A 222,239-nucleotide genomic window follows, 5' to 3' on the forward strand; every position below is an offset into this window, starting at 1 on the left:
CGCCCAGCACCGCATCGAGGCTGGAATAGCCGACCATCGCGGCCCGTTCGGCCGGAATGCTTCTGCCCAGCGCCTTGTCGGTGATCGCCCCATCGAACGGGCCCGCGACGAAGAACAGCCAGCGATAATAATCCGCCCGATCGGCAGGCGGCGGGGCCAGCCCGGCATCGGGGAAGGCATCGGCCAGATAGGCGCAGATCGCCGCGCATTCGGTGACGATTTGGCCATCGTGGCTGATCGCCGGCACTTTTCCCATCGGATTGATCGCCAGATAGGCGGGGGCCTTCATGGTCGTGCCATAATCGAGAATTTCGGTGCGATAGGGACGGCCAATCTCCTCCAGCATCCAGCGGACCAGCCGCGCCCGCGACTTCGGGTTGGTGTAGAAAACAAGATCGCCGTCCATCGTCGTTCTCCCTGATCTGGCAAGATGCTAGGCCCGCATCGGCCGGGTCCACAAGCCGGGCTTGGCGAAGCGCGCGCGCTCTGCGATGTCCGGTAGCATGACAGACATCCTCCGCCAGCCCTACCCCGCCCTCGAACCCTATGACTCGGGCCTGCTCGACGTCGGCGACGGCCATCAGGTCTATTGGGAGCGATCGGGCAAGCGCGGCGGCATTCCCGCCGTGTTCCTGCATGGCGGCCCCGGCGGTGGATGCAGCCCGGCGCATCGCCAATTGTTCGATCCCGATCGCTACGACGTGCTACTGTTCGATCAGCGCGGCTGCGGGCGATCCCGCCCCCATGCCGAGCTGGAGGCCAACACCACCTGGCACCTCGTCGCCGATATCGAGCGGCTGCGGGCGATGTGCGGGCACGAGCAATGGCTGGTCTTCGGTGGCAGCTGGGGGTCGACGCTGGCGCTCGCTTACGCCGAAACCCATGCCGAGCGCGTCTCCGGCCTGATCCTGCGCGGCATCTTCCTGCTGCGACAGGCGGAGGTCGACTGGTATTATGAGGGCGGTGCCGCCTGGCTGTTCCCGGACAAGTGGGAGGAGTTCCTCGCGCCGATCCCCGAGGCCGAGCATGGCGATCTGGTCGAGGCCTATCGGCGGCGCCTGACCGGCGACGACAAGGCCGAGCAGATCGCCTGCGCGCGCGCGTGGAGCAAATGGGAGGGCGGCACGATCACGTTGCTCGCCGATCCGGCGACCAGCGGCAGCTTCGGCGAGGATCATTTCGCGCTCGCCTTCGCCCGGATCGAGAATCATTATTTCACCCACAAGGGGTGGATGGAGGAAGGCCAGCTGCTGCGCGATGCCGGCCGGCTGCGCGATATCCCCGGCACCATCGTCCAGGGCCGCTACGACACCGCCACCCCGGTTCGCAGCGCCTGGGATCTGCATCGCGCATGGCCCGAGGCGGAGTTCCACCTGATCCCCGACGCGGGCCATGCCTATAGCGAGCCGGGCATTCTCGATCGGCTATTGCGCGCCACCGACGCCCATGCCGATCGGCTCGGCTGACCCCGCTCAGGGCATATCGACGATCGAGATCGCCGCCGGGGCCGGCCGGGCGAGGGCGGCGGCGATCGCCTTCTGCGCGATCGGCGCCATCACCGCATAGCCGATCTTGTTGGGATGGACGCCGTCCAGCGCCCATCCGGCGTGGAAGCCGCCATGGCCGTCCTGCAACGCCGACCAATAGTCGGCATAGACCGAGCCGGTCTCGGCGGCGTAGGTCTTCAGCCAGGCGTTGAGCGCCTCGATCTTGTCGGTGACGGCGAGGCCGGGTGCCCACGGCAGGCGGGCGGCGGGCGGCACCGAGGCGATGATCACCCGCACGCCATGGGCGTGGGCGAGTTCCATCATCGATCGGATGTTGGCCTGCGTTTCCTCCATCGTCATCGGGCCGGTATTGCCGGCGATATCGTTGGTGCCGGCGAGGATCTGCACGACGGCGGGGTGGAGATCGAGCACGTCCTGCCGGAAACGCAGCAGGATCTGCGGCGTCGTCTGCCCGCTGATCCCGCGGCCGACACGGCCGGCAGCAAAGAATTCGGGCACCATGCTGTGCCAGTTCTCGGTGATCGAATCGCCCATGAAGACGATCCGCGGCTCCTTCGATCGCGCCGGCAGCGCCGCGTTCGCGGCCTTGTACTTGCCGAGCCACGGCCAGTCATTGTGCAGCCGCTCGTCATTCTCGCGGGCCCACTGGTCCTTCTGGGCCTGGCTGGGTTCGGCATGCGCCAATGCCGGGATCGCGAGCGCAAACATGAGGGTGGCGACACCCGCGCGGAAGTTCATGGGCATTTCTCCTAGTGGTTGCGGGACAGATGCGCGAAGCCCGTGCCCTTGGCAATCGCGGAAGCCTGCGCCGCACGCACGGCCGCCAGCCCACCCGAAAAAGGCAGGGGCAGCATCCTCTTCACCATCGACGGCAAGACCTGTCGCAGCCCTCTGCGGAGCGGCCGCCCAAGGGCATCCCGGCGGGGCGGCTTCGCCGATCGGAAGGCCGCGCCGATCGGCCCGCGCCTCTGCGTCGGCGACATGTCTGCGTCGGCGAGATGGCGCGGATGTTCGAGCCGATCGCGTCGCCGCCGCGGCACTGAGGCTTGACCGGCCGGGGGCGCTCCGTCCAACTGTGGCCATGACAACATCCTCCCCCATCGGGGTCGGGCTGGTCGGCTATGGCCTGGCCGGTGCCGTGCTCCACGCCCCCATCATCGAGGCGCTGCCCGATTATCGCATCGCCGCCGTGATGACGTCACGCGCCGAAGCGGCCGAGCGGCGGGACGCGCCGGCGGTGGTCAGCGACATCGAGGCGCTGCTGGCGATCGACGCGGTGGAGCTGGTGGTGGTGGTGACGCCCAACGACCTCCATTTCGCCCATGCCGAGGCCGCGCTGCGGGCCGGCCGGCATGTCGTGATCGACAAGCCGATGACCCCGGACGTCGACACCTGCGATCGGCTGATCGACCTCGCCGCCGAAACCGGGCGGGTGCTCTCGGTCTATCATAACCGGCGCTGGGACGGGGATTTCCTGGCCGCACGGGCACGGATCGCGGCGGGCGGACTTCCTGCCCTCTATGAGGCGCGCTGGGATCGCTTCCGGCCCGAGGCCGCCCAGGTCTGGCGCAACACGCCGCGCCCCGGCGCGGGATTATTCTGGGATCTCGGCGCGCATCTGATCGATCAGGCCGTCACCCTGTTCGGTTGGCCCGACCGGATGACCGCCGACATCGCGACCCAGCGCGAGGGCGCGGGTGCTGACGATTATTTCGAGCTGAGCCTGCAATATGGCGAGCGCCGCGCGATCCTGTCCGCGGCCACGCTGGTCGCGGCGACGCGGCCGCACATGGCGCTGCACGGCGTCGCGGGAAGCTGGTGGACCGAGGGCCTCGATCCGCTCGAGGCGGCGCTGCGCGCCGGCCGCCGGCCTTCCGAGCCGGGGTTCGTCGCCAGCCTGCCGGATATCCCGGCCTTCACCGCCACGGCCGATGGCGAACGCCTGCCCGCTCCGGTTTCGGCAGGCGACCCTTACGCCTTCTACCGGCTGATGGCGGCGGCGATCCGGACGGGCAGTCCGCCCCCGGTCGATCCGGTCGAGGCCCGCAACATCGTCGCCCTGATCGCCGCCGCCCATGCCGGCGCGCCGCTGCCGCCGCCCCGCTTGCATGATAGCGTGGGACGCGTCTAACTGCGGCCACGGGAGCAGGAGTGGGGATACGCTTTGACCAGGAAGCCGGCGACACGACATGCCACGATCACCGACGTCGCCGACGCTGCCGGTGTCTCGATCAAGACGGTGTCGCGCGTCTTCAACGATGAGCCCAATGTCCGCCCGCTGACCCGTGATCGGGTGGTGAAGGCGGCGCTGGACCTCGATTATCACCCCAATGTCGCCGCCCGCAGCCTCGCCGGCCGCCGATCCTTCCTGATCGGCCTCGCTTATGAGAATCCCAGTCCCAACTATGTCGTCGATCTCCAGACCGGCGCGCTGGAGCGGCTGAAGGGCGAGCGCTACCGCCTGCTGGTGCTGCCGTTCGCCGATGTCGGCGCGGCGTCCGGCAAGATGCAGGCGATCGCGCGCGCGTCCGGGCTCGACGGGATCGTGCTCGCCCCGCCGCTCTGCGACGATGCCGCGACGGTGGCGGAACTGGAAGCCTGCGGCCTGCCCTATGCGCGGATCGCGCCGACCACCGACGGCAGCCATGCTCCCGATGTCGCGATGGACGATCGCGCGGCGACGCAGGCGGTGATCGATCACCTCGTCGGCCTCGGCCACAGGCGGATCGGCATCGTGCGGGGCGATCCCAGCCACGCCTCGGCGACCGCCCGGCTGGAAGGCTATCGGGCCGGCCTCAAGGCCCATGGCCTGACGGCCGATCCCGTGCTGGAGGCGCAGGGCGCCTACACCTTCGCCTCCGGCTATGCGGCGGGCAAGGCGCTGCTCGCGCTCGCCGATCGCCCGACCGCGATCTTCGCGAGCAACGACGACATGGCGGCCGGCGTGCTCAATGCCGCCTATGAGGCCGGCGTGTCCGTGCCGGGCGCGCTTTCGGTGGTGGGATTCGATGACAGCAACATCGCCTCGGTGGTCTGGCCGCGCCTGACCACGGTCCACCAGCCGATCCGGGAAATGGCCCATGACGCGACCGGCGCGCTGCTCGCGCTGATCGAGCATCAGGAAGCCCCGCCGCACCAGACGATGCCGTTCCAGCTCGTCGTGCGGGGATCGACCGGCCCGGCCCGCGCCTGACGGCCGCAGACCATGACCCACAGGAGACGATGATGACCGACGCCCCGCTCGTGGCCGGCGTGGAACTGGGCGGCACCAAATGCGTCTGCGTGCTGGCGACCGGGCCGGGCGACATCCGCGCCGAGGCGCGGGTGCCGACGACGACGCCCGGCGAGACGCTGCCCGCGATCGAGGCGATCCTCGATCGCTGGGCGCAGGAGCATCGCTTCGCCGCGCTCGGCCTGGCGAGCTTCGGCCCCGTCGATGTCGATCGGGCGTCCCCCACTTATGGCGCGATCACCGCCACCCCCAAGCCCGGCTGGCGCCATGTCGATGTCGCGCAGCGGCTGATCGCACGCTTCGCCGTGCCGACCGGCTTCGATACCGACGTCTCGGGCGCGGCGCTCGCCGAAGGGCGATGGGGCGGTGCCCAGGGGCTGGAGAGCTTCTGCTACGTCACCGTCGGCACCGGTGTCGGCGTCGGCGTCATCTCGTCCGGCCAGCCGGTGCGGGGGCTGGGCCATGCCGAGGTCGGCCATCTGCGCATCGCGCGCGCGCCGGGCGACAGCTGGCCGGGCGCGTGCATCTATCACGGCGGCTGCGTCGAAGGGCTGGCATCCGGCTTCGCGGTGGAGCAGCGAACCGGGCAGCGCGGCGAGACCATCGGTGCGGACGATCCGGTGTGGGGGCTGGTCGCCCATGCGCTCGGCGGCATGTGCCATAATCTGGTGCTGACCGCGGTGCCGCAGCGCATCCTGATCGGCGGCGGCGTCGCCACCAAGCAGCCCCAGCTGATCCCGCTGATCCGCGCCGCGCTGATCGAGAGCCTCGCCGGCTATGCCGAGGCCGATCGCATCGCCGCCCAGATCGACGCCTTCATCGTGCCGCCGGCACTGGGCGATCAGGCCGGCCCGATGGGCGCCATCGCGCTGGGACTGGACGCGCTCTAACAGCGTCGCCCGACACGCCTCCCCCCGGCCCGGGGTGCGGCTTCGCCACGAACCGGCCATCCGGCCCGCGAGCGCCGCCTGACGCGCGCCAGGCAGTGGTGCATCGCGCCCGGCCGACCGGCGATGATCTTCCCCCGCCCCCGCCCCGGTTAGGCTCGATGGTCGTTCAGGCCAGGACAAAAAAAGGGAGCCGGCCGAAGCCGACTCCCCTCTTTTCCGAAATCCCCGAAGGGATCCCGCATCGAGAACCTTACTGGCCCGAACCCGGACCGAAGGTGATCTCCACGCGGCGGTTCTGCGGCTCGCGCACACCGTCTGCGGTCTGCACCAGGAGGTGCGTCTCGCCGAAGGCCTGGGTGGTGAGTGCCGCATCCGGCACGCCCTTGCCTGCGAGGTAGGACTTCACGGAGTCCGCACGACGCTGCGAAAGACCCATGTTGTACTTCGGCGTACCCGAGGTGTCGGTGTAGCCCGCGAGCATCACCGAAGCCGAACCGGTCTGCGCATAGGCAGCGGCGGCGTTGTCGAGGATCGACGCGGCTTCCGGCGTGATATCCGACTTGTTCCAGTCGAAGAACACGATGAACGGACCCGGGTTGACCGGCGGCGGCGGCGGCGGCGGGGGAGGCGGCGGCGGCGGGGGAGGCGGCGGCGGCGGCGGCGGCGGCGGCGGCGGTGCAGCCGGTTCGCCGAAGTTGAAGATCAGGCTGCCCAGGATGCTGTGCGACCGGAACTTGCCGTCGTAATTCGCTGCCGAACCGCTGTCCGGATCGAGACCGACCATCTTGATGTTGCGAACGTTGAAGAAACGATACTTGATACCAACGTCGATCCGATCGGTGATCGGAGCGCGAACGCCGGCGATCGCCTGCCACGCGAAGCGGGTATCGCTGTCGTCGAGGAATGCCGCATCGTTGGCGCCACCGCGCCAATCGCTGGCCTTCACGCGAGCGACACCGGCACCACCGCCGACGTAACCGCTGATGCCCTTTTCGTCACCGAAGTCGAGCAGTGCGTTGACCATGAAGCTGAGAGCGCTGGTGTTACCCAGATACTTGCCGTTGGCGCTCTGGGTGTTCGTCGTGAAGTTATCCACTTCCGAACGCTTGTAACCAGCTTCACCTTCGATCCGGATCGGACCGAAATCATAACCGACGATGCCATCGACATCGTAGCCATAATGCTGGTTAACCTTGACGCTGTTGGCATCGCTCAGCTTGTAGGTCGAATCCTCGACGAGCATCGCGCCGCCTTCAACGCCTACGTACCACGCCTTATCCTTCGCATGGGCGGCCGCACCGGCCAATGCGGTGGAGGCAAGCGCCATAACTACGGCGAGCTTCCGCATAATAATCCCCTTTCAATCAATTCCCGTCTGGGAACGGATAAAAGCCTAACCAAAGCGGAATATCCGCGCAAGCGCGCATATTCCCACACTGTTGCCAGATTGCCACAAACCCGCGGTTGCTTGTTGTGTTTCCTCCCCGGCAAGCGGCTGCTCAACACGCCACCGGGCAATCGGTTTCGCCGTGCTGCAAAAAAACTTCAATCCGCGATCAGGCCGTGGCTGCGAAGGGCCGCGAGCACGGCGGATATCGCATCGCGCGCCGCGCTGTCCGCCACCGTTCCGCCGGCCGGATCGGGGATCGCCGACTGTTGCCTTCCGACCACTTGCACGCCGGCCACGGTCAGCCGGCCGGCGGCGATGTCGCCGATCCGCCATGCGGTGCCATCAAAGCATGCAAGGAGGCGATCGGCAACCGACCAGATCGCCATGCCGTCGCGCGGCGCCACGAAGCGCCAGCCGCCTTCCGTCCATCCGGCGAGCGCCTGTGGCTGCCCGGCCCACGCGCCGCTCGGCGCGGCGCCGACGATCCAGCATTGCCCGACGATCGGCGCGGGCGGCGGATCGTTCAGCGCCACCGCCTCCACCGTCGGCTGGAGCAGCAGGTCGGCACGGGCGAGCGCCTCGTTGTGGAACAATTCCTTCTGCGCCTGCCCGGCGGCGAGCAACGGCAGGGCAAAGCGGGCGGTGGCGTCGGACATGTCGGGCTCCCGGTCAGGCGGTGAAGATGGCGGGCGGCAGCGACGCGGCGGTCGTGCCGATCTGGGCGATCGCCACCGACACCGGCCCGTCGCCGCCGATCGCCGCGAGGGTGGCGGCCTCGATGGTCAGCGCCGGCATGGTCGCGACGAGGGTCTGGGGCTGGCCATCGGCCCGGCTCGCGACCAGCTGGTAGCGTTCGCTTTCCTCGGCAAGCGGCGCGTCGATCGCGTCCAGCCAGTCCCAGCCCAGCCGGCTCCGGCGGGTCCAGCCGACATCGAGCGCGCCGTCCGCCCTCGCCGTCACCGACAGGCCGATCGGCGCCGGCGGGCGCAGCGCGCGGGCCTGGAACATGATCGTCGCTTCGGCCGCGGCCGGGTCTCCCGCGCCGGTGGCCGCAACGCGGATGCTGCGCCCGATCGCCGAGACCGGGAGGGGCCAGCCGAGCAGGCTGTCGGCATCGATCAGCACGAAGCGATCGCCGATTGCATGGCCCACCGTCGCCCATTCGCTGCCCCGGCGCCCCCGCAGCAGGCCGCCGAGCCGGAAGATCCGGGGGGCGACCTGCTCGGCGGTCGCGAACTGGACCAGCTCGTCGCCGATCAGCGCGAGGTTGGCGGTCGCGGATCCGGCGGTGGCGTCGCTCCCGGCCAGCGCCATGCCGTCGTTCAGCAGCAGGATATCGACGCTGTTCACGCCGTCGCGCAGCCGCGTGCTACCGGGGCCGAGCACCGTCGCGGCCTGGCCGATGATCGCCGGCCGCGCGGTCTGCCCGATCGGCTGCCAGCTGGCGCCGTCATCGAGGCTGAGGCTCAGCGCCGCCCGGCGCCAGCCCGCCGACACCCCGGCGGCGGCGATCAGCAGCGTGGGAGCAGCCGCCAGATCGTCACCCAGCGACGGCAGGTCGAGCAGTGCGAGGCTGGTCGGCCCGAGCGGCACGTCCGCCTGCGGCAGCCCCGACCCGGCGCTGGCCGGCGGCAGGACGCCGCCGCCCCCGGCGAGCCGCTGGGCGGTGAGGGTCAGCCGCATCGCCTCGAAGCGGCGCTCGGTGATCCGCCAGCGCCCGCTGTGCCCCGGCAGCGTGACCAGCGCACCCGCCGCCAGATCGAGATGCCGCCACGGCACGGCGATCTGCGCGATCGTCCGCCCCGCCCATTCGCGCGCCAGCCGCGCCTCGACGATCCCCCGCGCGGTCGCCGCGTCGATCATCGCCGGCAGCGCGATCGTGCCGGCCCGTCGCGCCGAGACGTCGCGGCGCGCGCTCTGCGATCCCAGCTGATAATCGAGCGCCGGATCATAATAGCTGATCGTCAGCGCCGCGTTGAGCGTGCCGGCCGCCTGGCGCTCGATGGCGATCCGCGCCGGCGCATCCTGGCCGGCGACGGCGGTGCCCAGCGCGTCGGCGTCGACCGGACGGCGCGCGCCACCTGCCGGCTCGATTGGGCGAGCGATCGCGGTTCGGTGCCGGCCGGCGCGTTGATGCTGATCGCGACGCGCACGTCGCGCGACGGCGCGGCGGCAGCGCCGGCGGCGATGCTGCCGGCGGCGGCCGGCACGAACCATTCCGGCCCGCGCTCGCCGACCAGGTAGGGCCGCCCCGGCGACACCGGGCCGCCGGTCGCACGGCCGGGCGCACCGAGCAGCGAGGAGAGCAACCCGCTGCCCAGCGACAGCAGACCGCCACCGCTCCCACCCGATCCGCCGCCGCCACCGAACAGCGCGGCGAGGCCGCCCTTCACCGCCTGCGCGGCGATCCCGGACAGCACCGCCAGCGCGGTCTTCTCCAGATCGGCGAAGCCGAGCTTGCCGGAACGCACCGCGCGGGCGAGCCCGTTCTCGATCAGTGTCGCGGCCTGATCGGCACCGGTGCCGAGCGCGGTCTGGAGCGATGCCTGCATCGCCGCCGTATCCTGCGCGAAGGCCTGGGTGTCGGCGCGGACGCCGATCATCAGCGTCTCGATTGTCTCATCCATCGGGGAATTGCTCCTTGAGCGCGGCGATGGTCGCGGCGGCGGGCGGCGGCGCGATCTCGGCCACCGGGCCGGCCAGCGCGGTCAGCACCGTTTCGAGTTCGGCCGGGGTGGCGCGCCAGAAGTCGTCGGGCCGCCAGCCGGCCAGCGCCCCCGCAATGCCGGCGAGGCGGACGGCGCGCCCCGAAAATGTCTCCACTCCGTCCGGGACGAACGGGGGCGCCGCCCGCCGCATCACAGGCCCTTGACGATCTGGCCGAGCAGAGTGCGGAGCACCGGGGTCAGCACCGCGATACCGGCGTCGACCACCTGCTCGCCGAAGCCCTCGCTGGTCAGCGTATCGGGCCGGCCGACGAGGCAGTGGAAGACCAGCGTGATCGTGTCGGCGAGGGTCAGCTTGCCCGCCGCCGCCTGCTCGACCAGCGCGAACAGCGGGCCGACCTGCTGCTCGGCGGCGACCAGCGCCTGGAAGCTGGGGCGGACGGTCAACACCTGCCCGCCGAGGGTCAGCGCAGTTTCGCCCCGCGCCGGATTGGGGACCACACCGGGCGCCAGGTTCGCCGCCGGATCGGCCGCGCCGCTCACAGCGACACCACCTGGCCGGAGGATTCCAGCGCCAGCGTATAGGCGCGCTCGCCGTTGAAATCGCCGGAATAATCGAGCTTGGTGAGGAGGAAGCGGCCCTGCATCGTCTCGCCGCTGGCGAAGCTCAGCCGGTAATCGTCGAGGGTGCCGGCCAGCGCATTGGCCTTCAGCCGCGCCTCCGCCGCCGATCCGGTGAACACGCCGCTGCCCGCCACCGAGACGCTGCGCGTGCCGGCGCCGGACAGCAGCTCGCGCCAGCCGCCGCTATCCTTGTTGGTAATCGCCACCTGTTCGCCGGCGATCGAGAGCATGGTGGTGCGCAAGCCGGCCACCGTCGCATAGACCGGCGTGGCGCTGCCGTCGCCGACCTTGAGCAGGAAGCCGAGCATCTGGCGCTTCTCGTCGTCGGAAAGGAAATCGGCATCGGCGACCTGCGCCCACAGCGCCTGGCGGTCGATCGCCAGCGCCGGGATCCTGTCGAGGTCGATCGCGAGGCCGAGCGCCGGCCACCACGCCGCCAGCCCGGTACGCAGCGCGTCGACGATCTTGCCGGCCAGCGGCAATATGGTCAGCCGCCACAGCGCGCGATTGGCCTCCGCATAATTGGCATAGCTGTTGTCGCCGGGCAGGCCGAGCAGCATCGACGGCACCCCGAAGGCGAGCGCGATCTCGCGCGCGGCGGCGGCCTTCAGGTTGATGAAGTCCATGTCGGCAGGCGTCAGGCTCAGCGCCTGCCATTTGAGCCCGCCTTCCAGCAGCATCGGCCGCCCGGCATTGCCCGCGCCTGCAAAGCTCGCCTCCATCTCGGCCTTCACCCGATCGAACTGCTCGCGCGAGAGCGTCGCGCCCGGCTCGCCCGGATCGTAGACGAGCGCGCCCGAAGGCCGCGCCGCATTGTCGAGCAGCGCCTTGTTCCAGCGCGTCGCGGCGTTGTGGATCGCCACCGGCCCGGAGGCGGCGCCGAGCGAGCCCAGGCCATAATGGTCGTCGAGCGGATGGGGCGCGCGGATATGGACCAGCCCCGGCCGCCCGTCCGCGCCGATCGCCGGCAGCCGCATCGCCTGGCCGGCGGCGCGATAGAGATAGGCGACCGGCCAGCCGCTCGCATCGGCCTCGACGGTGACGCGCTCGGGCCGCAGCGGATACAGCATCGCCGGCACGCCATCGGCATCGGCCATGATCTGGACGAAGGCATTGCCATGGAGCAGCAGCTGGGTGGCGATCGTCTCGATCAGCGCGCCCGTCACCAGCGCGCCTATCACCAGCGCGGATGCCGGATGCCCGTCCGGGGTCGCATCGACGGTGATGCTGCCCGCCCCCTCGGCGACGATGCGGACGGCGCGCTGCGCCACCGCATTGCCGAGATAGGCGGCACGCAGCTGCGCCTCATAGCCGCTCGGCCATTCGCCGCCGGATACGCCGGGCGTGGCGAAGGCGCGCGTCAGCGTCGGCCGCGCCGCCGGGCGGGCCGCCTTCCAGGAAAACAAGCGCATGAGGATCTCCTGTTAAATCCTCCCCAAGCTCGCTTGGGGAGGATGTCATTGTCACAGCATCCGCAGCCCCGGCCGGCCGCCGCCCGCGAGCAGCAACGCGGTCAGCGCCCAGACCGCCGCGTCGGCGCGATCGGGCGAGCGGCCGGGGCCGACATAGCGACCGTCGACGGTCAGCCCGGCCAGCTCGTCCTCGAGCGCCGGGAAGGCGCCGGCATGATGGACCCGGCCGCGCTCGTTAGAGCACCGCCACCGGCTCGGCGCGCGCCACCTTGCCGCGCGATGCATGGACCAGGCGTACCGGCAGCCCGGCATCGGCGGCGCGCAGCACGCTCTCCACCATCGCGCCGCCATTATTGGCCTCGGCGATCACCCGATCCGCGCCATGCCGGGCCGCCGCCGCCGCGACCGCGCCGGCCCAGCCCTCGGGCGAAAGCCCCTGCACGCTGGCATCCTCGATGACATGGCCATGCCCATTGGCATCGAGCCCGGCGACGACGATCCCGCAGGCATCCGATGCCGCCCCGGCCCCGGCCGGCGGATCGACCCCGATGACGATACGGACCAGGTCCGGCGCCGCCCGCACCCGGCAACGCTCGAGCAGGTCGCGCGACCACAGGGCGCCTTCCGCCTCCTCGATCAATTCGCCGTCCAGCTCCTGCCGGCCAAGCCGGGTGCCGGCGTAGGTCTCTTCCATCGCGGCGAGGAAATCGCCGGCGAGATAGGCCTTGTTGTCGATCGTCCGGCCGCGCGTGATCGTCACGCCGGGGCGGGCGACCAGCGCGCGGACCAGCGGCACCGGGCGCGGCGTCGTCGTCGCCAGCACGCGGGGATGATCGCCGAGCCGCATCGCCATCGCCAGATTGTCCCACGCCGCCACCCCGAACGGCCATTTCGCGATCTCGTCGCACCAGCCATGGCTGAACTGCGGCCCGCGCAGCGACTCGGGCTCGGCGGCCGAATGGAGCGTCGCCACCGCACCCGACGCCCAGCGCAGCCGGCGCAGCGACGGCTCCCACAGCGGGCGCTGGTCCGGCGGGGCGATCGCGAGCAGCCCGCTCTCCCCCTCCACCATCACCGCCCGCGCCTCCGCCATCGTCGCGCCGACCAGCGCGATCCGCGCCTTGCCGTCCGTCTCGGCGATGCCGCGCACCCATTCCGCGCCGGCCCGCGTCTTGCCGAAGCCGCGCCCCGCCATCATCAGCCACAGCCGCCAGTCGCCCGGCGGCGGCAGCTGCCCGTCCCGCGCCCAGAAGGGCCAGTCCGCGCACAGCTCTTCGGCCTCCCCTTCGCCGACCTTCCGCAAGATCTTTTCGCGATCGCGCTCGGGCATCGCGGCGAGCGCCTGCGCGGTCAGCCGCTCAGCCGTCATGACCGAGCTTCCGACTGACCTCGGCGATCCGGCGCGCCAGTCGTTCGCGGGCGCTCTCGCCATTCGCCGCCGGCCCCAGCACGGTGGCGCGGTGGGCGTTGTAGAGCAGCATCTGGGTGCGCTCGGGAAACTCCACCGTATCCTTCTTCGTCCCGTCCTTCATCGTGATGGTGACGGGGATGCCGTTGATCGCGCGATCGAGCATCGCCTCCTCCAGCCGGCCATAGCCCTCGCGCAGGGCGACATCCCAGGCCCGCGCGAAATCGGGCGAGGCGCGGCGCTGGCGATAGGCGGTGCCGGGCGTCAGCTTCGCCACCCGCTCGGACGCCGCCACGTTGCTGCTCAGCGCGAGATGTTCGAGGAAAGCCTGTTCGCGCACCTTGCTCCAGCGCGCCGACAGCCTGCGCGATTTGCGGATCGCCGCCATTCCACCCCCTCCAGACATGCGAAGGGCCGGCACGGTGTCGCCACCGCCCGGCCCTTGAAGCGTCGATCGCCCGACGCAATTTCTCAGCTTCCCCTTATGTGCCAGATGAGCGTCACGATGTCAAGGATAAAGTGCGTATATGGTTACTTTCCATTCCTTCCCAAGCTTGCTTGGGGAGGAATGACCTTACTCCGCGCCTTCCAGCGCCTGGCTGGCTTCCATCCACTCGATCTCGATCGCGCCCTGCAACTTCTCGACGTCGCCGCGGCGCTTCATCAGCTGGCCCATCGTCATCAGCTTGAGCGCGGGGGTCGGCTTGCCGGCCAGCGCCTCGTCGATCTCGGCCATGATCTTGGCGAGCCGGGCAATCTCGGCCTCGGCCTCCTTCACCTTCTTGCGGATGCCGGCGGTCGCCTCGCGGCGCTCGGCCGCCGCCTTGCGATCCTCCTTGCGGGTGCCGCTGCCCTCCGCCTTGGCCTCGCCGCTGCCGCCCGACGTGATCATCTTGGCATAATCGTCGATGGTGCCGTCATATTCGGTGACGGCACCATCGGCGACCAGCAGCAGCCGATCGGCGACCATCTCCAGCATGTGGCGGTCATGGCTGACCACCACCACCGCGCCGCTATATTCGGCCAGCGCCTGGACCAGCGCCTCGCGGGTGTCGACGTCGAGATGGTTGGTCGGCTCGTCGAGGATCAGCAAATGCGGCGCGTCATGCGTCACCAGCGCCAGCGCCAGGCGCGCGCGCTCGCCGCCCGACAGCTTGCCGGTCTTGGTCACCGCCTTGTCGCCCGAGAAGCCGAAGCGGCCGAGCTGGTTGCGCACCGCGCCCGGCGTCGCGCCCTTCATCATCCGGCCCATATGGTCGACCGGGGTATCGTCCGGGTCGAGCTCCTCGACCTGATATTGGGTGAAATAGCCGACCGACATCTTGGAGGCGGTGTTCATCGCGCCGTCCATCGTCGCCAGCTCGCCGGCGATCAGCTTGGCCAGCGTCGACTTGCCGTTGCCGTTGCGGCCGAGCAGCGCCACCCGGTCGTCGGGATCGATCCGCAGCCCGACATTCTTGAGGATCGGCTTGCCCGCCTCATAGCCGACCGAGGCGCGATCGAGCGTCATCAGCGGCGGCCGCAGCCCTTCCGGGTTGGGGAACTGGAAGCTGAGCGAGGGATCGTCCGCCACCGCCGCGATCGGCTGCATCCGGGCGAGCGCCTTGACCCGGCTCTGCGCCTGCTTGGCCTTGGACGCCTTGGCCTTCCAGCGATCGACGAAGGCCTGCAACTTCTCGCGCTGGACGAGCTGCTTCTCGCGCGCGGACGCCTGCTGCGCCTGCCGCTCGGCGCGCTGGCGCTCGAAGGCATCGTAGCCGCCGACATAGAGGATGGTCTGGCCGCGATCGAGATGGAGGATGTGATCGGCCACATTGTTGAGCAGATCGCGCTCATGGCTGATCAGCAGGATGGTGCCGCGATAGGCGCGCAGGAAGCTTTCCAGCCACATCACCGCTTCGAGATCGAGATGGTTCGACGGCTCGTCGAGCAGCAGGATCTCGGGGTTGGTGAACAGCAGCGAGGCCAGCGCCACGCGCATCCGCCAGCCGCCCGAAAAGCTCTCCATCGGCCGCGCCTGCGCCGCATCGTCGAAGCCGAGGCCCTTGAGGATCGAGCCAGCGCGCGCCGGCGCGGTATAGGCGTCGATCTGGTCGAGCCGCTCGTAGATGTGGCCGAGCCGATCGGGGTCGGTCGCGGTCTCCGCCTCGCTCATCAGCGCGGCGCGTTCGAGATCGGCCTCCAGCACCGTATCGAAGGCGGAGGTCGGCCCGCCCGGCGCATCCTGCCGCAGATAGCCGAACTTGGCGCCGCGCGGCATGTCGACCGATCCGGTGTCGGCCTCCAGCATCCCGGCGATCGCCTTCATCAGCGTCGACTTGCCGGCGCCGTTGCGGCCGATGAAGCCGACGCGCGCGCCCGGCGGGATCGACGCGCTGGCGCCCTCGATGATGGCGCGTCCGCCGAGGCGAACGGTGATGTCCTTGTAGGAAAGCATGGGCCGCCGTTAGCAGGGTTGGTGCGACGCACAAAGGGGCCTGCAAGGGATGCTGGCCAGGAACGCTACGCGACCGGCAGGCGCATCCTTGCAAAACCACGGGAGCGCGCCATTCTGCCTCTATCAACAGGAGGCGTGCATGACGATCGTGATGCTGCTGGCGATGCCCATGCTGATCGGCGCGATATTCCCGGATACGCCGTTCGGAACATGGTGTCGCGAGGCGACGACGGCGAAAATCATACGCCTGCTCGGCCGGATCGAGCGGAAGCATATCATCATGCTGCTGATCGGCCTGATCGCCCTGCAGGCCTTCGCCGCTGCCATGCCACTGGACATGGCGCTGATCGGGATGGTGGATGCGGCGACCTACATCGATGCCCTGCTCGTGATCGGGACGATGGCGACGCTCAGGCGAACCAGCCTGATCTGGGCTTCGATGCGACACCGCCTGCCCCTGATGCAGGGCCGCAACCGTCGTGCGCCGCAGAGGCGACAGCGCAACCGCAGGGATCGCCGGACCAAACCCTCCAACATCGCGGCGAATGACGACGCCGACGATCATGGACAGATGTTGGCAGCCTGAACGGCGGGGCGGAACGCGCATCGCGCATCCCACCCCGCCTGCCACGATCAGAGGTTGGCGCCGCCGCTGACCTCGATCGAGCGGCCGTCGATCCAGCGCGAGCGATCGGAGGCGAGGAACACCACCGGATCGGCGATGTCGTCCGGCTGGCCGATGCGCTGGAGCGCCTGGAGGCCCTTGATGAACGCGCGCCCCTCCTCGCTGCCGAGGAAGACCTGCGCCATGTCGGTGTCGATCGCGCCCGGCGCGATCGCGTTGACCCGGATGCCGCGCGGCCCGAGCTCCTTGGCGAGATTGCGGGTCAGCACCTCGACCGCGCCCTTGGTCGCCGAATAGATCGCGCTGCCGTCGAACGCGGCCCGCGCGACGACCGAGGACAGCAGGATCACGCTGCTGCCTTCGCCGAGGATGGGCAACAGCTGCTGGACGAGGAAGAAGGGCGCGCGGACGTTGACCGCGAAATGGCGATCGAACGACTCGATCGTCTGCTCCGCGATCGGCGCCATCTCGGCGATGCCGGCATTGTTGACCAGCACGTCCAGTCGCTCGATGCCCAGCGCGCGGACGGCTTCGGCGAGGCGGTGGGCACCGTCGGGCGCGGCGAGGTCGGCGCCGATCGCCTCGGCCTGCCCGCCCTTGGCGCGGATATCCCCGACGACGGCGTCGGCTGCGTCACGGCTGGCGCTGTAATGGACGATGACGCGCGCCCCCTCCTCGGCGAGGCGGAGGGCGGTGGCACGCCCGAGCCCGCGCGAGGCGCCGGTCACGAGGGCGATACGGTTCGACAGTTCGGGCATGGCGTGTCTCCAGAAGAGGAGACCCGGAGATAGACCGTCCGCCGCGGCGCCCAACCAACGCTTTCTATACCGTTCGTTATAAAAACTTCGACGCCGGGAAAAACGTCCGAAGGGTCGACTCACACCCGGCGCAAACGCCTAGTGCGGCAGGAAGCTCTGCGCGTGATCGAGCACCATGTTGCAGACCTTGCCCTTCACCTTGTCCTTGACGCCATCGAGCGAGAAGGCGCCGTTCTGGGTGACGATCTGCCCGTCCTGCCCGGCGGCATAACCCTTCGAGCCGGTGACGCCCTTCTGCCCGGTCAGCCGCCCGAGCACGGAAGCGGCATCGCCGCCGCCGAGCAGCTTGCGCTTCACGCAATAGCCGAGCAGCCCGGCCGCATTGCCCGCGCCGATCGAGGACACGCCGCCCGACAGCAGGCCGGCGCCCCCGCCCAAGCCCGACAATCCGCCCAACGAGCCGCCCAACGAGCCGCCCAGCGCGCCGCCGCCCAGCGAACCCAGGCCGGACAGCTGCGCCGAGGCCGGCGCCCCGACACAGAGGCTGAAGGCGATAGCGAGGATCGGCAGGCGATGGGTCATGGTCTTTCTCCCTCCAAGGCGCGACGCCTTCCTCTCTGTGCTAAAGCGATTTTCAGGCCAGCGAAATCATCCGCCGGCCTGAAATCATGCCCGGACAACTTATGTCGCACCGCCGCGCCGATCGCCTTACCGGAACGGCGGTTCGTCAAAGCTCCGGAGCTTGCGCGAATGCAGCTTGCCACCCTCGGCCCGCAGCAGCTCGATCGTCTCCAGCCCGATCCGCAGATGCTGCGAGATCGCCCGCTCGTAGAAGCGGTTGGCCTGCCCCGGCAGCTTGATCTCGCCGTGGATCGGCTTGTCGGAGACGCACAGCAAGGTGCCGTAGGGCACGCGGAAGCGATAGCCCTGCGCGGCGATGGTGGCCGACTCCATGTCGATCGCGACGGCCCGGCTCTGGTTGAAGCGCAGCGCCGACAGCGTGTAGCGCAGCTCCCAGTTGCGATCGTCGGTGGTGACCACGGTGCCGGTGCGCAGCCGCTGCTTCAGCTCCTCGCCGCTCTCCCCCGATACCCGCTCGGCGGCGTGGAACAGCGCCTGCTGCACCTCGGCGATCGGCGGGATCGGGATCTCCACCGGCAGCACGTCGTCCAGCACATGATCATCACGCAGATAGGCGTGGGCGAGCACATAGTCGCCGATCGTCTGGCTCGGCCGCAGCCCCCCGCAATGGCCAATCATCAGCCAGGCCTCGGGCCGCAGCACCGCCAGATGATCGCAGATCGTCTTGGCGTTGGACGGGCCGACGCCGATGTTGACCAAGGTCACCCCCGCCCCGTTCGGGCCGATCAGATGATAGGCCGGCATCTGCACCTTGCGCCACGGCGCATCGGCGATGGCGCGCTCGGCATCCGGCGTCTCGCGCGTCACCAGCACCTGCCCCGCAACCGACAGCGCCTCATAGGGGCTGTCCGGCTTGCGCAGCTCGGCGAGCGCCCAGGCGACGAACTCGTCGACATAGCGGATATAGTTGGTGAACAGGATGTAGGGCCGAAAATCCTCGGCCGGGGTGCCGCTATAATGTTTGAGCCGGGCCAGCGAGAAATCGACGCGCGGCCCCTCGAACAGCGACAGCGGGCGAGTCGGATCCTGCTCGAAGGCGAACAGCCCGTCCGCCACTTCGTCGCCGATGTCGGGCAGCCGCACGCTCGGGAAATGCCGTGCCAGATCGGTCGCCAGCGCACCGTCGAGCGACAGCTCGTCCGATCCGTCCAGCACATAGGGATAGGGGATTTCCTGGTCCGACAGGCCGACCGAGACGCGGACCTTATAGTCGCGCACCAGCAGGGTCAGCTGATCCTCCAGATAGCGGCGGAACATGCGCGGCCGCGTGATCGAGGTGGCGTAGCTGCCGGACTGGTTGAGCCGGGCGAAGGCGCGGGTGAAGCGCGGGATCGGGCCGTCCGCCTCATAATCGACGCGCAGTTCGGGATAGGCGAAGCGGCCCTGCCCGCGAGCCGCGGCATCGGGGGGCGTGCCCTGCCGCAGATAGGCGGCGATCGCGCCGCGCAGATTGCTGACCGAAGCCTCGTGGCGCTCGATCAGCGCGTCGAGGATGGCGGGAATGTCTTCGATACGGCTGTGCATATGGGGAAGGTCTCCTTCTCTTTTATTGTTGGCGGATGCTTCGCACCTCGCAGGCGGGATACCCACCGTCGCCTCTTATAGCGTAGGAATGTGGCAAGGGGGAGACGGCACGAGTCGCGCGTGGGGCAAAAGCAAGGCCGCCGCGATTCCAAAGGGGTATTGCGATGCGTCGATCACGGGCTGCCTTCCTCGCTTTTTCCGCTCTCTCCGTCGCGACGGCCGGCCGATCGCAAACGCCGCCGCCGGAGGGCGGCGACCAGGAGATCATCGTCGAAGGCCACACGCTCGACGCGAAAGAGATCGCGCAGGCGGTCAGGACGATCTCGCACCCGGAATCGACCGGCGGCTTCGACTCGCAATATCCGCGCTGGACCGACCGCGTGTGCGTGCTCGTCGCCGGCTTTCCGCTGGAAGGCGCCCAGTTCATCGCCGATCGGGTCGGCCAGGTCGCCCGCGGCCTCAAGCTGGATGTCGGTGAGCCGGGCTGCACCCCGAACGTCTTCATTCTGGCGACCAACGATCCGACCAAGCTGATCGCGACCCTGCGGCTGAAACGACATTCCCTCGTCGATGGCAAGGATGTGCCGGTGCTCCGGCAGGTGCAGGAAAGCCATGACGCGGTGCGCTGGATCGGCGCGACATCAATGAGAGGCTCGGAAGGGGAGCCGCCGACGCTGAACGGATTTGCAGCGGACGGCCGCGCCATACCACAGACGAACAGCTATAATGGTGGATCGCGATTGGTCGCCGCGACGCGCATGGTGCTGAGCCGCGAAACCATCGTCGTCGATACCACCCAGACCGACGGCGTGAATTTCGGCCAGCTGGCGGATTATCTGGCCTTCGTCACGCTCGCCCAGCTCAATCCGCACGCCGGCGCTCCCGGCGTCAATTCGATCCTCTCCCTTTTCCCGCGCGGGAATCATGCGCCGGCGGGGCTGACCGCCTTCGACAAGGCATATCTGAAGGGATTGTACAAAAGCACCGTGAACGCCGTCGGCACCGTGCAGCAGAGCCAGATCGAGACATCGGTGTCCGATGCCGTCGGCACGAAGAAGCATGGCACCGACAGGCAAGGTGCCGATCCGCAGGGCCAGTGACGCGCTCACCGTCACCGCAACCCGTAGCTGTCCGCCAGCCGATCGAGCGCCAGCGTCAGCACCACCCGCCCGGCCCGCGCCGGCCAGCCGAGCGCGCGCTCGGTCGCCTCCATGCCGTCGCCGGCGCAGACGATCCGCCACAGCACATCGCGCAGGCCCGGCCCGACCGCGTCGAGTGCCGCCTCCATGCGCCGCCTGGCGGACATCTGGGCGAGCGTCGGATCGAGTCCGTCGCCGGTCGAGCGCGCCCCGGCATCCCAGCGCATCGTCACGCGCGGGGCCATGCCGGCGATCGTCCAGTCGCCGCGCAGCCGCTCGCCCGCCTCGAACTGGCGGGCATCGACCAGCCCGCGGGCGCGAAGCCAGCCCAGCGGCGATTCGGCCAGGTTGACGGTGACGCTGCGTGCCAGCCGCGTCCGTCCCGCCGCTGCAGCTGTCGATGCAGCTGTCGACGCCGAAACCGATCCGGATCGGCGGACGGCGCCGTCCTGCGGCAATGCCCGCTCGACCAGCAGGCGCCGGCCGTTATCGCCGCTCGTCTCGACCTTCCGCACCCGCGCGCCCGATCCGCCACCCATCGATTCGTTCCCTTTATGTTCAGGATAGTCCTCCATTGCCACAGAGGATATGCTGTAGGAAAGCAAATAACCTATCCGGTTAGGAAATAAAGTTGATCACCCGTATCCGCGACGTGCGCAAGGCCAAGGCGCTGACGCTGGCCGAAGTGGCCGAACGCTGCACGCCGCCCACCACCGCGCAGACCATCGGCCGCCTGGAAACCGGCACCCGCACCGTCTCGGTCGGCTGGCTGAACCGGATCGCCGACGCGCTGGGGGTCGATGCCGCCGATCTCGTACAGTTGCCGGACACGGTGGACCTGCCGGTTGCGGCGATCCTGGGCGCGGCCGGCGCGGTGGCGCCGCGCCAGCCGCTGCTCGCCACCCCGCCACGCCCGGACGCCGGGGCGCTGGCCTTGATCGTCGAAGCGGGAGCCGGCGATTATCGCGCCGGCGACACCGTGTGGCTCGACCGCCTCGCCCCGGACCATTTCAGCCAGGCGCTCAACCGCGACGTGCTGCTGCCCCGCCCCGCCGGCCGTTTTCTGTTCGGGCGGCTGATCGGACGCGATCCCGGCAAGCTCCACATCCTGCCGCTGAGCCATGGCGGCCGCCAGCAGGTGATCGCCGACCCGCCGTGGCTCGGCCTCGCCACCCGCCTCGTCCGCACGCTCGCCTGACCGCCGGGGACTTGCCGGCCTGCCGCTTTCGATCAGCGCGGCTTCTTGGCGATGGTCGCGGTGAAATCGGGATCCTTCTTCGCCACCCAGTCGACGAATTTGCGAACCGCAGGGTGGGCCAGCAACGCCTCCACATCCAGGCCATGCCGCTGCAGTTCGGAATTGGTGAAGTTCGCGATCAATGTCTGCTGGCAGATCGAATGCATCGGCACGACGTCGCGGCCGCCCCGGCTCTTGGGCACGGGATGATGCCAGACGATCGTCTTGCCCATCGGCCGGCCGCAGAGCCAGCAGGAGACCGCCGGCACCTGCGCCTCTTCGAGCGCGGGGACTTCATAGGAACCATGTCTGGAATGTTTTCGGGCCATGAACTTACCTGAGCGGGAGGAGGCTATCGCTCCCATCTATAGCGACCGCCCATTGCTGCCCATTCCCAAGATGGAGCGATAGCTACCACCGGGAACGCGGGCATCGCTCGCGCGAATCGAGCGACCGACGCTGCCGGGCGCAGCTGGTGGCAACTGAGCGGGCGGCCAAGGTGCGCAGTCTATGGACCTGCGCGGATGCTCTGCTGCAAACGGGCATCAAGCCTGCCCGCTGTTGATCTTAACCCCGTAGGCCCGAGCTAGCCCAAGCCTACAGCCTTGCGAAGCGCATCATCGATCCGACTTTGCCAGCCGGGTCCGCCTGCCTTGAAGCGGTCAAGCACGTCCGGCGAGAGGCGGATTGTTGTGCTGACTTTCGTCGGCTTCCGCTGCGGCCCCCGCTTCGATTGTGCCAGTTCGGGGAACGCTTCGGCGAAGGGCTTCGCCTCGGCGAAATCTGCCGCCGTCCATTCGGGATTGTCTGACACGGCATCGAGATCGGCCTGTGTGTATTTCGGTTCGGTCATGGCATCAGCCTCCTTTCCTTCCGGCTGGCGGGCCGGGCCGAGATGATCGAGATACCCTCGGTTCCCAGTGCGAGAAAGATCACCGCAATCTTGCCGTTCAGTTCCCCGAAGGCTGCGAAGCGGCCTGCGCGCGAAGGACGGACGATGGCAGAGGCGAAGAAGCTTTCGCCGATGTCAGCGAAATCGATGCCATGCTTGGCAAGGTTCGCTTCGCGTTTCGGTTCATCCCAGACGATGATCACCGGCTTTTTGTAGTAACGATAAGAGGTGCTGTCAACCCAAATCGTACCTACAATATAAGCTGAAAGTTTTACAGCCCGGAGCTAGCGCATTGACATGAAATGGCCGATTTTCGAGGCGTTTTACAGCAAGGGCCGCAGAAATCCGCCATTATGCCCAGCTTGGAAGGCTGGTAGTGCCGCACTCGGGAATGGCGCGGCACCGTTTTAATACTGCATTCGCCCGGGAAGATCAGAATCCTGCATCAGTCGCCAGTGCAAGGCGCCGCGCGACCAGACGGCATCGGGGGTAAGCTGATCCAAATCAGCAAGGCGATGCGGTTGGGTTGTTCGGGACTCTCCGGTTCCTCCGTTCCTTTTTCAGCCCCACCGAGGCCGCTCAACGCCCTCCCTTGCATCCCGCCCAAACCCCGCTATCAGGCGGTTTCCAACAGAGTGGGCGGTTAGCTCAGCGGTAGAGCGGCTCGTTTACACCGAGCGGGTCGGCGGTTCGATCCCGTCACCGCCCACCATCACCGGCCCCACCGTCATCCGGCCTCACCCCCGTCCGGTCCCGCCATCATCCGGCCTCACCGTCCGACAGTCGCGCATCCCGCACTCAACCGGCAACGGCGATCACACCGCGTGCGGCGGCCAGATAGCCATCCATCCCCGCCGAGGCCTGATCGCTCAGCCCGATGAACATCCGGCGGCCGTCTCGCGGGTCCGGCTGGCGGACGAGCAGCGCCTGTTCGGTCATCTGGGCGATCCAGCGCAGCGCCGTCGTCGCCGGCACTGCCGCCGCGATGCACAGGCTGGACACCGCGACCATCCGCCCCTCGATCCGCGCGATCGCGAGATCGAGCAGGATATCCCAGGCCGGATCGGCGAACAATTCGGGCATGAAATGCTGCCCGCGCAATTTCCGCAGGCGAATCAGCGCGCGAACCAGCGACGCGTTCCCCACCGCGCCGGCATGGGGCGGCTCCGCCAGAGCCTGCTCCATATCGCTGGCCGAAAGCGCGGCGAGTGCGCGTGCGATGCGCCCCACCTCCTCGCTCAGTTCGGCGAGGCGGCGCTTGCTGGAGGCGCCGCCATCCTCGACCCACGGGCATGGTGGCGCGACCAGGTCGGCGACCGCGCCGGCCAGTTCGGCGTCTCCGGGGTCGACCAGAATGCGGGTGCCGCCATGCTCCAGCCAGCCCGTCACCACGTCGATCAGTGCCGGGCTCACGATCAGGATCGAGAAGAGCCGCCCCGCCGGCCCGGCCCATCTGGTCCAGCCGGACCAGCAGCGCGTCCAGCGCCGCGCCGCGATCCTCCCGCAGATCGATGATCACGCCACCCGCATGCGCCTGCCCCGCCACCGCCTCGCGCTCGAACTGGCCGAGCGCATCCCCGATCGGCGCATTGGCCACGATCCGGCCGCCGGCCCGCGCGACCACCTCCGCCACCATCAGCCGCCGCTGCGGATCGTCGCCGAACAGCAGCATCGCGGGTGCCCAGATCCGGCGATAGACGATATCGGTGGGAAGCGCGTTCATCGAGACCTCCGTTCCATTTCCGTTCCAATATCGCACCAGAACGGACGAGGGTCATCAGGAAAACGGATCCGAAACGGATTTAATCGCGCGCGAAACCACACCGCGCAGAGCGAGGGATCAGGCGATCTGGCCCCAGGCCGCCGCGATCTCGGCGATCATCTCGCGCGCCTGGATGATCGGCTTGGGATCCTGCTGCATCGTGCCGGCGGTCACCAGCCGGCGCGCCTCGCGATAGATGGCGGCCAGCCCGCCGGCGATCTCGCCGCCCTGCTGGTGATCGAGGCTCGCTTCGAGCCCGAGGATGATCGTGGCGATCCGGCCCTTGCGCTGGATCGCGGCGACCCGCGTCAGCGTGCCGTTGGCGGACAGCCCTGCCGCCAGCGTGTCGAGATGCTTGAGCAATTCCTCGAACAGCACGGCAACCAGCTGGTGCGGCGACGCGGCTTCGACGCGGGCGCCCAGATCGGCATTGGCATAGCGCTGCTTGGCCACGGCATAGCCGGAACTCGCGAACATCGATTACTTCCTACTCTGGTGATGCTGAATCAGGAATCAGACTTGGTCCACAGATCGACCTGCTGGGTGAGATAGCTGGAGGTCGCCTTGTAGCCGCTGACGAGCGTGTTCATCTGGGTGAACTGGGTGACGAGCCGATCATGATAGACCGTCACCTGCGCATCCGCCTTGGTGAGCTGGTCGGCCAGGTTGGTCTTGGTCGTCGCCAGGCTCGCTTGCAGGGTGGCCAGCGCGCCGACGGGCTTGCCCGACGAGTCGGTCGCGGTCAGCGAGTTCAGCACCGCCTGGAGCGCGCCGCCCAACCCCTGGTTGATCGTGATCGTCGCCGAGGTCGGGCTGCCGGACAGGATCTGGAGCTTGAGGCCGTCGGCGCCGCTGCCCGAGGCCGCGGTCAGGTTCCAGCTGCTCGCCGTCATGGCGACGCCACCGATGCTGCCCGATGCATTGCCGCCGCCGGTCGCCGGGGTGATCCCGGTGACCTGGAAGACGCCCGACGTCGTCGCCCCTGCGGTGCTGGTGACGAGCACCTTGGCGCTGCTGCTCGATTGCGAGGTGACGAACATCGATTCGACGTCGTCGGGATATTGGGTGAGCATGGTGTTCAGCGCCGTGCTGTCGACCGAGAGCGTGCCGTCATTGCCGGTCTTCACGCCCAACTCGGCCAGCGTGCGGATCGATCCGGTGGCGTTGAGCGGCATCGTCGTCAGCTGGGAAAGCTGGGTCTTCAGCGTCCGCATTGCCGCATTGCCGCGCAGCGGCCCGGCATCGGCGCTGCCGGTCGCGGCCGCCGTCGCCGTGTTGATCTCGGTCAGCAGCTGGTTGTAGGCGGACACGAAATCATTGACCGCCTCGGTGATCGCGTCGTTCGGGCGGGTCGAGGAGAGGTTGATCGTCCCGGTCTTCACCAGCGTCATCGACACGCCGGGGATCACGTCCGAAAAGCTGTTGGAGGCGCGCGAGACGGTCACGCCGTCGACGGTGATGCTGGCATCCTGCGCCGCCTGCGTCTGGGTCAGGCCGCCGGTCGCGGAGCCGCCATAAGCGAGGCTGGACAGCGACACCCCGCCGTCCGGCTGGGTCGCGGTCGAATCGTCGGACGAGGCCAGCGAGAAGGACTGCGCGGCCCCGGTCGCGCCTTTCAGCACCAGCGTCGACGTGCCGTCGGAGCCGGTGATCACGCTGGCGGAGACGCCCGCGCCCGCCGCGTTGATCGACTGGGCGATGCCGGACAGCGTGTTGTTGCTGCTGTTCACCGCGATCGACACGGGGGTGCCGGTTCCGACCGTCAGGGTCAGCGTGCCGGTGTTGAACGGCTGGCTCGACGTATAGGCGGCCGATTTGACCGACTGCGCCTGCGCGATCGCGTTCACCGTCACCGACTGGTTGAGCGCGCCGACCGGCGCGCCGGCGACCGCCGAGACGGTCATCACGCTGGTATCGGACGAGACCGGCTGGGTCTGGAGCGACCCCCCGGAGATCAGGGTGTTGAGCGAGCTGGAGAAGGTCGAGAGGTCGCTGGCGATCGATGCCACCGATGAGATCTGCGCGGTGTTCGCGGTCTGCTTGGTGGTGATCGGCGTCTCGGTCGAGCTTTTCTGCGCCGCCGTCAGGCTGGTGATCAGCGACCCCGTATCGATGCTCGCGCCATTGGCGTTGAGGCTGCTCAGGATGCTGGCGCCGATCGACGCGGAGCTGGTCGTCGACGATGCGGTCGACGTCGTCGCGGCCGTACTGGCGGTGCTGGCACTGCTGGATGTGGCGCTCGTCGTGGTCATGATCGTTCCTTCACCTTCAAGAACGACCATGGACCCAAAATCTTTATGTCCGGTTCATTCCGTTTACCATTTTCTCAGCGGAGCAGCTGGCGCACGGCCGCCGCACCGAGATGCGCCTGCGCCCGGATCGACACGGCCCGCTGGGCGAGCATCAGCTGGACGACCGCACTGGCGGAGACCGTGCCGGCCACATCGTCGGGCGCCGCGGCCTCGCCAGCCTCCAGCCCGCGCAATTCTTCGATAGTGCCCAGCGCGGCGCGGATCCGGCGGCGGTTCTCCGCCAGAATCTCCTCGTCGCGCGCCTCGTCGTCGATCGGCAGCGGCTCGCCGTTGGCGACCCGCAGCGCATCGAGCCAGCGCATCCGCTTCTGCCGGCCCTCGAGGGTACGACGGGCATTGGCGCCGGCCGCGATGGTCATCGCCACCGCATCCGCCCGTGCCACCGCCGTCACCGCCTCGATCATCGAATGCTCCCGGTTTCCCGGAACGGAGAACGGCAGCGGGGATGGAAACTTTAGTCGCAGCCCGAAAAAATTATTCGGGTTCGCCATTCTCGTCGAAACGGACCTCGCCCGGCACGTCGATCTCGGGCTGGCTGCGCCCCTCGGCCATCGCGCGGTCGATGTTGAACACGAAGGCCAGCACCGTCGCGACCGCGATATAGAGATCCTCGCGGATGATCTGCCCCGATCGCGTGGTGAAGTAGATCGCGCGCGCCAGCTGCGGATAGCGCAGCATCGGCACGTCGAACTCCTCGGCCAAAGCGCGGATCGCATCCGCCGTGGCACCGCGCCCGCGCGCGACCACGATCGGCGCCGGATCCTGCCCCGGCCGATAGCGCAGCGCGACCGCGAAATGGGTCGGGTTGGTCAGCACCACGCTCGCCTCGGCGACCTGCGTCCGCGCCGATCGCCGCGCCGTCTCCATCTGGCGACGGCGGATCGCACCCTTCAGCTCTGGCGAACCCTCGGACTGCTTGTGCTCCTCCTTGACCTCCTGCTTGCTCATCCGCAGGCGGGCGGTGCGGCGGATCATCTGGACGGGCACGTCGACGCCGGCGATCAGCACCAGCCCCATCGCCATCACGATCACCGCATAGACGAAATCATGCCCGACCGCGATCATGCTGGAGGCGATGTCGCCGCGGCCCATGGTGGTGATCTTGGCCATGCGGGAGGATAGCAGCCACCAGCCGATCGCGCCCATCACGACGATCTTCGCCAGCGCCTTCGACAGTTCCACGATGCCCTGCATCCCGAAAATGCGCTTGATGCCGCTCAGCGGATTGATGCGATCGCCCTTGAACGCGATCGCGCCCCAGCGGAAACCGAAGGCGCCGAGCAGCGCCGGCGTGCCTACTGCCGCCGCGATCGTCGCGCCGAACAGCAGGAAGACCGGCACCGCGATCGCCCCCATCCGCGCGAGGATCGCCTGGCCCGGCTCGAAATCGTCGATCGCGCTCCGCCCGAAGCTCAGCGATCCGCGCAGCAGCTCGGCCAGCGCCTGCACCAGCAGCGGTCCGCCGAGCGCGAGCCAGCCCGCGCCGACGATCATCACCAGCGCGACGCCCAATTCCTTCGACTGGAGGACATCGCCCTTGTCCGACGACTCCTTCAGGCGTTTCTGGGATGGGGCTTCCGATTTCTCGCCGCTGTCGCCGCCTTCGGCCATCTCAGCCTCCCTTCGCCGTGACGAGGGAACGCGCGAGATCGAGGCCGCGTTCGATCGAGGTGGAGATTCCCTCGCCGATCGCGGGCGCCGCAACCGCGAGTAGGATCACGCCGGCCAGGATGGTGGCCGGCATACCGACGGAGAACAGGTTCATCGCCGGCGCCGATCGCGCCAGCATCGCCATCACCACCTGCACCAGGATCAGCGCGAAGCCGACCGGCAGCGCGATCGCCATGCCGGCCGCGAACATGTCGCCGCCGAACATCAGGATATCCTGGATCTGCCCCTGCCCCATCCATGCGTGCCCCGGCGGCAGCGAGCGGTAGGAATCGACGATGACCTGGATGAGCGCGAGATGGCCGTTCATCGCGAGGAACAGGAAGGTGCCGAGGATCGACAGGAACTGGCCGAGCGCAGTCGACGAGGCACCGGACTGCGGATCGACCATCTGCGCGAAACCGAGGCCCATCGAGTTGCCGATCACCTCGCCCGCCATCATCGCCGCCGCATAGCCGAGCTGCACCGCGAAGCCGAGCGCGAGCCCGGTGACCACCTCGCCCGCTACCAGCGTGAAGCCGGCGACGGTCGCGATGCCATCCGGCGGCAGATCGAACGGCACCTGGCTGATCGCCGGAATGCCGACCGCGAGGCTGATGATCAGCCGCACCTGGATCGGCACATTCTGCGCGCCGAAGACCGGGGCGGCCAAAAACGCCGCGCCCGGCCGGATCATCGCGACGAGGAAGACCCAGAGCTGCGCTTCCAGTCCGACAATGCCGGTCGGCAGCATCGTCTATCTCAGCAGATCGGGGATGCGGTGGAACATGTCCCGCGTGAAATCGGCGAGCAGCGTCACGATCGCACCGCCGAACAAGGCGATGCAGATCGCGACGATGATCAGCTTGGGGACGAAGGCCAAAGTCTGTTCGTTGATCGAGGTCGCCGCCTGCACCATGCCGAGGATCAGGCCGGCGACCAGCGCCGGGATCAGGATCGGCGCGCAGGCCAGCGCCAGCACCCACAGAGCCTGCTGGGCGACGCCGATGAAATAGTCCGTGCCGACGAGCGGTTCCATCAGAACGGCCTTACTGCAAACGAACCGTTCGTGCCGAGCGAAGTCGAGGCACACGCCCCGCACGCCGCGCCGGCTTCCCGTCCCTCGACTTCGCTCGGGACGAACGGGAGGAGAATGGCGCTCACTATCCGAAGCTCGACGCGAGGCTGCCCATCGTCAGCGCCCAGCCATCGACCAGCACGAACAGCAGCAGCTTGAACGGCATCGAGATGATCGTCGGCGACAGCATCATCATGCCGAGCGACATCAGGGTCGTCGCCACGACGAGATCGATCACCAGAAAGGGCAGGAAGATCAGGAAGCCGATCTGGAACGCGGTCTTGAGTTCCGACGTGACGAAGGCGGGCAGCAGGATCGTGAAGGGGATATCCTCCGCCTTCTCCACCTTGGGCGCATGGGCGATGTCGGTGAACAGCTGGATGTCGGTCTTGCGGACCTGGCGCACCATGAAGACGTGCAGCGCATCGCCCGATTTGGCGATCGCCTGTTCGAGCGGGATCTGGCCCTGCCCATAAGGCGCGATCGCGGTCTGGTTCACCTGATCGATCACCGGCCGCATGATGAACAGGGTCAGGAACAGCGACAGGCCGACCAGCACCTGATTGGGCGGCGTCTGCTGGAGCCCGAGCGCCTGCCGCAGGATCGACAGCACGATGATGATGCGGGTGAAGCTGGTCATCATGAGCAGCAAGGACGGCAGCACCGTCAGCAGACTCATCAGGACGAGGATCTGGAGCGACAGCGACAACGGCTTGCCGTCGCCGGAGACCTGGCCCAACGCCTTGTTGAGCGCCGAGGCCTGCACCGCTCCCGGCCCCGGCGGGTTCACCGGCCCGGTGCCCGGCGCCGCCTGCGCGAAGGCGGGATGGGCCAGCAGCAATGCGATCAGCAGTCCGGCGACGAGCAGCAGCACCGACATCGCCCAGCGGCGCCGGATCATCATCGCGGCCACCTACACGTCCCCGTCGTCGATATATTGCTGGAATCCGGTGATCGGCGCTTCGGCCAGCACGTCCATGCGTCCGCGCGACACGCCGACGAGGATGCGCTTGCCCTCGAACTCCACCACCGCGATGCGGCCGCCGGTGGCGCCCATCGGTACTGCATCGACCACCCGCACCAGCTTGTCGCGCTGGCCGCCGATGGCAAGGCCCGGCTGGAACTTGCGCAGCAGCCACAAGGTGCCGACCGCCATGCCGGCGACCAGCGCCAGCATCACCACCACGTTGAGCAGATAGGTCCAGGTCATGCCCGGCGTTCGAGCCCCGCGAGGCGCTGTTCCGCCGCGATCACGTCGACCACGCGGATGCCGAACCGGCCATTCACGGTCACGACCTCGCCCTTGGCCACCAGCGTGCCGTTGACGAGGATGTCGAGCAGCTCATTGGCCTGCCGGTCGAGCTCGACCACCGAGCCTTCGCTCAGGTCGAGCAGTTCCGACAGCTTCAGCGAGGTGGAGCCCACCTCCACCGACAGCCGCAGCGGAATGTCCGCCAGCAGCCGGAAATTGCGACCGGCCGAGCTGTTCGGATCGTCTATGCCCGGGAAGGCGCCATCACTCATGTCGTTCAAGTCCTTTGCCCCCGGCCCTGTCCGCGCTGCCGATCGTCTCGATCTGGAACGCTGCCCGCCCTTCCTGCTCGCCGATCGTGCCTTCCGCAAGCCGTCTGTTGCCGACGATCAGCGGAACCCGCGGCGAAAGCGTGATCGGGATCACGTCGCCGACCTTGAGCGCCATCAGCTCCTGCACCGAAAGCGTCGGTCGCGCGACCACCGAGCGGACCGGGAAGGAGACGTTCTCCAGGGCGCGCGCCATGCGGTAGCGGAATTCATTGTCGATCGGGCCGGCTTCGGCGTGGATCTTGGCGGCGAGCTGGGCTTCGTGGGCGCGCATCGCGGTCAGCGGGAAGACCAGATCGATCGTCGTCGCGCCCGGCCCGCCGCCGGAGATCGAGAAACGCTGGATGACCACCGCCTCGTCGCCTCGTACCAGGCTGGCATAGCCCGAATTGGTCTCGCGCGACGCGAGGCTGGGCTCGAGCGGCACGATCTCCTGCCACATCTCGACCACCGCGCCGGTGATCGCATCGGTCAAACGGGAGAGCAGCCGCTCCTCGGCGGCAGTGAATTCGCGCTTGCGGCTGGCGTTGGGCGAGGCCGCGCCGGTGCCGCCGTAGAAGGCATCGACCAGCCGGCTGACATAATCGGGCGCGATCGCGATCAGCATCCCGCCCTTCATCGGGCGGAGGCGGTAGAGGCTGAGCGAGGTGAATTCGGGCAACGCATCGCGCCACGTCTCGAAGCGCGAGGTGAGTGCGGCTTCGGCCTCCACCTTGGGCTTCACCCGGACGAACGGCTCCAGAACGTCGCGCAGGCGCCGCGCCAGCCGTTCGCCGACCCGGTCGAGCCCCGCCAGCCGGGCACCGGGGCGCAGCGCCTCGCTGCCGAGCGCGAAGGGCTGGGCCTCCCTGCTCGGCCCGCTTACCCTGCCCACACCGGGATTGTCGCCGTTACTGCCAGGCTCCTTCGCCACGCTCGCCCCTCATGTCACCCGCCACCCTCTTACTGGATGATGAAGTTGGTGAAATAGACATCATCGATGCCGCCGTAACCCGTTTTCGAGATCAGCACCTTGTTCATCGCATCGCGGAGCTTGGCCTGGAGCGCGACCTTGCCTTCCGGCGTGCCCAGCACGAAGGCGTCCTGGTTGGCCAGCGTCTCGAGCACGGCCGAGCGGATCGGCATCTCATTGTCCTTGAAGCCGTCCAGCACCTTGGCGTCGTAGAAGGTCGAAACGCCGAGCGAGAGCTGGGCGATGCCATCGGTATCGCGCAGGTTCGAGGTGAAAGGCTGATCCATCGTGTAATAGGACGCCTTGTAGCGACGCGGATCGGGCTGGAAGCTGCCCACCGTCTTGTCCTCCACCGTCGGATCGGCGCTCTGGCCCGCGCGCAGCACCAGCTTGGGCGCATCCGGATCCTCGTGCGACTTGGCCTTGGCGCCGCCCAGGCCCATGCCGGCCGCGAACATGCCACCGGCGACACCACCGCCGACGAGCACCAGCGCGCCGACGATGATGATGATCAGCTTCATCTTGCCGCCCTTCTTCTTGGGCGCGGGGGCTGCGTCGTCACTCATGCTCGTTCCTATGCGTATATGCCGTCGGCGGGCTCGGCGGCGGAGGCGACATCCGCCCCGCTCGTTCCGGCATCCGCCCGACCATCGCTGCTCTGGTTAATGGCAATTGGTTGCGATCGGGTTTGCGAGCGGCCGTTATCCCGGCCATTATCGCCGCCACCGGCCCCGGCCTGCGACGAAAAGCCGCCGTCGCCGCGCGAATCATGGCGCTGTTCGTGCTGCGAACCGCCGCCGGACGAACGCGAATCACTGCCGACATCGACCTGCGCATTGGCGATGTGGATACCTTGTGCCCTCGCCTCCGCCACCAGCTGCGGCCTCGCATCCGCGAGTATCGCGCGCGCCGATTCGCTGCTGGCGGTCAGCGTCACCGCAGCGCCATCGACGCCTCGCGCCAGTTCGACCTGCACGGTGCCGAGATTCTGCGGCGCGACCTGGAAGCGCAATGTGCTCGACGCACTGCCGGTAGAGGCGATGTCGCGAGCAAGACCATCCAGCCAGGCTCCCTGCTTGGCGAGATCGAGCTGGCGATCGGCCGCGCCATCGGCGAGCTGCTGGGACGCATCGGGCGTGCCCGTGGTCGAGGCATCGCCCTTCGCGCCATCCGCCTGCGTCATATCGCCGGCCTGCGTGGATATTGCCGCCGCCAGCGAATCGATCGAAGCGGTCTTGTCCGCCCCATCGCGCTTGCGGGTCGATGCCGCAGTCGTGCGTGTCTCACTGGCCTGTACGGCGACGGGATTGGCGGCGGCGCGCGCCGCCATCAGCGCGGCGGTGCCGGTCAGTGGTGCCGCCGTGTCGGCTTGCTGGGCGGCTGACGGCGCGGTGGCAGGCGCCGGGTCGGGCGCCACGGCGGGCGCGTCCATCAGAACGGCCTTGCCTTCCTGCCCGGCGGCAGCGGCAGCCTTGAGCGCGGCGAGCACCGGTGCGGCGAATGACGGATCGATCAGTTGGGCGGTGGTGGGATCGGTCGCGGCATCGGCTGCCGACGCCTGCGTGCCGTCATCCGCGACGGTCGCGACGGATTCCTGCCCCTTCGCCTTGGCCGTTTTCCCGTCCGATGCGTCCTTCGTCGCAGCATTCGCCGCCGTGGACTGCGCCGCGGCCGCCGAGGCCGCCTGATCGCCATCCGCCTTGATCGGCGTGGAATCATCGTCGTCGCGATCGTCCTTGGACTTCGCCTTGGTGGACTTTTCGGCCTTGCCGGCGTTGCCCTGATCGTCGCCGTCGTCGCGCCGCGACGAGGCCGGCGTGGCGGCAGGCTTGCTTGCCCCCGCCATCACGCTGGCGAAGGCGGATGGCGTGTCGGCCATCGCTGAGGCCGTCTGCCCGCCGTCCGAAGACAGGCCGGCGCCGGAAAGAAAGGATATGCCGGACACGCTCATGCATCACCCTCGAAACCGCGCGATGTGCGCGAACGGACATGGGCCGCGGCGCGGCGTTCGGCCAGCGCGTCGGCATCGCTTTCGGCGCGGGTCACGAGGCGATCGGCGCTCTCCTGGCGGATACGGGCCTCGACCCGCTCGGCCGCCTTGGTCGCGACCACCGCGCGGGCGCCGGCGATGGCATCGGCCAGGCCGAAGCGCGCAATATCGAGGCGATGAGCGAGCTCGCCCCGTGCCGCGAGCGATTCGGACAGCATCGATCCCATCCCGGTCGTCAGGCTCAGGCGCAGATCGAGCACGCGCGCGGCGCTGTTCTCAAGCGATTCGAGCTGGGATTCGGCGGCGGCGGCAGCGCCTGCGGCCATCACATGCTCGACCCGGCGGACCCGCGCGATGCGCTCGCGGCGTTTGACGATCGCGCTCATCGGCCAAATCTCTCGATCAGCTCGGCAGAGGCGAGCGGCAGGTCGATGCGATCCTTGGGCTTCTGCTTGAGGAAGGCGAGGATCTCCTGATGGCGCGCGATCGCCTCGTCGATGGTGGGATCGGAGCCGGCCTTGTAGGCGCCCATCAGGATGAGGTCGCGATTCTCCTCATAGACCGACCACAGCCGGCGGAGCGCCGAGGCGGCCTCGGCATGTTCGTCGTCGACGATGTCGGACATCACGCGGCTGAGCGAGCGACCGACGTCGATCGCCGGGAAGATGCCCTGTTCGGACAAGGTGCGGGACAGGATGATATGGCCGTCCACGATCGCGCGCGCCGTATCCACGATCGGATCGTCGCCATCATCGCCATCGGCCAGCACCGTGTAGAGCGCGGTGATCGAACCGCCCGAATGGGCGTCCGCACCCGCACGCTCGATCAGGCGCGGGATCATGCCCAGCGCCGAGGGCGGATAGCCCTTCATCGTCGGCGGTTCGCCCAGCGACAGGCCGAGTTCGCGCTGGGCGTGGGCGCAGCGGGTCAGCGAGTCGATCAGCAGCAGCACGCGCAGGCCCTGCGCGCGGAAATATTCGGCGATCGCGGTGGCGCGCATCGCGGCGCGCAGGCGCAACACCGGCGGATGATCGGCCGGCACCGCGACGACGACGCTCTTCTCGCGCACGCCCGGCACCAGCTTGGTGGCGAGAAAGTCGGAGACTTCGCGGCTGCGCTCGCCGATCAGGCCGACCACGATCACGTCGGCATCGGCACCCTGGATCATCTGGCCCATCAGCACCGACTTGCCGACGCCCGAGCCGGCGCAGATCGCGATGCGCTGGCCGACGCCGGCGGTGAGCAGCGCGTTGATCGCGCGCACGCCCATGTCGAAACATTCGGTGACGCGCGAGCGGTCGAGCGGATTGGCGGGCTTGCCGGCCAGCGGCCAGGTCGCCGACGCGCCGACCGGGCCGAGACCGTCGAGCGGCTGGCCGGTGGCATCGATCACCCGGCCGAGCAGTTCGGGGCCGACCTCGGCGATGCCGCCGCGCGAATCGGGCTCGACGCGGCCGCCGCTCGAATGCGGGGCCTCGCCGTCCAGCGCCATCATCAGCGAGCGATCGCCCTTGAAGCCGACGATCTCGGCGCGGGTGGCGTGACCATCGGCATCGATCACCCGTACCGACGCGCCGACCGGCAGCGAGAGGCCGGTCGCCTCCAGCATCTGGCCATCATAGGAAACGAGCTTGCCGATCCGGCGCGGGCCGGCATCGGGTACGGCGAGGCCGTTGAGCAGTTCCGCCGCGCGGTCTTCGAGCAGGGTCATCGCGCCGCCGCGATCCGGTCGAGCGACGCGCGCAGGCGTTCGAGCCGCAGGCCGGGGCTGTCCTCGATCGAGCCATTGGCGGTTTCGAGCCGCAATTCGCCCGGCGCCAGCGTCGGATCAGCCTCGGCCGCGACCGGCAGCTCGGCGCCGTCGAGGCGGGCGAGATCGGCGGGGTTGAGCTTGAGGATGGCAGGCCGGGTCTCGTCGCCGATCAGCGCGGCGGCCGCCTGCGCGCGATCCATCAGCGTCTCGCGGCACACCTCCACTTCGCCGACGACCTGATGGAGCAGCCGCTCCACCGTCGCCGCGATCATCATGCCCAAGCCCAGCGTCGGCTCGGTCTTCAGCGATTCCAGATTGGCGGCGAGTTCATGCAGAGCCTGACGCTCCGCATCGGCCTCGCGGCGGCCTGCCTCGATGCCGGCGGCGAAGCCCTGCGCCATCGCCTCGGCACGGATCGCCTCGATATCGATCTCGGGCTCGGGTTCCGGCTCGGGAATCTCCATGACGTCCTCCGGCGCCTCGAACGCCTGGCGCAGCGCCTGCCCCCAGGAGACGAAGGGCGCCGGGCCGCTCGCATCGGGCTGGGTCCAGACGGAGACGCGCTGCGCGCCCGCGAAAGCCGGATTAGACATAATCTTCGCCCTTGCCCCCGAGGCTGATCGTGCCGGCTTCCGCCAGCTTGCGCGCGATCGCGAGGACCGCCTTCTGGCTTTCCTGCACTTCGGCGAGGCGCATCGGCCCCCGCTCGGCCATCTCGTCCTGGATGGACTGGGCCGCGCGGCTCGACATGCAGCCGAACATCTTGTTGCGCAGGTTCGGGTCGCAGCCCTTGAGCGCGACGATGAGCAGCTCGTTGTCGACCGACCGGAGCAGCGCGCCGAGATCCTTTTCGGTGAGCGCGTTGAGGTTGTCGAACACGAACATCTCGTCCTCGATCGTGCGGGCGAGATTCTTGTCGAGCTTGGCGAGCTGGCGGATGACGCGCTGCTCGGTGGTGGTGCGCGTCGAATTGACGATCCGCGCCGCCTCGTTGGGTCCGCCGCGCTTGGGCGCCGAGCCCGATGCGCCGGCCTTGTTGACCTGGCGGAGCAGCAACCGCTCGAGATCGTCCAGCGCTTCGGACGACACGGTGCCGAGCGTGGCGACGCGGTAGACCACGTCCGCCTGCACATCCTCGTCGAGCAGCTGGAGCACGTCGGCGGCGATGCCGGCTTCGAGATGCGCGAGCACGATCGCGGCGATCTGCGGATGCTCGCTCTCGACCAGCTGGGCGATCGTCTTGGCGTCCATCCACTTGAGCGAGTCGAGCGAGGAGGAGCGCGTTGGCGGGGTGATCCGGGCGAGCATGTTCTCGGCCCGCTCGGCGCCCAGCGCGCGCTCCATCATGTTGCGGATCTGGCCGTCGGCGGCGAAGCCGATGGTGGTGCGCTCGCGGGCCCGGCCGACGAACTGGTCGAGCACCTCGTCCACCTCATCCTCGGAGACGTCGGCGACCTCGAACATCGCGGTGCCGAGCTGCTGCACTTCGTCGGGATCGAGCCGGCCCAGCACCTGGGCCGCCTCGTCCTCGGCCAGCAGCATCAGCAGGATCGCGGCGGCGCTGGAGCCCGACGGCGCGGCAAGGGCGGCATTGGCGGGGGCGATCTCAGGCATTGGCGGCTTCGGCCTTGGGCATGTCGGCGCGGATCAGATCGCGGACGACCAGCGCGGCGCGATCCGGATCCTGACGGACGAAGTTGCGGATGAGCGCGGCGCGGGCGGCGTAGCCCGGTGCGCTCTCGATCATGTCGAGCGTCACCGCGCCGGCCGGCGAAGCGGCGGCGGCCTCGGCCTGCTGGGTGCTCAGCATGGCGGCGATCTCCTTGCCGACCTGGGCGCGCTCCTTGGACTTGTTGGCGATCTTCTGGTCGACGACGGTGGCGCGGCGCTTGAGCATCGGGCGGCCGATGCCGAACACGATGATCGCGGCGACGGCGAGCGCGGTCAGATTGCGCGCCATCGTCATCACCCAGGCGCCTTCATACCATTTCGGCGCGGCGGCGGCGGCGGCATCGACCGCGACGAAGGTCTGCTGCGAGACCGAGACGCTGTCGCCACGGGCCTGGTCGAAGCCGACGGCGCCCTTCACCAGATCCTGGATCTGCTGCTGCTGCTGCGCGGTCAGCGGCTTGCCACCGGCCGGCTGGCGCAGCGCCACGGCAACGGTGAGGCGATGCACGGTGCCGACCTGGTTCTTGGTGACCGACACCTGATGGCCGAGCTGATAGCTGCGGTTATAGGTCTCGTTGGTCTTGGCCTGGGCCGCGGCGGCGGCCTGCCCCGGCGCCGTGCCGGGTGCCTGCGGGCCGGCCGGAGTCGGCTGGCCGTTGGCGGTGGCGGCGGGCTTGGCCGGCGCCGGTGCGGTGTTGGAGATCGCGCCGGGGATGCCGGTGGCGGGCGCATTGGCGCCGCCGGTCGGATCGTTGGTCCACTGGCCCTGCTCGGTCGCGATCATCGCGCCGTCCTTGGGATAGCTCTCGGTGGTCGAGGCGGCCTCCGTGAAGTCCATGTCGGCATGGACCTCGGCGGTGAAGTTGCCGTCGCCGACGATCGGGCTGAGCAGCGAACCGAGCGACTGGCGATAGCGATCCTCGACCTTCTGCTGGATCAGCACCTGGCGATCGGTCGCATCCTGTCCGTCGCTGTTCTGCGCGCTGAGCAGGCGCCCCGCCTGATCGACCACCGACACGCCGTCCGGCGTCAGACCGGCCACCGAGGAGGCGACGAGGTGGATGATCGCCTGCACCTGGCTGTCGCTGAGCGAACGACCCTGGTTGAGCGTGAGCATGACCGAGGCCTGCGCCTTCTGGTCGTCGCGCAGGAACACGCTCGGCTGGTCGCCGGCGATGTGGACCTTGGCGGACTGCACCGCGTCGATCGCCTCGATCGTGCGGGCGAGGTCCATCTCCTGCGCCTGCTGGAGGCGCGCCCCCTCGACGGCGCGGCTGGCGCCCATCGGCAGGCTGGAGATCAGCGTGTCGCCATCGGGCGCCGCCTTGGGCAGGCCCTGCTGCGCGAGCAGCATCTTGGCGCGGTAATAGCTTTCTTCCGGCACGGTCAGCGCGCCGGTGTCGTTGTCGACGGTGTATTTGATCCCGGCAGTGTCGAGCGCCTGCACCACCGCCGCCTTGTCGGCATCGCCGAGCCCGGAGAAGAGGTTGCGCTGCGGGCCGGTGTGCAGGAACGCCCAGGCCATCGCGGCGGCGACCAGCACGCCGAGCAGGCCGAGCATCGGCATCGCCTTGGCGATCGCCGGCTGGCGCGCGATGTCGGTGAGCTTCGCGAACGCATCGGACTTGCCGAGCGCGCTGAGCGGCGCCGGCAGGTTCCGGCTGGCGGGAACGAGTTCGTTGGGGGTGGCTGCGATCTCGCTCATATTACACCGACATGCTCATGATGTCCTTATAGGCGGACAGGAGTTTATTGCGGACTTGCAGGGTCGCCTGGAAACCAACCGAGGCCTTCTGGCGGGCCAGCATCACCGACGCGATGTCGGTGGTCTCGCCACGCTCGTAGCTGTTCGACACGTCCTCGGCCTGCGACTGGAGGCCGTTGACCTGCTGGAGCACGCCCTTCAGCGTCGCGCCGAAATCGGTGCCCGTGGCGCCCGTTGCCGCGGTCGCCGAACCCGTGCCGCCGATCGAGGCCGGGGTGATCGCGGCGGGGCCGGTGGCGGCCGCCTTCTGGAGCGCCGAATTCTGCTGGAGGATCTGGTTCCTCAGCGCCATCAGGCTGGTCGGGGTGATCGTGGTCATCGCCTATATCCTCAGGCCGCCTGCCGCTCACGCATTTCTGCGAGGCGGTAGCGAAGGGTACGCTCGGAAATGCCGAGCCGGGCGGCGGCGAGCAGGCGCTTGCCGCCCGCCTCGTCCAGCGCGACGCGGATCGCCTCGGCTTCGGACGCGCGGGCGACTGCGGCGAGGTTGCCGGCGGCCGGCGCGATGGAGGCCGGTGCGACGGTGCTCGGTGCGACGGCGGCCACCACCGACAGCTGCGGCACGACTTGCGCCATCACCTCGATGGCGAGATCGTCGGCCTCGATGCGGTCGCCCATGCGCAGCAGCAGCGCGCGCTGGATGACGTTGTCGAGTTCGCGGACATTGCCCGGCCAGTCATGCGCCATCAGCCGGTCGAGCGCGTTGGCGGTCGGCCAGGCGACGCTCTCGCCCTCGCGGGTGTGGCGCAGGATCAGCGCAGCGGTAATCGCGCGGATATCGAGGCGGCGGGCCTTCAGCGGCTTGAGCGCCAGCGGCATGACGTTGAGACGCCAGTAGAGATCGGCGCGGAAGCGGCCCTCGGCCACTTCGGTCGCCAGCTCGCGGTTGGCGGCGGCGATGATGCGGACGTCGATCTTGACCGGCTGGGTAGCGCCGACCGGGAGCACTTCGCGCTCCTGGATGGCGCGCAGCAGCTTGGCCTGGAGCACGATCGGCATCTCGGCGATCTCGTCGAGCAGCAGCGTGCCGCCCTCGGCCGCGCGGAACAGGCCTTCGGAGGCGCCGGCAGCGCCAGTGAAGGCGCCCTTGGCGTGGCCGAACAGGATCGCCTCGAGCATGGTATCGGGGAGCGCCGCGCAGTTGACGGCGACGAAGGGCTTGGCGGCACGGGGCGACGCGGCGTGGATGAAACGGGCGATGCCCTCCTTGCCGGTGCCGGTCTCGCCGAGGACGAGCACGGTGGCATCGGAGCAAGCCACTTTCTCTGCCAATTTCAGGTAGATCGCGCTTTCCGGTTCCCCGACGGCTGGGCGAACGACGGGGCGGACCAGTTCGGCAATCATCGCCAGGCCGAACGCCATGTCGTCGAAACCGAAGCGGATGCGCGCGGGCATTCCCTTAGACGAAAGTATAAGGCTCGGAGCGACATTTTCGCCGCTCTCGATCAGGATATCGCGGACGGTGGCACGCGAAATCTCGTCCGCCGCCAGAATCCTGATCTCGTCGCGCGCCGGGTTAACCGCGATGTCGATCGGCCGCACCGCGATTCCCACACCGGCCAACCAGGCCCCGAGGGCCGGATTTTCCTGCATTGCGCGGGCACTGAGGCCGATCTGCTTCATGGAAGTTCCCCCGCCGACAAAGTGTCGACCAGGGCAATTTCGCCGATCACGGCAAACAAATGGTTAACGCGCCCGCGCGCCCTCGCATGTGAGCCCGTACACGCCCGGTGGAATCCCGCCTGTATGACGGGCTGGCGCGCGCGCAGGCGCCGTTTGGTTGGCACCCATGGTTAACGGGGCGGTGACAAAAAACATCCGGGCCGATCGCTAAAAGTCACCCGACCCCCGTCGTTACCCGGAATGTAGCCGAGACGGTCATCGACCTCACCGGCTCTTGAGCGGGAAAAAGGATTTTCGACATGACCGTTATCGCTTCCAACACTGCCGCCCTCCGCGCCCAGAACGGCTCGCGCATGGCGAACAACGCCCTGAACACGGCGATGGCTCGCCTGTCCTCGGGCAATCGCATCAACTCGGCTTCGGACGACGCCGCCGGCCTCGCGATCTCGAACACCATGCAGTCGCAGATCAACGGCATGAACCAGGGCATCCGCAACTCCAACGACGGCATCTCGCTGGCCCAGACCGCTGATGGCTCGCTGGACGAAGTGACCAGCATGCTCCAGCGCATCCGCGAACTGGCCGTCCAGTCCGCCTCGGGCACCTACAGCAGCGACGACCGCGACAACATGCAGACCGAGGTGACCCAGCTCACCCAGCAGATCGGCTCGATCGTCAACACCACCCAGTTCAACGGCGTGAACGTGTTCGGCACCAGCGGCGCCGGCGGCACCACCACGATCCAGACCGGCGCCAACGCGGCCGACACGGTCGACATCGTGATCTCGGGCTCGCTCGCTTCGCTGAGCAGCCTGACCGTGACGATCACCGGCACCGACGGCACGACCGCCAACAGCGCGCTGTCCACGATCGACGGTTATGTGAAGACGGTGAACTCGGTTCGTGCCGGCCTCGGCGCTTCTGAAAGCCAGCTGAACTCCGCGGTCAACAACATGACCAACGACGTCACCAACCTCACGGACGCCAAGTCGCGCATCTCGGACGCGGACTTCTCGACCGAGACGACCAACCTCGCCAAGGCCCAGATCCTCAGCCAGGCGTCGACCGCCATGCTCGCCCAGGCGAACCAGTCGCAGCAGGGTGTGCTCAAGCTTCTCCAGTAAGGAACACGCTTCCTTGACTTGAGGCGATGGCCTCCGGCGCAACAGCTCCCCCGCGCCGGAGGCTATTTCGCGTTTTCGATCCGTCCATGGATAGTTACGATGAGCGACGCACGACCCCTGCCTGATTTTCTCGGTAACGACAGCGACGAAGAGCTGGTGTTCGAAGACCCCTTCTTCGCCGAAGAGACCGTAATGGCAGAGGCCGCCCCCGTCGTGGCAGAGGAAGTGCCTGCAATCGCCGAGCCGCGACGGACCGTCCGCCGCGGCCGCAAGGCTTTGGAGGCCACACCGCCGCCTATCGTCGCCGACCCTGAACCGGCTCGCCCCGAACCACCCGTTTCCGCGGACGCCGCTGCTGCGGCCTCCCCGGAAGATTCGGCCGGCGTCGCATCTGCGCCTTTCCCGCCGCACGGTGCGGCGTCGGCCGATACCAAGATCCCGATGCTGATGGTCGCGATCACGATCTTCGCGTTGCTGACGAGCCTGCTCTCGCTGGGTGGCCTGATCATGGTCAGCCGGACGCTGACCCATGCCGAGGCCGATCGCGCTCGCGCCGCGGAAGAGCGGGCGACGTTCGAGGGCGTGCCGGCGCTGGTCGCGCGCCTCGCGGCGGCGAGCAGCCATCTGGATGCGGCCGAACAGCGCCTGTCCGCCGCCAGCCCGTCCGGGCCGCCGGCGACGATCGCCGACATCCGACACGAGCTCGACATGCTGAAGATCGCCCTGGCCGCCCATCAGCCCGATGGCATGGACGCGCTCAACGGCACGACGCGGGATGGTTTTTCGGAAATCTCGACCCGGCTGGATCATCTCCAGGCCCGCCTGACCGGGCCGCAGCCGAGCCATTGATCGTCGATCGCCGGGCCACACGGCCGCGGCGTCGCCTATAGTGCCATCCATCGGATCGGATATCCCAGCGTCGCGGCGATCAGGCGATCCGGATGTGATCCGGCGCAAGACCGTCCAGCCTGCGACGATGTACGGCTTCATAGGCGGCCTCGATCTGGCGGGCGTAGCCGGCCGTATCGAAGAGCGGCTGGGATAGGCGGTTGATCGCCAATTGGCTTTTGATCGCGGCCAGCTTGTCGGGCGACCGCGCCAGTTCCAGCGCCTTGTCGAAATAGGCCTGCTCGGTCTGCACGACCATCTCGGGCAGGCCGACCGCCTGCACCAGGCTGGCGCCGACGCGCGCGGCGAACTGCCGGCCGGCCAGGGTCAGCACCGGCAACCCGCCCCACAGCGCATCGCTCGCCGTCGTGTGCGCGTTGACATGAAACGTATCGAGGAACAGGTCGGCATGGCGGATGCGGGCCAGATGCCGCGAATGTTCGCGCACGCCGGCGAAGACAAGGCGGGCCGGATCGACCCCACGCGCGGCCGCCTCCTTCTGGAGATTCTCCTTGGCCTTGCCGCTGCAATTGAGCAGCCAGAGCACGCTGCCCTCGACCTCGCGCAGCAGCGGCATCCAGATATCGAACTCGCGCGGGCCGATCTTGTAGCTCTGGTTGAAGCAGCAGAAGACGAAGCTCTGCTCGGGCAGGCCGCAGCTTTTGCGATCCTCGTCCAGTTCCGCGATCACGCGCTGGTCGTCGTTCGGCTGATAGCTGTGGGGAAGCCGCACGACCCGTTCGCTATAGCCGTTCTCGTCGCCGTCAGGGATCACGACCGGATCGGCAATGATGTAATCCATTTCCGGCAGGCCCATCGATCCCGGATAGCCGAGATAGTTGATCTGCACGGGGGCGATCCGCGCCGCGAAATAATAAGCGCGGGAATCCTTGGTATAGCCCTTCATGTCGATGGCGATGTCGAGTTCGTGGCTGCGGATGAGGTTCAGCGCCTCGCGATCGGGCATCTGGCGGATATCGACGAACTTGTCCGCGCCCTCGGGCGCGAGGGTCGGGCCGACGTTCATCGGGCTCAGATCATAGCAATAAATCTCGAAGCGTGAGCGGTCATGCTCGCGGAACAGGCCCGCCATGAGATAATGGGTCGCGTGGCGGAAGAAATCGGCCGAGAGATAGCCGACCCGGATCTTGCCCCCGGCTTTGCGTTCGGGAAGCTCGAACGGCGGATGATCGCCGGTGAAATGGCGGGCTGCGTAGACCTGCGAACGCTGCAGCTGGCGGACGGGATCATCCTCGAACACCAGCGCGTCGAACGGCAGGCCCATCTGCGGGGTATCGATCGGCAGCATCGGCCAGGCATGCCGGCTGCTCCATTCGCAGACCTGGGCCTGCAGGGTCAGCAACCGCCCCCACAGGCTATAGTTGGTCGGCAACAGTTCGGTGGCCCGGGCCAGCGCGATCACCGCATCGTCATATTGGTGGGTGACGCCCAAAGCGTGGGCGAGATCGCTATGGATATCGGCATTGTCGGGATCGAGACGGGCCGCGAGGCGCAATGTTTCGGCCGCTTTCCCATGCTGGTTCAGGCCCAGCAGCGAACGGCCCAGTTCATAGAGCGCACCGCCATGGTCTGGCTGGATTTCGAGCACCTTCAGAAGCGGCGGGATCGCTTCCTTGTGGATCCGGGTCTGGTTGCAGAAGATGCCGATGCGATGGCCCGCCTCGACATGCTCCGGGGCCAGCGCCAGCACGGCGCGGCTCGCCTCGATCGCCTTGCTGAGATGGCCCCGCGCTTCATGCAGGATCGACATGTTGAAATGGGCATCGACATTGTCGGGGTCGATGTCCAGTGCGGTGGTGAGGGCCGCTTCGGCATCCTCCAGCCTGTCCTGGCCCAGCAGCGCGATCCCGACATGGAGGTGATGGCCGGCGACACCGGGCTGCGCCGCCAGTTCCGCACGGAAATTCCGCTCCGCCTCGGCATAGGCCTTGATGGCGAGCCGGGCGGCGCCGATCAGGGTGTTCACACCCTCCGCCACGGGGAAACGGTCGAGGATCGCCTCGCCGACCCTGATCGTCTCGGCATGATCGCCACGCCTGTGCGCGGCGAGCAGCCGGTCCAATTCCACCTGAGGTGCAGTGGCGGCGGTGCGGGCATCGAGGCGCGCCAGCCCCTGCCGCGCGGTGGCATTGCGGGGATAGGCCTGGAGCACGTCTTCCAGCAGGCGCCGCGCTGCGGCTTCGTCTCCCCGCTTCTCCGCGCTTCGTGCCTTGCGAAACACCAGTTCCAGGCTGGACGCCATCTCACACCCTCAAAGTCAAAGTTCCAATCCAGCGAAACCGTGACTGATTATGGCTAAGATAGGGTTAACTCAGCGCCAGCCGGTCAGCTTGCCGCGCAGCTTGTCGAGCGCGGACTTCTTGATCTGGCAGACCCGGGCGGCGCCGATATCCAGCACCTGCCCGATCTCCTCGAGGTTCAGTTCCTCGACGAAATAGAGCTGGAGCACCATCGCCTCGCGTTCGGGCAGCTGGGCGATATGCCCGGCCAGCGCTTCGCCGAGCCGGCCGCGATCGAGCTGCTCGTCGGCACCCTCCTCGATGTCGGCGAACCACATAGACTGGTCCGAATAGACCTCGTCGAGCGATTCGTGGCGCACCGCCTCGGCGGCATCGACCATCTCGCGGAACGAGGCGGGGTCGAGCCCCATCGCCTGCCCCAGTTCGATCTCGGTGACCGCACGGCCGAGCTTGCCTTCCAGTTCGGCGCGGGCCTTGGCGATCTCCTTGCGCTTGACCATGCCGGAGCGCGCCTGCGTCGCATGGCGGCGGAGATGATCGATCATCGCGCCACGGACCCGCATCCCCGCATAGGTGGCGAAGGCGTGGCCGCGATCCTCATAGCCATTGGCGGCCTCGACCAGCGCGACCATGCCGATCTGCACCAGATCCTCGATATCGATCGCGTTCGAGACACGGCCGTGGACATGCCAGGCGATCTTGCGGACCAGCGGCATATGGCCCTGGACCAGCGTCGCCTGACTCTGGCGCTGCGGCTTGCGGGCATAGGTCATCATGTTCATCGCGCCATCTCCGGCTCACGACGCTGGGTGACCTGCGGAGTATGGCCGCCGACGACGGCGACGACCTCGACAGGCTTGCCATCGGGTATCTCGAGGAAGGAAAGCACAGGCGCGTCCGACAGATGCGGGCGCAGCAGACGGGCGAGCGCGCGACGCGCGATCGGCGAGGTGACGATGGCGAAGCGCTTGGCCTCGCCGACCAGCGGCGCGGCCGCCTCCATCACCGCCTGGACGATCCGGCCGGCGAGCGCCGGCTCGATCGGATGGGCGGCATTGGGGCCGGAACGCACCGCCTGGGTGAGCAGGCTTTCGAGGCCGGCATCGAGGGTGACGACCGGCAGCGGCATCCGCACCGGCACCAAAGTCTGCACGATCAGCGCGCCAACCCGGCGGCGGACCTGTTCGACCAGCTGGACCGGATCGCTCTCCTCGCGGGCGGCGTCGGCCATCGCCTCGGCGACGCGGCGGAAATCCTTGAGCGGCACGCCTTCGGAGAGCAAGGCGCGGCACAGCGCAGCGATCTGGGCGAGCGACAGCGGCGCCGGCATCAGACCCGCGACCAGCTGCGGCGCCTTCTCCTTGAGCTCGTCGAGCAGCTTCTGCGCCTCGTCCATGCCGAACAGGTCGGCGGCAGAGTTGAGGATCAGCTGGTTGAGGTGGGTGGCCAGCACCGTCGAGGGATCGACCACGGTGTAGCCGGCGATCACCGCCTCGCCGCGCTTGTCCGGCGTGATCCACACCGCGTCGAGCCCGAAGGTCGGATCCTTGGTCGCCTTGCCCGCGACGGTGGCGGCGAGATCGCCCGAATCGAGGGCGAGCAGGCCGTGGGGATCGCACTCGTCCTCGCCGACGACGACGCCGCCGACGGTGATGCGATAGGCGTTGGGCGCCATGTTCATATTGTCGCGCACCCGCACCAGCGGGATCACGAAGCCCAGCTCCTTGGAGAGCTGGCGACGGATGCCGGTGATCCGCGCCATCAGCGGCGCGCCCTTGCGCTCGTCGACGAGGCTAACGAGGCCATAGCCGATCTCGAGCCCGAGCGGCGCGTCGTCGGTGACCTCGTTCCAGCCGATCGCGGACGGATTGGCGGGCGCCGCCGGGGGTGCCTTGGCAGCCAGCGCATCCTCCGCTTTCTTGAGCTGGTCGGCACCGCGCAGCTTCCAGGCGGCGAAACCGCACAATGCGGCCGCCGGCAGGAAGATGACGTGCGGCATACCCGGCAGCACGCCGAGGATGGTGAGGATGCCGGCGACCGGCGTCCACGCCTTGGCCGAACCGAACTGGCTGGAGATCTGGCCGCCGAGATCGAGCGGCGAATTGACCCGCGTCACGATCGAGGCCGCCGCGATCGACAGCAGCAGCGCCGGGATCTGCGCGACCAGCGCGTCACCGATAGCGAGCTGGACATAATTCTTGGCGGCATCGCCGATCGCCATCTGGTGGCTGACGACACCGAGGATCAGGCCGCCCAGCACGTTGACGGCGAGCACCAGCACGCCGGCGACGGCGTCGCCCTTCACGAACTTGGACGAACCGTCCATCGAGCCGTAGAAATCGGCTTCGGTCGCGACCTCCTGGCGGCGCTTCTTGGCGTCGTCGGGGGTCAGCAGGCCGGCGTTGAGATCGGCGTCGATCGCCATCTGCTTGCCGGGCATGGCATCGAGGGTGAAGCGCGCCGAGACTTCCGAGACGCGGCCCGCGCCCTTGGTAATCACCACCAGGTTGATGATCATGATGATCGCGAACACGAAGATGCCGACGGCATAGTTGCCGCCGATCAGGAAGCTGCCGAACGCCTCGATGACATGGCCGGCCGCCGCATCGCCCTCATGGCCGTGGACCAGCACGACGCGGGTGGAGGCGACGTTGAGCGCGAGGCGCAGCAGGGTGGCGAACAGCAGCACCGTCGGGAAGGCGGAGAAGTCGAGCGGCTTGGCGGCGTTCAGCGCCACCATCAGCACGGCAAGGCTGATCACGATGTTGGTGATGAAGCCGATATCCAGCATGAAGGCGGGCATCGGCACCACCATCAGCGCGACGAGCATCAGCGCCGCGACCGGCAGGATCGCGCCCTTGGTTGCGTCCATCCAGACACGCTTGTTGATCGCGGCGGTCGCCATCTGTGTCAGACTCCGAGGGATGCGAGCATGAGGTAGGCCAGCCGCGCGGTCTGCGGGCTCGGCGCCATGAGTTGGGCAGAGGTGGTCGTAGCTGCGTCCGCCGTCGCGACGGTGGTGCCGTCGCTGGTGCCGTTGAGCGCGGCGAGCTGCATCCGCGCGATGTCGGCGGCGGTATCGGTCGGCGCGCTCGCCATCTGCGTGGTGGACGTGTCGGCCGCCGCCGGCGACGACTGGTCGAAGCGCGACGCGAAGCGCTGATAGACGTCGGACAGCGAGCGCGGATTGCCCGACTTGTCGTAGAACACCCACTTGTTCGCGCGCGCGGCCGCCGGCATCACCGAAGCGGCCGCGGTGTCGGGGCTGGCATCCATCGCCTTCAGGAAGCGCGACGCCCCGGCCGGGCCGAGGAAATGCGCCATGTAGAGATCGGTCGCATTGGTATCGCGGCCGAGCTTCGACTTCAGATAGTCCTGGTTGTCGGAAGCATATTCGCCGGCCATCGCCGCCGAGGTTTCCGGCGACTGGCGCAATGCCAGGATTTCCTGCTTCGTCGTCGGATCGGAGACGCTGTAATGGCCATTGGCGCCCTTGGTGATCGCGCTCGCCGCCCATTGGAGCCCGTGCTCGGCGCCATGTTCCTTCATCATCCCGAGCCAGGTCTGGTCGGTGAACTGATAGAGGCCCGACGCGCTCGACGTGGTGGCGCGCGCATTCGGGTTGAAGCCGCTCTCGATGCGGGCCTGGTGATAGAGATAATGGAAATCGACGCCGGTCGAGGCGGAGGCGGACGCGATCGCGTTCTGCACGCGGCCGCCTGTCGGCCCCGTCAGTCCCGTCTCTCCATTGCCCCGGATGATCGTCAGCGTCATGTCGGTCCTAGTTCAGCAAGAGCCGTGCCAGCCTAATAGGCCAGCCGGCCGGAACGGCCGTAGGTTTGGGTCGCCTTGCCCTTGCCGGTCGCGGCGGCGAGGCGGCTGATGCGGCGGGCGGTCATGTCGGCGAGCACATTGACGCGCACGCGCGCGGCATCGGTGAGCGCCATCGCTTCCTCTGCGAGCGCCTTGACGTCGCTGCCGGCAAAGCGTGGCTTCAAGGCACGGATGCGGACCAGCGCATCCTCGACGGCGGCGGTCTGGCGGGCGATGCCCTCCACATCATCGGCGTCGAGCGCGGCGATCAGGCCCTTCTGTTCGCGGATCAGGGCTTCCAGGGGTGCAGTGCTCACAATTTGGCTCCCATGTCGGCGGAGATCATCGCCTGCGCGATGGCATGCGGATCGGCCTTGTAGGTGCCCGCCTTGATGGCGGCCTTCAGCGCGGAGACGCGATCGCTGTCGATCGGCGCGCCCTGCGAGGCCAGTTGCGACACGGTGGTCGACACCGCGCCGCGATCTTCCAGCGAGGATGCGGGCTTGTTGATCTTGGTCGCAGCCTCGCCGCGCTGGGTGGCGCTGCTGCCGATGCCGGTGAGCGAGGTGCCCGGAGATCCGATGGAGTTGATCATGCCGATGCTCCTCAGAAGGACGACATGCGGACGCTGCCGCCGTCTTCGACCATGCCGATCATGATCTGGTTGCGATCGCTGGCCTTGACGCGGATGCGGCCGCCGAGGCGCCCGTCTTCCTGCGCGACGGCCGAGGTGGTGACGGTGAAGCCATTGTCGCCCGACACGAGCTGGACGGGATCGCCGCGCTTGATCAGCGGGGGCGTCGTCGGCTGGGCGGACTGATAGAGTGCAGGGCCGACGGCGGCGCTGTTCGCCACGGCGTTCATACCCGGCGCCTTCACCAGCGGCACGCGGATGCGCCAGCCGATCGATTCGCAGCGCAACGCCACCGCGCCGAGCGCGGGCGGATCGATCGCCACCGGCTGCGGACACGGCTGGAGCTTCAGGCGATGATCGAGATGCGTCACCGGCCCACCAGGCTTGCCAACATCGGCATCCAGCGCGCCGACAACCCGGCCTTCCAGCTTGGTAAGATCCTCGAACCCCGAAGCGTCGGTCGCGGCATAGGCCGGCGACCCCGCCAGCAGCAGGATAAGGGCGAGGCCCTTGCGTGTCATGAGAGATGCTCCCGTCATATGGACGCATCTAAGCAACCAACGTGCCAAAGATTTGGTTAACGCGGGTTCACCCTCATTCGAAAGTCTAACTAAAGTTTATCGGCCCCCGGCCGTGAGCGTCACCCGGACATGTTGGCCGGCCTGTTTCGCGGCCGGCCCGGTGCCATCGATCGAGAGGTCGATATGGCGCGGATCGAGGCCGCCCTCGGCGACGGCGCGGGCGATCGCGGCGGTGCGGGCGGCGGCCAATTCCCACGCGTCGAAACGGAGAACCGCCGCGTCGGTGCCGACGCTTTCGATATGGACGAGACCGCCCTGCCCTGCCGCCTGACGGCCGAGCGCGATGAAACGGGCACGCGCCGGCGCCAGCAGAATCGCCTCGCCCGGCTCGAACAGGCCGGCCGCCACTTCGTTGAGGCTGGTCGGCGCCGGCGCCCCGAACGCCGCACGAATCCCGGCGTTCAGGGCCTGCGGATCGCCGCGCTGGGCCTGGAGCAGTAGCAGGAAACCGAGCAGCACCAGGCACAGATCGGCAAAGCTCAGCGCCCAGCGCGAGCGAGCGCCGCCGCCGTTCATGCCGGCCCCCGAAGCGCCGGGCGTCCCCAAGGAAAGCGCCGGCAGTCTCATGCCACCACGCGCAGCCGCGCCTCGATCCGCGCGACACGGGTTTCGAGCGGGCCGCCATTTTCCTCTCGCGCAATCGCGGCAAGGCGCTCTAGCGCATCCCTCTGCCAGATCAGTTCGGCGCGGGAGAGGCGTTCCAGCCGCGCGGCGATCGGCCCGGCGATGCAATTGGCGAGGATCACGCCGTACAGGGTGGTGAGCAGCGCCAACGCCATGCCCGGCCCGATCCGCGCCGGATCATCCATCGCCGAGAACATGCGGATCAGGCCGATCACCGTGCCGATCATGCCCATCGCCGGCGCCGAATCGGCGGCCGCCCGCCAGACGGAATGCACGGCCGCATGACGCTCGGCGCGCGCGGCCAACTCGGTTTCGCCCCACGCGACGAACTGCTGCGGATCGGGGAGATCGGAAAGGCGCACGGCCGCACGCGCGAGGAAATTCTCGACCACCGGAACGCGATCCGCAGTGGCCAGTCCGGTACGGGCGGTACGCTCGGCGATCCGGTTGACCGCGACGCGCGAGGCCTGCGCTTCGGCGTCGACGCGCATGGCGAACAGCGGTTTCAGGGCCGCCATCGCGCGGGCGAGATCGCGGCCGGTCGAGCGCATCGCGGCGGCGACCAGCGATCCGCCGAACACCAGCAGGATCGCGACAGGGTCCAGAAAAATCGCGCCGTCCACCGAGTTTACGCTCCCACGCCCAGACCGGCCGGCAAGCGACCGGCAAAAATTTGCCGCCCACCGGCAAGGGCTTGCCGCCCCCGCCGCCGGTCTCCCGAATCCCGCACTTTTCGTCCGCCGCCGCCGAACTGGCACGCCCGTTGCATCATCACGAGCGAACCCGCCGGGACCGATCCCTTCACGACCAAGGACGGCAGCAGCGGCAGGAAGTTTAGAGGACCGGATAAAAAAATGAGCAGCGACGCTCTCTTCGGCATCCACGGCAAGGCGCTCGAGATTCGCTCTCAGCGCATGGCCATGCTCGCCTCGAACATCGCCAACGCCGCCACGCCGGGCTTCAAGGCCCGCGACGTCGATTTCACCAAGGCGCTCGACGCGGCCACGGCGGACCAGCCGGCCAGCACCGACGCCGCGGTCGAGGGCAATATCGGCTACCGCGTGCCGGTGGAGAGCTCGCTCAACGGCAACACCGTCGAGTTGCCGGTCGAGCAGACCCAGTTCGCCGAGAATGCGGTGGCCTACAAGACCACCCTCCAGTTCCTGCAAGGCCGTGTCGACACGGTGATGCAGGCTCTCAAGGGAGACAATTGATGAGCGCCCCCATGTCGGTGTTCGACATCGCCGGCCGCGCGATGTCCGCGCAGGTCGTCCGGCTGAACACCGTGGCCTCCAACATGGCCAATGCCGGCACCGTCTCGGGCTCCGAAGCGAGTGCCTATCGCGCGCTCAAGCCGGTGTTCACCGAGGTTTCGGACGCGCCGGGCGTCTCCACCGTCAAGGTCAGCCAGGTCGTCCAGTCGGCGACCCAGCCGACCAAGCGCCACGACCCCGAAAATCCGCTCGCGGACAAGGACGGCAACGTCTGGGACGCCGGCGTCGATAGCGCCGCCGAGCTCGTCGATATGATCGAGACCCAGCGCCAGTACCAGAACAACGTGCAGGTCATGCAGACCGCGAAACAGCTCACCCTCGACACGCTCAGGATGGAAAAATGACCACAACCGCCACCACCTCCACCACGTCGACCAGCTATCTCGACAGCCTGCGCAAGGCGAGCGCCGCCTCCGCCGCGACCGGCGCGTCCTCGGCGGGCAGCGACACGATCGACCAGGCCGGTTTCCTCAAGCTGCTGACCGCGCAGATGACCAACCAGGATCCGACCGCGCCGATGGATTCCAACCAGATGGTCTCGCAGCTCAGCCAGATGTCGACCGTCTCGGGCATCACCGAGATGAACACCTCGCTGAACTCGATCCTGTCGCAGATCACCGGCAACCGCATCGGCGACGCCGCCAGCTGGATCGGCAAGGCGGCGCTGGTCTCCTCGTCCACCGCCCAGCCGCTCTCGAACGGCGGCTATGCCGGCACGATCACGCTGCCGTCGACCGCGACCAGCATGAACGTCAACCTCGTCGATAGCACCGGAAAGACGGTTTATAGCCAGACGCTTTCCAATCAGGCGGCCGGCACCGTCGATTTCGCATGGGACGGCAAGGCCACCGACGGCACGCAGGCCAGCGGCCCGCTGTCGGTCGTAGTCTCGGCGTCCGGAACGTCGGGCACGATCACCCCCACGGTCGCGACCTGGGCCACGGTGACGGGCGTCAATTCGCCCGCCGGCGGCAGCTCGGCCGAACTCACCACGACGCTCGGCACGATCGCGCCGACCGACGTCCTCAGCCTCTCCTGATCCTCTTCGCTAGGAGCATCCCATGTCGTCCTTCTACACCTCGCTCTCCGGCCTCAACGCCGCGCAGACCGACCTCAACGTCACGTCCAACAACATCGCCAACGTCGGCACCAACGGCTTCAAGTCGAGCAATGTCGAGTTCGCCGACGTGATCTCCTCGTCGCTTTACCAGGCCGGCAACTCGGTCGTCGGCCAGGGCACGCGCACCAAGAGCATCAGCCAGGAATTCACCCAGGGCTCGGTGCAGAGCACCGGCCAGTCGCTCGATCTGATGGTCAACGATCAGGGCTTCTTCGTCACCAAGGCGGCCGGCACCGGCAGCCAGGTGAATTTCACCCGCGACGGCGCCTTCAAGCTCAATGCCAACACCGACAATGTCACCGACTCCGCCGGTAACGAGCTTCAGGTGCTGCCGGTCGACCAGCTCGGCAACGTCACCGCGACCGGCTCCGCCGCGATGCGCACCCTTCATGTGCCCGAGACCAACGGCACCGCCAAGGCGACCAGCGAGATCGACCTGTCGATGACCTTCCCGTCGGACGCTGCCGCGCCGACCGACACGACCTTCAGCCCGACCGATGCCAAGAGCTATAACGGCGCGACCTCGACGACCGTCTATGACTCGGCCGGCAATGCGATCCCGGCGACGGTCTATTATGTCCACACCCAGTCGCTGACCACCAACAGCGACGGCACCAAGAGCGGCACGAGCCAGTGGGTGGCGCACACCTATGTCGGCGACCAGGAGGTCTTCCCGGCCGGCACCACCACGGCGCCGACGCTGACCTTCGACACCAACGGCACGCTCACCTCGCCGACCGGCGTGCAGACCTATGGGGCGGTGACCCCGACCGGCGCATCCGGCCCGCTGGCGATCAGCTTCAACTATGGCACCGCCACGCAGGAAGGCGCCTTCGCACTGCAGACCGTGCAGTCGAGCCAGAACGGCAACACGGTGGGCCAGCTCTCCGATCTGACGGTCGGGGACGACGGCGTCGTCTCCGCCACCTATTCGGACGGCTCGTCGCTGAAGCTCGGCGCGGTCGCGCTGGCCAACTTCACCAATCCGAGCGGCCTCCACCAGTCCGGCAGCACCAACTGGCAGGCGACCGGCGCCAGCGGCGCGGCGCAGATCGGCGCCGCCGGCACCAACGGCCTCGGCACGGTGAGCCAGGGCGAACTCGAAATGTCGAACGTCGATCTCACCTCGGAACTGGTCAACCTGATCTCCGCCCAGCGCGACTTCCAGGCGAATTCCAAGGCGATCGATACCGACAAGCAGATGCTCGAATCGATCATCCAGGTGGTCTGAGGCTGGCTGAGAACAGGACGATCCATCATGGACCAGCTGATCTATACGTCGCTCTCGGCGATGCGCGCCCTCATGCAGAAGCAGGTGGTGACGGCGAACAACCTCGCCAACGTCAACACCGTCGGCTTCCGCGGCGACATGACCAACAGCGAGGCGGTGTACCTGACCAACGGCGGAGACGGCGTCTCCGCCCGCGCCCAGGCGTCAGACAGCAAGGATTCGGCGGACATGGGCGTGGCCGCCAACGTCACCACCGGCCGTGATCTGGACGTCGCGATGAACGGCGACACCCTGCTCGCGGTACAGGCGACCGACGGCACCGAGGCCTATACCCGCCGCGGCGATCTCCAGGTGGCGGACAGCGGCCTGCTCGTCACCGGCGACGGCCTTCCCGTGATGGGCGAGGGCGGCAGCCCGATCACGCTGCCCCCGGTGGACAGCATCCGCGTCGACAATACCGGCGTGCTCTGGATCGTCCCGCAGGGTGGCGACCCCACCCAGCCGCAGCAGATCGAGCATCTCAAGCTCGTCTCCGCCAAGGGATCGAAGATCTCGAAGAGCGACGACGGTCTCTTCCACGTCGCGCAGGGCGGCTCGCTGCCCTCCGATCCCAATGGTCGCCTCACCTCCGGCGCGCTGGAAGGATCGAACGTCAACGTCACCAAGACGCTGACCGACATGATCGATGCCAGCCGGGCCTGGGAAACCCAGGTGAAGATGCTGGCCGGCGCCAAGGAGATGGACACCTCCACCGCGCAGCTGATGGACATGTCCGGCCAGTAAAACTGGCACGCTTGTTGCTTTGATACCGTCAACAGACTTCACGCTAGGGACACGAAACCCATGACCAACGCCGCCCTCCATGTCGCCCGCACCGGCCTCGACGCTCAGCAGGAGCGGATGCAGGTCATCGCGAACAACATCGCGAACGTGAACACCACGGGCTTCAAGCGCGACCGCGCCAATTTCGAGACGCTGGCCTATCAGTATATCACCGCGCCGGGCGCCACCTCATCCGGCGACGACAAATATACTCAGGGCACCTCGCTCGGCGGCGGCGTCAAGCTGGCGGGCACGTCGCGTTCCGACGTGCAGGGCTCGATCAACCAGACCGGCAATGCGCTCGACCTCGCGGTGCAGGGCAGCGGCTTCTTCCAGATCCAGCAGCCGGACGGCACCATCGCCTACACCCGCGACGGCAATTTCTCGGTCTCGGCCGAAGGCCAGATCGTGACCCAGGACGGCCGCCCGCTCATCCCCAACATCCAGGTGCCGGATGGCGCCACCAACATCACGATCGGCGCCGACGGCACCGTTTCGGCGACCACCGCCGGCACCACCGCCTCCACCCAGCTCGGCAAGATCCAGCTGGCGAGCTTCGTCAATCCGACGGGGCTCAAGGCCGAAGGCGACAACATGCTGACCGAGACCGACTCCTCGGGCACGCCGCAGCTCGGCGATCCCGGTACGGATGGACGCGGCACGGTCGCGCAGGGCGCGCTCGAGGCCTCGAACGTCGACGTGACGCAGGAGCTGGTCGACATGATCGAGACCCAGCGCGCCTACGAGGTCAACTCGAAGATGATCAAGGCGACGGACGAAATGCTCCAGTTCGCCAACCAGAACATGTGATCGGCACGATCCTGATGCGCACCTCCTCTTCCCTTCGTCTCCCAAGCGGCGTGCTCGGCCTCACGCTGGTGATGGCCGTCATGGCGGCGCCGCAGCCGGCCCATGCGCACAGCAAGCCCAAGGAGGTGAAGGTCAACGAATATGCCCCGACGCTGCCGCAGCCGATGGTGGCCCCGGCCGCGAACGGATCGATCTTCCAGGCATCGCTGGGCTATGCGCCGCTCACCTCCGGTGCCCGCGCGGCGATGGTCGGCGATCTCGTCACCATCATCCTGACCGAGAGCACGCAGGCACAGAAGACCAATTCGGCCTCCACCGATCGTTCGAGCACCATCGGCATCACCCCGCCGACCACCGGCGCCCTGTCCCTGTTCACCGCATCCGATGCGTCGATGGGCGGATCGGGCACCTTCAAGGGCCAGGGTGCCGCCGAACAGTCCAACCAGCTGACCGGTGCGATCACCGTGACCATCGCGCAGGTCTTCCCGAACGGCACCTTCCTGCTGCGCGGCGAAAAGCATCTGACGCTCAACCGTGGCGACGAGGTCATCCAGATCTCCGGCATGGTCCGCGCCGCCGACATCGATTCGACCAACAGCGTGCTCTCCACCCGCATCGCGGATGCGCACATCACCTACACCGGCAAGGGCGAGATCGCGCGCGCCAGCACCCAGGGCTGGCTCGGTCGCTTCTTCTCCCGCGTCAGCCCCTTCTGAGGAATCCAGACGTGAAGCGCCTCTTCCTCCTCGCCCTCGCCACCCTGGCCGCCGCGCTGGGCATGGCCCCCGCCCATGCCGACCGGATCAAGGATATCGGCCAGTGGCAGGGTCTGCGCACCAACCAGCTGACCGGCTACGGCATCGTCGTCGGCCTCACCGGCACCGGTGACGACTCGCTGGAATATGCCACCCAGGCGATGAAGGGCGTGGCCTCGCGCTTTGGCCTGCAGATCCCGCCCGGCGTGAACCCGGCCACCAAGAACGCGGCGGCCGTGCTGATCACCGCCGATCTGCCCGCCTTCGCCAAGCCGGGCCAGGTGCTCGACATCACCGTCTCGGCGCTGGGCAAGGCCAAGAGCCTGCGTGGCGGCACGCTGATCATGGCGCCGCTGATCGGTGCCGATGGCCAGATCTACGCGATGGCGCAGGGCAACCTTGCGGTCGGCGGCCTCGGCATCTCGGCGCAGGACGGCTCGAACGTCATCGTCAACGTGCCGACCGCGGGCCGCATCCCGAACGGCGCCACGGTGGAAAAGTCGGTCGATGCCGGTTTCGCGACCGCACCGACGATCAACTTCAACCTCGGCGAGGCGGACCTCACCACGGTCCAGCGCGTCGCCGCCGCGATCAACCGCTTCATGGGGCCCGGCCATGCCGAGGCGATCGACGCCACCACGGTCGCGATCTCCGCACCGCCGGGGGCCGAGAGCCGCACCATGCTGATGTCGCAGCTCGAAGACCTGGACGTGACGCCGGCCGACGCCCCCGCGCGCGTGGTCGTTAATGCTCGCACGGGAACGGTCGTTATCAATGGTGCGGTCCGCATCGCGCCAGCGGCCGTCAGCCATGGGAAGCTCACCGTGAAGGTCGACGAGAAGCCGCAAGTGTCGCAGCCCGCGCCCTTTTCGCAGGGCCAGACGGCGGTCGTCCCCAACAGCGCGATCTCGATCGACGAGAAATCCTCGCCGATGTTCGAGCTGGGCGGCGGCGCCAGCCTCTCCGATATCGTCAAGGCCGTGAACGCCATCGGCGCCTCGCCGGCCGACCTCGTCGCCATCCTCGAAGCGCTGAAGCAAGCCGGCGCCATGAAAGCGGACCTGATCATCCTATGATCCAGAGCACCTCCTCCTCGTCGCCGACGCTGGCCGCCACCAGAGCGGATGCGGACAAGGCCAAGCTGAAATCGGCCGCCCAGGCGTTCGAGGCGGTCTTCCTGCGCCAGATGATCGGCAGCATGCGCAGCGCCAGCCTCGGCGACGGCATGCTCGACAACGAGGCGACCTCGCAGTTTCAGGACATGGCCGACAGCAAGACCGCCGACGCCATGTCCCAGAAGGGCGTGCTGCATCTGGCGGACCTGCTGGTGAAGCAGCTCGGCCCGATCGCCGCCAAGGGCGATGGCGCGACGCCGACGCCGGCCGAGGCCGCCGCCCAGGCAGAAACCGCCGCGAACGTGACCAAGCTGAACAAGCCCAAGCCGGACGTCACGTCCCTGGAGGTGCCCGAAGCCGATGTCAGCGCACTGCCGGTCAAGGCCGACGTCACCTCGCTGACCGCCCATAAGGCGCTCATCACCCGCCTCGCCGGAGCCGGCCGGTGAGCGATCTCCTCTCCATCGGCGCATCGGGCGTCCGGGCCTATAATTCGGCGCTGTCCGCGGTCGGCAACAATGTGTCGAACGCGGATACGCCGGGCTATACGCGCCGCACCGTATCGCTGGCGGAGAACACGTCCGGCGGCGCTTCGCAATTCAGCGGCGTCGACACCGCCAGCGTCGGCCGCGCCTGGGACGATTATCAGGCGCAGGCCGCGCGCACCGCGGCCGGCGACGCCGGCCAGACCGACGCGACCAGCACTTGGCTGACCAACGCCGAAACCGCCCTCAACGACACCGCCAATGGCGTAGGCCAGAGCGCGACATCGCTGTTCACCGCCGGCGACGCGCTCGCCGGGGATCCCAGCAGCACGGCCAATCGGCAGGGCTTCCTCGCCGCGCTGGATCAGACCGCGTCGGCATTCAACAGCACCGCGGCCTCGCTGGCCAGCGTCTCGAGCGGCATCGCCACCTCCGCGCAGACCACTGCGCAGACGGTCAACGCGACGCTCGATCAGATCGACAAGGTCAACACCGCGCTCAAGACGACGACCGCCGGCTCCAGCCAGGCGGCCGACCTGATGGATCAGCGCGATCGCTTGCTCGATACATTGTCGAGCAATGTCGGCATTTCCGTCTCGCTCGACAATAATGGCGCGGCGACGGTATCGCTGACCAGCAGCGGCCTCCAGATGACCGGCAATCCCGGCGCGCGCCTGACCGTCGCTTCCGGGACCAACGGCACGCTCGCGGTACAGGCGATTTCGGGCGGCAAGACCCAGCCGGTCGGCACTGCCGGCGGATCGCTGGGCGGCCTCGTCGAAAGCGCGTCGACGGTTGCGGATCGCCGCACCGCGCTCGACAAGATGGCATCCGATTTCTCTAGCGCGATCAACGCATGGCAGGCGCAGGGCCAGACATCGAGCGGTGCGGCCGGCGCGGCGCTGCTCAGCGGCACCACTGCGGCGACCATCTCGATCACGACATCCGATACGACGGCGATCGCCGCCGCGACCTCCAGCGCCTCCAACGGCAATCTGCTCACCCTCTCCACGCTGCGCGGATCGACCGGGCTCGAGCAGACGTGGAGCAATATGGTGACCGATCAGGGGCAGATGACCGCTGCCGCCAAATCGGCGGACACCGCCGCCACCTCGATCGCATCCTCGACGATGGACGCCCGCAATACGACCAGCGGCGTCGATCTCAACACCGAGGCCGCCGAGATGATCCGATACCAGCAGGCCTACAACGCCGCGGCGAAGATCATCCAGACGTCCAAGGACACCATGCAATCAATCCTCGATCTGTTCTGAGGCTAGGAAACCATGCTCAGCTCCACCTACAGCCTGACGTCGCAAATCAAGCAGCAGCAGGCGTTGCAGAACCAGATTTCCAATCTCAACTACGACATCTCGTCGGGCGTGAAGGTGCATGTCGCCTCCGACGATCCGCAGGCCGCCGCCCAGATCGCCACGATCGGGCGCCAGCAGGCCAATGCGACCGTCTATGCCAGCAACGTGACCAACGCGCAGGCGACCGCCTCGCTCGTCGACACCAGCCTGTCGGGCATCCAGACGTCGGTGCAGCAGGCCAAAGAACTGATGCTGACCGCCTCCAACGGCACGCTCTCCAACGATCAGCGCAGTTCGGCGATCACCCAGTTGCAGAGCATCCAGCAGAGCCTGCAGGCGGCGTCCAAGGCCACCGATGCCGGTGGCAATCTGCTCTACGCACAGGGCGCGGCCACCCAGATCCCGATCGGAGACGGCGTGACCGTCGCGGCCGGCGAAAGCTATGACGACGTGTTCGGCACCGTCTCGCTGACCAGCGGCGGCACCACCAGCCTCGATTCGATCCTGAGCAATGCGATCACCACGCTCCAGGGCGATTCCAGCGGCAATCTCAGCACCACCGCCGTCGCCAGTTCGCTGAGCGCACTGGACGATGCCTCCACCCATATCTCGAACGCCCAATCCGATCTCGGCGTGCGCGAAACGCGGCTGAACACCGCATCGGATACGCTGGCCACGTCGCAGACCAATCTCGCCACCTCGCGCTCGGCGCTCGAGGATACCGACGCGACCGAGGCCTACGCCACGATGTCGAGCAAGATGACCATCCTCAACGCCGCGCAATCGGTGCTGGCATCGATCAACAAGGTGTCGCTGTTCGACAAGATCAGCTGAGGCGCGGGCTTCGTTTCCGCGCGTCCGCGCCGCGCCGCATAAGGCGTCGCACAGCCTTTTCGCGCCATGCGAACGGGATCGCCCCGCTGTTGGCGCAACCGGGCGGCAGAGTGACCGCCGCCGGCGCAAAAATACAGTTACCCCGCCGCTAACTTAGCAATTCGTTTCCACTTTGCGGGGTAGGACGAGTCCTAGCGTCAAGTGTTTCCAACAGGGGTTTTCGGCATGTTCGCAGCGATCGGCCTGGTCGTCCTTCTCGGCATGGTGTTCGGCGGCTTCGCCTTCACCGGCGGCGACCTCGGCCCGGTCATGGAGTCGATCCCCCACGAGATGATCATCATCGGCGGCGCCGCTCTGGGCGCCACGATCGCGGGCAACTCGATGAAGGAGCTGAAGCAGCTCGGCGGCGGGCTCGGCAAGATCTTCAAGGGGCCGAAATACAAGAAGCAGGACTTTCTCGACGCGATCTTCCTGGTCTCCGGCCTGATGAAGATGCTGCGCACCGACGGCCCCGTCGCGGTCGAGCCGCATATCGAGGATCCCAATTCCTCGACCGTGTTCGCCAATTACCCCAAGCTGCTCAAGGACAAGACGCTCGTCCATCTGGTCTGCGACACGCTGCGCCTCGTCGTGGTGTCGTCCGGCACCCTCGATCCGCACGCGGTCGAGGAGGTGATGGATAACACGCTCAAGACCCATCATCATGACGATATCCGCCCGGCCGAGATGCTTCAGGGCCTCGCCGATGCGCTGCCGGCGCTCGGTATCGTCGCGGCCGTTCTCGGCGTGGTGAAGACGATGGGCTCGATCGACAAGCCGCCCTCGATCCTCGGCGCGATGATCGGTTCGGCGCTGGTCGGCACCTTCATGGGCGTGCTGCTCGCCTACGGCATCGTCGGCCCCTTCGCGTCGCGCTGCAAGCAGGTGGTCGAGAGCGACGCCTCGATCTACCATGTCGTCAAGCAGATCATCATCGCCTCGCTCCACGGCCATCCGCTGCCGCTGGTGATCGAGGCGGCGCGCTCCAGCATCAGCCACTCGAACCAGCCGGCCTTCGCCGACGTGTTCGACGGCATGCGCGGTCGCTAAGCCATGGCGAGCGCTGCCAAGCGCGGCCGCAACGAGCCTGCCGAGCCGCCCAAGATCATCATCGTCAAGAAGATCACCGGCGAGAGCCATGGTGGCCATCATGGCGGCGCGTGGAAGGTCGCCTATGCCGATTTCGTGACCGCGATGATGGCGTTCTTCCTGTTGCTGTGGATTCTCGGCGCCACCACCGAGAAGCAACGCAAGGGCATCGCCGACTATTTCTCCCCGACGCTCGTCCAGATGCGCGAGAAGTCGGCGGGATCGAACGGCATGTTCGGCGGCGATTCGATCATCGCCAAGGACAAATATGCGCACCGCGCCTCGCAGACCGGATCGAAGAGCATCACCATCCCCAAGGACGCCTCCGGCGGCCAGAAGGAGGGCGCCGCCGCGATCCGCACGCGCGATCGCATCCGCTTCCAGGTGCTCCAGAAGAAGCTCGAGCAGCAGATGAAGGCGAGCAAGACGACCACCGGGCTCACCCAGCATGTCCGTTTCACCGAGACGCCCGAGGGCTTACGCATCGATATCGTCGATGGTGCCGATTTCTCGATGTTCGCGCTCGGATCGGACAATCTGGTGCCGCGCGCCGCCCAGTTGATCAGCGAGGTCGCCTCCACGCTCGTCGGCGTCCCCAATGGCGTGATCGTGCGCGGCCATACCGATGGCCTGCCTTATGCCGCCGGGCGCAGCGTCAACAACTGGACCCTATCGTCGGCGCGCGCCGAGGCGACCCGCAAGGCGCTGGCGACGGGCGGCGTCGGGCAGGATCGCTTCCTGCGCATCGAGGGCGTCGCCGATCGCGAGCCCTATCAGGGCGCGCCGAATGCCTATGATCCGCGCAACCGCCGCATGTCGATCACCCTCGCCTGGACGGAGGGCGGCGCCGATGAAAGCGCCGTACAGGCGATGCAGTCGCAGATGACGAGCAGCGCCGAGGGCGGCACCGCGCCTGCGTCGACTGAAAAGCGCGCCTTCGATCCCCATTGAAGCTTTCGCGGGTTTCGGAAGCCCTTCGACAAGCCGGACGCTCTCTGGCAGATGCGGGACATGACCCGCATCGCCTACCTCAATGGCAGCTTCCTGCCGCTCGAAGACACCAGGATATCGATCCTCGATCGCGGCTTCCTGTTTGCGGACGGCATCTATGAGGTGACCGCCGTGCTGGACGGCCGGCTGGTCGATACGCCGCGCCACATGGCCCGGCTCGCCCGATCGGCACGCGAGATCGGAATGCGTCTGCGCGAGACGACCGAACAGATCGAGACGATCGAGCGCGAACTGATCGCGCGCAACGGCCTGATCGAAGGGCTCGTCTATTTGCAGGCGACGCGCGGCACCGATGCCGACCGCGATTTCCTCTCGGCCGCCGATCTCGAACCGACGCTGGTGATGTTCACGCAGGCCAAGGCCTTGATCGACGCCCCCGCCGCACGCACCGGTATCTCCGTCGCCACCGTGCCGGACATTCGCTGGGGCCGGCGCGACATCAAGAGCGTGATGCTGCTGGCGCAGGTGCTGGCCAAGCAGGAGGCGGTGCGGGCCGGCGCGCAGGATGCGTGGCTGGTCGCCGACGGCATGGTGACCGAAGGCGCCTCGTCCACCGCCTGGATCCTGACCCAGGGCGGCACGCTCGTCACCCGCTCCAAATCCCACGTCACCCTGCCCGGCTGCACCGGCGACGCGCTGGCGGCGCTGGTCGGCGAACTAGGCCTGACGATCGATTTCCGGCCTTTCTCGGTGGAAGAGGCCCTGGCCGCGAAGGAGGCGTTCAACTCTGCCGCCGGATCGCTGATCCTGCCGGTCGTCGCGATCGACGGCCAGCCGATTGGAGACGGCGCACCCGGCCCCGTCACCACCCGCCTGCGCGAACGCTATATCGCCCACGCACGGGCCTGAGCGGAACGACGGGGCCGTCAAAGGGTTCGGAAGTGAAACCTTCCAAGGAGCCCTGCCCATGTCCCGCACCGTCGCCGAAGTCATCGTCGAAACGCTGGAACAGGCCGGCGTCAAGCGCTGCTACGGCGTACCGGGCGACACGCTGAACCATGTCACCGATGCGATCCGGGACAGCGGCATCCGCTGGGTCCATGTCCGCCACGAGGAGGCGGGCGGCTTTGCCGCCGGCGCCGACGCGATGCTGACCGATGAACTGGCGGCCTGCGCCGGCTCCTGCGGACCCGGCAGCCTGCACTTCATCAACGGCCTCTATGAAAGCCACCGCAACCGCGCGCCGGTGGTGCTAATCGCCAGCCAGATCGTGCGCGACGAGCTGGGTTTCGATTTTCCGCAGGAGGTGGATTTCAAGTCGGTCTACGCCGCATCCTCGGTGTTCTGCGACGAGATCCGCACCCCGGCACAGGCCCGCCGCAAGACCGCGATGGCGGCACAGGCGGCCTTGTCGAAGAAGGGCGTGGCGGTGCTGATCGTGCCGGCCGACATCTCGGCCTCCAAGGCGCCGGAAGAGCCCGCCTTCGCCGTCCATCGCGCCGCGCCCGTCACCCGCCCCTCGGATGCCGAGCTGGACCGGATCGCCGTCGCGCTCAACCAAGGCAAGAAGATCGCCATCTATGGCGGCTCCGGCTGCCAGCATGCGCATGATCAGGTCGTGGCACTGGCCGAGCGGCTCGGCGCGCCCGTCGCGCATACCTCGCGCGCCAAGGATTTCCTCGAACATGCCAACCCCTTCGATGTCGGCATGACCGGCATCTTCGGCATCGAGAGCGGCTATCATGCGCTGATCGAGTGCGACACGCTGCTGCTGCTCGGCTGCGATTTCGCCTGGCGGCAATTCTATCCGTCCAACGCCACGATCATCCAGATCGACATCGACGGCACCCATCTCGGCCGCCGCCACCCGGTGACGATCGGTGCGGTGGGCGACATCGCCCCGACCCTCGACGCGCTGCTCCCACGCATTCGTGCGCGCGAAACGCGTGCTTTCTTGGACGAATGCCTCGATCACAAGACGAAGGCGCTGGCGAAGCTGGAGAAGCGCTCGGTCACCGGCAAGGGCGGCGCGATCCACCCGCAATATCTCACCGAAACGATCTCGCGCCTGTCCGCGCCGGACGCGGTGTTCACCGCCGATGGCGGATCGCCAATGGTCTGGTGCCTGCGCCATGTCGCATCGACCGGCAGCAACCGCACGATCATCTCGCTGACTCACGGCACCATGGCGAATGCGATGCCGCAGGCCTTGGGCGCCAAGGCCGCCTATCCCGATCGGCAGGTAATCGCGCTGTCGGGCGATGGCGGCCTCGCCATGCTGCTCGGCGATCTGCTGACCGCCGTGCAGGAAAAGCTGCCGATCAAGGTCTGCGTCTACGACAATTCGTCGCTCGGCTTCGTCGAGCTGGAGCAGAAGGTGGAAGGGCTCATCGAAAGCTACACCGATCTCCACAATCCCGATTTTTCCAAGGTGGCGGAAGCGATCGGCTTCTGGGGTCGCCGTGTCGAACAGGGCGACGATGTCGAGGCGGCGGTGCGCGACTGGCTGGCCACCCCGGGGCCGGCGCTGCTCGACGTGGTGGTCGACAAGAACGAACTGGTGATGCCGCCCAAGATCGAGGCGAGCCAGGTGTTCGGCACCGCCCTCTACGGCGCGAAGGCCGTGCTCGGCGGCCGGGCGAGGGATGTGGTCAGCATGATCAAGGAAAATCTGCTGAATTGACCGTATGAATATCCTCCCCCCTCGAAGGGGGGAGGATATCGGATCAGCCCAGATTGCGGCTGAAAAGGTCGAGCATTTCCTTCCAGCCACGCTCGGCCGAGGCCTTGTCGTAGATCGGGAAATCCGGCTTCATCCAGCCGTGCAGCGCGCCCGGATAGATTTCGGCACGGTAGGTGAGACCAGCCGCATCGAACGCCGCCTTCAGCCGCTCGTGCATCTCGGGCGTGTAGCTGTGATCATTGTCCGCGCCGGCGACATAGACCTCCGCCTTGATCTGCGGCGCGAGCAGATGAGGGCTGTTCGGCTGATCCGTGGCGAGGTTGCCGCCATGATAGCTCGCCGCCGCCGCCACCCGATCGGGGTAGGTGCCCGCCGTCGCCAGCGCCATGCCGCCGCCCATGCAGAAGCCGACGACGCCAACCTTGCCGCCCTTCACATCGCTGCGCGTATCGAGATAATCGAGATAGGCACGCGTGTCGGCGGCGGCCTTGTCCGGCCCGGTGACGGCCATCAGCGGGCCGATGATCTTCATGAACTCGCCGCTGGCGAAGACCTCGGTGGGCGTCGGGATGTGGTATTCGCCCGAACGGTAGAAGAGATCGGGCAGCAGCGCGAGATAGCCGTTGTCGGCCAGCCGCGTTGCGATATCGAGCAGCGCCGGGCGCATACCCAGCGCATCCATGTAGATGATCACGGCCGGCCAAGGGCCGGTGCCTTCCGGCGTCACCACGTAGGTCGGGCAATCGCCGTCCGCGGTGTGGATCGTAACCTGTTCCTGAGCCATGCAAAATCCTTGTTACGCGTCACCCCTCGGCGCCCCGGTTGGCGACCGGGAACGCCATCGTCAAGCCGGCACGCGCCGGCGGAAGCTGTCCGGATCGGCGGCATCCCACCAGCGACGCAGCGAATCATGGCTGGTGCCGGCGATCAGTTCGCCCTCCTCCACGAAGGGATAGACTTCGTTCATCTGCTTCATTTCGGCGACATTGATCCGCTGGCGCAGATGACCCGGCTGGAAATCGCTCGGCGATTCAAGCCCGGCCGCCACGACGATCTCGTGCAGCGCGTTGACCGTCGATTTATGAAAGCGCGCCACCCGCTCGGCCTTCTCCGGAATGACGAGGCCGCGCTGGCGTGCCGGCGACTGGGTGGCGACGCCGGTCGGGCAGAGATCGGTGTGGCATTTCATCGATTGCACGCAGCCCAGCGAGAACATGAAGGGCCGCGCCGCGTTGCACCAATCCGCGCCCAGCGCCGCGTTCATCGCGATCGCCGCACCCGATGCGACCTTGCCCGATGCCGCCAGCCTCACCTGCCCCTTGAGGCCGGCCCCGACCAGCGCGTTGCGCGCGATGATCAGGCCTTCGCGCAACGGCATGCCGACGCGATCGGACAATTCGGTCGGCGCCGCGCCGGTGCCGCCCTCGGCGCCATCGATGACGATGAAATCCAGCGTGATGCCGGTCGCCAGCATCGCCTTCACCACCGCCATCAGTTCGTGCGGAAAACCGACGCACAGCTTGATGCCGACCGGCTTGCCGCCGGACAGGTCGCGCATCCTGGCAGCGAACTCCAATAACCCCTTGGGCGTCGAGAAGGCGCTATGCGCGGCGGGCGAGAGGCAATCCTTGCCCTGTTCGATATCGCGCGTCTCGGCGATCTCCCGCGTCACCTTGGGGCCCGGCAGCACCCCGCCATGGCCAGGCTTGGCGCCCTGGCTCAGCTTGATCTCGGTCATCTTCACCTGATCGAGCTGCGCCTTGTCGCGGAAATGCTCGGGATCGAAATGGCCGTCCTTCGTCCGGCAGCCGAAATAGCCCGATCCCAGTTCCCATACGATGTCGCCACCATGCTTGCGATGATAGGGGGAGAGACTGCCCTCGCCGGTATCATGATAGAAACCGCCGATCTTCGCGCCCAGGTTCAGCGCCTCGATCGCGTTGGCGCCGAGCGAGCCGAAGCTCATCGCCGAGATGTTGAGCCGCGACGCCATATAGGGCCGCGAGCATTGATCCGATCCGACCCGCACCCGCATGTCCTTCGGCGCGCCGGAATTGGGCACCATCGAATGCGCCAACCACTCATATTCGCCCGAATAGACATCCAGTTCGGTGCCGAAGGGATGCGAATCCACATCGCCCTTGGCACGGGCATAGACCAGCGAGCGCTCGTCGATGCTGAACGGCCGCCCCTCCAGATTGCTCTCCACCACATAGGCGCGGAGGAACGGCCGCAGCCATTCGAAGAACCAGCGCACATGCGCGGAGGCCGGATAGTTGCGACGCAGGCTGTGCTCGGTCTGGACGAGATCGACCAGCGTGACCGCCAGTGCCGGCAGGGTGATCACCAGCGCCCACAATGCGAGGGGATGACGATGCGCCACCAGCACGGCCACCGCACTCAGCACGATGCTTCCCCACAGCATCAGGTTGCGGCCGACAGGCGCGTCCGTAAACAGCGCCGCACCGATATTTGCCCTCGCCATGCTTTTCTCCTTCGGATCGCACCCTAGGGTGGCGCGCCTCGATGACAAAACCCATATCGCCGGCGAACCGATTCACGGAGACCTGCATGACCCAAGCCCGCCAGCCCAGCCTCTATATTCCGCATGGCGGCGGCCCCTGCTTCTTCATGGACGATCCCCGCGGCATCTGGACGGGGATGGAAACCTTCCTGCGGGATCTGCCGACGCTGCTGCCGGCACGGCCGACGGCGATCCTGATCGTATCGGGTCATTGGGAGACGGAGGGCTTCGCCTTCACCGCCGCCGCCCGACCCGGACTGCTGTTCGACTATTACGGCTTTCCACCGCACACCTATCAACTGACCTATCCCGCCCCCGGTGATCCGGCGCTGGCGGCGAAGGCGGCGGGGCTGCTGGCGGCAACGGGCATGACCACCAGCCTCGACGCGACGCGCGGGCTCGATCATGGCGTGTTCGTACCGCTCAAGGTCGCGTTCCCGGATGCCGACATCCCGGTGGTGGAGATGTCGACCGATCTTCGCCTCGATCCCGCCGAGCATCTCGCCGCCGGCCGCGCGCTCGCCCCGTTGCGGGACGAAGGCGTGCTGATCATCGGCGCGGGCATGAGCTTTCACAATATGCGCGGCTACGGGCGCCCCGCATCCACCGAACCCTCGCGACAGTTCGACAGCTGGCTCGCAGCGGCGGCGACGGCCGAAGCGGGGTCGCGATCCGACGCCCTGCTACGCTGGGCCGATGCCCCCGCCGGCCGCTTCTCCCACCCGCGCGAGGAGCATCTGCTGCCGTTGATGGTCGCAGCCGGCGCCAGCGACGCGGCGGGCGAGCGAGTCTATGGCGAACTGGTGATGGAGACGGCGATCTCGGGCTTCCGCTTCGCCTGAGGCTATGCTCCAAGGGCGGGCATGGCCCCTATATCCTCCCGCGCCCTCGCCGCCGCCGCCTTTTCCGCGATCACGCTGGTCCTCGCCGCGCCGGCGCTCGCGTCGCCGGGTTATGACGCGGTAGATCCGATGATCGGGACCAGCGGCGGCGGCCACACCTATCCCGGCGCCTCCGCGCCGTTCGGCATGGTGCAGTTGTCGCCCGACACCGACACCAGCTGCGTCATCCGCGCCTGCTACGCCCATGCCGCCGGCTACCAATATGGCGACCCGACCATCCAGGGCTTCAGCCACACCCATTTCTCCGGCGCCGGGCATAGCGACCTCGGCGATTTCCTCGTCATGCCGGTTTCGGGCGACACCGTGCCGCTGGAACCCGGCGATCCGGCCAGGCCCGGCTCGGGCTACCGCTCGCGCTTCGACCACAAGACCGAGGAGGCGCATCCCGGCTATTATGCGGTAACGCTCGCCGATCCGGGCGTCCGCGCCGAGATGACGGCCGGCACACGCGTCGGCGTCCATCGCTACGCCTTCCCGGCGGGCAAGGCCGCGCATCTGGTGTTCGATCTGCGGACGTCGTTCTACAATTATCCGGGCAAGACCTTGTGGTCCTCGATCCGGCTGCGGCCGGACGGGACCGTGACCGGCTGCCGCCAGACGCGCGGCTGGGCGCCCGATCGCATCCTCTGCTTCGCGATGCGCTTTTCGGCCCCGCTCACCGATCACGCCTTGGTCAGCACCGAGACCGATGTCGCCTACAAGGGCTTCCAGGGGCCGGGGCGCGGCACGACCGATCTCGCCGAACTCCAGGGACGCGCGATCGTCGCGCGGTTCGATTTCGGCGCCCTGTCCAGGCCGCTGGAGGCCAAGGTCGCGATCTCGTCGGTCGACGAGGCCGGGGCGATCGCCAATCTCGACAGCGAACCCGGCGATTTCGACGCGATCCGCGCGAAGACCAAGGCAGCGTGGGAACAGGCGCTCGGCACCGTCGATCTCGACGCACCGGCGGCGATGAAGACCAATCTCTACACCGCACTCTACCACGCGCTGCTCGCGCCCTCGGTGGCGAGCGACAGCGATGGCCGCTATCGCGGCACCGACAATGCCGTCCACAAGGCCGAGGGCTTCACCTTCCACTCGACCTTCTCGCTGTGGGATACGTTCCGCGCCGAACATCCGCTGCTCACCATCATCCAGCCCGAACGGCGGAATGCGGACTTCATCCGCTCGCTGGTCGAGAGCCAGAAGGAGAGTCCGTTCGGCATCCTGCCCGTCTGGCAATATCAGGGGCGCGAGACCTGGTGCATGATCGGCTATCATGCGGTGCCGGTGATCGCCGACGCCTATCTGAAGGGCATTGGTGGCTTCGATCCGGACGAGGCGCTGAAGGCGATGGTCGCGAGCGCCACCTACGCGCCCTATGGCGGGCTCGGCGACTATATGAAGCTCGGCTACGTGCCGATCGACAAGGAGCCCGAGGCTGCCTCCAAGACGGTCGAATATGCCTATGACGACTGGACCATCGCGCAGATGGCCAGGAAGATGGGCAAGGCCGACATCGCGGCGACCTTCGCGAAGCGTGCCGGCAACTGGCGCAACGGCTTCGACGCCAAGACCGGCTGGGTCCGCGCGCGCCTGTCCAACGGCCAGCTCCGCGCGCCCTTCGATCCGGTCTCGATCCAGTACGGCTCCGACTATACCGAGGGCAATGCGTGGCAATATAGCTGGTTCATGCCGCAGGACGAAGGCGGCCTGATCCGCGCGCTGGGCGGCGATGCCAAGACCGTCGCCAAGCTCGACGCGATGTTCGGCTACGACAACAGCAAGCTCGATTATTCGTCGTCGGAGGACATTGCCGGGCTGATCGGACAATATATCCACGGCAACGAGCCGAGCCACTCGGTCGCCTATCTCTACAGCTATGCCGGCCAGCCGTGGCGGACGCAGGAGCGGCTCAAGCAGATCGTCGACAGCCAGTACAAGCCGACGCCGGACGGGTTCGAGGGCAATGACGATCTCGGCCAGATGTCGGCATGGCTGATGTTCACCGGGCTCGGCTTCTACCCGGTGACGCCGGGCAGCCTCCAATATGTGATCGGCCGCCCGTTCGTGGATCATGCGACGCTGAACCTGCCCAATGGCCGCCATTTTGCCGTGATCACGGAGGGCCTCGGCGACGAGCACCCCTATGTCGGCACGGTGCTGCTCAACGGCAAGCCGCTGGAAAAGGGCTATATTACCCATGCCGAGATCGAAGCGGGCGGCGAGCTGCGCTTCGTCATGTCGGCCACGCCCAACAAGACATGGGCGACGGCCAAGGCGGATCGGCCCTTCTCGATGAGCGGCTATTGAGGGGGAGCGAAGCCGCCGCACGCGAAGTTGACAAAGTTGACAGCCACCGGACCGAAAAAAAGACCTTTTCGCATCATGCCGCGCTGACCGAGAGCGCCCCGAAGCCCCCGGCTCGGCAGCAGTCTGACAGACGAAATCCTACAAGAGAAGCCCTGGCTTCGGACGGGGCTCCTCGGGAGCTCCGTGCCGGGCATCCGTGAAGCGCCGTCGGCCAAGGGCAATCCGCGGGACAGACGACCTGTAATATAAGTGTCGCCGATATCGCCAGGCAACAAGATATCATAACCCCTTTATCCCCATCCATTCTCCGATCATTCGCGGATCATTGCCGCCGGACTTGACGCAGGCAAAGCGAACCGCCAGAGGCCGCGGCGATATTGGGATCGCTTTCATCCCGATGACTGCCTGACCATCGATCGGAATGACTTCCATGCGAATCTCCCTCGCGCTGATCGCGGGCGCCGTCGCGCTCGTTCCGGTCGCAGGCCGCGCCGGCGACACCGCGCCGCTGCTGCCCAATTGGCTGGCCGTGCACGGTCAGGCGACCTTCGTGCTGCAAGGGACACCGGGTTTCTCCTCGCCTTATGCCGGCACCAACAGCCTGACGCCCCACCAGCGCAAGGAGACGATCGACGCCACCCTGTTCGTCGGCGTGCGGCCATGGAAGGGCGCCGAAATCTGGATCAACCCGGAGATGGACCAGGGATTCGGCCTGTCCAACACGCTGGGCGTCGCCGGCTTCCCGAGCGCGGAAGCCTATAAGGTCGGCAAGAAGCATCCCTATTTCCGGCTGCAGCGCGCCTTCCTCCGCCAGACCATCGATCTCGGTGGCGAGACCGAGACGACCGAGGGCGAGGCCAACCAGTTCGCGGGGACGCACAGCGCCAACCGGATCGTCGTCACCGCCGGCAAGTTCGGCGTCGGCGACATCTTCGACACCAACAAATATGCCCATGATCCGCGCGGCGATTTCCTGAACTGGTCGCTCGTCGATGCGGGCAGCTTCGATTATGCGGCGGATGCCTGGGGCTACAGCACCGGCATCGCGGCGGAATGGTATCAGGGCGCCTGGGCGTTGCGGGCGGGTGGCTTCAACCTCTCCAAGATTCCCAATGGCGAGACGCTCGAAACCGGGTTCGGCCAGTATCAGATCGATGTCGAGGTCGAGCATCGCCACCAGATCGCCGGGCACGACGGTGCCGTCCGGGTGACGCTGTTCCGCAATCGCGGCAATTTCGGCCGGTTCGACGATGCCCTCGCCCTCGCGTCCGCCACCGGCACGGCGCCCGACACCGCGCTGGTCCGTGGCCGGCGCACCCGGCTCGGCGCGTCGATCAACATCGAGCAGGCCGTCACCGACAGCATCGGCGTCTTCGCCCGGGCGGGTGTCGCCAATGGCCAGATCGAGCCCTATGACTTCACCGACATCGATCGCACCGCCTCGGCCGGCATCGCGATCGATGGCGCCGGCTGGGGTCGCAAGAGCGACACGATCGGCATCGCCGCCGTGGTCAACGGCATCTCCAGGACGCATGAGCGCTATCTCGATGCGGGCGGCATCGGCGTGCTGGTCGGCGACGGCCGCCTGCCCCACCCCGGCGCCGAGGCGATCGGCGAAGTGGACTATGTCTGGAAGCCGGTGAAACCGCTCGAGGTCTCGTTCGACTATCAGATCGTCCGCAACCCCGGCTATAATCGCGACCGGGGACCGGCCAACGTGTTCGCCGTGCGCGTCCACACCGCATTCTGAGCCCCGCGCCTACCCCGCCAGCACCAGATCCGCCTCGAGGAAATCGAGGAAGGCGCGCACCCGGAGCGACGGCGGCTCGTGGCCGACATAGAGCGCATGGATGTCCTCGCTGTCGCCGGCGTTGAAGGCGTCGAGCACCGGCACCAGCCGCCCGGCGGCGAGATCGGCGGCGGCGTGGAAACGGCCCAGGCGCGCGATGCCGCCGCCGGCCACCGCCATCATCCGCACCACCTCGCCCGAATTGCCGAGGAACGCGCCCTCGACCGGCTGCTGCACCAGCCTGCCGCCGATCCGGAACGGCCAGCTATCCAGCGAACGGCGGAAGCTGAAGGTGAGCAGGCGGTGATGCGCGAGCTCGCCGGGGTGAGCGGGTATCCCGGCCTGCGCGAGATAAGCGGGGCTCGCCGCCAGCACCATCGCGCTGCGCCCCAGTTTCTTGGCGCGCAGCCTGGTGTCGCGCAGCGGCCCGATGCGGATCGCGATGTCCGCCCGCTCGCCGACAAGATCGACCAGCGTGTCGGTTAGCGCCAGATCGATCGTCACGTCCGGGTAGGCGGCGCAGAAGCGCGGCAGAATCGGGATCAGCGCGACCGTGCCGAACGGCACCGAGGCGTTGATCCTGAGCTTGCCGCGCGGCACCTCCTCGGCGCGGCCGATGCTGGCCTCGATCGCGTCGATCTCCGCGAGCACCCCCGCCACCCGGTCGCGATAGGCCTCGCCCTCCGCAGTCAGCGCGAGCGCGCGCGTCGTGCGGCGGATCAGCACGGTGCCGAGCCGCGCCTCCAGCCGGGCGATCGATCGGCTCACCGCGGATGGCGTCAGCCGCAGCGCCTTGGCCGCCGCCGCGAAGCTGCCGCCGCGCGCCACCGCCAGGAACGTCTCCATCTCGCCGATACGATTGTCCATCATAACGATCCATGATTGCGAAGAACTTCTATAATGTATTCTCAGGAACTAATCACCCTGCCGCGCCATGCCTAACTAGGCCTCGACAGCAACGAGGAGTGTTCCATGGACCTGCAATTGAAGGGCAAGACCGCGATCGTCACCGGATCGACCGCGGGCATCGGCTTCGCCATCGCCGAGCGGCTCGCCGCGGAAGGCGCGGACGTCGTGATCAGCGGCCGCAGCCAGGCCAAGCTGGACGAGGCCGCCGCCCGCATCGCCAAGAGCGGCACGGTGCGCGCCGTGCTGGCCGACGTCGCCACCGCCGAGGGGGCTGCGGCGCTGATCGCCGCCGCGCCGGAGGCCGACATCCTGGTCAACAATCTCGGCATCTACGAGGCCAAGCCGTTCACCGAGATCAGCGATGCCGACTGGCATCATCTGTTCGAGGTCAACGTCGTCTCCGGCGCGCGGCTCACCCGCCACTATTTCCCGCAGATGCTGGCGAAGGATTGGGGCCGGGTGATCTTCATCTCGTCCGAAAGCTCGCTCGTCGTCCCTGCCGAGATGATCCACTATGGCATGACCAAGACCGCGCAGCTCGCCATCGCGCGCGGGCTGGCCGAGCAGACCAAGGGCACCGGCGTGACGGTCAATTCGGTGATGCCCGGGCCGACGCGCTCGGAAGGCATCGTCGATTTCGTGAAGAGCGTGCTGCCCGAGGCCCAGTCGGATGAAGAGGCCGAGGCTCTGTTCTTCCAGAAGATGCGTCCGCTCTCGCTGATCCGCCGCTTCATCGAGGCCGACGAGATCGGCGCGATGGTCGCCTTCCTGGCGAGTCCGCTCGCCGCCGTCACCAACGGCGCCGCGATCCGGGCCGAAGGCGGCATCGTCCCGACGATCGCCTGACCGCCTGACCATCTGACCGGGATAGCAAAAGGGCCGCGCTCCCGATCGGAGCGCGGCCCTTTTTCATGGTCGATGTCGGGAGGCTCAGCCGTCGCTGGGCATCATCGGCATCATGTTGGTGTTGAGATGGTACATCACCCAGACCGAACCGCCGAGCACGATGGCGAGCACGAACAGCGTGAAGAACAGCGCCTGCAACGTCCAGTGATCGGTCTTGCCGTCAATGTGCAGGAAGTAGCGCAGATGGACCAGGATCTGGATCGCGCCGAGGCCCATGATCAAGCCCGCGGCCTGTCCCCCGGTCACCAGGCCCTTCATCACCGCGGCGAAGGGAATGACGGTGAGGATCACCGCCAGCACAAAGCCTACCGCATAGGCCTTGCCCACCGGGGCATGCCCGATATTCGGCCCATGGCCGTGCGTGTCGTGGCCGCCGCTCATGCCGCAACTCCCATCAGATAGACAAAGCTGAACACGCCGATCCACACCACGTCGAGGAAGTGCCAGAACAGCGAGAGACAGGTCAGGCGCCGGATGTTGGTCTCGGTCAGGCCGCGGGTGGCGACCTGGACCATCATCAGAGTCATCCAGATCAGACCCGAGGTCACGTGGAGGCCGTGGGTGCCGACCAGCGCGAAGAAGGACGAGAGCCAGCCGGAGCGATCCGGGCCGAAGCCCTCGTGGATCAGCGTGGTGAACTCGTTGATCTCCATGCCGATGAAGCCGACGCCGCACAGCGCGGTGAGGAACAGCCAGGCAAGCGTGCCGTTCTTCGAGCCCTTGTGAGCCGCGATCATCGACAGACCGTAGGTGAGCGAGGAGAGCAGCAGCAGCGCAGTTTCGACGGCCACATAGGGCAGTTCGAAGATCGTGTGCGGCGTCGGGCCACCGGCGAACGCCTGGGACATCACCGCATAGGTGGCGAACAGGCCCGAGAAGATGACGCAATCGCTCATCAGGTAGATCCAAAAACCGAGCTGGACCGACCCGAACTGGTCGTGATGTTCCTCATGGTGGTCGTGATGACCACCGTGGCCGGAACCGTGGGTATCAATGGTGGCGCTGGTCATGTCAGGCAGCCTCGGCAAGTGCGGCATTGCGAGCCTCGATCTCCGCCACTTCTTCGGCGGGGACGTAGTAATCGCGATCCTGGTCAAACGAATGGACGATGGCGGAACCGATCATTGCGACGAAGAAGAGGCCAGCCATCCACCAGACGTGCCAGATCATGCCGAAACCGAACGGCAGCGACAGGATGCCGATCACCGGACCCGCCCAGGTGTTGCGGGGCATGTGGATCGGGTGGAAGGTGGTCGGCGTCGGCGAGATGCCCTTCCGCTTCATGTCGTGCCAGGCGTCGAGCGCCTCGACATGCGGCGTCTGGGCGAAGTTGTAATAGGCGGCCGGCGATGCGGTCGACCATTCCAGCGTGCGCCCGTTCCACGGATCGCCGGTGAGATCGCGATTCTCGTGACGATCGCGGATCGAGACGAGGATCTGGGCGACCTGGAAGATGATGCCGAACATGATCAGCACCGCGCCACAGCAGGCCACGACGAAATAGGGCTGCCAGGCGAGATCGGCATAATGCTGGAGGCGACGGGTCGCGCCCATGAAGCCCAAGGCGTAGAGCGGCATGAAGGCGACGTAGAAGCCGATCACCCAGCACCAGAAGGACCATTTGCCCAGGCGCTCGTTGAGGAAGAAGCCGGTGGCCTTCGGGAACCAGTAGTTCATCGCCGCGAAGCAGCCGAACAGCACGCCGCCGATGATCACGTTATGGAAATGGGCGATCAGGAACAGCGAGTTGTGGAGCACGAAGTCGGCACCCGGGAGCGCCAGCATCACGCCGGTCATGCCGCCGATGGTGAAGGTCACCATGAAGGCGATGGTCCACATCATCGGCAGGTCCATGCGGACCCGGCCCTTGTACATGGTGAACAGCCAGTTGAAGATCTTCACGCCGGTGGGCACCGAGATGATCATCGTCGTCGTGGCGAAGAAGGTGTTGACGCTGGCGCCCGATCCCATCGTGAAGAAGTGGTGCAGCCACACGATGAAGGACAGGCCGGCGATCGCCATGGTCGCGTAGACCATCGAGGTGTAGCCGAACAGCGGCTTGCCCGAATAGGTCGCGGTCACTTCCGAGAACACGCCGAACACCGGGAGGACGAGAATGTAGACCTCCGGGTGACCCCACATCCAGATCAGGTTCACGTAGTTCATGGGGTTGCCGCCATGATCCACCGTGAAGAAGTGGAAGCCGAGATAGCGATCGAGGGTCAGGAGTGCGAGCGTGACGGTGAGGATCGGGAAGGCGGCGACGATCAGCATGTTGGTGCAGAGCGACGTCCAGGTGAACACCGGCATACGCATCAGGGTCATGCCCGGTGCGCGCATCTTCAGGATGGTGGTGATGAAGTTCACACCGGCCAGCGTGGTGCCGATGCCCGAGATCTGGAGCGCCCAGATATAATAATCCATGCCGGCGTCAGGCGAGAATTGCAGCTCGCTGAGCGGCGGATAGGCCAGCCAGCCGGCGCGGGCGAAATTGCCGATCGCGAGGCTGATGTTGACCAGCAGCGCACCCGACACGGTCAGCCAGAAGCTCAGCGAGTTGAGGTACGGGAAGGCCACGTCGCGCGCGCCGATCTGCAACGGCACAACGACGTTCATCAGGCCGATCACGAAGGGCATCGCGACGAAGAAGATCATGATCACGCCATGGGCGCTGAAGATCTGGTCGAAATGGTCAGGCGGCAGATAACCCTGCGCGCCGCCGGCGGCGATCGCCTGCTGGGTCCGCATCATGATCGCGTCCGAGAAGCCGCGCAGCAGCATCACCAGGGCCAGGATCAGATACATGATGCCGATCTTCTTGTGGTCGACCGACGTCAGCCAGTCCTTCCACAGCGGCACCCAGAATTTGTTGGCGTGGATCAAATAGAGCACGCCGAGCACCACCAGGCCCATGAAGCCGGTGGCCCCCATCACGATGGGGTTGTCGAGAGGAAGGGAGCTCAGTGTGAGCTTGCCGAAAATCAGACTCATATCCATCGGTTCAGTCCTGCTTCGCCGGCATCGGCATGCCATTCATGTCGGCAGCCTGGGGCTGGCCGGCGGCGGCGTGGTTCATGTCTTTGGTCAGCACGGTCTGGAACATCTGCGGCGCGACATTGCCGTAGACGCGCACCGGATCATGATGGCTCTGCTGGGCCAGCGCGGCATAACCGCCGGCATCGAGCGAGGCAGAACTCGCCTTGGCCTGCTTCACCCACGCATCGAAGCCCTGCTGGTCGGTCGCCTTGGCCTCGAAGCCCATGTCGGCGAAACCGTCGCCCGAGAAGTTTGCGGAGATGCCCTTATAGGTGCCGGCCTTGTTGGCGATCAGGCTCAGCTGGGTCTGCATGCCCGCCATCGCATAGACCTGGGTGCCGAGCTTGGGGATGAAGAAGCTGTTCATCACCCCGTCCGACGTGATCGTGAAATGGACCGGACGATCGACCGGCATCGCCAGCTCGTTCACCGAGGCGACGCCCTGCTCGGGATAGATGAACAGCCACTTCCAATCGAGCGCAACGACCTGAACCTCGAGCGGCTTCTGGCTCGACGCGATCGGGCGATAGGGGTCCAGATCGTGGGTCGTGCGATAGCAGATCACCGCCAGGGAGAGCACGATCAGGGCCGGAACCACCCAGATCACGACCTCGATCCGGTTGGAATGCGACCATTCGGGCGCATAGTCTGCAGCCGTGTTGCTCGAACGATAACGCCACGCGAACGCAAGCGTCATCACGATCACCGGGATCACGACGATCAGCATCAGCGCCGTCGCCCACAAAGTGGTGTGGAGATTCTCGACGGCGATCGCGCCGGCGGGATCGAACAGATCCCACGAACAGCCGCCCAACAGCAGCAGCGGGGTGAGAGGGAGAATGCGCGCCGCCAGGGCGCGGGAAGTGCTTCGGATCATCAGGTCCAACCAGTCGGAGAAGAGCGGGCATCGGCGCCCGCGATCAGCTGTGGGCGGTTTTCCTGCGGCCTATGGCACCGCCAAGACCCTGCTGGCCGCGCAACGTCGATTGACTTGTTCCATGGCTCGCCCCGTTGACCCGGATCAATGATTTTTTCAATTCACGTTTTTGCACCGCAGCGTGCAACTAATGCACCTTACCAAAACGTCAAGCTGACTTTATGGCATTCGGCAGGCCTCCATGCGTCCAGGGACCAATGCCAGCGCAAAACGCCCCTCGGCGGACGGCATCATTCGTCGACCGCCTGACCGCCCGCCACGATTCGGCAGACGCAAGCACAAGAATGGCGGATTAGGGGGATTTTACGCGACGTGACAAAATCCGAAAAAAGGCCAAGAATGGTTTTCAGATGAGAGCCTGAATAATCCGGCCGCGTCAATCAAGAGAGGATGAAGCGATGAGCATGATTACCAAAATCAATGCCGCGAGTTGCACCATTCTGTTTGCGGGAACTGTCGTCGTTGCTGCAGGTGCGTCGGTGCCGAGCGAGCAGACTATGGCCCTCGGTTTCTTCATCATGCTGTGCGCGATGGCCGTGCTGATCGGCATCAACTGGCCGAAGCATCGCGCGCCCCGGCTGACGCCGAACCTCATCTCGCTTGCCGCCTATCGGATCGCGCACCGACGCCGCCACTGAGGCTTGCCGCCCCAATCCTGTCGCCGATGACCCATCGGGCGTGAAGGCGTGGCCGTGCCCGGACGCCCCCTGTCCGGCCTCGCCGGGGGCATCCCGGAGTCGCGCTTCGACGTGAAGGGACATGGAATGTCCCGATCTCGACTGGAGCCGATCGACATTCGGATGGGGGGGGATATCGGGTGATCGTTTCGTTGCCGACCGTCATGCTGAAACACGTTCAGCATGACGGTCGGCCCTAGCCCGCCACCGCCGTGCCCGCAGCATCCTGAGCCCATAAGCGGGGAAACACCTGTTCGAGCGGCTTGGTGTCGGGCAGGACATACACATAGCCCCCCTTCTTCGCGAACATCGGGCTCAGCAGACGGCTGTAGAAAAGCGCGGGCACGTTGATGCATCCGAAGGTGATGCGATTGTCGGCCGGCGACGGGGACAGCAGCCGTTCGCGCCGCCTTTCCCCAGGCCCCACGTCGGTCGGGATCGGATGGAGCGCCACGGACGTGGCATAATCGACCCACAGCACCCGATGCCCTTCTACCGGCATACCGAATCTGGCGAGGAAGCGCCCCGCCGGCGTGGTCTTCTCGGCCGGGCCGAGATCGGCCAGCCGCTTGCTGCCGACTCCGGGTGTGGCCTCGTCGCCCGCGGCGATGCCCACCAGCACCGGCACCGCAGCGACCTGCTTTCCCGTGCGATCGAACAGGAAAAGCGATGCATTGCCCTTGTCGACCACCGCCCAGGGCAGGCCATGATTGTCGCCCGAAGCCGCCACCCATGCCATCACCCGTCGCGCCGCATCCGCAGGAACCAGCGCGGCGGCCGGCGCGTGGCTCGGCGCCTTTCTTTTCACGGATGCGGCAGGATGAGATGCCGCTGGGTGAGATGCTGCTGGGTGAAGCGTCGCAGGGTGGGCGCCCACAGCGGCCGGAACGATCAGCGCGACTCCGGCCAGCGCCCGCAAGACATGGATCATCGACACCCATCACTCGAAACGCATCGGCCGCCCCACCCGGGGCGACCGATGCAGAAAAGACGACCCGATCACTTTGGCCGGACGATGGCCGGGACCACGATGGCCGGGCCGTGATCGCATTCACGGCGCCGACCATCCGCCGCCCCGCGCACGATCGCTTGCCGCGATCAATCCTGCGCGATCAATGACGCGGGCGCTTGGCGCGCTTCTGCTCCTGCACCGTCAAGCGCTGGTCGATGCCGTCCACCCGACCGCTGACCTGATCGAGTCGCTGGCCATTATTCTGCGCCTGCCCCGATGCCGCCTGTGCCTCGGCCAGTGCCGATTTGGCCGTGCCGTCGGTCTCCTGCAGCTTCGCCTCCAGCGTGCTCACCCGCTGGCTCACCGGCGCGATCTGCTCGCGCACATAGGATTTGGTCGCGCAGCCACCGAGGCAGAGCGCACCGGCCAAAGTCGTCAAAGCGAGGGCGGATTTCGACGCAAAAGCAGACATATATTTCTTCCAAATCGTTAACCAACTGAAACAAGCAAGCCGAGCGGCGGTCATCCGACAATCCCGATTCTGTTCGACTGTGCATCTTCTCCGCCCAATAGAAAATGGATCGAAAAAGAGCCTGTTTTTGGGTCATTTCACCGCAAAGCGGCCTCGTCTCAAGGCTGATTTCTGCCATGCGGTGCGGGCGCGAACGGATCGCTCGGGATGCCATCGGAAGATTTTTTCCGGTGCGGCGCATTGCCGTGCGGCGCGGCAGCGGGATCGACCTGCAGATCGCCCACGCAATGCTCCAGGGCGGCCACGGCGGCGGCGGCGCCATCGAGATCCCACCGCCCGACCGGCACGTCGCCCCGGGAGATACGCAGATCCTTCGAGGTCGCGACATAGGACGGGAACTTCATCCCGAAGCTGGTGACGAACCCCTGTTGGCCATCCGAGACGATGCCGACGGCGAAATGATCGGGATAGCTGCTGTTGGAGAGGCGGAAATTCAGCTTCAGCGCCTGCTTCGCCTTGATCGACCAGTTCGCGTTCAGAACCGAAAGACGGTTGGCGCCGTCGACATCCAGGCCGAGCAGCAGCGTCGTGCCGCCATTGCCGTCATAACTCCGGGTCAGGAAACAGCCCTTGCCATCCGTGCTGGGTGCCACCGTCCAGGAGCCCAGATCACGCGGCGCAGGATCACGGGCCGGCGCAGGACCGGCCGCTGCAAGGCCGGCGACGCCGAGCAGAACGAAGAATGCCGGCCGCATGCCAGGCCAAAGCCGCGACTGCGGGACGGTGGTGGCGAATTCGATCGGTCGTCGCGAACATGTCATGGGCATAGGTCTCCACCCCCGACCTTAACCGGCCGCGCCGCCATGGGAAGTCCATCGCCGCCGCCTGCTCCGAATCCCCGTTGACGGCGGCGCTGCCGACGTGGCACTTGACCGGCAACTCACACGCCAACCCTAAGCCGGAACGGCAGCCGGCGGGTTCGCAATGGGTTCAAACAGCGCCAGGCCGTTGTTTTCGCGGGTGTAGCTCAATGGTAGAGCAGAAGCTTCCCAAGCTTACGACGAGGGTTCGATTCCCTTCACCCGCTCCATTCATCGCTGGCCTGGCGCCAAGCGCTTCGCCGCATCGCGATATCGCGGCCGTCGTCTAGATTCCGCCCGGCGTGGTCTCGTAGCCCGCTTGCGCCAGGGCCGTTGCCAGATCGGCGACACAGCGGTCGAGCCGGTCCTGCTCGGTCGATCGGATCACGAAATTCGCGCCGACACGGCCTTCGCGGAAGAAGGGGTAACTGCCGATCTGGCAGCCCTCATGCGCCTTTTCGGTGGCGAGCAGCAGGCCAGCGATCTCGCTTTCCGGCGCCCAGCTGCCCAACACTGCGGACAGCAAAGGCTTGCCGCCTTCCAGGGTGCCGCTCAGCGCCTCGATCATCTGGCCGGCGATGTGCGGCACGCCGGCGAGGATGAAGATGTTGTTGAGCCGGATGCCGGGCGCGCCCGAGACGCGGTTCTCGATCAGCTCGGCCCCGGCCGGCACCCGCGCCATCCGCAGCCGGCCTTCGTTGACGCCGCCGCGCGTGGCGTAATAATCCTCGAGAATGGCGCGCGCGCGCGGGTGGACGACCACGTCCAGCCCGAAAGCGGCGGCGATCGCATCCACCGTGATATCGTCATGGGTCGGCCCGATGCCGCCGGTCGTGAACAGATAATCGTTGCGCCCGGCCAGCGTCGTCACCGCTTCGGCGATCGCCGCCCTATCGTCCGCGACGACGCGCACCTCGACGAGGCGGATGCCTTGCAGGTTCAGCCACAGCGCGATCTGCGCGATATTGCGGTCCTGCGTCCGGCCCGAGAGAATCTCGTCGCCGATCACGGCGATCGCGGCGGTCCAGATGCGTGTATCGTCCATTGCGGCCCGCCATAGCGCTTGCGCGGCCCAAGCGCTATATACGCCGCATGACCAACTACCTCTCCGTATCCGCCCATGACGTGATCGAGCGCGACGGCGCCATCAAGCTGTATGATGAAGCCGGCTTCGCGGGCATGCAGGCGGCGGGCCAGCTCGCCGCGCGGATCCTCGACGCGCTCGTCCCCCATGTCGTGCCGGGCGTCACCACCGAAGCGCTGGACGATATCGTCCGCCGGATGACCCTGGACGCCGGCGGCGTGCCCGGCACGCTCGGCTATCGCGGCTATACCAAGAGCTGCTGCACCTCGATCAACCATGTCGTCTGCCATGGCATCCCCGCCGCCAAGCCGCTCAAGGACGGCGACATCGTCAATATCGACGTGACGCCGGTGCTGGACGGCTGGCACGGCGACACCAGCCGGATGTTCCTGGTCGGCGACGTGCCGCTCAAGGCGAAGCGGCTGGTGGACGTGACCTATGAATGCCTGATGCTGGGGATCGAGCAGGCCAAGCCCGGCAACCGGCTCGGCGATGTCAGCCATGTCATCCAGCAACATGCCGAGAAGCATCGCTACGGCGTGGTGCGGGATTTCTGCGGCCATGGCGTCGGCCGCGTGTTCCACGACGCGCCCGAGGTGGTGCATGTCGGCAAGCCCGGCACCGGGCCGGAGCTCAAGCCCGGCATGATCTTCACGATCGAGCCGATGATCAACATCGGCCGCCCCGACGTGAAGATGCTCGACGATGGCTGGACGGCGGTGACGCGCGATCGCTCGCTGTCGGCACAATTCGAACATTCGATCGGCATCACTGAAACCGGATGCCAGATCTTCACGAAGAGTCCCATGGGGCTGGATCACCCGCCCTACGCCTGAAATTCCCGTTCGGAGAATGATCGATGACGCTGCGCCTCCTGCCCGGCCGCATGGCCCTCGCCTGCGCCGCCCTCGCCTTCACGGCGCCCGCCATGGCAGCGCTGCCGGTCGGCGCAACGGCGCCCACCTTCGCCACCCAGGCAAGCCTCGCCGGCAAGGAGATGCCGTTCGATCTCGCCAAGGCGCTGAAGAAGGGGCCGGTGGTGCTCTATTTCTATCCGGCCGCCTTCACCTCGGGCTGCACCATCGAGGCGCATGACTTCGCCGAGGCGACCGACGGCTTCCACAAGCTCGGCGCCACCGTGATCGGCGTGTCGGCGGATTCGATCGACGTGCTCGACAAATTCTCGGTCACCGAATGCCGCAACAAGTTCGCAGTCGCCGCCGCCACGCCGCAGATGATCGCGGACTATGACGTCAAGCTGGCGACCAGCACCCGCGCCAACCGCACCAGCTATGTCATCGCCCCCGACGGCAAGGTGATCTTCGCTTATTCGGCGATGGATCCGGCCGGCCATGTCGAGAAGACGATGGACGCGGTGAAGGCCTGGAAGGCCGCCCACAAGAAGGGCTGACCCGGCCCCATGCCCCGGTCGTCACGGTGGACGTCGTGATGGCCGGGGCGGTCAGCCGCCCGCATGACCCCGCCGCACCGCGTTCGCCGCATCATGGGCAAGGCGGGTGGTCAGCGGCAGGCGCCGCCCCTCGCTGAGCCGCAACACCCATGCCACCGCCGTGTCGAGCGATACGCGGTGGCCGGTGCCGATATAGACGGGCAGCGATCGGACGCGCGTCCGCACCGCCATCGCCACCACCTCGTCACAGTCGATCAGGGGCGCGGTGGCGCCGGGCTCCGCGCCCAGTTCCCCCTCGATGCGCCCGCACAGGATCGACTTGGCGACGCCCACCGTCGGCACGTCCAGCAGCACGCCGAGATGCGTGGCGATGCCGCAGCGGCGCGGATGGGCCCGGCCATGGCCATCGACGAACAGGATCGCGGGTTTCTCCGGCAGCCTTTCCCAAGCCGCGACCAACGCCGGCGCCTCGCGAAAGCCGAGATAGCCCGGCACATAGGCGAAGGGCGGAATGTCGGTGATCGTCGCGGCCGGCAGCGGCGTGCGGTCCGGCCAGGACAACGGCGCGATCGCGGCGTGGATCGGCCCCCGGGAATCGCGCCATTTCATCGAGGTGTCCGCTCCCGCCACCATCCGCACCGGGCCGATCCGATCCCGCACTTCGCAGGCCTCGGCGATCTCGCGCTGGGCGACGGCGGCGTCCGCCAGGGCCGCAGGATGGAGCCAGCGCTGCCGGCGTGCCGGATCGGCGCTCATGCTTGCGTCGCCCCGCCAGTCGCCATAGCAGCAGTCTTTGGCGCGCAGGTTTGCGCGGAGGGAGAAATGCGATCTCGAGCCGGCCCATCACGCTTGTCATCGGCGGCGACAATCCCGTCCGCTTCTGGGGCCTGACCAATGCCGAGCGCATCCGGCGCCTCGCCACCGCCGCCGGCGTCCTCACCGATCGGGCGCCCGTGACCGGTGACGCGATCCTGTGGGCCGATACCGCCTTCGCCTTCGATCCTGCCTGGTTCGCCCATATCGTGAAAAATCCCGCGACGATGCTGGTCTCCGGCGGCCGCACGGTGCTGGTGCATCTGCCGGCAGGGTCCGATCCGGCGACAACGCCCGGCGACCGCAAAGGCCTCACCGTCATCGATTACGACCAGCGGCCGATCCTCTACAACCATCGCCTCCGCAAGCGCGAATGCCCGTTCGTCGAGCCGCTGACCGCCGACACCGCCGAGGAGACCGAGCGGAGGAGCTATTATGGCGCCTATAAGGGCGTCACCGACATCCTCACCAAATATCTCTGGCCGGAGATCGCGCTGGGGCTGACCCGCCTCGCCGCCCGCCTCCGCCTGACCCCCAACATGGTCAGTTTCATCGGCATCGCACTGTGCATCGCCGCCACCTTCCTGTTCGCGGGCGGGTGCTACTGGACGGGGCTGGCCTGCGGCTTCCTGTTCATGATCCTGGATACCGTGGACGGCAAGCTGGCACGCTGCACCGTCACCTCATCCTGGTGGGGCAACATCATCGATCATGGCGTGGATATCGTGCATCCGCCCTTCTGGTGGTTCGCCTGGGGCTGGGGCACCGCGGCGACCGCGCATCCGCTCGACGGCCGGCCTTTCGCCATCGTGCTCGGCATGATCCTGGGCAGCTATGCGCTCCAGCGGCTGATCGAGGGCGTCTTCATGCGCCGCTTCGGGATGCACATCCATGTCTGGCGGAAGTTCGACACCGATTTCCGGCTGATCACCGCGCGACGGAACCCGAACATGGTGATCCTGTTCGTATCGCTGGCGGCCGGCCGGCCCGATCTCGGGCTGGTGGCGGTGGCATGGTGGGCGGTGGCATCGCTGCTCGTCCATGCCCTCCAGTTCGTGCAGGCCTATGCGTGGCGGGCACGGCACGGGGCGCTGACCAGCTGGATGGAGCAGGCGGCATGAATGCGACGATCACGAAATTCGGCTATCCCGCCACGCTGATCCGCGAATATCGGCACTGGCTGGTGCTGCTGCGCCCCGCCCAGCCGACGCTGGGATCGCTGGTGCTGGCCGCGCGATCGGACGCGACCGCGTTCGGCGACCTGCCGCCCGAGGCCCATGCCGAACTCGCCCTCGTCACCCGCGCGATCGAGACGGCGCTCGCCACCGCAGTGTCGCACGACAAGCTCAATTATCTGATGCTGATGATGGTGGACCCGCACGTCCACTTCCATGTGATCCCGCGCTACGAGGGCTCGCGGGCGCGCGGCGGCGCGGTGTTCACCGATGCGGGCTGGCCGAAGCTGCCCGATCTCGGGGCCGCGATCACCCTCGACGCGGCCGCCGTGGCGGATCTGGTCGGCTGGCTCGGCGGCAGCTGGCCGGATTAACCGAGCCAGCGATCGGTCAGGAGCGTTGCCGCCTCGATATCGTTCAGGAAATCGACCTCGGCCCAGTCCAGCCCCTCGATCGACACGGTGCCGACCTTGCCGGTCGGCGCGATCGCGTCGATGATCTTGAGATACCAGTTCTCGACCCCGGCGGGCGTCCGCATGAAGGCCTCCACGGTATCGCGGAACAGTGCCACGCCCTCGCCCCGGAAGGCGAGGAAGCCGATCGATTCCGCATTGGCCTGCTCGGCGGTCAGCGTCTTGCCGATCGCCGCGAGCCGTCCGCCGATCCGCGTGACCTTCATGTCGTCGCTGTCATAATGCGGCTTGGCATCGACGGTGACGGCGATCGGCCAAGCGCCGCCGCCCTGCTGCACGCGCTCCACGATCTCCTGCGAAATCAACGTATCGCCGTTGAGGATCAGGAAGTCGCCATCCATCGCGTCGCGCGCGATCCAGCAGGAGCCGAGATTGTCGGCGACCTTGTAGAAGGGGTTGAAGCGCGTCCGCAGCGTCAGCCCCGGCCGGGCCAGGCGCGCGAGTTCCGCCTCCACCAGGTCGGTCATGAAGCCGGTGACGACATCGATCCGCGTCACCCCGGCGTTGGACAGCATGGCGACCTGCCAGGCCAGCAGGGTGCGGCCGGAAAAGTCGATCAGGCATTTGGGGCGTTCGGCGGTGAGCGGAAGCAGGCGCGAGCCCTGCCCGGCGCTCAGGATGATGGCGCGATCAATCATCCTGTCGCCCTAACCGCAACCCCCTTGCATGAGAAGGCGCAATCTTGCCCATAAGAGCGCAGGCGAGGGGCTGAACGATTCGGCCTGTACGGGCGAATTGGCCGCGCCTTTCGCCGGATCGGGCGCTGCCCAAAAATCGGGCAATGGAGTCGATTTTTGCCCATCGATCGGGCAGACATGCACATTGCTGCGCGTGCGGGCCGCCGGCCGCTTGCGAGTCCGCGCATGGCACGTTTATTGAACCCGGAGCGCCTGCGTCCGGGGAGGGAGCGCACACGAGATGAAGAAGATCGAAGCGATCATTAAGCCCTTCAAGCTGGACGAGGTGAAGGAGGCCCTGCACGAGGTGGGCGTGTCGGGCATCACGGTCACCGAGGCGAAGGGTTTCGGCCGGCAGAAGGGGCATACCGAACTGTATCGGGGCGCCGAATATGTCGTCGACTTCCTGCCCAAGGTGAAGCTCGAGGTCGTCGTCGAGGACGGGCTGGCCGACCGGGTCGTGGAAGCGATCCAGAACGCCGCCCAGACCGGGCGCATCGGCGACGGCAAGATTTTCGTCATCCCCGTCGATACCGCCATCCGCATCCGCACCGGCGAGCGGGACGGCGACGCGGTTTAATTTCCACTCTCCACATTTCCAACAAAGCGGGAAAGGGCACCCCCAACTATGGCGAACAGCGCCTCTGACGTTCTGAAGCTGATCAAGGAACAGGAGATCGAATGGGTCGATCTGCGTTTCACCGATCCCAAGGGCAAGTGGCAGCACCTGACCATGGTTTCGGGTGTGGTCGGCGAAGACGAACTCACCGACGGTTTCATGTTCGACGGCTCCTCGATCGAGGGCTGGAAGGCGATCAACGAGTCCGACATGATCCTCAAGCCGGATCTGGACGCGGTGTGGGTCGATCCCTTCTCGGCGACGCCGATGCTGATCCTCGTCTGCGACATCGTCGAGCCTTCGACCGGCGAGCTCTATTCGCGCGATCCGCGTTCCACGGCCAAGCGCGCCGAAGCCTATGTGAAGACGCTCGGCATCGGCGACACCGTGTATGTCGGCCCGGAAGCCGAATTCTTCATGTTCGACGACGTGCAGTTCGATACGACCTACAATGCGTCCTACTACAAGCTTGACGACATCGAGCTGCCGACCAACACCGGCAAGGCGTATGAGGAAGGCAATCTCGGCCATCGCCCGCGCGCCAAGGGCGGCTATTTCCCGGTCGCGCCGGTCGACAGCGCCGTCGACATCCGCGCCGAGATGGTCTCGACCATGCTCGAAATGGGCCTGCCCTGCGACAAGCACCACCATGAGGTGGCGGCGGCCCAGCACGAGCTCGGCCTGACCTTCGGCACGCTCGTCACCACCGCCGATCGCATGCAGATCTACAAATATGTCGTGTGGCAGGTGGCCCAGGCCTACGGCAAGACGGCGACCTTCATGCCGAAGCCGATCGCCAAGGATAATGGCTCGGGCATGCACACCCACATGTCGATCTGGGATGGCGGCAAGCCGCTGTTCGCCGGCGACGGCTATGCCGGCCTGTCCGACATGTGCCTCTACTTCATCGGCGGCGTGATCAAGCACGCCAAGGCGCTCAACGCCTTCACCAACCCGACCACCAACAGCTACAAGCGGCTGGTGCCGGGCTATGAGGCCCCCGTGCTGCTCGCTTATTCGGCGCGCAACCGCTCGGCCTCGTGCCGCATTCCCTATGGTGCCGGCACCAAGGCGAAGCGCGTCGAGTTCCGTTTCCCGGACGCGATGGCGAACCCCTATTATTGCTATGCCGCGCTGCTGATGGCCGGCCTCGACGGCATCGAGAACAAGATCCACCCCGGCGAGGCGATGGACAAGAATCTCTACGACCTGCCGGCCGAGGAGCTGAAGGAAATCCCGACCGTCTGCGGTTCGCTGCGCGAAGCGCTCGACAGCCTGGCCGCCGATCACGCCTTCCTCACCAAGGGCGGCGTGTTCACCGAGGACCAGATCGAGAGCTATCTCGAACTCAAGTGGCCGGAGGTCGCCCGCTGGGAGATGACGCCAGCACCGGTCGAGTTCGACATGTACTACTCCAACTGATCCTTCGGGATCAATCGGAGACATCGAACAGAGATGCGGGCGCCCGGCGGGAAACCTCCGGGCGCTTCGCGTTTCCGCCCTCTGCCGGAGACGCTCGTGCGCCACTTCATCCTGCTTGCCGCCACCGTCGCGCTGTCCGCGATCATGGCCGCCACGGCATCGGCGGCGCCGCTCTGCCACGATCTGAAGGGGCTCTACACGCCCTGCCCGCCGGGCGCGCCCACGCCTCGCCCGGCCCGGCACCATGGACGGCCAACGGACGCCCCCGCGGATCCGGCCGCCCCGGCGTCCGGCGCGACGGCCATGATCGCCTCGTCCCCCGAGCCCGCCCGGCCACCCAAAGCCGCAAAGCCGCCGCTGGTCGGACGCGGACGACTGTGCCGGGATTCCAAGGGCCTGTTCAAACCCTGCTGAAGCAAGATCCGGCCCCGCCACCACCGCCGATCCTCGTCTTGGCCCCTGTCCGGCAAGGTTGTGCCGGCAAAGCGGACGGCCTAGACGCCCGGCATGATCCCTTCGCCCTGCACCCAGGTCTGCGCGATCGACGCCGCCACCGGCTGGTGCCGCGGCTGTGGTCGCTCGTTGCAGGAGATTGGCGACTGGCTCGCCGCCGATGACGCCACCCAGCGCGCGATCGTCGCGCGACTGCCGGACAGGCTCCGCCGCCTCGCTCAATAATCCTTGGAGATGCGGATGTTGGCGCTCTGCCGGCCGATCGTCGAGATCGTCGAGAGCAAGGATAGCCAGCGCGTCACCTGGAACTCCAGCCGGGTCGCCGAATAGCCCTGCCCGTCGGTCACCAGCTCCACATAGGTGCGCTTGCCGATATATTTGCCGGCCGCGATCGAGGTCTTCTGGCCGGTGGTGATGTCGGCCGGCTCGATGCGCAGGCGATCGAGCCCCGCCACCTTGCGGATCGCGTTGATCGGATCGAGGCTGCCGCGCCCGCCGGTGCGCAGGCCGTTGACCGCGCCCGCCAGTTGCAACGCCTCGGGCGCGGTGAGGTTGGAGATCGAGGTGCCGAACAGCAGGCGAGAGAGCAGTTCGTCCTCCGGCAGCGCCGGCGTGGAGGTGAAGCTCACCTCGGGCTTGAGGCCGGTGCCGGCGACCTGGATCGAAGCGTTGACGCTCTGGATATTCGCCCTGGCGACGATATCCAGCGCCGGATCCACCGGCGTGCTGCCGCTGAACCGGATGATCCCGCGATCGATATCGAAGCGGCGGCCGGCAAATTCGTAATTGCCCCGGATGAGATCGGCCCGACCTGAAATGGCAGGATTGTCGACCGCGCCCTTGATGACGAGCTTGGCCCGCCATTCGCTGTCGAGCCCCAGCCCGCGCACCATCATCTGGGCATGGGCATCGGTGGTGAGATCGAGCGACCAGGGCGAGGGCAAGGCCGCGTCATCGTCGATATCCTCGCGGTTGAGCTCGTGGACGGCGATGTGCGGCACGCCCTGCTGCGCGGCCTGGCCGAAGCGGTAGGAGGAGCGATCGAGCCGGATATTGCCGGCGATGACGCCGCCCTGCCCGTTCGACTTGATCGTCAGCGGCCCGGTGACGGTCGCGCCGATATCGTCGCGCGCCAGCAGCACGGCATGTTGGGCGTCGATCGCGATATCCATGCCGAGCCCTTTGGCGCCGGCGAAATCGAAGGCGGCATGGCCGGACAGGCTGCCATTGTCCCTGGTCGATCCGGCGAACTGATCGATCAGCAGGCGCGATCCGTCGAAGCGCCCCCGTGCCCGGATCTTGTCGATCACGGTGCCGGTGGTGGTGCTCTCCAGCCGCGCCGCCGACGTCACCAGCGATCCCCGGATCAGCGGATCATGGATCGTCCCGCCGATATCCGCGCCGATCGCGACCGGGCCGGAGAGATCGATCGTCTCGTTGCCGGAAAGCCGCCACAGCGTATCGGCCGGGCCGTTGTAGCGCAGCTGCGCGAACAGCGGTGCGGCGAGCAGCCGACCGCCGAGCGATGCGCCGGCCCCGATCGGCGCGATGCGGGCCTGTGCCCGGCCGATCACCTGGCCGGCGCTGGAGGCGATCGCACGGGCGGCGATCTTGCCGCCGTCCATCACCGCGGTCAGCCCGACATCGACCGGGCGGGACGACAGGACGAGCCCGGCACGACTCAACCCGCGGACCCGCAGATCGGCCTTGCCGGTGGGCAGCGCCCCCGGTGCCGGGACGGCATAGGAGAAATGCCCGGTCGCCTCGCCCGACAGGCCGAGGCCGGGCTTCACCATATCGAGCACCGCGAGCGGCATCGCATCGAGGCTCGCCTCGAAACGGCTGTCGCTCTTGCCGAAACGCCCCGCGACCGTCGCGCTGCCGCCCGAGAAGGACAGGCTGGTCGGTGCGATCACCCACGCATCACCGGCATGATGCAGCACCGCCGCCGTCGCCAGCGCCAGCGGCTTGCCGTCGATCTGGCCCTGGCCGCGCACGGTGTAGCTGTCGGCGCTGATCGTCGTCGCGGTCTGGAAGGAGAAGGCCCGCCCGCGCGATCCGGAGAATGCGGCGCGGACCTCGCCGAGACCGCCGACCAGCTTGGTCGAGGCGGCGAGCCGCGCCAGCGAGATCGAGCCGCGCGTCAGCCCCTGCGCCGCGATGGTGGCATTGACGTGCGGGCTGGCGGGATCGAGCAGCAGATCGAGGTCGAGCGTGCCGCGCCGCACCGTCGCGCCGAAATCGCCGGCGAGCGTCGCATGGTCGGCCGCGATATGGCCGGCGATGCGCTGGATGGTGCCGACCGGCGCGAAATCGAGGGTGCCCGCCAGTCCGCCGCCCGCCAGCGCCAGCTGCCCGGTGAACCCGGCGGGATCGGAGCGCAACTGGCCCTTGGCGGTGGTGCCGCTGACATGGAGCGCATCGATATGGACGATCCCGGGCGCGCCGTTGGGCGGCGTATCGATCGCGCCGGTGGCGGTGAAATCCCCGAGCGTCGATCCGCCCGCCGCTGTCATCGCGAAGCCCTGCGGCACCGGATCGAGATCGAGCCGCACCTGATCGAGGCCCAACGCCTCTAGCGGCCGATCGAGCAAGAGGCCGACCTTGGGGTGATCGATCATCCCGTCGAGCTTGAGGCGGAAGCTGCCATAGCTGCCCTGCTGGCCCTGCCCGGCAAACTGGACCGTCCCGTCCTTCAGCCGGGTGCCGCCGCCGGTGATCGTGATCGCCGGCGCAATGAGCTTTAGGCCGGCGAAATGGAGGACGCCGTCCGGCGTGCGGGTCAGCTGGGTGTCGAGCGTCGGCAGCCCCCCGGCGAGCGTCCGCAGGAAGGCGTTGTCGAAGCGCCGCACCCAGGCACGGCCCCGGCCCGAAACGATTGACTGCTTGAGATCGCTGGTCGGCACCACCTTGAGTTCGGTCAGCACGTCGACGATGCCGAGGCCGGGGATCAGATAGCGTTGCAGGCCGCCCGACAGATCGACCCAATATTTCCCGCCGACCAGATCCAGGAACAGCGCGACCTTGCCGTTGAGCTTGTCCGATCGCAGCGTCAGGCCGTCGCCGGTGAGCTGCTTCGCCGTGACATGGAGCGTGCCGGCGATATCGAGATTCGCGAGGATGCCACCGGCGACATCGCCGACGCCGGTCACCCGCCGCGCGGTCAGCTTGATCGGCAGGGTGACGTCCTTGCCGCCGAGACGCCCCTCGCCGGCGGCCTTCACATCCTCGAACCCGGTCTGGTCGAAGGCGAATTGGGGCGAGGTCAGCGCGTAGCGGAAATGCGCGGCGCGAAACGCGCCCGTCAGTTCCGTGTGGAGGCGGATTTCGCGACCGCTCATGTTGGGGAACAGTGCGCGGGGTTGCAGCAAAGCGAGATCGACGCGCAGCGGATCGAAGGCACCATGGGCGAGATCGATCACGCCCTTGACCCCCATGGTCAGCGCCGGCGAGGCCAGCCTGAGGGTGCCGTCGAGCCGGCGATCCGCAAAGCGCGCGCCGCCCGCCACCATGATCGCGGGCGTGGTCAGCCGCTGGACCTTGCCCTGCGTGATCGACGCGGGGGTCAGCCGGCCGCCGAGCGCATAATGGCCCTTCACCTGCCGCAATGTCAGATCGGCGATCCGCTGGCCGCCGGCCACCCAGCGGCCATGGCCCTGCCATTGCGACCATGATCCCTCGCCGGAGATCAGCACGCCCATCGGCTTGCGCGATCCGAACAGTCCCGGCACCACGCCGTCGCCCGGCGAGAGCAGCCGCGCATCGAAATCGAACATATCGCGATCGGGCTCGGTATCGAGCGCCACGATCATCCTGTCGCCCGCCGAGGAGCCGGCGCGCAGCCCGATCACGGCGCGGCCATTGCCGGTATCCGCCTTGCCGACGATCCGCACCATCCGCTGCTGCGGCCCGGCGACGCCCGCCTCGAGCCGCATCCGCAGATCGAGCGCGCCGATGTGGATGCGATAGCCGGGCAGGATCGGCTGGCCGGGCTTGCCGGGCCGCAGCCTGGGCAGGCGGTGGAGGATGACGAGATCGGAGGCGAGGCGATCGACATGCAGGCGGTTCGCCAGCCAGCGCCCCGGCCGCCAGTCGAGCTGCACGCTCGGCGCCTCTAGGAAGAGGCCCTGCGGATCGGACAGGCGCAGATCCTTGATGCGGGCGTGGCGCCAGATCGATCCGTCGATCCGGCCGATATGGATGCGCAGCCCGCTCGACGGCTTCATCTCGCCGATGCGATCGACGATGAAGCGGTGCCCGGCGTCGGTATCGACGCCGAAGCCCACCGCCGCCGCCAGCACCAACAGGAAACCGACGATGCCGCCGACCAGCCGCAGCGACCAGTGCAGGCGCCGGGCCGGCGCGGGCGGGAGCGGCGTCTCGTCCACGGTGTCGGCGGGGATATCCTCCGCCATCAGAAGGCCTGCCCCAGCGAGACATAGACCGCGACCCGGCTATCCCCCTTCTGCCGGTTGATCGGGGTGCCGACATCGACGCGGATCGGCCCGAAGCTGGTATAGTAGCGCACGCCGAGCCCGGTGCCGTAGCGGATGCCGGTGAAGCGCGGCAGCGACTGGGCGTAGAGATTGCCGCCGTCGAGGAACGGCACGATGCCGAAATCGCCGAAACGGATGCGCGCCTCCAGCCCGAATTCGGCCAGGCTGGCGCCGCCGGTCGGGTTGTTGTTCAGATCGCGCGGGCCGATCTTCTGATAGCCGAAGCCGCGCACCGATCCGCCGCCGCCCGAATAGAAACGCCGGGTCGGCGCGATCGCATCGCTGCTCGCACCCTCGATCGAGCCCAGCCGCACCCGCTCGGCGAACACGATCCGGCCGACCGGCTGATAGGCCGATCCGTCGAGCTGGAGGCGGACATATTCGAACGCCTTGCCGCGGAAGGAGATTTCCGGCGAGACGCGGGCGGACAGGCGATAGCCGCGGGTCGGGTTCAGCAGATCGTCGGAGCCGTCATAGGCCAGGCCGAGCGGCAGCGCGCCGATATAATAGGTCGCGCGACGCGGCTCGCCGGTCGCCAATATCTCGTCGCGCTCGTCGGACACCACCAGCTCCACGCCGTAGCTGTAGGTCCATTTCTTCTGCCAGATGATGTTGGTCTGCCGCTCGATGTTGGCGGCGGCATCGATGGTCTTCGCCGCGAACGCCGGGACGTTCAGATGATCGAGCGTGAACTGGCCGACCAGCGCCTGATCGCGCGTGCGGAAATTGTTGCGGCGGAAGATTGCGGACGCGAGCTGCTCCTGGGTGCCGAGCACGCCGCGCACCGTCAGGCTGCCCTCCGGCGGGAACAGGTTGCGATGCGTCCAGTCGACCTCCGCGGTGACGCCCTGCCCGGTGCCATAGCCCAGCGTGCTGACGGTCTCGGTGTTGAGATAGCCGAGCTGGCCGGCGGTGATCCGCGCGCCGGTGACATAGCCGAGCGTCGCCGCGATCGTCCGCGGCGGCGCCGGTTCGAGATGCACGTCGAGATCGACGATGTGCGGATCGGCGGTGTGGACGGGGGTGATCTGCGCCACCGAGATCAGCCCGGTCTGGATCAGCGCGCGACGCAGATCCTCGATCAGCGACTTGTTGTAGAGGTCGCCCGGATGCAGGCGCGACAGCAGGGCGAGATGGCGCGGCCCGAACACATGCCTGGTGCCGGAGACGTGGAACATCCCGAAGCGCATATGATCGCCGGCATCGACCTGCATCGCCAGCGTCGCCTCGTGCGTCTGGTGATCGACGCGGATATCGGGATCGCCGACGACGGCGAAGGCATAGCCCTTGTCGGCCAGCGCCGCCTTGAGCGCCGCGACGCCGTTATTGACCCTGTCGGCGCTGACCGGATCGCCCTTGCCGACGTCGAAGGCTTTGAGCAGCGCGGCGGCGTCGGGGCCGGTGGCGGCCAGGCCGGGCAAGGCGACGTGGGTGAAGGTATAGGCCGGGCCGGGATCGACCGCGAGCGTCACCGCCAGGCGGCTGTCGCCCGTGGTGGTCGGGCCGGACGTGCCGCCGACGCGGGTATCCACCTCGGCGTCGTAATAGCCATAGGCGCGCAGCAGCTCGCGCAGCATCGCGCCATCCTCCCGCGCCCGGCGATCGACCTGCGCGACGTTGGCCGGCTTGCCGACGCCCAGCTGCAGCGAGGAGAGGCCATCGAAGCGGAGCCGGATTTCGGAGGCCGCCGGCAGCCCGGCCAATCCTTCGATGGTGACGCCATAGCGCCGCTCGCCCGATGCATCGACGGTCTGGGCCTCCGCCTTGATCGCCTTGGCGGCCTTGCCGAGCGCCACGGCGGGATCGGGCTGATCGGTGGGCAGCAGCCCCAGCGGCGCATCGGGCTTGGCGAGATCGGGCCAGTCGACGCCGAGACCGGGCATATCCGCCATCGGCGAATTGGGGTCGAGCGTGGCGGCAGGGTCCACGGCCGTCGTCGCCGCGTCCTGCCCGCGGGCCGCGACAGGAACGGTGGCAAGGACGATCGCGGCACAGGCGCAACGGGCGCGGGACCGCGAGACGGCGGGCGACATAGGCCGGACCCTAGGGGCTGTGATCGCCGCCCGCAATGCCCGTAATCGCCCGAACGGGCGTGGTTTTCGATCAGTGCAGGGTGGCGGCAGGCTCGGGATCGCCGAGTTGCAGGATCGCGCGGCCGACCCGGCACCAGCGCGTATAATGGATGTGGTTGCCGAGATCGCGGCTGCGCTCGGCGCGCGCGGCCGCCTCGGACAGCGCCTCTTCGCCCCATCGCGCCATCAGTTCCTCGGCGCCGTCATAGGCCTCCCGATCGATCACGAAGAGCATCTGGTCGAACACGCCACCTCCCATCCGGCCTGGACGCCGGAGCCTCGCCCTAGACCCGTGGCCGTTAAGGCTGGCCGCAGGAGAAGGGTAAACATCGCCGCCACCATGTTGCGGCGCTGGCGCCGGATCGGCGATCGTGGCAGAGGCCCTGCCATGGCCGATCATCCCGGACCGCAGGCAGGCGGTGTCCTCATCGCCGTCGCCGTCATGGCCGGCACCATCCTCGGTGGGCTGATGAACCAGCCGAGCCTCGGGCTGCTCGCCGGCCTCGCCATCGGCGTCGCGGCGGCGGTCGCGCTGTGGCTGGCGGATCGGCGCAAGATCGGGCGCTAGAGCGTCCGCCCGGCCCACAGCACCCGGCCGATCACCACCGCCCCGCCGGCCAGATCGACCGGCCCGGCGTCCGGATTGTCGCTCCGCACCGCGAAGCCGTCGCCCTCGCGCACCAGCCGCTTGACCAGCAGCACGTCGTCCACCCGCAGCACATAGATGCCGTCGCGCAGGCGATCATGGGCATCGTGCCGATCGACCAGTATCTCGTCGCCGTCGGCCAGCGTCGGCAGCATCGAAATGCCCCGCACCCGGATCACCGACAGCCCTTCCCTGTCCCCACGATCGGGGCGGAGCCGGCGCAGCCATGCCTCGGAAAAGCCCATGCCGGCAGCGGACAACCGATCCTCCGCCACTGCCCCCGGCCCGGCCGACGCGGCGATATCCAGCATCGGCACCGTCCAGAGCGGGGCCACGGCCGGGGCCGGCGCCTCGGCCGCGCCCAGCCAGGTTTCGGGCACGCCGAAATAAGCGGCGAGCCGCGCGCGATCCGCCTCCGCCAGCCGGCGCGGCGTGCCCCGCCGGATGAACTGCTGCACATAGGCCGGGTTGCGGCCGATCAGCCGCGACAGCGAGGCGCAATCCTCCCCGCGTTGCTGGATCAGCCGTGCGAGAACGGCGCGCGGATCGCCTTCGACCATGGCCGGATCATACGGATAGGAAAAATCCTAGACAAGTAGGATTTGAAGAACAAAACATGATCTTCAACGGGGCGAGCGAGTCCCGAGGGAGGCCGCACGTCGATGCATCTGCTCACGCGAATCCAGCATTATCTGCGGCGTTCGGGGACCAGTGCATCGACGTTCGGCCGGCGCGTCGTCGGCGATCCCCGATTCGTCCACGATCTGCGCAACGGCCGCGAGCCCCGGATCAAGACCGAACGCCGCATCCATGCCTGGCTCGATCGTCATGAGGAGATGAGAGGATGATACGCCTGCCCGCCGAACGCGCCCGCGATACCCTGCTGCGCGCGATGGAGCCGTTCGCGGCCCCGTTCACCACCATCACCGCGACCAGCCAGGATTGGGCCTCCGGCCTGTTCTACGGCGCACGGCACCGGCTCGCGCTGCGCATCGAGGGCGGCGACGCCGCGATCCGGGCGGCGCAGTTGCAGGCGGCATTGCCCGAGATGGAGCTGGCGATGGCCCAGGGTTTCGTCGCCGATCTGCATGTGGTGCGGCTCGATGAAAACGGGCCGATCCTCGCGATCGAGGCGCTGACGATCGACGATCCCGAACAGGCGAACCGGGTCGCGCATGTCGCCCGGACGGGCGCGGTCAATCGTGCCGGACGGCCAGCCTGTTGAGCTCGTCCAGCGCATCGCGGAGCGCCGGGCGCATGTCGCGCGCAGGCGGCGCCTCGGGCGCTTCGTCGGCCACGGCCCGGCGCTCGAGGCCGGCCGACAGACGCTCCATCATCGCGGTGATGCTGGCGCCGCGCGGCAATTCCCGCGCCACGCGTGCCGGGGCGTCCGCCGCGACGGGTTCGGCGGGCACCGGCTCGACCGGGGCGGATTCGACGGCCGCGACAGGCTCGGCCGGCACCCTCTGCGCCACGGTGTCCGCCACGGTATCCGCCACCAGTTCGGGCACGGTTTCGGGCACGGGGTCCACCGGCGGCGACGCCACCGGCTCCTCGCCCACCTCGACGAAATCGCCGTCGGGGATCGCGGGTTCGGGCCACCAGGCCTCATCCGCCTGCGGATCGGGGGCCGCCGCCGGGGCCGGGCCGAAGCCGCTGACCTCCATGAACGGCTCGCCGAGATCGCGGCTGGCGATGATCGGCTCGCGCGGCGGCGCATCGGGATGGGCATCGGCCCGGCGGAAGCGGCGGAAACGCTCGCTCGGTGCCGGCGGGGCGGGCTCCTCCTCGGGCGCCATCACGATCGGCTCGTCGCCGTCTTCCAACGCCACGGATCGGGCCGGGCGCCGCCGCATCGCGAGATACGCCACGCCCGCGCAGACGATCGCCAGCCCCGCCGTCACGATCGCGCGGCCGGCCACGCCCATGTCGCCCGCCACCGGAATCCGATCGAACAGCTCGGCCGGCACGGTCCACGCGAAGAAGCCGGCCGATGCGCCCAGCGCGAGCGCCAGCGGCCCCTCGAAGCGCCAGCGATCGATCCTGCGAAGCATCTGCGTCGTCATGCGAACCTGCCCTGCCTGTCCCAACTCATGCGCCCGCCGGCACCATGGCGGCGGGAACGATGCTTTTCTGTGCCACTCTTTGGTAAACGGGAAGATAATGTTTGGCGTTGGAGGCCCAATCCCGCTCGCGCTCCACGAAGCGGCGGCCCGCTTCGCGGCGGCGTTCCCAGATATCGCGATCGGCCAGCAGCCCGGCCAGCGACGCGGCGATCGCCTGCGGATCGTCGGGCGCGAACAGGGTGCCGGTCTCGCCGTCGCGGATCAGCTCGCGATGGCCGCCAATGTCCGACGCGGCGACCAGCCGGCGCTGCGCCATCGCCTCCAGTGGCTTCAGCGGCGTCACCAGATCGGTCAGCCGCATCTTCTTGCGCGGGTAGCAGAGGATATCGATCAGCCCGTAATAGCGCTCCACCTCCTGGTGCGGCACGCGGCCGACGAAGTGGATGCGCGCGGCGACCGGCGAGGCGTCCGCCTGCGCCTTCAGCGCATCCGCCCGCGGCCCGCCGCCGACGAGCAGCAGATGCGCGTCCGGCCGCGCGGCGACCAGAGCCGGCATCGCCGCGATCAGGTCGTCGATGCCCTCATAATCGTAGAGCGAGCCGATGAAGCCGATCACCTCGGCACCAGCGAGGCCCAGCTGCGCGCGCAGCGCCTCGTCGGGCGGCGGCGGATCGCCGAACAGGCCGAGATCGACGCCGTTCGGCGAGACCATGATCTTGTCCGCCGGCACGCCGCGCGCGATCAGGTCGCCGCGCAGCCCCTCGCAGATCACCGCGACCGCGTCGGCGCGGTTGACCGCCCAGGTCTCGATCGCCTTGGTCAGCCGGTATTTGGCCGATCCTTCGGTTCCGGTGCCGTTACCGACCGCCGCATCCTCCCAGAAGGCACGGATCTCGTAGACCAGCGGCAGGCCGAGCCGCTTCGCCGCCGATCGCCCGGCGAGCGCGGTCAGCACCGGCGAATGGGCGTGCAGGACGTCCGGCTTGAATTCCTCGGCGGCGCGCAGGATCGCGCGGGTGAAGGCGCGGACCTCGCGCATCTCGGAGAGGATCGGCGCACCCGCCGCCACCCCGCCGCCGCGATGGAAGCGCAGCCCGTCATGGGTTTCCCACGCCCCTTCGGTCACCGCCGCGCCCAGCACGTGGCGCGCGCCGGTGACGCCCGCCACCTCCAGCCCCAGCGCCTCCTGCGCCTTCAGGATGGCGCGCGTGCGGAAGGTGTAGCCGCTGTGCAAGGGCAGCGAATGATCGAGGATGTGCAGAATCCGCATGATAGTCCTCATGTCCCGCATCGGGACTTTTCGCACGGACCTTTGCCATGGCAAGGCTTAACGTCGCGTCAACCGGGGCGCGCTAGGCGTGGGTGCGCCATGATGGGACGAGAGACGCAGCGATGATCGACACTTTCGCGCTCGCGCTGTCCCACGGCCTGCTGGCGCTGACCGCCTGGCGGCTGTTCAAGCGCCCCGATCTCGATCGCGACGGCGGCGCCAAGCGGACGGTGTGGGGCCAGCGCCCGGATGCATGATCTCGCCCTCGTCGCGTTCATCGCCGGGCTGATGGGACTCGGCCTGCGCCGGCCATTCATCTTCGTGCTCGGCTATGCCTATGTCGACATCGTCTCGCCGCAGCGCCTGTCCTACTACATGCTCAATGCAGTGCCGATCTCGCTGATCTTCTTCGTCTGCGCGCTGGGTGGCTTCCTGGCGATGGACGACAAGAGCGGCACGCGGCTCGCCGGGCGGCAGGTGCTGCTGATCCTGCTGCTGCTGTGGTGCGGCTTCACCACGATGACCGCCGATTTTCCCGCCGCCGCCGCCGAGAAGTGGGACTGGGTGTGGAAGGCGCTGCTGTTCGCGATCTTCCTGCCGTTCACGCTGCGCACCCGGCTGCGGATCGAGGGATTGCTGCTGTTCATGGTGATCGCGGCCGGATCGATCATCATCACCGGCGGGATCAAGACGCTGCTCGGCGGTGGCGGCTATGGCACGCTCAACCTCGGGCTCAGCGACAATAGCGGGCTCTACGAGGGATCGACGATCTCGACGGTGGCGATCGCGATCGTCCCCACTATCCTGTTTCTCGGCAAATATGGCACCGTCTTCCCGCGCGACTGGAAGGTGCGGCTCTATACGCTGGCGCTCGCCTTCGCCTGCCTGCTGATCCCGATCGGCACGGCGACGCGCACCGGGCTGATCTGCATCGGGCTGGTCGCGCTGATGGGGCTGCGCGATTCCCAGCACCGGCTGCTCTATATCGGCGGCATGGTGGTGGCGGGCATGATCGCGGTGCCGCTGCTGCCCTCCAGCTACACCCAGCGGATGCACACCATCCAGGGCTACCAGTCCGACGAATCCGCCTCGACCCGCGTCGCGGTGTGGGGCTGGACGTGGAACTACGTGCAGGATCATCCCGCCGGCGGCGGCTTCGCCGCCTATCTCGGCAACCACATCCAGCTGCAGCTGAAGGATGCGCGCGGCCAGCCGATCAACAATGCGGTGGAATATGACAAGGCCCGCGCCTTCCATTCCGCCTATTTCGAGATGCTGGGCGAACAGGGCTTTCCGGGCTTCCTGATGTGGGCGGCGCTCCACCTCACCAGCCTGTTCCGGCTGGAGATGCTGCGCCGCCGCTTCCGCCGGTCGACCGATCCCGACGAGCAATGGATCGCGCCGCTGGCGACCGCGCTCCAGCATGGCCACATCATCTATCTGGTCGGCTCGCTGTTCATCGGCATCGCCTTCCAGCCCTTCGTGTATATGATGATCGCCTGCGAGATCGGGCTCGATTCGTATGTGCTGCGAACCCGGCCGCGTATCGCCAGGGCGCCGATGGGGCAGACGGCGCACGGCCCCGTCGCGACCGGCCCCGCCGCCGCATGACCCGGCCGGAACTGCGCCCGCTGACATCGGTTCGCGGGCTCTTCGCCTGGGCGGTGGTGCTCTATCATGTCCGCATCGCCTGCCTCGGCTGGCTGCCGGCGGCGGCGATCCAGCTGCTCGCCAAGGGCTATCTGGCGGTCGACTTCTTCTTCCTGCTCTCCGGCTTCGTGATCTGGCTCAACTATGGCGAGCGGCTGCGCACGCGCGGCGCCGCCACCGATTTCCTGGTCCGCCGGATCGCGCGGGTATGGCCGCTACACGCCGCGATGCTGGCGTTCGGCGGCGGCCTCGCCATCCTGCTATGGGCGACCGGGCGCGATACCGGGCATTTCCCGATCGGCGAATTGCCGCTGCACATCGCGATGATGCAGAATTGGGGCCTGCTCGACACGCTCGACTGGAACGATCCGGCCTGGTCGATCAGCTGCGAATGGGCGGCCTATCTGCTGACCCCGCTCGCGGTGCTGCTGGTGCCCGCCAGACGGCTGCCGACGCCGGTGCTGATCGCCTGCGCCGCCGCGCCGCTGCTGGTGCTGTTCGCGGTGGCGCAGGCGCGCGGCGCGACCGGCCTCGGCTTCGACATCCCGCATTTCGGATTGTTCCGCTGCCTCGCCGAATTCGCCTGCGGGGCGATGCTTTCGACGCTGTGGCGGCGCTGGCGCGGGATGGTGCGCGCGGAGCTGGGCTGCTGGCTCGCCGGCGCCTGCTGCCTCGCGGCATGGGCGGCGGGCGTGCCCGAGACGCTCGCCGTGCCGTTCGCCTTCGCGACCCTGCTGCTGGCGCTGGCGCTGGGCGCCGAGAGGCCGCGCCACCCGCTTGCCGGCCGCGCGATCCACTGGCTCGGCGAGATCAGCTACGCGACCTATTTGTCGCATTTCCTGCTGTTCTTCGCGGTCAAGCTGGCCTTCGTGCACAACGAGCATGACGCCGCGCCGGCGGTCATGGCGCTGTACCTGCTGATCGTGCTGGCCGCCTCGGCGGCGCTCTACCACGGCGTCGAGCGGCCCGCCCAGCGCGCCATCCTGCGCGGCTGGGCGGGCTTTCGCAAACCGCGCGTCAGCGCTGTTCGATCGACTTGATCAACGCTTCGGTGAAGGCCGGGATGTCACCCGGCTTGCGGCTGGTGATGAGCCTGCCGTCGACCTGCACCTCCTGGTCGACCACCTCGGCGCCGGCATTCTTCAGGTCGGTGCGGATCGACGGCCAGCTGGTGACGGTTCGCCCGTCGAGCACGTCCGCCTCGGCCAGCAGCCACGGCCCGTGGCAGATCGCCGCCACCGTCTTGTCCGCCGCGAAGAAGTCACGGACGATGCGCAGCGCCTCGGCCTCCATCCGCATCTTGTCGGGATTGGTGGTGCCGCCGGGAATGAGCAGCGCGTCATAATCCTCGGCGCGGACGTCGGCGAGCAGGAGATCGGGGGTGATCGTCGAGGCCTTCTCGACATCCTGCTCCATGCCCTGGATCGGATCGGTCCCGATCGAGGCGAGCGTCACCTGCGCGCCGGCATCGATCAGGCTCGCGCGCGGCTTGAACAGCTCGGATTGCTCGAAGCCGTCGGTGGCGATGATGAGGACTTTGGACTGGTCGATCATCGGCATGTCTTTTCTCCTGCTGAGCATGGGGTCGGCGACGAAAACGGATCGCGACGGGCTCCCGTTCCGTGACCCGCCGGAACGATCCCACGACCGATCGCGTTGCCCCGGGATCATGACCAACCCCAAGCTCACCTTCGTCGACGACGAACTGCCCGGCATCACCCGCCGCCGCGCCGGCAAGGGCTGGGCCTATCGCGACGCCCATGGCGAGCGCGTCACCGCACGCGACGAGATCGACCGGCTGAACGCGATCGCGATGCCGCCGGCCTACCGCGATTGCTGGTTCTGCCCCTCGCCCGACGGCCATATCCAGGCGACCGGCTATGACGACAAGGGCCGCAAGCAATATCGCTACCACCCCGATTTCCGGGCCGCGCAGGAGGCCGAGAAATATGCCGGCTGCGCCGATTTCGGCCGGATGCTGCCGCTGATCCGCCGGCAGGTGGACAGCGACCTCGCCCATCGCAAGCTCGACAAGCGCACCGCCGTCGCCGCCGTCGTCCGGCTGCTCGATCTCGGCCATGTCCGCGTCGGCAATGCGAGCTATGCGCGCGACAATGGCTCGTTCGGCGCGACGACGCTGCGCACCCGCCATGCCGCGGTGCGCGGCGCCCGGCTGAAGCTCTGCTACAAGGGCAAGTCCGGCAAGATGCAGGAGCTGACGATCGAGGATCGCCGTCTCTCTACCATCGTCAAGCGCTGCCAGGATCTGCCCGGCCAGCAGCTCTTCCAGTATCTCGACGGCGACGGCGGCCGCCACGCCGTCACCTCGTCTGACGTCAACGACTATATCCGCGAGACCAGCGGCGGCGCCTTCACCGCCAAGCATTTCCGCACCTGGGCGGCGAGCGTGATCGCCTACCAGGCGATCGTGGCGGCGGGCGCGGACGGCATCGGCATCAACGCGATGCTGGCCCCGGTGGCCGAGGCGCTGGGCAACACGCCCGCGATCAGCCGCAAATCCTATGTCCACCCCGCCCTGATCGATCTGGCCAAGGCGGGTGGCCTCCGCGACCCGGTTTCGTTACGGTTGCCGCGAACCACACGCTGGCAGCAGCCTGCCGAGCGAGGGCTCATCGCCTTTCTCGATGCGCTGCCGGATCAACGCGGGCCGGCCACGGCCGCCCGCTCCCACGCCGAACGAAGGACGAAAGCCGCCTGATGCCGATCAGCAATAGCGCCGCCCCCGTATTCCACCCCCCCGTCGACTTCGCCGCCGAGGGCCAGGCCCTCGCCGCCGAAACCAGCCAGTGGATATCGGACCATTGGCTCCAGCTGCTGATCGCGGTCGGCATCGCCGTCGTCATCGTGTTCGCGCTGCTCGCCGTGCAGAAGGGCGCGCAGCGGCTGTGTCGCGAGGATGACGCGCTGGTCAGCTGGCGGACGATCATCGGCCGGATCGCCGCCCGCACGCGCTTCTGGTTCCTCGTGATCGTCGCCGCCCGGCTGGTCGATGGCTATGCCGATGCGCCGCCGCTGGTCGACAAGACGATCGCCTTCCTGTTCACCGTCGGCCTCACCTTCCAGGCGGCGCTATGGGCACGCGAGCTGGTGATCGGCTTCGTCGAGCATCGCGCCGGCGCCGCCGAAAATACCGGCGGTGCGCTGACATCGGCGATGGGGATCATCCGCTTCCTCGTCACCTTCGCGCTGTTCTCGATCGCGCTGATCTTGGTGCTGGGCAATCTCGGGGTCAACGTGGCGGGGCTCGTCGCCGGTCTCGGCGTCGGCGGCATCGCCATCGGTCTCGCCGCGCAGGGCGTGTTCGCCGATCTGTTCGCCGGCATCTCGATCCTGTTCGATCGGCCGTTCCGGGTCGGCGAGAATATCAGCTACGGCAGCAGCGCCGGCACGGTGGTGGCGATCGGCATGAAGACCACCCGCATCCGCGCCTACACCGGCGAGCTGATCATCATCTCGAACAAGAATCTGCTCGACAAGGAGATCATGAACGTCACCGGGCGCGACCATATCCGCCTGAGCTTCACCCTGTCCGTCACCTACGAGACCCCGCCCGATACGCTGGCACGGATTCCGGCGATGCTGAAGGAGATGGGCGAGGCCGAGAAGGTGAATGTGGCGCGCGCGGGCTTCGATGCGTTCGGCGCGAGTTCGCTGGATTTCGCCTTCACCATCGACATTCCGGGCAGCGACTGGTCGATCGCCCACCCGATGCGCGACCGGCTGCTGGTGACGATCATGAAGCGCTTCGCGGCGGAAGGGGTCGGCCTCGCCTATCCGACCCAGACCACCTACACCGCCGCGCCCGATGGCCGGCTGATCATGCCCTATGCCGAAACGCCGGGCGCGACGGGCGCGCAATCGGCGCAGCCCTGATCGGAGAATGCGAAAGCGGTGGGTGGATCGCCCCCCGTCGCGCTCGCGGATTCCCCGATACACCGGAACCCCGCCGTCACCCCGGCCTTGAGCCGGGGTCCAGCGTCCTTTGTTACGGTTCAGGCAAGCAAGAAGCGGGATCCCGGATCAGGTCCGGGATGACGCGATGTAATGCGAGCGATGCCCGCCTCTTCGAACCCGCCTCTTGGAAGGCGCGGAAGGTCGATCCGCCGTCACCCCCACAGGGTCGGCTGGGCGTTGAGCATCTTGCCGCCCTCGAAACGGAAGCCGTCGGGGCGATCGCGGGCGAGCAGCAGCGGCCCGTCGAGATCGGCCCACTCCGCCCCTTGCGCCGCCAGGAAGGCGGGCGCCACGCCGAGCGAGGTGGAGAGCATGCAGCCCACCATCAGCTTCAGCCCGGCCGCGCGCGCCTCCTTGGAGAGGAGCAGCGCCTCGGTCAGCCCGCCGGCCTTGTCGAGCTTGATGTTCACCGCCTGATAGCGGCCGATGCAGCGCGCCAGATCGCTGCGATCGTGGCAGCTTTCATCGGCGCACAGCGGGATCGGGCTCTTCACCCCATCGAGCAGATGATCCTCGCCGGCGCGCACCGGCTGCTCGATCAGTTCGACGCCATAGGGCACCAGCGCCGCCGCCTCGGCCGCGACGTCGCGCCCGGTCCACGCCTCGTTGGCATCGACCACCAGCCGTGCCTCGGGCGCGCCGCAGCGCACCGCCGCCACCCGCGCGACATCGCCCTCGCCGGCCAGCTTGAGCTTGAGCAACGGATATTTGCCCGCCGTCGCGCGCGCGTCCGCCTCCATCTTCTCCGGCTCGCCGAGCGAGATGGTGTAGGCGGTCGCCACCGGCTTGGGCTCTTCCAGCCCGCCCAGCCGCCATACCGGCAGGCCGATCCGCCGGGCGTCCAGCTCCCACAGCGCGGTGTCGATCGCGTTGCGCGCCGCGCCGCGCGGCATCAGGGTCAGCAGATCGGCGCGGCTCGCTCCCTCGGCGATGACGCCGGACATGGCGAGGATCTGATCGCGCACGCTCTCGGCAGTCTCGCCATGATAATAAATGGCGGTCGCCTCGCCGCGGCCCCGCGATTCGGCTTCGGCGACGGTCGCGACGACGACGTCCACCTCGGTCTTGGCGCCGCGCGCAATGATGAAGGCGCCGGCCACCGGCCAGCGTTCGATTCGCGCGGCAAGACGCACGGTTGCAGCCATCACATATCTCTCATGTCGTCGATGTTCCCGCGGCGGGATCGCTCGCGGGCGGCGCCGGCAGGGCGCGCGGGGTGGCCGAGGGCCAATAAGGCTTGGGCAGGATCCGGGCGACGCGATCGAACGCCGCCTTCACGTCCGGGCGCAGCAGCAGCCGCGCCCACAGCCCTCTCAGACGCGACACCGGGTGCGGCGGCAGGGCGCCATCCGGCTGGAACTGATCGGCCAGGCGATCCGGGCCGTCCGGCGTGGCGAGCGTGGCGACGGCGATCGCCGCCGCCTCGTCGTCGCGCCCGGCGCAAAGAAGTCCTTCGATCGCGGCGGCGGGATTGTCGGCGGTGACGGCCTTCAGCGCATCGCCGGCCGCCTTCGCCTCGGCAGCACGGCCGAGGCCGGTCAGCGCGCAGACCTGATTGCGCCGCAACCAGGCGAGGCCGAAGGGCGACAGGAAATCCGGCTGGGCCACGCCGGCCTGCGCCACCGCCAGTTCCTCGTCATAGCGGCCTGCCTGGTCGAGCATCTCGGCCAGCGAGATCAATGCGCCGGCCGCCTCGGGATTGGTCTTGAAATCGACCTTCATGAACGGGCGAAGCCGATCGAGCGCCTTGTCGCGCGCGCCGGACGCCGCCAGCGCATCGGCATCGATCAGCACGGTGCCGACCTGATCCTCGCTCATCCGCGGGCCGATCGCGGTCGCTCCGGCCACGCTCGGGACATCGTCGAAGCGCCCCAGGAAGGCGAAGGCGCGCGCCGCATCCAGTATCGCCTGCGGATCGGCCGGCGTGGCGGCATAGCTATCGAGCGCGGTGCGGGCGAACTGGTCGATCGCCAGCCCTGCCTGCGGCCCCAGCCGCGCCTCGATATCCGGCCATAGCGCGCTGTAGCGACGCTCCAGCGCCATATCCCACAGCAGGTTCGGGCGGCTGACGCGATCCAGCAGCTGGCGCGCATCGTCCACCGCCTGCTTGTCGAGCAGCGCGCCGACGGCATCGGCGGCAAGCGCTTCGGCGAGTTCGGGCTGGTCCGGCGGATCATAATCGGCCAGCGCCAAAGCCAGCGACACCCGGTCGCGCCGCACCGTATCGCCGGACACGGTGAGCTTCTGCGCCAGCGCCTGCCACAGGCTGCCGGGCATCAGCGCCAGCGCCTTGGATCGTTCGTCGGCGATCGCGCCCATCGCATCGGCCGCCTCGGCGAAGCGACCGGCATCGGCATCGGCGAACACCTCGAAGCCCTGCACCAGCGGGTTGGTCGGCGCCGTCTCCTTGAGTTCGGCGAGCACCGGCGCGATCTCGGCGCCCCGGCCGGCACCGGCCAGGCAGGGCAGCCGCAGCAACTGGGCCGAGAAGCGCGACGGCGTTCCGGCCCCGGCATGGCCCGCCACCAGCGGATCGAGCAGCGCCAGCACCGCCTTGCAATCGCCGGCCCTGGCCAGCTCCATGCCCCGCGCGACGGCGACCTCCGGCCCGACACGGCCCTTGGGCGGCGCGATCGGGTTTCTCGGCACCGCCGCGACCGACGGCGCGCAGGCCAGCATGGCGCTAACCAGCAGAAGCGGAGCCAGCCCCAAGGACGGCCGCCCCGAGGCTCGGGACGAGACCGGCACGACGGTGATGCGGGAGGTGGTCAACGACCGCCGCCTGCGATCAGGCTTCATGCTCCGCGATCCACTGCTCCAGCACCGGCGCGATCTCCTCGCGCCAGCGGCGACCGTTGAAGATGCCGTAATGGCCGACCTTCTCGGCGAGCAGATATTTCTTCTTCTCGTCGGGCAGGTTGGTGGCGATGGTCAGCGCCGCGCGGGTCTGGCCGACGCCGGAGATATCGTCCCGCTCGCCCTCGACGGCGAGGATCGCGATGTCGGTGATCGCCGCCGGATCGACCTTGCGCCCGCGATGGAGCAGCTCGCCCTTGGGCAGCTTGTGCTGCTGGAACACGTCGGCGATGGTCTGGAGGTAGAATTCCTCGGTCATGTCGCAGACCGAGCGATATTCCTCGTAGAAGGCCTTGGTGGCGTCGGCGCTTTCCTCGTCGCCCTGCACCAGATGGTTGAACATCTTATAGTGGCTCATCAGGTGGTTGCCGAGGTTCATCGCCATGAAGCCGGTGAGCTGGAGGAAGCCCGGATAGACCTTCCGCCCGCCGCCCGGATAGAAGAAGGGCACGGTGGCGATGACATTCTGCTCGAACCACGCCATCGGCCGCTGGGTGGCAACGGTGTTGACCGCGGTCGGCGCCTCGCGGGTATCGACCGGGCCGCCCATCATGGTGAGCGTGGCAGGGCGCGCCGGATTCTGGTCCGCGCTCATCAGGCAGGCGGCGGCATAGACCGGCACCGACGGCTGGCAGACCGCCAGGACATGCGCGCCCGGCCCGATATGCTCCAGGAATTCCACGACATAATCGACATAATCGTCGAGATCGAAGCGGCCGTCGGCGAGCGGCACCAGCTTCGCGTCGCGCCAGTCGGTGATGTAGAGATCGTGGCCGGGCAGCATCCGCTCGGCGGTGCCGCGCAGCAGCGTGGCATAATGGCCGGACATCGGCGCGACGATCAGCAGCTTGGGCTGGCCCTCCACGCCCTCCTTGCGGAAGCGCTTGAGCTGGCCGAACGGTTTGCGCAGCACAATCTCCTCGAACACCGTCACCGTCTCGCCGTCGACCACCGCCGACTCGAAGCCGAATCCCGGCTTGCCGCGCGGCTGGGAGGCATGGGCGAAGACGTCGAGGCCGGAGGCGATCATCGGGCCGAAACCGTGCTGGCCCAGCGGATTGGCGGGGTTTTGCAGCCACTCGGCGCCCATGTTCGCCATCAGGCTCGCGCCCGACAGCCAGGACTTCTGCATTTCATAGGCATCGTACAGCAATGTGATCTCCCGGGGCGCCAGCGCGACAGGCTAGCACGGAAAAGCTTTGCGGCCTTCTAACGCATCGCGCGCTCTTCGCGCTTGCAAAATAAGTATGCGGCGGCGCGGATGCGACCGCCCGACCGGGCGGGCCACGCAAAAACCCTGCCGACGGGGCGGATTGAGCGGCACGGCAGGGGGTGCTACCGCCCGCGCATGGCCCGTTCCCCCGTCAAAGCCGCCCCGCCGACCGATCCCAAACAGCGGAGGATCGGCAATCTCGGCCTCGTCTGGAAGCGGGCGCTGCGCTATCCCGGCCATATTGCAGCTGCGTTCGCGGCACTGTGCATCTCGGCCGCCGGCACGCTCGGCATCCCCTATGGGCTGAAGCGCGTGATCGACCGGGGCTTCTCCTCGGGCGTCGATCCGCATGGCGTCACCACCTCCTTCCATTATCTGCTGATGATCGTCGCGGTGCTGGCGGTGGCGACGGCGACGCGCTTCTGGTTCGTCTCGTGGATCGGCGAGCGGGTGGTGGCGGACCTGCGGGTCGAGGTGCAGGACAATCTGCTCACCCTGTCGCCGCGCTTCTTCGAGGAGAATCGCCCGTCCGAGATCGCCTCGCGGCTGACCTCCGATACCGCGCTGATCGAGCAGGTCGTCGGCACCACCGTCTCGGTGGCGCTGCGCTCCACCTTCACGATGGTGGGCGGCGTGGTGTTCCTGTTCACCCTGTCGGTGAAGCTCGCGCTGATGATGGTGATCGCGCTGCCGCTGGTGCTGGTGCCGGTGATCCTGCTGGGTCGCAAGGTACGCGGTTTCTCGCGCACCTCGCAGGACAAGATCGCCGAGGTCGGCGCCCGCGCCACCGAGACGCTCGGCGCGATGAAGATCGTCCAGGCGTTCAACCAGGAGCAGCGCGAGGCCACCCGCTTCCGCCTCGCCGCCGAGGCGGTGTTCGCCGCCGCCAAGCGCCGCATGGCGGTGCGCGCGGTGATGACCGCGTTGATCATCGGCCTGTTCTTCGGCGCGATCGTGCTGATCCTGTGGGAAGGCGCGCTGGACGTCGCCAGCGGCCGGATGTCCGGCGGCGCGATCACCGCCTTCGTCGCCACCTGCGGCATCGTCGCCGGCTCGTTCGGCTCGCTGGCCGAGGTCTATGGCGATCTGCTGCGCGGCGCCGGCGCCGCGAGCCGCCTGCACGAGCTGCTCGCCGAGCGCGCCGAGATCCGCGCGCCGGCCCATCCGCGCACCTTGCCCGAACCCGCGCTCGGCCACCTGCGCTTCGACGATGTGACCTTCCGCTACCCGACCCGGCCGGACATGGCCGCATTGGACGGCTTCACGCTCGATATCCCGCCCGGCCAGACGGTGGCGGTGGTCGGCCCGTCCGGCGCCGGCAAGTCGACATTGCTGGCGCTCGCCCAGCGTTTCTACGATCCGCAGGACGGCCGGATGCTGCTCGACGGCGTGCCGCTGACCGAGGTCGATCCCGCCGATATCCGCCGCCGCATCGCGATGGTGCCGCAGGACACGGTGATCTTCGGGGCGTCGGCCCGCGACAATCTCCGCTACGGCCGCTGGGACGCCAGCGACGCCGCGCTGTGGGACGCCGCCGAGGCGGCCAACGCCGCCACCTTCCTGCGCGGGTTGCCCGACGGCCTCGACACCTTCCTCGGCGAAGGCGGCGCGCGGCTTTCGGGCGGCCAGCGCCAGCGCGTCGCGATCGCCCGCGCGCTGCTCCGCGATGCCCCGCTGCTGCTGCTCGACGAGGCCACCTCGGCGCTCGATGCGGAGAGCGAGCGGCTCGTCCAGGATGCGCTCGACCGGCTGATGAAGGGCCGCACCACGATGGTGATCGCCCACCGCCTCGCCACCGTCCGCCAGGCCGACAGCATCGTGGTGATGGAGGCCGGGCGAATCGTCGAGCAGGGCACCCACGACCAGCTGTTCGCCGGCTCCGGCCTCTATGCCCGCCTCGCCAAGCTTCAGTTCGACACGGCGGGATGAACCGTTCGTCGCGCACCGGAAGAATCCGTTAACCATATCGGCCGAGAAGGGCTCCAGACCAATGGAGGCCGCGATGAGTAATGATTACGCGATGACCATGATCGACCGGATGATCGCCCGCGGCGCGCGCGGCGCCGGGCCGTCCGAACCGATCGATCCGACCCGCCGCGCCATGGTGGATCGGCTGGTCGACGAGATCCGCGCGATCGACACCGGCCAGCGGGGCCGCCAGCAGCGGCACTGAGCCGCATCCCCCCGCCCGGACGGGTTTATTTCGTCTCCTGCCGCGCCTACCTTGGCTGGCATGAGCACCGCCACCCTCCTCGCCGCCCGCGCGCTGATCCGCCTTTCGGGCGCGGATGTCGCCGGCTTCCTGCAAGGGCTCGTCACCAACGACACCGCGACGCTGGCGGACGGACAGCCGGTCTGGGCGGGCCTGCTGACCGCCCAGGGCAAGGCCCAGTGGGATTTCCTCCTCTGGCCGGATGGCGACGACATACTGGTCGATTGCGAGGCCGAACAGGCCGACGCGCTGGCCAAGCGGCTGACCATGTACCGCCTGCGCCGCCCGATCACGATCGCACGCGACGACTCGCTGGCGGTCCACTGGCGGCCGGAGCTGGACGACAGCGCCGCGACGCGGGCGACCGCCGATCCCCGCCTCGCCGCCCTGGGTTCGCGCTGGCTGTCGCCGGCCCATGGCACCGACACCGCCGATCTTGCATGGCGGACCTGGCGGCTCGGCCATGGCGTGACCGAGGGCCTCGCCGAACTCGGCAGCGACAAGACCCTGTGGCTGGAGACCAACGCGGTCGATCTCCATGGCGTGAGCTTCACCAAGGGCTGCTATGTCGGGCAGGAGAATACCGCGCGGATGAACTGGCGGCAGAAGGTCAATCGCCGGCTGGTGGTGTGCGAGGTCGATGCCGATCCCGGCGAGGCGGCGCGCGCCTGGTATCCCGATCTCGGCCTCGCGGTGGCGCTGGTGCGGGTCGAGCATCTGCGCGGCGACGGCCCGGTCAGGCTCGGCACGGTCGAGGCGCGGCCGCTCAGGCCGGCATGGCTGGCCGCGGCGATCGCGGAGGAGCAACCGGCATGAGCGAACCGCTCCATCCGCTGCCGCCGAGCCGCTCGGCGACCATGGGTGGGGTCGGCGCGATCTTCGTGACGGGCCTCTTCGCGATCATCGCGGCCGCCGCCGTGCTGCTGCTGGCCGACCGCTACGGTTTCCGCATGGAGACGATCGACTGGGTGCTGCTCGGCGCGGTGCTGCTGCTCACCTTGGGCGGCGGCTTCGCCCTCGCCCGCATGATCCGCGCCGACCCCGGCACGATCGGAGAGGCCCGCTTCGACACCTCCCACCCGGACGATCCGGCCGACTGAGATCGGCTATCGTCTCGGTGCAGGCCTCGGCCACGGGGACGGCCTTCGACGGCGCTCAGGCCGAACGGGAGGATGGCCTTACCCCGTGACGCGGACGGAGCCCTGACGCCCCCGCGCCCGCACCCGCACCCGCACCCGCAACCAATGAAAAGGGCGGCCACGGCTCACGCCGCGCCGCCCTTCCGTATGTCCTGGATCGCGCCTCAGGCCGCGAGCTTGCGCAGCACATATTGGAGGATGCCGCCGTTGAGGAAATATTCCAGCTCGTTGACGGTATCGATGCGGCACTTGGTCTCGAACGTCTCCTTCGAGCCATCGGCGCGGGTCAGTTCGACCGTCACCACCTGACGCGGGCGGAGATCGGCGACGCCGGTGATGGTGAAGGTCTCGCTGCCGTCGAGCTTCAGCGTCTTGCGGTCGACCCCCTCGGCAAACTGCAGCGGCAGCACGCCCATGCCGACGAGGTTGGAGCGGTGGATACGCTCGAAGCTCTCGACGATCACGGCGCGGACGCCGAGCAGGGTGGTGCCCTTCGCCGCCCAGTCGCGCGACGAGCCGGTGCCATATTCCTTGCCGCCGATCACGACCAGCGGGGTGCCGTCCGCCTTGTACCGCATCGCCGCGTCGTAGATCGCCTCGACCTCGCCGGACGGGACATATTTGGTCATGCCGCCCTCGATGCCGGGGACCATCTCGTTCTTGATGCGGATGTTGGCGAAGGTGCCGCGCATCATCACGTCATGGTTGCCGCGGCGCGCGCCGTAGCTGTTGAAGTCCTTCTTCGAGACCTGATGCTCGGTGAGGAAGCGACCCGCCGGGCTGTCCGCCTTGATCGAGCCGGCCGGCGAGATGTGATCGGTGGTGATCGAGTCGGCGAAGAGGGCGAGCGGGCGCGCATCGATGATGTCGTCCACCGGCTTGGGCGTCATGCTCATGCCCTCGAAATAGGGCGGGTTGGCGACATAGGTGCTGGTCGGGTTCCAGCTGTAGGTGTCGGAGCCGGTGACGTTGATCGCCTGCCACTTGTCGTCGCCCGAAAAGACATGGGCGTAGCGCGAGGAGAACATGGCGCGATCGATGTTGGCGTCCATGGTGGCACGAACCTCCTCGTTGGACGGCCAGATGTCCTTGAGGAACACGTCGCTGCCGTCGGTCGCCTGGCCGATCGGGGTGGTGGTGAAGTCCTCGGTCACCGTGCCCTTGAGCGCATAGGCGACGACCAGCGGCGGCGAGGCGAGGAAGTTGGCGCGCACGTCCGGCGAGACGCGGCCCTCGAAATTGCGGTTGCCCGAGATCACCGAGGCCGCGACGATGTCGTTGCCGTTGATCGCTTTGGAAATCGGCTCGGCGAGCGGCCCCGAATTGCCGATGCAGGTGGTGCAGCCATAGCCGACCAGGTTGAAGCCGATCGCGTCGAGATCGGTCTGGAGGCCCGACTTGGTGAGATAGTCGGTGACGACCTGCGAGCCCGGCGCCAGCGAGGTCTTCACCCAGGGCTTGGGCTTGAGCCCGAACGCCGCCGCCTTGCGGGCGACGAGCCCGGCGGCGACCAGCACCGACGGGTTGGAGGTGTTGGTGCAGCTGGTGATCGCCGCGATCACGACGTCGCCATCACCGATGTCGTGATCCTTGCCCTCGACCGGCACGCGCTTGGCGCCGTCATGCTTGTAGGTCTTGATCAGGTCGGCGTTGAACACGTCGTCGACCTCGGTGAGGATCACCTTGTCCTGCGGGCGCTTGGGGCCGGCAAGCGACGGCACCACGGTGCTGATGTCCAGCTCCAGCGTATCGGTGAAGATCGGGTCGGCCATGTCGGCGGTCAGCCACAGCCCCTGCTGCTTGGCATAGGCCTCGGTCAGCGCGATCTGCTCCTCCTCGCGGCCGGTCAGGCGCATATAATCGAGGGTCTTCTCGTCGATGCCGAAGAAGCCGCAGGTCGCGCCATATTCGGGCGCCATGTTGGCGAGCGTGGCGCGATCGGCGAGGCTGAGCGAGGCGAGGCCGGGGCCGAAATATTCCACGAAGCGGCCGACCACGCCCTTGGCGCGCAGCATCTGGGTGGCGGTGAGCACCAGATCGGTGGCGGTGATGCCCTCCTTCAGCGTGCCGGTCAGCTTGAAGCCGACCACTTCCGGGATCAGCATCGACACCGGCTGGCCGAGCATCGCGGCCTCCGCCTCGATGCCGCCGACGCCCCAGCCGAGCACGCCGAGGCCGTTGACCATGGTGGTGTGGCTATCGGTGCCGACGCAGGTGTCGGGATAGGCGACGGTATCACCCGCCGCATCCACCGAGGTCCACACCGCCTGCGCGATATGCTCGAGATTAACCTGGTGGCAGATGCCGGTGCCCGGCGGCACCACCTTGAAGTTGGCGAGCGCCTTGCTGCCCCATTTCAGGAATTCGTAGCGCTCGGAGTTGCGCTGATATTCCAGCTCGACATTGTCGCCGAACGCCTGCGGCGTGCCGAACTCGTCGACCATCACCGAATGATCGATGACGAGATGCACCGGCACCAGCGGGTTGATCTTCTGCGCGTCGCCGCCGAGCGCGTTCATCGCGTCGCGCATCGCCGCCAGATCGACCACGCAGGGCACGCCGGTGAAATCCTGCATCAGCACGCGGGCCGGGCGATACTGGATCTCGCGCTCGCTGGTCTTGTCGGTCATCCACTGGACCATCGCCTTGATGTCCTCGACGGTGACGGTCACGCCATCTTCGAAGCGGAGCAGATTCTCGAGCAGCACCTTCATCGAGAAGGGCAGCCGCGAGACATCGCCGACATGCGCGGCCGCTTTGGCGATCGAATAGAAATGGATCGTCTTGCCGCCGACCTCCAGACTGTCCCGAGTGCCGAGCGTGTCCTGTCCGATAGCGGTCATGAGCGATGTCCTATTCTGCAGAGCCGAAGAGTCGCGTGGCCTTAGCAAGGGGTCGGCTATTGGGAAAGGGCGCGGCGGATGGCTGCGAATCGGTCGCAACGGATCGGCGGTGCGAAGATTTGGCGTATCGCCGCGAAGACGCTAAGAGCGCCCCTGAAACCGGGTGCCACGCACCGCCAATCCACCGGATGATATCATGAGCGACACGCCTCCCGACCGCCTCTCCGTCAACCCGCGCAGCCCGCTTTACGACGCGGATCTGCTCTCGCGCGGCGTCGGCATCCGCTTCAACGGTGTCGAAAAGACCAATGTCGAGGAATATTGCGTGTCCGAGGGCTGGATCAAGGTCGCGGCCGGCCGCGCCGTCGATCGCAAGGGCAACCCGATGACGCTCAAGCTCAAGGGCCAGGTCGAGCCTTATTACGAGCGCGCCGCCGCCGATGCCACGGCGAACGAGGGCGACGCCGAAGCCTGATCCCTGCCATGCCCCAGGAGCACGCCATGTTCGATTTCCAGCCGAGGCTCGAATCGGACGGCGTGATCCTGCGGCCGGCGCGCGAGGCTGATTTCGACGCGCTCCATGCGATCGCAGCCGACCCGGCGATCTGGGCGCTCCATCCTGCCGGCGACCGCTGGCGACATCCTGTCTTCCGCGCCTTCTTCGACGATGCCCTGGCCGACCAGGGTGGCCTGGTCGCGATCGAGCCGGCCAGCGGCGCGGTGATCGGCTTCTCGCTATTCGATGAAGCGGTGTGCGCCGGGCGAGGTGGAGATCGGCTGGACCTTTCTCGCCACCCGCTGCTGGGGCGGCGCGATCAACGGCGCGATGAAGCGGCTGATGATCGAGCACGCCTTTGGTTACGTCGGCACCGTGCTGTTCTTCATCGGCGAGGACAATCTGCGCTCGCGCCGCGCCGTCGAGAAGATCGGTGCCCGGCTGACCGAACGGACGATCGATCCGGCCATCGGCGGGCAGGTCCGCCGCCACCTCTGCTACGCGATCGACCGACAGGGTTAGGGCATCGCCCGCTCCGCTTTGGCATGGACGATCCGGTCGCCCAGCACGCGAAAATCGACCGACGGAACGACGAAGCAGCAGGCTGCCTCCCGCGCGCCGCGTCATTCCAGCCAGTGGCCAGGCCGATAGGTTTGGACGCGCAGCGGCTGCGCGGTCGCCGGATCGACCGGCCGCCCCGTCATGCCCATCCATCCGCGTCCCTCCCCCGCCCCATGGAAAAAGGGCGGCGCCATCGCTGGCACCGCCCTTTTTTCGTCACCCGAAGGCTGGATCAGAAAGCGTCCGAATAACGCTCATTGCCTTCGAAGCCGAACTTGTCGACCTGGCTCTTCTTCACCACGGCGAGGACGTTGTCGATCACGTCGTAGCGGGTCTGCGGATCCGGCAGCAGGTGGAGTTCCGGCTGGTCGGGCAGATTCTTGGTCAGATCGATATACTGGCGCAGCGTGACCAGACCGGCATCGCCGGCCGGCAGCGGCTGGCCGTTCCAGAAGATGCTCCCGGCCGCGTCGGTCGAGATCGTGTTCTTGGTCGGCAGCACCAGCGGCGGCGGATTGTTGTTCGGAACCGGCAGATCCAGCTTCACGGCATGGGTCTGCGGGGGAATGGTGATGATGAACATGATGAGAAGCACCAGCATGACGTCGATCAACGGCGTCGTGTTGATGTCCATCATGGGCTCGCCTTCGGCGGTGCCTGCAGACATTGCCATCGTGAATTACTCCAGAATCTCTCGGTCTGCTCGGATCAGGTGCTCGGCCCGATGGGTTCGGAAATGAAGCCGACCTTCAGGAAGCCCGCGCTGCTCAGCGTCGAGACCACGCCGCCGATGCACTTGTAGGGCACGTTGACGTCGCCGCGGATGTGCGCCTCGGGCAGATTGTCCGGGGTCACCGCACTCATTCCGCCGAGTTTCGCGATCTCGTCCTTCAGCTTCTGCACCGAGCGATCGAGCAGTTCCTTGGAGGACACCTTCTGGACGCCCCAGAACACCTGGCAGTTGCCGGCCGCATCGGCCTTGACCGAGAGGTTGACGTTCTGCGGCTTGGTCGTCGTCGGCTCGTTGCGAACCGTCGGCAGCTTGAGCGGAATGGTCTGGATCACGACCGGGACCGTGATCAGGAAGATGATGAGAAGCACCAGCATGACGTCGACGAGCGGCGTCGTGTTGATGTCCGACATGGGGGCGTCGTCGCCGCCTTCGCCGCCTACACTCATGGACATGGAGTTCGGTCCTATTCTTATCCGGCGCCGCAGCTTCGGCGCCCTCGTTCAGGAGCGGAAATCCGCTCCGGCCACCCCGCGCCCCCGAAGGCGCGTGGGGTGGCCGTCACCGAAATCAGGCCTTGGTGGTCTGCACGCCCGAAGCGGTCGCCCCGACCTTGACCGGCGCCGGCTTCACGACACCGAAGGACGGGCGCACCGCGCCGCCCGAGACCATGTAGCCATGGACGTCGTTGGCGAAGGCCACCAGGCTCTCCATGATCACCTTGTTGCGACGCAGCAGCCAGTTGTAGGCGAGCACGGCCGGAACGGCGGTGATGAGGCCGAGCGCGGTCATGATGAGCGCCTCACCGACCGGGCCTGCGACCTTGTCGATCGACGCCTGACCGGCAGCACCGATCGCGATCAGCGCGCGGTAGATGCCGACGACGGTGCCGAACAGACCGACGAACGGTGCGACCGAACCGACGGTGGCGAGGAACGGCAGGCCGCCCGAGAGCTTGGCGCCGATCGAGGCGGTCGAGCGCGCGATCGAGTTGTTGATCCACTCATGCTGGTCGATCGGATCGGTCAGCTTGGTGTGCTGGTCTTCGGCGAGCAGGCCGTCGTCGACGATCTGGCGATAGGCCGAGTTCTTCTCGAGCTTGGTCGCCGCGTCGCGCAGGTTCGGCGCGCTCCAGAAGCTGCCGCGGACACCCTTGGACTGGTTGATGATCTTCTGCTGCTCCCACCACTTCGACATCAGGATGAAGAGCGAGATGAAGAGCGAGAGAACGAGCAGGATGAACACGGACCAGGAGATCACGCCGCCCTGCTGGAGGGCGGGAATCAGGCCGTACTGTTCAGCTCCGGAGGCGCCGGCGGCGGTAGCGGGGGTCGTCATGGTCGTCGGTTCCTTAGGTGAATGCGGTGTTTGAAGCGGCCGGCGCATCCGCCGGCCCTTTGGATCGATTAATCTTTGGGGACCTGCCAACGGATATTGTTGGAGTAGGTCGTCGCGATACCGTTTCCGCTGGCATCCTTGGCCGGCGTGAACCGGGCGCGGCGTGGCAGCAGGCGGCACGCGGTCTGGTCGAGATCGGTGTTACCGCTCGATGACGTCACCGTGCAGTTCGTGACCCGACCATCCGGACCGACATCGAGCCTGAAGCCGGTGACACCCTGAGCACCCTGACGAAGCGCGGCGGGCGGATAATCGTCCGGCGTCACCCAGTCACCCGGATTGCCGCGTGCCTTGGCCGGAGAGGCCTGGCTCGGCTTCGGCGGGGCCGGCGGCACCGGCGGCGGGGCCGGCGCGATCGGCGCCTGGGGCACCGGCGGCGGGGCCTTGGGCGCGGTGATAACCGTCGGCGCCACGACCGGCGGCTGCACCACCGGAGGAGGCGTGACGATGGGCGGCGATTCGACCTTCGGCGTTTCCTTCGGGGGTGGAGGCGGCGGCTTTTTGGGCGGCGGCGGCGGCGGGGTCTGGATGTCGATCACGTTCAGCTTGGTGGCCGCCTTCTTGAAGGCGTCATAGGCCAGGCCGTTGATGAACGCGTAGCCGACTGCGGCGAGAATAATTCCCGAAACGACAGCGGAAACCGTTTTCTGACCGCTTTGATTTTGGTCGACGTAGGCCATTAAAGAGAGCCACTCCGTGCTGGGGCGAAAGGCTGCGGCATGACAGCGAGAGCCAAGCATCCGTGAAACATCACGGGCCGCCTGACCCCCCTTACCGTCACATCATGCTATTCAGCGTTCGTTTTGATGTCCATCCCTTACATATACGATTGAGTAATGTCTTCGCACGGCGCGGCGCCAGAATGGGCCGGCGGCGCTTGAACGGAGCCCCCCGAAGCGGCAAGAATGGGGCCGGCCACCCGGCCTCGGCAGACTATCAAGGAGCGGCAAAAGCCCATGAAATACGTGAAAAAACATGGGCTGACCGCCTTGATCGGCGCAATTTCATTCGCATCCGCAGCAGTTGCGCAACCTTATGCTGGCGCGCCGACAGCCGCGCCAATCAGTTACGTGGACCTTACCGATCTCGCACTTGCGGCACGCATTTCGGCGATCGTGACGGTGCATGACGCCACCCATCTCAAGGATGCGGACGCCGCGGGCGTCGCGCCGGGCTATGCCCGCTTCTATGTCGAAGGCGATGTCGATGCCCTGATCGCGGGTGCCGGCGGCATCCCGGCGACGGTTTCCTGGGTGGCCGACGTGCCGATGACCGCCGCGAATCGGCTGCCGAAGCTCAAGAAACAGAAATTGATTCTGCTCGCCCGCGCGGTTCCGCAGAAGCCGGGCACGCTCCAGCTGATCGCCAAGACGGCGCAATTGCCCTGGTCGCCCGAACTCGAGCAGCGGCTGCGCACCATCCTGTCCGATGCCAATGCCGCCTCAGCGCCGCCGGTGGTGACCGGGATCGGCCACGCCTTCCACGTCGCCGGCAGCATCCCGGGCGAGGGCGAGACCCAGATCTTCCTGAAGACCGCCGACAGCCGGCCGGTGTCGATCAACGTGCAGCGCCATCCCGGCGAAGACCCGCGCTGGACGGTCTCGCTCGGCGAGATCGTCGACGATGCGGCGGCGGCACCGAAGCGGGATACCCTGCTGTGGTATCGCCTCGCCTGCGCGCTGCCGGCGACGCTGCCGGCCGATTCGGTCGCCGATCAGGCGCCGGACGACGCCCAGGCGGCGCAGGCCGATTACAAGACCGTGCTCGACGGCCTCGGCAGCTGCGGGCGGAGCACCGCCGCGAACGGCCGCCCGGGCTAGTCGCCGCCGCCCGCCCGCCCCTCCAGGTACAGGAAATCGCGGGGATAATGGCGCAGATGGGCGCCGCCATCGACGAACAGGATCTGGCCGGTGACGGCGCGGGCGCCGGCCAGATAGACCACCGCGTCCGCGATCTCGGCCGGCTCGGGCAGCAGATCGAGCGGCATCAGCGCGGCGGCGTCGCGCATCCGCGCCTCGTCATAGTCCGCGGTCGGCAGCGTCAGCCCCGGCGCCACCGCCGATACGCGGATATGCGGCGCGAACTGGCGGGCCAGGATCGTCGTCGCCTCGGCCAGCGCCAGCTTGGAGAGCGTGTAGCTGAACTGATCGCCATGCGGCGCGGCGATTCGCTGATCGAGGATGTTGACGATCGCCGCCGGCCCGCCGGTCGCCGCCAAAGCGCGGGCCAGGATCAGCGGCGCGGCGCAGTTGACCGCATAATGGTCGATCAGGGCCGCCATGCTCACCGTTTCCGGCGAATCATAGTCGAAGCGGGCGGCATTGTTGACGATCAGTGCCGGCGGGCGCCCGCAGGCCATCTCCACCGCCGGCAACAGCCCCTCCACCGCCGCCTCGTCGGCCAGATCGGCGGTCAGATGGAACCAGCGGGCCCCGGCCGCCTCCAGCCGGGCGCCCAGCCCTGCCTCCGGCGTCGAGGACGGGCTGCTGTGGATGGCGATGTCGTGGCCGGCGCCGGCCAGCGCCACGCAGATCGCCGCACCGAGCCGCCGGCATCCGCCCGTGACGAGCGCCAGCGGCCGGCTCACCGGTGGCGCACCATGCGGATGCCGATCTGCTCGCCGTCCAGGCTGATCGCCAGCTTCACGATGCCGATCTCGACGCGCATCACCCGCTCGTCCTCGGCGAACAGCTCCGCGCAGATATGGTCGGCGACCGCCTCGATCAGCGTGAAGTGCAGCCCCTCGGGCAGCGATTCGGTGACGGCGCGCTTGAGATCGAGATAATTTTTCGAGGCCGTCAGCGGCGTGTCCGGCGCATATTTCGTCGCCGGCAGCTTCAGGTCCACCGTCACCGAGACGCGCAGCGGCTGCGGCAGGTGGGTTTCTTCCGAATAGATGCCGGTCAGCACCATCGCCTCGATGCCCGACACTTGGAGCTGGAGCAGGTCTTGCGTCATGCGGCCTTCATTTCGTTTCGCTAGGGCGCCGGACTAGGCGGCGGACGCGTCTCCCGCAAGATTTCGTATTCGCGGCATTTCGCCGTACAGCGCGCGCCTTTCGAATCGGACATGGAGGATCGGAACGGGTGGATATGGTGGCGGCAGCAGCGATGGGGGCGCATTTCGCCCCGATCGAGACGGCAGACCCCCAGGCGGTCGAGCGGCTGCTCGATCATGCCTTCGGCGCCGATCGCCAGCGACGGACCGCCTACCGCCTGCGCGACGGCGTCGTCCACGCGCCCGCCGCCAGCTGCGCGGCGTTCGATACCCAGGGCACACTGGTCGGATCGCTGCAGAGCTGGCCGCTGGCGCTGACCCAGGCCGACGGCATGATCACGCCGCTGTGGCTGGTCGGCCCGATCGCGGTGGAGCCGGCACGGCGCGGCGAGGGCATTGCCCGCGCCATGCTGCGCCGCGCTCTCGCCGCGATGGACGCCACCGGGATTCCGGCGGTGCTGATCGGCGATCCGGAATATTATGGGCCGTTCGGCTTCACCGCCGATGCGACCGCCGGCTGGTCGCTGCCCGGCCCGGTCGAACGCCGCCGCCTGCTCGCCCGGCTCGACGACGGGCAGGCCTTGCCGGCCGAGGGGATGCTCGGCCCGCGATTCTGAGACTCTGAAGGTCGGACATGCGCGAAGGGCGCAGGTCCGAACCCACGCTGAGACTTCCAACAGGCCGGTGATTCGTCCTAGGGGGATCGGTGATGCCGATGACCAATCCCCCGCCGGACGCGATCGCCGGCATGTCGCTGAGCGAAATCGCCCGGCTCGCCGCCGACGGCCGCCTGCCGCCGGTCGAGACATGGCACCCCGCGCATTGCGGCGACAGCGGGATGCGGATCGCCGCCGACGGGACATGGTATCACGAAGGCTCACCGATCGGCCGGGCCGCGCTGGTGCGGCTCTTCTCCACGATCTTGCGGCGCGAGGCCGATGGCGGCCATGTGCTGGTCACCCCGGTCGAGAAATTGTCGATCGCGGTGGAGGACGCGCCCTTCGTCGCGATCGAGATGGAGAGCGAGGGCGAAGGCGCCGGCCGCCGCCTCGCCTTCCGCACCCATGTCGGCGATCTCGTCATCGCCGGGCCGGCGCATCGCCTGGTGATCGAGGATCGCGGCCATGGCCTGCATCCCTATCTCACCGTGCGCGGCGGGCTGGAGGCGCTGGTCGCCCGCCCCGTCTATTACGAGCTCGCCAACCTCGCGCTCGACGAGCCGGCCGGCCCGGACGGCCAGACCGGCCTGTGGAGCGACGGCGCCTTCTTCGCCTTCGGCGGCCCCGAGGCGGACACCGTGGAACCGGGCGCGGCGCAGACGTGAGCCTGATCGACCTGATGCGCGCCCGGTTCGAGGCCAGCGCCGATATTCCCGCGCCCCTGTCCGGCGATATGATCCCGCTGGAGGACAAGGCGACCGTGCCTGCCGCGGTGTTGGTCGCGATCACCGACCGCCCCGAGCCCGGCCTGATCCTGACCCGGCGCAACGAGGCGCTGCGCAAGCATCCCGGCCAGATCGCCTTCGCCGGCGGCCGCGCCGATCCCGGCGATCTCCACCCGATCGACACCGCGTTGCGCGAGGCCCATGAAGAAATCGGGATGCCGCGCGATCGGGTCACCGTGATCGGCTGCGACGCCCCCTATCGCACGGTGACCCACTATTCGATCATCCCGGTGATCGGCATCGTGCCGCCCGATCTCGCTTTGATGCCGCGCGAGTTCGAGGTGGCGGACATCTTCGAGGTGCCGCTGGCGCATGTCCTCGATCCCGCCAACCAGCTGCGCCGCGAGGGCGAGTTTCGCGGCGAGCGGCGCGGCTATTACGAGATCCTCTGGCAGGATCGCCGGATCTGGGGCGCGACCGCCGCGATGATCGTCAATCTCAGTCGCCGGTTCGCCGCATGACCCACGTCCCCGTTCCGCCCGCCATCGCCGATGCGGACGGCCTCGGCCGGCTGGTCGCCGCGCTCGACGGCGCGGCGGACGGCGCCCGCTATATCGGCGGCTGGGTGCGCGACATGCTGCTCGGCCTCGCCCCGCAGGATATCGACATCGCCACCCGGCTCGCCCCGCAGGAGGCGGAGCGACGCGCCAAGGCGGCGGGCCTCAACACCTGGAGTTCGGCGTCCGGCATCGCCCACGGCACGATCGGCGTGGTCGTCGGCGGCAAGACCATCGAGGTCACCACGCTGCGCCGCGACGTCGCCACCGACGGCCGCCACGCCACCGTCGCCTTCACCGAGGACTGGCGGGAGGATGCCGAGCGGCGGGATTTCACGATCAACGCCCTCTCCGCCGATCCGCTGACCGGCATCGTACATGATTATTTCGGCGGGCTCGCCGATCTCGCCGACGGCCGGGTGCGCTTCATCGGCGTGCCCGAGGAGCGGATCGCCGAGGATCATCTGCGCATCCTGCGCTTCTTCCGCTTCCACGCCCGCTTCGGCAAGGGCGAGCCGGATGCCGCCTCCTACGCCGCCTGCGTGGCACGCGCGAAGGATCTGATGGCCTTGTCCCGCGAGCGGATCGCGATCGAGCTGCTCAAGCTGCTCGCGGTCGCCGATCCGGTGCCGACGGTGACGGCGATGCTGGCCGGTGGCCTGTTCGCGCCGGTGCTGCCCGAAATCGGGGACACCGCGCGCCTCGCCTCGCTCGTCGCCGCCGAGGCGGCCGCCGGAATCGCGCCGGACGGGCTGCGCCGGCTCGCCGCGCTGATCCCCGAGCATGTCGATATCGCCGAGAAGATCGGGGCGCGGCTCAAGCTCTCCAAGATCGAGCGCAAGCGGCTGACCCTGGCCGCCACCCCCGAAAGCGGGCCACCGGAGGCGCTGGTCTACGCCATCGGCACCGTCAGCGCGGTCGACCGGCTGTTGCTGCGCGGCGCGATCGACAGCGCCCGGATCGCCGCCGACTGGCAGGCGCCGCGCTTCCCCCTGTCGGGCGGCGAGCTGATCGCGATGGGCCTGACGCCAGGGCCGCGCGTCGCCGCGACGCTCAGGCAGATCGAGCGGCAGTGGGTGGAAGCGGGCTTCCCGGATCGCGACGGGGTGAGCGAGATGGCCCGCCAGGCGGTGACGGAGGCGATCGGGGGCTAAGCCCCGTCACCCGATGCGGGTCTGCCAGAATTCGTGCGCGGCTTCGGGCGTCAGCGGCATACCGTAGAAATAGCCCTGCCCATGGCTGCACCCCAAGGCCGCCAGCGTCTGGCTCAGTTCGATCGACTCGACGCCCTCGGCCGTCGTCGTCTTGCCGAGCGCATCGGCGAGGCTGAGCACCGCGCGCACGATCGCCACCTTGTCGCGATCAGCCAGCATCCCCGAGACGAAGCTGCGATCGATCTTGAGATTGTCGATCGGCAGCTTGCGCAGATAGCTGAGCGACGAATAGCCGGTGCCGAAATCGTCCATCGCGACCCGCACGTTGAGCGACTTCAAGGCCTGCAGCGCGCGCGTCGTCCGCTCCGGATCCTGCACGATCGCGCTCTCGGTCAGCTCGACCGTCAGCCGCCCGCCATCGATGCCGTGGGTGGCGAGCGCGGCGGCGATCACGCCCGGCACGTCATCGCGCGCCAGCTGGATCGCCGAGACGTTGACGCTCATCGAGATCGGGATCGGACGGCCGGCGGCGGCATCCCAGCGCGCCAGCGTCGCCAGCGCGGTATCCACCGCCCAGCGGCCGAGCGGCACGATCAGGCCAGCCTCCTCCGCGACCGGAATGAACTCGCCCGGATCGATGACGCCGCGCACCGGATGGGTCCAGCGCGCCAGCGCCTCGAAACCCGCGACGCGATTCGCCCCGAGATCCATGATCGGCTGGAAGGCCAGCCGCAGATCGCCCTGATCGATCGCGCGGCGCAATTCGGTTTCGAGATCGAGCTTGTAGCGCGCGCACGCCGCCTCGCCCGAATGGTGGACCTCGACCCGACCGCTGGTCTTGGCGCGCTTCAGCGCGAACTGCGCGTTGCGGACCAGTTCCTCGCCGCTGGTGCGCTCGTCGCCGATCATCGCGCAGCCGATCGCGCATTCCAGGCCGACTTCGAACCGGGCGAGCCGGAACGGCGTGGACAGGACCGACTGGATGCGCCGCGCCGCCGACGGCGCATCGTCCGGCCCGTTGGCGAGGCGTAGCAGGATGCCGAACTCGTCGCCGCCGACCCGCGCGAGCATATCGCCCGCGCGCAATGTCGAGATCAGGCGACGGGCGACGGTGATGATCACCTCGTCGCCGGCGACCCCGCCCAGGCTTTCGTTGATTCGGCTGAAACGGGAAAGATCGACCAGCAGCACGGCATGGCCCACGCCGCGGGGCGCGGCGACGACATCGTCCACCGCCTCCGCGAAGGCCGAGCGATTGGGCAGGCCGGTCAGGCTGTCGTGCAGCAGTTCGGCGCGCAGCGAGCGGGCATTCTCGATTTCGGTGGTGCGATCGACCAGGGTCAGCAGGCAGCGCGCCGGGATGTTGGGAAGCCGCTGGAGCCGCGAGATCGAGACCTGGAAATGGCGGCCGGACACCTGATCGCCGTCCCGCCAATCGAATCGGGTCTCCTGCTCGGTGCCGTCGAAGAAATCACGTATCGGCCGGGCCATGCCGGGGCTGTCGATCACCGACACCGGCTGCCTGGACGGCCGCCAGCCATCGAGCGCGGTATAGCGTTCGTTGCAGGCGCCGACGAGCAGGCGCCCCGCCTCGTCCTCGGCCAGAATCGCAGCCGCGATCGGCAGCGCATCGAGATAGGTCTGGCGAACGGAGAGCATCATCTCCCACATTTCGGCCGACATCGCCTCGATGCACGGTGGCTCGTCCACCGGACGCAGGGGGGCCGGCGCCGCCCTGTCCACGGGCGGCGTACTGGATCTCCGGCTCGCCTCGGCCATACGCATGGGAAGAAGCGATAAACCCGCCGGGTTAATCTTTGCTTTCGCTGGTTTCCTGATTCGTCGCGAAAGGCAGCGCCGGCGAGAAGCGATTGTCGCGCGGGAAGCCGATCGGGGCCATCCGCCCGCCCGCGCCGCGCGCCGTCCGCCACGGATTGAGATCGGCCTCGGTGCGGATGCGGCCGGTCCCGCCGCCCATCGCCCAGCTGATCCCCGCCTCGAAGCGAATCGCCACCGCATCGGACAGGCCGCCATCGCGGTAGCGCTGGAGCTGGACGCCGGCGCCGCGCGCCATCTCGGGCAGCTCGCCGATCGGGAACACCACCATCTTGCGGTTGTCGCCGACCACCGCGACATAGTCCGCGCCCGCCACCACCGGCCGGAACAGCTTCAGCTCGGCGCCGGGGCGCAGGTTCAGCACCTGCTTGCCCTTGCGCGTCTCGGCCACGATGTCGGCGAGCTTGGCCAGGAAGCCGCGCCCGTCCGACGAGGCGACCAGCGCCTGCGCACCCGCCCCGCCGCGCGGCACCGGCAGCAGCGCGATCGGCGCGCCCTCGCCCTCCAGATCGATCATCAGCCGCACCGGCTCACCGAAGCCGCGTCCGCCGGGCAGCTTGTCCGCCGCCAGCGTGAACACCCGGCCATTGGCGGCGACCAGCAGCAGCCGGTCGGTGGTCTGGGCGTGGAAGGCGAACAGCGGCCCGTCGCCTTCCTTGAACTTCAGCGTATCGGCGGCGGCGAGATCACGGTGGCCGGACATCGCCCGGATCCAGCCGCGTCGGGAGAGAATCACCGTGATCGGCTCGCGCTCGATCATCGCCTCGAGCGGTATCTCGCGCGCCGGCCCCGATTCGGCGACGGTGGTGCGGCGCGCGCCGAGCGGAGTTTCCGGCGCATAGCGCTCGCGCAGCTTGCCCAGATCCTTCTTGAGGCGGGTGCGCTGGCGCTGCGGGCTCTCGATCAGCTCGGCGAGGCCCTTGCCCTCCTTGTCGAGCGCATCGCGCTCCTTCTTGATCTCCATCTCCTCCAGCCGGCGCAGCGAGCGCAGCCGCATGTTGAGGATCGCCTCGACCTGCCGGTCGGTGAGGCCGAACTCGGCCATCATGATCGGCTTGGGCTCGTCCTCGGAGCGGATGATCTCGATCACCCGATCGAGGTTGAGATAGGCGATCAGGAAGCCGTCGAGCAGCTCGATCCGGTCCTGGATCTTGGCCAGCCGGTGCTTCGAGCGGTTGACCAGCACCTCGATCTGGTGCGCGACATAGGCCGAGAGCGCCTCGGCCAGGCTCATCACCCGCGGGGTGCGGCTGGCGTCCAGCACGTTGAGGTTGAGCGGCACCCGGATCTCGAGGTCGGTCAGCCGATAGAGGCTGTCCTTCAGCGTATCGACATCGACGGTGCGGCTGCGCGGCTCCAGCACGATGCGGATCAGCTCGTCCGATTCGTCGCGGACGTCGGTGAGGATCGGCAGCTTCTTGTCGGTGACCAGCGCGGCGATCTGCTCGATCAGCTTGGACTTGGCGACGCCATAGGGGATTTCGGTGATCACCAGCTGCCAGGTGCCGCCGGTGAGCTTCTCGGGCTCGGCGAAGCGGGCACGGGTGCGGAAGCCGCCGCGCCCGGTTTCATAGGCCTCGCGAATCGCGGCGGGGCCGTCGGCGACGATGCCGCCGGTCGGGAAGTCCGGACCCTGGACGTATTGGAGCAGGTCGACCACCGAGGCCTCGGGCTTGTCGATCAGGTGGATGGCGGCGTCGATCAGCTCGGCGGCGTTGTGCGGCGGGATCGAGGTCGCCATGCCGACCGCGATGCCCGATGCGCCATTGGCGAGCAGATTGGGGAAGATGCCCGGAAACACGTCCGGCTCTTCCTCGGCGCCATTATAGGTCGGATGGAAGCCGACGGTGCCTTCGTCGAGCCCGGCCATCAGGTCGGCCGCGGCATGGGTCATCCGCGCTTCGGTGTAGCGCATGGCGGCGGCGTTATCGCCGTCGATATTGCCGAAATTGCCCTGCCCGTCGACCAGCGGATAACGCAGCGCGAAAGGCTGGGCGAGGCGGACCATCGCGTCGTAGATCGATTGATCGCCGTGCGGATGATATTTGCCCATCACCTCGCCGACGACGCGCGCGCACTTCTGGTATGCCGCCGTCGGATCGAGCCGGAGCAGCCGCATCCCCCACAGCAGCCGGCGATGCACCGGCTTCAGCCCGTCGCGCACGTCCGGCAGCGACCGCGCCGTGATCGTGGACAGCGCATAGACGAGATAGCGCTGCGAGAGCGCCTCGTCGAAGGGGGTATCGGTATAGGGCTCGGGTGGGAGCGTATCGGAGGCAGCCATGGCGCAGGACTAGCAGGCGACGGGCGCGATGGGGAGGGTGTGGACGGCGCCACGGCCGAACTTCGCCGGGCGGACGGCGCGGGGGCGGAAGAAGCACGGCCGATCGGCCCGGTGGCGAGCGCCCGGATGGCTGCTGTCGCGCCATATGCGGACATTTGATTATATCGTCACCCCGGCCCTGAGCCGGGGTCCAGCTGCTTTCAGGCGAACGTGGCGAACAGATCTTGCCAGTCTGGATTCCCGCTTTCGATCAATGCAAACTTCCAGTCTCGCCGCCAGCGTTTCAGCCGTTTCCCATGTGCGATGCAGGCCGTTATGTCGTTGCCACGCTCGGCCCAGACGAGGCGAGTGAGGTCGTAGCGTCTGGAAAAAATCGGATCCGTCACCGCTACGATGCTGGCCGACCCGCGCACGAAGGTCGGCTGTGACGCCGACGTAGATCGTGCCGCGATAACGACCTGCCATCATGTAGACCCAGCCGCCGGTCATCATATCCGTTCCCATCCCTCGCATGGAAAGGAAGACAAGCTGGACCCCGGGTCAAGCCCGGGGTGACGCGACCGAGATCGACTGCATCCACCAATCCCGGCCATCTTCCTCACCCCGCCCGCCGACGCCGCTCCACCCAGGTATAGAGCAGCCCCGGCACCACCAGCCCCGGCAGCCAGCCGATGTCGGCGCCGATCAGCTTGGCCATCGGGCCGCTCCACGCGGCGATCTGGAGGAAGGGCAGCTCGATCAGGATCGACAGGGCGTAGATCGCCAGCGTCGATCGGTTGTAGCGGCCATATTGCCCGTCGAGATCGAACATGTCGGGCACCGCATAGCGGCCGTGGCGGACCCAGTAATAGTCGGCGAGATTGATCGCGCTCCACGGCACCAGCAGATAGACCATGATCCCGAGCATATCGCCGAAGACATGCTCGAAATGGCCGCCCGTCTCGATCGCGATCATGGTGGCGATCGCGATCAGCGCCGCCAGCAGCGCGAGCTTGGCACCGCGCCCCATGCTCTCCCGGCGGTGAAAGCCGGTCAGCACGCCGGCCGACGCCATATAGGCGCTGTAGAGCGTCATCACGTTGCCGAGCAGCAGCCCGATGATGATCAGCAGCCGCGCCGGCAGCGCGAACGGGCCGAACAGCGCCGGGATGGCGATGCCGGGGCTGCTGGCGATCGGCGGGAAATCGGCGGCCAGCCACGCGCCCAGCGCCATCGTCAGGGTCGAACCCAGGAAGACGCCGAGCGCGGTCGCCCAGAAGGTCCGCGCGGTCGCGGTGGTGGACGGCAGATAGCGCGAATAATCCGCCACATAGGGGCCATAGCTCAGCCCCCACGCCGTCGCCTGCGTCACCGTCGCGATGAAGGCCGCGAGCACGAAGCCACCCGGCGCCGGCGGTGCCGAGGCTCCGCTTCCCTGCGTCAGCAGGATCAGCACCGTGCCGGCGAACAGCAGCCCGCTCAGCACCGCCATCACCGCGCCGAGGCGATGAATCCATTCATAGCCGGCGAAGGCGACCAGCACCGTCCCCGCCCCGAACATGATCGGCGCGGCGACCGGGCCGAGCCCGAAGGTCGCCGCCATCGCATCCTGCACCAGCGCGCCGTTGGCGGCGTTGTAGAGCGTGTAGGTGACGACCACCGCCAGCAGCGGCAGCGCGGCGCCCAGCACGCCGAACTGGGCGCGGCTCTGGATCATCTGCGGGATGCCGAGATGCGGGCCCTGGGCGGAATGCGCCGCCATGAACAGCGTGCCGATCGCATTGCCGATCACCAGCGCGAGCAGCGCCCAGCCGAACGACAGGCCGGCGAACACGCCCAGCATCCCGACGGTGAGGCAGACCAGCGAGAGATTGGTGCTGAACCAGATCGTGAAGAGCCGGCGCGGATGCCCATAACGCTCGCTTTCGGGGACGAAACCGATGCTGTGCGTCTCGACTACCATGCCACCCCCGGATCGTTACGCCGCCACCCCGGCCGGCCCCTTCTGTGTGGCATATCGCTTGGCCATCACCGAACAAATCATCAGCTGCGCCTGGTGGAAGATCATCAGCGGCAGCAGCAACATGCCGACCTGCGCCGGCGGGAAGATCGCGGCGGCGAGCGGCACGCCGGCGACGAGGCTCTTCTTGGAGCCGCAGAAGCGCCAGACGATCTCGTCCTCGCGCGCCCAGCCGAGCGCGCGCGATGCCCATAAGGTCGCCACCAGCACGATCGCCAGCATGACGACGCCGATCGCCAGCGCCGCGAGCAGATCGCCGACATCGGTCTGGTGCCACAGCCCCTCCACCACCGCCGCCGAGAAGACGGTGTAGACCAGGAACAGGATCGAGCCGCGATCGACCCGGCCGACCAGCGGCTTGTGGCGATCGATGAAGCCGCCGATCCAGGGGCGCAGCATATGGCCCGCCGCGAAGGGCAGCAGCAATTGGCCGCCGATCTTGAGGATCGCGTCGAGCGCCTGCGCGCCGCTGCTGCCGCCCGCCCCCATCAGCCATTGCGCGAGCAGCGGCGTCGCGAAGATGCCGACGATGCTGGACAGCGAGGCCGATCCGATCGCCGCCGGCACGTCGCCGCCGGCGATCGAGGTGAAGGCGATCGAGGATTGCACGGTCGATGGCAGCAGCGAGAGATAGAGCAGCCCCGCCGCCATCGCCGGCGCGACCTGCCACGCCACGGCCTCGGCGCCCAGGCCGAGCAGCGGGTAGAAGAGGAAGCTGGTCGCCAGCACGGCGAGGTGCAGCTTCCATTTGGACGCCCCCGCCACGATCGCGGCGCGGCTGAGCTTGGCGCCGTGGAGGAAGAACAGCAGCAGGATCGCGCCATCGGCCAGCCATCCCGCGATGCTCGCCCCCCATCCTCGCGCCGGCAGCAGGCTGGCCAGCGTGACGGTGCCGATCAGCATCAGCAGGAAGGGATCGAACAGGGCGGACAATCGGCGCAACATGCCCGCCGACTAGCCTATCCGGGCACGATCGCGAAGCCGCTTGCTGCCGGCCTGTCAGGTCGTCGCCGTGCAAGCCGGCGAAACCGCCGGCAGCTTCATCGCGGCGGACGGCTTGCCGGCTGCCAGGGACGAGTCCGCGATCGCTTCGGTGACGAATCCGGCGTCGAGCTGGCTGAAGCCGATGGCCATGACCGCTTCGCGTACCTCCCGGCAGAAATGCGTCGCGTCGGCGCCGGGGCCATCCAGTACCTTCAGATCGTCCGCCCACCAGGGCTGCTGGCGCAGATAGCCGCCGAGCGTGCCGATGCCGGTCGCCGCCGCGTCGCTCAGCAGCGGGAAGCCGAGCACTTCGCCCAGATGGCCGCGAATCTCCTTGCCGGCCTGGGTAGCGGCCAGCGCAAATGCGCCCTCGCATCCCTGGTCACTCGTCACGCCGGCACCGCAGTCGATGACGGTGGCGGCGAAAGCGGAGACGTGCGGCTGATCGAAACGCACCGTCCAGATGCCGACCGACGCAAAATCCAGCTCGCCGGCCGTGCGGGGCGACCGCGACCGCGCGTCTTCCTCGCCCGCGGGCGAGACGGGCCGATCCCACTGCCCCTGCCGGCGCGGGATATGGAGCGTGATATCAATCCCCTTCCAGCTGCGCACCGGCTGATCGACGATCTGGCTTTCCTCCAACTTCGTCGCGAACAGATCGTTGATGGCGCCATCGATCGCGTTCGCGATATCCTTGTTGCCGGGTGCCGAGATCGAGGTCAGCAGCGCGGGCGGCGCGGCCATCACCTTGGTCGCGGTGACGACGGCGGCCAGCGCACTTCCCGCCACCGAGGATTCGACGCTGTCATTGCCCTTGAGATCAACCGTGACCGACGCGACATCGCCATCCGCGCCGGCACGCACCAGGAAGACCGGAAAATCGCTCGCGGTGTGGCGGATCGTCCGGCCGAACACCTCGCCGCCGCTGCGCGTGCTGTCATGCGTCACCGTGACCAGCGGCACGGTCGCGACAAACGCGCCGGCATGGACATTCACCGCCAACGCCTCGCTGTGCCGCGTCCCCACGAAGAAACGCTCGATCGGTGAGCGTTTCCGATAGGGATAGATTTCGGCGTTTCCCCCCTGCGAGCCATCCCGGCTCTCATTCTGCGAATCGATCAGCAGCCGCGTGTAGCTGCCACTGGGAATATAATGGGCCACCGCGCTCGTCTGGATCTGGGATATCGGCGTGAGCAATATGAGGCTCTGGCTCGCGCCGGGTTTCGCGCGCTCGTTCACAATGCCAGTGATCGCCGCCGACAAGCCAAGATCAGTTTTGATCGATGTCAGATCATTTGGCGGGGGGAGATCTTTCAACGTCGACATCGTCGTCGATATCGTCGGACGCCTTTCAGCGCATCCCGCCAATGCGATCGCCAAAGCCAACAGGTTCGCCGCCCAGCCGATGCGTTGCATCCATCCCCCCCTCTCGCGCCGTCCCCACGGCACGCCGGAGATATTGCCTTCGCCCCCCGTCACCGGCGAGTCCTATCGGATCCACAATGCCTCCATCCTGGAGGCATCGCAGCCCCGCCCTTCACCCCTGCCGCTGATCCTGCCGTATCTCGGCGAGCAGCCATTCGCGGAAGCGCTTGATCTTGGGCGTGCCGCGGCGGTGCTCGGGCGCGACCAGCCAATAGGCGTTGCCGCGCGTCGACACCTGGTCGAACAGCCGCACCAGCCGCCCTTCGGCCAGATCGTTGCGCCAGAAGAACGGGGTCAGCATCGCGACACCCTGCCCGGCCATCGCGGCATTGCCCTCGTTCGCCTGCGAATCCATGCGGACGCCGGAGCGCAAGCGGCCCTTCGGCACCTCGATCCCCGCCTCGTTCAGCCACCAGGGCCACCATGGATCCTGCGGCGAGATCATCGGCAGCCGGATCAGATCGGCGAGTTCCAGCCGGCCGCCATGACGGGCCAGGAAACCGGGGCTGCACATCGGGGTGAAGTCGATCGGGATCAGCAGATCGGCGTCCAGCCCCGGCCAGGGGCCGAGCCCGGCGCGGATCGCGACATCCACCTCGTCGATGGAGAAATCGGCCAGCGTATCGCTGACGGACAGGCGCACCGCCATTTCGGGATGGCCCATCTGGAAGCCGCCCAGCCGCCATGCCAGCCAGGTGTTGGCGAAGGTCTGCGACGACGAGATGGTCAGCATCCCCTCATCCTCGGCGCGCAGCTCGGCGAAGGCGCCGTCGATCGCGTCGAAGGCCCGGCCGACGGGGACTGCGGCACGACGCCCCGCCTCGGTCAGCACCACCCGCCGGCGCTCGCGCCGGAACAGGGCGACGCCGACCCGCTCCTCCAGCAATTTGACCTGATAGGAGACCGCCGCCTGGGTCATGCCGAGCTCGGCGGCGGCGGCGGTGAAATTCTCGTGGCGCGCGGCCGCCTCGAACACCCGGACGGCGGCAAGGGGGGGCAGGCGACGCATGGCCTGAAGCATAAGCCACGCTTATCAAGTCCGTCGAGTCTTTGGTTGGCATCAATGCGCCAAAAACGCCATTTGCGCCGCTGACAACGCTCCCCATGGATAGCAGGAGGATCACATGATCGATCAGGACGTGGCCCGCCTGTGGGCCGAGCATCACGAGGCCTTCGGCCGCTGGGTGGACAAGACCGCCAAAGGCGTGGGCGACACCTTCCGGGCACTGCACCGGATTCAATATGCCAGCCCCTGGGAGACGATGGCGCGCGGCCGCGCCCGTCATTGAAAAGCGCCCCCGCTTCCTTTAGATGGCGTCAACGCCCCGGCCGTGTCGGATTCCCTACACGCACCGGGGCGTAAGTCTTTTACGGCACGGGAATCGCGAATGGCACGCCGCCGGCAAATCTATGAAGGCAAGGCCAAGATCCTCTACGAAGGCCCTGAACCCGGCACGCTCATCCAGTATTTCAAGGACGATGCGACGGCGTTCAACGCCCAGAAGAAGGGCACGATCAGCGGCAAGGGCGTGCTCAACAACCGGATTTCCGAGCATGTCTTCACATTGCTCGGCAATATCGGCGTACCGACCCACTTCATCCGCCGCCTCAACATGCGCGAGCAGCTGATCCGCCAGGTCGAGATCATCCCGATCGAGATCGTGGTGCGCAACGTCGCCGCCGGATCGCTCGCCAAGCGGCTGGGGATCGAGGAGGGCACCCAGCTGCCCCGCACGATCATCGAATATTATTACAAGGACGATGCGCTCGGCGACCCGATGGTCACCGACGAGCATATCGCCTGCTTCGGCTGGGCGAGCCAGGAGGAGATGCACGACATCTCCGACATGGCGATCCGGGTGAATGATTTCCTCACCGGGCTGTTCGCCGGCATCAACGTCCGCCTGATCGACTTCAAGCTGGAATTCGGCCGGGTCTACGAGAATGATTTCGCGCGCGTGATCCTCGCCGACGAGATCAGCCCGGACGGTTGCCGGCTGTGGGACATGACCACCAACGAGAAGCTCGACAAGGATCGCTTCCGCCACGATCTCGGCGGCGAGGTCGAGGCCTATCAGGAAATCGCCCGCCGGCTCGGGCTGCTGCCCGAAGGCGCCGAGAATGCCGTGCTCGACATGGAAAGCCACCGCAAGAAGCGGGGCCAGTAAGCCTCTCGATCCGGCCTCCCCTCACTCCGTTCGCCCTGCGCCTGTCGAGGGGCTGCTTTTCGCGCCTCGCCGCGGAACAAAGCAGGCGGGACAGGGCTTCGACAGGCTCAGCCCGAACGGAGTTTTGGTTTGGCGATCGCCCCTCCCAAGGATGTCCCCACCCGCGAGGCGATCCAGATCGTGCGGGTGCTGTGCATCCTGGGCATCGTCTACGTCCACGCCTGGACCGGGCTGACCGCCGAGCAGATCGCCGCGCTCGACCAGACCCCGCAGGGCCTGTTGCGCTGGATCCTGATCGAGCTGGTCGGGCGCAGCGCGGTGCCGCTGCTCGGCGCGATCTCCGGCTGGCTCTCGGGGCCGTCCGCCGCCAAGCGCGGCTATGGCGCCTTCGTCAAGGTGAAGGCGCGCACCGTGCTGGCCCCGATGATCCTGTGGAACCTGATCGCGCTGGCGCTGGTCAGCGGATCGGCGCTGGCCTTCGCCCTGCCCGCGCCGGTGCCGGCGAGCGTGAAGGAGGCGCTCGACTGGATCGGCTGCATCACCCAGCCCAATCCGATCAACGTCCAGATCAGCTTCCTGCGCGACCTGTTCCTGTGCATGTGCGCGGCGCCGTTGCTCACCCGCCTGCCCGATCGCTGGCTGTGGCTGCTGTGGGCGATCACCGCGGCATGGTCGATCTCCAACCTCCAGCTCTATCTGCTGCTGCGCCCGCCGATCCTGCTCTTCTTCCTGTCGGGGATGCTGGCGCGCCGCCATGCCGTCGCCGAGCGCATCGCCCGCTGGCCGGTGCTCGGCTGCGTGATGCCCTATCTGCTGCTGATCCCCGGCAAGGTGGTGCTCGGCAGCCAGGATGACGACTGGCTGAAGGCGCACGCCATCTTCGGCAACGCGATCGATCTGCCGATGCGCTTCGCCGCCGCGCTGGCGATCTGGCGGATCGCGCTGGCGCTGGTGCCGACCCGCACCGGCCGGCGGATCATCGGGCTGGAGCGCTACGCCTTCCTGCTCTTCTGTAGCCATCTCGTGCTGATCTGGCTGCTCGGCCCGCCGATCGGGCTGGTGACCGGCCGGATGGGCGCGCCCGGCTACATCCCCTTCCTGCTCCTCCAGCCGCTGCTCGCACTGGGCGCGACGATCCTGCTCGGCCGCGCGCTGGAAGGGGTCTCCCACCCGCTCGCCAAGATATTAAGCGGCGGCCGGCTGGACGGCGTGCGACCTCAGACCTTGCCTCGGCGCGCGCCTTCGGCCAAAGGGACCGCGAAACCGGATCCCGGAGCCTAAGTCATGAAAACCCGCGTCATCGTCACCCTGAAGCCCGGCGTGCTCGATCCGCAGGGCAAGGCCGTCCATCATGCGCTCACCGGCCTCGGCTTCGGCGGCGTCGAGGATGTCCGCATCGGCAAGATCGTCGAGCTCGATCTCGCCGACGGCACCGACGACGCCACGATCGAAGAGATGTGCCGCAAGCTGCTGGCGAACACCGTGATCGAGAATTTCCGGATCGAACGTCCCTGAGGGAGAGTGCGCCATGAAAGCCGCCGTCATCGTCTTCCCCGGTTCCAATTGCGACCGTGACCTCTCCGTCGCCTTCCGCGACATCACCGGCCATGAGACCGTGATGGTCTGGCACGGCGAAGCCAGCCTGCCCGATGGCCTCGACATTATCGGCGTGCCCGGCGGCTTCTCCTATGGCGACTATCTGCGCTCGGGCGCGATGGCGGCGCGCTCGCCGGTGATGCGCGCGGTGGCCGATGCCGCCGCGAAGGGCGTCGCCGTGCTGGGCGTGTGCAACGGCTTCCAGGTGCTGACCGAGACCGGCCTGCTGCCCGGCGCGCTGATGCGCAACGCCGGCCTCAACTTCGTCTGCCGCGACGTCGAACTGTCGGTCGCCAACAGCCAGACGATGTTCACCAGCCGCTATGACGATGGCGAGCAGATCGTGATCCCGGTCGCCCATCATGACGGCAACTACTTCGCCGACGATGCGACACTCGACCGGATCGAGGGCGAGGGCCGCGTCGCCTTCCGCTACGCCGGCGAGGTCAACGGATCGGCGCGCAACATCGCCGGCATCGTCAACGACGCCGGCAACGTGCTCGGCATGATGCCCCACCCCGAGCGGATGATCGAGGCGGCGCACGGCCGCACCGACGGCCGCCGCCTGTTCGAGGGCCTGGTCGCAGCGCTGGCGTAACCGCCTGCGTCACACCTTCGCGCGGAACGGTGAGAAGTCGGTGTCGGTGTCGAATATGTCGACGCCCTCGGCGCGCTTGAGGAAGCCGACGACCAGATAGGTGACCGGGGTCAGCAACACCTCCCAGCCCACCTTCATCGCCCAGTTGGTGACCATGATCGTCAGCACCAGCCCGTGGGTGAAGCCCGGCGCATCCCAGAAGGCGAGCGGGTAGAAGATCAGGCTGTCGACGCCCTGCCCGAACACGGTCGAGCTGACGGTGCGCGTCCACAGATGCTTGCCCTTGGTCCACACCTTCATGCGGGCCAAAACGAACGCATTGACGAACTCGCCCGCCCAGAAGGCGCAGATGCTGGCGAGCACGATCCGCCCGGTCTGCCCGAACACCGTCTCATAGGCGGCCTGGTTGCCCCAGCCGTCAGCGGGCGGGAGATGGACCACCACCCAGGTCATGACGGCGAGGAACAGCATCGCTGCGAAGCCGGCCCACACGCAGCGCCGCGCGCGGGCATAGCCATAGACCTCGGTCAGGATGTCGCCGAGCAGGTAGGAGAGCGGGAAGAACAGGATGCCGGCGCCGAATTTCAGGCCGAACAGGGTCGCCGCCTTGTCCGCCCCGATCACGTTGGAGAGCAGCAGGATCGCGACGAAGGCTGCCATCACGACATCGAAATAGCGGAAGCCGCCGCGCTCGACCGCGCCTGCCTCGACCGGCCGCAGCCGCTGTTCCGTATCCGTCATGACCCCACAGTATCGCGGTTTCGCGTTCGCGCAATCCGCGCTAAGGGACCGGCCGGGCGCCCGTAGCTCAGCTGGATAGAGCACATGCCTTCTAAGCCTGTGGTCGTTGGTTCGAATCCAACCGGGCGCGCCATTTCCGATTGTCATGAGACCGCGAGAGGCGATGGTCGCCTGGCCCACCGCCGTTCACTTTGTTCTTGACTTGTTCTAACCTATCTGGTACATGATTCGCCACGGATTCGGAAGGTGAGGCGATATGCGTGACCCCCATTCGACCACGACGCACAGACGAATACCGATGGAGCAATTTGGCCGATATCTGCGGACGGGCCTGTGGACTCGGTCCGACGAGGATATCGAACGGAAGTTCAATCCTTGGCATGATCCAGCCACGGGGCAATTCACCTTCAAAGGCGGTGGGGGCGGGTCCGGCGGCGGTGGCGGTGCGTCGGCAAGCTGGCAGAGCGGCGGTTTTACCGGCGGTGGAGGTGGTGGTCCCTCGTTCGGCGGCGGCGGCGCGTCGGCAAGCTGGAAGCTGTCTGCATCGGAGAAGACGGCCCATTCCCTTCAAGGGAAGCCGCCAGGCGTAAAAGCCCCCTCTACCGCCGTGCAGGCCGCAATCACCGCCAATACACCAGCGAACCATATCGTCATCCGCAACGGCTATTCCTATACGCTCGATCCATCCGGCAGGACGATGTCAGTGACCGGGACGCTGAGCCTCACCTCCGGCCTGCAACGCTCGCGCAGCGCACAGGCGGCCGCAGGTGGCAGCGACAGGCTCGCGACCGACGATGGCGGCCATTATGTCGCCGCCCGCTTCAACGGCCCGACCGACTCGTTCAACCATTTCGCGCAGGACGCGAACTTCAACCGCGGCGGCTATCGGGTATTGGAGAACAAATGGGCGAAAGATATCAAGGCCGGCGAGCGGGTCTATGTCTCGATCACGCCGTCTTATCGTGGCTCTTCGCGGCGACCAAGCGGGATCAGCGTCGTTTACTCCGTCAACGGACAACGTGGTTCCCGGCTATTCACCAACAGCTCGAAGGGAAAACCCCATGGCGCATGAGGCGGCTGCACAACTGAACGCCATCGGGAACCTGCTGGCAATGGATACCCAATATCCTCTCGACGGCACCTTCCTTTACGTCGAGGCAGATTGGGGATGGGCGGATATATCGATCTTCAAGGATCTCGGCGCGAGCCTGCTCTGGAGAGATCCGATGGACGGACTATTCGAAGCCTTGCTTGATCTGCGGGAGGCGGAGGCGTCCGACAAGCGCTGGTCGACGATGCAGTACCGCATCACGGGCGACAGGTTCGATGCCGCCTTCACCTATGAGCCGCTCGATTCTGAGGAGTCGACCATCGATCGTCGCGCGATCATCCTGCGGCAGCGCTACGGCAACAAACAGGTGGTGTATCCGCCGCTGCCATAGTCGGGACTTCCTCGCACGCGCGACAACGACATCAAGCCACTGGACGTCGCTCGGCACGAACGGCCTTGTGACACGCCCGATGATCCCATGATCGTGGCGCCCGTCACCGGAAAATGGGGCGCTCCGTCCGCCACTTGCACCAATCCCACCCCCGGCTCCCCATCAGGAGCCGGGGAACGCCGCCCGGTCGAGCCGGCCGGTCGCGCGCAGCAGCGCTGCCTGCGCGATCAGCAGATCCGCCTGGTTGCGGGCCAGCGACAGCTGGGCGCCGCGCAGGCTTTCGTCGGCGACGAGGATGTCCAGCGTCGAGCGCAGCCCGAAGGCATATTCGGCGCGCACCCCCTTCAGCGCGACGTCGGCCGCCGCCACCGCCTGCGTGTTCGCCGCGGCCTGGGTGCGGGCGCTGATCACCGCCGCCCATGCCGCGTTGGTCGAGCGGATCGACTCGCGGCCGGCGGCCTCGCTGTCGAACTGGGCGGCGCGATAGTCCGATCGCGCCTGGCGCACCTGCGAGGCGACCAGCCCGCCCGTGAGGATCGGCACGTGCAGCGTCACCCCCGCGATGGCTGCGCTCGGAAAGTCGCGGTCGCCCGCGCCGGCCACGCGGACATCATAGCCATAGCTGCCGCCCAGCGAGAGGCTGGGCGCGCCATTGGCCCGCGCACCGTCGATCCGGGCAGAGGAGGCCTCGACCATCCGCTGGCTCTGGCGGTAGAGCGGATTGCCGGCGAGCGCCCTCGTCTTCGCATCGTCCAGCGTATCGGGCAGCCCGGCCAGCGTCGCGGGCGCGGGCGCCAGCGTGCCCGGATCATTGCCCACCGTGGCGCTATAACTCGCCGCATCGGTAGCGAAGGCCGCCTGCGCGTCCGCCAATGTCGCCTGCGCAGAGGCATGTTGCGCCTCCAGCCGGGCGACGTCGGTGCGGGTCGAGGTGCCGAGCTTGAAGCGCGCCCGCGCCTCCGCCACCTGGTTTTCGAGCAGCGCGATATCGGCCTTGGCAATATCGACCGACTGCTGATCGTAGAGCAGGTCCGCATAGGCCTGCACCACGGCTTCGAGGATGGCGGCGCGGCTATCCTGCACGCCTTCCTCGCCGGCGGCGACGTCGCCCTGCGCGGCGCGCACCGCCGACTTCACGCGATTGCCCGTCCAGATCGGCAGATCGGCCGACACCGTGCCGCTGCCGCCGCGACCATAATTGAAGCGGTCATAGCCCGCCGCCCCGTCGGCCGCAGCGCTCAGCCGGCCCGCCGCCCGCGCCTGATCAACGCTCTCGGCCAGCGCATCCTGCCGCGCCTGCGCCGCGCCCAGCGTGGGGTTGGTGGCATAGGCCGCGTCGATCGCCGCGGACAGCGTCTCGGCATGGATGGGCGCCGCGAACGCCGTCGGGGCGAGCCCGAGCAGCAGCCCTGCGATGATCGCACGCTTAGTCATGGCGGAGCGCCCAGGCCGGGGCGGCGCGGGCGGCGCGCAGCGATTGGGCGAGCACGGTGAGCACCGCGATCGCCAGCGCCAGCACCGTCGCCGCGACGAAATAGAGCGGCGAGAGCGCGATCCGATCGTCGAAGCCGGCCAGCCAGGTCCGCATCGCGAAGAAGGCGAGCGGCCAGGCGAACAGGTTGGCGATCAGCACCGGCCGCAGGAACTGGCCGACGAGCAGCCTGACGATATCCCGCGACGAGGCGCCGAGCGTCTTGCGGATGCCGATCTCCCGCGTCCGCCGCGCGGTGTTGAACGAGGCCAGCCCCCACAGGCCGACGCAGCCGATCGCCACCGCCAGCACCGCACCGATGGTGAAGAGGTTGGTCGCGTGATCGTCCTGCCGGTAATAGGTGGCGAGGTTCTGCTCGGCGGTCTTGGCCTGGAACGGCACTTCGGGTGCCTCGGCGCGCCACGCCGCCTGCGCCGCCTCGGTGATCGCCTTGGGATCGCCGACGAAGCGCAGCATCGCGATGGCGGAGTCCGGATCGCGCGGCACGAACTCGTACATGGTCGGGGCGATCGGATTGCGCGGGTCATCGAAGCGCATGTCGTCGATCACCCCCACGATCGTCCGGGTCGGGCTGGTCGGCGTGACGAAGGTGCGGCCGATCGCGGCTTGCGGCGACGGGATGTGAAGCGCGGTCAGCGCCTTGCGATTGATCACGATGTTGTACGGCTTGACGAAATCATTGCCGATATCGGGATTGATGTCCGCCGGATGATCGAGGCTGAACAGCCGGCCGGCGAGCAGATGCGCGCCGATCACATCGAAAAAGCCCGGCGTCGTCTGGAAGAAGCGGAGCGACGCGCCCTTGCCCTCGACGCCCGGCACCTTGATCTGGGTTTCCGAGCGGAAGGAACCCGGCCCCGGCGCATTATTGCCGACCGACACGGCGGAGACGCCGGGCAGGCCCGCGAAACGATGGATGATGGCATCGCGCTGGGCGTTGTTCAGGCTCGAATTGCCGAGCGACGGGACGAGCATCAGCCCTTCCCGCTGATAGCCGACATCGGCCCCGCGGACATGGCGGGTCTGCGCGTAGAGCACCATCGTGCCGATCACGAAGGCAATGGCGATGGCGAACTGGGCGACGACCAGTCCTTCCCGCACCCGTGTGCCGGCACGACCGCCACCAGGCGATCGCGAGGAGGCGAGCACGGCGGCGGCCGGAAAACGCGCCAGCACGATCGCCGGATAAAGGCCCGCGATGAAACCGACGAGAATGACCAGCACCACCAGCGGCAACAACACGCCGTCGGCACCGAAATATTCCAGCTTCAGCGATATACCGGCCGCCGCATTGATCAGCGGCAGGCCGATCTCGGAGAGCGCGAGGCCCAGCAGGCCGGCCAGTGCCGTGGTGGCGACGGCCTCGCCGACATAATGGCGGGCGAGCGTGCCGCGATCGGCGCCCAGCACCTTGCGCATCGCCACTTCGCGTGCGCGCAGCCCGGCCCGCGCCGTCGCCAGATTGACGTAGTTGACGATCGCGATCAGCAGGGTCAGCAGGCCGACCAGACCCAAAGTGGCATCCGACAGCTTGCGGCCCTTGGCGTTGAAATGGACATCGGTGATCGGCTCGATCTGGAAACTGACCTTGATGCCCTGATCGTCGGCGGTCTCGCTTTGCGCATGGCGGGCCGCCACCTGGCCCAATTGCCCCTGGAACCGGCGCGCCGCAGCGGCATCTGGCAGGCGGACATAGGTCCAGGGATTGAAATAATTCCACTGATGGCTGGATTTATAGTCCGGAGAGGCCGGGTTCTGATCGATCACCAGCCGGGCCAACATATCGAAATGGAGATCGGTGTTAGCAGGCAGATCGTGCGCGATCGCCGTAACGCGGTAGAGCTTCACCTTGCCCTCTGTGCTCACCGGCAGCGTCTTGCCGATCGCGTCGCCACCCGGAAAATATTTGTTGGCCGCCGTTTGGGTCAGCACGATCCCTGTCGGATCGTCAAAGGCATGATCCAGCGTGCCCGACACCATCGGCACCGCCAGCACCTTGCTGAAATCGGGATCGACCAGCCCCAGATTCTCGCGAATGCCAAGGCCGTTCTTCACGACCGTGGCATCGGCATCATAGATTCGCGTGCCGATGGTGCCGGGAAGATCCTTCGATACCGCCGTCCAGAAAGCGACCGGGCCGTTCTCGCTCAGGCGGTTGTCGCCCGCGAAACTGTCCAGCTGGGAACGAACGAGATAGATCTGGCCATGGTTCGGCAGCCATGTCTCGTAGCTGGTCTCGAAGCGGACATAGAGGCCGAGCACGAGGAACACGGCAATGCCGACTGCCAGCCCGCCGATATTGAGCGCGGCGTAGAGCTTGTGGCGGACGAGGGATCGGTAGAAGCCGATCAGCGCGAAGCGGTTCATGGGCGGGTCTTCCTCAGATCGCGCGGGCGACGGACGAGACGATGCGCCCGTCGAGCATGTCGATGCGGCGGCGCGCGATGTCGGCGTGGCTGGGCGAGTGCGTCACCATCACGATGGTTGCGCCATCGGCGTTCAGGCTGGTCAGGATGTCCATCACCTGCGCGCCATTTTCGGTATCGAGATTGCCGGTCGGCTCGTCGGCGAGGATCAGCTTCGGCGCGCCGACGATCGCGCGGGCGATCGCCGCGCGCTGCTGCTGGCCGCCGGAGAGCTGGTGCGGGAAATGGCGCGCGCGGTGCGAGATGCCGACCCGGTCCATCGCCGCCGCCACCCGCTCGCGCCGGTCCCCCGATGCGACCTTGCGATAGGCGAGGCCCAACTCGACATTCTCCTGGATGGTCAGCTCGTCGATCAGGTTGAAGCTCTGGAACACGAAGCCCAGCGTCTCGCCGCGCATCTTCGCCAGCGCCGCCTCGTCCAGCTTGGCGAGATCGCGATCGCCGAACAGATATTCCCCGGAACTCGGCCGATCGACCGTGCCCAATATGTTGAGCAGGGTCGATTTGCCGCAGCCGGACGGCCCCATGATGGCGAGGAATTCGCCGGCGGCGACATCCAGGTTGATGTCGGCGAGCGCCGTCGTCTCGACCTCGTCGGAGGCGTAGCGGCGCTGGATGGAGGCAAGTTTGATCAGGGGACGGATCATCGGGATGTCCTTCAGCGGATGTTGAGCGTGTCGCCCTTGATGGCGGCGGTGTTGGAGGTGACGATGCGGTCGCCGGGGGCGAGGCCGGAGAGGATTTCCGCCTGCTCCGCGTTGCGACGGCCGACCTTGATCGCGCGCCGGGCGGCATGGCGGCCGGACGCGTCGAGGACGAAGGCCGAAGTGCCGCCGCCGCTGTCGAGCCAGCCGCCGACCGGGGCGACCAGCGCGCTCTGCGTCGCGCCGAGCGTCACGCGGACGTCCATCGTCTGGCCGCGGTTGAGTCCATCCGGCGCCTTGCCCTGGAAACCGAGCTCGATGCGGAAGCGGCCATCGGTGACGGCGGGCAGCACCTTGGTGACGACCAGCCGGACCTCGCCGTCGCCGCGCGCCTGCTGGCCGACCGCGACGCGGCCGAGATAATATTCGTCGACATCGGCGACGAGCTTCCACGAGCCCTCCGAGTCGACCTGGCCGGCGGGATCGCCCGGTTTCAGCGTCTGCCCCGGCTGGATGGTGAAATTGGTGAGCCGCCCGGCGACCGGCGCGCGCACCACCAGCGCATCGAGGCTGGCCTGCACCGCGGCGAGATTGCCCGACAGCCGCGCACGGGTATCGGCGAGCCGCCCCGCCTGGGTGCTCGCAATGCCGTTTTCGGAGGATTCGCCGGCCTTGAGCTGGGCGAGCCGCTTCTGCTGATAGTCGGCCGCCTCGCTGTAGCTGGCGACGCCGGCATCGGAGACGAAGCCCTGATCGTGGAGCTGCTGCTGCACCGACAGGTCGCGCTTGGCCTTGATATAATCATAATTGGCCGACGCGGTCTGTGTCGCGCGATCGAGCCGGCTGCGCTGGAGCGTGAGATCGTCGCCCGACACGCTGCCGAGCTGGCTGGCGATGGTCGCCTCGCGGGTCAGCACGTCGAGCTTGAGGGTCGGGTTGGCGAGCGTCGCCAACGGCTGCCCCGCGCCGACCATCGACCCATCCTGGACCAGCAATTTCTCGACCTGCCCGCCGGACAGCACGCCGACGAAGGTCGTCACCGCCGGCGCGACCGTGGCGCGCACCGGCAGATAATCGGCGAACGGCGCGCGCGAGACGGCGCCGCTCTCGATATCGGCGGATGCGATATCGGTCGATCCGCTGGCCGGGATCAGCCACCACAGCGCGAGGGCCGCCACGATCACCGCCGCGACGATGGCGATCGGGCGCCAGTGCCGGCTGCGCCGGGGCTTCTCGACACGGCGGTCCATCGCGGCCCCGCTGATCGCGGGCGTTTCGTTCGCATCAGAGGTCGACATGAATATCCTGTTGGCTGGGCAGCGCCGGCTTCGCACCGGCGGCCGGCAAAGGCAGGGAAAGATCGGGGCAGAAGCCGGCCCACTGTCCGCTGGCGGACACCCTGTGTCCGCTGGTGGACAGTGGACCGGCGATCGGCCTCAATTCGACGCCAGCTGGACGGCCGGGTTCACCAGCATCGAGAGTTGCACGGCGACATCGCGATCGGCCTGCGCGATCGCCTGGGCGCGGCACTGCGCTTCCGCGATCCACTCCTGGCTCTGCCTCGTATCGCAGACCTGCGAGGCGGCGCTATGGATGCGGCGCTCGAGCAGGGCGCGGCTGGCGGCATCGGTGGCGGCCGCCGGATCGACCGACAGCCTGATCTGGGGCGCGGCGACGACGGCGGCATTGGCCGTGCCCGGCGTGGCGAAGGCGACGATGCCGGCGGTGAGGATGACGCTGGCGGCGGCGGAAACGGTGTTGGTCCAGAAGGTACGCATGATTTCGTCCTTTCTTCCTGTCCGGCGGGGTGCCGGTATCGAAGAGAACTATGCAGGCTGCGTGCCAACTTCGGAAAATGCCGGAAATCCGCCATTCCGCAAACCGTCTGCACCCCGGTGGACACGATCGGGCAGCGCCGACTGTCCGCTGGCGGACAGCGGGACGTCCGCACACGGACATTGGCACGGAATTTGATTGCGGGGAGGCGGGATCTTGCGGGAGAGAGTTCGGAATGCAGCGCGCCAAACCCTATGAGCTGTGCCTGGTCATCGACGACGACGAGGACATCCTCTTCGCCGCCAGCCTGGTCATGCGCCAGCTGTTCGCCGACGTCGCCACCACGACGTCGCCGCAGGACGGGCTGGAGACGATCCGGTCGCGCGCGCCCGACGTGATCCTGCTCGACGCCAATTTCGCGCGCGGCGCCACCGACGGCGCGGAAGGCTTCGCCTGGCTCGGCAAGATGCTGGCGCTCGATCCCGATGCCGCGATCGTGCTGATCACCGCGCATGGCGGGGTGCAGGTCGCGGTCGAGGCGATGAAGCGCGGCGCGACCGATTTCGTCACCAAGCCCTGGTCGAACGAGCGGCTGCTCGCCACCGTCCGCACCGCCGCCGCGCTGCGCCGCTCGCGCCGGGAAACGGCGGGTGAAACGGGGGGCGAGGCCGGAACCGGGAAGGCCAAGGCGCGGGCGATCGCCACCCCTGCCCCGTCCAGTCCGTTGCTCGGCTCGTCGCCAGCGATGGCGCGCGTCCATTCGCTGATCGAGCGCGCCGCGCCGACCGACGCCAATGTCCTGATCCTCGGCGAGAACGGCACCGGCAAGGAGCTGGTCGCGCGCGAACTGCATCGCCAGTCGCGCCGCGCCGGCGGGATCATGCTGTCGGTCGATCTCGGCGCGGTCGCCGAGAGCCTGTTCGATTCGGAGCTGTTCGGCCATGTGAAGGGCGCCTTCACCGATGCGCGGGGCGATCGCGTCGGTCGCCTCCAGGCTGCCGACGGCGGCACCCTGTTCCTCGATGAAGTGGGCAATCTGCCGCTCCATCTCCAGCCCAAATTGCTGACCGCGCTGGAGCAGCGCCACGTCACCCCGGTCGGCGCCAACCGCGCCGTGCCGATCGACGTGCGGATCATCTCCGCCACCAACCTCTCCGCCGAGCAGCTGTCCGACGAAGCGCGCTTCCGGCAGGATCTGCTGTTCCGGCTCAACACCGTCGAGATCATGCTGCCGCCGCTGCGCGAACGGCGCGAGGATATCCCGCTGCTGCTCGCCCATTTCCTGCACGATTATGCCCGCAAATATGACAAGCCCGCGCGCGCGATTCCCGCTGCGGTGATGGCGGAGCTGGTCGCCTATGACTGGCCGGGCAATGTCCGCGCGCTGCGCCATGCCGCCGAGCGCGCCGTGATTCTCGCCGAAGGGCCGGCGCTCACCATCGCCGACTTCCCGCTGCCGCGCGCGGCCAGCGTGGACAAGCCCCGTCTGGCGCCGGCCGCATCGGCCGGCATCGGCGACGGCGACCTCAATCTCGAACGTGCCGAACGCGACCTGATCGAGCGCGCGCTCAAGAAGCATGGCTACAACATCTCCAACGCCGCCGCCGAACTGGGCCTGACGCGCGGGACGCTCTATCGGCGCATGGAGAAATATGCGCTCTAGCGGCCGCTTCGTCGTCGTCGTCGGCGGCTATCTGGCGATGCTGACGGCGGTCGTGCTGCTGCTCGCGTGGCTGCTGCCGCAACCGGGCTTCGCCGCCACCAAGATCCTGCTCGCGCTCGGCGCCGCGATCCTGCTCTGGCAGCTATGGCGCCAGACGCAGCGGACCAACATCGCCATCGCCCGCTTCGTCTCGGCGCTGGAGCATGGCGATCTCGCCCAGACCTTCCGCACGCTCGGCCAGGGCACCGGCTTCGACGAGCTCGGCACCGCGCTCGATCAGGCCTTGCGCCGGCTGCGGCAGGACCGCGCCGCCGATGCCACCGAGAACCGCTTCTCGGCCGCGCTGGCGGACGAAGCGCCGACGCCGCTGCTGACCATCGACCCGGCGGGCACGGTGCGGCTCGCCAACAAGGCGGCGCGGCGGCTGTTCGGCGGCGGCGACGGCCGGCGGACGGCGGAGTTCGATCGCTATGGCGCGGGCGTCCCGGCTGCGCTCGACGCGATCGTGCCCGGCGAGCGGCGAATGTGTCGCATCCGGGTGGGCGAGCTCAACGAGCGCACGACCCTTGCCTGCACCGGCTTCGATCGCGGCGACGAGCACTGGCGCATCGTCTCGGTGCAGATCATCCAGGGCGAACTCGACGCCGCCGAGATCGCCACCCAATCCGATCTGGTCCGCGTGCTGACCCACGAGATCATGAACTCGATCACCCCGGTGACCTCGCTCGCGGCGACCGCGGCGGGGCTGATGGTCGCCGCCGATCGCGGCGACGATCCGGCGATCGGCGATGCCCGCATGGCGGTGGAGGCGCTGGCCAAGCGCGCGCAGGGCATTTCCCACTTCGTCGATTCCTATCGCGAGTTCAGCACCGCGCCGGCGCTGACGATGACGCGCTTCGCGGCGAAGCCGTGGCTCGATCAGCTGGGCCGGCTGTTCGCGGCGATGCCGCAGGCCTCAGGCGTGGCGATCGCGCTCTCCGTCCAGCCCGAGACGCTGGAGCTGCACGCCGACATCGACCTGCTCGCGCAGGTCGTGCTCAACCTGCTCAAGAACGGCGCGGAGGCCAGCGCGCACGCGCCGACGCCGCGCGTCCAGGCCATGATCGGCCAGACCGTCCAGCGGCGGACACGGATCGTCATCGCCGACAATGGCCCCGGCATCGACGACAAGCTGGCCAAGGACATCTTCCTGCCCTTCTTCACCACCAAGCGATCGGGGACCGGCGTCGGATTGAGCTTCGCCCGGCAGGTGGTGCTGCTCCACCACGGATCGATCGACGTCACCCGCGGCGCGGACGGCGGCGCCCAGTTCGAGATCCTGATCTAGCGCGTCGGTATAGCCATGTTCCGTTCGTCCCGAGCGCAGTCGAGGGACAGGATGCCAGCATGGCGTGTGCAGCGCGTACCTCGACTACGCTCGGCACGAACGGCTCCGATGAAACGCGCGATGTTTTCGCCCCGGGCGGTTCAGTCCACGACCCGCCACGCCAGCGTCTCGCCGGCATGGAAGGGCACCACCGCCGTAGCACCTTCGCCGATCAGGTCGGGCACGGCGGTGCCGCTGCGCTCCAGCGTGACGGTGCCCTCGTTCAGCGGCAGGCCGTAGAAGCGCGGGCCATGCTCCGAGGCGAAGCCCTCCAGCCGATCGAGCGCGCCATCCTCGTCGAACACCTGCGCATAGCTTTCGAGCGCATAGGGCGCGTTGAAGATGCCGGCGCAGCCGCAGGCGGCCTCCTTGCGGCCGACGCCGTGCGGCGCGCTGTCCGTACCCAGGAAGAATTTCGGCGAGCCCGACACCACCGCGCGGCGCACGGCGAGGCGGTGCTGCTCGCGCTTGGCGACGGGCAGGCAATAAGCGTGCGGCCGGATGCCGCCGTCGAAGATCGCGTTGCGGTTGATGATCATGTGCTGCGGGGTGACGGTCGCGGCGATCTGCGGGCCGGCGCCCATCACGAAATCGGCGGCTTCGGCGGTGGTGATATGCTCCAGCACGATCTTGAGCGCGGGATAGTCGCGCACCAGCGGCGCCAGGATGGTCTCGATGAACACCGCCTCGCGATCAAAGATGTCGACATGGCGATCGGTCACCTCGCCATGGATCAGCAGCGGCATCCCGATCCGCTGCATCGTCTCCAGCACGTCGGTCAGCTTGCGGATGTCGGTGACGCCATGGGCGGAATTGGTGGTGGCGTGCGCCGGGTAGAGCTTGCAGGCGGCGAAGGCGCCGCTTGCATAGCCGCGCGCGATCTCGGCGGCGTCGGCGCCGTCGGTGAGGTAGCAGGTCATCAGCGGGGTGAAGCCGCTGTCGGCCGGCAGCGCGTCCATGATACGGCCGCGATAGGCCTCGGCGGCGGCGATGCTGGTGACCGGCGGGGTGAGGTTGGGCATCACGATCGCGCGGGCGAACTGGCGCGCGGTGAAGCCCGCCACCGCATGCAGTATGTCGCCGTCGCGCAGGTGGACATGCCAGTCGTCGGGGCGGCGGATCGTGATACGCTGAGTCATGGCGCCGCTCTAGCCAAAGGACCGCGCCACCGCCAGATGTCAGGCTCGCCCGTTCAGGCGACGCCCGGCCACAGTCCATCGACCGCCGCATAGAGTGCCCGGAAGCGCCCCTGCTTCTCGCGCATCCGCTCGACCAGCGCCGGATCGGGATCGACCCGCGCCGTCATCGCCGGCGGCGTGCAGACCTCGGCGATGCCGCCGTCGCCCGCCGCCAGCCGGCCGAGGCGCGCCGCACCCAGCGCCGGGCCGATGTCGCCACCCTCCCGCCACAGCAGCGGCCGTTCGAGCGCGGCGGCGATCACCCGCCCCCACGCATCCGAGCGCGATCCGCCGCCGGCCATGCTGATCTCCTCGATCGGCGTGGTCGCGTCGGTCAGCGCATCGAGGCCGTCGCGCAGCCCCATCGCGACGCCCTCCAGTACCGCGCGCGCCAGCTCGGCCTGGCCGGTGGCGCCGGTCAGCCCGAAGAACACCCCCTGCGCCGCCGGATTGGCATGCGGGGTCCGCTCGCCGGACAGATAGGGGAGGAACAGCAGGTCCGATCGCTCGTCGGCCTTCAGGGACAGCTCCAGCAAAGCCGGCACGTCGCGCAGCCCGGTCAGCGCCACCCCCCAGTCGAGGCAGGATGCGGCCGAGAGCATTACCGACATGCGATGCCAGCGATCGGGCACGGCATGGGCGAAGGCGTGGACGGCGGCATCGGGATCGGGCCGGAAGCCCTCGGTGACGGTGAAGATCACGCCCGAGGTGCCGAGCGACAGGAAGGTCTGCCCCGGATCGACCACGCCGAGGCCGACCGCGCCGGCCGCATTGTCGCCGCCGCCACCGGCGACCGGCACCGGTTCCATCCCCCAGCGCGCCGCGACCTCGGCCGACAGCGTCGCGGAGGCCGCGCTGCCCTCGCACAGCGCCGGCATCATTGCCTCGTCCAGCCCGCACGCGGCCAGCATTGCCGGCGACCAGCGCCGCTTGGCCACGTCCAGCCACAGCGTGCCGCTCGCATCCGACATGTCGGAGATCTTCTCGCCGGTCATCCGCAGGCGCACCCAGTCCTTGGGCAGCAGCAGGGTGCGGATCGCGGCGAACAGATCGGGTTCGTTCTCGCGCAGCCACAGCAGCTTCGGTGCGGTGAAGCCCGCCAGCACGGCATTGCCGGTGATCTGCGGCGTGCGCGGCTCGATCCGCGTCAGTTCGGCGCATTGCGGCTGCGAGCGCCCGTCATTCCACAGGATCGCCGGGCGCAGCACCCCGTCGTCCGCGCCCAGCGCCACCGCGCCGTGCATCTGCCCCGACAGGCCGATGCCGCGCACCTTCCGGCGCAGCCCCGCATCAAGATCAGCGACCGCCTGCTCGACCGCCCGCCACCAATCCGCCGGCGCCTGTTCGGACCAGAGCGGATGCGGCCGCGAGACGGTGAGCGGCGCCACCGCCTGCCCGGCAATCGCGCCATCCTCGCCCAGCAGCAGTGCCTTCACCCCGGACGTGCCGATATCGATGCCGAGATACATGCTTCCTCTTTCGCTTTTCTTGGCCCAGTTTCTCCATGAAACGCTTCCAGGGCACTTTGAGCCATAAGCGGCGTTCAACAGGAACAATAATCGGGAGAGTCTATGATGGCGGACACGGCAAGTGGCAGTCCGGGGACGGAACCATCGCTCCTCAATCCGGCGTTGCTCGCCTGTATCGTCACCGCCGCATTGGCCGGTCTGCTGTTCGGCTTCGACACCGCCGTGATCTCCGGCACCACCGATGCGCTGACCAAGCAATATCATCTCGATCCGACCTGGCTCGGCATCACCGTCTCCTCCGCGCTGTGGGGCACCTTGGTCGGCGCGCTGTTCGCCGGCATCCCCGGCGATCGCTTCGGCAGCCGCGACACGCTGCGCGTGCTCGCGCTCTTCTATGTGGTCGCCGGCCTCGGCTGCGCCTTCGCCTGGAGCTGGGGTTCGCTGATGGCGTTCCGCGTCATCGCGGGCCTCGCGGTCGGCGGCTCGTCGGTGCTGGCGCCGGTCTATATCTCGGAGATCGCGCCGCCGTCGAAGCGCGGCGGACTCGTCGCCGCGTTCCAGTTCAACGTCATCTTCGGCATCCTGCTCGCCTATATCTCGAACGCGATCATCGCCTCGCTGCATCTCGGCGCGGACGAGTGGCGCTGGAAATTCGGTGTCGCCGCGGTGCCCGCCCTGGTGTTCATGCTGCTGCTGTTCCGCATCCCCAACAGCCCGCGCTGGCTGGTCGGCCGCGGCGAGGAGGCGCAGGCGAAGCAGTCGCTCGCGCAGATCGGCATGAAACCCGCGCAGGTCGAGCGCGAGATCGGCGAATTCCGCGACAGCTTCGCGAGCGACCACCAGCGCGGCGGCGAACAGACTGGCGGCGAAAAGCTGTCCTGGTCGCGCCACGCCAAGCCGATCATGCTGGCGGTGATGGTGGCCGGCTTCAACCAGCTGTCGGGCATCAACGCGCTGCTTTACTATCTCAACGACATCTTCACGGCGGCCGGCGGCGCGCTCTCGCCGGATATGCAGGCGATCATCATCGGCGTCGTCAACGCCGCCTTCACCGCGCTCGGTATGCTGCTGATCGACCGGCTCGGCCGCAAGACGCTGCTGCTGATCGGATCGGTGGGCATGGCGGCGTGCCTCGCGGTCGCCGGGCTGGCGATGGGCGGCATCCTGCCCAAGCCCCTGGTGCTCTACGCGCTGATCGGCTTCATCGCCTTCTTCGCGCCGAGCACCGGCGCGGTGATCTGGGTCTATATCAGCGAGGTGTTCCCGACGCCGGTGCGCGGCCGCGGCAGCGCGATCGGCGCCTCCACCCATTGGGGCCTGAACGCGGTGATCGCGGCGATCTTCCCCACCGTGGCGGCGATGTCGGCGAGCCTGCCCTTCCTGTTCTTCGCGGTGATGATGGCGGTGCAGTTCGTGGTGGTGCTGGTCTATTTCCCCGAGACCAAGGGCGTGCCGCTGGAAGAGATGGAGAAAAAACTCGGCGTGTCGATGCGGTGATCCGGGTCGGCGATCTCCAATGATCGTCATCCTGAACTCGTTTCAGGATCCCCGCACCTCTTGGCGTTACGCGCCTGCCGAGGCGGGATGCTGAAACAGGTTCAGCATGACGGACGGGGACGAAGGCCCGCTCAGTCCGTTGGCGACGCCCGATGCTGATACGCGCAAGGCATGAACGAAGAGACGAAGGGCGACGCCATCCAGCGCCGCCCTCCCCGCCGATCAGCGCAGCTTGGCGCTGAGCGAGACGCCGATGATGCGGGGATCGTTGTAGACGCCCGCCATATAGTTATCGATCACGCCCTTGAGGTTCTTCTCGTTGGTGATGTTACGGGCGAACACCGCCAGCTCATAATCCTTGAGCTGGTAGCCGACCTTGAGGCCGCCTTCGAAATTGCCGCTCGAGGAGAATTCCTTGGCCTTGTAGGCGACATAGCTGGTGTAGCCCTGGATGTTCCAGTCGGTCGCGACGAACGCCTTGCCGGGGCCGATCGGCAGGTCGTAGCGCGCGGTCAGGTCGACATTATATTTCGGCGCATTCGGCAGCGGATTGCCGTTGATCTGCGCGAACACGTTCGAGCCGACCTTCACCGTCGGATTCTCGACGGTGCAGACCACCACGCCGTTGAGCGCGCAGACCTGCGCATAGACATTCTTGTCGTCGATCTCGGTGTGGAGCAGGCTGAGCCCGGCGGTCAGCGTCAGGTTGCGAACCGGGCGCACTTCCGCCTCGGCCTCCATGCCGTAAGCCTTGGCCTTGTCGGCGTTGAACAGCACGCCATTGCCATTCTCGTCATTGCCGTTGAGCTGGATGTCCTTCACCACATAGGTGAAGCCGGTGACGTTCAGGCGCAGGCGGTTGTCGAAGAAGCTCGACTTGATGCCGCCCTCGTAGGAGGTGTTGGTTTCCGAGTTCGCGGTGGTGAAGTCGGAATTGAACACCGCCGACCGGCCCTGGATGGTCGGCCCGCGGAAGCCGCGCGCGATGCGGCCGTAGAGGCTGACATTGGGCGTGATCTCGTAGAGCGCGCTGACGTCCCAGCTCGGCTTGGTGTCGGACAGGCGCACATAGGTGCGGCCCTTGTAGGTCGAGACGTTGGCGATCGAATTGGCGGTCTTGAGCAGCCGCGTCTTCTTGGTGTCGTTGGTCTCGCGCACGCCGCCGGTGATCGTCAGCCGGTCGGTCAGCTTGTAGCTGGCCTGGCCGAAGATGCCCCATGAGGTGTTGACGTCGTGCAGCAGCACCCAGTTGTTCGGGTTGTGCAGGGCACCGTTCAGGAAATAGGCGCGCTGATCGAACTCGGTATGGTCGCGCGAGTCGAAATAGATGCCGCCGACCTGCCATTTCAGGCGACCGTCATTGTCGCTGGCGAGGCGGACCTCCTCGGTCAGCTGGCCGAGGCTGCGCAGCCGGCCCTGCGACTCGCCATAGCCGTTGGGCGCGCCGCCGACCGGATAGTCGCTGGCCGCGCCGCCATCGGTGTCGCCCCGGCTATAGCCGTGGCTGGTCTCATAGGCGGTGATCGAGGTCAGCTTCACGCCGCCGAAATCATTGGCGACGTTGAGCGAGCCGCCATAGGTCCAATAATGCTGCGGGTTGCCGTCGCCCTCGTCGAGCGCGACCTTGCTGCGATCGAAGTCGGCGGGCACGGCGTTGGTCCCCTTCACGATCGACTGGCGGTAGAAGATCGTCGAGGTGCCGGCATAATCGCGGGCATGGCCCGAGGCCAGGATCGAGAGATTGTCGGTCGGCGTCAGCAGGAACTGGAGGCGAACGTCCCGCTCGTCGAAGCCGCCGAGCGCGTCCTTGCGGTTGGTGCGGGTGCCGTCCAGCGACGTGCCGGTGTACGTGTTGTCCACCCAATTGTCGCGATGCTGGTAGAGCGCGGACACGCGGAAGGCGAGCTTGTCGGCGATGATCGGGCCGCCGACGCCGGCATCGATGTTCACCGTGTTGTAGCTGCCATAGGTCGCGCTGGCGCGGCCTTCGAAATCCTGGGTCGGCTTCATCGTGTCGAACTTGATGATGCCGGCGGTGGTGTTGCGGCCGAACAGCGAGCCCTGCGGGCCGCGCAGCACCTCGACCTGCTGGATGTCGAACGCCGGGTTCGACTTCAGCACGACATGCTCGAGGACGACATCGTCCTGGATGATCGACACCGGCTGCGAGGCGCCGAGATAGAAATCGATGTTGCCGAGGCCGCGGATGTAGAAGCGCGGGAAGATGCGGCCGGTCGTCGATTCGACGTAGAGGCTCGGCACCCGGCCCGAAAGCGACAGCAAGGTGTCGTCGCCGCCCGCCTGGAAATCGCGCAGGCCCGCGCCGCTGATGACGCCGACCGAGATCGGCACCTTCTGGAGATTTTCCGAGCGGCGCTCGGCGGTGACGACGATCTCTCCGAGCTGCGCACTGGAGGCGCCGGCGGCATCGGCCGGCGCGCTATCCTGGGCATGAGCGGAAGATATCAAGGCGAACGCGCAAGTCGCGGCGGCCGCAAGCGCGGCCGCGCGGATCGATGGATTGGACACTGATTACCCCTTTAGTTCTCCGCCACTTGGATATGGCGGATGCCCTGCCGACGCCCGTGCCCGGATTTCATGACGGGTTCGTGGCGGAATGCGGCCAAGAGAAGGCAGAACACGATCGGCGCCCACCCGACTTCGATCGGGCCGGATCGGACAGGATTGCCACAGCCCCGACCCTAACCGGCCCGCGCCCTAAGAACGCTATTGCGAATGCTTCTCATTCCATATAGGCGACGCGCCGAATACGATATCCAAGGGATGACATCATGTTGAGATCGATCGCGCGTGCCCCCCTCCTCGCCGGAGCCGCCACCGCGCTGTTGATGCCGTTCGCGGCCGCCCATGCTGCCGACACTGTCGCCGATACCGCCGCCGATGCCTCGGCCGTCGCCGGCCCCGATGCGAGCGAGATCGTCGTCACCGGCGACAAGCCCGCCACCGTCGCGTCGGCCGCCACCAAGACCAGCGCGCCGATCCTCGAGACGCCGCAGTCGATCAGCGTCATCGACGCCTCCGAGATCAAGGATCTCGGCCTCCAGAATCTCAACCAGGCGCTGCGCTACGTCGCCGGCGTGACCCCCGAGACGCGGGGTGCCGGCGCCGAGGTCTACGACCAGTTCACGCTGCGCGGCTTCGATGCGCCGGTCTTCCTCGACGGGCTCAAGGAGTTCACCAGCGCGAGCGGCTATGCCTCGCAGCAGGTCGACGTCTCGCGGCTCGACCGGGTCGAGATCCTCAAGGGCCCGTCGGGCGCGCTCTATGGCCAGTCGGGCCCGGGTGGGCTGGTCGACGAGCAGAGCAAGCTGCCGCTCGATCGCGCCTTCTATGGTGCCGTCTCGGGCACCTACGGCAATTACAGCCTCTATCGGGTCGATGCCGATGTCGGCGGTCGGGTCGGGCAGAATGTGCTGTGGCGCCTCTATGGCAGCGCCAACGGTGCCGACACCCAGCAGACCTACGGCACGCGCGCGCGGCAGACCATCTCCGGCGCGGTGACGCTCGGCTCCGGTTCGTCGACCAGCTTCACGGTGCTCGGCAATTATTCGCACGATCCGCGCAACGGCAATTACAGCGTCGAGCCGACGCTGGGCACGCTGGTCACCAACCCGGCGGGCAAGATCCCGACCAACTTCTACGGCGGCGAGCCGGGCGACTATTTCAGCCGCTCGCAGGCCAGCCTCACCTATATCTTCAAGCATGATTTCGGCAGCGGCTGGGCGTTCCGCTCCTCGGGCCGCTATCAATATGTGAAGAGCGACCTGGGCATCGTCTACACCGGCGGCACCCAGTCCGACTATTATAGCGGCGCGGCCGCGAGCACCGCGCCGACCGACTATAGCCGCTACTCCTACGCCACGCGCGAGCAGCTCAACGACTGGACCTTCGACAACCAGCTGACCGGCAGCTTCGATACCGGCCCGCTCCACCACAGCATCCTGTTGGGGGTCGATCGCCAGGTCGCGCATTCGAACGAGCTCTATGCGTTCGGCGGTGCCACCAGCATCGATCCGTTCGATCCGGTCTACGGCACGATGGCCACGCCCGCGAACCCGTATCAGGTGCTCACCTATGCGGGCGTCGGCTATGGCGACCCCTCGCGGGCCGAAACCCAGACCCGCCAGCAGGGCGTCTATGCGCAGGACCAGATCTCGGTCGGCGATCTGCGCGTGACGGTGAGCGGCCGGCAGGACTGGGCACGCGCGCAGTCGACCGTGACGACCGCCGGCGTGACGACCACCACGCTCCAGCACGACCACAAATTCACCTACCGGGTCGGCGCGCTGTACGTCACCAAGATCGGCCTGGCGCCCTATGTCAGCTACTCGACCTCGTTCGAGCCGCAGGCCCAGCAGCTCGCGGGCGGCGGCCTCGCCAAGCCCTCCTTCGGCAAGCAGATCGAGGCGGGCCTGAAATATCAGGTGCCCGGCACGTCCATCCTCGTCACCGGCGCCTGGTTCCACATCGACCAGACCAACGTCGTCGAGAGCAACCCGATCACCTTCCTCGCCTATCAGGCCGGCAAGGTGCGCTCGCGCGGCGTCGAGATCGAGGCCAGCGCCCCGCTGCCCTATGGCTTCAACACCAAGATCGCGTTCAGCCGCCAGAGCGTGAAGGTGCTCGAGAACAGCGCCGATCCGAAGTCGGTCGGCCAGGGGCTCGACGGCGTCGGCCGCGGCGGCATCACCGCCTATCTCGACTGGTCGCCCAAGTCCGGCCCGCTGTTGGGGCTGACCGTCGGCGGCGACGTCCGCCATGTCGACAGCGTCTATGCCGATTTCTACCAGTCGCCGGCCGATTATGCGGCCGGATCGTCGGGCACGGCGCTGCGCACCCCCGCCGTCACCCTGTTCGACGCGCTGATCCGCTACGATCTCGGCAAGGCCAATGCGCGGCTCGACGGCGTCACCGTCGGGATCAACAGCACCAACCTGTTCGACAAGAAGTATCTGACCAGCTGCCTCGCCCAATATGGCTGGTGCTGGTACGGCCAGCGCCGCACCGTGCAGGGCACGATCGGCTTCAAGTTCTGACCGACCATTCCGGCCCGCTTCGCAGCGGGCCGGACCCTCCCGAACGGCGGTCGGGCGCCCTTATTCCTCGTCGGGATAGGGGCCCTTGCCGCCGTCCGCGATGAACTGGTCGGTGCGCGCATCGACCACGCTCATCGGCACCGATCCCAGCTGCAGCATCGCATCGTGGAAGGCGCGGATGTTGAACTTCGCCCCCAGCGCCTTTTCGGCCCGTGCGCGATCGTTGCGGATCGTCATCTCGCCGAGATAATAGCTCAGCGCCTGCCCCGGCCATGAGATGTAGCGATCCACCTCGGTCTCGATGTCGTGATCGGCGAGCGCGGTGTTGTCGTGGAGGAATTGCTGGGCCTGCGCGCGCGTCCAGCCGAGATGGTGGACGCCGGTATCGACCACCAGCCGCGATGCGCGCCACATCTGGAAGCTCAGCATCCCGAACTTCTCATAGGGCGTCTGGTACATCCCCATCTCGTCGCCGAGCCGCTCGCAATAGAGCGCCCAGCCCTCGCCATAGGCCGAGATATAGCCCTCCTTGCGATAGCGCGGTTGATCCTTGTTCTCGGCCGCGAGCGGGATCTGGAAGGCGTGGCCCGGCGCGCTCTCGTGCAGGGTCAGCGCGGTCAGCTGGTAGAGCGGCCGGCTCGGCAGATCATAGGTGTTGACCAGATAGATGCCGTTCCCGCCGCGCGCCGACGTATAGGTCGGCGCGATATCGGCCGGCACCGGCACGATCGCGAAGCGGCGGCGGGGCAGATGGCCGAACCAGGTCGAGGCCTTGCCGTCGAACATCTTGGCCGCCCACGCCGCGCGATCGAGCAGCGCCTGCGGGGTCTTGGCGTAGAATTGGGGATCGGTGCGGAGATATTGGAGGAAAGCCGGGAAATCGCCCTTGAAGCCGGTCTGCTGCATCACCGCCAGCATCTCGGCATGGATCGACGCGACCTGTTGCAGGCCATAAGCGTGGATCTGGTCCGGCGTCATGTCCAGCGTCGTGAATTCGCGGATCTTGCTGGTGTAATAAGCCTTGCCGTCGGGCAGCTTCTCGGCCGCCAGCACCGGATTGGCATGGGGGAAGTAATCGTCCTTCCAATAGCTGAGCAGCTTGGCGTAGGCCGGCACCACCTTGGCCATGATCACCGCCCGCGCCTGCGCGCGCAGCTGCTCCTGGCGGGCGGCGGGGATGTTGTGGGGCATCGTCTCGAAAGGGCCCCAATAGCCGGTATCCTCCGCCTTCTTCGCCTCCGCGACCGAGGCGATCGAACCGTCGCGCCCCACGATCGTCGCCTGGGGCGGGGTGAAGCCACGCGCCTCGCCCGCCTTCATATTGGCGATCTGCTGGTCGAAATAGCGCGGCGTCTCGCCCATCTGGGCGATGTAATTCTGATATTCCTGATCGGAACGCAGCGGCTTGGCGTCGATGCCGACCTGCCAGAAGGGTGAATCCGAATTGACCGGCTTCTCCCACTCGCGGAATTGCTGTTCGGCGAGCAACGCCTCGATCTGGCCGCGATAGACGGCATAATTGACCCGGTTCTCGGGCGTGAGCGAGGCTTGCGGGATCGCATCGAGCTGCTTGAGCACGCCCGCCCATTTCGCGGTGCGCACCGCCTGCGCCGCCGGCGAAACATCGGGCAGATGCGGCGACATGATCGCGGCCGGCCCCTCGCCGGTCGATTGGCCGGCATCCGCCAGACGCCAGAGATATTCGTCGTTGGACAGCGTCAGGAAGCGCGCGTTCCAGTCGGCCGCGGGGCGTTGGGAAGCGGGTGCCGCCGCGATCAGCAGCGGCAACAGGATCAGGGCACGGCGCATAGGATACTCCATCGGACAGGCGCGCACCCTGCCCGCCCCCTTCCGCCACCGCAACGGTATCGGCCACCGTTGCCGCCATATCGGAGGCGGGCTATCGAACCCGTCATGAGTGTACAGGACAGACCCGCCGCCGGATCCGGCTTCGACGTCACGGCCGCCGCGCGGATGGTCGCCACCTTCGGCCATAATGGTGCGCTCGGCTGCCGCTTCCTCGAACATGGCGCCGACTGGGCCGAACTCGCGCTCGATTATCGCGAAGACCTGATCGGCGACGAGGAGACCGGCGTGCTCGCCTCCGGCCCGATCATCGCGCTGATGGACATGGCGACCAGCATGTCGGTGTGGATCCGGCGCGGCGCCTTCCGCCCGCAGGCGACGCTGGACCTGCGGATCGACTATCTGCGCGGCGCCGTGCCCGGCAGGACAGTGATCGGGCGCGGCGAATGCTATCGCCTGTCCCGCCGCGTCGCCTTCGTGCGCGGGCAGGCGCATGACGGCGATCCGGCCGATCCGATCGCCCATGTCACCGGCACTTTCATGATGACGGACGAAGCATGATGAGGGACAGGGCCTGATGGTCGCCCCCCATGTCCTGCCGCCTTATGGCCGCTTCCTCGGCATCACCGCCGAAGCGACCGACGACGGCCCGCTGTTCGTCATGCCCTTTACCGATGCCGTCGTCGGCCGCCCGCATTTCGTCCATGGCGGCGCGCTCGCCGGCCTGCTCGAGATCGCCGCGGTCGGCACCGTGATGGCGGCGCTGGCCGACGTGCCGGGCGCCAGCGTCAAGCCGATCAACGTCACCGTCGATTTCATGCGCGGCGGGCGCGAGCGCGACACCTATGCCGCGGCGATCGTCTCGCGGCTCGGCAACCGCATCGCCAATGTCGAGGCGTTCGCCTGGCAGGAGGATCGATCGAAGCCGATCGCCAGCGCGCGGATGAACCTGATGGTCCGCCGCCCCGCGAAGGAGGAAGGCTGATGGCCTATTGGCTGCTGCGCTCCGAGCCCGATGCCTATGGCTGGGAGGATCTGGTCCGCGACGGCGGCACCGAATGGAATGGCGTGCGCAACTACGCCGCGCGCAATTTCCTGAAGGCGATGGCGGTCGGCGACGAGGCGCTGTTCTACCACAGCAACACCGAGAAGGCGGCCGTCGGTATCATGGCGGTGACGCGGGCCTGGCAGCCCGATGGCGACGACGGGACGTGGGCAAGCGTGGCGGTGAAGCCGGTGCGCCCGCTGGCGAAGCCGGTGACGCTCGCCGCGATCAAGGCCGAACCGGCGCTGGCCGCGATGGAGATGATCCGCCAGTCCCGGCTCAGCGTGACCCCGGTGCGCGACGAGGAATGGCGGCTGTTGCTGGAGATGGCGGCCGGCTGAACATCGCCCGCTTTGTCATCGACCTGACTTCACCCTTTGCCAAGGGCAGTTCATGTTGCGTTTGTTCAAGGCCTTGTGCCCGCTTGCCGTCGCCCTGCTCGCCGGATGCGCGGCCGTTCCCCATCAAGGCCAGGCCAAGGTCGCCGCCACGACGCAGGCGCCCCGGCCCGCGCGGCCGGTCATCCTGGTGTCGATCGACGGATTCCGGCCGGACTATCTGGATCGCGGCGTCACGCCGACCCTGAACGCGCTGGCGGCAGGCGGTGCGCGCGCCGCGTTCATGCGGCCCTCCTTTCCCTCGATCACCTTTCCCAACCATTATACGCTGGTGACCGGGCTGCGCCCCGATCATCACGGCATCGTCGCCAACACGATGGAGGATCCGGCGATGCCGGAGCCGGAATTCCAGATGAGCAACCACGCCGCCGTGACCGACCATCGCTGGTGGGACGAGGGCGAGCCGATCTGGGTGACCGCCGAACGGCATGGCATCCGCAGCGGCACGATGTTCTGGCCGGGTTCCGAGGCGGCGATCCACGGCGTCCGGCCGCGCCTGTGGAAGCGTTTCGACTTCAACCTCCCCAACGCCGAGCGCGTCGATACCGTGCTGCATTGGATGGACAAGCCGGCTTCCCGCCGGCCGGGCTTCGTCACCCTCTATTTCGAAAAGGTCGATCATGAGGGCCATGAGCATGGGCCGGATTCGCCCGAAGTCACGCAGGCCATCGCCGACGTCGATCGGGCGATCGGCCGGCTGGTCGACGGATTGCGGGCGCGGCATGTCGACGCGGACATCGTGATCGTGTCCGATCATGGCATGGCCGCCAAGAGCGTGGATCGCGGGATCAGGCTCGATTCGATCACCGCGCCCGCCAACTTCCACCTTGTCACCCACGGCCCGGTCGCGGAGATGGACGCTACACCCGGCAAGGAACAGGAACTGGCCGACGCGCTGCTGAAGCCGCAGGACCATATGCAATGCTGGCGCAAGGATCAGATCCCGGCGCGCTTCGCCTACGGCCACAACCCGCGCGTGCCCGCCTTCGTCTGCCTCGCGCAGGTCGGCTGGTATATTTCGGCCGATGGCGCGGACCTCAAGGACGGGGGCGATCATGGCTATGACAATGCCGCCCCCGAGATGCACGCGACCTTCATTGCCACCGGCCCGTCGATCCGGCCGGGCACGGTCCTGCCGCCGTTCGACAATGTCGACGTCTACCCCTTCGTCATGCGCCTGCTCGGACTGTCCCCGCTCCCCTCGGACGGCGACATCGCCCCGCTGACGCCGGCGCTGCGGGAGTAGAGCGGGCAGCCTGGGGCGTGGTGCGCGCTTGCAGCCAGGCTTCATCCCGGAGGTCCGTTCGGCCTGAGCGCAGTCGAAGGCCATGCCCTGCGGTAGCGACACTTCGACTGCGCTCAGTGCGAACGGGCGTAGGGCGTGGCTCGGGGCTCGTGCTCGCGGGAAGCCCATACAGGCTTTCCTGCTCCGCCCCAGACGCCCCCGCACCCGCCACCAACAAAACGGGCCGCGTCCCGAAGGACGCGGCCCGCATGGTTCGGAAGCCTGTGAGGCCCGGAAGGCTCAGCCTGCCGAGCGCTTCATCCGCTTGCGCTCGTTCGGATCGAGGAAGCGCTTGCGCAGCCGGATCGACTTGGGCGTGACCTCGACCATCTCGTCGTCGTCGATATAGGCGATCGCCTGCTCGAGCGTCGCGCGCTTCGGCGGGGTCAGGCGGACCTGGTCGTCCTTGCCGCCCGAGGCGCGGAAGTTGGTCAGCGCCTTGGTCTTCATCGGGTTGACCTCGAGGTCATCCGGCTTGGCGTTCTCGCCGACGATCATGCCCTCGTAGAGCGACTCGCCATGGCCGACGAACAGGATGCCGCGCTCCTCGAGCGGACCCAGCGCATAGGTGTTGGCTTCGCCGGTGCCGTTGGAGATCAGCACGCCGTTCTTGCGGCCCTCGATCTTGCCCTTGTGGGGGCCGTACTTCTCGAACAGGCGGTTCATGATGCCGGTGCCGCGCGTGTCGGACAGGAACTCGCCATGGTAGCCGATCATGCCGCGCGACGGCGCCGAGAAGGTGATGCGGGTCTTGCCGCCGACCGACGGACGCATGTCGGTCAGCTCGGCCTTGCGGATGTTCATCTTCTCGACGACGGTGCCCGAATATTCATCGTCCACGTCGATGATGACGGTCTCGTAGGGCTCGGTCTTCTTGCCGTCCTCGTCCTCGCCGAACAGCACGCGCGGGCGGCTGATGCCGAGCTCGAAGCCCTCGCGGCGCATCGTCTCGATCAGCACGCCGAGCTGCAATTCGCCGCGGCCGGCGACCTCGAAGCTGTCCTTGTCGGCAGCCTCGGTGACCTTCACGGCGACGTTCGATTCGGCTTCGCGCATCAGGCGGTCGCGGATCATGCGCGACGTGACCTTGCTGCCCTCGCGGCCGGCGAAGGGCGAGTCGTTCACCGCGAAACGCATCGACAGCGTCGGCGGATCGATCGGCTGCGCGTGCAGCGGCTCGGTCACCGAGGTGTCGGCGATGGTGTTCGCCACGGTGGCGACGGCGAGGCCGGCGAGCGAGATGATGTCGCCTGCCTTGGCTTCGTCGACCGGCACGCGATCGAGGCCGCGGAACGACATGATCTTCGACGCGCGGCCGGTCTCGATGATCTTGCCGTCATTATCGAGCGCGTGGATCGGCTGGTTGAGCTTCACCGTGCCCGAATTGACGCGGCCGGTGAGGATGCGGCCGAGGAAGTTGTCGCGGTCGAGCAAGGTCACCAGGAAGGTGAAGGGCACGCCGTCGACCTCGAGCGCGGGCGGCGGCACGTGGCTGACGATCGTCTCGAACATCGGGATCAGCGTGCCTTCGCGCGCGTCCATGTCGGTCGAGGCATAGCCGTTGCGGCCGGACGCGTAGAGCACGGGGAAATCGAGCTGCTCGTCGGTGGCGTCGAGCGACACGAACAGGTCGAACACCTCGTCGAGCACCTCCTGGATGCGCGCATCCGGGCGATCGACCTTGTTGACGACGACGATCGGCTTCAGGCCGAGCGCCAGCGCCTTGCCGGTGACGAACTTGGTCTGCGGCATCGCGCCTTCCGACGAATCGACCAGCAGCACCACGCCATCGACCATCGAGAGGATGCGCTCCACCTCGCCGCCGAAGTCGGCGTGGCCGGGGGTATCGACGATGTTGATGCGGATGCTCTCGCTCTCGCCCGGGGGCGTCCAGTCGACCGAGGTCGGCTTGGCGAGAATGGTGATCCCGCGCTCCTTCTCGAGGTCGTTGGAATCCATTGCGCGTTCCTCGACGCGCTGGTTGTCGCGGAAAGTGCCGGACTGACGGAAGAGCTGATCCACGAGGGTTGTCTTGCCGTGATCGACGTGGGCGATGATCGCCACGTTACGGAGCGCCATGATTTATGATCCTGTCGGAGTTTCAGCGCGCGCCCTTAGCCCAACTACCGCGATGCAACAAGACCGGGCGGTGAAGAGACGGCCGCGCCGCTATGCCCGCGCCGCGATCAACCCGGCGCCGAACAGGAAGAACAGCGATCCCGTCGCGCGATCGAAGGCGCGCTGGCGCTTCGGCGAGGCGAGCCAGCCGGCCAGCCGGCGCCCGCCCGCCGCATAGGCGACGTACCAGCCGGTCTCGATCACCACGAAGGTGCCCACCAGGATCGCGAACTGCGGCGCCCAGCCGGACTTCTGGCTGATGAACTGCGGGAACAGCGCGGCCGCGAACAGGATCAGCTTGGGATTGGAGAGGCCGGTGAACAACGCGTCGCGATAAAGCGTGAAGGCGGAGACGCCAGGCGCCACCGGCACCTCGGGATCGAGCCCGGCCGCCGCCTTGCCCGCCCCCCGCCAGGCCTTGATGCCCAGCCACGCCAGATAGGCGGCGCCGGCATAGCGCATCGCATCGAACCAGCGCGGCGAGGCGAGCAGCAGCGCGCCGACCCCGGCCGCCGACGCCGCCAGCGCGATCAGCACCGCGCTCATGCAGCCCGCCATCGCCCAGATCGAGCGGCCGAAGCCGAACCGCACCGAGCGCGTCATGACGTGGAGCATGTTCGGCCCCGGCGTCCCCGAGATCAGGAACACCGTCGCCGCGAACAACCACCACCGATCCCCAGTCATCGCACCATATCCTTCCGGCCTTGCGCATAGCCCGTCTCGCGCCGGTGCGGGAGGGGGCAGGCCCGTGCCATAAATCCGCAATCGCCCATGGCTAGCCCCGGTCGCCATGACCACGCTCATCACCCCCTCGCGCCGGGCCCTGCTCGGCGGCCTCGTCGCCGCCCCCTTCGTGCTGACCACCAGGGCGCGCGCGCAGCTGTGGTTCACCGACTTCCCGTTCCAGCTCGGCGTCGCGGCCGGCGACATGACGCCCGACGGCTTCGTGATCTGGACCCGCCTCGTCCAGCAGCCGCTCGAGCCCAATGGCGGAATGCCGATGAAGCCGGTGGCGGTCGACTGGGAGGTCGCGACCGACGAGGGGTTCAAGCAGATCGTCGCCAAGGGCCAGGAGAATGCCTGGCCCGAGCTCGCCCATTCGGTGCATGTCGATGTCGCCCGGCTCCAGCCGGCGACACGCTATTTCTACCGCTTCACCTGCGGCGGCCTGCACAGCAGCGTCGGCGCCGTCACCACGCTTCCCGCGCCGGGTTCGCAGGTCGACAGGATCCGCTTCGCCGCCGTCGGCTGCCAGCATTTCGAGCATGGCTGGTACACCGCCTATCGCGATGCCGCGCATCAATCGCCGGACTTCATGTTCCACTATGGCGATTACATCTACGAATATCATGATCCCTGGCCGACCGGCGGCGACGGCCTGCCGATCACCCCGGTGCGCCGCTATTCGCGTGGCACGCCGATGAGCCTGGAAGATTATCGGGTCCGCTATGCCGACACCAAGCTGGACGGCGATCTCCAGGCCGCGCACGTCGCCTGCGGCTGGTTCTGTACCTATGACGATCATGAGGTGGAGAATAATTGGGCCGGCCTGATCGACCAGGAGGGCGATCCGGCGGACATGTTCGTCTATCGCCGCAAGGCCGCGCTGCAAGCGTGGTACGAGCATATGCCGGTGCGCACCAAGCCCACCGCCGACGGCATCGTCGATTTCCACCGCCGCGTCGATTACGGGACGCTCGCCCGCTTCCATTATCCCAACACCCGGCTCTACCGCTCCGACCAGCCGTGCGGCGACAATTACCAGCAGGATTGCGCCGAGCGCCACCGGCCGGGGCAGGACATGCTGAACGCCGCCCAGTGGAGCTGGCTGGAGGAGGGCTTCCGCTCCAGCCGCAACAGCTGGAACATCGTGCCGCAGCAGGTGATGGTCGCCATTCCCGACCGGCGTGCCAAGGGCGAGAGCCAGCCGGTCTACAATATGGATAGCTGGGGCGGCTATCCGGCCGCGCAGCAGCGGCTGCTGGAGATGTTCGCGCACGCGCCCAACGGCAATGTGCTGGTCGTCACCGGCGACGAGCATCGCAACTTCGCCAGCGATCTGGTGCTGCGCGACAAGGTGGTGGCGAGCGAATTCGTCTCGACCTCGATCACCTCCAACGGCGACCATGCCGACGACGATCGCTCGGCGGCGATGCTGGCCAACAATGATTTCGTGAGGTGGATCAACGACCAGCGCGGCTATGTGCTGACCGAAGTGACCCGCGACGGCTGCGTCGGCGACTATCGCACGGTGGAGACGGTGACGCGCCGCGACGCGCCGGTGGCGAGCGCGTCCAAATGGGCGCTGGCGTCGGGCAAGCCGGGCCTGGTGCGGGGCTGATCCGTCATCCTCCCCTGCAAGGGGAGGGGGACCGCCGGCACAGCCGGTGGTGGAGGGGTGATCCCGCGCCGGAGGCGTCGACACCCCTCCGACGCGCCTCGCGGCGCGCCACCTCCCCTGGGAGGGGAGGATGGATTAAGCGTATCACTTGAACAATACAGCGCCTCCATCCTACATTCACCGGCGAACAGTGAGGGACAGGACCACCGGATGGCGACCGAGACCGCGATTGATACGCCGATCGAGCTCACATTGACGCCGCCGGCGCCGGTGCCCTCGATCGCGCCCGAAAAGGCCGCCGGGCTGGTGCCGCTCGACGACAAGCAGCGCACCAAGCTGGACGAGAAGGTCGATGGCTTCATCGACCAGCTGGTCGCGACCGACAGCAATTCGCCGGAGTTTGGCAAGCAGGTCGATCAGATCACCAATATGGGCCGCCGCGAGATCATGGAGGCGGCGGGCCATTCCAACCGCTTCCTCGATCGCCCGACCAAGGCGATGGACCGCGATTCGAACGTCGGCACCAACCTCGCCGAGCTGCGCCGCACGATCGAGGATCTCGATCCCTCGACCAAGGGCAATCTGTTCACCTCCAAGAAGCTGTTCGGGATCATCCCGTTCGGCTCGAAGATGCGCGACTATTTCGACGGCTACAAATCGTCGCAGAACCATATCTCGACGATCCTCCAGCACCTCGCCGGCGGCAAGGACGAGCTGCTCAAGGACAATGCCGCGATCGACGTCGAGCGGCAGGGGCTGTGGGCCTCGATGGGGCGGCTGGAGCAGATGATCCACGTCGCCAAGACGCTCGACACGCGGCTGGAGCAGAAGGCGCTCGATCTCGACGCCACCGATCCGGCCAAGGCCAAGGCGATCCGCGAAAGCGCGCTCTTCTATGTGCGCCAGCGCACCCAGGATCTGCTCACCCAGATGGCGGTGACGGTGCAGGGCTATCTGGCGCTCGACCTCGTCAAGAAGAACAATGTCGAGCTGGTGAAGGGCGTCGATCGGGCGTCCACCACCACGGTCGCGGCGCTGCGCACCGCCGTCACCGTGGCGCAGGCGCTGACCAACCAGAAGCTGGTGCTCGACCAGATCATCGCGCTCAACACCACCACCGCCAACATCATCGATTCGACCGGCGAGATGCTCAAGAACCAGACCGGCGTGATCCACCAGCAGGCCGCCGCCTCGACCATCCCGATCGACACGCTGAAGCGCGCCTTCCAGAACATCTACACGACGATGGACGCGATCGACACGTTCAAGCTCCAGGCGCTCGACAATATGAAGCAGACCGTCGGCGTGCTGACCGACGAGGTCGAGAAGTCCCGCGGCTACATCGCGCGTGCCGAGGGCGCCGCGCAGGCGCAGGTCTCATCGTCGCGCGAAGACATGTTCCGGATCGAGTAAGCGATGGCGACCAGCGACGACATCATCGAACATGCCGCGGATTTCCTCCGCCGCATCTCGCCCGAGGGCCGTGCCGCGGCGCGGCGGCGCCGCGAGCGGCGCGCGGCGGCGTTCCGGCGCATCGCCAAGCGGGTGGTGCTGGCCTGCGTCGCGATCCTGGCGGTGGCGATCGCGATCGGCTTCGTCACCCCGATCGGCGCGATGGGCGTGTTCGCGGCGGTGCTGGCGATGATGCTGGCCTCGATCGCGATCATCCTGTGGTCGCAGACGCCGGAGCCTACCCCGGAGCGGATGGCCGGCGTCGATCTCAAGCTGCTGCCCGCGCAGACCGGCGAATGGCTGGAGAAGCAGCGCCCGGCCTTGCCCTCGCCGGCCCAGCGCCAGCTCGATTATCTGGCGCAAAATCTCGATGCGATCGCGCCGCAGCTGGCGACGCTCGATCCCCGGCAGCCGGAGGCGATGGAGGTCCGTCGGCTGATCGGCGACGAGCTGCCCGAACTGGTGCGCGGCTACCAGAAGGTGCCGGTCGCGCTGCGCCGCCAGCCGTTGAACGGCGGCCCCTCGCCCGACAAGCAGCTGCTCGAGGGCCTCGGCACGATCGGCGAGGAGATCGCCCGCATGAACGCGCGGCTGGCCGACGGCGATCTCAAGGCGCTGGCCACTCAGCAGCGCTTCCTGGAGATCAAATATAAGGGCGACGGGGAGATGGGGGAGAACTGAACCCTCCCCCTGCCCTTGGCCGGCCTTAGAAGCGATAGCCCAGGCTGATCTGCGCCACCGGGTAATAAGGATAATTGTCGACGCGATCGCGCAGGCGCTGTTCCTGCCGGGCGAGCTCGTCCTGCGCGGCGGGATTGGAGCCGAGTTCGCCGGTCGCGACGAGATTGTCGACGCGCGGATGGCCATGGAACATCACGCCGCCGTCGATCCCGAACATGAAACCGGAGAGCGTCGTGTGGGCATAGCCGACCGTGAGGATCGGCGAGACCGAGCGGGTGCGGATGTCGCCGCTCAGCGTGCCGGCCTCGTCCGGCGTATAGGTCACGCCACCATAGGTCTGGTTGGTGCGCGCCATGCCGTGGAAACGGATGCGGTTATCGTTGGTCGAACGCACGCCGGCCGAAAGGCGGAAGCCGTTCGCCAGCGGGTGCAGGTCGATCGATCCGCCGAAATTCCGCAACCGGGCGTGGCCGTCATATTTATAATCACTGACATGGCCATGGCCATCCACGCCCAGGAAGGTCGCGGACGCGCGCACCCCCAGCAGCGGATTGATCTTGTAAGTCACCTCCGGGCCGACGCCCAGCGTGCCTCCGGTGACGCCTACGGTGATCCCGGTCGCCGAAACCAGCGGCAAAGCGACGGCGGGCGCCGCGATGGGAAGAAGCAGAAGCGGCAGGAAAACGATACGCATGCGAAATCAACCCTCTGTAATATATAGGGTTTTATCGCGCAATGTGGTTAAGAAGTGGTTATCCGGCGGCGATCGACGTGGAACAGATGCGTCGCCATCGCCGCCCCCAGCACCGGCGCGACGAGATTGACGATCGGCAGCAGGAACAGGCCGGTAACGATCATCCCCAGCAGCGCGCGATCGGCGCGGGTGGCGCGTAGCCAGGTTGTCGTGCTCGCGCGATCCAGGTGGCGCACGGCGACCATCTCGCCGAAGTCGCGCCCGAACGCCACGCCGTTGACCGCGACGAACAGGATCACCGTGCCGATCCCGGTGACCAGCAGCAGCAGATAGAAGGGCAAGGCGATCAAATTGTAGAGCAGCACCCGCCCGCTCGATCGCAGCCCCAGCCAGGCGCCCCTCGCGACGCCGAGCGACCGCGCCGAGGCCAGCGCCTCTGGATAGCGCCGTGCCTCCACGATGGCGACGATGCGATCCATATAGGCCGAGATCACCCCGATCGCGACCGCCGGGAACAGCAACCACAGCCCCGATGCGGTGAGCAGGACGGCCCCGAAGCCGCTGCCCGCGGCGCCGAGCGGGCAACCACCCTCGTCCGACCACAAGGCGCAAGGATCGAAGCCCCTGAGGGCGAAGTCGAGCACCACGCCCAGCGCGACGAAGATCAGCAGCGTCACCAGCAGCGACCGGCCAAGAATGGCGAGGACGCGGCGATTTCCCAGATCATCAAGGGCAAGGAAGAAGGCGCGGACCATAACGATGATACGGATAACGCAAGGCTCCGTTCCGTCCGCCGGCAGCAGCAGCAGTAGCATCGGGAGCGTCCCACGGCAGAACATCGTCCAACGCGCGGGCGCCCGGCCTTGATCGGGCGGGCAGTGCCGATATCTCGCGGGAATCCGCCGCTCCTCGGTCGTCATTCCGGACTTGATCCGGGATCCAGAGCCGCCGTCGCCCGAGGCTCTGGATCCCGACTTTCGTCAGGATGACGCGAAGCGGTAGATTCCAGAACGGCAGATTTTCGGCATGCGCGGCGATCGCCGCTTCATTCTCGGGGCACCGCCTGATGGTGCCCTCCTAATCTGGTCGGGGCGACAGGATTCGAACCTGCGACCCTTAGACCCCCAGTCTAATGCGCTACCAGGCTGCGCCACGCCCCGACCTAGGCCGCGGCACCTAGAAGAAGGCGGCGGGCTTGGCAAGCGTCCAAAACGGGGTTCGCCTTGATGGACCGCACAGCGCGTGGTAGGCGGCCGCCCTTCACCCAAGGGCCGCCGCATCAAGGCACCCCAGCCAGGCTAGACCGCACTCCATGTTCTCGTCCTCCGCTTCCGCCGGCTCGCCCGCCTCGCAGGGCCTCGCGACTCTCCAGATGCTCGTCCCCTTCATCGCGATCTTCGCGATCATGTGGTTCCTGATCATCCGCCCGCAGCAGCAGAAGTTGAAGCAGCACAAGGCGATGGTGGATGCCGTCAAGAAGGGCGACACCGTGGTCACCGCGGGCGGCCTGATCGGCAAGGTCACCAAGGTGGCCGACGACGAGATCGAGGTCGAAATCGCCGCGACCGTGCGCGTCCGGGTGGTCAAGGGCACGCTCACCGACGTGCGCGGCGCCACCATCGCCAACGATCGCGCATAAGGGACACGAGGGGGCCATGCTCGATTTCCCACGCTGGAAGATCGCCTCGATCATCGGCATATTGCTGATCGGTATCCTGCTGTCGGTGCCGAGCCTGATGCCCGAATCGACCGCCAAGCAGCTTGGCCTCGGCTTCGCGCCGAAGATCAATCTCGGCCTCGATCTGGCCGGCGGCAGCCACATCCTGCTGGAAGCGGATACGGCCGACGTCGCCAAGACGCGCCTCGCCAACATGCAGGACACGATTCGCACGGCGATGCGCAAGGCCACCCCCGGCCCGATCGCGATCGGCGACATCTCCACCGCCAATAATGCGATCAGCTTCTTCGTCCGCGATTCGCAGAAGCTCGATGCCGCGGTCGATCTCGCCCGCACGCTGACCCAGCCGGTCGGCACCAGCGGGACCCGCGACTGGAACGTCACCGTGGTCGATTCGACCCGCATCGTGATGACCCAGACCCAGGGCGGCATCGATCAGTTCATCGACCAGGCGATGACCGGCGCAGTGGATATCGTGCGCAAGCGCATCGACGCGCTCGGCACCAAGGAGCCGACGATCGCCCGCCAGGGCAGCGACCGCATCCTGGTCGAAGTGCCCGGCGTGCAGGATCCGACCGAACTGAAAGCGCTGATCGGCAAGACCGCGAAGCTCGAATTCAAGCTGGTCGACACCCAGGCCGATCCGGCCAAGATCGCCGCCGGCCAGGCGCCGATCGGCGACCAGCTGCTGCCCTATCAGGGCCGCCCGGTGGCGCTGTTCCGTCAGGCGATCCTGACCGGCTCCGATCTCAAGACCGCGCGCCAGGATTATGACGAGAACAACCAGCCGGCGGTGGCGATCGGCTTCAACTCGAAGGGCGCCCGCGCCTTTGCGGAAACGACGCAGGCCAATGTCGGCAAGCCGTTCGCGATCATCCTCGACAACCAAGTGCTCTCGACGCCGGTGATCCAGTCGCCGATCCTCGGCGGCAGCGCGATCATCAATGGCAGCTTCACCGCGCAATCGGCGCAGGCACTGGCGATCTCGCTCCAGTCCGGCTCTCTGCCGATCGCCCTGAAGACCGTCGAGGAGCGCACCGTCGGCCCCGGCCTCGGCGCCGATTCGATCCATGCTGGCATCATCGCCTCGACCATCGCGGTGATCGCCGTGGTGCTGTTCATGTTCATCACCTACGGCCGCTTCGGCGTCTATGCGAACCTCGCGGTGATCATCAACGTGTTCGTGATCCTGGGCCTGATGGCGCTGCTCAACGCGACGCTGACGCTGCCCGGCATCGCCGGCTTCGTGCTGACGATCGGCACCGCGGTGGACGCCAACGTGCTGATCAACGAGCGCATCCGCGAAGAGCGGCGGCGCGGCCGCGGCGTGATCCAGTCGGTCGAGCTCGGCTACAAGGAAGCCAGCCGCACCATCTACGAGGCCAACATGACCCACGCCATCACCGGCCTGATCATGCTGATCCTGGGCTCCGGCCCGGTCAAGGGCTTCGCCGTGGTGCTGCTGTTCGGTATCATCACCTCGGTGTTCACCTCGGTCACCTTCACGCGCATGCTGGTCGCGCTCTGGCTTCGTCGCCAGCGCCCGCAAGCGATCAACATTTAAGGCCGCCGGATCATGCGCCTGCTCAAGATCGTCCCCGACAACACCAATATCGGCTTCGTGAAGCTGCGCGGCTGGGCCTTCGGGCTCACCGCCCTGCTCACCATCGCGGCCGGCGTGCTGGTCGGCGTGCGCGGCCTCAACTTCGGCGTCGATTTCGTCGGCGGCCTGTCGATCGAGGCCCGCTTCCCCGGCGACGCCCCGCTCGACGACATCCGCACCCGGATCGACGCGCTCGGCGTCGGCGATGCCCAGCTCCAGCAGTTCGGCCCGAAGAACACGGTGTCGATCCGCCTGCCGCTGCCCAACTCCACCGATCCGGCCGCGACCAATGCGCTGGTCGGCAAGGTGCAGGCGGCGCTCGCGCCCGATCATGTCATCCTGCCGTTCGATCAGGTCGATACCGTCTCCGGCAAGGTGTCGGGCGAGCTGATCTGGAAGGGCGTGCTGGCGGTGTTCGCGGCGGTGTTCTGCATCGCGCTGTTCGGCATCGTCCGCTTCGAATGGCAGTTCGGCGTCGCCACCTTCGTCTCGATCTTCCACGACGTGCTGATGACGCTCGGCTTCTTCGCCCTGACCCGGCTGGAATTCGATCTCAACATCGTCGCCGCGGTGCTCACCATCATCGGCTATTCGATCAACGACAAGATCGTGATCGACGATCGCATCCGCGAGAATCTGCGCAAATACCGCCAGATGCCGCTGGGCGAGCTGATCGATCTCTCGGTCAACGAGACGCTGCCGCGCACCGTGATGACCTCGCTGACGATCCTGCTGGCGCTGCTCTCGCTGCTGCTGTTCGGCGGCCATGTGCTGCGTGGCTTCACCGCCGCGATGATGCTGGGCGTGGTGGTCGGCACCTATTCGTCGATCTACGTCTCGTCCTCGCTGCTGATCACGCTCGGCCTCGACAAGTCCCGCTTCCGCCAGATGACGGATGCGACCGACAAGAAGAAGGCCGCGCGCGCCCGCGCCGAGCGCATCGCGCCGAAGCCCTGATGGCGGATCGGGTCTGATGGCGAAATTCTCGCCCGATCCGGTGGCGTCCGGCCCGGCGATCCAGGCAATCACCGCGGACGGCGGCTTCCGGATCGACGGCGACATCTATCCCGACGGTGCGCTGCTGACCCCCGAGGCGGCGGAGCGCTGGCAGGCACCGGCCTTCGACGCGCTCGATGCCGGCAGTTTCCCGACCTTGCTGATGCGTGATCCGGCGCCCGAATTCCTGCTGCTCGGCACCGGCAGCACGATGCGCCGCCCTGCGCCCGCCTTCACCGCCGCGCTGGAGGCACAGGGCATCGGCATCGAGCTGATGGACAGCCGGGCCGCGGCCCGCGCCTGGGGCGTGCTGCGGGCCGAAGGGCGTGAGATCGTCGCGGCCTTGCTGCCGCTGGGCCGGTAATCCTCCCACCCGTCAGACGGGGTGATGGGCCACAATCCCCGCCAGATGAGTCCGCAGCGCCTCGGCATTGGTCTCCCACGTAAAACGCTCGGCCGTCGCCCGCACCGCCAGCGGATCGGGTGGCGAGGCCAGCAGCGCCCCGACCGCCTCGGCGATCTGCGCTGGATCGCGCGCGACGATCCGCCCGGCGGCCGGCCGATCGACCAGCTCGCGCGCGCCGCCGGCGTCGCTCAGCACCAGCGGCGTGCCGCAGGCGAGCGATTCGACCCACGCATTGGCCAGCCCTTCGGAGGTCGAGACGAGCACGCCGACATCGGCGGCGGCGGCCAGCGCCGGCAATGCCTCATGCGGCTGCGCGCCGAGCAGGCGAACCCGATCGGCGACGCCGAGAGCCTTTGCCAGCCCCTCCAGCGCGGCGCGTTCCGGCCCCTGCCCCGCGATCATCAGCGTCGTATCGGGCAGCGCCGCCAGCGCGCGGATGGCGAGATCGTGGCTCTTGCGCGGGATCAGCGCGCCGACCGAGAGCAGCAGCGGCCCGGATACCCCCAGCGCCGCCTTCGCCGCCACCCGATCCGCCACCGGCCGGAAGCGATCGAGATCGACGCCGGTATAATGCACCCGAATCCGCTCTTCGGGCAGGCCCAGTGCCACCATGTCGGCCTTCAGCGCCGCGCTTACCGCCAGCAGCCCGCCGGCCGCCCGCCCCGCCGCCAGAACCTGTGGCCCGGTGCGCCGCGCGCGGCCGAAATGATGGATGTCATGGCCGCGCGCCTTGATCGACACCGGCACGCCCAGCGCAGCGCCCAGCCGGACAGCCGCCGGCCCGTCGGGGAAGAAAAACTCCGCGTCGATCACGTCGAACGGGAAATCCGCCCGGATATCGCGCAGCAGCGGCAGCAGCGTGCGCGCCACCGCGCCCGGATTGAGCCAGCCCACGCCGGGCACGATCGGGAAGCGCGGCCGATGAAGATCGAGCCCCCGCCACGTCTCGCGTTCGGGAAGTCCTGCCAGCCCGCCCCAGCGTGCCGACAGCGACAGCGGCCAGCGCGGCACGCCGATCGGCGCCACGACGCGGACCTCGACATCGGGCAGGGCCGCGAGGCCGCGGGTCTGCCGTTCGACGAACACGCCGAAATTCGGCCGCGTCGCGTCGGGAAACAGCGTCGAGAGGGTGAGCACGCGCAGCATGGTCCGCCTTGTGCCACCGATCCGTTAAGAGCGCATTCAGTGCGACGGCGAAATGTCTCGGAGCTCTTCGACGGCTCTTCTTCAGGCCCCCATCCGGGGCCGCTTCCCACAGCCGGATCGACCCGCTAAGGATCGTCGCCATGCAGCGTTTCGCCTCCCGCCCGATCCTCCTCGCCGCGCTCGTCGCTTCCGTGTTCGCACCGCTCGCCGGCTGCGCCAACAAGGGCAAGAAGAAGGCCGACACCACCTTCATCGCGCGGGATGTGGATACGCTCTACAACCTCGCCCGCGACCGGCTCGACAAGAAGCAGTACAAGATCGCGGCGCAGCTGTTCGACGAGGTCGAGCGCCAGCATCCCTATTCGGTGTGGGCGCGCCGCGCCGAACTGATGAGCGCGTACAGCTATTATCTGGCGCGCGACTATAACAGCTCGATCGCCTCGTCGCAGCGCTTCCTGTCGATCCACCCGGGCAACCGCGATGCGGCCTATGGCTATTATCTGATCGCGATCGACTATTATGAGCAGATCAACGACGTCACCCGCGATCAGAAGATCACCCAGCAGGCGCTGGATGCGCTGGGCGAACTGGTCCGCCGCTATCCGAACAGCCGCTATGCAGCCGATGCGCGGCTGAAGATCGATCTGGTGAACGACCATCTCGCCGGTAAGGAGATGGAGATTGGCCGCTTCTACGAGCGCCGCTCCGAATGGCTCGCCGCGGTGATCCGCTTCCGCATCGTCATCGACACCTACCAGACCACCACGCATGTCCCCGAAGCGCTGGAACGCCTGACCGAATCCTATCTCGCGCTCGGCGTGCCGGCCGAAGCGCAAAAGGCGGCGGCGGTGCTCGGCAACAATTATCCCGGCTCCAAATGGTATGCCCGTGCCTTCAACCTGATGAACAAGAAGGCGCCGACCGCGGGCGAGGCCAAAGGGCACAAGGCCAAGCACGAAAAGCATGAGAAAAAGGCCAAGGGCGCCTGATTGCATATCGGCGTTCATATCTTGTTCTCATGGGCGCGCCGATAGGCTAAGGGTCTCGCGATGCTGATCCGGCTGGCCATTCGCGACGTGGTGCTGATCGAGGCGCTCGACCTCGATTTTTCCGCCGGGCTCGGTGCGCTGACCGGGGAGACCGGCGCGGGCAAATCGATCCTGCTCGATTCGCTGGGCCTGGCGCTGGGCGCGCGGGCCGATAGCGGCCTCGTCCGCCACGGCGCCGATCGCGCCGTCGTCACCGCCAGCTTCGATGTGAGCGAGGATTCCGTCGTCACCGGGCTGCTCGCCGATAACGGGCTGGAAGGCGAGCCCGGCGAACCGCTGATCGTCCGCCGCATCGTCAAGGCCGATGGCGGCTCGCGCGCCTCGATCAACGACCAGCCCGTCTCCGCCGCCCTGCTGCGCGAACTCGGCACGCGGCTGGTCGAGATCCACGGCCAGCATGACGATCGCGGCCTGCTCAACGCCCGCGGCCACCGCGCGCTGCTCGATGCGTTCGGGCGCTTCGATACCGGCCCGATCGCGACGACGCACGCGCGCTGGCGCGCCGCGGAGGCCGCGCTGGAGGCGGCACGGGCCGATATCGAGACCGCCGAACGCGATCGCGAATGGCTCGATCATGCCGTCGCCGAACTGCGCCAGCTCGCCCCCGAGGCCGGCGAGGAGGAGACGCTCGCCGCCGATCGTGCCGCCATGCAGAAGGGCGCGCGGCTGGCCGAGGATCTCGGCCACGTCACCACCCATCTCGATGGATCGGACGGCGCGCTGGCGGGGCTGCGGCAGGCGGCGCGGCGGCTCGACCGGATCGCCCACGAGCATGAGGCGCTGGCGACGGCGCTCGCCGCGCTCGATCGCGCCGTGATCGAGGCCTCCGAGGCCGAGGATGCGCTCGCCGAGGCGGGCCGCGCGATGGCGTTCGAGCCCGAGCGGCTCGACGCGATCGAGACCCGGCTGTTCGACCTGCGCGGCATCGCCCGCAAGCATCGCGTCCAGCCTGATCAACTGGCCGCGCTCGCCGAGGAACTGGAAGCCCGCCTGTCCCGCATCGAAGCCGGTGGCGCGGGTCTAGCTGCACTCGAACGCGCCGTCGCCGCCGCCCGCACCGATTATGAGCGCGAGGCCGCCGCCCTGTCGGATGCCCGCGCCGGCGCGGCGCTGCGGCTCGACAAGGCGGTGGCCGGCGAGCTCGCCCCGCTCAAGCTCGACGCCGCGCGCTTCCGCACCGCGATCGAGCGCCTCCCCGAAGCGCAATGGGGCGCGGACGGCCGCGATCGCGTCGAGTTCCTGATCTCCACCAATCCCGGGGCGCCGTTCGCGCCGCTGGTCAAGATCGCATCGGGCGGCGAATTGTCGCGCTTCATCCTCGCGCTCAAGGTGGCGCTGGCCGAGGCGGCGGGCGCGCGCACGATGATCTTCGACGAGATTGATCGCGGCGTCGGCGGCGCGGTGGCATCCGCGATCGGCGATCGGCTGGCGCGCCTTTCCACCAAGGCGCAGCTGCTCGTGGTGACGCACAGCCCGCAGGTGGCGGCACGCGCCGACCGCCAGCTGCTGATCGCCAAGAGCCACGACGGCACCGTCACCCGCACCGGGGTCCGCCTGCTCGACGAGGGCGAACGTCGCGAGGAGATCGCCCGGATGCTGTCCGGCGCCGAAGTGACCGACGAGGCACGGGCGCAGGCGGGCAAGCTGCTGGCGGCCTGAACGGCCGGCCTGGCAACCGGACCATCTTCCGTTCGTCCGGAAGCGCTCCTTATCAGGCGCGCATAACGACTGCGTCCCTACGGATCACGCTGCGATCGGCGCCTGATCCCATCGTCATCCTGAACTTGTTTCAGGATCCCGGCGAACCTTGGCGCGAATGCCCGGAAGAGGGGGATGCTGAAACAAGTTCAGCATGACGCTCGAAGACAAAATCGCCTCCAGATATTCGGCCAATTCATTGTCGATCGGCTGGAGAATCCGCTCACGGGAGAGGCTGCCGTCACGCCGTCACGATATCGCCGTCGCGCACCACCACCGGCCATCCGGTCAGCGCCTGCCCCGCGCACGGGCCGCCGACGCACAGCCCGTCTTCCGGCCGGAACAGCGCGCCATGCCACGAACAGGCGACCAGCGATCCGTCGGGCGTCAGATACTGATCGAGCTGCTGGGCCAGCGGCAGGCCGGCGTGCGGGCAGCGATCGACATAGCCGAACACGCCGTCACCGCGCCGCACCACGAAGCCATGGAAACGCCCCGCCTTCATCTGCAGCACGAAATTGCGCGCCGCGCCGTCGGCGATCAGCTCGATCGGCCCGAGCCGCACCCCGGCAGGCGTCGCCGACAGCCGCTCGCCGTCGCTCATTTCTCGTGCTCGCCTTCGCTCATTGCCCGTGCTCGCCTTCGCTCATTGCGGATCGGCGTCCGGCTGGCGGCTCGGATGCGCGGCCTCGAACGCCGGCAGCGCGCGCGCACGGTTAGCGGCCGCGACCAGCGTCGGATATGGCCCGAGATCGATGCCGAAGCGCTCGGCCGAATAGATTTGGGGCACGAGGCAGATGTCGGCGAAGCCCGGCGCATCGCCATAGGCGAAGCCCTCGCCATGGCGCGCCGCCATCACCTCCAGCGCGGCGAGCCCGTCGCCCATCCAGCGCGCCATCCAGGCCGCCACCTGCGCATCGTCGGCGCCGAATTCCGATCGCAGCGCGGTCAGCACGCGCAGATTGTGGAGCGGGTGGACGTCGCAGGCGATCGTTGCCGCCATCGCGCGCACGATCGCGCGGCCGGTCTTGTCGACGGGGAGCAGCGGCGGCGCGGGATGGCGCTCCTCCAGCCATTCGAGGATGGCGAGGCTCTGGGTCAGTACCACGCCGCCCGCTTCGCCCTCCCACGCGATCGCCGGCACCATCCGCTGCGGATTGAGCGCGGCATAATCGGCGGTGCCCTGTGCGCCGATGCGCAGATCGTGCGCGACCGCACGATAGGCGACGCGCTTGAGGTTGAGCGCGATCCGCACGCGATAGGCCGCGCTCGATCGCCAGTAATCGTGGAGGATCATCGCGGCAGCTCCGCCTTGGGGAAACCGTTCCACACCGCGTCGTAATCGGGCTGGGCGTGATCGCGGGCATGCGCCGTCAGCCGATAGGGCCAGCAGCTCTCGACCATGAACGCCATCGTCCCCTCGATCCGGTGCGGCGTCAGCGCGGCGGCGCTCGCTTTCTCCCAGCTGGCGACATCCGGGCCGTGCCCGCTCATCAGATTGTGGAGGCTCAAGCCACCGGGCGCGAAGCCCTCGGCCTTGGCGTCGTAGGCGCCGTGGATCAGCCCCATCGCTTCCGACATCACGTTGCGGTGGAACCAGGGCGGCCGGAAGGTGCCCTCCGCCACCATCCAGCGCGGCGGGAAGATCACGAAATCGGCGTTGGCGCGGCCGGGCACGTCGCTGGGCGAGGTCAGCACCGTGAAGATCGACGGATCGGGATGATCGAAGCTCACCGTGTTGATCGTGTTGAAGCGCGCGAGATCGTAGCGCCACGGCGCGAGGTTGCCGTGCCACGCCACCACGTCGAGCGGCGAATGGTCGAGCGTCGTCTGCCACAGCGCGCCCAGATATTTCTGGATCAGCACGGTCGGGCGATCGACATCCTCGTACCAGGCGACCGGCGTCTCGAAATCACGCGGGTTGGCGAGGCCGTTGGCGCCGATCGGGCCGAGATCGGGCAGGCGGAACAGGCTGCCGTGATTCTCCGCGACATAGCCCCGCGCCTCGCCGTCGGGAAGCAGCGCGCGGAAGCGGACGCCGCGCGGCACCAGCGCGATCTGGCCCGGCGCGATGACGATCCGGCCGAGTTCGGTGAGCAGCTCGACCTGGCCGGCCTGGGGGACGAACAGCAGCTCGCCGTCGGTATCGACGAACACCCGGTCGACCATGTCGCGGTTCGCCGCATAGACATGCACCGCCACGCCCTCGAGCGAGGCCGGATCGCGGTTGGCGAGCATTGTCGTCAGGCCGTCGATCAGGTCGGTGCCCGGTGCCGGTGCTGCGATCGGATCCCAGCGCAGTCGGTTGGGCGCGAGCGGCTCGGCGCTGGTCCCCGGCGCGAAGCGGGGCGCGCCGTCGTAGCGGCGGAACGGCGGATGCTCGGCCGAGGGACGCATCCGGTAGAGCCAGCTGCGCCGGTTCTCGTGGCGCGGCGCGGTGAAGGCGGTGCCCGACAGCTGCTCGGCATAGAGGCCGAAGGGCGGCCGCTGCGGCGAGTTGCGCCCGATCGGCAGCGCGCCCGGCACCGCCTCGGTCGAGACATGGTTGCCGAAGCCGGGGAGGTAATCGGTCATGCGTCGCTCCTCATGCCCGCTCCCGCCCGGACGGGAGAGGGCCTTGGGTCAGGCATCCACCGCGATGACGCCGCGCCGGATCTGGTCCAGCTCGATGCTCTCGAACAGCGCCTGGAAATTGCCGTTGCCGAAGCCCTCATTGCCCTTGCGCTGGATGATCTCGAAGAAGATCGGGCCGAACAGATTCTCGGTGAAGATCTGGAGCAGGATGCCCTCCCCGGTCTCGACGCTGCCGTCGATCAGGATGCGGTTGCGCTGCAGCCGGGCGAGATCCTCGCCATGGCCGGGCACGCGCTTGTCGACCAGCTCGTAATAGGTCTCGATCGTGTCCTGGAGCGTGACGCCGCGCGCGCGCAACCGCTCGACCGTATCGAAGATGTCCGGCGTGGTCAGGGCGAGATGCTGGATGCCCTCGCCCTTATAGTCGCGGATGAACTCCTCGATCTGGCTCTTGTCGTCCTGGCTCTCGTTGAGCGGGATGCGGATCGCCTTGTCCGGCGCGATCATCGCCTGGCTGAACAGGCCGGTGGCCTGCCCCTTGATATCGAAATATTTCTGCTCCTCGAAATTGAAGAGCGTGCGGTAGAATTCGCTCCACACCCGCATCTGGCCACGCTTCACATTGTGGGTGAGGTGATCGAGCAGATCGAGGCCGACATTGTTCTTCGCCTCCGCCTCGCGCCAGCCCGGGAACGCCGCCCAGTCGGCATAGAGATCGGCATCGCTCCGAATGAAATAGAGGTAGGAGCCGCCAATCCCCTGGATGACGGTATCATCCTCCTCGGTCGGCTGGGCGCCATGCTCCAGCGCCCATTCCATCGCCTTCGCCGGATCGGCCACGCGGAACGCCATCGCGCTCGCCGACGGGCCATGCTCGCCGCGAAAGGATGCGACGCGGCCGGCCTCGTCGCGGTTGAGCATCAGATTGATGCGGCCCTGCTTGTAGCGGGTGATGTTCTTGCTCGGATGGCGATGCGTGGCGGTGAAGCCCAGCTGCTCGAACTGGCGGGCCATCGCCTCGGGATCGGGCGAGGTGAATTCGACGAACTCGAAGCCGTCGAGGCCCAGCGGGTTGTCGGCGGGGTTGTCCAGAGCCATGGGATTCGCTCCATATATATGGTATCAATTGCAACTATAAATGACGCCTTGCCCGACAAGTGTCAAATGCTACCGTCTTTTCCGCGATGAGCCATCCCCTGATCCTCGACCATTTCCTGCCCTACCGCCTCTCGATCACCAGCAATCTGGTCAGCGGCGCGGTGGCGGATACCTACAAGGCGCTGTTTGGCCTCACCATTCCCGAATGGCGGCTGATCGCGCTGATCGCCGAGCGGGAGGGCATCACCCAGCAGGAGATCGGCGCGCTCAGCCGGATGGACAAGGTGACGGTCAGCCGTGCCGCCATCGCGCTCGCCGATCGCGGCCTGATCGAGCGCCGCCCCAATCCCGCCGACAAGAGATCGCAGCTGCTGGCGCTGAGCGAGGCCGGCCGCCATCTCTATGCGGCGGTGACGCCCAAGGCGCTGGAGATGGAACATGCGCTGTTCGGCCGCTTCTCCGACGCCGAGTTGGAGACGTTCATCGCCATGCTGCGCCGGATCGATGCGGCGGTGCTGGATAGCGGCCCCCCATCCGATGGTGGCGGCGCGATCTGAGCGGCGCTGCCAATGCGCGGCGATCGGGATATGTTGAATTGCCTACTGTATAGATAGACTATTATTGCCATGCGGGCCGGCGCGTTGCACAAGGCTGGTCCACCCCGATCCCGAGGTGCCCTTCAAACTGACCCCGCCGGCTTTGGTCAGCTCGGCGGGGTCTTCTTTTCTGGTCTGGTCTGGTCTGGTCTGGTCTGGTCAGGGCACGCCACCGGCCAGCGCCCGCTCGAACAGCCAGACCCGGATGGCGCTGGCGAGATTGGCCGGCGCGTCCGCCTCGATCCGCTGCACGTCGATCCGTGCCACCAGCGCGGACAGCGGCAGCGACAGATCGGCCGCCGCCTGCACCAGCGCCTCCCAGAAGATGGGCTCCAGGCTGATCGAGGTCGCATGACCGGCGATCATCACCGATCGCTTGACCGGCCCCGCCATCAGCGCGCGCTCCCGATCCGGCTGCTCAATACATGTGCTGCCCGCCGTTGATCGACAGCGTCGATCCGGTGACGAAGCCGCCCTCCTCGGCGACCAGGAAGGCAACGCCGCGCGCGATCTCGGAGGCGTGGCCGAGGCGGCCGACCGGGATCTTGGCGACGATCTTCTCGAGCACGTCCTCCGGCACCGCCGCCACCATGTCGGTGTCGATATAGCCCGGCGCGATCGCGTTGACGGTGACGCCGAACTTGGCGCCTTCCTGCGCCAACGCCTTGGTGAAGCCGTGGATGCCCGATTTGGCGGCGGCGTAATTGACCTGGCCATATTGGCCGGCCTGGCCGTTGATCGAGCCGATGTTGACGATCCGCCCCCAGCCCCGCGTCCGCATCCCCGGGAAGGTCGCCTTCGCCATGTTGAAGCAGCCGCCGAGATTGGTGTCGATCACCTGCTTCCACTGCTCATAGCTCTGCTTGAGGATGGTGCTGTCGCGGGTGATGCCGGCATTGTTGACGATCACATCGACCGGGCCGAGATCATCCTCCACCTTCTCGACGCCGCGATGCACGGCATCGAAATCGGACACGTCCCATTTGTAGGACGGGATGCCGGTTCGGTCGCTGAACGCCTTCGCCCGCGCATCGTCGCCCGCATAGTTGGCGGCGACCTTCATGCCCATGTCCTTCAGAGCCAGACTGATCGCTTCGCCGATGCCACGGGTGCCGCCGGTCACGATCGCTACGCGGTTCATATGCCTCTCCTCAGGGGACTTTGCACGAACCTAGGGGAGCCGCATCCAGCCTTCAAGTTCCCGCATGATGATGGTTTCGAGCATGGCGATACCCGCCGCGCTGTCGTTGAGACAGGGCAGCGCGGCGAAGTGGGTGCCGCCCGCGGCGAGGAAGGTTTCGCGGCCCCGGATCGACAATTCCTCCAGCGTCTCCACGCAATCTGCGGAGAAGCCGGGGGCGACCAGCGCGATCCGCTTCACCCCCTTGCCCGGCAGCGCCGCCAGCATGGTATCGGTCGCGGGCTCCAGCCACTTCGCCCGGCCGAAGCGCGACTGGAAGCAGACCAGCAGCTCGCGGCCGAGCGCGTCCGAGAGCAGCCGCGCCGTCTTGCGGCAGTGGCAATGATAGGGATCGCCGAGCTCCAGCGTCCGCTGCGGCATGCCGTGGAAGCTGGCCATCACCGCATCGGGCTCGAAATCCAGCGCCGCGAGCGATTCGCGCACCGACGTCGCCAGCGCCGCGATATAGGCCGGATCGTCATAATAAGGCGGCAGCGTGCGGAGCGCCGGCTGCCAGCGCATCGTGGCGAGCGCGGCGAAGGCGGCATCGTTGGCGGTCGCCGTCGTCGCCGCGCAATACTGCGGATAGAGCGGGGCGACCAGGATGCGTTCGCAGCCCTGAGCCTTCAGCGCCGCCAGCCGATCCGCGATCGCCGGCCGGCCGTAGCGCATCGCATAATCCAGCACCACGCCCGGCCCGAACGCGCCATTGAGTGCGACCGCCTGACGCCTGGTGATCGCCGCGAGCGGAGACCCTTCCGCGGTCCACACCTGCGCATAGGCATGGGCGGATTTGCTCGGCCGGGTGCGCAGGATGATGCCGTGGAGGATCGGCATCCACGCGATCCGCGGTATCTCGACCACGCGCGGATCGGACAGGAATTCGGCGAGGTAGCGCCGCACCGCGCCGGCTTCGGCCGCATCCGGCGTGCCGAGATTGACCAGCAGCACACCGATCTTGGGCGTGGGTATGGGCGGATGATTCTCGGGCATCAGGCGATCGCGATCAAAGGAGTGGCTTTCAACAGGAGAACGGGCAACAGGAGAATGGGCAGCGGGAAAGAGCGGGATCGCCGCCGGAGACAGGCACGCCGGCGGCGGCACATGATCCCGGCGGTCATGCCGGGTTGATGCGGGATCGCGGCGGCACCGTAAAGGCCCCTCTCTCCGTCACGCTGATCGAGGCCGTCGATCGCTCGCAGCAATTGGCGATCGCGACCATCGGCTGTCAGGGGGGCTTTGAATGGCTCCCCGCCCCCTCTAAAGAGGCGCGACCAGCCAAGGACATGCCGTTGCCGCAGATCGACCCTTCCCATTATATCCACTTCACCGATCTGCATCTCCATCCCGAGATCTTCTCGATCGGGTTCTTCGCGCTGCGCTGGTATTCGCTCGCCTACATCACCGGGATCATCGCCGGCTGGTGGTATGTGCTGAAGCTGATCGATCGGCCGGGCGCGCCGATGGCGCGGCGCCATGTCGACGATTTCGTGTTCTGGGCGACGCTGGCGGTGATCCTCGGCGGCCGCGTCGGCTATATCCTGTTCTACAATTTCGCCGAATATGCCGCGCATCCGGCCGATATCTTCAAGCTGTGGGAGGGCGGCATGTCGTTCCACGGCGCGATGCTGGCGGTGGCACTGGCGATCACCGCCTTCTGCCGCAAGAACGGCCTCAGCATCCTGCGCTTCGGCGACTATATCGCGGTGGTGGCGCCGATCGGGCTGTTCTTCGGTCGCCTCGCCAATTTCGTGAATGGCGAGCTGTGGGGCAAGGTGACGACGGTGCCATGGGCGATCGTCTTCCCCGGCCCGGAAGCCGGCCCGCTGCCCCGCCATCCGAGCCAGCTCTACGAGGCCGGGCTGGAGGGCATCGTGCTGTTCGCGATCCTCAACCTGATGTTCTGGCGATCGAAGACCGCGCGCTACCGCCCGGGCCTGCTCGCCGGCACCTTCCTGACCGGCTATGGCGCCTTCCGCTTCTTCGTGGAGTTCTTCCGCGAACCCGACCAGCAGTTCGCCGGCACCTTTTTCGCCACCACCCTGCACATGGGCCAGCTGCTCGATCTGCCGATGCTGATCTTCGGCCTCTACCTGATCGCCACCGCCAAGGGACGGCGCGTGCGCGTCGAGCCGGTCGCCGGGAATGACAGCGTCGCCTGACCATCCGGCCACCACGCTGGAGGCGCGGCTGCTCCGCCTGATCGCGGGCGGCGGCCCGATCCCGCTCGCCCAATATATGGCGCTCGCCAACGGCCATTATTACGCGCATCGCGATCCGCTGGGCGTCGAGGGCGACTTCACCACCGCGCCCGAGATCAGCCAGATGTTCGGCGAGCTGATCGGTCTGTGGGCGGCCGACCTGTGGGCACGCGCCGGCTCTCCCGATGCCGCCTGGGTCGAGCTCGGGCCGGGGCGCGGCACGCTGTCCGCCGATGCGCGGCGCGCCATGGCCCGCGCCGGCTTCGCGCCGCCGCTCCATCTGGTCGAGACCAGCCCGCTGCTGCGCGACAAGCAGGCGCAGGCGGTGCCGGGTGCGATCCATCACGACAGTATCGATACCTTGCCCACCGATCGCCCACTGATCGTCGTCGCCAACGAATTCTTCGATGCGCTGCCGATCCGCCAATTGGTGCTGACCGCCGATGGCTGGCGCGAGCGGATGGTGGACGTCGATGGCGACGGCGATGGCGGGCGCCTCGTCCCCGCCGTCGGCGAACAGCGCTTCGATGGCGTCGTGCCCGCCGACATCGGCGGGGCCGCAGGCGACGTGATCGAGACCGCGCCCGCCGCGACCGCGATCCTGCGCGATCTCGCCGCGCGGATCGTTGCGCAGGGCGGCGCGCTGCTGGCGATCGACTATGGCTATGAGGGGCCGGCCACCGGCGACACCTTGCAGGCGATCCGCCGCCACCGCTTCGCCGATCCGTTCGCGGCGCCGGGCGAGCAGGATCTGACCGCCCATGTCGATTTCGCCGCACTGGCCGAGGCGGCACGGGCGGAGGGTGCCGCCGTCCACCCGATCGCGACGCAAGGCGCGCTGCTGGAGGCGCTCGGCATCGGCGCGCGCGCGACCACCCTCGCCCGCGCCGCACCGGATCGGCAGGCCGATATCGAGGCGGCGTGGCGCCGGCTGTGCGCGCCCGACGCGATGGGGACATTGTTCAAGGCGCTGGCCCTGACCGCGCCGGATTGGCCGGCACCGGCCGGCTTCGGGGGAGGACAGCCATGATCGAGTATCGCGACGCCCGGCCGGAGGATGCCCCTGCGCTCACCCGCATGGCGGCCGACAGCTTCGTCGAGACCTTCGGCCATCTCTATCGCCCGCAGGATCTCGACAGCTTCCTGCGCGATGCGTTCGGGCCGGCGGGCCTGCCCGCGCAGATCGGCGACCCGGCCTATCGCATTCGCGTCGCCACCGACGACGGCATCATCGCCGGCTTCGCCAAGATGGGCCCATGCGGCCTGCCGAGCCCGCCGGTGCCCGACGATGCCGCCGAACTCAAGCAGCTCTACGTGCTCAAGCCGTGGCAGGGCGCCGGCATTGCCCAGGCGCTGATGGCCTGGGCGATCGAGTGCGCGCGGGCGGGCGGCGCCGCGCATCTCGTGCTCAGCGTCTATGCCGACAATCACCGCGCGCAGCGTTTCTATGCGCGCTATGGCCTGGCCGAGATCGGCGCCCATCCGTTCATGGTCGGCGCGCAGATGGACGACGACCGCATCTGGAGCGTGGCGCTGTGACCGTGGAACCCAACGACGTCGAGGTCATCCGCGCCGATGCGCTGGCCGGCATCCCCCACGGCTTCCTCGGCCGGCGCGGCGGCGTCTCGACCGGCATCTATGCCGGGCTGAACGTCGGGCTCGGATCGGACGACGACCGCGCCGCCCTGGCCGAGAACCGGCGGCGCGTGGTGGCGGCGGTGAAGCCGGGCACGACGCTCGCCACCGTCCATCAGGTCCACAGCGCGATCGCGGTGACGGCCGATGCCTTCGCCGACGAGGCCCGCCCCCATGCCGACGCGCTGGTCACCGATCGGCCGGACCTGCTGCTCGGCATCCTCACCGCCGACTGCGTGCCGATCCTGTTCGCCGACGCCCAGGCCGGCGTGGTCGGGGCCGCCCATGCCGGCTGGAAGGGCGCGCTCGGCGGCGTGGTCGCCGCGACGGTCGACGCGATGGAGGCCCTTGGTGCCGACCGCGTGCGCGTCGCCGCCGCGATCGGCCCGTGCATCGGCCGCGCCAGCTACGAGGTGGACGACGCCTTCCTCGCCCGCTTCTGCACCGACGATCCGCACAACGAACGCTTCTTCCTCGCCGGCCGCCGCGCCGGCCATCACCAGTTCGACATCGAGGCCTATGTCGTCGCGCGCCTCGCCGCCGCCGGCATCCCGCGCATCGAGGCGCTCGGCCTCGACACCTATGCCAACGAGCACCGCTTCTTCAGCTACCGCCGCGCTACGCATCGCGGCGAGCCCGGCTATGGCCGCGAGATATCGGTGATCGGGCTGCCTGCCTAAATCCTCCCCAAGCTCGCTTGGGGAGGAACAAGCTCACTTCGTCACGAATTTTCCGGGCTCGGTCAGCGTCGCCGCGATCCAGCCATTGCCGTCGGGATCGGTGAACATCGTGAAGCGGCCCCAGGGCTGCGCCTCGACCGGCGACACGGTGATGCCGAGCCCTTCCAGCCGGGCATGTTCGGCATCGATATCGGAGACGTGCAGCATCAAGCCCTGCTGGCCGCCGGGCCTCAGCCCCTCGAACCACGTCACCAGCGCGATCGAGGCACCCCCGGTCTTCGGCTGGAGCTGCACCCATCGCATCTCCGGCCCCATCGGCTCGTCGTCCAGCAGGTCGAAGTCCATGATCTCGAGATAGAAGCGCTTCGCGGCGGACTGGTCCGCCACGGGGACGGATACGACGGCGATCGACATGGCAAGTCTCCCCCAATCGGCTAGACCGACAGCATAGCGTCGCATCGTGGCGACTCCGAGAGGATAATATGACCGACAACAGCATTCCCGAGACCGAGGCCGATCTGTCCGGCGTCACCCCCCGCCGCCGTCCCAAGGCGGACGTGCTGGAGGTCGGCGGCCGCCGCCTCAGCCCCTCGACGCTGATGATGGGCCACGCTTTCGATCCGGCCCTGTCCGAAGGATCGCTCAAACCCCCGATCTTCCTGACCTCCACCTTCGTGTTCGAGAATGCGGCGGCCGGCAAGCGCCACTTCGAGGGCGTCACCGGCAAGCGCCCCGGCGGCGCCGACGGCCTCGTCTATTCGCGCTTCAACGGCCCCAACCAGGAGATCCTCGAGGATCGGCTGGGCATCTGGGACGAGGCCGAGGACGCGCTGGTCTTCTCGTCGGGCATGTCGGCGATCGCGACGCTGATGCTGGCGCTGGTCAAGCCCGGCGACGTCATCGTCCACTCGGCGCCGCTCTACGCCGCCACCGAGACGCTGATCGGCCGCATCCTCGGCAAGTTCGGCGTGACCTTCCTCGATTTTCCGGCCGGCGCCACCCAGGCCGAGATCGAGGCGGTCGTCGCGCGCGCCAAGGACCAGGGCCGCGTCTCGCTGATCTATCTGGAGAGCCCCGCCAACCCGACCAACGCGCTGGTCGACGTCGAGGCGGTGCGCAATGTGCGCGATCGCCTGCTCGGCGAGGACCGGCCGCCGATCGCGATCGACAATACCTTCCTTGGCCCGCTGTGGCAGCAGCCGCTCCGCCAGGGCGCCGATCTGGTGGTCTACAGCCTCACCAAATATGCCGGCGGCCATTCGGATCTCGTCGCCGGCGGCATCACCGGCAGCAAGGCGGCGATCCTGCCGATCCGGATGATGCGCAACACGATCGGCACGATCAGCGATCCCAACACCGCCTGGATGCTGCTCCGCAGCCTCGAGACGCTGGAGCTGCGAATGAGCCGGGCGGGCGAGAATGCCGCCAAGGTCTGCGCCTTCTTCCGCGATCACCCCAAGGTGGAGAGCGTCGGCTATCTCGGCTTCCTGCAGGAAGGCACCCGCCAGGCCGACATCTACAACCGCCACTGCACCGGCGCGGGCTCGACCTTCTCGCTCTACCTCAAGGGCGGCGAGCGCGAGAGCTTCGCCTTCCTCGACGCGCTGAAGATCGCCAAGCTGGCGGTGAGCCTCGGCGGCACCGAGACGCTGGCTTCCTGCCCGGCGGCGATGACGCATCTGTCGGTGCCGGACGCACGCAAGCAGGAACTCGGCATCACCGACAATCTTGTCCGCATCTCGGTGGGCGTCGAAAATGCCGACGACCTGATCGCCGATTTCGATCAGGCGCTGAAGGCAGTGTGAGCGAAGCGTGCGCCGCTCGTCCGTGGGGCGGGCGGCGTTTCGGCAAACCTCATCCCAACACGCAATATATCAGCACGATATAGTCCTTCTATTTCGTAGATGACTGCCGATAGATTGCCTCCGACAATATGGCGGTTATCACAATTTTGCTGAATTCGATATTCTGGCCAATATTTACGCAACTTCCCAAAGCCGGCGATATTTTTGAATATCCTGCCATCTCATCTGCACTGGCGACCGAAGCAAGGACGATCGTGCGACTATCGCCCGGGTCGGCACGCACGACGCAATCCGCAAAATCGTGCAGAGCGATGTAGGATTGCGACTTCGGCGAGTCTGGATCGCTGACGTCCGCCTTATAGTCGATCGGCTTGCCGTAGAGCGGCGGCACAATTCGCAAAAAATCCCTTCGATAAAGCGCGTTGAACAGACCGCCGCGCATAAGCGACGGCTGCATTCGCAACTCGCCATATCGCAGGCAATCCGGCATAGCGAGATTGAGCAGCGCCTTATCGGCAGCCGGATCGGTTGCGGGCAATGCAAGGGCTTTCGTGACCGAAGAAGGCGATCGAGCGACCACACATTCAGAAAATTCCAGGATCGTTTCCCGGGCCTTGTCTGCGGGAGACATTCTATAGAGCGGAATCTCTGCCGGGGAGACCTGAGATATTCTGCTTCCCAGTTCATATTCAGTTTTTGCCGACAGGAAAGACGTGGATATCGGCAATATCGCAGCAAGAAACATCGCTATAATGGATGCCATGCCTTTGAATGCCCGCATCTTTCCGTCCCCCCAGAGCCTAAAAAAAATGAAACATGAAGTTGACCATGGCAAACTTCAATGATTAAAATCAAATCTCAACCAAACTCCAGCGGCCGTAGAATATGGACTGTACACAAGGTGCATAACGGCGCATATTATTCTCCGAACACCCCATAAAGCCGCCGCCATGCCGCCACTTCGGCGCGCAGATGCGCAGGCGGCGCGGCACCCGAGAGGACGAGGTTCGCGACTTCGTCTTCGGGGTGGACCAGCACCTTTTTCTCGCCGTCATGAATCCACACCGGCACCATCTGGTCGCACAGCCCGTCGATCAACTCCGCCGCCGCCGCGCCGCCGAAGACCGCCCGGCCCACCAGCGATCGGATGACGATCGCAACGCCCTCGAACACATTCCGCGGCGCGCGCACGAAATCCAGCGACACCAGCAGGCCGGAGCGATCGGGCCGCGCGGCATCGGGCATCGCCGCCGCCCGGCGCCAGCCGCAGAACCACGCCCGGCAAATGTCCGGACGCACCGCATGGATCGTACAACCTTGCGCACCGAGATGGGTGCAGCGCGTATTTGCCGGCTTGCGGAGATCCGGCGTGTCGATCCGCAGCGTTTCACAGCAGACGGTGCAATCGCCGCAGTCCCGATCGGCGACCAGCGGCCCGAAAATCGTGGTTTCCAGATCCATGGGCATGGGCATCGCAGCCGCTAGCGGCCCCAGTGGCGGATCGGCCAGCCGCGCTTCACCGCCAAGGCCCGCATCTGCGGGCTGGGATTGGCCGCAAATGCCTCGTCGGCCCACTCCATCACCGGCGCGTCCGAGACATGATCCGAATAGAAGCGCACATGGACGGCCGCGCGATCGATCCCCTGCGCCGCGAACCACGCCTCGATCATCCGGAGCTTGGCCGGGCCGTAGCAATTCTCGCCGTCGATCTTGGCGGTCACGCGCGCGTCGAGGCCGATGATCGAGTTGGTCGCGATCACGTCGTCGAAGCGCAGTCTCTCGGCGATCGCCTCGACATAGAGGCGGTAGGAGGCGGTGGCGAGCACCAGCCGGCGGCCGGCGGCACGGTCCTCCTCGATCTGCTTCAGCGCCCCCGGCAGGGTGTTCAGCCGATACACCCGATCGGCGAAGCTGGCGGTCAGCGGGGCGAGATCGGCGCGGGCGATATGGCGGCCGAGCAGCAGGCTCTGGTTGATCTCCTTGAGCTTCGCGCGCGTGAACAGCTTGCAGGCATAGCCCAGCATCGCCAGCAGCGCGATCGGCAGCAACAGCAGCCGCCACGGCGCCCGGGCCAGCGCCGCGTGGATCAGGAAGGGCGTGTAGGTGCCGGTGCGGGTGATCGTCCGGTCCATGTCGTAGATCGCCAATTCGGCCATGCGGCGATCGGTCATGCCCGGCCCTCCAGCACCGCTTCGGCGAGATCGAGATCGGCGAGCTTGTCGACATCGACCGCCGCCAGCGGATCGGACAGGCCGACCATCCGCACATCGGCGCCGAGCTTCCGCCCGGCCCGCGCCACACCCTCCTGCAAGGTGATCGTGCGGGTGGCGGCGCGCAGCAGCAGGCCGACGCCGAATTTGGCGATCAGCTTCCAGCCTTTCTTGCGGTCCTGCTCCACCGACGCCCAGCTCTCGATCACCGGCAGCGCGGCGGGGCCGGCGAACCAGAAGAGATTGGCGCCGGTCCAGTCGCCCTTGCGGAAACGCAGCCAGGTGCGCCTGGTCTGCGGGAAGCGCCGCTCGACCACCGCCCGCTCGACCACGCCGACCGCGACGTCGGCCCCCGCCGCACCCGCCAGGAACTCGGCGATCGTCTCGGGGCGGAGCAGGGCGTGGTCGGCGGTGGTGACGAACAGCGGGAACGGGGCCTCGCCGCTCTCCAGCGCCGCCACGATCGAGCGGGCGATGCCGCTGCCCGATCGCAGGAAGCTGATGCGCGGGCTGGCCGGCAGCACCGCCGCGATCGGATCGACGTCCTGCGTCATCACCCGGATCCGGCCGATTGCGGGTGCGGCCAGCAGCGTCTCGACCACGCGCGCGACCATCGGCGTGCCCGATACCGGGATCAGCGCCTTCAGCGTCTCGCCGCGCGAGGCTGCCAGCGCATCGATGCCCGGCCTGCGCCCGGCGAGCAGCAGCGCGGTCAGACCAGCCAAGACATGATCTCCCTGCCCTGCGCGCGCGCCGCATAGGCCTGCACCAGCCGCACCAGATGGAACAGACAGGACAGCATAGTCCACCATGCCACCCACCACAGTCCCCAATCGGGCCGCAGCACGATCAGGCTCGCCAACAGCAGGATATAATTGGGGTTGCGGCGCGCGGTGACGAGGCGGAAGCGGCTGTCGATCCGCTCCCACACATGGATGTGGATGCCGAAGCTGGTGATGAACGCGCCTTCAATGGTGCGCTGCATCGCATAACCGGCGACCAGCACCACCATGATCGCCCAGAATTCGCCCGTGTCGAAGGCGAGCCCCCAGGCAGGAACGGCGCAGCCCATGCCCCAGGCCCAGTACCAGAAGGGCGGGTGGACCAGATCGACGCCATGATCGAGGATATTGCCCCATTCGGACGAGGTGCCGGTGCAGCGCGCCAGCTTCCCGTCGACGGTATCGAGCACCATGAAGATCAGGCCGACCAGCAGGCCCGCCGCGAAATGCCCGCCCCAGAACAGGAAGAAGGCCCAGACGCACAAGGCGATGCCGACGATCGTCACCATGTTGGGGGTGATCCGCGCATAGGCGGCCCAGCGGGTGAGGCGGAAGGCGACGCCGCGCCACAGATAGAGGGTGAGGATATCGGTCACCCCCTTGTAGCTGGCGTCATAGCTCGCTTTCTCGATGCCGCGCACGGCCGCCGGCACCAGCGGCACCAGATAGGCGTCCTCGCGCTTGCGGAGCGTCGCATTGTAGAGGCTGGCGTCGGTTTCGGCGTCCTGCACGTCGAAGCCGGCCGGCAGCGGCGCGCCCGTGCCGATCGCCGCGATCACCGCCCGCACCTGATCCGCATCCGTGCAATGGACCAGCACCGGCCGTCCCCGATATGTCACGGCCAATCCGCCATGATCGCGGACATGCGCGAGCCAGGCCGGATCCCAAGTGAAACCGAGATCGGCGACGATCACGTCCCCAGTCGCCGGAACCTGTTCGATCGGCCGCAGTTTGGCCTTGGTGGCGAGACGGCGCGCGCGCTCTGCGGGGATCAACCCGAACACGCGCGTATCATTGTCGCCGGCGCCGAGGAACGCTACGCCCTGATGATCCTTTACTTCCATGGCGGCCCCTTTGGCAGGTTTCCCGCCTTTCCGCATCTCAACGAAGACATAATTTCTCCGCGCTTGCCGGGCGTAACGATCTGCCGCATCGTGGCCGCCACATGACCACCGCCCACGCCGCCGCCGCCGACTTCACGCAGGACGACCGCATTCTGCGTTGCACGGGGCCGTGGACGCTGTCGCAACTGGGCGACGTGCCGAACCGGCTGGAGCATCTGGATCGCCCGCCCGAGACGGTCGATCTGTCCGGCGTCGATCGCATGGACACGGTCGGCGCCTGGCTGGTCCATCGGCTGAAGCGCGATCATGCCGTCGCGATCGAAGGCGCCAACGACAAGGCCCAGGAGCTGATCGAGAAGGTCAGCACGATCGACAAGCCGCTGCGCTCCAAACCCGACGAGGGATCGCCCGTCCAGCGCGTGCTGGCGCATGTCGGCGACGCCACCATCATCGCCGGCCGCACGCTCTACGGCCTGGTCGAATTCTTCGGGGCGACCTTGATCGCGCTGTGGAACGTCATCCTCAATCCCAAGCGCTTCCGCGGCAATGCGGTGATCAAGCAGTTCGAGGTGGTCGGCGTCGATGCGCTCGCCATCATCGGCCTGATGAGCTTCCTGATCGGCATCGTCATCGCCCAGCAGGGCGCGATCCAGCTGCGCCAGTTCGGCGCCGAGGTCTACACGATCAATCTCGTCGGCCGCCTCACCTTCCGCGAACTGGGCGTGCTGATGACCGCGATCATGGTCGCCGGCCGTTCGGGCTCGGCCTTCGCCGCGCAGATCGGATCGATGAAGCTTGCCGAGGAGGTCGATGCGATGCGGACCATCGGCCTCGCCCCGATGGAAGCGCTGGTGCTGCCCCGGGTGATCGCCGCCGTCACCATGATGCCGATGCTGGCCTTCTATGCGGCGATGATGGCGCTGATCGGCGGCGGCCTGTTCAGCTGGTTCTCGCTCGATCTGCCACCCGTCACCTTCGTCGCCCGCATCCGCGAGGTCGTACCGATGACGGATGTCTATCAGGGGCTGATCAAGGCGCCGGTGTTCGGCCTGATCATCGCCATGGCCGGCTGCTTCCAGGGCATGCAGGTGGAAGGCAATGCCGAAGCGGTCGGCCTGCGGACGACCAGCGCGGTGGTCCAGTCGATCTTTCTGGTGATCGTGCTCGACGCCTTCTTCGCCGTCTTCTTCGCCTCGATCGGGTGGATCTGATGGCGAGCAAACCCCAGCCGGCGCCCACCATGCAGAATGGCGCCGCGCAGGATGACATCGTCATCCGCGTGCGCGGCCTCGTCAATCGCTTCGGCGAGCAGGTCGTCCATCAGGATCTCGATCTCGATGTCCGGCGCGGCGAGATTCTGGGTGTGGTCGGCGGATCGGGCACCGGCAAATCGGTGCTGATGCGATCGATCATCGGCTTGCAGATGCCGGCCGACGGCGCCATCGACGTCTTCGGTCACGCGATGATCGGCGGCAGCGACCAGGATGCCGAGGCGGTTCGCCGGCGCTGGGGCGTGCTGTTCCAGAACGGCGCGCTGTTCTCGACGCTGACCGTCGCCGAGAATGTGCAGGTGCCGATCCGCGAATATTATCCCAGGCTCGACGACCAGCTGCTCGACGAGATTGCCAGCTACAAGATCATCGCGTCCGGCCTGCCGCCCGAAAGCTCGAGCAAATTTCCGTCGGAGCTGTCGGGCGGCATGCGCAAGCGCGCCGGCCTCGCCCGCGCGCTGTCGCTCGACCCCGAACTGCTGTTCCTCGACGAGCCGACCGCCGGCCTCGATCCGATCGGCGCGGCCGCGTTCGACAATCTGATCAAGACGCTGCGCGATCTGCTCGGGCTGACGGTGTTCATCATCACCCATGATCTCGACACGCTGTATGCGATCTGCGATCGGGTCGCGGTGATCGCCGACAAGAAGGTGGTCGCGGTCGGAACGATCGAAGAATTGGTCGCGTTGGATCACCCGTGGATCCAGGAATATTTCAATGGCCCGCGCGGGCGAGCCGCCGAACAATCGGCCGAGCGAGCCGGCGAGGAAGGCCTCAGGCCGTCCTCGCCCCGGCAGGCGGACGCGCTTTCCGGAAGCGACGAACTGGGTACGGGTGGGGGAGCCTGAGGGACTGATGGAAACGCGCTCGAACCATGTGCTCGTCGGCGGGGTGGTGCTCGCCATCGTCGCGATCGCGGTCGCCTTCATCATCTGGATGATGCAGGTCGGCAACGGCCACCAGCATGATTATGACATCTTCTTCCCGAACTCGGTGGATGGGCTGGCCAAGGGCTCGGCCGTCGCCTTCTCGGGCGTGCCGGTCGGCAAGATCGACGACATCAAGCTGATGCCGGACCAGCCCAATCTGGTCCGCGTGCGGATCTCGGTGGACGAGAATACCCCGATCCTGAAGGGCACGACCGCCACCGTCGCCGGGGTCGGCTTCACCGGCGTCAGCCAGGTCAATCTCGGCGGCGCGCAGAAAGGCGAGCCGCCGATCACCGATGTCGGGCCGTTCGGCGTGCCGGTGATCCCGACCAAGCCCGGCATGCTCGCCGGCCTGCTCAATTCCGCACCCGATCTGCTCGCCAAGCTGTCGACGCTGGAGACCCAGCTTTCCAAGCTGCTCGACGACGACAACCAGCATTCGGTGAAGCACATCCTCGCCAACATCGATTCGCTGACCACCAACCTTGCCGCCAACGGCCCGCAGATCCGCGAGACGTTGAAGGCCGCGCAGGTGACGATCAAGCAGGCGGGCGACGCGGCCCAGCAGATCAGCGAGCTGGCCGGCACCACCAACCAGCTGCTCGACGAGCAGGGCCGGCCGATGATGGCGAACCTCAACAAGACGATCGCGTCCGCCCAGCAGGCGGCCGACAGCCTGAACGATCTGGTGAAGTCCGCGAAGCCCGGCGTCGATACGCTGAGCAAGCAGACCGCGCCGCAGATCGACCAGCTCGTCCGCGACCTGTCCGACATGGCGGAGGCGCTGAACCAGACCGCCAATCGCCTCAATTCCGGCGGCGGCGGCGTGTTCGGTCGCAAGCTGCCCGACTACAAGCCCGGCCATTGAGAGCGGAGAGACCCATGAAGACCCGCATCCTCGCCCTCCGCCCCGCCCTCCTGCTCGCGCCGATCCTGCTGGCCGGCTGCGTCAGCTTCGGGGCCAAGGTGCCGCCCCAATTGCTGCGGCTGTCGCCTGTCGCCGAGGCGCCGGCCAATGCCGGCGAGGTGCTGGGCAAGGGGCTGGCGGTCGCCGTCAGCTATCCCTCCGCCCCGATCGAGCTGTCCAACAACCGCGTGCCGGTGCGGACGGGCGCGACCCAGATCGCCTATGTGAAGAACGCCCAGTGGATCGACGCGCCGGCCCATCTCTTCCGCGACCTGCTCGCCGAGACGATTACGGTGCGCACCGGCCGGCCCACCGTCACCCCGCGCGAAGCCTCGCTGGCGCAGGGGCCACGCCTCGCCGGGCGGCTGCTCGCCTTCGGCATCGACGCCGGCGCCAACCGCGCCGCCGTCTCCTATGACGCGACGCTGGTGCGCAACGACGGCCAGATCGAGGCCCGCCGCTTCACCGCCACCGCCCCGGTCAGCGGCGCGATCACCGAAGCCAGCGCCGGCACCGCGATCAACGCGGCGGCAAACGACGTCGCCGTGCAGGTCGCGGACTGGGTAGGACGCTAGGCGGCAGGCCGGGAGCGACGATTCGCGGTCTATGGCCCCAACCCTCCCGCTTTTGCAGGAGCGGGCCAAAGACGTGGCGATTTTCGCCCCAAGAGGCGCTCCTTCGCGATAGCTCGTCACCCCGGACTTGGTCCGGGGTCCGGTCCCTTGGATTTCGGCTGGACACGGAAGAAGCGGAAATCTCCCCTCCCTGAAAGGGAGGGGTCGGGGGTGGGTTCGCCCGAGGCGGGCATGACCGCGATACGAAGACCGCTCCCGTTCAGGGAGGAGCTGTCTGGCTCCTTCCGTCCCAATTGTTGCCGTCCGGCGGATCAGATGGCGCGCCTGATCATTGCTGCTAAGTGATATGGATCATGCGGCTGTATTGGAGCGGCTGATGGGTGTGATCGCGTTCGCCGATGTTGGGAAGCTGGCACTCGTCACCCTTGCGGTCGCCGGGACGGCCAGCGTGCCGGGGCCGTCGCACGCGTCCACACCGATCACAATGCTTCCCAACCAGCTTTGCGGGCGTTCGGTGCCCGGGGAAATCAATGTTTGCGGCTCAAGGCTGAAACGCGCGGACGTAATACGACTTCACGATCTCGCGACTTGCCTCGCATCCCAACACGAAAAAAGCAGTCGGGAGGCGCTTTCGGCCTACATCCAATCGGCCGATCTTTCCCGTTTTCAGTCGATCTTTGCGTCGGACAACAGCTGCAAATCCGGTGGCGGCTTGCATGTCAGCCCGATTCTTCTGAGCGGCGCTTTCGCCGAGGCCCTGCTTGTTGCCGGATCGCCGAGAGCATCATCTCATGGCACGCCGCTCACGCCCGCTCCGCTGCTTCCTCAGGATGGAATGATGTCATGCTTCATGGCCTCGGGCAGCGCTGAGGCCATGACGCTCGTCAAGACCCCGCTCTATTCGCGCAGAGAGCAGGCGGCAGTCGCCAATGTGACCGCAAGGCTGCGAACCTGCCTGCCAGCTGGCGCCCAGGTTCGAACGAACCTCGCGGCCTTCCGCGCGGTCATCGCCATTCGTCTGTTTGCCCTAAGCTCGCATATGGAAACGGATTTCGCACCGATTTCGATAGGCCCTGCAGAGCAGCCGCCGCGCATTTTGCGAGACCAGAGCGCGGTTATGCAAACGAACCCGCTGGCATTGCCCGCGCTGACCATCAGATTTCACCAAAAATCCGACAAGACTGGGGACTCGACCAAAAAGATCACTCATGTGGATCCGAACATGCCTGATGAGGCATGGATCGACAAAAGAATGGCGCAAGATCCCATGACGCAGACCGGCCCCGAGACGGGCGAGAGCACGGCCATAATGCCGGACTCGCCTCCCCAATAGGATTGCATCCGCAACAGCCTGCGATTGTCGACAAGGAGCCCGGCGCGGCATTCGGCCAGGAGCCCGGAAACGCAGCTTCTCTGGGGTTTCTGCCTAACAACCGCCACGCCATAAGGATGTCAGGTCAGGTCAGGCCAGGCTGCGGCTGACCTGCTCGAACACGTCCTTGCTCAGCCCCGGCGTCGCGACGATCCGTTCCAGTTGCGCCTTCATCAGCGCCGAACGGGCAGGCTCGAACCGACGCCAGCGGCCGAGCGGCGGCACCAGCCGTGCCGCCGATTGCGGGTTCAGCGTATCGGCCGCCAGAATCATGTCCGCCACGAAGCGATAGCCCCGCCCGTCGGCCGCATGGAAGGCATATTGGTTGGCCGCGAACGCCCCGACCAGCGACCGCATCCGGTTCGGATTGGCGAGGGTGAAATCCGGGTGCCTGGCGAGGCGTTCGACCGCGTCCGCCGTATCCTCGCGCATCGCAATCGCCTGCGTGGTGAACCATTTGTCCAGCACCAGCGCATCGTTGCGGTAGCGATCGTAGAAGGCGGCCAGTGCCGTCTCGCGCTCGCCCGACAGCCCGTTGGCGAGCACGCCGAGCGCGCCCTGCCGATCGGTCATGTTGTCGGCGCCCTCGAACTGGGCCAGCGCCAGCGCCGGCACATCGGCCGCGCCGCAAGCATCGAGATAGCCGAGCGCCACGCTGTGCAGCCGGCGCAGTCCCTTGGCGGTCGGGGTATATTCGAAGCGGTTCGCGGCGGTGGCGGCGTAGGTCGCCCGCCATTCCGGCTCCAGCTCCCGTCCGAGCCTCTTCCTCAGCGAATCCCGTGCCCGGCGGACGGCGGACGGATCGACCACCGGCAACTGATCGCCCAGGAAGGATTCGCTCGGCAGCAGCACCGCCTCGCCGATGAAGGCGGCATCGAGCGCCGGATCGGTCAGCGTCTCGCGCACCGCGGCGACCACCGCCGCCTCGTCCGCCTGCCCGCCGTTGATCGCCGCGACCAGCGTATCGACCATCAGCTGCTGCATCGCCTCGAAGCGCGCGAAGGGATCGTCGTCATGCGCCGAGAGGAAGGCGAGATCGGCGGCGCTGCGGTTGGTCTCGACGATCACCGGCGCCGAGAAGCCGCGGTTGATCGAGAGCACGGGCGGTTCGTCCACGCCCTCGAACAGGATTTCGGTCGCCTCGTCGCCGAGCACATGCACGCGCTCGGCCACGATCGGCGTGCCGCTGTCGGCGCCGAACAGCGCGATCCGCAGCGGCAACGGCATCGGCAGCTTGTCCGGCTGGCCGGGCGTCGCCGGGACGGTCTGCGCCAACGTCAGCCGGGCGGTGGCGGTGCCGGCCTCATGCTCCAGCGTGGCGCGCACCCGCGGCGTGCCCGCCTGCGCATACCAGCGGCGGAAATCGGTGAGATCGGCGCCGTTGGCATCCTCCATCGCGCGGACGAAATCCTCGCAGGTCGCCGCCGTGCCGTCGTTGCGCTCGAAATAGAGATCAGTGCCGCGCCGGAAGCCCTCGGCCCCCAGCATGGTGTGCATCATGCGGATGACCTCGGCGCCCTTGTTGTAGATGGTCGCGGTGTAGAAGTTGCTGATCTCCAGATAGCTATCCGGGCGGATCGGGTGCGCCAGCGGGCCGCCATCCTCGGGGAACTGGGCGGCGCGCAGCACCCGCACATCCTCAATCCGCTTGACCGCGCGCGATCCCTGGTCGGCGGAGAATTCCTGATCGCGGAAGACGGTGAAGCCTTCCTTCAGGCTCAGCTGGAACCAGTCCCGGCAGGTGACGCGGTTGCCCGACCAGTTGTGGAAATATTCATGCGCCACCACGCCTGCGATCGCGTCGTAATCCGCGTCGGTCGCGGTCTCGGGGTCGGCGAGGATGTAGCGCGAGTTGAAGATGTTGAGGCCCTTGTTCTCCATCGCGCCGAAGTTGAAGTCGGCCACCGCCACGATGTTGAAGATGCCGAGATCATATTCGCGGCCATAGACCTGCTCGTCCCACGCCATCGACGCCTTGAGCGCGGCCATCGCATGATCGGTCTTGGGCAGGTCCGCCTCGCGCACCCAGATGCCGAGCTGCACGGCGCGGCCGGACAGGGTGGTGAAGCTGTCGCGATTGGCCTTGAGATCGCCGGCGACCATCGCGAACAGATAGCAGGGCTTGGGGAAGGGATCATGCCACTCGGCCCAGTGCCGGCCCTCCCCGGCGTCACCCTCGCCGACCAGATCGCCATTGGCGAGCAGCACCGGATAGAGGGTGCGATCGGCGGTCATCTTCACGGTGTAGCGCGAAAGGACGTCGGGCCGATCGGGGAAGAAGGTGATGCGGCGAAAGCCTTCCGCCTCGCATTGGGTGCAGAGCAGCCCGCCGGAGGCATAGAGCCCCATCAGCTGGGTGTTCTTCTCCGGGCTGATCGCGATGTCGGTTTCGACCACATGCGCCGCACCGGGCAGATCGATGAGCAGCTGATCGTCCACGATCCGCCATGCGCCTTCATCCAGCACATGGCCGTCGACCGTCACCGAGGACGGCACCATGCCCGGTGCGCCATCGAGCGCCAAAGGCCCGCCCAGGGCACCCTCGGCGGCGTTGCGCTCGACCTCCAGCCGGGCGCGCACGCGCGTCTCGGCGGCGGCGAGATCGACATCGAGATGGATCGTCGGCACCCGCCACGCGGGCGGGCGGTAATCGCGCCGGAGGATGGGAGCGGGCGGGGTCGCGATGGCGCTGTGCTGATCCATAAGAAGGCTTCTAGGCATGGCCCGGCGCGGTTACAACGGGTCGACATGGCGGCGATCCTGATCTTTGGTCTCGGCTACACCGCCTCCCGCCTCGCGGCACGGTTGCGGGGCGAGGGCTGGAGCGTGATCGGCACGCGCCGCGCCGCCGACGCCGGGGCGGTCGCCTTCGATGACGAGGATGCCGTCCGCATCGCGATCGCCGGCGCCACCCACATCCTCTGCTCGGTGCCGCCGGACGCTCACGGCATCGATCCGGTGATCGACCGCTACGGCGCGCTGCTGGCGCAGCAGGCGCGCGGCTGGATCGGCTATCTCTCCTCGACCGGAGTCTATGGCGACACCCGCGGCGCCTGGGTGGACGAAAGCGCGCCGACCGGCACCGGCCGCCGGTCCGCCCGCGCCGATGCCGATCGCGCGTGGCAGGCGCTGGCGACGCATCTGTTCCGCCTGCCCGGCATCTACGGCCCCGGCCGATCGGCGCTGGAGCGGGTGGCGACGGGCCGCGCCCACCGGATCGACCTGCCCGATCAGGTCTTCAGCCGCATCCATGTCGAGGACATCGTGGACGCGATGATCGCGTCGTTCGACGGGCCGCGCGGCGTCTACAACATCGCCGACGATCGACCCTGCAGCCAGAATGCGGTGATCGAGGAGGCCTGCCACCTGCTCCGCCTGCCCGCGCCGGCGCTCCAATCGCTGGACGGGGCCGGGCTGTCACCGATGGCGCGGGGCTTCTATGCCGAGAACCGTCGCGTCGCGAACGGCAGGGCCAAGCGGCTGCTCGGCTGGCGCCCGCGCTTTGCCGATTATCGCGCCGGCCTGGCCGACTGCTTCGCCCGCAGCGCCACCAGCAGCCCGACGATCGACAGCACGCCGCCGACGGCGGCCGGGATCGACCAGCGATAGCCCTCGAACAATGTCGACAGCAGCATCGCCAGCACCGGGCTCAGCACGCTCGAATAGGCGGCCCGCCCCGGCCCGATCGCGCGGATCACCACGAAATAGCAGCTGAACGCCAGCGCCGACCCGATCAGCCCCAGATAGAGCGTGCCGAGCCAATAGGCCGGATGCGGATCGATCACCGGCGGGCCATCCATCCACCACGCCGTGCCCGCATCAAACACCCCGCCCCAGGCCATGCCCCAGGCGATCAGCGTCGCGACCGGGATCGCGCGGGCCTGCGGCGCCGCCTGCATCACATTGGCGATCGAGGAGAACAGCACGCCGGCCAGCGACCAGCCGATCCCGATCCACAGGGCATGGCGCGACAAGGCCGCGCCGGCGGCGGCCACGTGCATCTCCTGCGCGAACAGCAGCGCCACCCCGATCATCGCCACCGCCGATCCGATCAGGAAGGCGCGCGACACGCCCTGCTTGAGGAAGATCCATGCCAGCAGCGCATTGGGCACGATCAGCAGGGCGAACAGCACCGCCACCAGCCCCGACGTCACCGTCACCTCGGCGATGTAGACCGCATAATAATTGAGCGCATATTGGGCGATGCCGTAAATCGCCGCGAAGCCGTGCTGGCGCGCGTTGAGGCGGAGCGAGGCGCCGGTAAAGCGGGCATAGGCCATCATCGCCACGCAGGCGATCAGGAAGCGGTAGGTGACCGACCAGGCCGGCGGCACCGCGCCGAGCTGGAACCGGATCACCAGCCAGGTCGACGACCAGACCAGCGTGCAGACGATGAACGGAATGGCGATCTTCGCCCGCGTCCCCGCATCGACCGGGCGGGCCCCCGCGAGCGCCTCGCTCATGATCCGAACGTGCGGATCGCGGCGGCCAGCGCGTCGATCTCGGCCTGCGGCTGATCCCAGGAGGTGACGATCCGGGCCTCGCCCACGCCCCAATCATAGAAATCGAAGCCCTGCGCGCGCAGCGCCGCGGCCTCGTCGGTGGTCAGGCGCAGGAAGATTTCATTGGCCTCGACCGGCAGCACCAGTCGCGAACCGGCCGCACCCGCGATCGTCGCCGCACCGGCATTGGCGGCGCGGCCATTGTCGAGCCAGCGATCCGCCTCCAGCAGCGCCAGCACCTGCGCGGCCTGATAGCGGCCCTTGGAATTGAGATGCCCGGCGCGCTTGCGCCGCATCTTCGCGACGTCGGCCCATTCCTGGCGGAAGAAGATCAGCATCTCGGCCGACAGCCCGCCATTCTTGACGAAGCCGAAGCTCAGCGCATCGATGCCGGCGCGCCATGTCACGTCGCCCGGATGGCCGCCCAGCGTCGCCATCGCATTGGCGAAGCGCGCGCCATCCATATGGAAGCCGAGGCCGAGTTCCCTGGTCGCCTCGCCGAGCGCCGCCACCTCGTCCGGCGTGTAGACCAGCCCATATTCGGTCGCGTTGGTGATCGAGAGCGCGTGCGGCTGGACCTGATGGACGTCGGGGCGGATCGCGCGGCGACCGGCCCGCACCGTCTCGGGCGTCAGCTTCGCGCCTTCGCCCTCCAGCGGGATCAGCTTGGCGCCATGGGTGTAGAATTCCGGCGCACCGCCCTCGTCGGTGTTGATATGCGCCTCGCGGTGGCAGAGCACGCCGCCATGCGGCGGCACCATGCTGGCGAGCGCGAGGCAGTTGGCGGCAGTGCCGGTCGATACCCACATCGCCGCGCAGTCGGTGCCGAACAGATCGGAGAAGGCGCCATCGAGCGTCCGGCTCAGCGCATCGCCGTCATAAGCGGTATCGACATGGTTGGCGGCGACCATCGCCTCCAGCACGGCGGGATGGACGGCGGCGGCGTTGTCGGAGAAGAAGCGCATGGCCGTGCCATGAGGGCGGCGGGGCGCGCCGTCAACATCGCGTGGTTGACTCCGCCCCATCCTTGCCCGAGCGCGGACCAGAGCAGCATGGAGGCATCATGAGCGGCTGGACGATCGGGATCATCGGCGGCTCCGGCCTCTACACCTTGCCCGGGCTGGAAGAGATCGCCCGTCATGACGTGACGACGCCGTGGGGGGCGCCCTCCGACACCATCGTCGAAGGCCGTATCGGCACCACCCGGCTTCTGTTCCTGCCCCGCCACGGCGCCGGCCACCGCATTCCGCCGTCCGAGATCAATGCCCGCGCCAATATCGATGCCCTGAAGCGGCTCGGCGCGACCGATCTACTCGCCATCTCCTCGGTCGGCTCGCTGCGCGAGGAATTGCCGCCCGGCCGCTTCGTCGTGGTCGATCAGTTCATCGATCGCACGGTGGCGCGGCCGGCGAGCTTCTTCGGCACCGGGCTCGTCGCCCATGTGTCGCTCGCCGATCCGACCTGCCCGCGCCTGTCCGCCTTCGCGGCGGCCGCGATCGAGCAGGCCGGCGGCGATGTCGCGCAGGGCGCCACCTATCTGGCGATGGAAGGCCCGCAATTCTCGACCCGCGCCGAAAGCCTCACCTATCGCACGCTCGGCGCCGACATCATCGGCATGACCGCGATGCCCGAAGCCCGCCTCGCCCGCGAGGCGGAGCTGCCCTATGCGCTGATCGGCATGGTCACCGACTATGATTGCTGGCGCGAGGACGAGGCCGGCGTCGTCGCCACCGACATCGTCGCGCAGATGCACGCCAACGCCGCCACCGCGCGCCAGCTCATCCAGATATTGGCGACGGCGTTGCCCGAGGACCGCACGCCGTCGCCGATCGACACCGTGCTCGATCAGGCGATCCTGACCGCGCCTGCCGCGCGCGATCCCGCCTTGCTCGCGAAGCTCGACGCGATCCTCGCCCGCGTCACATCCAGTCGCGATATTTGAACCACCACACCGGCAGGATGGTGGACAGCACCATCAGCGCAATCGCGAACGGATAGCCCCAGGGCCAGGCCAGTTCCGGCATGTTGTGGAAGTTCATGCCATAGACGCCGGCGATCAGCACCGGCGGCACGCCGGCGACCGACACCACGGTCAGCACCTTCACGACATCATTCTGCTCGATCGAGATGAAGCCGGTCGCCGCATCGATCAGCAGCCCGACCCGGCCGGTCAGCGAATTCTCGAACTCGTCGAGCGATTCGATGTCATGCTTCACCGACACCAGCCGGTCGTGAAGCGCCTGCTCGATCTTCGGCTCGCAGCGATCGAGCACGAAGCTGGCGATGCGCCCGATCGCCAGGAAGGCATGGCGCACCTTCACCATCTGCTCGCTGGCCAAGCCGACGCTGACCATCAGCCCGCGCAGGCGCCGCGTCTCATGGCCGAGGCGATGCTTCTTGCTGTCCTTCTCCGGCTCGCGGAAGATCGCGTGGCTGGCGCTGGCCAGTTCCTCGGCCACCCGCTCCAGCCGATCGGCCGAGCGATCGACGATATCCTCGAGCAGCCGGACGAGGATCTCCTGCCCGGTCACGGCATGATCGCCCTTCTCGATCGCCTCCAGCACCTGATCGAACGCCGTCATCTGGCAGAAACGCACTGTCACCAGCGCGTCCGGCAGCAGCAGGAAGCCGGTCGGCGAAAGGACGCCGATATCCTCATGCCGCGCGATCAGCGGCGCCGACATGATCAGCCGCCCCTTGATCGAGCGCAGCCGGCTCGACGCCTCGATCTCGGAAAGCTGCGCGCGGGTCGGCAGATGCACCTCGAAGCGCTTCTCGACCTGGGCGATCTCCTCGTCGGTGGGTTCGCACAAATCCGCCCAGATCGCCTGATCGAGGGTCGTCTCTTCGCCATTTTTGCCGATCAACTTCAACATTCGGAACGCTCGTACATCATGGTCTCCTGGGACAGCCGCGACCGGACCCTCGATCGCCGTTATCCGGCGAACCCAACGCGTGGCCAGGCGTTGCGAGCCCATTCCATAAAATCGAACAATGGGCCCGATATTATCCGAGTATTCAGGCAGGCCGTCCTTTTCCATATATCGCCGCAAGACAGGCGGCGGCATCGAGCCGCCGCCCCGGAGAGAAAGGACGTTTTCGATGATCGAGCTCCGTCCCTTCGCCAGCCTCGGCGGCGAAAATCATGGCTGGCTGAACGCGAAGCATCATTTTTCGTTCGCCGGCTACCATGATCCGGCCCGGATGAACTGGGGCAATCTGCGCGTCTGGAACGACGATGTGATCGCCCCCAGCAGCGGCTTCCCGCCGCATCCGCATCGCGACATGGAGATCATCACCTATGTCCGCACCGGCGCGATCACCCACAAGGACAGCCTCGGCAATATCGGCCGCACCGGCGCCGGCGACGTGCAGGTGATGTCGGCCGGCACCGGCATCACCCACGCCGAATATAATGTGGAGGACGTGGCGACCACGCTGTTCCAGATCTGGATCCTGCCGACCCGCGGCGGCGAGAAGCCGAGCTGGGGCGCCCGCCCCTTCCCCAAGGGCGATCGCGCCGGCAAGTTCGTGACGCTGGCTTCGGGCTTCGCCAATGACGACGATGCGCTGCCGATCCGCACCGACGCCCGCGTCGTGGCGGCGACGCTGAAGGCCGGCGAGACGGCCGACTATCCGCTGGGCAAGGATCGCCGCGCCTATCTGGTGCCCGCCACCGGCGCGGTCGAGATCGAGGGCGTCCGCGTCGAGGCCCGCGACGGCGCCGCGATCAAGGATGTCGAGACGCTGCGCGTCACCGCGATCGAGGACAGCGAACTGGTGTTCGTCGACGCCGCCTGATGGTCTAGAGATACGGAAGCGGCCACCCCCTCGCCGCTTCCGCGTCGGTTGCCGCCCCCCCCTCCCTGGCCCCGGCGGCCACCCTGTTCGAAGGAGCATGCCCGATGACCCTGCGCGCCCATGACGTCGATGGCGTCGAGATGGTGATCCTGCCGCCGACCCGCGATCTGGGCGACGGCTTCTCGGTGCGGCGGGCGCTGCCTTCGGCGCATCGCCGCATGGTCGGCCCCTTCATCTTCTTCGACCAGATGGGGCCGACGGCCTTTCGCGGCGGTGACGGGCTCGACGTGCGCCCGCACCCGCATATCGGGCTCGCCACCGTCACCTATCTGCTCGACGGCGAGATCATGCACCGCGATTCGGTCGGTTCGGTGCAGGCGATCCGCCCCGGCGAGGTCAACTGGATGACGGCGGGATCGGGCATCGTCCATTCCGAACGGACCCGCCCCGAGCTGCGCGCCGCCGGCCCCAGCCTCTACGGACTCCAGACCTGGGTGGCGCTGCCCAAGGCGCAGGAGGAGGCCGCACCGGCCTTCTCGCACCACAAGGCGCACGACATTCCGTCGATCGAGGCCGACGGCGTGACCCTGACGCTGATCGCCGGCACCACGGACGGGCTGCGCTCGCCGGTGCCGACCTTCTCCGACATGGTCTATGCCGACATCCTGCTGGCGCCGGGCGCGCGCTATCAGCTGAAGGCCGAGCATATCGAGCGCGCCCTCTATGTGCTCGAAGGCCAGATCAGCGTGGAAGGCCAGACCGGCCGCTTCGTGCCGCATGAACTGGTGGTGCTGAAGCCCGGCGCCGAGGTCGTGCTGCGCGCCGATGGCGGCCCGGCCCGGCTGATGCTGGCCGGCGGCGAGCCCTTTCCGGAAGCGCGCTCGATCTTCTGGAACTTCGTCTCCAGCGATCCCGAGCGGATCGAACAGGCCAAGGCCGACTGGCGGGCGCGCCGCTTTGCCGACATTCCCGACGAGAGCGATTTCATCCCGCTCCCGGACGAACCCAAGCCGGTTCACTACCCCTGAAAACGCCCTTCCCGCGACGCCGGAATGCGACCAGACGACATGTATTTGCGGATGGTTCGCATGACGAAAGCGGCGATCGGTGATATCGAACCGCATCCGAAACGATGTGTGTCGCTTACCATGTTGGTTACGCTTTTTTCTACTCCGAGACAGCGCCGATTGGCGCACAACAAAGCCATATTCGCCGCCAAGAGGCATGGCGAAAGAGGGCCGGCGATCCTTCGGATCAAGGCGCGGTTGACCCATTCCCGCTATCGGCATTTCGTTTACCTGCTCGCGAGCCGGAAAAATATTCGGGATCCCGGCCCGATACATCCCTGAGGCGATAGACGCCGGCCGAAGCCGGGCGGTCATCGCCCCGGATTGGGCGGGGTGCGGGGCCGGCCGATACCGGCCCCTTGTCGGCGAGCACCGGATCAGGCGCGGCGCTGCCTGTTCGCTCCGCTTGTCTACACCCGCGAAATTGTCGATGGACGGCGCTTCGGCGCGGCGGAATAAGCCGCGCGGAATGGGATCGCCGGCCGCGCGCACGCGGCTGGGCCCCGAGCAAGAAAGACGCCTGCCGCGATGCCCCTGCCGATGCGATACCGGATGACGCCCTGCAGGGGCCCTGTCGCCAGACATCGGCGGCTGGCGCTGGCATTCCTGCTGACCGGCATCGCGGCGAACATGCCCGCCGCGACACGGGCCGAAACGGGGGACGACGCCACCACCGATACGACCGTCGACCCCATCCGCGTGATCGGCCATCCCGATCCCGAGGGCCTGCTGCCCGAGCAGACCGCACCCAAGGCGGTCAGCGCGATCGCGACGGCCTTCATCGAGAAGCAGGCGCCGACGCTCAATGCGTTTCAGCTGGTCAATCTGCTGCCCGGCGCCAATGTCGCGTCCAGCGACCCCTACGGCCTGTCCAGCACGTCCAGCCTGACCCTGCGCGGGCTGGGGCAGGACGAGATCGGCGTGCTGATGGAGGGCGCGCCGCAGAACGACATCGGCTATTATTATGCCTATCCGTCGCAATTCGCCGATACCGAGAATGTGCAGCAGATCGCGCTGAGCCAGGGGGCCGTCGATATCGATTCGCCGATCGTCAACGGCGCGGGCGGGCTGCTGTCGCTCAGTCTGGACGATCCCAAGTCCAAGCGGCAGGCGCTCGTCGATCTGTCGCTCGGCTCCTATAACGAGCGGCGCGCCTTCGTGCGGATCGACAGCGGCGCCATTGGCGATACCGGCATCAGGGCCTTCCTGTCCTATTCCAACAACCATGCCGACAATTGGCGTGGCGCGGGCCATGATCTGCGCCAGCATGTCGACGCCAAGATCCTCAAGGAATGGGGCGACGGCAACCGCGCCAGCCTGTCCTTCTCGTTCAACGACGCCGACACGTCGACCTACCCCAGCCCGACCCTCTCCGACTGGCAGGCCAATGGCCGGGGCTATAATTACGACAAGCATTATAGCGATGGCGACACCAATTACTGGCGGCTCTACCGCAGCCCGTTCCGCAACGAATATCTCTCGGCGCCGGTGCATGTGAAGCTGAGCGACGCGCTGACGTTCGACAATGTCGCCTATCTCCAGTTCGGCTACGGCAACTCGCCTTATGGTACGCAGTTGACCAGCACCGGCAATTATCTCGGCACCGAAGAGATCACCCAGCCGATCGCCCTGCCCGGCGCCGTGGACGGCACCGCCACCGTGCTGGGCAATTATATCGGCAAGCAATTCCGCTCCGGCGACGTCGGCAAGCTGACGCTGACTGCCGGCGCGCACAGGCTGACGGCGGGCTTGTGGTTCGATTACGGCACTGACCACGACGTCGAGAGCTTCACCGCGATCGACGGCAACGGCCGGCCGATCGACCCATGGGGCTATGCCAGCCATGCGATCCGCACCGCCGATGGTCGACTGCTGACGCTGGAGGACGAACGCACCATTAATGTCGTCAAAGGCTTCTTCCTCGCCGATCACATCACCGTCTCGCCGCGACTGACGGTGGATATCGGTTTCAAGGGCGTCGATGTGCTTCATCATGGCCGCAACAACCTGCCCGGCCCGCAGACCTCGGTGCGGTTCGACAGCTTCGCGGCGCTGCCCCGTGCGGCGCTGCATTACCGGCTGGACGGTCGCAGCCAGTTCTTCGCCAACGTCACCACCAACTTCCGCGCGCCCGACGAATATACGCTCTACGACAGCTATGATGGCGGCGCCCTGGCCGGACAGGGCACGCGATCGCTGAAGAATGAATATTCGATCAGCGAGGAGATCGGCTATCGCTATACCGGTGCGAACATCTCGGCCTCGGCGACGGCCTTCCACTATCATTTCCGCAACCGGCAGCTGGCCACCGTCGTCGGCGACGCGCTCATCAATTCCACCATCAACGCCGGCCGCCAGACATCCTATGGCGTCGATGGCGAACTCGACTGGCGCCCCGCCGCCGGGATCAGCTTCTATGCGTCGGGCGAATATCTCCACGCCCGCATCGACGACGATCTGCCGGTCGGCGGCGATTTCCTGCCCACCAAGGGCAAGCACGCGGTCGAGAGCCCGACCGTCCAGCTCGGGCTGGGCGGCACCTATGACCGGCAGCGGCTGTTCGGCAGCTTCGCGCTCAAATATGTCGGGCGGCAATATGCCACCTTCATGAATGACGAGAGTATCAAGGGCTATGCCACCCTCGATCTGTCGATCGGCGTCCATCTGAGCGGCCCGGCCGAGGCAAAACGCACCGATCTGCGGCTCAACGCGATCAACATCACCAATCCGCATGTCCTGTCCGGCGTCGAGGCGATCACCACCAACGCCCATGACACGTTCGGCACCAACGGGTCGCTGATCGCCGGATCGGCGCCGGCTTATTATATCGGCAGCGGCCGCGCCTTCGTCGTCACCCTGTCGCGCCAGTTCTGAACGGGGGGCGAGGCCGATGGCGGATACCCACCTCGTCCACGGCATGGGCACCGGCCTGACCGCGCCGAGCTGGCCACCGATCCGGCGCGAGGAGGCCGAGGCCATCCTCGCCATGTTCCCGGCCGCTGGCGTGTTGGAAAGGCTGGAGTGGCATTCGCCCCGGCCCTTCTCCTCGGCGACGCTGGCCCGCACCAGCACCGGCGATGTCTTCCTCAAGCGCCATCATCGCCGGCTCCGCACCCCGGCACAGCTGGCCGACGAACATGCCTTCATGGCGCATCTCGCCACGCGAGGCCGGGCGGTGGCGCAACCGATGCGCACCACCGCCGGCGCCACCGCGCTGGCCGAGGGTGAGTGGACGTGGGAGGTTCACCGCAAGGCCGCCGGACGCGATCTTTACCGCGACCGACACTCCTGGACGCCGTTCCTCGATCTCGCCCATGCCCATGCGGCTGGCGCCGAACTGGCCCGGCTGCACATCGCCGCCGAGGGATTCTCCGCGCCGGCACGGCCGCGCCAGCCGCTGGTCAGCAGCTTCACCATCCTGCCCGCCGATGATCCCCTTGCCGCAGCCGAAGCCTATGTCGCGGCGCGGCCGGCGCTGGCCGGCTTCTTGGCCGGCAAGGCCTGGCGCGCGGACCTCGCCCGGTTGTTCGCCGCGCTTGGCGCCGAGGAGCTCGCGCCCGCTTTGTCCGCCCAGCCGCCGCTATGGACGCATAATGACTGGCACCCCTCCAACCTGCTGTGGGACGAGGCCGGCGGGGTCGCGACCATATTCGATTTCGGCCTCGCCGACCGCACCTGCGCGCTGCACGATCTGGCGACCGCGCTGGAACGCACCGCGATACGCTGGCTGGAACTGGATGCCGGCCCAGACGCCGCGATCGCCGAACCGGATGCGGCGCGCGCGCTGCTCGCCGGATACGCATCGGTTCGCCCGCTCGGTGACGAGGCGCTCGCGCTGCTGACCCGGCTGCTGCCGCTCGTCCATGTCGAGTTCGCGCTATCCGAAGCGGACTATTTCCGGGGCGTGCTGGGGCGGGATGCGGATGCCGATCTCGCCTGGCAGGGTTATCTGGTCGGCCATGCCGAATGGTTCCTGTCGCCGGCAGGGCAATCGCTGCTCGAGGCGATCGGCCCCGATCCCGCAGAACGACGCCGGCGGCTGCCTTGATGTCCCCGCTCGAAATCGCCGCCGTCATCATCAGCTTCCTCGCCATCTGGCTGACCGCACGGCGCCACATGCTGTGCTGGCCGGTCGGGCTGCTCAGCTGCGCGCTGTATTTCAAATTGTTCCTCGACGTGCGGCTCTATGCCGACATGATGCTCCAGATCCTGTTCGGCCTGTCCGTCCTCTATGGCTGGTGGGCCTGGTATCGCGACCGGGACGGCGCCGGCGAGGTGATCATCCGCCGCCTGTCCCGCACGCAAGCGGTAGCGGGGCTGGCGGCCGGCGCCTTGGGATCATGGGCGATCGGCTGGTTCACCAGCCATTATACCGACGCATCGCTGCCGTGGATCGACGCGACGCTCAGCAGCTTCAGCCTCGTCGCCCAATATTGGACGGCCCGCCGCTATCCGGCCAATTGGCTGCTGTGGATCGTGGTGGACGTGATCTATGTCGGCATGTTCCTGTTCAAGGCGCTCTGGCTGACCGCCGGCCTCTATGCGGCGATGATCGCGCTCGCCGCGATCGGCTATGCGCGCTGGCGGAAGATCGCCCGCAACCGCCCCACAGAGGGCGGCACGGGCGCCTGACACCCGCGCCGCCGCTCGGCAGGATCAGCCGGTTCGGCCCAGTTCCCGGCCGAGTTCGATGAAGCGTTCGAGATGATGATCCTCGTCGCCCAGCTGATGCCCGATCAGCGTCAGCCGCTTGGCGTAATGGGAGAGCGGCAATTCCCATGTCATGCCGATGCCACCGTGCAACTGGATCGCCTCTTCGGCGGCCAAGGTGCCGATCCGGCCGATCGTGTATTTGGCGGCCGAGACGGCGCGCTCACGCGCCAGCCTGTCGCCATCGAGCGCCGCCGCTGCGTTGATCGCGGAGGATCGCGCCTGCTCGATCTCCAGCGCGACCGTCGCCATGCGATGCTGGAGCGCCTGGAACTTGCCGATCGGGATGCCGAATTGCTGGCGGGTCCGCAGATAGTCGATCGTCTGGGCCTTCAGCACGTCCATGATCGCGACCGCTTCCCATGCGAGCGCGACGATCCCGGCCGCCACCGCCGCTTCGATCACCGCATAGGCGGTGCCCTCGGCCCCCACGATCCGCGCGGGCGTATCGTCCAGGCTCAATTCGCCGCCGCGGCCGCCGTCGATCATCGGATAGCCGCGCACATCGAGGCCGGGTGCCCCCTTCTCCACCACGAACAGCGAAATCCCGGCCTCCTCGCCCGGTTCGCCGCTGGTGCGGGCGGAGACGAGGATATGGCTCGCGGCTTCCAGTTGCGGCACGACGGACTTGGCGCCGCTCAGCGTCCAGCCTGCGGCCGTAGGGGTCGCGGCTGTTCGGATGTCCGCCAGTTCGTAGCGCCCCTGCGGCTCGCCATGGGCGAAGGCGAACACCGCGCCGCCGCCGATCGCCTGCTCCACCAGATCGGTCTCGCCGGCCCCGGCCAGCACCCGCCCGGCCATCAGCGTGCCGAGGAACGGCTCTACGACCAGCGCCGCGCCGAGTTGCTCGAAGACGATGGCGATGTCGAAGCCGCCGCCGCCAAAGCCCCCCGCCGCCTCGCCGAACAGCGCACCGACGATGCCGAGTTCCGCCATCGCCCGCCATTGCTCCGCCGACCAGCCGGCCTCCGAGGTGGCGATGCGGGTACGGACGTCGAAGGCATAGCGATCGGCGAGATAGCGGCCGAGCGTATCGGCCAGCATCCGGCGATCGTCATCATGATGGAAGTCCATGTCTCAGAGCCCCAGCGTCGCTTTGGTGATGATCTCGCGCTGCACCTCGTTGGAGCCGCCGAAGATCGACAATTTGCGGTTGTTGAAATAATCGCTGGCGATGCCGGCCGCATAATCCGGCCCGATCGGTTCGCCGTTGAACCCCTCGTCCAGCGCTTCGGAGACAAAGGGCTGGGCGAACGGCCCGATCGCCCGCCGCGCCAGGTTCGTGATCTCCTGCCGGATCTCAGTGCCGCGGATCTTGAGCATCGCGCTTTCCGCCAGCGGCGCCGCACCGCCGCCCGATGCCATGAGCACGCGCGCATTGGTCGTCCGCATATTCTCGAGTTCGATCTCGATCTTCGCGAGCCGCGCGGCGAAATAGGGATCCTCCGCCAGCGGGCGACCGCGCTTCTGCTCCGTCGCGGCGATATGCTGGAGCCAGGCGAACGCGGCCAGCGAGGCGCCGACGCCGGCAATGCCGGTGCGTTCATAGCTCAGCAGATATTTGGCATAGGTCCAGCCCTTATTCTCCTCGCCGACGAGGTTGCCGACCGGCACGCGGACATCGGTGAAGAACACCTCGTTCACCTCATGCTCGCCATCGAGCAGGATGATCGGGCGGACCTCCACGCCGGGCGTTGTCATGTCGATCAGCAGGAAGGAGATGCCCTCCTGCTTCTTCACGGTGGGATCGGTGCGGACCAGGCAGAAGATCCAGTCGGCATATTGACCGAGCGTGGTCCATGTCTTCTGGCCGTTGACGACATAATGATCGCCGTCGCGCACCGCGCTGGTCCGCAGGCTGGCGAGATCGGAGCCCGCCCCCGGCTCCGAATAGCCCTGGCACCACCAGTCCGTGCCATCGAGGATGCGCGGCAGGAAATGCCGCTTCTGTTCGTCGCTGCCGAACTTGATCAGCACCGGCGCCAGCATCGACAGGCCGAACGGGATGATGCGCGGCGCATAGGCCAGCCCGGTCTCGGTATCGAAGATGTTGTGCTGCACCGGCGTCCAGCCCGGGCCGCCCCATTCGACCGGCCAGTGATTGCCGAGCCAGCCGCGCGCGTTGAGGATGGCGTGCCATTCCTCCAGATCGGCTTTGTCGAGGCGGTGGTTCAGGCGCACCTTGTCGGCAAGGCGTTGCGGCAGCCTCTCCTTCAGGAAAGCGCGCACCTCGTCGCGAAACGCGATCTCGTCGGGACCATATGCCAGATCCATCAGCCATCCTCTCGCTTATCTTATGCCCGTCGCCGGGTTGTCGCGGAGCGTATCAAGCTGCGGAGGCGACGGAAACAGCTTTATCGAAAATCCGGTATGGAATATCGCCATCGGCCCATCACCCGCCTAGAGTGACGCGATGACCCGCTTCACCTCCACCAACCCCGCCACCGGCGAAACCCTCTGGAGCGGCGAGGCGGCCGGGCCGGCGCAGGTCTCCGCGGCGCTGGCCGGCGCGCGCAAGGCCTTCGAATCCTGGTCGGTGACGCCGCTCAAGACGCGCATCGCCTCGGTGCGGGCGTACAAGGCGGCGCTGGAAGCGCATGGCGACGCGCTGGCCCGCGCCATCTCGCAGGAGACCGGCAAGCCGGCATGGGAAGGCCGGCAGGAAGCCGCCACGATGGTCGCCAAGATCGAAACATCGATCAGGGCGCAGGCCGATCGCGCCGGCGAGCGTGAGCAGGGCATGGCGTTCGGCCGCGCGATCCTGCGCCATCGCCCGCATGGCGTGATGGCGGTGCTGGGGCCGTATAACTTCCCCGGCCACCTGCCCAACGGCCATATCGTGCCGGCGCTGCTGGCCGGCGACACGGTGATCTTCAAGCCCTCCGAGGAAACCCCGCTGGTCGGTGACCTGATGGCGCGATGCTGGGCCGAGGCCGGCCTGCCGGATGGCGTCTTCACCCTGCTCCAGGGCGGACGCGATACCGGCGCGGCGTTGCTCGACGGCGAGATCGACGGGCTGCTGTTCACCGGATCGGCGGGCGCCGGCGCCCATTTCCGCCGCGCCTTCGTCGATCGGCCCGAGGTCATCCTCGCGCTCGAACTGGGCGGCAACAATCCGCTGATCGCGTGGGACGGCGATCCGGCAGCGATCGCCTCGATCGTGGTGCAATCCGCCTTCATTACCAGCGGCCAGCGCTGCTCCTGCGCGCGGCGGCTGATCGTGCCCGCGGGGCCGGATGGCGATCGCATCGTCGCCGCCCTTGTCGCGATGACCGATCGTCTGACCATCGGCGCGTGGGACGAGACGCCGGAGCCGACCTTCGGCCCGCTGATCTCGGCCGCCGCCGCCGGCAAGGCGCGCGCGGCCTTCGCCGCGCTGGTCGCCGGCGGTGCGACCATGATCCGTCCGTTCGAGCCGATCGCGGGCCGCTCCGATGCCTTCGTCACCCCCGCGATCCTCGACGTGACCGGCGTGGACGTGCCCGACGAGGAAATCTTCGCGCCGATCCTCCAGCTGATCCGCGTGCCCGATTTCGATGCCGCGATCCGCGCCGCCAACGCCACCGCCTTCGGCCTCTCGGGCGGTTTGATCTCGGCCGACGCAACGCTGTGGCGCCGCTACGCCGACAAAGCGCGCGCCGGGGTGCTCAACTGGAACCGGCCGACCACCGGGGCGGCGGGCACCATGCCCTTCGGCGGGCTCGGCGCATCGGGCAATCATCGGCCGAGCGCTTATTATGCCGCCGATTACTGCGCCTATCCGGTCGCCAGTTTCGAAGCGCCCGGGGTGATCGACCTCTCTGCCGAGATCAAAGGCCTCAAAAGCCCGTCGGCATAGCTACGCAGCGCCAGCGCCACCTGGCCATATGTCGGGGTTATAACGAGAAACCCAGCCGTTCGATTCTTGCCGAAATGGCGCCAGGGCCGATAGCACAAGGGGAAATGCTCATTGGCTGCCAGGCCCTCCCATAATTTCGCGCAAAGCCGCCCATGACGAAGGTCGCCAGCGCCTCTCCGGCGGGGCCAGCCGCCACAGCTTGACGTTCCTACGACGGAATTATACTCAGACAAAATAACATGACATCCTGGGGCAGCCGGGGGCGTTGTCCGATTGAGAGAGGAATGACTATGGCTGGTCCGGTCGCTTCGGCCCCTTACTCCCCGAACGGCGGCTCCGGCCCGGTCGGCCTCGATTATCGGCCGGCGCTCACCTTGCTGACCAGCCTGTTCTTCATGGTCGGCTTCATCACCGTGCTGAACGATGTGCTCGTGCCCCACCTGAAGGCGGTGTTCGACCTTGATTATACCCGCTCGATGCTGATCCAGTTCGTCTGGTATTTCGCCTATTTCGTGGTCTCGCTGCCCTCCGCCAAATTCCTGGAGAAATGGGGATATAAGCGCTCGATGGTGGTCGGCCTGCTGGTCATGGCGGCCGGCGCGCTCAGCCTCATGCCCTCCTCGCAACTGGTGTCCTTCCCGCTGTTCCTCACCTCGCTGTTCGTGCTGGGATCGGGCGTGACGCTGCTCCAGGTCGCGGCGAACCCCTATGTCGCGGTGATCGGCCCGCCGAACACCGCGCCTGCCCGCCTCAATCTCGTCCAGGCGTTCAATTCCGTCGGCACGATGATCGCGCCGGTGTTCGGCAGCATGTTGATCCTCGGCCGCTCGACCTCGGGCAATAGCGCAGGAGGGGCGGCGACGCTGACTCAGGCCCAACGCCTGGCGGATGCCCAGTCGGTACAGGCGCCCTATGTCGGTATCGTGCTGGTGCTGGTGTTGCTGGCGGTGATCATCGGCCGCTTCAAGCTGCCGGCGCTCGGCGCCGCCAGCCAGCGCGCGAGCAAGGAGGCCCGGCGCGGCCACTCGCTGTGGCGCCACCGCAATCTCGTGTTCGGCGTGCCGGCGATCTTCATCTACATGATCGCCGAGATCGGCGTCGGCAGTCTGCTGATCAGCTTCATCTCCCGCCCCGAAATCGGCAACCTCACCTCCAAGCAGGCGGGGTTCTACCTGACGCTGCTGTGGGGCGGCATGATGGTCGGCCGGTTCATCGGCAGCGCGCTGATGCGGCGGATCGAGGCGGAGACGATCCTGGCGATCGTCAGCATTGGCGCGTTCGTGCTGGTGATGATGGCGGTGTTCACCACCGGGCACCTCGCTTTGTGGTCGCTGGTGCTGGTGGGCCTGTTCCACTCGATCATGTTCCCGACCATCTTCACGCTCGGCATCCGGGGGCTCGGCCCCTTGACCGAGGAGGGATCGGGCCTGCTGATCATGGCGATCGCCGGTGGTGCGCTGGCCACCGGCCAGGGCTGGATCGCCGATCATTACGGCCTGCAAATCTCCTTCCTGGTTCCCGCCGCCTGCGAGGCCTACACCCTGTTCTACGCGCTGTGGGGCTGCAAGCCGGGCAAGGCCGCCAACGCGGCGACCGCACCAGCGGCGGGCTGACAAGCCGATCACGGGATCGCCCAGCCATCCGTGGCGGGCGCCCCGTCACCACCGGAACCGAATCGTCATTTCGATCGACCTGCCGCCGCCGGGCCGGCGAGCGCCGATCCGCCGTCATCGTCATCAGAAGCTGGACAGAAAGCCGCCAGGCGACGCCCGTTTCGGGCGGATTCAGCGGATATTGGCGGAGACGGAGAGATTCGAACTCTCGGTACGGTCTCCCGTACGACGCTTTAGCAAAGCGTTGGTTTCAGCCACTCACCCACGTCTCCGGAGCTGGCGCAAGGGGGCCTATAGCGAGCGTTTTCGAGGGATACAACTGGCTGTCGCGCGGCAAAGCGTGCCGCCGTCGAGTCGTGCCGTCCATCGGGCCGGTGACGTTCATTGCACGGCAAGGCACTTCGCGGTTAACCAGAGCCCCAGTTATCGGGGGAGCAGAGTATTTCCATGACCAGCACCGTTCGCCGGATCGCATCCGCCGCCTGCATTGCCGCGCTTGCCGGCCTGGCCGCGCAGCCGGTCGGCGCCCAGATCCGCACGGTCGATCCCTCCTCGTCCGCAGCCCATTCGGATCTCGCCCCCGCCGGCAGCGGCCAGCCCGAGACCAGCGGCCAACCCGATACCGCCAGCGCTCCCAGCGCGCCCCCGCCCGAGAGCGACGACAATGCCCCGCCACCGCCGGCGGGCTCCGCGCCGGATCGCTACACGCCGCCTGCCACCAACGCTTCGCGTGCGCCGTCCGAGCAGACCTATCAGGAGCATGACGTCCTCGATGCCGCGGAGGGCGTGTTCGGCCGCGGCGCCGAGGGCCTCGCCAAGATGATCGAGCATGTGCTCAAGGATCAGGGCCAGCCCACCGCCTACATCGCCGGGCGCGAGGCCAGCGGCGCCTTCGCGATCGGCCTGAAATACGGCTCGGGCGTGCTCCATCACAAGATCGAGGGTGACCGGCCGGTCTATTGGACCGGGCCGACGCTGGGCTTCGATATCGGCGGCAACGCCTCCAAGGAATTCATCCTCGTCTACAATCTCTACGACAGCCAGGATCTCTACCACCGCTTCCCGGCGGCCGAAGGCACCGCCTATTTCATCGGCGGCTTCACCGCGAGCTATCTGCGGCGCGGCGACATCGTGCTGATCCCGATCCGGCTGGGTGTCGGCTGGCGACTGGGCGCCAATGTCGGCTACATGAAGTTCACTCCGCAATCGAAGATCATGCCGTTCTGATCGGCTGTCCCGACGCGGCACAGCATGGCGCGATGGCCGCCGCCGCCGTGTCCGGCGGGGTTCAGCGCCCGTTCAAACGCATGATATAGAATGACATCTCAAGAGGCGGCGCTGCCGCCCGAGGAGATGTAGGATGATTGAGGATCGGAAATCGGGGCGCTGGCGCCGTCTGGCCCCGGCACTTGCCCTGGCCGGTGCCTTCGCGCTCGGCGGCTGCGTCGATGACGGTTATGGCTATGGCGGCGGCTATGGTTATACCGGTGGCGGCTATTACGGTTCGCCTTATTATGACGACGGCTATTATGGCGATGGCGGCTGGCCGGGCGGCTATGGCTGGTCCGGCGACTATTATTATCCCGGCAGCGGCGGGTTCGTCTACGATCGCGGCGGCCATCGGCATCACTGGAATGGCGGCGGCCATGGCCAGCCGGGTGGCTGGAACGGTGGCCATGGCGGCTGGAACGGCCATGGCGGCCACGGCCAGCCAGGCAATCCCGGTGGCGGCCCCGGCGGCTGGCATGGCGGCCGTGGCCCGTCGGGCGGCAATCATGGCGGCTGGCAGCCCCGCGCGGGCGGCGGTCGCTCGGGGCCGCACGGCGGATTTGGCGGCCATGGCGGCCCGCCCCCGTCCGGTGGCGGCGGCGGCCATCATCATTGATCAATCCTGCGCCGGTGGCCGCCGGCGCCGGTCATGATACCCTTTTGTGCTGGCTCAGGGCCGTGCGGGTTCAGGGCCGTGCAGGTTCAGGGCGCGCGACGGGTCGGCACCGGGGCATTGCACAGATCGATGGCGCCGGCCGGATGGACGAAAAAGGCATCGTGCCGGTTCGCCCGCGCCGCGACATAGGCGGCGAATGCCGGTGATTCGCTCCGCATCACTTGATATCGGGGGCGATCGGCGATCGGCATATCCGATGCCAGCTGCACCCGGCTGATCGTCAGGTCCATCTTGGGATCGGTGTAGAAGCCCAGATCGCCGGTGCCGCGCGGCAAGGCCGTCAATCCCTCGATGCCATCGACGATACGGCCGACGAGCGCGACATTGCGATCGAGATGGCGCGGCGCCTGCCCGATCACCGTATAGAGCTCCGCGCCATTGCCGGTATCCGGCGCCATGTCCCGACCGACGCCAAGCATCCCGTAGCAATGGGTCAGCCATGTCCGCCGGCCGTCGCTCGCCACCGGCCAGCCCTCCGCATGGCCGACCTGTGGCGCATACGCATCGCGATATCCGAGCGGGCGCACCGCCAGCCCCGCGGCAGGCCGATCATATTCCGCGTGCGGATGTGCGACGACACCCGCCGGCAGCGGCCTGCTCTCGCCGGTCGCGGCCCATTGCACGACATAATTGTCCTGCACCCGCACCACCGCGCTGCCATCGAACCAGTGGGCCCTCACCAGCGCCTTGATGTTGGCGACATGGACCGGCGCGAAACCCGGCGCGAGTTCCATCGCGACATGCCTGCCATTGGCGAGATCCATCACGAGCAGATTGTCCGGATC

Annotated in this window: 223 protein-coding genes, 5 tRNA genes and 3 pseudogenes (2 of these 231 cut by a window edge); 107 read left to right on the top strand and 124 right to left on the bottom strand. The window is 67.6% G+C overall.

The features are described from left to right. On the bottom strand, positions 1-406 hold the 5' portion of the coding sequence (locus PBT88_RS18265) for a glutathione S-transferase family protein (RefSeq protein WP_270076726.1). It extends 221 nt beyond the left edge of the window; 406 of the gene's 627 nt are visible here — the first part of the coding sequence; its start codon is at positions 404-406; the stop codon falls past the left edge of the window. 97 nt (positions 407-503) lie between these two features. On the opposite strand from PBT88_RS18265, the gene pip reads away from it, so the two are divergent. Further along, positions 504-1,466, top strand: a complete 963-nt coding sequence (gene pip / locus PBT88_RS18270) for a prolyl aminopeptidase (RefSeq protein ID WP_270076727.1) — start codon at positions 504-506, stop codon at positions 1,464-1,466. Positions 1,467-1,472: 6 nt separating this feature from the next. On the opposite strand, the gene PBT88_RS18275 is transcribed toward pip, so the two are convergent. Beyond that, entirely contained in the window at positions 1,473-2,246 is a 774-nt protein-coding gene (locus PBT88_RS18275) for a GDSL-type esterase/lipase family protein (RefSeq protein ID WP_270076728.1), read from the bottom strand. A 343-nt stretch (positions 2,247-2,589) separates the two neighbouring features. Between PBT88_RS18275 and PBT88_RS18280 the strand changes: the two genes are divergently transcribed. From PBT88_RS18280 to PBT88_RS18290, 3 genes are read left to right on the top strand one after another with little or no spacing between them, the layout of a single operon-like run. Continuing rightward, positions 2,590-3,639 (top strand): Gfo/Idh/MocA family oxidoreductase, encoded by a 1,050-nt coding sequence (locus PBT88_RS18280; protein WP_270076729.1) that lies wholly within the window; start codon positions 2,590-2,592, stop codon positions 3,637-3,639. Positions 3,640-3,672: 33 nt separating this feature from the next. Then, entirely contained in the window at positions 3,673-4,701 is a 1,029-nt protein-coding gene (locus tag PBT88_RS18285; protein WP_270076730.1) for a LacI family DNA-binding transcriptional regulator, read from the top strand. 32 nt (positions 4,702-4,733) lie between these two features. Next, entirely contained in the window at positions 4,734-5,630 is an 897-nt protein-coding gene (locus PBT88_RS18290; RefSeq protein WP_270076731.1) for an ROK family protein, read from the top strand. Positions 5,631-5,880: 250 nt separating this feature from the next. Here PBT88_RS18290 and PBT88_RS18295 read toward each other — a convergent pair whose 3' ends face one another. From PBT88_RS18295 to PBT88_RS18345, 11 genes and pseudogenes are all read right to left on the bottom strand, one after another. Continuing rightward, positions 5,881-6,978 carry an OmpA family protein gene (locus PBT88_RS18295; RefSeq protein WP_270076732.1) on the bottom strand — a complete coding sequence of 366 codons (1,098 nt, stop codon included), beginning with the start codon at positions 6,976-6,978 and terminating at the stop codon, positions 5,881-5,883. A gap of 197 nt (positions 6,979-7,175) precedes the next feature. Beyond that, positions 7,176-7,676 (bottom strand): DUF2793 domain-containing protein, encoded by a 501-nt coding sequence (locus PBT88_RS18300; protein WP_270076733.1) that lies wholly within the window; start codon positions 7,674-7,676, stop codon positions 7,176-7,178. A gap of 13 nt (positions 7,677-7,689) precedes the next feature. After that, the gene (locus PBT88_RS18305) at positions 7,690-9,069 is read right to left on the bottom strand and encodes a phage tail protein (protein WP_270079314.1); all 1,380 of its coding nucleotides are present in this window, start codon (positions 9,067-9,069) and stop codon (positions 7,690-7,692) included. Beyond that, a complete protein-coding gene (locus PBT88_RS18310; RefSeq protein WP_270076734.1) occupies positions 8,985-9,647 on the bottom strand; it encodes a tail tape measure protein in 663 nt (220 codons plus the stop codon). Before PBT88_RS18310 ends, PBT88_RS18305 begins: the two co-directional genes overlap by 85 nt. Continuing rightward, the gene (locus tag PBT88_RS18315; protein ID WP_270076735.1) at positions 9,640-9,843 is read right to left on the bottom strand and encodes a phage tail assembly chaperone; all 204 of its coding nucleotides are present in this window, start codon (positions 9,841-9,843) and stop codon (positions 9,640-9,642) included. The genes PBT88_RS18310 and PBT88_RS18315 overlap by 8 nt, the downstream gene beginning before the upstream one ends. 35 nt (positions 9,844-9,878) lie before the next feature. After that, positions 9,879-10,229, bottom strand: coding sequence for a gene transfer agent family protein (locus tag PBT88_RS18320; protein WP_270076736.1), 351 nt, complete (start codon positions 10,227-10,229; stop codon positions 9,879-9,881). Continuing rightward, on the bottom strand, positions 10,226-10,618 hold the full coding sequence (locus PBT88_RS18325; protein ID WP_270079315.1) for a phage tail protein: 393 nt from the start codon (positions 10,616-10,618) through the stop codon (positions 10,226-10,228). Before PBT88_RS18325 ends, PBT88_RS18320 begins: the two co-directional genes overlap by 4 nt. Next, positions 10,619-11,722 (bottom strand): annotated as a pseudogene (locus PBT88_RS18330) (phage portal protein); the annotation flags it as partial. A gap of 51 nt (positions 11,723-11,773) precedes the next feature. Then, positions 11,774-13,052, bottom strand: a pseudogene (locus PBT88_RS18335) (DNA-packaging protein). A gap of 28 nt (positions 13,053-13,080) precedes the next feature. Then, positions 13,081-13,518: a hypothetical protein gene (locus PBT88_RS18340; RefSeq protein WP_270076737.1), complete on the bottom strand. Its 438-nt coding sequence runs from the start codon at positions 13,516-13,518 to the stop codon at positions 13,081-13,083. Between the two features lie 186 nt (positions 13,519-13,704). After that, positions 13,705-15,567 (bottom strand): ABC-F family ATP-binding cassette domain-containing protein, encoded by a 1,863-nt coding sequence (locus tag PBT88_RS18345; protein ID WP_270076738.1) that lies wholly within the window; start codon positions 15,565-15,567, stop codon positions 13,705-13,707. Between the two features lie 139 nt (positions 15,568-15,706). Between PBT88_RS18345 and PBT88_RS18350 the strand changes: the two genes are divergently transcribed. Further along, complete coding sequence (locus PBT88_RS18350; protein WP_270076739.1) at positions 15,707-16,153, top strand: hypothetical protein; 447 nt, start codon at positions 15,707-15,709, stop codon at positions 16,151-16,153. Positions 16,154-16,200: 47 nt separating this feature from the next. On the opposite strand, the gene PBT88_RS18355 is transcribed toward PBT88_RS18350, so the two are convergent. From PBT88_RS18355 to PBT88_RS18365, 3 genes are all read right to left on the bottom strand, one after another. Then, positions 16,201-16,950, bottom strand: coding sequence for an SDR family NAD(P)-dependent oxidoreductase (locus PBT88_RS18355; RefSeq protein WP_270076740.1), 750 nt, complete (start codon positions 16,948-16,950; stop codon positions 16,201-16,203). A 138-nt stretch (positions 16,951-17,088) separates the two neighbouring features. Continuing rightward, complete coding sequence (locus PBT88_RS18360) at positions 17,089-17,532, bottom strand: DUF2501 domain-containing protein (RefSeq protein ID WP_270076741.1); 444 nt, start codon at positions 17,530-17,532, stop codon at positions 17,089-17,091. A gap of 126 nt (positions 17,533-17,658) precedes the next feature. Next, positions 17,659-19,116: an AMP nucleosidase gene (locus PBT88_RS18365; protein WP_270076742.1), complete on the bottom strand. Its 1,458-nt coding sequence runs from the start codon at positions 19,114-19,116 to the stop codon at positions 17,659-17,661. Between the two features lie 164 nt (positions 19,117-19,280). On the opposite strand from PBT88_RS18365, the gene PBT88_RS18370 reads away from it, so the two are divergent. Next, positions 19,281-20,216, top strand: a complete 936-nt coding sequence (locus PBT88_RS18370; RefSeq protein WP_270076743.1) for a hypothetical protein — start codon at positions 19,281-19,283, stop codon at positions 20,214-20,216. An 11-nt stretch (positions 20,217-20,227) separates the two neighbouring features. Here the strand turns inward: PBT88_RS18370 and PBT88_RS18375 are convergent, their stop codons facing one another. Further along, positions 20,228-20,794, bottom strand: a complete 567-nt coding sequence (locus PBT88_RS18375; RefSeq protein ID WP_270076744.1) for a DUF6456 domain-containing protein — start codon at positions 20,792-20,794, stop codon at positions 20,228-20,230. 92 nt (positions 20,795-20,886) lie between these two features. Between PBT88_RS18375 and PBT88_RS18380 the strand changes: the two genes are divergently transcribed. Next, positions 20,887-21,453: a helix-turn-helix domain-containing protein gene (locus PBT88_RS18380; RefSeq protein ID WP_270076745.1), complete on the top strand. Its 567-nt coding sequence runs from the start codon at positions 20,887-20,889 to the stop codon at positions 21,451-21,453. A 32-nt stretch (positions 21,454-21,485) separates the two neighbouring features. Here the strand turns inward: PBT88_RS18380 and PBT88_RS18385 are convergent, their stop codons facing one another. From PBT88_RS18385 to PBT88_RS18395, 3 genes are all read right to left on the bottom strand, one after another. Continuing rightward, positions 21,486-21,821 (bottom strand): hypothetical protein, encoded by a 336-nt coding sequence (locus PBT88_RS18385; protein ID WP_270076746.1) that lies wholly within the window; start codon positions 21,819-21,821, stop codon positions 21,486-21,488. A 257-nt stretch (positions 21,822-22,078) separates the two neighbouring features. Continuing rightward, a complete protein-coding gene (locus PBT88_RS18390; RefSeq protein ID WP_270076747.1) occupies positions 22,079-22,345 on the bottom strand; it encodes a BrnA antitoxin family protein in 267 nt (88 codons plus the stop codon). Further along, the gene (locus PBT88_RS18395) at positions 22,342-22,587 is read right to left on the bottom strand and encodes a BrnT family toxin (protein WP_270076748.1); all 246 of its coding nucleotides are present in this window, start codon (positions 22,585-22,587) and stop codon (positions 22,342-22,344) included. The genes PBT88_RS18390 and PBT88_RS18395 overlap by 4 nt, the downstream gene beginning before the upstream one ends. A 434-nt stretch (positions 22,588-23,021) precedes the next feature. Between PBT88_RS18395 and PBT88_RS18400 the strand changes: the two genes are divergently transcribed. After that, a tRNA-Val gene (locus tag PBT88_RS18400) sits at positions 23,022-23,096 on the top strand. A gap of 86 nt (positions 23,097-23,182) precedes the next feature. Here PBT88_RS18400 and PBT88_RS18405 read toward each other — a convergent pair. Beyond that, complete coding sequence (locus PBT88_RS18405) at positions 23,183-23,797, bottom strand: winged helix DNA-binding protein (RefSeq protein WP_270076749.1); 615 nt, start codon at positions 23,795-23,797, stop codon at positions 23,183-23,185. A 98-nt stretch (positions 23,798-23,895) separates the two neighbouring features. Here PBT88_RS18405 and PBT88_RS18410 point away from each other — a divergent pair, with 98 nt between their 5' ends. Further along, positions 23,896-24,081 (top strand): hypothetical protein, encoded by a 186-nt coding sequence (locus PBT88_RS18410; protein WP_270076750.1) that lies wholly within the window; start codon positions 23,896-23,898, stop codon positions 24,079-24,081. Between the two features lie 143 nt (positions 24,082-24,224). On the opposite strand, the gene PBT88_RS18415 is transcribed toward PBT88_RS18410, so the two are convergent. From PBT88_RS18415 to PBT88_RS18505, 19 genes are all read right to left on the bottom strand, one after another. Further along, positions 24,225-24,623, bottom strand: a complete 399-nt coding sequence (locus PBT88_RS18415) for a flagellar export chaperone FliS (protein ID WP_270076751.1) — start codon at positions 24,621-24,623, stop codon at positions 24,225-24,227. A 29-nt stretch (positions 24,624-24,652) separates the two neighbouring features. After that, positions 24,653-26,398: a flagellar filament capping protein FliD gene (gene fliD, locus PBT88_RS18420; RefSeq protein WP_270076752.1), complete on the bottom strand. Its 1,746-nt coding sequence runs from the start codon at positions 26,396-26,398 to the stop codon at positions 24,653-24,655. 74 nt (positions 26,399-26,472) lie between these two features. Then, positions 26,473-26,862 carry a hypothetical protein gene (locus tag PBT88_RS18425; protein WP_270076753.1) on the bottom strand — a complete coding sequence of 130 codons (390 nt, stop codon included), beginning with the start codon at positions 26,860-26,862 and terminating at the stop codon, positions 26,473-26,475. Positions 26,863-26,932: 70 nt separating this feature from the next. Beyond that, positions 26,933-28,069, bottom strand: coding sequence for an EscU/YscU/HrcU family type III secretion system export apparatus switch protein (locus tag PBT88_RS18430; RefSeq protein ID WP_270076754.1), 1,137 nt, complete (start codon positions 28,067-28,069; stop codon positions 26,933-26,935). A gap of 1 nt (position 28,070) precedes the next feature. After that, the gene (gene fliR, locus PBT88_RS18435; protein ID WP_270076755.1) at positions 28,071-28,859 is read right to left on the bottom strand and encodes a flagellar biosynthetic protein FliR; all 789 of its coding nucleotides are present in this window, start codon (positions 28,857-28,859) and stop codon (positions 28,071-28,073) included. 3 nt (positions 28,860-28,862) lie between these two features. Continuing rightward, positions 28,863-29,144, bottom strand: coding sequence for a flagellar biosynthesis protein FliQ (fliQ, locus tag PBT88_RS18440; RefSeq protein WP_270076756.1), 282 nt, complete (start codon positions 29,142-29,144; stop codon positions 28,863-28,865). Between the two features lie 124 nt (positions 29,145-29,268). After that, positions 29,269-30,087, bottom strand: coding sequence for a flagellar type III secretion system pore protein FliP (gene fliP, locus PBT88_RS18445; RefSeq protein WP_270076757.1), 819 nt, complete (start codon positions 30,085-30,087; stop codon positions 29,269-29,271). Between the two features lie 9 nt (positions 30,088-30,096). Next, positions 30,097-30,393 carry a FliO/MopB family protein gene (locus PBT88_RS18450; protein WP_270076758.1) on the bottom strand — a complete coding sequence of 99 codons (297 nt, stop codon included), beginning with the start codon at positions 30,391-30,393 and terminating at the stop codon, positions 30,097-30,099. After that, positions 30,390-30,707, bottom strand: a complete 318-nt coding sequence (gene fliN, locus PBT88_RS18455; protein WP_270076759.1) for a flagellar motor switch protein FliN — start codon at positions 30,705-30,707, stop codon at positions 30,390-30,392. Before fliN ends, PBT88_RS18450 begins: the two co-directional genes overlap by 4 nt. After that, positions 30,700-31,677: a flagellar motor switch protein FliM gene (locus PBT88_RS18460; protein WP_270076760.1), complete on the bottom strand. Its 978-nt coding sequence runs from the start codon at positions 31,675-31,677 to the stop codon at positions 30,700-30,702. The genes fliN and PBT88_RS18460 overlap by 8 nt, the downstream gene beginning before the upstream one ends. 29 nt (positions 31,678-31,706) lie before the next feature. Next, positions 31,707-32,282 carry a flagellar basal body-associated FliL family protein gene (locus PBT88_RS18465; RefSeq protein ID WP_270076761.1) on the bottom strand — a complete coding sequence of 192 codons (576 nt, stop codon included), beginning with the start codon at positions 32,280-32,282 and terminating at the stop codon, positions 31,707-31,709. A gap of 8 nt (positions 32,283-32,290) precedes the next feature. Further along, on the bottom strand, positions 32,291-33,667 hold the full coding sequence (locus PBT88_RS18470; protein WP_270076762.1) for a flagellar hook-length control protein FliK: 1,377 nt from the start codon (positions 33,665-33,667) through the stop codon (positions 32,291-32,293). Beyond that, positions 33,664-34,092 carry a hypothetical protein gene (locus PBT88_RS18475; protein ID WP_270076763.1) on the bottom strand — a complete coding sequence of 143 codons (429 nt, stop codon included), beginning with the start codon at positions 34,090-34,092 and terminating at the stop codon, positions 33,664-33,666. Before PBT88_RS18475 ends, PBT88_RS18470 begins: the two co-directional genes overlap by 4 nt. Beyond that, on the bottom strand, positions 34,089-35,417 hold the full coding sequence (locus tag PBT88_RS18480; RefSeq protein WP_270076764.1) for a FliI/YscN family ATPase: 1,329 nt from the start codon (positions 35,415-35,417) through the stop codon (positions 34,089-34,091). The genes PBT88_RS18475 and PBT88_RS18480 overlap by 4 nt, the downstream gene beginning before the upstream one ends. Next, positions 35,414-36,052, bottom strand: coding sequence for a FliH/SctL family protein (locus tag PBT88_RS18485; protein ID WP_270076765.1), 639 nt, complete (start codon positions 36,050-36,052; stop codon positions 35,414-35,416). Before PBT88_RS18485 ends, PBT88_RS18480 begins: the two co-directional genes overlap by 4 nt. Further along, a complete protein-coding gene (gene fliG, locus PBT88_RS18490; RefSeq protein WP_270076766.1) occupies positions 36,045-37,073 on the bottom strand; it encodes a flagellar motor switch protein FliG in 1,029 nt (342 codons plus the stop codon). The genes PBT88_RS18485 and fliG overlap by 8 nt, the downstream gene beginning before the upstream one ends. Further along, positions 37,066-38,835, bottom strand: coding sequence for a flagellar basal-body MS-ring/collar protein FliF (gene fliF, locus PBT88_RS18495; RefSeq protein ID WP_270076767.1), 1,770 nt, complete (start codon positions 38,833-38,835; stop codon positions 37,066-37,068). Before fliF ends, fliG begins: the two co-directional genes overlap by 8 nt. A gap of 1 nt (position 38,836) precedes the next feature. After that, entirely contained in the window at positions 38,837-39,214 is a 378-nt protein-coding gene (gene fliE, locus PBT88_RS18500) for a flagellar hook-basal body complex protein FliE (protein ID WP_270076768.1), read from the bottom strand. A gap of 11 nt (positions 39,215-39,225) precedes the next feature. After that, the gene (locus PBT88_RS18505; RefSeq protein WP_270076769.1) at positions 39,226-40,518 is read right to left on the bottom strand and encodes a sigma-54 interaction domain-containing protein; all 1,293 of its coding nucleotides are present in this window, start codon (positions 40,516-40,518) and stop codon (positions 39,226-39,228) included. Positions 40,519-40,817: 299 nt separating this feature from the next. Between PBT88_RS18505 and PBT88_RS18510 the strand changes: the two genes are divergently transcribed. Continuing rightward, on the top strand, positions 40,818-41,642 hold the full coding sequence (locus tag PBT88_RS18510) for a flagellin N-terminal helical domain-containing protein (protein WP_270076770.1): 825 nt from the start codon (positions 40,818-40,820) through the stop codon (positions 41,640-41,642). A 99-nt stretch (positions 41,643-41,741) separates the two neighbouring features. Then, entirely contained in the window at positions 41,742-42,491 is a 750-nt protein-coding gene (locus PBT88_RS18515; protein ID WP_270076771.1) for a hypothetical protein, read from the top strand. Positions 42,492-42,570: 79 nt separating this feature from the next. Here the strand turns inward: PBT88_RS18515 and PBT88_RS18520 are convergent, their stop codons facing one another. The 9 genes from PBT88_RS18520 to PBT88_RS18560 all read right to left on the bottom strand — a co-directional run bounded on the left by PBT88_RS18520 (position 42,571) and on the right by PBT88_RS18560 (position 51,066). Continuing rightward, complete coding sequence (locus PBT88_RS18520; RefSeq protein WP_270076772.1) at positions 42,571-44,793, bottom strand: O-linked N-acetylglucosamine transferase, SPINDLY family protein; 2,223 nt, start codon at positions 44,791-44,793, stop codon at positions 42,571-42,573. A gap of 69 nt (positions 44,794-44,862) precedes the next feature. Beyond that, positions 44,863-45,564 carry a sigma-70 family RNA polymerase sigma factor gene (locus tag PBT88_RS18525; protein ID WP_270079316.1) on the bottom strand — a complete coding sequence of 234 codons (702 nt, stop codon included), beginning with the start codon at positions 45,562-45,564 and terminating at the stop codon, positions 44,863-44,865. Between the two features lie 5 nt (positions 45,565-45,569). Then, a complete protein-coding gene (flhA, locus tag PBT88_RS18530; RefSeq protein WP_270076773.1) occupies positions 45,570-47,696 on the bottom strand; it encodes a flagellar biosynthesis protein FlhA in 2,127 nt (708 codons plus the stop codon). Positions 47,697-47,701: 5 nt separating this feature from the next. Further along, positions 47,702-48,565 (bottom strand): transglycosylase SLT domain-containing protein, encoded by an 864-nt coding sequence (locus tag PBT88_RS18535; RefSeq protein ID WP_270076774.1) that lies wholly within the window; start codon positions 48,563-48,565, stop codon positions 47,702-47,704. 32 nt (positions 48,566-48,597) lie between these two features. Beyond that, a complete protein-coding gene (locus tag PBT88_RS18540; protein ID WP_270076775.1) occupies positions 48,598-48,921 on the bottom strand; it encodes a hypothetical protein in 324 nt (107 codons plus the stop codon). Further along, positions 48,918-49,199 carry a flagellar biosynthesis anti-sigma factor FlgM gene (gene flgM, locus PBT88_RS18545; protein WP_270076776.1) on the bottom strand — a complete coding sequence of 94 codons (282 nt, stop codon included), beginning with the start codon at positions 49,197-49,199 and terminating at the stop codon, positions 48,918-48,920. Before flgM ends, PBT88_RS18540 begins: the two co-directional genes overlap by 4 nt. Positions 49,200-49,210: 11 nt before the next feature. Continuing rightward, on the bottom strand, positions 49,211-49,759 hold the full coding sequence (gene flgA, locus PBT88_RS18550) for a flagellar basal body P-ring formation chaperone FlgA (protein WP_270076777.1): 549 nt from the start codon (positions 49,757-49,759) through the stop codon (positions 49,211-49,213). 96 nt (positions 49,760-49,855) lie between these two features. Next, entirely contained in the window at positions 49,856-50,386 is a 531-nt protein-coding gene (locus PBT88_RS18555; RefSeq protein WP_270076778.1) for a flagellar motor protein, read from the bottom strand. Further along, positions 50,383-51,066 (bottom strand): motility protein A, encoded by a 684-nt coding sequence (locus tag PBT88_RS18560; RefSeq protein WP_270076779.1) that lies wholly within the window; start codon positions 51,064-51,066, stop codon positions 50,383-50,385. The genes PBT88_RS18555 and PBT88_RS18560 overlap by 4 nt, the downstream gene beginning before the upstream one ends. A gap of 231 nt (positions 51,067-51,297) precedes the next feature. Here PBT88_RS18560 and flgB point away from each other — a divergent pair, with 231 nt between their 5' ends. From flgB to PBT88_RS18635, 15 genes are all read left to right on the top strand, one after another. After that, positions 51,298-51,657 (top strand): flagellar basal body rod protein FlgB, encoded by a 360-nt coding sequence (flgB, locus tag PBT88_RS18565; RefSeq protein WP_270076780.1) that lies wholly within the window; start codon positions 51,298-51,300, stop codon positions 51,655-51,657. Beyond that, positions 51,657-52,061: a flagellar basal body rod protein FlgC gene (flgC, locus tag PBT88_RS18570; protein ID WP_270076781.1), complete on the top strand. Its 405-nt coding sequence runs from the start codon at positions 51,657-51,659 to the stop codon at positions 52,059-52,061. The genes flgB and flgC overlap by 1 nt, the downstream gene beginning before the upstream one ends. After that, entirely contained in the window at positions 52,058-52,756 is a 699-nt protein-coding gene (locus tag PBT88_RS18575; protein WP_270076782.1) for a flagellar hook assembly protein FlgD, read from the top strand. The genes flgC and PBT88_RS18575 overlap by 4 nt, the downstream gene beginning before the upstream one ends. A gap of 22 nt (positions 52,757-52,778) precedes the next feature. Continuing rightward, positions 52,779-54,068 (top strand): flagellar hook protein FlgE, encoded by a 1,290-nt coding sequence (locus PBT88_RS18580; RefSeq protein ID WP_270076783.1) that lies wholly within the window; start codon positions 52,779-52,781, stop codon positions 54,066-54,068. 27 nt (positions 54,069-54,095) lie between these two features. Continuing rightward, positions 54,096-54,851 carry a flagellar basal body rod protein FlgF gene (locus PBT88_RS18585; RefSeq protein WP_270076784.1) on the top strand — a complete coding sequence of 252 codons (756 nt, stop codon included), beginning with the start codon at positions 54,096-54,098 and terminating at the stop codon, positions 54,849-54,851. Positions 54,852-54,911: 60 nt separating this feature from the next. Further along, positions 54,912-55,700: a flagellar basal-body rod protein FlgG gene (flgG, locus tag PBT88_RS18590; RefSeq protein WP_270076785.1), complete on the top strand. Its 789-nt coding sequence runs from the start codon at positions 54,912-54,914 to the stop codon at positions 55,698-55,700. Positions 55,701-55,714: 14 nt separating this feature from the next. Beyond that, positions 55,715-56,416 (top strand): flagellar basal body L-ring protein FlgH, encoded by a 702-nt coding sequence (locus PBT88_RS18595; RefSeq protein WP_407696475.1) that lies wholly within the window; start codon positions 55,715-55,717, stop codon positions 56,414-56,416. A gap of 62 nt (positions 56,417-56,478) precedes the next feature. After that, a complete protein-coding gene (locus tag PBT88_RS18600; protein WP_270079318.1) occupies positions 56,479-57,531 on the top strand; it encodes a flagellar basal body P-ring protein FlgI in 1,053 nt (350 codons plus the stop codon). Continuing rightward, positions 57,528-58,019 carry a rod-binding protein gene (locus tag PBT88_RS21250; RefSeq protein ID WP_407696476.1) on the top strand — a complete coding sequence of 164 codons (492 nt, stop codon included), beginning with the start codon at positions 57,528-57,530 and terminating at the stop codon, positions 58,017-58,019. The genes PBT88_RS18600 and PBT88_RS21250 overlap by 4 nt, the downstream gene beginning before the upstream one ends. Continuing rightward, positions 58,016-59,329 (top strand): flagellar hook-associated protein FlgK, encoded by a 1,314-nt coding sequence (flgK, locus tag PBT88_RS18610; protein WP_270076786.1) that lies wholly within the window; start codon positions 58,016-58,018, stop codon positions 59,327-59,329. Before PBT88_RS21250 ends, flgK begins: the two co-directional genes overlap by 4 nt. A 12-nt stretch (positions 59,330-59,341) precedes the next feature. Then, entirely contained in the window at positions 59,342-60,202 is an 861-nt protein-coding gene (locus tag PBT88_RS18615; protein WP_270076787.1) for a flagellin, read from the top strand. Between the two features lie 225 nt (positions 60,203-60,427). Beyond that, a complete protein-coding gene (gene motA / locus PBT88_RS18620) occupies positions 60,428-61,291 on the top strand; it encodes a flagellar motor stator protein MotA (RefSeq protein ID WP_270076788.1) in 864 nt (287 codons plus the stop codon). 3 nt (positions 61,292-61,294) lie between these two features. Next, positions 61,295-62,281 carry a flagellar motor protein MotB gene (locus tag PBT88_RS18625; protein ID WP_270076789.1) on the top strand — a complete coding sequence of 329 codons (987 nt, stop codon included), beginning with the start codon at positions 61,295-61,297 and terminating at the stop codon, positions 62,279-62,281. A gap of 60 nt (positions 62,282-62,341) precedes the next feature. Beyond that, on the top strand, positions 62,342-63,190 hold the full coding sequence (locus tag PBT88_RS18630; RefSeq protein ID WP_270076790.1) for a D-amino-acid transaminase: 849 nt from the start codon (positions 62,342-62,344) through the stop codon (positions 63,188-63,190). 58 nt (positions 63,191-63,248) lie between these two features. Then, positions 63,249-64,964, top strand: a complete 1,716-nt coding sequence (locus tag PBT88_RS18635) for a thiamine pyrophosphate-dependent enzyme (RefSeq protein WP_270076791.1) — start codon at positions 63,249-63,251, stop codon at positions 64,962-64,964. A 43-nt stretch (positions 64,965-65,007) separates the two neighbouring features. Here the strand turns inward: PBT88_RS18635 and PBT88_RS18640 are convergent, their stop codons facing one another. Continuing rightward, positions 65,008-65,748: a dienelactone hydrolase family protein gene (locus tag PBT88_RS18640; RefSeq protein WP_270076792.1), complete on the bottom strand. Its 741-nt coding sequence runs from the start codon at positions 65,746-65,748 to the stop codon at positions 65,008-65,010. A 60-nt stretch (positions 65,749-65,808) separates the two neighbouring features. Further along, a complete protein-coding gene (locus PBT88_RS18645; RefSeq protein WP_270079319.1) occupies positions 65,809-67,389 on the bottom strand; it encodes an FMN-binding glutamate synthase family protein in 1,581 nt (526 codons plus the stop codon). A gap of 146 nt (positions 67,390-67,535) precedes the next feature. Between PBT88_RS18645 and PBT88_RS18650 the strand changes: the two genes are divergently transcribed. Further along, a complete protein-coding gene (locus PBT88_RS18650) occupies positions 67,536-68,330 on the top strand; it encodes a DODA-type extradiol aromatic ring-opening family dioxygenase (RefSeq protein ID WP_270076793.1) in 795 nt (264 codons plus the stop codon). A 21-nt stretch (positions 68,331-68,351) separates the two neighbouring features. Beyond that, complete coding sequence (locus PBT88_RS18655; protein WP_270076794.1) at positions 68,352-70,682, top strand: GH92 family glycosyl hydrolase; 2,331 nt, start codon at positions 68,352-68,354, stop codon at positions 70,680-70,682. A gap of 279 nt (positions 70,683-70,961) precedes the next feature. On the opposite strand, the gene PBT88_RS18660 is transcribed toward PBT88_RS18655, so the two are convergent. Then, positions 70,962-71,114: a hypothetical protein gene (locus PBT88_RS18660; RefSeq protein WP_270076795.1), complete on the bottom strand. Its 153-nt coding sequence runs from the start codon at positions 71,112-71,114 to the stop codon at positions 70,962-70,964. On the opposite strand from PBT88_RS18660, the gene PBT88_RS18665 reads away from it, so the two are divergent. Next, on the top strand, positions 71,104-72,432 hold the full coding sequence (locus PBT88_RS18665) for a carbohydrate porin (RefSeq protein WP_407696477.1): 1,329 nt from the start codon (positions 71,104-71,106) through the stop codon (positions 72,430-72,432). The genes PBT88_RS18660 and PBT88_RS18665 overlap by 11 nt on opposite strands. 9 nt (positions 72,433-72,441) lie before the next feature. Here the strand turns inward: PBT88_RS18665 and PBT88_RS18670 are convergent, their stop codons facing one another. Next, positions 72,442-73,338, bottom strand: coding sequence for a LysR family transcriptional regulator (locus PBT88_RS18670; protein WP_270076797.1), 897 nt, complete (start codon positions 73,336-73,338; stop codon positions 72,442-72,444). A 105-nt stretch (positions 73,339-73,443) separates the two neighbouring features. Here PBT88_RS18670 and PBT88_RS18675 point away from each other — a divergent pair, with 105 nt between their 5' ends. Beyond that, complete coding sequence (locus PBT88_RS18675) at positions 73,444-74,226, top strand: SDR family NAD(P)-dependent oxidoreductase (protein WP_270076798.1); 783 nt, start codon at positions 73,444-73,446, stop codon at positions 74,224-74,226. A gap of 84 nt (positions 74,227-74,310) precedes the next feature. Here PBT88_RS18675 and cyoD read toward each other — a convergent pair whose 3' ends face one another. The 4 genes from cyoD to cyoA are packed head-to-tail and all read right to left on the bottom strand — an operon-like array spanning position 74,311 to position 78,199. Continuing rightward, positions 74,311-74,667, bottom strand: a complete 357-nt coding sequence (cyoD, locus tag PBT88_RS18680) for a cytochrome o ubiquinol oxidase subunit IV (RefSeq protein ID WP_270076799.1) — start codon at positions 74,665-74,667, stop codon at positions 74,311-74,313. Beyond that, positions 74,664-75,296 carry a cytochrome o ubiquinol oxidase subunit III gene (gene cyoC, locus PBT88_RS18685; protein ID WP_270076800.1) on the bottom strand — a complete coding sequence of 211 codons (633 nt, stop codon included), beginning with the start codon at positions 75,294-75,296 and terminating at the stop codon, positions 74,664-74,666. The genes cyoD and cyoC overlap by 4 nt, the downstream gene beginning before the upstream one ends. Position 75,297: 1 nt before the next feature. Beyond that, positions 75,298-77,283 (bottom strand): cytochrome o ubiquinol oxidase subunit I, encoded by a 1,986-nt coding sequence (gene cyoB / locus PBT88_RS18690; RefSeq protein ID WP_270076801.1) that lies wholly within the window; start codon positions 77,281-77,283, stop codon positions 75,298-75,300. 4 nt (positions 77,284-77,287) lie between these two features. Beyond that, positions 77,288-78,199, bottom strand: coding sequence for a ubiquinol oxidase subunit II (gene cyoA, locus PBT88_RS18695; protein WP_270076802.1), 912 nt, complete (start codon positions 78,197-78,199; stop codon positions 77,288-77,290). A gap of 458 nt (positions 78,200-78,657) precedes the next feature. On the opposite strand from cyoA, the gene PBT88_RS18700 reads away from it, so the two are divergent. Then, a complete protein-coding gene (locus tag PBT88_RS18700; RefSeq protein WP_270076803.1) occupies positions 78,658-78,897 on the top strand; it encodes a hypothetical protein in 240 nt (79 codons plus the stop codon). Between the two features lie 235 nt (positions 78,898-79,132). Here the strand turns inward: PBT88_RS18700 and PBT88_RS18705 are convergent, their stop codons facing one another. The 3 genes from PBT88_RS18705 to PBT88_RS18715 all read right to left on the bottom strand — a co-directional run bounded on the left by PBT88_RS18705 (position 79,133) and on the right by PBT88_RS18715 (position 81,115). Then, entirely contained in the window at positions 79,133-79,867 is a 735-nt protein-coding gene (locus PBT88_RS18705) for a hypothetical protein (protein WP_270076804.1), read from the bottom strand. A 181-nt stretch (positions 79,868-80,048) separates the two neighbouring features. Continuing rightward, entirely contained in the window at positions 80,049-80,360 is a 312-nt protein-coding gene (locus PBT88_RS18710; protein ID WP_270076805.1) for a hypothetical protein, read from the bottom strand. A gap of 158 nt (positions 80,361-80,518) precedes the next feature. Then, a complete protein-coding gene (locus PBT88_RS18715; protein WP_270076806.1) occupies positions 80,519-81,115 on the bottom strand; it encodes a hypothetical protein in 597 nt (198 codons plus the stop codon). Positions 81,116-81,376: 261 nt separating this feature from the next. On the opposite strand from PBT88_RS18715, the gene PBT88_RS18720 reads away from it, so the two are divergent. Next, a tRNA-Gly gene (locus PBT88_RS18720) sits at positions 81,377-81,450 on the top strand. Between the two features lie 56 nt (positions 81,451-81,506). On the opposite strand, the gene PBT88_RS18725 is transcribed toward PBT88_RS18720, so the two are convergent. Next, entirely contained in the window at positions 81,507-82,265 is a 759-nt protein-coding gene (locus tag PBT88_RS18725; protein ID WP_270076807.1) for a competence/damage-inducible protein A, read from the bottom strand. Between the two features lie 47 nt (positions 82,266-82,312). On the opposite strand from PBT88_RS18725, the gene map reads away from it, so the two are divergent. Together map and PBT88_RS18735 are read left to right on the top strand one after the other, a co-directional pair. Next, a complete protein-coding gene (gene map, locus PBT88_RS18730; RefSeq protein WP_270076808.1) occupies positions 82,313-83,140 on the top strand; it encodes a type I methionyl aminopeptidase in 828 nt (275 codons plus the stop codon). Positions 83,141-83,163: 23 nt separating this feature from the next. Then, on the top strand, positions 83,164-83,715 hold the full coding sequence (locus PBT88_RS18735; RefSeq protein WP_270076809.1) for a peroxiredoxin: 552 nt from the start codon (positions 83,164-83,166) through the stop codon (positions 83,713-83,715). Between the two features lie 51 nt (positions 83,716-83,766). Here PBT88_RS18735 and PBT88_RS18740 read toward each other — a convergent pair whose 3' ends face one another. Then, entirely contained in the window at positions 83,767-84,471 is a 705-nt protein-coding gene (locus tag PBT88_RS18740) for an endonuclease V (protein WP_270076810.1), read from the bottom strand. 50 nt (positions 84,472-84,521) lie between these two features. Here PBT88_RS18740 and PBT88_RS18745 point away from each other — a divergent pair, with 50 nt between their 5' ends. Beyond that, positions 84,522-85,649: a CDP-alcohol phosphatidyltransferase family protein gene (locus PBT88_RS18745; protein ID WP_270076811.1), complete on the top strand. Its 1,128-nt coding sequence runs from the start codon at positions 84,522-84,524 to the stop codon at positions 85,647-85,649. Further along, a complete protein-coding gene (locus PBT88_RS18750; RefSeq protein ID WP_270076812.1) occupies positions 85,646-86,077 on the top strand; it encodes an HIT family protein in 432 nt (143 codons plus the stop codon). The genes PBT88_RS18745 and PBT88_RS18750 overlap by 4 nt, the downstream gene beginning before the upstream one ends. Here the strand turns inward: PBT88_RS18750 and PBT88_RS18755 are convergent. Continuing rightward, the gene (locus tag PBT88_RS18755) at positions 86,074-86,814 is read right to left on the bottom strand and encodes a phosphocholine cytidylyltransferase family protein (protein WP_270076813.1); all 741 of its coding nucleotides are present in this window, start codon (positions 86,812-86,814) and stop codon (positions 86,074-86,076) included. The genes PBT88_RS18750 and PBT88_RS18755 overlap by 4 nt on opposite strands. A 280-nt stretch (positions 86,815-87,094) precedes the next feature. On the opposite strand from PBT88_RS18755, the gene PBT88_RS18760 reads away from it, so the two are divergent. The 4 genes from PBT88_RS18760 to PBT88_RS18775 all read left to right on the top strand — a co-directional run bounded on the left by PBT88_RS18760 (position 87,095) and on the right by PBT88_RS18775 (position 89,572). Further along, complete coding sequence (locus PBT88_RS18760) at positions 87,095-87,433, top strand: P-II family nitrogen regulator (RefSeq protein ID WP_270076814.1); 339 nt, start codon at positions 87,095-87,097, stop codon at positions 87,431-87,433. Positions 87,434-87,481: 48 nt separating this feature from the next. Continuing rightward, positions 87,482-88,894, top strand: a complete 1,413-nt coding sequence (glnA, locus tag PBT88_RS18765; protein ID WP_270076815.1) for a type I glutamate--ammonia ligase — start codon at positions 87,482-87,484, stop codon at positions 88,892-88,894. A gap of 96 nt (positions 88,895-88,990) precedes the next feature. Then, entirely contained in the window at positions 88,991-89,308 is a 318-nt protein-coding gene (locus tag PBT88_RS18770; RefSeq protein ID WP_270076816.1) for a hypothetical protein, read from the top strand. A 93-nt stretch (positions 89,309-89,401) separates the two neighbouring features. Continuing rightward, a complete protein-coding gene (locus tag PBT88_RS18775; RefSeq protein ID WP_270076817.1) occupies positions 89,402-89,572 on the top strand; it encodes a DUF1289 domain-containing protein in 171 nt (56 codons plus the stop codon). On the opposite strand, the gene PBT88_RS18780 is transcribed toward PBT88_RS18775, so the two are convergent. The 3 genes from PBT88_RS18780 to PBT88_RS18790 form a co-directional block, all read right to left on the bottom strand. Then, the gene (locus PBT88_RS18780) at positions 89,566-93,762 is read right to left on the bottom strand and encodes a translocation/assembly module TamB domain-containing protein (protein ID WP_270076818.1); all 4,197 of its coding nucleotides are present in this window, start codon (positions 93,760-93,762) and stop codon (positions 89,566-89,568) included. The genes PBT88_RS18775 and PBT88_RS18780 overlap by 7 nt on opposite strands. Next, positions 93,762-95,876 (bottom strand): autotransporter assembly complex protein TamA, encoded by a 2,115-nt coding sequence (locus PBT88_RS18785; RefSeq protein WP_270076819.1) that lies wholly within the window; start codon positions 95,874-95,876, stop codon positions 93,762-93,764. Before PBT88_RS18785 ends, PBT88_RS18780 begins: the two co-directional genes overlap by 1 nt. Positions 95,877-95,946: 70 nt before the next feature. Beyond that, positions 95,947-96,162, bottom strand: a complete 216-nt coding sequence (locus PBT88_RS18790; RefSeq protein ID WP_270076820.1) for a hypothetical protein — start codon at positions 96,160-96,162, stop codon at positions 95,947-95,949. 141 nt (positions 96,163-96,303) lie between these two features. Here PBT88_RS18790 and PBT88_RS18795 point away from each other — a divergent pair, with 141 nt between their 5' ends. Beyond that, positions 96,304-96,483 (top strand): hypothetical protein, encoded by a 180-nt coding sequence (locus PBT88_RS18795; RefSeq protein WP_270076821.1) that lies wholly within the window; start codon positions 96,304-96,306, stop codon positions 96,481-96,483. On the opposite strand, the gene PBT88_RS18800 is transcribed toward PBT88_RS18795, so the two are convergent. Beyond that, on the bottom strand, positions 96,480-97,121 hold the full coding sequence (locus PBT88_RS18800; RefSeq protein WP_270076822.1) for a S24 family peptidase: 642 nt from the start codon (positions 97,119-97,121) through the stop codon (positions 96,480-96,482). The two genes, PBT88_RS18795 and PBT88_RS18800, sit on opposite strands and share 4 nt — an antisense overlap. A 102-nt stretch (positions 97,122-97,223) precedes the next feature. Between PBT88_RS18800 and PBT88_RS18805 the strand changes: the two genes are divergently transcribed. Both PBT88_RS18805 and PBT88_RS18810 read left to right on the top strand, forming a co-directional pair. Next, positions 97,224-97,409: a hypothetical protein gene (locus PBT88_RS18805; protein ID WP_270076823.1), complete on the top strand. Its 186-nt coding sequence runs from the start codon at positions 97,224-97,226 to the stop codon at positions 97,407-97,409. Next, the gene (locus tag PBT88_RS18810; RefSeq protein ID WP_270076824.1) at positions 97,406-97,786 is read left to right on the top strand and encodes a hypothetical protein; all 381 of its coding nucleotides are present in this window, start codon (positions 97,406-97,408) and stop codon (positions 97,784-97,786) included. The genes PBT88_RS18805 and PBT88_RS18810 overlap by 4 nt, the downstream gene beginning before the upstream one ends. Here the strand turns inward: PBT88_RS18810 and PBT88_RS18815 are convergent. After that, on the bottom strand, positions 97,758-98,627 hold the full coding sequence (locus PBT88_RS18815; protein ID WP_270076825.1) for a hypothetical protein: 870 nt from the start codon (positions 98,625-98,627) through the stop codon (positions 97,758-97,760). The genes PBT88_RS18810 and PBT88_RS18815 overlap by 29 nt on opposite strands. Before the next feature lie 25 nt (positions 98,628-98,652). Beyond that, positions 98,653-99,897, bottom strand: coding sequence for a TIGR04063 family PEP-CTERM/XrtA system glycosyltransferase (locus PBT88_RS18820; RefSeq protein ID WP_270076826.1), 1,245 nt, complete (start codon positions 99,895-99,897; stop codon positions 98,653-98,655). A 122-nt stretch (positions 99,898-100,019) separates the two neighbouring features. On the opposite strand from PBT88_RS18820, the gene PBT88_RS18825 reads away from it, so the two are divergent. The 3 genes from PBT88_RS18825 to PBT88_RS18835 are packed head-to-tail and all read left to right on the top strand — an operon-like array spanning position 100,020 to position 102,587. Continuing rightward, positions 100,020-100,154, top strand: coding sequence for a hypothetical protein (locus PBT88_RS18825; RefSeq protein ID WP_270076827.1), 135 nt, complete (start codon positions 100,020-100,022; stop codon positions 100,152-100,154). Then, on the top strand, positions 100,147-101,508 hold the full coding sequence (locus tag PBT88_RS18830; protein ID WP_270076828.1) for a putative O-glycosylation ligase, exosortase A system-associated: 1,362 nt from the start codon (positions 100,147-100,149) through the stop codon (positions 101,506-101,508). The genes PBT88_RS18825 and PBT88_RS18830 overlap by 8 nt, the downstream gene beginning before the upstream one ends. Then, positions 101,505-102,587 (top strand): acyltransferase family protein, encoded by a 1,083-nt coding sequence (locus PBT88_RS18835; protein ID WP_270076829.1) that lies wholly within the window; start codon positions 101,505-101,507, stop codon positions 102,585-102,587. Before PBT88_RS18830 ends, PBT88_RS18835 begins: the two co-directional genes overlap by 4 nt. Here PBT88_RS18835 and PBT88_RS18840 read toward each other — a convergent pair. Beyond that, entirely contained in the window at positions 102,565-103,107 is a 543-nt protein-coding gene (locus PBT88_RS18840) for a type 1 glutamine amidotransferase domain-containing protein (RefSeq protein WP_270076830.1), read from the bottom strand. The genes PBT88_RS18835 and PBT88_RS18840 overlap by 23 nt on opposite strands. Positions 103,108-103,216: 109 nt before the next feature. Here PBT88_RS18840 and PBT88_RS18845 point away from each other — a divergent pair, with 109 nt between their 5' ends. Together PBT88_RS18845 and PBT88_RS18850 are read left to right on the top strand one after the other, a co-directional pair. Beyond that, complete coding sequence (locus PBT88_RS18845) at positions 103,217-104,266, top strand: DNA topoisomerase IB (RefSeq protein WP_270076831.1); 1,050 nt, start codon at positions 103,217-103,219, stop codon at positions 104,264-104,266. Then, positions 104,266-105,441 (top strand): mechanosensitive ion channel family protein, encoded by a 1,176-nt coding sequence (locus PBT88_RS18850; RefSeq protein WP_270076832.1) that lies wholly within the window; start codon positions 104,266-104,268, stop codon positions 105,439-105,441. Before PBT88_RS18845 ends, PBT88_RS18850 begins: the two co-directional genes overlap by 1 nt. A 233-nt stretch (positions 105,442-105,674) precedes the next feature. Here the strand turns inward: PBT88_RS18850 and dgcA are convergent, their stop codons facing one another. Genes dgcA through PBT88_RS18865 form a run of 3 tightly spaced genes read right to left on the bottom strand, consistent with a single transcriptional unit; the run spans position 105,675 to position 109,531 of the window. Beyond that, the gene (gene dgcA, locus PBT88_RS18855) at positions 105,675-106,667 is read right to left on the bottom strand and encodes an N-acetyl-D-Glu racemase DgcA (RefSeq protein WP_270079320.1); all 993 of its coding nucleotides are present in this window, start codon (positions 106,665-106,667) and stop codon (positions 105,675-105,677) included. Between the two features lie 10 nt (positions 106,668-106,677). Beyond that, positions 106,678-108,294, bottom strand: coding sequence for a hypothetical protein (locus tag PBT88_RS18860; protein ID WP_270076833.1), 1,617 nt, complete (start codon positions 108,292-108,294; stop codon positions 106,678-106,680). Positions 108,295-108,310: 16 nt separating this feature from the next. Next, on the bottom strand, positions 108,311-109,531 hold the full coding sequence (locus PBT88_RS18865) for a polyhydroxyalkanoate depolymerase (protein ID WP_270076834.1): 1,221 nt from the start codon (positions 109,529-109,531) through the stop codon (positions 108,311-108,313). A gap of 195 nt (positions 109,532-109,726) precedes the next feature. Here PBT88_RS18865 and PBT88_RS18870 point away from each other — a divergent pair, with 195 nt between their 5' ends. The 4 genes from PBT88_RS18870 to PBT88_RS18885 all read left to right on the top strand — a co-directional run bounded on the left by PBT88_RS18870 (position 109,727) and on the right by PBT88_RS18885 (position 112,903). After that, the gene (locus PBT88_RS18870) at positions 109,727-111,520 is read left to right on the top strand and encodes an ABC transporter transmembrane domain-containing protein (RefSeq protein ID WP_270076835.1); all 1,794 of its coding nucleotides are present in this window, start codon (positions 109,727-109,729) and stop codon (positions 111,518-111,520) included. A gap of 73 nt (positions 111,521-111,593) precedes the next feature. Then, a complete protein-coding gene (locus PBT88_RS18875; RefSeq protein ID WP_270076836.1) occupies positions 111,594-111,764 on the top strand; it encodes a hypothetical protein in 171 nt (56 codons plus the stop codon). Between the two features lie 60 nt (positions 111,765-111,824). Next, complete coding sequence (ygfZ, locus tag PBT88_RS18880; protein ID WP_270076837.1) at positions 111,825-112,619, top strand: CAF17-like 4Fe-4S cluster assembly/insertion protein YgfZ; 795 nt, start codon at positions 111,825-111,827, stop codon at positions 112,617-112,619. Next, positions 112,616-112,903: a hypothetical protein gene (locus tag PBT88_RS18885; RefSeq protein WP_270076838.1), complete on the top strand. Its 288-nt coding sequence runs from the start codon at positions 112,616-112,618 to the stop codon at positions 112,901-112,903. Before ygfZ ends, PBT88_RS18885 begins: the two co-directional genes overlap by 4 nt. A 203-nt stretch (positions 112,904-113,106) precedes the next feature. On the opposite strand, the gene acnA is transcribed toward PBT88_RS18885, so the two are convergent. After that, a complete protein-coding gene (acnA, locus tag PBT88_RS18890) occupies positions 113,107-115,785 on the bottom strand; it encodes an aconitate hydratase AcnA (RefSeq protein ID WP_270076839.1) in 2,679 nt (892 codons plus the stop codon). A 196-nt stretch (positions 115,786-115,981) separates the two neighbouring features. Between acnA and PBT88_RS18895 the strand changes: the two genes are divergently transcribed. After that, positions 115,982-116,260, top strand: a complete 279-nt coding sequence (locus tag PBT88_RS18895; protein ID WP_270076840.1) for a DUF3297 family protein — start codon at positions 115,982-115,984, stop codon at positions 116,258-116,260. A 267-nt stretch (positions 116,261-116,527) separates the two neighbouring features. After that, a complete protein-coding gene (locus tag PBT88_RS18900; RefSeq protein WP_270076841.1) occupies positions 116,528-116,803 on the top strand; it encodes a GNAT family N-acetyltransferase in 276 nt (91 codons plus the stop codon). A gap of 271 nt (positions 116,804-117,074) precedes the next feature. Here the strand turns inward: PBT88_RS18900 and PBT88_RS18905 are convergent, their stop codons facing one another. From PBT88_RS18905 to PBT88_RS18920, 4 genes are all read right to left on the bottom strand, one after another. Next, positions 117,075-117,515, bottom strand: coding sequence for an ExbD/TolR family protein (locus PBT88_RS18905; protein WP_270076842.1), 441 nt, complete (start codon positions 117,513-117,515; stop codon positions 117,075-117,077). Between the two features lie 35 nt (positions 117,516-117,550). After that, positions 117,551-118,027 carry an ExbD/TolR family protein gene (locus tag PBT88_RS18910; RefSeq protein WP_270076843.1) on the bottom strand — a complete coding sequence of 159 codons (477 nt, stop codon included), beginning with the start codon at positions 118,025-118,027 and terminating at the stop codon, positions 117,551-117,553. A 115-nt stretch (positions 118,028-118,142) separates the two neighbouring features. Further along, positions 118,143-118,910: a MotA/TolQ/ExbB proton channel family protein gene (locus PBT88_RS18915; protein ID WP_270076844.1), complete on the bottom strand. Its 768-nt coding sequence runs from the start codon at positions 118,908-118,910 to the stop codon at positions 118,143-118,145. A gap of 68 nt (positions 118,911-118,978) precedes the next feature. After that, a complete protein-coding gene (locus PBT88_RS18920; RefSeq protein WP_270076845.1) occupies positions 118,979-119,650 on the bottom strand; it encodes an energy transducer TonB in 672 nt (223 codons plus the stop codon). A 390-nt stretch (positions 119,651-120,040) separates the two neighbouring features. On the opposite strand from PBT88_RS18920, the gene PBT88_RS18925 reads away from it, so the two are divergent. Then, entirely contained in the window at positions 120,041-120,790 is a 750-nt protein-coding gene (locus PBT88_RS18925) for a hypothetical protein (RefSeq protein ID WP_270076846.1), read from the top strand. On the opposite strand, the gene PBT88_RS18930 is transcribed toward PBT88_RS18925, so the two are convergent. Together PBT88_RS18930 and PBT88_RS18935 are read right to left on the bottom strand one after the other, a co-directional pair. Beyond that, entirely contained in the window at positions 120,787-121,557 is a 771-nt protein-coding gene (locus PBT88_RS18930) for an SDR family oxidoreductase (protein ID WP_270076847.1), read from the bottom strand. The two genes, PBT88_RS18925 and PBT88_RS18930, sit on opposite strands and share 4 nt — an antisense overlap. Next, a complete protein-coding gene (locus PBT88_RS18935; protein WP_270076848.1) occupies positions 121,554-121,928 on the bottom strand; it encodes a dihydroneopterin aldolase in 375 nt (124 codons plus the stop codon). The genes PBT88_RS18930 and PBT88_RS18935 overlap by 4 nt, the downstream gene beginning before the upstream one ends. 134 nt (positions 121,929-122,062) lie before the next feature. On the opposite strand from PBT88_RS18935, the gene PBT88_RS18940 reads away from it, so the two are divergent. From PBT88_RS18940 to PBT88_RS18955, 4 genes are all read left to right on the top strand, one after another. After that, a complete protein-coding gene (locus PBT88_RS18940; protein WP_270079321.1) occupies positions 122,063-122,584 on the top strand; it encodes a GNAT family N-acetyltransferase in 522 nt (173 codons plus the stop codon). A gap of 92 nt (positions 122,585-122,676) precedes the next feature. After that, entirely contained in the window at positions 122,677-123,291 is a 615-nt protein-coding gene (locus PBT88_RS18945) for a DUF1285 domain-containing protein (protein WP_270076849.1), read from the top strand. Then, a complete protein-coding gene (locus PBT88_RS18950; protein WP_270076850.1) occupies positions 123,288-123,872 on the top strand; it encodes a CoA pyrophosphatase in 585 nt (194 codons plus the stop codon). Before PBT88_RS18945 ends, PBT88_RS18950 begins: the two co-directional genes overlap by 4 nt. Beyond that, a complete protein-coding gene (locus tag PBT88_RS18955) occupies positions 123,869-125,062 on the top strand; it encodes a CCA tRNA nucleotidyltransferase (protein WP_270076851.1) in 1,194 nt (397 codons plus the stop codon). The genes PBT88_RS18950 and PBT88_RS18955 overlap by 4 nt, the downstream gene beginning before the upstream one ends. 6 nt (positions 125,063-125,068) lie before the next feature. Here PBT88_RS18955 and PBT88_RS18960 read toward each other — a convergent pair whose 3' ends face one another. The 7 genes and pseudogenes from PBT88_RS18960 to gcvA form a co-directional block, all read right to left on the bottom strand. After that, positions 125,069-126,847: a putative bifunctional diguanylate cyclase/phosphodiesterase gene (locus tag PBT88_RS18960; protein ID WP_270076852.1), complete on the bottom strand. Its 1,779-nt coding sequence runs from the start codon at positions 126,845-126,847 to the stop codon at positions 125,069-125,071. 25 nt (positions 126,848-126,872) lie between these two features. Beyond that, entirely contained in the window at positions 126,873-129,182 is a 2,310-nt protein-coding gene (parC, locus tag PBT88_RS18965) for a DNA topoisomerase IV subunit A (protein WP_270076853.1), read from the bottom strand. Between the two features lie 200 nt (positions 129,183-129,382). Further along, a pseudogene (locus PBT88_RS18970) lies at positions 129,383-129,671 on the bottom strand (GIY-YIG nuclease family protein). A gap of 109 nt (positions 129,672-129,780) precedes the next feature. Next, positions 129,781-131,124 carry a purine-cytosine permease family protein gene (locus tag PBT88_RS18975; protein ID WP_270076854.1) on the bottom strand — a complete coding sequence of 448 codons (1,344 nt, stop codon included), beginning with the start codon at positions 131,122-131,124 and terminating at the stop codon, positions 129,781-129,783. 15 nt (positions 131,125-131,139) lie between these two features. Further along, entirely contained in the window at positions 131,140-132,126 is a 987-nt protein-coding gene (locus PBT88_RS18980) for a bile acid:sodium symporter family protein (protein ID WP_270076855.1), read from the bottom strand. A gap of 54 nt (positions 132,127-132,180) precedes the next feature. Beyond that, on the bottom strand, positions 132,181-133,404 hold the full coding sequence (locus tag PBT88_RS18985) for a hypothetical protein (protein ID WP_270076856.1): 1,224 nt from the start codon (positions 133,402-133,404) through the stop codon (positions 132,181-132,183). Between the two features lie 298 nt (positions 133,405-133,702). After that, positions 133,703-134,599: a transcriptional regulator GcvA gene (gene gcvA / locus PBT88_RS18990; RefSeq protein ID WP_270076857.1), complete on the bottom strand. Its 897-nt coding sequence runs from the start codon at positions 134,597-134,599 to the stop codon at positions 133,703-133,705. 115 nt (positions 134,600-134,714) lie between these two features. On the opposite strand from gcvA, the gene PBT88_RS18995 reads away from it, so the two are divergent. From PBT88_RS18995 to purQ, 5 genes are all read left to right on the top strand, one after another. After that, positions 134,715-134,879 (top strand): hypothetical protein, encoded by a 165-nt coding sequence (locus tag PBT88_RS18995; protein WP_270076858.1) that lies wholly within the window; start codon positions 134,715-134,717, stop codon positions 134,877-134,879. Between the two features lie 99 nt (positions 134,880-134,978). Continuing rightward, positions 134,979-135,758: a phosphoribosylaminoimidazolesuccinocarboxamide synthase gene (gene purC / locus PBT88_RS19000; RefSeq protein ID WP_270076859.1), complete on the top strand. Its 780-nt coding sequence runs from the start codon at positions 134,979-134,981 to the stop codon at positions 135,756-135,758. A 129-nt stretch (positions 135,759-135,887) separates the two neighbouring features. Further along, on the top strand, positions 135,888-137,039 hold the full coding sequence (locus PBT88_RS19005; protein ID WP_270076860.1) for an acyltransferase family protein: 1,152 nt from the start codon (positions 135,888-135,890) through the stop codon (positions 137,037-137,039). Positions 137,040-137,042: 3 nt separating this feature from the next. Then, a complete protein-coding gene (gene purS / locus PBT88_RS19010) occupies positions 137,043-137,273 on the top strand; it encodes a phosphoribosylformylglycinamidine synthase subunit PurS (protein ID WP_270076861.1) in 231 nt (76 codons plus the stop codon). Between the two features lie 13 nt (positions 137,274-137,286). After that, positions 137,287-137,952 (top strand): phosphoribosylformylglycinamidine synthase subunit PurQ, encoded by a 666-nt coding sequence (purQ, locus tag PBT88_RS19015; RefSeq protein ID WP_270076862.1) that lies wholly within the window; start codon positions 137,287-137,289, stop codon positions 137,950-137,952. A 9-nt stretch (positions 137,953-137,961) separates the two neighbouring features. Here purQ and PBT88_RS19020 read toward each other — a convergent pair whose 3' ends face one another. Then, positions 137,962-138,693 carry a queuosine precursor transporter gene (locus PBT88_RS19020; RefSeq protein ID WP_270076863.1) on the bottom strand — a complete coding sequence of 244 codons (732 nt, stop codon included), beginning with the start codon at positions 138,691-138,693 and terminating at the stop codon, positions 137,962-137,964. Between the two features lie 56 nt (positions 138,694-138,749). Here PBT88_RS19020 and PBT88_RS19025 point away from each other — a divergent pair. From PBT88_RS19025 to PBT88_RS19035, 3 genes are all read left to right on the top strand, one after another. After that, positions 138,750-138,826: transfer RNA gene (locus tag PBT88_RS19025), tRNA-Arg, on the top strand. Between the two features lie 123 nt (positions 138,827-138,949). After that, positions 138,950-139,765 carry a DNA/RNA non-specific endonuclease gene (locus PBT88_RS19030; RefSeq protein ID WP_270076864.1) on the top strand — a complete coding sequence of 272 codons (816 nt, stop codon included), beginning with the start codon at positions 138,950-138,952 and terminating at the stop codon, positions 139,763-139,765. Further along, positions 139,755-140,135 carry a hypothetical protein gene (locus PBT88_RS19035; RefSeq protein WP_270076865.1) on the top strand — a complete coding sequence of 127 codons (381 nt, stop codon included), beginning with the start codon at positions 139,755-139,757 and terminating at the stop codon, positions 140,133-140,135. Before PBT88_RS19030 ends, PBT88_RS19035 begins: the two co-directional genes overlap by 11 nt. Before the next feature lie 162 nt (positions 140,136-140,297). Here the strand turns inward: PBT88_RS19035 and PBT88_RS19040 are convergent, their stop codons facing one another. From PBT88_RS19040 to PBT88_RS19060, 5 genes are all read right to left on the bottom strand, one after another. After that, positions 140,298-141,569, bottom strand: coding sequence for a TolC family protein (locus PBT88_RS19040; RefSeq protein ID WP_270076866.1), 1,272 nt, complete (start codon positions 141,567-141,569; stop codon positions 140,298-140,300). Further along, the gene (locus PBT88_RS19045; protein ID WP_270076867.1) at positions 141,562-143,994 is read right to left on the bottom strand and encodes an ABC transporter permease; all 2,433 of its coding nucleotides are present in this window, start codon (positions 143,992-143,994) and stop codon (positions 141,562-141,564) included. Before PBT88_RS19045 ends, PBT88_RS19040 begins: the two co-directional genes overlap by 8 nt. Before the next feature lie 13 nt (positions 143,995-144,007). Beyond that, positions 144,008-144,700, bottom strand: coding sequence for an ABC transporter ATP-binding protein (locus tag PBT88_RS19050; RefSeq protein WP_407696478.1), 693 nt, complete (start codon positions 144,698-144,700; stop codon positions 144,008-144,010). Positions 144,701-144,711: 11 nt separating this feature from the next. Next, positions 144,712-145,947: an efflux RND transporter periplasmic adaptor subunit gene (locus PBT88_RS19055; RefSeq protein WP_270076868.1), complete on the bottom strand. Its 1,236-nt coding sequence runs from the start codon at positions 145,945-145,947 to the stop codon at positions 144,712-144,714. A gap of 186 nt (positions 145,948-146,133) precedes the next feature. Beyond that, complete coding sequence (locus tag PBT88_RS19060; protein ID WP_270076869.1) at positions 146,134-146,475, bottom strand: UrcA family protein; 342 nt, start codon at positions 146,473-146,475, stop codon at positions 146,134-146,136. Positions 146,476-146,708: 233 nt separating this feature from the next. On the opposite strand from PBT88_RS19060, the gene PBT88_RS19065 reads away from it, so the two are divergent. Both PBT88_RS19065 and PBT88_RS19070 read left to right on the top strand, forming a co-directional pair. Continuing rightward, a complete protein-coding gene (locus tag PBT88_RS19065) occupies positions 146,709-148,136 on the top strand; it encodes a sigma-54-dependent transcriptional regulator (protein WP_270076870.1) in 1,428 nt (475 codons plus the stop codon). Beyond that, the gene (locus PBT88_RS19070) at positions 148,126-149,463 is read left to right on the top strand and encodes a sensor histidine kinase (protein ID WP_270076871.1); all 1,338 of its coding nucleotides are present in this window, start codon (positions 148,126-148,128) and stop codon (positions 149,461-149,463) included. The genes PBT88_RS19065 and PBT88_RS19070 overlap by 11 nt, the downstream gene beginning before the upstream one ends. Before the next feature lie 140 nt (positions 149,464-149,603). Here PBT88_RS19070 and pyrC read toward each other — a convergent pair whose 3' ends face one another. After that, positions 149,604-150,641, bottom strand: coding sequence for a dihydroorotase (gene pyrC / locus PBT88_RS19075; protein WP_270076872.1), 1,038 nt, complete (start codon positions 150,639-150,641; stop codon positions 149,604-149,606). A gap of 53 nt (positions 150,642-150,694) precedes the next feature. Next, the gene (gene xylB, locus PBT88_RS19080) at positions 150,695-152,149 is read right to left on the bottom strand and encodes a xylulokinase (RefSeq protein WP_270076873.1); all 1,455 of its coding nucleotides are present in this window, start codon (positions 152,147-152,149) and stop codon (positions 150,695-150,697) included. A gap of 105 nt (positions 152,150-152,254) precedes the next feature. Here xylB and PBT88_RS19085 point away from each other — a divergent pair, with 105 nt between their 5' ends. Further along, positions 152,255-153,646: a sugar porter family MFS transporter gene (locus PBT88_RS19085; RefSeq protein ID WP_270076874.1), complete on the top strand. Its 1,392-nt coding sequence runs from the start codon at positions 152,255-152,257 to the stop codon at positions 153,644-153,646. A gap of 222 nt (positions 153,647-153,868) precedes the next feature. On the opposite strand, the gene PBT88_RS19090 is transcribed toward PBT88_RS19085, so the two are convergent. Further along, positions 153,869-156,175: a TonB-dependent receptor gene (locus tag PBT88_RS19090; RefSeq protein ID WP_270076875.1), complete on the bottom strand. Its 2,307-nt coding sequence runs from the start codon at positions 156,173-156,175 to the stop codon at positions 153,869-153,871. Between the two features lie 263 nt (positions 156,176-156,438). Here PBT88_RS19090 and PBT88_RS19095 point away from each other — a divergent pair, with 263 nt between their 5' ends. Then, positions 156,439-158,703 (top strand): TonB-dependent siderophore receptor, encoded by a 2,265-nt coding sequence (locus tag PBT88_RS19095; protein WP_270076876.1) that lies wholly within the window; start codon positions 156,439-156,441, stop codon positions 158,701-158,703. 60 nt (positions 158,704-158,763) lie between these two features. On the opposite strand, the gene PBT88_RS19100 is transcribed toward PBT88_RS19095, so the two are convergent. Continuing rightward, positions 158,764-160,512: a DUF885 domain-containing protein gene (locus tag PBT88_RS19100; RefSeq protein WP_270076877.1), complete on the bottom strand. Its 1,749-nt coding sequence runs from the start codon at positions 160,510-160,512 to the stop codon at positions 158,764-158,766. Positions 160,513-160,617: 105 nt separating this feature from the next. On the opposite strand from PBT88_RS19100, the gene PBT88_RS19105 reads away from it, so the two are divergent. Genes PBT88_RS19105 through PBT88_RS19120 form a run of 4 tightly spaced genes read left to right on the top strand, consistent with a single transcriptional unit; the run spans position 160,618 to position 163,198 of the window. Next, positions 160,618-161,070, top strand: coding sequence for a PaaI family thioesterase (locus tag PBT88_RS19105; RefSeq protein WP_407696479.1), 453 nt, complete (start codon positions 160,618-160,620; stop codon positions 161,068-161,070). Between the two features lie 16 nt (positions 161,071-161,086). Then, on the top strand, positions 161,087-161,494 hold the full coding sequence (locus PBT88_RS19110; RefSeq protein ID WP_270076878.1) for a PaaI family thioesterase: 408 nt from the start codon (positions 161,087-161,089) through the stop codon (positions 161,492-161,494). Next, entirely contained in the window at positions 161,494-161,895 is a 402-nt protein-coding gene (locus PBT88_RS19115; RefSeq protein ID WP_270076879.1) for an EVE domain-containing protein, read from the top strand. Before PBT88_RS19110 ends, PBT88_RS19115 begins: the two co-directional genes overlap by 1 nt. Positions 161,896-161,947: 52 nt before the next feature. Further along, on the top strand, positions 161,948-163,198 hold the full coding sequence (locus PBT88_RS19120; RefSeq protein WP_270076880.1) for an alkaline phosphatase family protein: 1,251 nt from the start codon (positions 161,948-161,950) through the stop codon (positions 163,196-163,198). Between the two features lie 279 nt (positions 163,199-163,477). Here PBT88_RS19120 and typA read toward each other — a convergent pair whose 3' ends face one another. Further along, positions 163,478-165,316 carry a translational GTPase TypA gene (typA, locus tag PBT88_RS19125; protein WP_270076881.1) on the bottom strand — a complete coding sequence of 613 codons (1,839 nt, stop codon included), beginning with the start codon at positions 165,314-165,316 and terminating at the stop codon, positions 163,478-163,480. A gap of 90 nt (positions 165,317-165,406) precedes the next feature. Next, positions 165,407-166,039 carry a LysE family translocator gene (locus PBT88_RS19130; RefSeq protein ID WP_270076882.1) on the bottom strand — a complete coding sequence of 211 codons (633 nt, stop codon included), beginning with the start codon at positions 166,037-166,039 and terminating at the stop codon, positions 165,407-165,409. Between the two features lie 106 nt (positions 166,040-166,145). On the opposite strand from PBT88_RS19130, the gene PBT88_RS19135 reads away from it, so the two are divergent. From PBT88_RS19135 to PBT88_RS19145, 3 genes are all read left to right on the top strand, one after another. Beyond that, positions 166,146-167,696, top strand: coding sequence for an alkaline phosphatase D family protein (locus tag PBT88_RS19135; protein ID WP_270076883.1), 1,551 nt, complete (start codon positions 166,146-166,148; stop codon positions 167,694-167,696). A 210-nt stretch (positions 167,697-167,906) separates the two neighbouring features. Then, positions 167,907-169,109: a toxic anion resistance protein gene (locus PBT88_RS19140; RefSeq protein ID WP_270076884.1), complete on the top strand. Its 1,203-nt coding sequence runs from the start codon at positions 167,907-167,909 to the stop codon at positions 169,107-169,109. Positions 169,110-169,112: 3 nt separating this feature from the next. After that, positions 169,113-169,829: a hypothetical protein gene (locus PBT88_RS19145; protein WP_270076885.1), complete on the top strand. Its 717-nt coding sequence runs from the start codon at positions 169,113-169,115 to the stop codon at positions 169,827-169,829. Positions 169,830-169,854: 25 nt separating this feature from the next. On the opposite strand, the gene PBT88_RS19150 is transcribed toward PBT88_RS19145, so the two are convergent. The 3 genes from PBT88_RS19150 to PBT88_RS19160 all read right to left on the bottom strand — a co-directional run bounded on the left by PBT88_RS19150 (position 169,855) and on the right by PBT88_RS19160 (position 171,683). Continuing rightward, positions 169,855-170,523, bottom strand: a complete 669-nt coding sequence (locus PBT88_RS19150; RefSeq protein WP_270076886.1) for a hypothetical protein — start codon at positions 170,521-170,523, stop codon at positions 169,855-169,857. Positions 170,524-170,570: 47 nt separating this feature from the next. Next, complete coding sequence (locus PBT88_RS19155; RefSeq protein ID WP_270076887.1) at positions 170,571-171,338, bottom strand: EI24 domain-containing protein; 768 nt, start codon at positions 171,336-171,338, stop codon at positions 170,571-170,573. Between the two features lie 268 nt (positions 171,339-171,606). After that, positions 171,607-171,683, bottom strand: a tRNA-Pro gene (locus PBT88_RS19160). Between the two features lie 152 nt (positions 171,684-171,835). On the opposite strand from PBT88_RS19160, the gene yajC reads away from it, so the two are divergent. Genes yajC through PBT88_RS19180 form a run of 4 tightly spaced genes read left to right on the top strand, consistent with a single transcriptional unit; the run spans position 171,836 to position 175,164 of the window. Beyond that, a complete protein-coding gene (gene yajC / locus PBT88_RS19165; RefSeq protein WP_270076888.1) occupies positions 171,836-172,162 on the top strand; it encodes a preprotein translocase subunit YajC in 327 nt (108 codons plus the stop codon). Positions 172,163-172,178: 16 nt separating this feature from the next. Further along, positions 172,179-173,765 (top strand): protein translocase subunit SecD, encoded by a 1,587-nt coding sequence (gene secD, locus PBT88_RS19170; protein WP_270076889.1) that lies wholly within the window; start codon positions 172,179-172,181, stop codon positions 173,763-173,765. Positions 173,766-173,777: 12 nt separating this feature from the next. Next, positions 173,778-174,761, top strand: a complete 984-nt coding sequence (gene secF, locus PBT88_RS19175; protein WP_270076890.1) for a protein translocase subunit SecF — start codon at positions 173,778-173,780, stop codon at positions 174,759-174,761. Between the two features lie 16 nt (positions 174,762-174,777). Next, positions 174,778-175,164: an Mth938-like domain-containing protein gene (locus PBT88_RS19180; RefSeq protein ID WP_270076891.1), complete on the top strand. Its 387-nt coding sequence runs from the start codon at positions 174,778-174,780 to the stop codon at positions 175,162-175,164. 12 nt (positions 175,165-175,176) lie between these two features. On the opposite strand, the gene PBT88_RS19185 is transcribed toward PBT88_RS19180, so the two are convergent. Then, positions 175,177-176,352: a glycosyltransferase gene (locus tag PBT88_RS19185; RefSeq protein WP_270076892.1), complete on the bottom strand. Its 1,176-nt coding sequence runs from the start codon at positions 176,350-176,352 to the stop codon at positions 175,177-175,179. A gap of 140 nt (positions 176,353-176,492) precedes the next feature. Between PBT88_RS19185 and PBT88_RS19190 the strand changes: the two genes are divergently transcribed. Next, a complete protein-coding gene (locus PBT88_RS19190) occupies positions 176,493-177,341 on the top strand; it encodes an outer membrane protein assembly factor BamD (RefSeq protein ID WP_270076893.1) in 849 nt (282 codons plus the stop codon). 60 nt (positions 177,342-177,401) lie between these two features. Beyond that, a complete protein-coding gene (gene recN, locus PBT88_RS19195) occupies positions 177,402-179,060 on the top strand; it encodes a DNA repair protein RecN (protein ID WP_270076894.1) in 1,659 nt (552 codons plus the stop codon). A gap of 280 nt (positions 179,061-179,340) precedes the next feature. On the opposite strand, the gene PBT88_RS19200 is transcribed toward recN, so the two are convergent. From PBT88_RS19200 to hppD, 4 genes are read right to left on the bottom strand one after another with little or no spacing between them, the layout of a single operon-like run. Further along, a complete protein-coding gene (locus tag PBT88_RS19200; protein ID WP_270076895.1) occupies positions 179,341-179,703 on the bottom strand; it encodes a Rieske (2Fe-2S) protein in 363 nt (120 codons plus the stop codon). Between the two features lie 42 nt (positions 179,704-179,745). Next, positions 179,746-180,396 (bottom strand): maleylacetoacetate isomerase, encoded by a 651-nt coding sequence (gene maiA, locus PBT88_RS19205; protein ID WP_270076896.1) that lies wholly within the window; start codon positions 180,394-180,396, stop codon positions 179,746-179,748. Next, complete coding sequence (hmgA, locus tag PBT88_RS19210) at positions 180,393-181,673, bottom strand: homogentisate 1,2-dioxygenase (protein WP_270076897.1); 1,281 nt, start codon at positions 181,671-181,673, stop codon at positions 180,393-180,395. Before hmgA ends, maiA begins: the two co-directional genes overlap by 4 nt. 48 nt (positions 181,674-181,721) lie before the next feature. Further along, the gene (hppD, locus tag PBT88_RS19215) at positions 181,722-182,771 is read right to left on the bottom strand and encodes a 4-hydroxyphenylpyruvate dioxygenase (RefSeq protein ID WP_270076898.1); all 1,050 of its coding nucleotides are present in this window, start codon (positions 182,769-182,771) and stop codon (positions 181,722-181,724) included. Positions 182,772-182,857: 86 nt separating this feature from the next. Between hppD and PBT88_RS19220 the strand changes: the two genes are divergently transcribed. Then, the gene (locus PBT88_RS19220; protein WP_270076899.1) at positions 182,858-183,328 is read left to right on the top strand and encodes a MarR family winged helix-turn-helix transcriptional regulator; all 471 of its coding nucleotides are present in this window, start codon (positions 182,858-182,860) and stop codon (positions 183,326-183,328) included. A gap of 198 nt (positions 183,329-183,526) precedes the next feature. Here PBT88_RS19220 and PBT88_RS19225 read toward each other — a convergent pair whose 3' ends face one another. Genes PBT88_RS19225 through hemH form a run of 3 tightly spaced genes read right to left on the bottom strand, consistent with a single transcriptional unit; the run spans position 183,527 to position 185,540 of the window. Further along, positions 183,527-183,760 carry a ribbon-helix-helix domain-containing protein gene (locus PBT88_RS19225; RefSeq protein WP_270076900.1) on the bottom strand — a complete coding sequence of 78 codons (234 nt, stop codon included), beginning with the start codon at positions 183,758-183,760 and terminating at the stop codon, positions 183,527-183,529. Between the two features lie 25 nt (positions 183,761-183,785). Next, positions 183,786-184,508, bottom strand: coding sequence for an acetoacetyl-CoA reductase (gene phbB / locus PBT88_RS19230; protein ID WP_270076901.1), 723 nt, complete (start codon positions 184,506-184,508; stop codon positions 183,786-183,788). 30 nt (positions 184,509-184,538) lie between these two features. Continuing rightward, a complete protein-coding gene (gene hemH / locus PBT88_RS19235; protein ID WP_270076902.1) occupies positions 184,539-185,540 on the bottom strand; it encodes a ferrochelatase in 1,002 nt (333 codons plus the stop codon). Positions 185,541-185,833: 293 nt separating this feature from the next. Here hemH and lgt point away from each other — a divergent pair, with 293 nt between their 5' ends. The 4 genes from lgt to pgeF are packed head-to-tail and all read left to right on the top strand — an operon-like array spanning position 185,834 to position 189,063. Beyond that, on the top strand, positions 185,834-186,709 hold the full coding sequence (lgt, locus tag PBT88_RS19240; RefSeq protein ID WP_270079324.1) for a prolipoprotein diacylglyceryl transferase: 876 nt from the start codon (positions 185,834-185,836) through the stop codon (positions 186,707-186,709). Then, the gene (locus PBT88_RS19245) at positions 186,693-187,778 is read left to right on the top strand and encodes a class I SAM-dependent methyltransferase (protein ID WP_407696480.1); all 1,086 of its coding nucleotides are present in this window, start codon (positions 186,693-186,695) and stop codon (positions 187,776-187,778) included. The genes lgt and PBT88_RS19245 overlap by 17 nt, the downstream gene beginning before the upstream one ends. Beyond that, positions 187,775-188,287, top strand: a complete 513-nt coding sequence (locus tag PBT88_RS19250; protein ID WP_270076903.1) for a GNAT family N-acetyltransferase — start codon at positions 187,775-187,777, stop codon at positions 188,285-188,287. The genes PBT88_RS19245 and PBT88_RS19250 overlap by 4 nt, the downstream gene beginning before the upstream one ends. Further along, a complete protein-coding gene (gene pgeF / locus PBT88_RS19255) occupies positions 188,284-189,063 on the top strand; it encodes a peptidoglycan editing factor PgeF (RefSeq protein ID WP_270076904.1) in 780 nt (259 codons plus the stop codon). The genes PBT88_RS19250 and pgeF overlap by 4 nt, the downstream gene beginning before the upstream one ends. 33 nt (positions 189,064-189,096) lie before the next feature. Here pgeF and PBT88_RS19260 read toward each other — a convergent pair whose 3' ends face one another. After that, positions 189,097-189,477 (bottom strand): VOC family protein, encoded by a 381-nt coding sequence (locus PBT88_RS19260; protein ID WP_270076905.1) that lies wholly within the window; start codon positions 189,475-189,477, stop codon positions 189,097-189,099. A gap of 68 nt (positions 189,478-189,545) precedes the next feature. Between PBT88_RS19260 and PBT88_RS19265 the strand changes: the two genes are divergently transcribed. Next, positions 189,546-190,868 carry a cystathionine gamma-synthase family protein gene (locus PBT88_RS19265; protein WP_270076906.1) on the top strand — a complete coding sequence of 441 codons (1,323 nt, stop codon included), beginning with the start codon at positions 189,546-189,548 and terminating at the stop codon, positions 190,866-190,868. Positions 190,869-190,956: 88 nt separating this feature from the next. Here PBT88_RS19265 and PBT88_RS19270 read toward each other — a convergent pair whose 3' ends face one another. From PBT88_RS19270 to PBT88_RS19290, 5 genes are all read right to left on the bottom strand, one after another. After that, complete coding sequence (locus PBT88_RS19270) at positions 190,957-191,649, bottom strand: hypothetical protein (protein ID WP_270076907.1); 693 nt, start codon at positions 191,647-191,649, stop codon at positions 190,957-190,959. Between the two features lie 137 nt (positions 191,650-191,786). Beyond that, positions 191,787-192,335: a YkgJ family cysteine cluster protein gene (locus PBT88_RS19275; protein WP_270076908.1), complete on the bottom strand. Its 549-nt coding sequence runs from the start codon at positions 192,333-192,335 to the stop codon at positions 191,787-191,789. Between the two features lie 14 nt (positions 192,336-192,349). Next, positions 192,350-193,039 (bottom strand): HAD family hydrolase, encoded by a 690-nt coding sequence (locus PBT88_RS19280; protein ID WP_270076909.1) that lies wholly within the window; start codon positions 193,037-193,039, stop codon positions 192,350-192,352. Further along, a complete protein-coding gene (locus PBT88_RS19285) occupies positions 193,036-193,803 on the bottom strand; it encodes a nucleotidyltransferase family protein (RefSeq protein WP_270076910.1) in 768 nt (255 codons plus the stop codon). The genes PBT88_RS19280 and PBT88_RS19285 overlap by 4 nt, the downstream gene beginning before the upstream one ends. Beyond that, positions 193,791-194,924 carry a CDP-alcohol phosphatidyltransferase family protein gene (locus PBT88_RS19290; RefSeq protein WP_270076911.1) on the bottom strand — a complete coding sequence of 378 codons (1,134 nt, stop codon included), beginning with the start codon at positions 194,922-194,924 and terminating at the stop codon, positions 193,791-193,793. Before PBT88_RS19290 ends, PBT88_RS19285 begins: the two co-directional genes overlap by 13 nt. A 101-nt stretch (positions 194,925-195,025) precedes the next feature. Here PBT88_RS19290 and PBT88_RS19295 point away from each other — a divergent pair, with 101 nt between their 5' ends. The 5 genes from PBT88_RS19295 (at position 195,026) to PBT88_RS19315 (ending at position 199,939) form a co-directional block, all read left to right on the top strand. After that, complete coding sequence (locus tag PBT88_RS19295; RefSeq protein WP_270076912.1) at positions 195,026-196,135, top strand: ABC transporter permease; 1,110 nt, start codon at positions 195,026-195,028, stop codon at positions 196,133-196,135. After that, positions 196,135-197,043 carry an ABC transporter ATP-binding protein gene (locus PBT88_RS19300; RefSeq protein ID WP_270076913.1) on the top strand — a complete coding sequence of 303 codons (909 nt, stop codon included), beginning with the start codon at positions 196,135-196,137 and terminating at the stop codon, positions 197,041-197,043. Before PBT88_RS19295 ends, PBT88_RS19300 begins: the two co-directional genes overlap by 1 nt. A gap of 7 nt (positions 197,044-197,050) precedes the next feature. Beyond that, positions 197,051-197,992, top strand: a complete 942-nt coding sequence (locus PBT88_RS19305; protein ID WP_270076914.1) for an MlaD family protein — start codon at positions 197,051-197,053, stop codon at positions 197,990-197,992. A gap of 14 nt (positions 197,993-198,006) precedes the next feature. Next, positions 198,007-198,606: an ABC-type transport auxiliary lipoprotein family protein gene (locus PBT88_RS19310; protein WP_270076915.1), complete on the top strand. Its 600-nt coding sequence runs from the start codon at positions 198,007-198,009 to the stop codon at positions 198,604-198,606. Positions 198,607-198,982: 376 nt separating this feature from the next. Continuing rightward, the gene (locus tag PBT88_RS19315) at positions 198,983-199,939 is read left to right on the top strand and encodes a hypothetical protein (RefSeq protein ID WP_270076916.1); all 957 of its coding nucleotides are present in this window, start codon (positions 198,983-198,985) and stop codon (positions 199,937-199,939) included. A 129-nt stretch (positions 199,940-200,068) separates the two neighbouring features. Here the strand turns inward: PBT88_RS19315 and pepN are convergent, their stop codons facing one another. Further along, positions 200,069-202,681 (bottom strand): aminopeptidase N, encoded by a 2,613-nt coding sequence (pepN, locus tag PBT88_RS19320; RefSeq protein ID WP_270076917.1) that lies wholly within the window; start codon positions 202,679-202,681, stop codon positions 200,069-200,071. A 45-nt stretch (positions 202,682-202,726) separates the two neighbouring features. Here pepN and PBT88_RS19325 point away from each other — a divergent pair, with 45 nt between their 5' ends. Further along, positions 202,727-203,587, top strand: a complete 861-nt coding sequence (locus tag PBT88_RS19325; RefSeq protein ID WP_270076918.1) for an SDR family oxidoreductase — start codon at positions 202,727-202,729, stop codon at positions 203,585-203,587. Here PBT88_RS19325 and PBT88_RS19330 read toward each other — a convergent pair. Continuing rightward, entirely contained in the window at positions 203,488-204,441 is a 954-nt protein-coding gene (locus PBT88_RS19330; protein ID WP_270076919.1) for a DMT family transporter, read from the bottom strand. The genes PBT88_RS19325 and PBT88_RS19330 overlap by 100 nt on opposite strands. Further along, positions 204,438-205,445: a threonine aldolase family protein gene (locus tag PBT88_RS19335; protein WP_270076920.1), complete on the bottom strand. Its 1,008-nt coding sequence runs from the start codon at positions 205,443-205,445 to the stop codon at positions 204,438-204,440. The genes PBT88_RS19330 and PBT88_RS19335 overlap by 4 nt, the downstream gene beginning before the upstream one ends. A 98-nt stretch (positions 205,446-205,543) precedes the next feature. Between PBT88_RS19335 and mtnP the strand changes: the two genes are divergently transcribed. Next, on the top strand, positions 205,544-206,422 hold the full coding sequence (mtnP, locus tag PBT88_RS19340; RefSeq protein ID WP_270076921.1) for an S-methyl-5'-thioadenosine phosphorylase: 879 nt from the start codon (positions 205,544-205,546) through the stop codon (positions 206,420-206,422). On the opposite strand, the gene PBT88_RS19345 is transcribed toward mtnP, so the two are convergent. Then, positions 206,400-207,356 carry a CorA family divalent cation transporter gene (locus PBT88_RS19345; RefSeq protein ID WP_270076922.1) on the bottom strand — a complete coding sequence of 319 codons (957 nt, stop codon included), beginning with the start codon at positions 207,354-207,356 and terminating at the stop codon, positions 206,400-206,402. The two genes, mtnP and PBT88_RS19345, sit on opposite strands and share 23 nt — an antisense overlap. A gap of 226 nt (positions 207,357-207,582) precedes the next feature. Between PBT88_RS19345 and PBT88_RS19350 the strand changes: the two genes are divergently transcribed. From PBT88_RS19350 to pnuC, 6 genes are all read left to right on the top strand, one after another. After that, entirely contained in the window at positions 207,583-208,281 is a 699-nt protein-coding gene (locus tag PBT88_RS19350; RefSeq protein ID WP_270076923.1) for a pirin family protein, read from the top strand. 104 nt (positions 208,282-208,385) lie between these two features. Continuing rightward, complete coding sequence (locus PBT88_RS19355; protein ID WP_270076924.1) at positions 208,386-209,309, top strand: pirin family protein; 924 nt, start codon at positions 208,386-208,388, stop codon at positions 209,307-209,309. A 60-nt stretch (positions 209,310-209,369) separates the two neighbouring features. After that, positions 209,370-209,630, top strand: a complete 261-nt coding sequence (locus PBT88_RS19360; RefSeq protein ID WP_270076925.1) for a hypothetical protein — start codon at positions 209,370-209,372, stop codon at positions 209,628-209,630. A 270-nt stretch (positions 209,631-209,900) separates the two neighbouring features. Continuing rightward, positions 209,901-212,222 carry a TonB-dependent receptor gene (locus PBT88_RS19365; RefSeq protein ID WP_407696481.1) on the top strand — a complete coding sequence of 774 codons (2,322 nt, stop codon included), beginning with the start codon at positions 209,901-209,903 and terminating at the stop codon, positions 212,220-212,222. Positions 212,223-212,238: 16 nt separating this feature from the next. Beyond that, entirely contained in the window at positions 212,239-213,396 is a 1,158-nt protein-coding gene (locus PBT88_RS19370) for a phosphotransferase enzyme family protein (protein ID WP_270076926.1), read from the top strand. After that, positions 213,396-213,980, top strand: a complete 585-nt coding sequence (gene pnuC, locus PBT88_RS19375) for a nicotinamide riboside transporter PnuC (RefSeq protein ID WP_270076927.1) — start codon at positions 213,396-213,398, stop codon at positions 213,978-213,980. Before PBT88_RS19370 ends, pnuC begins: the two co-directional genes overlap by 1 nt. A 24-nt stretch (positions 213,981-214,004) precedes the next feature. On the opposite strand, the gene PBT88_RS19380 is transcribed toward pnuC, so the two are convergent. Further along, the gene (locus PBT88_RS19380; protein ID WP_270076928.1) at positions 214,005-215,132 is read right to left on the bottom strand and encodes an acyl-CoA dehydrogenase family protein; all 1,128 of its coding nucleotides are present in this window, start codon (positions 215,130-215,132) and stop codon (positions 214,005-214,007) included. A gap of 3 nt (positions 215,133-215,135) precedes the next feature. Continuing rightward, positions 215,136-216,332 (bottom strand): acyl-CoA dehydrogenase family protein, encoded by a 1,197-nt coding sequence (locus PBT88_RS19385; RefSeq protein WP_270076929.1) that lies wholly within the window; start codon positions 216,330-216,332, stop codon positions 215,136-215,138. Between the two features lie 139 nt (positions 216,333-216,471). Between PBT88_RS19385 and astD the strand changes: the two genes are divergently transcribed. Together astD and PBT88_RS19395 are read left to right on the top strand one after the other, a co-directional pair. Further along, the gene (astD, locus tag PBT88_RS19390) at positions 216,472-217,896 is read left to right on the top strand and encodes a succinylglutamate-semialdehyde dehydrogenase (RefSeq protein WP_270076930.1); all 1,425 of its coding nucleotides are present in this window, start codon (positions 216,472-216,474) and stop codon (positions 217,894-217,896) included. 290 nt (positions 217,897-218,186) lie between these two features. Then, entirely contained in the window at positions 218,187-219,509 is a 1,323-nt protein-coding gene (locus PBT88_RS19395; protein ID WP_270076931.1) for a sugar MFS transporter, read from the top strand. Between the two features lie 182 nt (positions 219,510-219,691). Here the strand turns inward: PBT88_RS19395 and PBT88_RS19400 are convergent. Continuing rightward, positions 219,692-219,781 (bottom strand) — tRNA-Ser (locus tag PBT88_RS19400). A gap of 175 nt (positions 219,782-219,956) precedes the next feature. Here PBT88_RS19400 and PBT88_RS19405 point away from each other — a divergent pair. Both PBT88_RS19405 and PBT88_RS19410 read left to right on the top strand, forming a co-directional pair. After that, the gene (locus tag PBT88_RS19405) at positions 219,957-220,736 is read left to right on the top strand and encodes a DUF1134 domain-containing protein (RefSeq protein ID WP_270076932.1); all 780 of its coding nucleotides are present in this window, start codon (positions 219,957-219,959) and stop codon (positions 220,734-220,736) included. Positions 220,737-220,869: 133 nt separating this feature from the next. Then, positions 220,870-221,394, top strand: coding sequence for a hypothetical protein (locus PBT88_RS19410; protein ID WP_270076933.1), 525 nt, complete (start codon positions 220,870-220,872; stop codon positions 221,392-221,394). Between the two features lie 86 nt (positions 221,395-221,480). Here the strand turns inward: PBT88_RS19410 and PBT88_RS19415 are convergent, their stop codons facing one another. Beyond that, positions 221,481-222,239, bottom strand: the 3' portion of a protein-coding gene (locus PBT88_RS19415; RefSeq protein ID WP_270076934.1) for a peptidylprolyl isomerase. The gene runs 126 nt beyond the window's last position; the window shows 759 of its 885 coding nt (coding positions 127-885); its start codon lies off the right edge, out of view; its stop codon occupies positions 221,481-221,483.

The organism is Sphingomonas abietis, assembly GCF_027625475.1.
Lineage (GTDB): Bacteria > Pseudomonadota > Alphaproteobacteria > Sphingomonadales > Sphingomonadaceae > Solisphingomonas > Solisphingomonas abietis.

Coding starts and splice junctions, on each gene's coding strand:
- PBT88_RS18370 (WP_270076743.1), top strand. CDS start 19,281: ATGCGTCGATCACGGGCTGCCTTCCTCGCTTTTTCCGCTCTCTCCGTC.
- PBT88_RS19060 (WP_270076869.1), bottom strand. CDS start 146,475: ATGCGTACCTTCTGGACCAACACCGTTTCCGCCGCCGCCAGCGTCATC.
- PBT88_RS18630 (WP_270076790.1), top strand. CDS start 62,342: ATGACCCGCATCGCCTACCTCAATGGCAGCTTCCTGCCGCTCGAAGAC.
- PBT88_RS18525 (WP_270079316.1), bottom strand. CDS start 45,564: ATGACCTATGCCCGCAAGCCGCAGCGCCAGAGTCAGGCGACGCTGGTC.
- PBT88_RS19270 (WP_270076907.1), bottom strand. CDS start 191,649: ATGCGGGCATTCAAAGGCATGGCATCCATTATAGCGATGTTTCTTGCT.
- mtnP (WP_270076921.1), top strand. CDS start 205,544: ATGAGCGGCTGGACGATCGGGATCATCGGCGGCTCCGGCCTCTACACC.
- PBT88_RS18760 (WP_270076814.1), top strand. CDS start 87,095: ATGAAGAAGATCGAAGCGATCATTAAGCCCTTCAAGCTGGACGAGGTG.
- PBT88_RS19250 (WP_270076903.1), top strand. CDS start 187,775: ATGATCGAGTATCGCGACGCCCGGCCGGAGGATGCCCCTGCGCTCACC.
- PBT88_RS18810 (WP_270076824.1), top strand. CDS start 97,406: ATGATACGCCTGCCCGCCGAACGCGCCCGCGATACCCTGCTGCGCGCG.
- PBT88_RS18650 (WP_270076793.1), top strand. CDS start 67,536: ATGACCCAAGCCCGCCAGCCCAGCCTCTATATTCCGCATGGCGGCGGC.
- PBT88_RS18345 (WP_270076738.1), bottom strand. CDS start 15,567: ATGCTTTCCTACAAGGACATCACCGTTCGCCTCGGCGGACGCGCCATC.
- PBT88_RS19315 (WP_270076916.1), top strand. CDS start 198,983: ATGGGTGTGATCGCGTTCGCCGATGTTGGGAAGCTGGCACTCGTCACC.
- PBT88_RS18475 (WP_270076763.1), bottom strand. CDS start 34,092: ATGAGCGCGATCGTCAAACGCCGCGAGCGCATCGCGCGGGTCCGCCGG.
- PBT88_RS19305 (WP_270076914.1), top strand. CDS start 197,051: ATGGAAACGCGCTCGAACCATGTGCTCGTCGGCGGGGTGGTGCTCGCC.
- PBT88_RS18520 (WP_270076772.1), bottom strand. CDS start 44,793: ATGGCGTCCAGCCTGGAACTGGTGTTTCGCAAGGCACGAAGCGCGGAG.
- PBT88_RS19155 (WP_270076887.1), bottom strand. CDS start 171,338: ATGCTACTGCTGCTGCTGCCGGCGGACGGAACGGAGCCTTGCGTTATC.
- PBT88_RS18815 (WP_270076825.1), bottom strand. CDS start 98,627: ATGACGACGCAGATGCTTCGCAGGATCGATCGCTGGCGCTTCGAGGGG.
- PBT88_RS18465 (WP_270076761.1), bottom strand. CDS start 32,282: ATGAGTGACGACGCAGCCCCCGCGCCCAAGAAGAAGGGCGGCAAGATG.
- PBT88_RS18350 (WP_270076739.1), top strand. CDS start 15,707: ATGACGATCGTGATGCTGCTGGCGATGCCCATGCTGATCGGCGCGATA.
- yajC (WP_270076888.1), top strand. CDS start 171,836: ATGTTCTCGTCCTCCGCTTCCGCCGGCTCGCCCGCCTCGCAGGGCCTC.
- PBT88_RS18835 (WP_270076829.1), top strand. CDS start 101,505: ATGACCCGGCCGGAACTGCGCCCGCTGACATCGGTTCGCGGGCTCTTC.
- cyoD (WP_270076799.1), bottom strand. CDS start 74,667: ATGAGCGGCGGCCACGACACGCACGGCCATGGGCCGAATATCGGGCAT.
- PBT88_RS19355 (WP_270076924.1), top strand. CDS start 208,386: ATGACCCTGCGCGCCCATGACGTCGATGGCGTCGAGATGGTGATCCTG.
- PBT88_RS19405 (WP_270076932.1), top strand. CDS start 219,957: ATGACCAGCACCGTTCGCCGGATCGCATCCGCCGCCTGCATTGCCGCG.
- PBT88_RS18585 (WP_270076784.1), top strand. CDS start 54,096: ATGGACCAGCTGATCTATACGTCGCTCTCGGCGATGCGCGCCCTCATG.
- PBT88_RS19050 (WP_407696478.1), bottom strand. CDS start 144,700: ATGATCCGTCCCCTGATCAAACTTGCCTCCATCCAGCGCCGCTACGCC.
- PBT88_RS18360 (WP_270076741.1), bottom strand. CDS start 17,532: ATGACCCATCGCCTGCCGATCCTCGCTATCGCCTTCAGCCTCTGTGTC.
- PBT88_RS19150 (WP_270076886.1), bottom strand. CDS start 170,523: ATGCGTATCGTTTTCCTGCCGCTTCTGCTTCTTCCCATCGCGGCGCCC.
- PBT88_RS18325 (WP_270079315.1), bottom strand. CDS start 10,618: ATGCTCGGCTTCCTGCTCAAGGTCGGCGACGGCAGCGCCACGCCGGTC.
- PBT88_RS18960 (WP_270076852.1), bottom strand. CDS start 126,847: ATGCGTATGGCCGAGGCGAGCCGGAGATCCAGTACGCCGCCCGTGGAC.
- PBT88_RS18940 (WP_270079321.1), top strand. CDS start 122,063: ATGGTGGCGGCAGCAGCGATGGGGGCGCATTTCGCCCCGATCGAGACG.
- fliF (WP_270076767.1), bottom strand. CDS start 38,835: ATGAGCGAGATCGCAGCCACCCCCAACGAACTCGTTCCCGCCAGCCGG.
- glnA (WP_270076815.1), top strand. CDS start 87,482: ATGGCGAACAGCGCCTCTGACGTTCTGAAGCTGATCAAGGAACAGGAG.
- acnA (WP_270076839.1), bottom strand. CDS start 115,785: ATGACCGCTATCGGACAGGACACGCTCGGCACTCGGGACAGTCTGGAG.
- PBT88_RS18875 (WP_270076836.1), top strand. CDS start 111,594: ATGAGTAATGATTACGCGATGACCATGATCGACCGGATGATCGCCCGC.
- PBT88_RS18640 (WP_270076792.1), bottom strand. CDS start 65,748: ATGGCTCAGGAACAGGTTACGATCCACACCGCGGACGGCGATTGCCCG.
- cyoC (WP_270076800.1), bottom strand. CDS start 75,296: ATGACCAGCGCCACCATTGATACCCACGGTTCCGGCCACGGTGGTCAT.
- PBT88_RS18645 (WP_270079319.1), bottom strand. CDS start 67,389: ATGCTGTGGGGAAGCATCGTGCTGAGTGCGGTGGCCGTGCTGGTGGCG.
- PBT88_RS19385 (WP_270076929.1), bottom strand. CDS start 216,332: ATGGATCTGGCATATGGTCCCGACGAGATCGCGTTTCGCGACGAGGTG.
- flgG (WP_270076785.1), top strand. CDS start 54,912: ATGACCAACGCCGCCCTCCATGTCGCCCGCACCGGCCTCGACGCTCAG.
- PBT88_RS19330 (WP_270076919.1), bottom strand. CDS start 204,441: ATGAGCGAGGCGCTCGCGGGGGCCCGCCCGGTCGATGCGGGGACGCGG.
- PBT88_RS18980 (WP_270076855.1), bottom strand. CDS start 132,126: ATGTTGCGCCGATTGTCCGCCCTGTTCGATCCCTTCCTGCTGATGCTG.
- PBT88_RS19410 (WP_270076933.1), top strand. CDS start 220,870: ATGATTGAGGATCGGAAATCGGGGCGCTGGCGCCGTCTGGCCCCGGCA.
- flgM (WP_270076776.1), bottom strand. CDS start 49,199: ATGATCAACTCCATCGGATCTCCGGGCACCTCGCTCACCGGCATCGGC.
- hppD (WP_270076898.1), bottom strand. CDS start 182,771: ATGGCTCTGGACAACCCCGCCGACAACCCGCTGGGCCTCGACGGCTTC.
- PBT88_RS19115 (WP_270076879.1), top strand. CDS start 161,494: ATGGCCTATTGGCTGCTGCGCTCCGAGCCCGATGCCTATGGCTGGGAG.
- cyoB (WP_270076801.1), bottom strand. CDS start 77,283: ATGGATATGAGTCTGATTTTCGGCAAGCTCACACTGAGCTCCCTTCCT.
- PBT88_RS18820 (WP_270076826.1), bottom strand. CDS start 99,897: ATGCGGATTCTGCACATCCTCGATCATTCGCTGCCCTTGCACAGCGGC.
- PBT88_RS19135 (WP_270076883.1), top strand. CDS start 166,146: ATGACCACGCTCATCACCCCCTCGCGCCGGGCCCTGCTCGGCGGCCTC.
- gcvA (WP_270076857.1), bottom strand. CDS start 134,599: ATGCGTCGCCTGCCCCCCCTTGCCGCCGTCCGGGTGTTCGAGGCGGCC.
- PBT88_RS18975 (WP_270076854.1), bottom strand. CDS start 131,124: ATGGTAGTCGAGACGCACAGCATCGGTTTCGTCCCCGAAAGCGAGCGT.
- PBT88_RS18955 (WP_270076851.1), top strand. CDS start 123,869: ATGACCCACGTCCCCGTTCCGCCCGCCATCGCCGATGCGGACGGCCTC.
- PBT88_RS19100 (WP_270076877.1), bottom strand. CDS start 160,512: ATGCGCCGTGCCCTGATCCTGTTGCCGCTGCTGATCGCGGCGGCACCC.
- PBT88_RS18775 (WP_270076817.1), top strand. CDS start 89,402: ATGATCCCTTCGCCCTGCACCCAGGTCTGCGCGATCGACGCCGCCACC.
- fliP (WP_270076757.1), bottom strand. CDS start 30,087: ATGATGATCCGGCGCCGCTGGGCGATGTCGGTGCTGCTGCTCGTCGCC.
- PBT88_RS18300 (WP_270076733.1), bottom strand. CDS start 7,676: ATGTCCGACGCCACCGCCCGCTTTGCCCTGCCGTTGCTCGCCGCCGGG.
- PBT88_RS18275 (WP_270076728.1), bottom strand. CDS start 2,246: ATGAACTTCCGCGCGGGTGTCGCCACCCTCATGTTTGCGCTCGCGATC.
- PBT88_RS18290 (WP_270076731.1), top strand. CDS start 4,734: ATGACCGACGCCCCGCTCGTGGCCGGCGTGGAACTGGGCGGCACCAAA.
- PBT88_RS18470 (WP_270076762.1), bottom strand. CDS start 33,667: ATGAGCGTGTCCGGCATATCCTTTCTTTCCGGCGCCGGCCTGTCTTCG.
- PBT88_RS18600 (WP_270079318.1), top strand. CDS start 56,479: ATGGCCCCCGCCCATGCCGACCGGATCAAGGATATCGGCCAGTGGCAG.
- PBT88_RS18375 (WP_270076744.1), bottom strand. CDS start 20,794: ATGGGTGGCGGATCGGGCGCGCGGGTGCGGAAGGTCGAGACGAGCGGC.
- PBT88_RS19105 (WP_407696479.1), top strand. CDS start 160,618: ATGAGTGTACAGGACAGACCCGCCGCCGGATCCGGCTTCGACGTCACG.
- purC (WP_270076859.1), top strand. CDS start 134,979: ATGGCACGCCGCCGGCAAATCTATGAAGGCAAGGCCAAGATCCTCTAC.
- PBT88_RS18905 (WP_270076842.1), bottom strand. CDS start 117,515: ATGGCAATGTCTGCAGGCACCGCCGAAGGCGAGCCCATGATGGACATC.
- PBT88_RS18915 (WP_270076844.1), bottom strand. CDS start 118,910: ATGACGACCCCCGCTACCGCCGCCGGCGCCTCCGGAGCTGAACAGTAC.
- PBT88_RS19290 (WP_270076911.1), bottom strand. CDS start 194,924: ATGGAAGTAAAGGATCATCAGGGCGTAGCGTTCCTCGGCGCCGGCGAC.
- PBT88_RS18785 (WP_270076819.1), bottom strand. CDS start 95,876: ATGTCGCCCGCCGTCTCGCGGTCCCGCGCCCGTTGCGCCTGTGCCGCG.
- PBT88_RS18595 (WP_407696475.1), top strand. CDS start 55,715: ATGCGCACCTCCTCTTCCCTTCGTCTCCCAAGCGGCGTGCTCGGCCTC.
- PBT88_RS18700 (WP_270076803.1), top strand. CDS start 78,658: ATGAGCATGATTACCAAAATCAATGCCGCGAGTTGCACCATTCTGTTT.
- PBT88_RS18830 (WP_270076828.1), top strand. CDS start 100,147: ATGCATGATCTCGCCCTCGTCGCGTTCATCGCCGGGCTGATGGGACTC.
- PBT88_RS18655 (WP_270076794.1), top strand. CDS start 68,352: ATGGCCCCTATATCCTCCCGCGCCCTCGCCGCCGCCGCCTTTTCCGCG.
- ygfZ (WP_270076837.1), top strand. CDS start 111,825: ATGAGCACCGCCACCCTCCTCGCCGCCCGCGCGCTGATCCGCCTTTCG.
- PBT88_RS18900 (WP_270076841.1), top strand. CDS start 116,528: ATGAAGCGGTGTGCGCCGGGCGAGGTGGAGATCGGCTGGACCTTTCTC.
- cyoA (WP_270076802.1), bottom strand. CDS start 78,199: ATGATCCGAAGCACTTCCCGCGCCCTGGCGGCGCGCATTCTCCCTCTC.
- PBT88_RS18510 (WP_270076770.1), top strand. CDS start 40,818: ATGACCGTTATCGCTTCCAACACTGCCGCCCTCCGCGCCCAGAACGGC.
- PBT88_RS19185 (WP_270076892.1), bottom strand. CDS start 176,352: ATGCTGCGCGTGCTCACCCTCTCGACGCTGTTTCCCGACGCGACGCGG.
- PBT88_RS19030 (WP_270076864.1), top strand. CDS start 138,950: ATGCGTGACCCCCATTCGACCACGACGCACAGACGAATACCGATGGAG.
- PBT88_RS18885 (WP_270076838.1), top strand. CDS start 112,616: ATGAGCGAACCGCTCCATCCGCTGCCGCCGAGCCGCTCGGCGACCATG.
- pnuC (WP_270076927.1), top strand. CDS start 213,396: ATGTCCCCGCTCGAAATCGCCGCCGTCATCATCAGCTTCCTCGCCATC.
- xylB (WP_270076873.1), bottom strand. CDS start 152,149: ATGTATCTCGGCATCGATATCGGCACGTCCGGGGTGAAGGCACTGCTG.
- dgcA (WP_270079320.1), bottom strand. CDS start 106,667: ATGGCTGCAACCGTGCGTCTTGCCGCGCGAATCGAACGCTGGCCGGTG.
- PBT88_RS18485 (WP_270076765.1), bottom strand. CDS start 36,052: ATGTCTAATCCGGCTTTCGCGGGCGCGCAGCGCGTCTCCGTCTGGACC.
- PBT88_RS19360 (WP_270076925.1), top strand. CDS start 209,370: ATGACGAAAGCGGCGATCGGTGATATCGAACCGCATCCGAAACGATGT.
- purQ (WP_270076862.1), top strand. CDS start 137,287: ATGAAAGCCGCCGTCATCGTCTTCCCCGGTTCCAATTGCGACCGTGAC.
- PBT88_RS19280 (WP_270076909.1), bottom strand. CDS start 193,039: ATGACCGATCGCCGCATGGCCGAATTGGCGATCTACGACATGGACCGG.
- PBT88_RS18840 (WP_270076830.1), bottom strand. CDS start 103,107: ATGCCGATGATCGACCAGTCCAAAGTCCTCATCATCGCCACCGACGGC.
- PBT88_RS19295 (WP_270076912.1), top strand. CDS start 195,026: ATGACCACCGCCCACGCCGCCGCCGCCGACTTCACGCAGGACGACCGC.
- PBT88_RS19190 (WP_270076893.1), top strand. CDS start 176,493: ATGCAGCGTTTCGCCTCCCGCCCGATCCTCCTCGCCGCGCTCGTCGCT.
- PBT88_RS19225 (WP_270076900.1), bottom strand. CDS start 183,760: ATGGCGGGGCCGGTCAAGCGATCGGTGATGATCGCCGGTCATGCGACC.
- map (WP_270076808.1), top strand. CDS start 82,313: ATGACCAACTACCTCTCCGTATCCGCCCATGACGTGATCGAGCGCGAC.
- secF (WP_270076890.1), top strand. CDS start 173,778: ATGCGCCTGCTCAAGATCGTCCCCGACAACACCAATATCGGCTTCGTG.
- PBT88_RS18365 (WP_270076742.1), bottom strand. CDS start 19,116: ATGCACAGCCGTATCGAAGACATTCCCGCCATCCTCGACGCGCTGATC.
- PBT88_RS18805 (WP_270076823.1), top strand. CDS start 97,224: ATGCATCTGCTCACGCGAATCCAGCATTATCTGCGGCGTTCGGGGACC.
- PBT88_RS19370 (WP_270076926.1), top strand. CDS start 212,239: ATGGCGGATACCCACCTCGTCCACGGCATGGGCACCGGCCTGACCGCG.
- lgt (WP_270079324.1), top strand. CDS start 185,834: ATGCCGTTGCCGCAGATCGACCCTTCCCATTATATCCACTTCACCGAT.
- PBT88_RS21250 (WP_407696476.1), top strand. CDS start 57,528: ATGATCCAGAGCACCTCCTCCTCGTCGCCGACGCTGGCCGCCACCAGA.
- PBT88_RS19245 (WP_407696480.1), top strand. CDS start 186,693: ATGACAGCGTCGCCTGACCATCCGGCCACCACGCTGGAGGCGCGGCTG.
- PBT88_RS19325 (WP_270076918.1), top strand. CDS start 202,727: ATGGCGGCGATCCTGATCTTTGGTCTCGGCTACACCGCCTCCCGCCTC.
- PBT88_RS19045 (WP_270076867.1), bottom strand. CDS start 143,994: ATGAACCGCTTCGCGCTGATCGGCTTCTACCGATCCCTCGTCCGCCAC.
- PBT88_RS18755 (WP_270076813.1), bottom strand. CDS start 86,814: ATGATTGATCGCGCCATCATCCTGAGCGCCGGGCAGGGCTCGCGCCTG.
- pip (WP_270076727.1), top strand. CDS start 504: ATGACAGACATCCTCCGCCAGCCCTACCCCGCCCTCGAACCCTATGAC.
- PBT88_RS18625 (WP_270076789.1), top strand. CDS start 61,295: ATGGCGAGCGCTGCCAAGCGCGGCCGCAACGAGCCTGCCGAGCCGCCC.
- fliD (WP_270076752.1), bottom strand. CDS start 26,398: ATGACCACGACGAGCGCCACATCCAGCAGTGCCAGCACCGCCAGTACG.
- secD (WP_270076889.1), top strand. CDS start 172,179: ATGCTCGATTTCCCACGCTGGAAGATCGCCTCGATCATCGGCATATTG.
- PBT88_RS18580 (WP_270076783.1), top strand. CDS start 52,779: ATGTCGTCCTTCTACACCTCGCTCTCCGGCCTCAACGCCGCGCAGACC.
- PBT88_RS18535 (WP_270076774.1), bottom strand. CDS start 48,565: ATGACGCTGACGATCATCCGGGGCAATGGAGAGACGGGACTGACGGGG.
- PBT88_RS19070 (WP_270076871.1), top strand. CDS start 148,126: ATGCGCTCTAGCGGCCGCTTCGTCGTCGTCGTCGGCGGCTATCTGGCG.
- PBT88_RS18385 (WP_270076746.1), bottom strand. CDS start 21,821: ATGGCCCGAAAACATTCCAGACATGGTTCCTATGAAGTCCCCGCGCTC.
- PBT88_RS18995 (WP_270076858.1), top strand. CDS start 134,715: ATGATCGATCAGGACGTGGCCCGCCTGTGGGCCGAGCATCACGAGGCC.
- astD (WP_270076930.1), top strand. CDS start 216,472: ATGACCCGCTTCACCTCCACCAACCCCGCCACCGGCGAAACCCTCTGG.
- PBT88_RS19395 (WP_270076931.1), top strand. CDS start 218,187: ATGGCTGGTCCGGTCGCTTCGGCCCCTTACTCCCCGAACGGCGGCTCC.
- phbB (WP_270076901.1), bottom strand. CDS start 184,508: ATGAACCGCGTAGCGATCGTGACCGGCGGCACCCGTGGCATCGGCGAA.
- PBT88_RS18450 (WP_270076758.1), bottom strand. CDS start 30,393: ATGACCTGGACCTATCTGCTCAACGTGGTGGTGATGCTGGCGCTGGTC.
- PBT88_RS19275 (WP_270076908.1), bottom strand. CDS start 192,335: ATGCCCATGGATCTGGAAACCACGATTTTCGGGCCGCTGGTCGCCGAT.
- PBT88_RS18310 (WP_270076734.1), bottom strand. CDS start 9,647: ATGGATGAGACAATCGAGACGCTGATGATCGGCGTCCGCGCCGACACC.
- PBT88_RS19020 (WP_270076863.1), bottom strand. CDS start 138,693: ATGACGGATACGGAACAGCGGCTGCGGCCGGTCGAGGCAGGCGCGGTC.
- PBT88_RS19120 (WP_270076880.1), top strand. CDS start 161,948: ATGTTGCGTTTGTTCAAGGCCTTGTGCCCGCTTGCCGTCGCCCTGCTC.
- PBT88_RS19310 (WP_270076915.1), top strand. CDS start 198,007: ATGAAGACCCGCATCCTCGCCCTCCGCCCCGCCCTCCTGCTCGCGCCG.
- flgC (WP_270076781.1), top strand. CDS start 51,657: ATGAGCGCCCCCATGTCGGTGTTCGACATCGCCGGCCGCGCGATGTCC.
- PBT88_RS19040 (WP_270076866.1), bottom strand. CDS start 141,569: ATGACTAAGCGTGCGATCATCGCAGGGCTGCTGCTCGGGCTCGCCCCG.
- PBT88_RS18515 (WP_270076771.1), top strand. CDS start 41,742: ATGAGCGACGCACGACCCCTGCCTGATTTTCTCGGTAACGACAGCGAC.
- PBT88_RS18825 (WP_270076827.1), top strand. CDS start 100,020: ATGATCGACACTTTCGCGCTCGCGCTGTCCCACGGCCTGCTGGCGCTG.
- parC (WP_270076853.1), bottom strand. CDS start 129,182: ATGGCTGCCTCCGATACGCTCCCACCCGAGCCCTATACCGATACCCCC.
- PBT88_RS18340 (WP_270076737.1), bottom strand. CDS start 13,518: ATGGCGGCGATCCGCAAATCGCGCAGGCTGTCGGCGCGCTGGAGCAAG.
- PBT88_RS19095 (WP_270076876.1), top strand. CDS start 156,439: ATGTTGAGATCGATCGCGCGTGCCCCCCTCCTCGCCGGAGCCGCCACC.
- recN (WP_270076894.1), top strand. CDS start 177,402: ATGCTGATCCGGCTGGCCATTCGCGACGTGGTGCTGATCGAGGCGCTC.
- PBT88_RS18480 (WP_270076764.1), bottom strand. CDS start 35,417: ATGACCCTGCTCGAAGACCGCGCGGCGGAACTGCTCAACGGCCTCGCC.
- hmgA (WP_270076897.1), bottom strand. CDS start 181,673: ATGACCGATTACCTCCCCGGCTTCGGCAACCATGTCTCGACCGAGGCG.
- PBT88_RS18800 (WP_270076822.1), bottom strand. CDS start 97,121: ATGGTCGAAGGCGATCCGCGCGCCGTTCTCGCACGGCTGATCCAGCAA.
- PBT88_RS18945 (WP_270076849.1), top strand. CDS start 122,677: ATGCCGATGACCAATCCCCCGCCGGACGCGATCGCCGGCATGTCGCTG.
- fliR (WP_270076755.1), bottom strand. CDS start 28,859: ATGCTGCCGACCGGCATTGTCGGACTGGAAGCGCAGCTCTGGGTCTTC.
- PBT88_RS19300 (WP_270076913.1), top strand. CDS start 196,135: ATGGCGAGCAAACCCCAGCCGGCGCCCACCATGCAGAATGGCGCCGCG.
- PBT88_RS18280 (WP_270076729.1), top strand. CDS start 2,590: ATGACAACATCCTCCCCCATCGGGGTCGGGCTGGTCGGCTATGGCCTG.
- PBT88_RS19145 (WP_270076885.1), top strand. CDS start 169,113: ATGGCGACCAGCGACGACATCATCGAACATGCCGCGGATTTCCTCCGC.
- PBT88_RS18425 (WP_270076753.1), bottom strand. CDS start 26,862: ATGATCGAGGCGGTGACGGCGGTGGCACGGGCGGATGCGGTGGCGATG.
- fliN (WP_270076759.1), bottom strand. CDS start 30,707: ATGAGTGATGGCGCCTTCCCGGGCATAGACGATCCGAACAGCTCGGCC.
- flhA (WP_270076773.1), bottom strand. CDS start 47,696: ATGGCGACCGCCGCGATCAACAAGCGTGTCTGGATGGACGCAACCAAG.
- purS (WP_270076861.1), top strand. CDS start 137,043: ATGAAAACCCGCGTCATCGTCACCCTGAAGCCCGGCGTGCTCGATCCG.
- PBT88_RS19365 (WP_407696481.1), top strand. CDS start 209,901: ATGACGCCCTGCAGGGGCCCTGTCGCCAGACATCGGCGGCTGGCGCTG.
- PBT88_RS18735 (WP_270076809.1), top strand. CDS start 83,164: ATGACGCTGCGCCTCCTGCCCGGCCGCATGGCCCTCGCCTGCGCCGCC.
- PBT88_RS19345 (WP_270076922.1), bottom strand. CDS start 207,356: ATGTTGAAGTTGATCGGCAAAAATGGCGAAGAGACGACCCTCGATCAG.
- PBT88_RS18715 (WP_270076806.1), bottom strand. CDS start 81,115: ATGCGGCCGGCATTCTTCGTTCTGCTCGGCGTCGCCGGCCTTGCAGCG.
- PBT88_RS18505 (WP_270076769.1), bottom strand. CDS start 40,518: ATGAAGCAGATCGGCCTCAGTGCCCGCGCAATGCAGGAAAATCCGGCC.
- PBT88_RS19265 (WP_270076906.1), top strand. CDS start 189,546: ATGACCGACAACAGCATTCCCGAGACCGAGGCCGATCTGTCCGGCGTC.
- PBT88_RS19260 (WP_270076905.1), bottom strand. CDS start 189,477: ATGTCGATCGCCGTCGTATCCGTCCCCGTGGCGGACCAGTCCGCCGCG.
- PBT88_RS19200 (WP_270076895.1), bottom strand. CDS start 179,703: ATGAGCGACGGCGAGCGGCTGTCGGCGACGCCTGCCGGGGTGCGGCTC.
- flgB (WP_270076780.1), top strand. CDS start 51,298: ATGAGCAGCGACGCTCTCTTCGGCATCCACGGCAAGGCGCTCGAGATT.
- PBT88_RS18750 (WP_270076812.1), top strand. CDS start 85,646: ATGAATGCGACGATCACGAAATTCGGCTATCCCGCCACGCTGATCCGC.
- PBT88_RS19140 (WP_270076884.1), top strand. CDS start 167,907: ATGGCGACCGAGACCGCGATTGATACGCCGATCGAGCTCACATTGACG.
- PBT88_RS18665 (WP_407696477.1), top strand. CDS start 71,104: ATGACTTCCATGCGAATCTCCCTCGCGCTGATCGCGGGCGCCGTCGCG.
- PBT88_RS19380 (WP_270076928.1), bottom strand. CDS start 215,132: ATGGACTTCCATCATGATGACGATCGCCGGATGCTGGCCGATACGCTC.
- PBT88_RS19065 (WP_270076870.1), top strand. CDS start 146,709: ATGCAGCGCGCCAAACCCTATGAGCTGTGCCTGGTCATCGACGACGAC.
- PBT88_RS18910 (WP_270076843.1), bottom strand. CDS start 118,027: ATGTCCATGAGTGTAGGCGGCGAAGGCGGCGACGACGCCCCCATGTCG.
- PBT88_RS18895 (WP_270076840.1), top strand. CDS start 115,982: ATGAGCGACACGCCTCCCGACCGCCTCTCCGTCAACCCGCGCAGCCCG.
- hemH (WP_270076902.1), bottom strand. CDS start 185,540: ATGCCCGAGAATCATCCGCCCATACCCACGCCCAAGATCGGTGTGCTG.
- PBT88_RS18850 (WP_270076832.1), top strand. CDS start 104,266: ATGCCGATCAGCAATAGCGCCGCCCCCGTATTCCACCCCCCCGTCGAC.
- PBT88_RS19180 (WP_270076891.1), top strand. CDS start 174,778: ATGGCGAAATTCTCGCCCGATCCGGTGGCGTCCGGCCCGGCGATCCAG.
- PBT88_RS19110 (WP_270076878.1), top strand. CDS start 161,087: ATGGTCGCCCCCCATGTCCTGCCGCCTTATGGCCGCTTCCTCGGCATC.
- PBT88_RS19335 (WP_270076920.1), bottom strand. CDS start 205,445: ATGCGCTTCTTCTCCGACAACGCCGCCGCCGTCCATCCCGCCGTGCTG.
- PBT88_RS18415 (WP_270076751.1), bottom strand. CDS start 24,623: ATGTTCGCGAGTTCCGGCTATGCCGTGGCCAAGCAGCGCTATGCCAAT.
- PBT88_RS18390 (WP_270076747.1), bottom strand. CDS start 22,345: ATGACCGAACCGAAATACACACAGGCCGATCTCGATGCCGTGTCAGAC.
- PBT88_RS18725 (WP_270076807.1), bottom strand. CDS start 82,265: ATGGACGATACACGCATCTGGACCGCCGCGATCGCCGTGATCGGCGAC.
- PBT88_RS18870 (WP_270076835.1), top strand. CDS start 109,727: ATGGCCCGTTCCCCCGTCAAAGCCGCCCCGCCGACCGATCCCAAACAG.
- fliG (WP_270076766.1), bottom strand. CDS start 37,073: ATGCCTGAGATCGCCCCCGCCAATGCCGCCCTTGCCGCGCCGTCGGGC.
- PBT88_RS18795 (WP_270076821.1), top strand. CDS start 96,304: ATGGCCGATCATCCCGGACCGCAGGCAGGCGGTGTCCTCATCGCCGTC.
- PBT88_RS18295 (WP_270076732.1), bottom strand. CDS start 6,978: ATGCGGAAGCTCGCCGTAGTTATGGCGCTTGCCTCCACCGCATTGGCC.
- PBT88_RS19350 (WP_270076923.1), top strand. CDS start 207,583: ATGATCGAGCTCCGTCCCTTCGCCAGCCTCGGCGGCGAAAATCATGGC.
- fliQ (WP_270076756.1), bottom strand. CDS start 29,144: ATGGAACCGCTCGTCGGCACGGACTATTTCATCGGCGTCGCCCAGCAG.
- fliE (WP_270076768.1), bottom strand. CDS start 39,214: ATGACCACGATCACCCCGACCAGCCTGATGGCGCTGAGGAACCAGATC.
- PBT88_RS18430 (WP_270076754.1), bottom strand. CDS start 28,069: ATGGCCGAAGGCGGCGACAGCGGCGAGAAATCGGAAGCCCCATCCCAG.
- PBT88_RS19130 (WP_270076882.1), bottom strand. CDS start 166,039: ATGACTGGGGATCGGTGGTGGTTGTTCGCGGCGACGGTGTTCCTGATC.
- PBT88_RS18660 (WP_270076795.1), bottom strand. CDS start 71,114: ATGGAAGTCATTCCGATCGATGGTCAGGCAGTCATCGGGATGAAAGCG.
- PBT88_RS19085 (WP_270076874.1), top strand. CDS start 152,255: ATGGCGGACACGGCAAGTGGCAGTCCGGGGACGGAACCATCGCTCCTC.
- pyrC (WP_270076872.1), bottom strand. CDS start 150,641: ATGACTCAGCGTATCACGATCCGCCGCCCCGACGACTGGCATGTCCAC.
- flgA (WP_270076777.1), bottom strand. CDS start 49,759: ATGACACGCAAGGGCCTCGCCCTTATCCTGCTGCTGGCGGGGTCGCCG.
- pepN (WP_270076917.1), bottom strand. CDS start 202,681: ATGGATCAGCACAGCGCCATCGCGACCCCGCCCGCTCCCATCCTCCGG.
- PBT88_RS18575 (WP_270076782.1), top strand. CDS start 52,058: ATGACCACAACCGCCACCACCTCCACCACGTCGACCAGCTATCTCGAC.
- PBT88_RS18740 (WP_270076810.1), bottom strand. CDS start 84,471: ATGAGCGCCGATCCGGCACGCCGGCAGCGCTGGCTCCATCCTGCGGCC.
- PBT88_RS18675 (WP_270076798.1), top strand. CDS start 73,444: ATGGACCTGCAATTGAAGGGCAAGACCGCGATCGTCACCGGATCGACC.
- PBT88_RS18355 (WP_270076740.1), bottom strand. CDS start 16,950: ATGCCCGAACTGTCGAACCGTATCGCCCTCGTGACCGGCGCCTCGCGC.
- PBT88_RS18670 (WP_270076797.1), bottom strand. CDS start 73,338: ATGGACAATCGTATCGGCGAGATGGAGACGTTCCTGGCGGTGGCGCGC.
- PBT88_RS18920 (WP_270076845.1), bottom strand. CDS start 119,650: ATGGCCTACGTCGACCAAAATCAAAGCGGTCAGAAAACGGTTTCCGCT.
- maiA (WP_270076896.1), bottom strand. CDS start 180,396: ATGATCCTCCACGATTACTGGCGATCGAGCGCGGCCTATCGCGTGCGG.
- PBT88_RS18705 (WP_270076804.1), bottom strand. CDS start 79,867: ATGATCCATGTCTTGCGGGCGCTGGCCGGAGTCGCGCTGATCGTTCCG.
- PBT88_RS18845 (WP_270076831.1), top strand. CDS start 103,217: ATGACCAACCCCAAGCTCACCTTCGTCGACGACGAACTGCCCGGCATC.
- PBT88_RS19055 (WP_270076868.1), bottom strand. CDS start 145,947: ATGGACCGCCGTGTCGAGAAGCCCCGGCGCAGCCGGCACTGGCGCCCG.
- PBT88_RS19035 (WP_270076865.1), top strand. CDS start 139,755: ATGGCGCATGAGGCGGCTGCACAACTGAACGCCATCGGGAACCTGCTG.
- PBT88_RS18410 (WP_270076750.1), top strand. CDS start 23,896: ATGATCACGCCACCCGCATGCGCCTGCCCCGCCACCGCCTCGCGCTCG.
- motA (WP_270076788.1), top strand. CDS start 60,428: ATGTTCGCAGCGATCGGCCTGGTCGTCCTTCTCGGCATGGTGTTCGGC.
- PBT88_RS18635 (WP_270076791.1), top strand. CDS start 63,249: ATGTCCCGCACCGTCGCCGAAGTCATCGTCGAAACGCTGGAACAGGCC.
- PBT88_RS18935 (WP_270076848.1), bottom strand. CDS start 121,928: ATGACGCAAGACCTGCTCCAGCTCCAAGTGTCGGGCATCGAGGCGATG.
- PBT88_RS18555 (WP_270076778.1), bottom strand. CDS start 50,386: ATGAGACTGCCGGCGCTTTCCTTGGGGACGCCCGGCGCTTCGGGGGCC.
- PBT88_RS18615 (WP_270076787.1), top strand. CDS start 59,342: ATGCTCAGCTCCACCTACAGCCTGACGTCGCAAATCAAGCAGCAGCAG.
- PBT88_RS18780 (WP_270076818.1), bottom strand. CDS start 93,762: ATGGCGGAGGATATCCCCGCCGACACCGTGGACGAGACGCCGCTCCCG.
- PBT88_RS19220 (WP_270076899.1), top strand. CDS start 182,858: ATGAGCCATCCCCTGATCCTCGACCATTTCCTGCCCTACCGCCTCTCG.
- PBT88_RS18710 (WP_270076805.1), bottom strand. CDS start 80,360: ATGTCTGCTTTTGCGTCGAAATCCGCCCTCGCTTTGACGACTTTGGCC.
- typA (WP_270076881.1), bottom strand. CDS start 165,316: ATGGCGCTCCGTAACGTGGCGATCATCGCCCACGTCGATCACGGCAAG.